At 71.0% G+C, this 224010-nt stretch carries 219 protein-coding genes, 1 tRNA gene and 10 pseudogenes (1 of these 230 cut by a window edge); 107 read left to right on the top strand and 123 right to left on the bottom strand.

Annotated features, from left to right (window positions below; all coding sequences use genetic code 11):
• Positions 1–50: 50 nt before the first annotated feature.
• From SRB5_RS05645 to dpgC, 4 genes are all read left to right on the top strand, one after another.
• The gene (locus SRB5_RS05645; protein ID WP_228389791.1) at positions 51–1415 is read left to right on the top strand and encodes an aminotransferase-like domain-containing protein; all 1365 of its coding nucleotides are present in this window, start codon (positions 51–53) and stop codon (positions 1413–1415) included.
• 61 nt (positions 1416–1476) lie between these two features.
• Complete coding sequence (gene dpgA, locus SRB5_RS05640; RefSeq protein WP_153450277.1) at positions 1477–2562, top strand: 3,5-dihydroxyphenylacetyl-CoA synthase DpgA; 1086 nt, start codon at positions 1477–1479, stop codon at positions 2560–2562.
• 23 nt (positions 2563–2585) lie between these two features.
• Entirely contained in the window at positions 2586–3269 is a 684-nt protein-coding gene (dpgB, locus tag SRB5_RS05635) for an enoyl-CoA-hydratase DpgB (protein WP_323377117.1), read from the top strand.
• Positions 3266–4573: a (3,5-dihydroxyphenyl)acetyl-CoA 1,2-dioxygenase DpgC gene (gene dpgC, locus SRB5_RS05630; protein ID WP_153450276.1), complete on the top strand. Its 1308-nt coding sequence runs from the start codon at positions 3266–3268 to the stop codon at positions 4571–4573. The genes dpgB and dpgC overlap by 4 nt, the downstream gene beginning before the upstream one ends.
• A gap of 255 nt (positions 4574–4828) precedes the next feature.
• Here dpgC and SRB5_RS05625 read toward each other — a convergent pair whose 3' ends face one another.
• Both SRB5_RS05625 and SRB5_RS05620 read right to left on the bottom strand, forming a co-directional pair.
• Positions 4829–18283 (bottom strand): amino acid adenylation domain-containing protein, encoded by a 13455-nt coding sequence (locus tag SRB5_RS05625; protein ID WP_153450275.1) that lies wholly within the window; start codon positions 18281–18283, stop codon positions 4829–4831.
• 15 nt (positions 18284–18298) lie between these two features.
• Complete coding sequence (locus SRB5_RS05620; RefSeq protein ID WP_194292841.1) at positions 18299–19075, bottom strand: thioesterase II family protein; 777 nt, start codon at positions 19073–19075, stop codon at positions 18299–18301.
• A gap of 263 nt (positions 19076–19338) precedes the next feature.
• Between SRB5_RS05620 and SRB5_RS05615 the strand changes: the two genes are divergently transcribed.
• A complete protein-coding gene (locus SRB5_RS05615; protein ID WP_194292840.1) occupies positions 19339–20649 on the top strand; it encodes an MFS transporter in 1311 nt (436 codons plus the stop codon).
• Between the two features lie 45 nt (positions 20650–20694).
• On the opposite strand, the gene SRB5_RS05610 is transcribed toward SRB5_RS05615, so the two are convergent.
• The 8 genes from SRB5_RS05610 to SRB5_RS05575 all read right to left on the bottom strand — a co-directional run bounded on the left by SRB5_RS05610 (position 20695) and on the right by SRB5_RS05575 (position 27790).
• Complete coding sequence (locus tag SRB5_RS05610) at positions 20695–20943, bottom strand: phosphopantetheine-binding protein (protein ID WP_153450272.1); 249 nt, start codon at positions 20941–20943, stop codon at positions 20695–20697.
• Positions 20944–20966: 23 nt separating this feature from the next.
• Positions 20967–21962 carry a beta-ketoacyl-ACP synthase III gene (locus SRB5_RS05605; RefSeq protein ID WP_153450271.1) on the bottom strand — a complete coding sequence of 332 codons (996 nt, stop codon included), beginning with the start codon at positions 21960–21962 and terminating at the stop codon, positions 20967–20969.
• Complete coding sequence (locus tag SRB5_RS05600) at positions 21959–23023, bottom strand: histidinol-phosphate transaminase (RefSeq protein ID WP_153450270.1); 1065 nt, start codon at positions 23021–23023, stop codon at positions 21959–21961. Before SRB5_RS05600 ends, SRB5_RS05605 begins: the two co-directional genes overlap by 4 nt.
• A gap of 7 nt (positions 23024–23030) precedes the next feature.
• Positions 23031–24044, bottom strand: coding sequence for a 4-hydroxy-2-oxovalerate aldolase (dmpG, locus tag SRB5_RS05595; RefSeq protein ID WP_153450269.1), 1014 nt, complete (start codon positions 24042–24044; stop codon positions 23031–23033).
• Positions 24041–24931 carry an acetylating acetaldehyde dehydrogenase gene (locus tag SRB5_RS05590; protein WP_153450268.1) on the bottom strand — a complete coding sequence of 297 codons (891 nt, stop codon included), beginning with the start codon at positions 24929–24931 and terminating at the stop codon, positions 24041–24043. The genes dmpG and SRB5_RS05590 overlap by 4 nt, the downstream gene beginning before the upstream one ends.
• Before the next feature lie 26 nt (positions 24932–24957).
• Positions 24958–25737: a 2-keto-4-pentenoate hydratase gene (locus SRB5_RS05585; RefSeq protein ID WP_153450267.1), complete on the bottom strand. Its 780-nt coding sequence runs from the start codon at positions 25735–25737 to the stop codon at positions 24958–24960.
• A 24-nt stretch (positions 25738–25761) separates the two neighbouring features.
• Positions 25762–26757, bottom strand: coding sequence for a class I SAM-dependent methyltransferase (locus SRB5_RS05580; RefSeq protein ID WP_153450266.1), 996 nt, complete (start codon positions 26755–26757; stop codon positions 25762–25764).
• A 76-nt stretch (positions 26758–26833) separates the two neighbouring features.
• Positions 26834–27790 carry a ParB/RepB/Spo0J family partition protein gene (locus tag SRB5_RS05575; RefSeq protein WP_153450265.1) on the bottom strand — a complete coding sequence of 319 codons (957 nt, stop codon included), beginning with the start codon at positions 27788–27790 and terminating at the stop codon, positions 26834–26836.
• 435 nt (positions 27791–28225) lie between these two features.
• On the opposite strand from SRB5_RS05575, the gene SRB5_RS05570 reads away from it, so the two are divergent.
• Together SRB5_RS05570 and SRB5_RS05565 are read left to right on the top strand one after the other, a co-directional pair.
• The gene (locus SRB5_RS05570) at positions 28226–30595 is read left to right on the top strand and encodes a sensor histidine kinase (RefSeq protein ID WP_228389790.1); all 2370 of its coding nucleotides are present in this window, start codon (positions 28226–28228) and stop codon (positions 30593–30595) included.
• Positions 30592–31248: a DNA-binding response regulator gene (locus tag SRB5_RS05565; RefSeq protein ID WP_153450264.1), complete on the top strand. Its 657-nt coding sequence runs from the start codon at positions 30592–30594 to the stop codon at positions 31246–31248. The genes SRB5_RS05570 and SRB5_RS05565 overlap by 4 nt, the downstream gene beginning before the upstream one ends.
• 7 nt (positions 31249–31255) lie before the next feature.
• On the opposite strand, the gene hemC is transcribed toward SRB5_RS05565, so the two are convergent.
• Positions 31256–32188, bottom strand: coding sequence for a hydroxymethylbilane synthase (gene hemC, locus SRB5_RS05560; RefSeq protein WP_153450263.1), 933 nt, complete (start codon positions 32186–32188; stop codon positions 31256–31258).
• Between the two features lie 109 nt (positions 32189–32297).
• Positions 32298–32687 (bottom strand): hypothetical protein, encoded by a 390-nt coding sequence (locus tag SRB5_RS05555; protein WP_153450262.1) that lies wholly within the window; start codon positions 32685–32687, stop codon positions 32298–32300.
• 189 nt (positions 32688–32876) lie between these two features.
• Between SRB5_RS05555 and SRB5_RS05550 the strand changes: the two genes are divergently transcribed.
• Genes SRB5_RS05550 through SRB5_RS05540 form a run of 3 tightly spaced genes read left to right on the top strand, consistent with a single transcriptional unit; the run spans position 32877 to position 35066 of the window.
• Positions 32877–33332, top strand: coding sequence for a hypothetical protein (locus SRB5_RS05550; RefSeq protein WP_323377114.1), 456 nt, complete (start codon positions 32877–32879; stop codon positions 33330–33332).
• Positions 33329–34135: a hypothetical protein gene (locus SRB5_RS05545; RefSeq protein WP_194292839.1), complete on the top strand. Its 807-nt coding sequence runs from the start codon at positions 33329–33331 to the stop codon at positions 34133–34135. Before SRB5_RS05550 ends, SRB5_RS05545 begins: the two co-directional genes overlap by 4 nt.
• 46 nt (positions 34136–34181) lie before the next feature.
• Positions 34182–35066: a transporter substrate-binding domain-containing protein gene (locus tag SRB5_RS05540; RefSeq protein WP_228389789.1), complete on the top strand. Its 885-nt coding sequence runs from the start codon at positions 34182–34184 to the stop codon at positions 35064–35066.
• Between the two features lie 332 nt (positions 35067–35398).
• On the opposite strand, the gene SRB5_RS05535 is transcribed toward SRB5_RS05540, so the two are convergent.
• The 3 genes from SRB5_RS05535 to SRB5_RS05525 form a co-directional block, all read right to left on the bottom strand.
• On the bottom strand, positions 35399–36373 hold the full coding sequence (locus SRB5_RS05535) for a GNAT family N-acetyltransferase (protein ID WP_153450259.1): 975 nt from the start codon (positions 36371–36373) through the stop codon (positions 35399–35401).
• Positions 36374–36425: 52 nt separating this feature from the next.
• Entirely contained in the window at positions 36426–37262 is an 837-nt protein-coding gene (locus SRB5_RS05530) for an SAM-dependent methyltransferase (RefSeq protein WP_153450258.1), read from the bottom strand.
• A 92-nt stretch (positions 37263–37354) separates the two neighbouring features.
• Complete coding sequence (locus tag SRB5_RS05525; protein WP_323377113.1) at positions 37355–38158, bottom strand: helix-turn-helix domain-containing protein; 804 nt, start codon at positions 38156–38158, stop codon at positions 37355–37357.
• A gap of 117 nt (positions 38159–38275) precedes the next feature.
• On the opposite strand from SRB5_RS05525, the gene SRB5_RS05520 reads away from it, so the two are divergent.
• Both SRB5_RS05520 and SRB5_RS05515 read left to right on the top strand, forming a co-directional pair.
• Complete coding sequence (locus SRB5_RS05520; RefSeq protein ID WP_153450257.1) at positions 38276–38698, top strand: hypothetical protein; 423 nt, start codon at positions 38276–38278, stop codon at positions 38696–38698.
• A 5-nt stretch (positions 38699–38703) separates the two neighbouring features.
• Positions 38704–39726, top strand: coding sequence for a zinc-dependent alcohol dehydrogenase family protein (locus SRB5_RS05515; protein WP_153450256.1), 1023 nt, complete (start codon positions 38704–38706; stop codon positions 39724–39726).
• Positions 39727–39851: 125 nt separating this feature from the next.
• Here SRB5_RS05515 and SRB5_RS05510 read toward each other — a convergent pair whose 3' ends face one another.
• A complete protein-coding gene (locus tag SRB5_RS05510; RefSeq protein ID WP_153450255.1) occupies positions 39852–40175 on the bottom strand; it encodes an antibiotic biosynthesis monooxygenase in 324 nt (107 codons plus the stop codon).
• 252 nt (positions 40176–40427) lie between these two features.
• Between SRB5_RS05510 and SRB5_RS05505 the strand changes: the two genes are divergently transcribed.
• A complete protein-coding gene (locus tag SRB5_RS05505; RefSeq protein ID WP_323377111.1) occupies positions 40428–41123 on the top strand; it encodes an ATP-binding protein in 696 nt (231 codons plus the stop codon).
• 89 nt (positions 41124–41212) lie between these two features.
• On the opposite strand, the gene SRB5_RS37405 is transcribed toward SRB5_RS05505, so the two are convergent.
• Together SRB5_RS37405 and SRB5_RS05495 are read right to left on the bottom strand one after the other, a co-directional pair.
• Complete coding sequence (locus tag SRB5_RS37405) at positions 41213–41638, bottom strand: peptidoglycan-binding domain-containing protein (RefSeq protein WP_323377109.1); 426 nt, start codon at positions 41636–41638, stop codon at positions 41213–41215.
• A 240-nt stretch (positions 41639–41878) separates the two neighbouring features.
• Positions 41879–42361 carry a hypothetical protein gene (locus SRB5_RS05495; RefSeq protein ID WP_153450254.1) on the bottom strand — a complete coding sequence of 161 codons (483 nt, stop codon included), beginning with the start codon at positions 42359–42361 and terminating at the stop codon, positions 41879–41881.
• Between the two features lie 380 nt (positions 42362–42741).
• Here SRB5_RS05495 and SRB5_RS05490 point away from each other — a divergent pair, with 380 nt between their 5' ends.
• On the top strand, positions 42742–43317 hold the full coding sequence (locus SRB5_RS05490) for an ALF repeat-containing protein (protein ID WP_153450253.1): 576 nt from the start codon (positions 42742–42744) through the stop codon (positions 43315–43317).
• Between the two features lie 265 nt (positions 43318–43582).
• On the opposite strand, the gene SRB5_RS05485 is transcribed toward SRB5_RS05490, so the two are convergent.
• Positions 43583–44461, bottom strand: coding sequence for an alpha/beta fold hydrolase (locus SRB5_RS05485; protein ID WP_153450252.1), 879 nt, complete (start codon positions 44459–44461; stop codon positions 43583–43585).
• 111 nt (positions 44462–44572) lie between these two features.
• On the opposite strand from SRB5_RS05485, the gene SRB5_RS05480 reads away from it, so the two are divergent.
• A complete protein-coding gene (locus tag SRB5_RS05480) occupies positions 44573–46465 on the top strand; it encodes a BTAD domain-containing putative transcriptional regulator (RefSeq protein WP_153450251.1) in 1893 nt (630 codons plus the stop codon).
• 2 nt (positions 46466–46467) lie between these two features.
• Here the strand turns inward: SRB5_RS05480 and SRB5_RS05475 are convergent, their stop codons facing one another.
• The 3 genes from SRB5_RS05475 to pdxR all read right to left on the bottom strand — a co-directional run bounded on the left by SRB5_RS05475 (position 46468) and on the right by pdxR (position 48955).
• A complete protein-coding gene (locus tag SRB5_RS05475; protein ID WP_228389788.1) occupies positions 46468–46860 on the bottom strand; it encodes a peptidase inhibitor family I36 protein in 393 nt (130 codons plus the stop codon).
• Between the two features lie 81 nt (positions 46861–46941).
• Positions 46942–47487, bottom strand: coding sequence for a DUF6817 domain-containing protein (locus SRB5_RS05470; protein ID WP_153450250.1), 546 nt, complete (start codon positions 47485–47487; stop codon positions 46942–46944).
• A 55-nt stretch (positions 47488–47542) separates the two neighbouring features.
• Complete coding sequence (gene pdxR, locus SRB5_RS05465; protein ID WP_153450249.1) at positions 47543–48955, bottom strand: MocR-like pyridoxine biosynthesis transcription factor PdxR; 1413 nt, start codon at positions 48953–48955, stop codon at positions 47543–47545.
• Positions 48956–49002: 47 nt separating this feature from the next.
• On the opposite strand from pdxR, the gene SRB5_RS05460 reads away from it, so the two are divergent.
• Together SRB5_RS05460 and SRB5_RS05455 are read left to right on the top strand one after the other, a co-directional pair.
• The gene (locus SRB5_RS05460; protein WP_153450248.1) at positions 49003–50193 is read left to right on the top strand and encodes an MFS transporter; all 1191 of its coding nucleotides are present in this window, start codon (positions 49003–49005) and stop codon (positions 50191–50193) included.
• Positions 50194–50326: 133 nt separating this feature from the next.
• Positions 50327–50971, top strand: a complete 645-nt coding sequence (locus SRB5_RS05455) for a hypothetical protein (RefSeq protein WP_153450247.1) — start codon at positions 50327–50329, stop codon at positions 50969–50971.
• Between the two features lie 51 nt (positions 50972–51022).
• Here SRB5_RS05455 and SRB5_RS05450 read toward each other — a convergent pair whose 3' ends face one another.
• On the bottom strand, positions 51023–52330 hold the full coding sequence (locus SRB5_RS05450) for a lipase/acyltransferase domain-containing protein (protein ID WP_323377106.1): 1308 nt from the start codon (positions 52328–52330) through the stop codon (positions 51023–51025).
• Between the two features lie 344 nt (positions 52331–52674).
• Here SRB5_RS05450 and SRB5_RS05445 point away from each other — a divergent pair, with 344 nt between their 5' ends.
• The gene (locus SRB5_RS05445; protein ID WP_194292838.1) at positions 52675–54411 is read left to right on the top strand and encodes a SpaA isopeptide-forming pilin-related protein; all 1737 of its coding nucleotides are present in this window, start codon (positions 52675–52677) and stop codon (positions 54409–54411) included.
• A 107-nt stretch (positions 54412–54518) separates the two neighbouring features.
• Positions 54519–55292 carry an MBL fold metallo-hydrolase gene (locus SRB5_RS05440; RefSeq protein WP_153450245.1) on the top strand — a complete coding sequence of 258 codons (774 nt, stop codon included), beginning with the start codon at positions 54519–54521 and terminating at the stop codon, positions 55290–55292.
• Here the strand turns inward: SRB5_RS05440 and SRB5_RS05435 are convergent.
• Positions 55289–56116 carry a class I SAM-dependent methyltransferase gene (locus SRB5_RS05435; protein ID WP_153450244.1) on the bottom strand — a complete coding sequence of 276 codons (828 nt, stop codon included), beginning with the start codon at positions 56114–56116 and terminating at the stop codon, positions 55289–55291. The genes SRB5_RS05440 and SRB5_RS05435 overlap by 4 nt on opposite strands.
• 72 nt (positions 56117–56188) lie before the next feature.
• Between SRB5_RS05435 and SRB5_RS05430 the strand changes: the two genes are divergently transcribed.
• Complete coding sequence (locus SRB5_RS05430) at positions 56189–56797, top strand: TetR/AcrR family transcriptional regulator (RefSeq protein ID WP_323377105.1); 609 nt, start codon at positions 56189–56191, stop codon at positions 56795–56797.
• 2 nt (positions 56798–56799) lie between these two features.
• Here SRB5_RS05430 and SRB5_RS05425 read toward each other — a convergent pair whose 3' ends face one another.
• Positions 56800–57156, bottom strand: a complete 357-nt coding sequence (locus SRB5_RS05425) for a VOC family protein (protein ID WP_153450243.1) — start codon at positions 57154–57156, stop codon at positions 56800–56802.
• A 221-nt stretch (positions 57157–57377) separates the two neighbouring features.
• On the opposite strand from SRB5_RS05425, the gene SRB5_RS05420 reads away from it, so the two are divergent.
• Complete coding sequence (locus SRB5_RS05420; RefSeq protein WP_153450242.1) at positions 57378–57887, top strand: hypothetical protein; 510 nt, start codon at positions 57378–57380, stop codon at positions 57885–57887.
• 8 nt (positions 57888–57895) lie between these two features.
• Here SRB5_RS05420 and SRB5_RS05415 read toward each other — a convergent pair whose 3' ends face one another.
• Together SRB5_RS05415 and SRB5_RS05410 are read right to left on the bottom strand one after the other, a co-directional pair.
• Positions 57896–59836, bottom strand: a complete 1941-nt coding sequence (locus SRB5_RS05415) for a bifunctional glycosyltransferase 87/phosphatase PAP2 family protein (RefSeq protein WP_323377104.1) — start codon at positions 59834–59836, stop codon at positions 57896–57898.
• A gap of 176 nt (positions 59837–60012) precedes the next feature.
• Positions 60013–60522 carry a hypothetical protein gene (locus SRB5_RS05410; RefSeq protein WP_153450240.1) on the bottom strand — a complete coding sequence of 170 codons (510 nt, stop codon included), beginning with the start codon at positions 60520–60522 and terminating at the stop codon, positions 60013–60015.
• A 349-nt stretch (positions 60523–60871) separates the two neighbouring features.
• Between SRB5_RS05410 and SRB5_RS05405 the strand changes: the two genes are divergently transcribed.
• The 3 genes from SRB5_RS05405 (at position 60872) to SRB5_RS05395 (ending at position 64844) form a co-directional block, all read left to right on the top strand.
• Positions 60872–63595, top strand: coding sequence for a helix-turn-helix transcriptional regulator (locus SRB5_RS05405; RefSeq protein ID WP_323377101.1), 2724 nt, complete (start codon positions 60872–60874; stop codon positions 63593–63595).
• A 100-nt stretch (positions 63596–63695) separates the two neighbouring features.
• Positions 63696–64445, top strand: coding sequence for an SDR family NAD(P)-dependent oxidoreductase (locus SRB5_RS05400; protein ID WP_153450239.1), 750 nt, complete (start codon positions 63696–63698; stop codon positions 64443–64445).
• Between the two features lie 54 nt (positions 64446–64499).
• A complete protein-coding gene (locus SRB5_RS05395; protein WP_323377100.1) occupies positions 64500–64844 on the top strand; it encodes a DUF1801 domain-containing protein in 345 nt (114 codons plus the stop codon).
• Positions 64845–65285: 441 nt separating this feature from the next.
• Here the strand turns inward: SRB5_RS05395 and SRB5_RS05390 are convergent, their stop codons facing one another.
• From SRB5_RS05390 to SRB5_RS05380, 3 genes are all read right to left on the bottom strand, one after another.
• Positions 65286–65948, bottom strand: a complete 663-nt coding sequence (locus SRB5_RS05390) for a hypothetical protein (protein WP_228389787.1) — start codon at positions 65946–65948, stop codon at positions 65286–65288.
• A 93-nt stretch (positions 65949–66041) separates the two neighbouring features.
• On the bottom strand, positions 66042–66380 hold the full coding sequence (locus tag SRB5_RS05385; protein ID WP_194292837.1) for a peptidoglycan-binding domain-containing protein: 339 nt from the start codon (positions 66378–66380) through the stop codon (positions 66042–66044).
• A gap of 129 nt (positions 66381–66509) precedes the next feature.
• The gene (locus tag SRB5_RS05380) at positions 66510–67973 is read right to left on the bottom strand and encodes a catalase (protein ID WP_153450237.1); all 1464 of its coding nucleotides are present in this window, start codon (positions 67971–67973) and stop codon (positions 66510–66512) included.
• A gap of 123 nt (positions 67974–68096) precedes the next feature.
• Here SRB5_RS05380 and SRB5_RS37400 point away from each other — a divergent pair.
• Together SRB5_RS37400 and SRB5_RS05370 are read left to right on the top strand one after the other, a co-directional pair.
• Positions 68097–68303: pseudogene (locus tag SRB5_RS37400) on the top strand (hypothetical protein); the annotation flags it as partial.
• A gap of 43 nt (positions 68304–68346) precedes the next feature.
• A pseudogene (locus tag SRB5_RS05370) lies at positions 68347–69054 on the top strand (alpha/beta fold hydrolase); the annotation flags it as partial.
• A 43-nt stretch (positions 69055–69097) separates the two neighbouring features.
• On the opposite strand, the gene SRB5_RS05365 reads toward SRB5_RS05370, so the two are convergent.
• Together SRB5_RS05365 and SRB5_RS05360 are read right to left on the bottom strand one after the other, a co-directional pair.
• Positions 69098–69937 (bottom strand): prephenate dehydratase, encoded by an 840-nt coding sequence (locus tag SRB5_RS05365; protein WP_323377099.1) that lies wholly within the window; start codon positions 69935–69937, stop codon positions 69098–69100.
• 109 nt (positions 69938–70046) lie between these two features.
• Positions 70047–70814 (bottom strand): hypothetical protein, encoded by a 768-nt coding sequence (locus SRB5_RS05360; protein WP_153450235.1) that lies wholly within the window; start codon positions 70812–70814, stop codon positions 70047–70049.
• Positions 70815–71535: 721 nt separating this feature from the next.
• Between SRB5_RS05360 and SRB5_RS05350 the strand changes: the two genes are divergently transcribed.
• The 10 genes and pseudogenes from SRB5_RS05350 to SRB5_RS05305 all read left to right on the top strand — a co-directional run bounded on the left by SRB5_RS05350 (position 71536) and on the right by SRB5_RS05305 (position 78977).
• On the top strand, positions 71536–72090 hold the full coding sequence (locus SRB5_RS05350; protein WP_323377096.1) for a CGNR zinc finger domain-containing protein: 555 nt from the start codon (positions 71536–71538) through the stop codon (positions 72088–72090).
• A gap of 368 nt (positions 72091–72458) precedes the next feature.
• Entirely contained in the window at positions 72459–72671 is a 213-nt protein-coding gene (locus tag SRB5_RS35815; protein ID WP_194292856.1) for a hypothetical protein, read from the top strand.
• 197 nt (positions 72672–72868) lie between these two features.
• Entirely contained in the window at positions 72869–73336 is a 468-nt protein-coding gene (locus SRB5_RS05340) for an SsgA family sporulation/cell division regulator (protein ID WP_194292836.1), read from the top strand.
• A 76-nt stretch (positions 73337–73412) separates the two neighbouring features.
• Positions 73413–73601: a hypothetical protein gene (locus SRB5_RS05335; protein ID WP_153450232.1), complete on the top strand. Its 189-nt coding sequence runs from the start codon at positions 73413–73415 to the stop codon at positions 73599–73601.
• A gap of 256 nt (positions 73602–73857) precedes the next feature.
• Complete coding sequence (locus SRB5_RS05330; RefSeq protein ID WP_323377095.1) at positions 73858–74352, top strand: hypothetical protein; 495 nt, start codon at positions 73858–73860, stop codon at positions 74350–74352.
• Between the two features lie 175 nt (positions 74353–74527).
• Positions 74528–74956 carry an SRPBCC family protein gene (locus SRB5_RS05325; RefSeq protein ID WP_153450231.1) on the top strand — a complete coding sequence of 143 codons (429 nt, stop codon included), beginning with the start codon at positions 74528–74530 and terminating at the stop codon, positions 74954–74956.
• A 362-nt stretch (positions 74957–75318) separates the two neighbouring features.
• Positions 75319–75831: a peptide-methionine (S)-S-oxide reductase MsrA gene (msrA, locus tag SRB5_RS05320; RefSeq protein WP_153450230.1), complete on the top strand. Its 513-nt coding sequence runs from the start codon at positions 75319–75321 to the stop codon at positions 75829–75831.
• A 337-nt stretch (positions 75832–76168) separates the two neighbouring features.
• Positions 76169–76958, top strand: a pseudogene (locus SRB5_RS05315) (alpha/beta fold hydrolase).
• 43 nt (positions 76959–77001) lie between these two features.
• The gene (locus SRB5_RS05310; protein ID WP_153450229.1) at positions 77002–77448 is read left to right on the top strand and encodes a VOC family protein; all 447 of its coding nucleotides are present in this window, start codon (positions 77002–77004) and stop codon (positions 77446–77448) included.
• A gap of 92 nt (positions 77449–77540) precedes the next feature.
• The gene (locus tag SRB5_RS05305; RefSeq protein WP_323377093.1) at positions 77541–78977 is read left to right on the top strand and encodes a dihydrolipoyl dehydrogenase family protein; all 1437 of its coding nucleotides are present in this window, start codon (positions 77541–77543) and stop codon (positions 78975–78977) included.
• A 49-nt stretch (positions 78978–79026) separates the two neighbouring features.
• Here SRB5_RS05305 and SRB5_RS05300 read toward each other — a convergent pair whose 3' ends face one another.
• Positions 79027–79470 (bottom strand): nuclear transport factor 2 family protein, encoded by a 444-nt coding sequence (locus SRB5_RS05300; protein ID WP_153450227.1) that lies wholly within the window; start codon positions 79468–79470, stop codon positions 79027–79029.
• 672 nt (positions 79471–80142) lie between these two features.
• Here SRB5_RS05300 and SRB5_RS05295 point away from each other — a divergent pair.
• Positions 80143–80631 (top strand): MaoC family dehydratase, encoded by a 489-nt coding sequence (locus tag SRB5_RS05295; protein ID WP_323377091.1) that lies wholly within the window; start codon positions 80143–80145, stop codon positions 80629–80631.
• On the opposite strand, the gene SRB5_RS05290 is transcribed toward SRB5_RS05295, so the two are convergent.
• The gene (locus SRB5_RS05290; RefSeq protein WP_153450225.1) at positions 80587–81636 is read right to left on the bottom strand and encodes a LysR family transcriptional regulator; all 1050 of its coding nucleotides are present in this window, start codon (positions 81634–81636) and stop codon (positions 80587–80589) included. The two genes, SRB5_RS05295 and SRB5_RS05290, sit on opposite strands and share 45 nt — an antisense overlap.
• 71 nt (positions 81637–81707) lie before the next feature.
• Here SRB5_RS05290 and SRB5_RS05285 point away from each other — a divergent pair, with 71 nt between their 5' ends.
• The gene (locus SRB5_RS05285) at positions 81708–82442 is read left to right on the top strand and encodes an SDR family oxidoreductase (protein ID WP_153450224.1); all 735 of its coding nucleotides are present in this window, start codon (positions 81708–81710) and stop codon (positions 82440–82442) included.
• A gap of 195 nt (positions 82443–82637) precedes the next feature.
• Here the strand turns inward: SRB5_RS05285 and SRB5_RS05280 are convergent, their stop codons facing one another.
• Complete coding sequence (locus SRB5_RS05280; protein ID WP_153450223.1) at positions 82638–83624, bottom strand: alpha/beta hydrolase; 987 nt, start codon at positions 83622–83624, stop codon at positions 82638–82640.
• Between the two features lie 144 nt (positions 83625–83768).
• Between SRB5_RS05280 and SRB5_RS05275 the strand changes: the two genes are divergently transcribed.
• Positions 83769–84368: a helix-turn-helix domain-containing protein gene (locus SRB5_RS05275; protein WP_153450222.1), complete on the top strand. Its 600-nt coding sequence runs from the start codon at positions 83769–83771 to the stop codon at positions 84366–84368.
• A 19-nt stretch (positions 84369–84387) separates the two neighbouring features.
• Here SRB5_RS05275 and SRB5_RS35810 read toward each other — a convergent pair whose 3' ends face one another.
• A complete protein-coding gene (locus SRB5_RS35810) occupies positions 84388–85152 on the bottom strand; it encodes a DUF6492 family protein (protein ID WP_194292834.1) in 765 nt (254 codons plus the stop codon).
• 63 nt (positions 85153–85215) lie between these two features.
• On the opposite strand from SRB5_RS35810, the gene SRB5_RS35805 reads away from it, so the two are divergent.
• Positions 85216–85980: a polysaccharide pyruvyl transferase family protein gene (locus SRB5_RS35805; RefSeq protein ID WP_194292833.1), complete on the top strand. Its 765-nt coding sequence runs from the start codon at positions 85216–85218 to the stop codon at positions 85978–85980.
• On the top strand, positions 85977–86774 hold the full coding sequence (locus SRB5_RS05265) for an aspartyl/asparaginyl beta-hydroxylase domain-containing protein (protein ID WP_153450220.1): 798 nt from the start codon (positions 85977–85979) through the stop codon (positions 86772–86774). Before SRB5_RS35805 ends, SRB5_RS05265 begins: the two co-directional genes overlap by 4 nt.
• 22 nt (positions 86775–86796) lie before the next feature.
• Here the strand turns inward: SRB5_RS05265 and SRB5_RS05260 are convergent, their stop codons facing one another.
• Both SRB5_RS05260 and SRB5_RS05255 read right to left on the bottom strand, forming a co-directional pair.
• Positions 86797–88827: a sulfotransferase family protein gene (locus SRB5_RS05260; protein WP_153450219.1), complete on the bottom strand. Its 2031-nt coding sequence runs from the start codon at positions 88825–88827 to the stop codon at positions 86797–86799.
• Positions 88824–90197, bottom strand: coding sequence for a 2OG-Fe(II) oxygenase (locus SRB5_RS05255; protein WP_153450218.1), 1374 nt, complete (start codon positions 90195–90197; stop codon positions 88824–88826). The genes SRB5_RS05260 and SRB5_RS05255 overlap by 4 nt, the downstream gene beginning before the upstream one ends.
• A gap of 88 nt (positions 90198–90285) precedes the next feature.
• Here SRB5_RS05255 and SRB5_RS05250 point away from each other — a divergent pair, with 88 nt between their 5' ends.
• A complete protein-coding gene (locus SRB5_RS05250) occupies positions 90286–91197 on the top strand; it encodes a glycosyltransferase family protein (RefSeq protein ID WP_153450217.1) in 912 nt (303 codons plus the stop codon).
• On the opposite strand, the gene SRB5_RS05245 is transcribed toward SRB5_RS05250, so the two are convergent.
• From SRB5_RS05245 to SRB5_RS05235, 3 genes are all read right to left on the bottom strand, one after another.
• Complete coding sequence (locus SRB5_RS05245; RefSeq protein ID WP_153450216.1) at positions 91151–91921, bottom strand: hypothetical protein; 771 nt, start codon at positions 91919–91921, stop codon at positions 91151–91153. The genes SRB5_RS05250 and SRB5_RS05245 overlap by 47 nt on opposite strands.
• A gap of 190 nt (positions 91922–92111) precedes the next feature.
• Positions 92112–92978: a GyrI-like domain-containing protein gene (locus SRB5_RS05240; protein ID WP_153450215.1), complete on the bottom strand. Its 867-nt coding sequence runs from the start codon at positions 92976–92978 to the stop codon at positions 92112–92114.
• A 55-nt stretch (positions 92979–93033) separates the two neighbouring features.
• Entirely contained in the window at positions 93034–93816 is a 783-nt protein-coding gene (locus SRB5_RS05235; protein ID WP_153450214.1) for a phytanoyl-CoA dioxygenase family protein, read from the bottom strand.
• A 130-nt stretch (positions 93817–93946) separates the two neighbouring features.
• Here SRB5_RS05235 and SRB5_RS05230 point away from each other — a divergent pair, with 130 nt between their 5' ends.
• A complete protein-coding gene (locus SRB5_RS05230) occupies positions 93947–94810 on the top strand; it encodes an SDR family NAD(P)-dependent oxidoreductase (RefSeq protein ID WP_153450213.1) in 864 nt (287 codons plus the stop codon).
• A gap of 122 nt (positions 94811–94932) precedes the next feature.
• Entirely contained in the window at positions 94933–95751 is an 819-nt protein-coding gene (locus SRB5_RS05225) for a class I SAM-dependent methyltransferase (RefSeq protein ID WP_323377090.1), read from the top strand.
• Between the two features lie 14 nt (positions 95752–95765).
• Here the strand turns inward: SRB5_RS05225 and SRB5_RS05220 are convergent, their stop codons facing one another.
• Together SRB5_RS05220 and SRB5_RS05215 are read right to left on the bottom strand one after the other, a co-directional pair.
• Entirely contained in the window at positions 95766–96059 is a 294-nt protein-coding gene (locus tag SRB5_RS05220; protein ID WP_153450212.1) for a putative quinol monooxygenase, read from the bottom strand.
• 323 nt (positions 96060–96382) lie between these two features.
• On the bottom strand, positions 96383–96895 hold the full coding sequence (locus tag SRB5_RS05215; RefSeq protein WP_323377089.1) for a MarR family winged helix-turn-helix transcriptional regulator: 513 nt from the start codon (positions 96893–96895) through the stop codon (positions 96383–96385).
• 105 nt (positions 96896–97000) lie between these two features.
• On the opposite strand from SRB5_RS05215, the gene SRB5_RS05210 reads away from it, so the two are divergent.
• The 4 genes and pseudogenes from SRB5_RS05210 to SRB5_RS05195 all read left to right on the top strand — a co-directional run bounded on the left by SRB5_RS05210 (position 97001) and on the right by SRB5_RS05195 (position 100185).
• Complete coding sequence (locus SRB5_RS05210) at positions 97001–97951, top strand: MerR family transcriptional regulator (protein ID WP_153450211.1); 951 nt, start codon at positions 97001–97003, stop codon at positions 97949–97951.
• A 344-nt stretch (positions 97952–98295) separates the two neighbouring features.
• Complete coding sequence (locus tag SRB5_RS05205; RefSeq protein ID WP_153450210.1) at positions 98296–98916, top strand: hypothetical protein; 621 nt, start codon at positions 98296–98298, stop codon at positions 98914–98916.
• A 361-nt stretch (positions 98917–99277) separates the two neighbouring features.
• Positions 99278–99391, top strand: a pseudogene (locus SRB5_RS05200) (CGNR zinc finger domain-containing protein); the annotation flags it as partial.
• A 68-nt stretch (positions 99392–99459) separates the two neighbouring features.
• Positions 99460–100185, top strand: a complete 726-nt coding sequence (locus SRB5_RS05195; protein ID WP_153450209.1) for a hypothetical protein — start codon at positions 99460–99462, stop codon at positions 100183–100185.
• A gap of 61 nt (positions 100186–100246) precedes the next feature.
• Here the strand turns inward: SRB5_RS05195 and SRB5_RS05190 are convergent, their stop codons facing one another.
• Positions 100247–100951, bottom strand: coding sequence for a TetR/AcrR family transcriptional regulator (locus tag SRB5_RS05190; RefSeq protein WP_153450208.1), 705 nt, complete (start codon positions 100949–100951; stop codon positions 100247–100249).
• A gap of 178 nt (positions 100952–101129) precedes the next feature.
• Between SRB5_RS05190 and SRB5_RS05185 the strand changes: the two genes are divergently transcribed.
• The gene (locus SRB5_RS05185; RefSeq protein ID WP_153450207.1) at positions 101130–102110 is read left to right on the top strand and encodes an MFS transporter; all 981 of its coding nucleotides are present in this window, start codon (positions 101130–101132) and stop codon (positions 102108–102110) included.
• A gap of 58 nt (positions 102111–102168) precedes the next feature.
• Here SRB5_RS05185 and SRB5_RS05180 read toward each other — a convergent pair whose 3' ends face one another.
• The 3 genes from SRB5_RS05180 to SRB5_RS05170 form a co-directional block, all read right to left on the bottom strand.
• Positions 102169–102321 carry a hypothetical protein gene (locus SRB5_RS05180; RefSeq protein WP_153450206.1) on the bottom strand — a complete coding sequence of 51 codons (153 nt, stop codon included), beginning with the start codon at positions 102319–102321 and terminating at the stop codon, positions 102169–102171.
• An 88-nt stretch (positions 102322–102409) separates the two neighbouring features.
• On the bottom strand, positions 102410–102598 hold the full coding sequence (locus tag SRB5_RS05175) for a hypothetical protein (RefSeq protein ID WP_228389786.1): 189 nt from the start codon (positions 102596–102598) through the stop codon (positions 102410–102412).
• Between the two features lie 167 nt (positions 102599–102765).
• The gene (locus SRB5_RS05170) at positions 102766–104208 is read right to left on the bottom strand and encodes an amidase (protein ID WP_153450205.1); all 1443 of its coding nucleotides are present in this window, start codon (positions 104206–104208) and stop codon (positions 102766–102768) included.
• 116 nt (positions 104209–104324) lie between these two features.
• On the opposite strand from SRB5_RS05170, the gene SRB5_RS05165 reads away from it, so the two are divergent.
• Positions 104325–104939 carry a TetR/AcrR family transcriptional regulator gene (locus SRB5_RS05165; protein ID WP_153450204.1) on the top strand — a complete coding sequence of 205 codons (615 nt, stop codon included), beginning with the start codon at positions 104325–104327 and terminating at the stop codon, positions 104937–104939.
• Between the two features lie 156 nt (positions 104940–105095).
• Here SRB5_RS05165 and SRB5_RS05160 read toward each other — a convergent pair whose 3' ends face one another.
• Positions 105096–105668: a hypothetical protein gene (locus SRB5_RS05160; protein ID WP_153450203.1), complete on the bottom strand. Its 573-nt coding sequence runs from the start codon at positions 105666–105668 to the stop codon at positions 105096–105098.
• 15 nt (positions 105669–105683) lie between these two features.
• On the bottom strand, positions 105684–106448 hold the full coding sequence (locus SRB5_RS05155) for a helix-turn-helix domain-containing protein (RefSeq protein ID WP_194292832.1): 765 nt from the start codon (positions 106446–106448) through the stop codon (positions 105684–105686).
• Positions 106449–107335: 887 nt separating this feature from the next.
• Here SRB5_RS05155 and SRB5_RS05150 point away from each other — a divergent pair.
• Complete coding sequence (locus tag SRB5_RS05150; RefSeq protein WP_153450201.1) at positions 107336–108346, top strand: terpene synthase family protein; 1011 nt, start codon at positions 107336–107338, stop codon at positions 108344–108346.
• Positions 108347–108470: 124 nt separating this feature from the next.
• Here the strand turns inward: SRB5_RS05150 and SRB5_RS05145 are convergent, their stop codons facing one another.
• Positions 108471–108821, bottom strand: coding sequence for a peptidoglycan-binding domain-containing protein (locus tag SRB5_RS05145; RefSeq protein WP_153450200.1), 351 nt, complete (start codon positions 108819–108821; stop codon positions 108471–108473).
• Between the two features lie 68 nt (positions 108822–108889).
• Between SRB5_RS05145 and SRB5_RS05140 the strand changes: the two genes are divergently transcribed.
• A complete protein-coding gene (locus tag SRB5_RS05140) occupies positions 108890–109246 on the top strand; it encodes a YbbN family protein (protein ID WP_153450199.1) in 357 nt (118 codons plus the stop codon).
• Between the two features lie 7 nt (positions 109247–109253).
• Here the strand turns inward: SRB5_RS05140 and SRB5_RS05135 are convergent, their stop codons facing one another.
• The 3 genes from SRB5_RS05135 to SRB5_RS05125 are packed head-to-tail and all read right to left on the bottom strand — an operon-like array spanning position 109254 to position 113729.
• Complete coding sequence (locus SRB5_RS05135) at positions 109254–110276, bottom strand: hypothetical protein (protein ID WP_153450198.1); 1023 nt, start codon at positions 110274–110276, stop codon at positions 109254–109256.
• A gap of 8 nt (positions 110277–110284) precedes the next feature.
• The gene (locus SRB5_RS05130) at positions 110285–110614 is read right to left on the bottom strand and encodes a protease inhibitor I42 family protein (protein WP_194292831.1); all 330 of its coding nucleotides are present in this window, start codon (positions 110612–110614) and stop codon (positions 110285–110287) included.
• Positions 110615–110651: 37 nt separating this feature from the next.
• Positions 110652–113729 (bottom strand): C1 family peptidase, encoded by a 3078-nt coding sequence (locus SRB5_RS05125; RefSeq protein ID WP_194292830.1) that lies wholly within the window; start codon positions 113727–113729, stop codon positions 110652–110654.
• 585 nt (positions 113730–114314) lie between these two features.
• Between SRB5_RS05125 and SRB5_RS05120 the strand changes: the two genes are divergently transcribed.
• Positions 114315–114875: a TetR/AcrR family transcriptional regulator gene (locus tag SRB5_RS05120; RefSeq protein ID WP_153450195.1), complete on the top strand. Its 561-nt coding sequence runs from the start codon at positions 114315–114317 to the stop codon at positions 114873–114875.
• A gap of 20 nt (positions 114876–114895) precedes the next feature.
• Here SRB5_RS05120 and SRB5_RS05115 read toward each other — a convergent pair whose 3' ends face one another.
• From SRB5_RS05115 to SRB5_RS05105, 3 genes are all read right to left on the bottom strand, one after another.
• A complete protein-coding gene (locus SRB5_RS05115; RefSeq protein ID WP_323377084.1) occupies positions 114896–115546 on the bottom strand; it encodes an HAD family hydrolase in 651 nt (216 codons plus the stop codon).
• 115 nt (positions 115547–115661) lie between these two features.
• Positions 115662–116390 (bottom strand): SMI1/KNR4 family protein, encoded by a 729-nt coding sequence (locus SRB5_RS05110; RefSeq protein ID WP_153450194.1) that lies wholly within the window; start codon positions 116388–116390, stop codon positions 115662–115664.
• A 315-nt stretch (positions 116391–116705) separates the two neighbouring features.
• Positions 116706–117200: a GNAT family N-acetyltransferase gene (locus SRB5_RS05105; RefSeq protein WP_153450193.1), complete on the bottom strand. Its 495-nt coding sequence runs from the start codon at positions 117198–117200 to the stop codon at positions 116706–116708.
• A gap of 184 nt (positions 117201–117384) precedes the next feature.
• On the opposite strand from SRB5_RS05105, the gene SRB5_RS05100 reads away from it, so the two are divergent.
• Both SRB5_RS05100 and SRB5_RS05095 read left to right on the top strand, forming a co-directional pair.
• Complete coding sequence (locus tag SRB5_RS05100; protein ID WP_323377081.1) at positions 117385–117759, top strand: S24/S26 family peptidase; 375 nt, start codon at positions 117385–117387, stop codon at positions 117757–117759.
• Between the two features lie 323 nt (positions 117760–118082).
• Positions 118083–118946 (top strand): alpha/beta hydrolase, encoded by an 864-nt coding sequence (locus SRB5_RS05095; RefSeq protein ID WP_153450191.1) that lies wholly within the window; start codon positions 118083–118085, stop codon positions 118944–118946.
• Between the two features lie 57 nt (positions 118947–119003).
• Here SRB5_RS05095 and SRB5_RS05090 read toward each other — a convergent pair whose 3' ends face one another.
• Together SRB5_RS05090 and SRB5_RS05085 are read right to left on the bottom strand one after the other, a co-directional pair.
• Positions 119004–120623, bottom strand: coding sequence for a transposase (locus tag SRB5_RS05090; RefSeq protein ID WP_323377077.1), 1620 nt, complete (start codon positions 120621–120623; stop codon positions 119004–119006).
• A 464-nt stretch (positions 120624–121087) separates the two neighbouring features.
• On the bottom strand, positions 121088–121555 hold the full coding sequence (locus SRB5_RS05085) for a MerR family transcriptional regulator (RefSeq protein WP_323377076.1): 468 nt from the start codon (positions 121553–121555) through the stop codon (positions 121088–121090).
• A 67-nt stretch (positions 121556–121622) separates the two neighbouring features.
• Here SRB5_RS05085 and SRB5_RS05080 point away from each other — a divergent pair, with 67 nt between their 5' ends.
• The gene (locus SRB5_RS05080; RefSeq protein WP_153450190.1) at positions 121623–123212 is read left to right on the top strand and encodes an MFS transporter; all 1590 of its coding nucleotides are present in this window, start codon (positions 121623–121625) and stop codon (positions 123210–123212) included.
• Here SRB5_RS05080 and SRB5_RS36260 read toward each other — a convergent pair.
• Positions 123145–123618, bottom strand: coding sequence for a hypothetical protein (locus tag SRB5_RS36260; protein ID WP_323377075.1), 474 nt, complete (start codon positions 123616–123618; stop codon positions 123145–123147). The two genes, SRB5_RS05080 and SRB5_RS36260, sit on opposite strands and share 68 nt — an antisense overlap.
• Before the next feature lie 238 nt (positions 123619–123856).
• On the opposite strand from SRB5_RS36260, the gene SRB5_RS05070 reads away from it, so the two are divergent.
• The gene (locus SRB5_RS05070) at positions 123857–124531 is read left to right on the top strand and encodes a class I SAM-dependent methyltransferase (RefSeq protein ID WP_323377074.1); all 675 of its coding nucleotides are present in this window, start codon (positions 123857–123859) and stop codon (positions 124529–124531) included.
• Between the two features lie 106 nt (positions 124532–124637).
• On the opposite strand, the gene SRB5_RS05065 is transcribed toward SRB5_RS05070, so the two are convergent.
• Positions 124638–125039, bottom strand: coding sequence for an Imm7 family immunity protein (locus SRB5_RS05065; RefSeq protein ID WP_323377072.1), 402 nt, complete (start codon positions 125037–125039; stop codon positions 124638–124640).
• Positions 125040–125573: 534 nt separating this feature from the next.
• Between SRB5_RS05065 and SRB5_RS05060 the strand changes: the two genes are divergently transcribed.
• Entirely contained in the window at positions 125574–126098 is a 525-nt protein-coding gene (locus SRB5_RS05060; protein ID WP_153450189.1) for a GNAT family N-acetyltransferase, read from the top strand.
• Positions 126099–126165: 67 nt separating this feature from the next.
• On the opposite strand, the gene SRB5_RS05055 is transcribed toward SRB5_RS05060, so the two are convergent.
• Positions 126166–127461 (bottom strand): MFS transporter, encoded by a 1296-nt coding sequence (locus SRB5_RS05055; RefSeq protein ID WP_153450188.1) that lies wholly within the window; start codon positions 127459–127461, stop codon positions 126166–126168.
• Complete coding sequence (locus tag SRB5_RS05050) at positions 127458–127946, bottom strand: MarR family winged helix-turn-helix transcriptional regulator (protein WP_323377070.1); 489 nt, start codon at positions 127944–127946, stop codon at positions 127458–127460. The genes SRB5_RS05055 and SRB5_RS05050 overlap by 4 nt, the downstream gene beginning before the upstream one ends.
• Positions 127947–128510: 564 nt before the next feature.
• Between SRB5_RS05050 and SRB5_RS05045 the strand changes: the two genes are divergently transcribed.
• Complete coding sequence (locus tag SRB5_RS05045) at positions 128511–128672, top strand: hypothetical protein (protein ID WP_153450187.1); 162 nt, start codon at positions 128511–128513, stop codon at positions 128670–128672.
• A gap of 424 nt (positions 128673–129096) precedes the next feature.
• Here SRB5_RS05045 and SRB5_RS05040 read toward each other — a convergent pair whose 3' ends face one another.
• The 4 genes from SRB5_RS05040 to SRB5_RS05025 form a co-directional block, all read right to left on the bottom strand.
• On the bottom strand, positions 129097–129888 hold the full coding sequence (locus SRB5_RS05040) for a GH25 family lysozyme (RefSeq protein ID WP_228389827.1): 792 nt from the start codon (positions 129886–129888) through the stop codon (positions 129097–129099).
• A 261-nt stretch (positions 129889–130149) separates the two neighbouring features.
• Positions 130150–130827: a Type 1 glutamine amidotransferase-like domain-containing protein gene (locus SRB5_RS05035; protein WP_153450186.1), complete on the bottom strand. Its 678-nt coding sequence runs from the start codon at positions 130825–130827 to the stop codon at positions 130150–130152.
• A gap of 163 nt (positions 130828–130990) precedes the next feature.
• Positions 130991–132103: an ABC transporter substrate-binding protein gene (locus SRB5_RS05030; RefSeq protein WP_153450185.1), complete on the bottom strand. Its 1113-nt coding sequence runs from the start codon at positions 132101–132103 to the stop codon at positions 130991–130993.
• Positions 132104–132528: 425 nt separating this feature from the next.
• Positions 132529–134169 carry a transposase gene (locus SRB5_RS05025; RefSeq protein ID WP_323377151.1) on the bottom strand — a complete coding sequence of 547 codons (1641 nt, stop codon included), beginning with the start codon at positions 134167–134169 and terminating at the stop codon, positions 132529–132531.
• 182 nt (positions 134170–134351) lie between these two features.
• On the opposite strand from SRB5_RS05025, the gene SRB5_RS05020 reads away from it, so the two are divergent.
• Together SRB5_RS05020 and SRB5_RS05015 are read left to right on the top strand one after the other, a co-directional pair.
• Complete coding sequence (locus SRB5_RS05020) at positions 134352–135065, top strand: hypothetical protein (protein ID WP_153450184.1); 714 nt, start codon at positions 134352–134354, stop codon at positions 135063–135065.
• Between the two features lie 71 nt (positions 135066–135136).
• A complete protein-coding gene (locus tag SRB5_RS05015; RefSeq protein ID WP_228389784.1) occupies positions 135137–135490 on the top strand; it encodes a VOC family protein in 354 nt (117 codons plus the stop codon).
• 623 nt (positions 135491–136113) lie between these two features.
• Here the strand turns inward: SRB5_RS05015 and SRB5_RS37705 are convergent.
• The 3 genes from SRB5_RS37705 to SRB5_RS05000 all read right to left on the bottom strand — a co-directional run bounded on the left by SRB5_RS37705 (position 136114) and on the right by SRB5_RS05000 (position 138432).
• Positions 136114–136413, bottom strand: a complete 300-nt coding sequence (locus SRB5_RS37705) for a DUF998 domain-containing protein (RefSeq protein ID WP_407703881.1) — start codon at positions 136411–136413, stop codon at positions 136114–136116.
• 204 nt (positions 136414–136617) lie between these two features.
• On the bottom strand, positions 136618–137043 hold the full coding sequence (locus SRB5_RS05005; RefSeq protein ID WP_153450182.1) for a hypothetical protein: 426 nt from the start codon (positions 137041–137043) through the stop codon (positions 136618–136620).
• Between the two features lie 321 nt (positions 137044–137364).
• On the bottom strand, positions 137365–138432 hold the full coding sequence (locus SRB5_RS05000) for a GNAT family N-acetyltransferase (protein ID WP_153450181.1): 1068 nt from the start codon (positions 138430–138432) through the stop codon (positions 137365–137367).
• Positions 138433–138462: 30 nt separating this feature from the next.
• On the opposite strand from SRB5_RS05000, the gene SRB5_RS04995 reads away from it, so the two are divergent.
• Complete coding sequence (locus SRB5_RS04995) at positions 138463–138930, top strand: MarR family winged helix-turn-helix transcriptional regulator (RefSeq protein ID WP_153450180.1); 468 nt, start codon at positions 138463–138465, stop codon at positions 138928–138930.
• 113 nt (positions 138931–139043) lie between these two features.
• Here SRB5_RS04995 and SRB5_RS04990 read toward each other — a convergent pair whose 3' ends face one another.
• Both SRB5_RS04990 and SRB5_RS04985 read right to left on the bottom strand, forming a co-directional pair.
• Positions 139044–140558: a hypothetical protein gene (locus SRB5_RS04990; protein WP_407703878.1), complete on the bottom strand. Its 1515-nt coding sequence runs from the start codon at positions 140556–140558 to the stop codon at positions 139044–139046.
• Positions 140559–140855: 297 nt separating this feature from the next.
• A complete protein-coding gene (locus SRB5_RS04985; protein WP_323377067.1) occupies positions 140856–141368 on the bottom strand; it encodes a DUF2690 domain-containing protein in 513 nt (170 codons plus the stop codon).
• Between the two features lie 291 nt (positions 141369–141659).
• Here SRB5_RS04985 and SRB5_RS04980 point away from each other — a divergent pair, with 291 nt between their 5' ends.
• On the top strand, positions 141660–143033 hold the full coding sequence (locus tag SRB5_RS04980) for a hypothetical protein (protein ID WP_153450179.1): 1374 nt from the start codon (positions 141660–141662) through the stop codon (positions 143031–143033).
• A 78-nt stretch (positions 143034–143111) separates the two neighbouring features.
• Positions 143112–143184, top strand: a tRNA-Gln gene (locus SRB5_RS04975).
• A gap of 167 nt (positions 143185–143351) precedes the next feature.
• Here the strand turns inward: SRB5_RS04975 and SRB5_RS04970 are convergent.
• A complete protein-coding gene (locus tag SRB5_RS04970) occupies positions 143352–144932 on the bottom strand; it encodes an FAD-dependent oxidoreductase (RefSeq protein WP_153450178.1) in 1581 nt (526 codons plus the stop codon).
• Positions 144933–144998: 66 nt separating this feature from the next.
• Between SRB5_RS04970 and SRB5_RS04965 the strand changes: the two genes are divergently transcribed.
• Positions 144999–145565 carry a helix-turn-helix domain-containing protein gene (locus SRB5_RS04965; protein ID WP_323377065.1) on the top strand — a complete coding sequence of 189 codons (567 nt, stop codon included), beginning with the start codon at positions 144999–145001 and terminating at the stop codon, positions 145563–145565.
• Between the two features lie 78 nt (positions 145566–145643).
• Here the strand turns inward: SRB5_RS04965 and SRB5_RS04960 are convergent, their stop codons facing one another.
• The 4 genes from SRB5_RS04960 to SRB5_RS04945 are packed head-to-tail and all read right to left on the bottom strand — an operon-like array spanning position 145644 to position 148366.
• On the bottom strand, positions 145644–146513 hold the full coding sequence (locus tag SRB5_RS04960) for a PhzF family phenazine biosynthesis protein (RefSeq protein ID WP_153450176.1): 870 nt from the start codon (positions 146511–146513) through the stop codon (positions 145644–145646).
• Positions 146514–146526: 13 nt separating this feature from the next.
• The gene (locus SRB5_RS04955; RefSeq protein WP_323377063.1) at positions 146527–146820 is read right to left on the bottom strand and encodes a DUF1330 domain-containing protein; all 294 of its coding nucleotides are present in this window, start codon (positions 146818–146820) and stop codon (positions 146527–146529) included.
• A 58-nt stretch (positions 146821–146878) separates the two neighbouring features.
• Positions 146879–147751, bottom strand: a complete 873-nt coding sequence (gene nadC, locus SRB5_RS04950; protein WP_153450175.1) for a carboxylating nicotinate-nucleotide diphosphorylase — start codon at positions 147749–147751, stop codon at positions 146879–146881.
• A 30-nt stretch (positions 147752–147781) separates the two neighbouring features.
• Positions 147782–148366 carry a carboxymuconolactone decarboxylase family protein gene (locus SRB5_RS04945; RefSeq protein WP_194292828.1) on the bottom strand — a complete coding sequence of 195 codons (585 nt, stop codon included), beginning with the start codon at positions 148364–148366 and terminating at the stop codon, positions 147782–147784.
• A 140-nt stretch (positions 148367–148506) separates the two neighbouring features.
• On the opposite strand from SRB5_RS04945, the gene SRB5_RS04940 reads away from it, so the two are divergent.
• Both SRB5_RS04940 and SRB5_RS04935 read left to right on the top strand, forming a co-directional pair.
• A complete protein-coding gene (locus tag SRB5_RS04940) occupies positions 148507–148803 on the top strand; it encodes a winged helix-turn-helix transcriptional regulator (RefSeq protein ID WP_153450174.1) in 297 nt (98 codons plus the stop codon).
• Between the two features lie 223 nt (positions 148804–149026).
• Positions 149027–149524, top strand: a complete 498-nt coding sequence (locus SRB5_RS04935; RefSeq protein WP_323377061.1) for a GNAT family N-acetyltransferase — start codon at positions 149027–149029, stop codon at positions 149522–149524.
• 95 nt (positions 149525–149619) lie between these two features.
• Here SRB5_RS04935 and SRB5_RS04930 read toward each other — a convergent pair whose 3' ends face one another.
• Positions 149620–150411, bottom strand: coding sequence for an SDR family NAD(P)-dependent oxidoreductase (locus SRB5_RS04930; protein ID WP_153450172.1), 792 nt, complete (start codon positions 150409–150411; stop codon positions 149620–149622).
• Between the two features lie 86 nt (positions 150412–150497).
• Between SRB5_RS04930 and SRB5_RS04925 the strand changes: the two genes are divergently transcribed.
• Positions 150498–151361: a helix-turn-helix transcriptional regulator gene (locus tag SRB5_RS04925; protein ID WP_153450171.1), complete on the top strand. Its 864-nt coding sequence runs from the start codon at positions 150498–150500 to the stop codon at positions 151359–151361.
• Between the two features lie 378 nt (positions 151362–151739).
• On the opposite strand, the gene SRB5_RS04920 is transcribed toward SRB5_RS04925, so the two are convergent.
• From SRB5_RS04920 to SRB5_RS04900, 5 genes and pseudogenes are all read right to left on the bottom strand, one after another.
• Positions 151740–152042: a lysine transporter LysE gene (locus SRB5_RS04920; RefSeq protein ID WP_153450403.1), complete on the bottom strand. Its 303-nt coding sequence runs from the start codon at positions 152040–152042 to the stop codon at positions 151740–151742.
• A 688-nt stretch (positions 152043–152730) separates the two neighbouring features.
• Complete coding sequence (locus SRB5_RS04910) at positions 152731–154962, bottom strand: aldehyde dehydrogenase family protein (RefSeq protein WP_323377059.1); 2232 nt, start codon at positions 154960–154962, stop codon at positions 152731–152733.
• A gap of 310 nt (positions 154963–155272) precedes the next feature.
• Entirely contained in the window at positions 155273–155803 is a 531-nt protein-coding gene (locus SRB5_RS04905; RefSeq protein WP_153450170.1) for an alpha/beta fold hydrolase, read from the bottom strand.
• 154 nt (positions 155804–155957) lie between these two features.
• Positions 155958–156374 (bottom strand): annotated as a pseudogene (locus SRB5_RS36255) (DUF6529 family protein); the annotation flags it as partial.
• A gap of 36 nt (positions 156375–156410) precedes the next feature.
• A complete protein-coding gene (locus SRB5_RS04900) occupies positions 156411–156932 on the bottom strand; it encodes a COG4315 family predicted lipoprotein (RefSeq protein ID WP_153450169.1) in 522 nt (173 codons plus the stop codon).
• Between the two features lie 223 nt (positions 156933–157155).
• On the opposite strand from SRB5_RS04900, the gene SRB5_RS04895 reads away from it, so the two are divergent.
• Positions 157156–157587 (top strand): hypothetical protein, encoded by a 432-nt coding sequence (locus SRB5_RS04895; protein ID WP_323377057.1) that lies wholly within the window; start codon positions 157156–157158, stop codon positions 157585–157587.
• Positions 157588–158197: 610 nt separating this feature from the next.
• Positions 158198–158797, top strand: a complete 600-nt coding sequence (locus SRB5_RS04890) for a hypothetical protein (protein WP_153450168.1) — start codon at positions 158198–158200, stop codon at positions 158795–158797.
• Positions 158798–158913: 116 nt separating this feature from the next.
• Here the strand turns inward: SRB5_RS04890 and SRB5_RS04885 are convergent, their stop codons facing one another.
• Positions 158914–159303, bottom strand: coding sequence for a hypothetical protein (locus tag SRB5_RS04885; RefSeq protein ID WP_228389783.1), 390 nt, complete (start codon positions 159301–159303; stop codon positions 158914–158916).
• Between the two features lie 351 nt (positions 159304–159654).
• The gene (locus tag SRB5_RS04880; RefSeq protein WP_153450167.1) at positions 159655–160221 is read right to left on the bottom strand and encodes a TetR/AcrR family transcriptional regulator; all 567 of its coding nucleotides are present in this window, start codon (positions 160219–160221) and stop codon (positions 159655–159657) included.
• Positions 160222–160357: 136 nt separating this feature from the next.
• Between SRB5_RS04880 and SRB5_RS04875 the strand changes: the two genes are divergently transcribed.
• The 5 genes and pseudogenes from SRB5_RS04875 (at position 160358) to SRB5_RS04855 (ending at position 163713) form a co-directional block, all read left to right on the top strand.
• Positions 160358–161836: an MFS transporter gene (locus SRB5_RS04875; RefSeq protein WP_153450166.1), complete on the top strand. Its 1479-nt coding sequence runs from the start codon at positions 160358–160360 to the stop codon at positions 161834–161836.
• 55 nt (positions 161837–161891) lie between these two features.
• A pseudogene (locus SRB5_RS04870) lies at positions 161892–162221 on the top strand (CatB-related O-acetyltransferase); the annotation flags it as partial.
• Entirely contained in the window at positions 162218–162607 is a 390-nt protein-coding gene (locus SRB5_RS04865) for a Vgb family protein (protein WP_407703877.1), read from the top strand. The pseudogene SRB5_RS04870 and the gene SRB5_RS04865, both read left to right, overlap by 4 nt.
• Positions 162608–162738: 131 nt before the next feature.
• Positions 162739–163224, top strand: a complete 486-nt coding sequence (locus SRB5_RS04860) for a hemerythrin domain-containing protein (RefSeq protein ID WP_323377055.1) — start codon at positions 162739–162741, stop codon at positions 163222–163224.
• A 60-nt stretch (positions 163225–163284) separates the two neighbouring features.
• Positions 163285–163713: a hypothetical protein gene (locus SRB5_RS04855; protein ID WP_153450164.1), complete on the top strand. Its 429-nt coding sequence runs from the start codon at positions 163285–163287 to the stop codon at positions 163711–163713.
• 55 nt (positions 163714–163768) lie between these two features.
• Here the strand turns inward: SRB5_RS04855 and SRB5_RS04850 are convergent, their stop codons facing one another.
• Positions 163769–164713, bottom strand: a complete 945-nt coding sequence (locus SRB5_RS04850; RefSeq protein WP_153450163.1) for a DUF6891 domain-containing protein — start codon at positions 164711–164713, stop codon at positions 163769–163771.
• A gap of 276 nt (positions 164714–164989) precedes the next feature.
• Between SRB5_RS04850 and SRB5_RS04845 the strand changes: the two genes are divergently transcribed.
• Together SRB5_RS04845 and SRB5_RS04840 are read left to right on the top strand one after the other, a co-directional pair.
• On the top strand, positions 164990–165448 hold the full coding sequence (locus tag SRB5_RS04845; protein ID WP_228389782.1) for a MarR family winged helix-turn-helix transcriptional regulator: 459 nt from the start codon (positions 164990–164992) through the stop codon (positions 165446–165448).
• A complete protein-coding gene (locus tag SRB5_RS04840; protein ID WP_323377054.1) occupies positions 165445–166878 on the top strand; it encodes an MFS transporter in 1434 nt (477 codons plus the stop codon). Before SRB5_RS04845 ends, SRB5_RS04840 begins: the two co-directional genes overlap by 4 nt.
• A 205-nt stretch (positions 166879–167083) precedes the next feature.
• On the opposite strand, the gene SRB5_RS04835 is transcribed toward SRB5_RS04840, so the two are convergent.
• Positions 167084–167266, bottom strand: a complete 183-nt coding sequence (locus SRB5_RS04835; protein ID WP_153450162.1) for a hypothetical protein — start codon at positions 167264–167266, stop codon at positions 167084–167086.
• Positions 167267–167512: 246 nt separating this feature from the next.
• Between SRB5_RS04835 and SRB5_RS04830 the strand changes: the two genes are divergently transcribed.
• Entirely contained in the window at positions 167513–168157 is a 645-nt protein-coding gene (locus SRB5_RS04830) for a LysE family translocator (RefSeq protein WP_323377052.1), read from the top strand.
• 95 nt (positions 168158–168252) lie between these two features.
• On the opposite strand, the gene SRB5_RS04825 is transcribed toward SRB5_RS04830, so the two are convergent.
• The 3 genes from SRB5_RS04825 to SRB5_RS04815 all read right to left on the bottom strand — a co-directional run bounded on the left by SRB5_RS04825 (position 168253) and on the right by SRB5_RS04815 (position 170118).
• Entirely contained in the window at positions 168253–168705 is a 453-nt protein-coding gene (locus SRB5_RS04825; protein ID WP_228389781.1) for a hypothetical protein, read from the bottom strand.
• 71 nt (positions 168706–168776) lie between these two features.
• On the bottom strand, positions 168777–169217 hold the full coding sequence (locus tag SRB5_RS04820) for a hypothetical protein (protein WP_153450161.1): 441 nt from the start codon (positions 169215–169217) through the stop codon (positions 168777–168779).
• 421 nt (positions 169218–169638) lie between these two features.
• Positions 169639–170118 carry an SMI1/KNR4 family protein gene (locus tag SRB5_RS04815; RefSeq protein ID WP_194292827.1) on the bottom strand — a complete coding sequence of 160 codons (480 nt, stop codon included), beginning with the start codon at positions 170116–170118 and terminating at the stop codon, positions 169639–169641.
• A 289-nt stretch (positions 170119–170407) separates the two neighbouring features.
• Between SRB5_RS04815 and SRB5_RS04810 the strand changes: the two genes are divergently transcribed.
• The 3 genes from SRB5_RS04810 to SRB5_RS04800 all read left to right on the top strand — a co-directional run bounded on the left by SRB5_RS04810 (position 170408) and on the right by SRB5_RS04800 (position 172421).
• Positions 170408–171013, top strand: coding sequence for a dihydrofolate reductase family protein (locus SRB5_RS04810; RefSeq protein WP_153450159.1), 606 nt, complete (start codon positions 170408–170410; stop codon positions 171011–171013).
• Positions 171014–171162: 149 nt separating this feature from the next.
• On the top strand, positions 171163–171429 hold the full coding sequence (locus tag SRB5_RS04805) for a hypothetical protein (RefSeq protein WP_153450158.1): 267 nt from the start codon (positions 171163–171165) through the stop codon (positions 171427–171429).
• On the top strand, positions 171426–172421 hold the full coding sequence (locus SRB5_RS04800) for a hypothetical protein (protein ID WP_153450157.1): 996 nt from the start codon (positions 171426–171428) through the stop codon (positions 172419–172421). The genes SRB5_RS04805 and SRB5_RS04800 overlap by 4 nt, the downstream gene beginning before the upstream one ends.
• Before the next feature lie 396 nt (positions 172422–172817).
• Here SRB5_RS04800 and SRB5_RS04795 read toward each other — a convergent pair whose 3' ends face one another.
• Together SRB5_RS04795 and SRB5_RS04790 are read right to left on the bottom strand one after the other, a co-directional pair.
• Positions 172818–173042, bottom strand: a complete 225-nt coding sequence (locus tag SRB5_RS04795; RefSeq protein ID WP_153450156.1) for a hypothetical protein — start codon at positions 173040–173042, stop codon at positions 172818–172820.
• A gap of 262 nt (positions 173043–173304) precedes the next feature.
• Positions 173305–174213 carry an alpha/beta hydrolase fold domain-containing protein gene (locus SRB5_RS04790; protein ID WP_153450155.1) on the bottom strand — a complete coding sequence of 303 codons (909 nt, stop codon included), beginning with the start codon at positions 174211–174213 and terminating at the stop codon, positions 173305–173307.
• A 149-nt stretch (positions 174214–174362) separates the two neighbouring features.
• Here SRB5_RS04790 and SRB5_RS04785 point away from each other — a divergent pair, with 149 nt between their 5' ends.
• A complete protein-coding gene (locus SRB5_RS04785; RefSeq protein ID WP_153450154.1) occupies positions 174363–174857 on the top strand; it encodes a MarR family winged helix-turn-helix transcriptional regulator in 495 nt (164 codons plus the stop codon).
• 34 nt (positions 174858–174891) lie between these two features.
• Here SRB5_RS04785 and SRB5_RS36250 read toward each other — a convergent pair whose 3' ends face one another.
• A complete protein-coding gene (locus SRB5_RS36250; RefSeq protein WP_228389780.1) occupies positions 174892–175038 on the bottom strand; it encodes a hypothetical protein in 147 nt (48 codons plus the stop codon).
• A gap of 586 nt (positions 175039–175624) precedes the next feature.
• Entirely contained in the window at positions 175625–176932 is a 1308-nt protein-coding gene (locus SRB5_RS04775; protein WP_323377050.1) for a phosphoribosyltransferase, read from the bottom strand.
• A 233-nt stretch (positions 176933–177165) separates the two neighbouring features.
• On the opposite strand from SRB5_RS04775, the gene SRB5_RS04770 reads away from it, so the two are divergent.
• The 3 genes from SRB5_RS04770 (at position 177166) to SRB5_RS04755 (ending at position 179678) form a co-directional block, all read left to right on the top strand.
• A complete protein-coding gene (locus tag SRB5_RS04770; RefSeq protein WP_153450151.1) occupies positions 177166–177618 on the top strand; it encodes a DNA-binding protein in 453 nt (150 codons plus the stop codon).
• Positions 177619–177861: 243 nt separating this feature from the next.
• Complete coding sequence (locus SRB5_RS04760; protein WP_153450150.1) at positions 177862–178398, top strand: ArsR/SmtB family transcription factor; 537 nt, start codon at positions 177862–177864, stop codon at positions 178396–178398.
• The gene (locus tag SRB5_RS04755) at positions 178395–179678 is read left to right on the top strand and encodes an MFS transporter (protein ID WP_153450149.1); all 1284 of its coding nucleotides are present in this window, start codon (positions 178395–178397) and stop codon (positions 179676–179678) included. The genes SRB5_RS04760 and SRB5_RS04755 overlap by 4 nt, the downstream gene beginning before the upstream one ends.
• 28 nt (positions 179679–179706) lie before the next feature.
• Here SRB5_RS04755 and SRB5_RS37395 read toward each other — a convergent pair whose 3' ends face one another.
• Entirely contained in the window at positions 179707–179979 is a 273-nt protein-coding gene (locus tag SRB5_RS37395) for a saposin domain-containing protein (RefSeq protein WP_194292826.1), read from the bottom strand.
• A gap of 179 nt (positions 179980–180158) precedes the next feature.
• On the opposite strand from SRB5_RS37395, the pseudogene SRB5_RS04745 reads away from it, so the two are divergent.
• Positions 180159–180377, top strand: a pseudogene (locus SRB5_RS04745) (RNA polymerase subunit sigma-24); the annotation flags it as partial.
• Between the two features lie 120 nt (positions 180378–180497).
• Here the strand turns inward: SRB5_RS04745 and SRB5_RS04740 are convergent.
• On the bottom strand, positions 180498–182351 hold the full coding sequence (locus tag SRB5_RS04740; RefSeq protein ID WP_153450147.1) for an RCC1 domain-containing protein: 1854 nt from the start codon (positions 182349–182351) through the stop codon (positions 180498–180500).
• Between the two features lie 139 nt (positions 182352–182490).
• Entirely contained in the window at positions 182491–183276 is a 786-nt protein-coding gene (locus SRB5_RS04735) for a maleylpyruvate isomerase family mycothiol-dependent enzyme (protein WP_323377049.1), read from the bottom strand.
• Between the two features lie 92 nt (positions 183277–183368).
• On the opposite strand from SRB5_RS04735, the gene SRB5_RS04730 reads away from it, so the two are divergent.
• Positions 183369–184214 (top strand): SDR family oxidoreductase, encoded by an 846-nt coding sequence (locus tag SRB5_RS04730; RefSeq protein ID WP_153450146.1) that lies wholly within the window; start codon positions 183369–183371, stop codon positions 184212–184214.
• A 26-nt stretch (positions 184215–184240) separates the two neighbouring features.
• Here the strand turns inward: SRB5_RS04730 and SRB5_RS04725 are convergent, their stop codons facing one another.
• The gene (locus SRB5_RS04725) at positions 184241–184981 is read right to left on the bottom strand and encodes a class I SAM-dependent methyltransferase (RefSeq protein WP_323377048.1); all 741 of its coding nucleotides are present in this window, start codon (positions 184979–184981) and stop codon (positions 184241–184243) included.
• Positions 184982–185288: 307 nt separating this feature from the next.
• Between SRB5_RS04725 and SRB5_RS04720 the strand changes: the two genes are divergently transcribed.
• Entirely contained in the window at positions 185289–185471 is a 183-nt protein-coding gene (locus SRB5_RS04720; protein ID WP_153450145.1) for a hypothetical protein, read from the top strand.
• Here SRB5_RS04720 and SRB5_RS04715 read toward each other — a convergent pair.
• From SRB5_RS04715 to SRB5_RS04700, 4 genes are all read right to left on the bottom strand, one after another.
• Positions 185449–185949 (bottom strand): hypothetical protein, encoded by a 501-nt coding sequence (locus SRB5_RS04715; RefSeq protein ID WP_153450144.1) that lies wholly within the window; start codon positions 185947–185949, stop codon positions 185449–185451. The two genes, SRB5_RS04720 and SRB5_RS04715, sit on opposite strands and share 23 nt — an antisense overlap.
• A gap of 132 nt (positions 185950–186081) precedes the next feature.
• Complete coding sequence (locus tag SRB5_RS04710; RefSeq protein ID WP_153450143.1) at positions 186082–186792, bottom strand: ABC transporter permease; 711 nt, start codon at positions 186790–186792, stop codon at positions 186082–186084.
• Positions 186789–188270 (bottom strand): DUF1349 domain-containing protein, encoded by a 1482-nt coding sequence (locus SRB5_RS04705; protein ID WP_323377047.1) that lies wholly within the window; start codon positions 188268–188270, stop codon positions 186789–186791. The genes SRB5_RS04710 and SRB5_RS04705 overlap by 4 nt, the downstream gene beginning before the upstream one ends.
• Positions 188267–189220 (bottom strand): ATP-binding cassette domain-containing protein, encoded by a 954-nt coding sequence (locus SRB5_RS04700; protein ID WP_153450142.1) that lies wholly within the window; start codon positions 189218–189220, stop codon positions 188267–188269. Before SRB5_RS04700 ends, SRB5_RS04705 begins: the two co-directional genes overlap by 4 nt.
• A 151-nt stretch (positions 189221–189371) precedes the next feature.
• Between SRB5_RS04700 and SRB5_RS04695 the strand changes: the two genes are divergently transcribed.
• Positions 189372–190034 carry a response regulator transcription factor gene (locus SRB5_RS04695; RefSeq protein ID WP_323377046.1) on the top strand — a complete coding sequence of 221 codons (663 nt, stop codon included), beginning with the start codon at positions 189372–189374 and terminating at the stop codon, positions 190032–190034.
• Entirely contained in the window at positions 190031–191116 is a 1086-nt protein-coding gene (locus SRB5_RS04690; RefSeq protein ID WP_153450140.1) for a sensor histidine kinase, read from the top strand. The genes SRB5_RS04695 and SRB5_RS04690 overlap by 4 nt, the downstream gene beginning before the upstream one ends.
• On the opposite strand, the gene SRB5_RS04685 is transcribed toward SRB5_RS04690, so the two are convergent.
• A complete protein-coding gene (locus tag SRB5_RS04685) occupies positions 191094–191813 on the bottom strand; it encodes an HAD family hydrolase (RefSeq protein ID WP_153450139.1) in 720 nt (239 codons plus the stop codon). The two genes, SRB5_RS04690 and SRB5_RS04685, sit on opposite strands and share 23 nt — an antisense overlap.
• Before the next feature lie 10 nt (positions 191814–191823).
• A complete protein-coding gene (locus tag SRB5_RS04680) occupies positions 191824–192714 on the bottom strand; it encodes a GNAT family N-acetyltransferase (RefSeq protein ID WP_153450138.1) in 891 nt (296 codons plus the stop codon).
• A 147-nt stretch (positions 192715–192861) separates the two neighbouring features.
• Between SRB5_RS04680 and SRB5_RS04675 the strand changes: the two are divergent.
• Positions 192862–192948: pseudogene (locus SRB5_RS04675) on the top strand (VOC family protein); the annotation flags it as partial.
• Between the two features lie 43 nt (positions 192949–192991).
• Here SRB5_RS04675 and SRB5_RS04670 read toward each other — a convergent pair.
• The 4 genes and pseudogenes from SRB5_RS04670 to SRB5_RS04655 form a co-directional block, all read right to left on the bottom strand.
• Positions 192992–193630 carry a DUF305 domain-containing protein gene (locus tag SRB5_RS04670; RefSeq protein ID WP_153450137.1) on the bottom strand — a complete coding sequence of 213 codons (639 nt, stop codon included), beginning with the start codon at positions 193628–193630 and terminating at the stop codon, positions 192992–192994.
• A 46-nt stretch (positions 193631–193676) separates the two neighbouring features.
• On the bottom strand, positions 193677–194510 hold the full coding sequence (locus tag SRB5_RS04665; protein WP_407703876.1) for a DUF1996 domain-containing protein: 834 nt from the start codon (positions 194508–194510) through the stop codon (positions 193677–193679).
• A 353-nt stretch (positions 194511–194863) separates the two neighbouring features.
• Positions 194864–195178: pseudogene (locus SRB5_RS04660) on the bottom strand (DUF6891 domain-containing protein); the annotation flags it as partial.
• Between the two features lie 110 nt (positions 195179–195288).
• Positions 195289–195894 carry a lytic polysaccharide monooxygenase auxiliary activity family 9 protein gene (locus tag SRB5_RS04655; protein ID WP_153450395.1) on the bottom strand — a complete coding sequence of 202 codons (606 nt, stop codon included), beginning with the start codon at positions 195892–195894 and terminating at the stop codon, positions 195289–195291.
• A gap of 247 nt (positions 195895–196141) precedes the next feature.
• Here SRB5_RS04655 and SRB5_RS36240 point away from each other — a divergent pair, with 247 nt between their 5' ends.
• Positions 196142–196363 carry a hypothetical protein gene (locus SRB5_RS36240; RefSeq protein ID WP_228389779.1) on the top strand — a complete coding sequence of 74 codons (222 nt, stop codon included), beginning with the start codon at positions 196142–196144 and terminating at the stop codon, positions 196361–196363.
• 393 nt (positions 196364–196756) lie between these two features.
• Here SRB5_RS36240 and SRB5_RS04640 read toward each other — a convergent pair whose 3' ends face one another.
• Positions 196757–197518 carry an SDR family oxidoreductase gene (locus SRB5_RS04640; protein ID WP_153450136.1) on the bottom strand — a complete coding sequence of 254 codons (762 nt, stop codon included), beginning with the start codon at positions 197516–197518 and terminating at the stop codon, positions 196757–196759.
• 358 nt (positions 197519–197876) lie between these two features.
• On the opposite strand from SRB5_RS04640, the gene SRB5_RS04635 reads away from it, so the two are divergent.
• Positions 197877–198287 carry a RidA family protein gene (locus tag SRB5_RS04635; RefSeq protein ID WP_323377044.1) on the top strand — a complete coding sequence of 137 codons (411 nt, stop codon included), beginning with the start codon at positions 197877–197879 and terminating at the stop codon, positions 198285–198287.
• A 36-nt stretch (positions 198288–198323) separates the two neighbouring features.
• Here SRB5_RS04635 and SRB5_RS04630 read toward each other — a convergent pair whose 3' ends face one another.
• Positions 198324–199010: an FAD-dependent oxidoreductase gene (locus SRB5_RS04630; RefSeq protein ID WP_153450134.1), complete on the bottom strand. Its 687-nt coding sequence runs from the start codon at positions 199008–199010 to the stop codon at positions 198324–198326.
• Positions 199011–199084: 74 nt separating this feature from the next.
• Here SRB5_RS04630 and SRB5_RS04625 point away from each other — a divergent pair.
• Positions 199085–199336: pseudogene (locus SRB5_RS04625) on the top strand (mycothiol transferase); the annotation flags it as partial.
• 60 nt (positions 199337–199396) lie between these two features.
• Here SRB5_RS04625 and SRB5_RS04620 read toward each other — a convergent pair.
• Together SRB5_RS04620 and SRB5_RS04615 are read right to left on the bottom strand one after the other, a co-directional pair.
• Positions 199397–200272, bottom strand: coding sequence for a DUF1963 domain-containing protein (locus SRB5_RS04620; RefSeq protein ID WP_153450133.1), 876 nt, complete (start codon positions 200270–200272; stop codon positions 199397–199399).
• 88 nt (positions 200273–200360) lie between these two features.
• Positions 200361–200732, bottom strand: coding sequence for a MerR family transcriptional regulator (locus SRB5_RS04615; protein ID WP_153450132.1), 372 nt, complete (start codon positions 200730–200732; stop codon positions 200361–200363).
• A 110-nt stretch (positions 200733–200842) separates the two neighbouring features.
• Between SRB5_RS04615 and SRB5_RS04610 the strand changes: the two genes are divergently transcribed.
• Entirely contained in the window at positions 200843–201937 is a 1095-nt protein-coding gene (locus tag SRB5_RS04610) for an alkene reductase (protein ID WP_323377042.1), read from the top strand.
• A 149-nt stretch (positions 201938–202086) separates the two neighbouring features.
• Here SRB5_RS04610 and SRB5_RS04605 read toward each other — a convergent pair whose 3' ends face one another.
• Positions 202087–202674: a TetR/AcrR family transcriptional regulator gene (locus SRB5_RS04605; RefSeq protein ID WP_228389778.1), complete on the bottom strand. Its 588-nt coding sequence runs from the start codon at positions 202672–202674 to the stop codon at positions 202087–202089.
• Positions 202675–202809: 135 nt separating this feature from the next.
• Here SRB5_RS04605 and SRB5_RS37390 point away from each other — a divergent pair, with 135 nt between their 5' ends.
• Genes SRB5_RS37390 through SRB5_RS04585 form a run of 5 tightly spaced genes read left to right on the top strand, consistent with a single transcriptional unit; the run spans position 202810 to position 209235 of the window.
• Positions 202810–203460: an epoxide hydrolase family protein gene (locus SRB5_RS37390; RefSeq protein WP_323377040.1), complete on the top strand. Its 651-nt coding sequence runs from the start codon at positions 202810–202812 to the stop codon at positions 203458–203460.
• Positions 203415–204236: a hypothetical protein gene (locus SRB5_RS37385; protein WP_323377039.1), complete on the top strand. Its 822-nt coding sequence runs from the start codon at positions 203415–203417 to the stop codon at positions 204234–204236. Before SRB5_RS37390 ends, SRB5_RS37385 begins: the two co-directional genes overlap by 46 nt.
• Entirely contained in the window at positions 204226–205128 is a 903-nt protein-coding gene (locus SRB5_RS04595; RefSeq protein WP_407703875.1) for an ABC transporter ATP-binding protein, read from the top strand. The genes SRB5_RS37385 and SRB5_RS04595 overlap by 11 nt, the downstream gene beginning before the upstream one ends.
• Positions 205125–206492: an ABC transporter permease gene (locus SRB5_RS04590; RefSeq protein WP_323377037.1), complete on the top strand. Its 1368-nt coding sequence runs from the start codon at positions 205125–205127 to the stop codon at positions 206490–206492. The genes SRB5_RS04595 and SRB5_RS04590 overlap by 4 nt, the downstream gene beginning before the upstream one ends.
• Before the next feature lie 4 nt (positions 206493–206496).
• Positions 206497–209235, top strand: a complete 2739-nt coding sequence (locus SRB5_RS04585; RefSeq protein WP_153450130.1) for an alkaline phosphatase family protein — start codon at positions 206497–206499, stop codon at positions 209233–209235.
• A gap of 49 nt (positions 209236–209284) precedes the next feature.
• On the opposite strand, the gene SRB5_RS04580 is transcribed toward SRB5_RS04585, so the two are convergent.
• Positions 209285–209734: a DUF5959 family protein gene (locus SRB5_RS04580; protein ID WP_153450129.1), complete on the bottom strand. Its 450-nt coding sequence runs from the start codon at positions 209732–209734 to the stop codon at positions 209285–209287.
• Between the two features lie 259 nt (positions 209735–209993).
• Here SRB5_RS04580 and SRB5_RS04575 point away from each other — a divergent pair, with 259 nt between their 5' ends.
• Positions 209994–211247: an MFS transporter gene (locus SRB5_RS04575; protein ID WP_323377035.1), complete on the top strand. Its 1254-nt coding sequence runs from the start codon at positions 209994–209996 to the stop codon at positions 211245–211247.
• 4 nt (positions 211248–211251) lie between these two features.
• Here SRB5_RS04575 and SRB5_RS04570 read toward each other — a convergent pair whose 3' ends face one another.
• Positions 211252–211776, bottom strand: coding sequence for an AAA family ATPase (locus SRB5_RS04570; RefSeq protein ID WP_153450128.1), 525 nt, complete (start codon positions 211774–211776; stop codon positions 211252–211254).
• A 93-nt stretch (positions 211777–211869) separates the two neighbouring features.
• Between SRB5_RS04570 and SRB5_RS04565 the strand changes: the two genes are divergently transcribed.
• Positions 211870–212466 (top strand): VanZ family protein, encoded by a 597-nt coding sequence (locus tag SRB5_RS04565; protein ID WP_153450127.1) that lies wholly within the window; start codon positions 211870–211872, stop codon positions 212464–212466.
• A gap of 49 nt (positions 212467–212515) precedes the next feature.
• Positions 212516–213073, top strand: a complete 558-nt coding sequence (locus SRB5_RS04560; protein ID WP_153450126.1) for a GNAT family N-acetyltransferase — start codon at positions 212516–212518, stop codon at positions 213071–213073.
• Here the strand turns inward: SRB5_RS04560 and SRB5_RS04555 are convergent.
• The 3 genes from SRB5_RS04555 to SRB5_RS04545 are packed head-to-tail and all read right to left on the bottom strand — an operon-like array spanning position 213062 to position 214941.
• Entirely contained in the window at positions 213062–213586 is a 525-nt protein-coding gene (locus SRB5_RS04555; RefSeq protein ID WP_323377033.1) for a GNAT family N-acetyltransferase, read from the bottom strand. The two genes, SRB5_RS04560 and SRB5_RS04555, sit on opposite strands and share 12 nt — an antisense overlap.
• Positions 213587–213620: 34 nt before the next feature.
• Positions 213621–214415: an SDR family NAD(P)-dependent oxidoreductase gene (locus SRB5_RS04550; protein ID WP_153450125.1), complete on the bottom strand. Its 795-nt coding sequence runs from the start codon at positions 214413–214415 to the stop codon at positions 213621–213623.
• A gap of 34 nt (positions 214416–214449) precedes the next feature.
• On the bottom strand, positions 214450–214941 hold the full coding sequence (locus tag SRB5_RS04545; RefSeq protein WP_323377031.1) for a DUF5709 domain-containing protein: 492 nt from the start codon (positions 214939–214941) through the stop codon (positions 214450–214452).
• A gap of 322 nt (positions 214942–215263) precedes the next feature.
• Here SRB5_RS04545 and SRB5_RS04540 point away from each other — a divergent pair, with 322 nt between their 5' ends.
• Positions 215264–216277: a methyltransferase gene (locus SRB5_RS04540; protein WP_153450124.1), complete on the top strand. Its 1014-nt coding sequence runs from the start codon at positions 215264–215266 to the stop codon at positions 216275–216277.
• Here SRB5_RS04540 and SRB5_RS04535 read toward each other — a convergent pair.
• Positions 216274–216876 (bottom strand): TetR/AcrR family transcriptional regulator, encoded by a 603-nt coding sequence (locus SRB5_RS04535; protein WP_153450123.1) that lies wholly within the window; start codon positions 216874–216876, stop codon positions 216274–216276. The genes SRB5_RS04540 and SRB5_RS04535 overlap by 4 nt on opposite strands.
• Before the next feature lie 49 nt (positions 216877–216925).
• Between SRB5_RS04535 and SRB5_RS04530 the strand changes: the two genes are divergently transcribed.
• Positions 216926–217696 carry an SDR family oxidoreductase gene (locus SRB5_RS04530; protein ID WP_153450122.1) on the top strand — a complete coding sequence of 257 codons (771 nt, stop codon included), beginning with the start codon at positions 216926–216928 and terminating at the stop codon, positions 217694–217696.
• Here SRB5_RS04530 and SRB5_RS04525 read toward each other — a convergent pair.
• The gene (locus SRB5_RS04525) at positions 217683–218348 is read right to left on the bottom strand and encodes a S1 family peptidase (protein ID WP_153450121.1); all 666 of its coding nucleotides are present in this window, start codon (positions 218346–218348) and stop codon (positions 217683–217685) included. The two genes, SRB5_RS04530 and SRB5_RS04525, sit on opposite strands and share 14 nt — an antisense overlap.
• An 80-nt stretch (positions 218349–218428) precedes the next feature.
• Positions 218429–220399, bottom strand: coding sequence for a heavy metal translocating P-type ATPase (locus SRB5_RS04520; RefSeq protein ID WP_323377029.1), 1971 nt, complete (start codon positions 220397–220399; stop codon positions 218429–218431).
• Between the two features lie 102 nt (positions 220400–220501).
• Between SRB5_RS04520 and SRB5_RS04515 the strand changes: the two genes are divergently transcribed.
• Entirely contained in the window at positions 220502–220867 is a 366-nt protein-coding gene (locus tag SRB5_RS04515; RefSeq protein WP_153450120.1) for an ArsR/SmtB family transcription factor, read from the top strand.
• 9 nt (positions 220868–220876) lie between these two features.
• On the opposite strand, the gene SRB5_RS04510 is transcribed toward SRB5_RS04515, so the two are convergent.
• Complete coding sequence (locus tag SRB5_RS04510) at positions 220877–221782, bottom strand: DUF5753 domain-containing protein (RefSeq protein ID WP_194292825.1); 906 nt, start codon at positions 221780–221782, stop codon at positions 220877–220879.
• Between the two features lie 216 nt (positions 221783–221998).
• Between SRB5_RS04510 and SRB5_RS04505 the strand changes: the two genes are divergently transcribed.
• The gene (locus tag SRB5_RS04505) at positions 221999–222607 is read left to right on the top strand and encodes a dihydrofolate reductase family protein (protein WP_153450118.1); all 609 of its coding nucleotides are present in this window, start codon (positions 221999–222001) and stop codon (positions 222605–222607) included.
• A gap of 68 nt (positions 222608–222675) precedes the next feature.
• Here SRB5_RS04505 and SRB5_RS04500 read toward each other — a convergent pair whose 3' ends face one another.
• Positions 222676–223473, bottom strand: a complete 798-nt coding sequence (locus SRB5_RS04500; protein ID WP_153450117.1) for a hypothetical protein — start codon at positions 223471–223473, stop codon at positions 222676–222678.
• Positions 223474–223714: 241 nt separating this feature from the next.
• Positions 223715–224010: the 3' portion of an NAD-dependent DNA ligase LigA gene (gene ligA, locus SRB5_RS04495; protein WP_153450116.1), read on the bottom strand. It continues 1768 nt past the right edge of the window; only the last 296 of its 2064 coding nucleotides appear in the window; the start codon falls outside the window, past its right edge — the gene reads right to left on this strand; it ends in the stop codon at positions 223715–223717.

The raw sequence follows: 224010 nt of genomic DNA, 5'->3' as shown, positions 1-224010 counted from the left end.
CGTGCGCGAACACCGAGCCGCGCACATTCCGACATCGCGAGGGAAACCCCATGTCCGTGCAGCGCCTCGGCACTTCCGATCCGGCCCCCTCCTCCACCCTTTTGCACAAACGGGACCTGCATTCCTCCGTCAGCGATCCCGTGCTCGACTCCATGACATTCCTGAACGAGATAACCCACCGCTATCCGGGCGCGATCTCCTTCGCCCCGGGCCGGCCCTACGACGGGTTCTTCGACACCGAGCAGGTCTTCACCTGGCTGCGCGGCTACCTCGACCATCTGGCCGCGGCCGGCCGCACCCCGGACGAGGTGCGTACCGCCGTGTTTCAGTACGGCGCGACCGCCGGGCAGATCCGCCCGGTCGTGGCCGACTCGCTCCTCGCCGACGAGGGCATCGACGTGCCCGCCGAGTCCGTCGTGATCACGGTGGGCGCCCAGGAGGCCATGCTGCTGACGCTGCGGGCCCTGTTCGGCGGCCCCGACGACGTACTGCTGGTGCCCGACCCCTGTTACTCGGGCATCACCGGCGCGGCCCGCCTGCTGGACCTGACCCTCGCCACGGTGGCCGAGGCGGACGACGGCTTCGACTGCGCCGCGCTGGAGGCGGTGATCCTGCGCGAGAAGGCCGCCTCCCGGCGCCCGCGGGCCTGCTACGTGATCCCCGACCACTCCAATCCGTCCGGCAACACCATGGGCATGGCGTCCCGCCTCGAGCTGCTGGAGCTGGCGGAACGCCACGACATCCTGCTGCTGGAGGACAGCCCCTACCGGTGGGTGAGCCCCGGTCCGCCGCTGCCCACCCTCAAGTCCCTGGACCGCTCCCACCGGGTCGTGCACATCGGGTCGTACGCCAAGACGCTCTTCCCCGGCGCCCGCGTCGGGTTCGTCGTCGCGGACCAGCCGGTGACCGACGACCGGGGCCGTACGAGCCTGCTCGCCGACGAAATCACCAGAATCAAGGGCATGGTGACGGTCAACACCCCGTCCCTCAGCCAGGCCGTCGTCGCCGGCGCACTCCTCGCGACAGGCGGCCGGCTCTCCGCCCACAACACCCGGCCCGCCGCCCGCTACGGCGCCGCCATGCGCGCCACCCTCCACGCCCTGGACGCCAACCTCCCGCCCCGCGAACGCGCGGAACTCGGCGTCGGCTGGAACCGGCCGGACGGCGGCTTCTTCCTCACCGTCCGCGTGCCCTTCCGCGCCGACACCGCCTCACTGGCCCACTGCGCCGAGGAGTACGGGGTCATCTGGACACCCATGAGCTTCTTCCACCCGGGCGGCGGCGGCCACCACGCCCTGCGCCTGTCGACCAGCTTCCTCACCGACGCCGAGATCGAGGAGGGCGTCTCCCGGCTCACCCGGTTCATCCGCGCGCGAAGCGACACCACCCGATCCCCCGAGGAGCAACACGTATGACCTACCTGGCCATGTCCCTGCGACCGCGCAGCAAGCCGCGCATGTGGGGGTGGACCTTCCGATGACTGCCGTGATCGAGTCCGCCACCGCCCCGCGCACCGCAAACCAGCCCCGGGTGCTCGGCGTGGGCACCGCCGTCTCCCCCGTCTCCTGGACCCAGGAAGAGGTCCTGGACGCCTTCCGGATCACCGAACCGAAGGTGACGTCCGTCTTCCGCAACAGCGCCATTCAGCGCCGCCACCTGCGCCTCCCCGACCCCGGCCCCGACGGCCTGCGCGCCCCCGAGTCCCAGGGCGACCTCCTCGACAAACACCGCGACACCGCCCTGCAGATGGGCGCCGAAGCCCTCGAGGCCTGCCTGAAACAGGCCGGCGCCGACCTCGCGGACCTGCGCCACCTGTGCTGCGTGTCCACCACCGGCTTCCTCACCCCCGGACTCAGCGCCCTGCTCATCCGCGACCTCGGCATCGACCGGCACTGCAGCCGCGCCGACATCGTCGGCATGGGCTGCAACGCGGGCCTCAACGCCCTGAACCTGGTCTCCGGCTGGTCCGCCTCCCACCCCGGGGAGCTGGCCGTCATGGTGTGCACCGAAGCGTGCTCCGCCGCGTACGCCATGGACTCCTCCATGCGTACCGCCGTCGTCAACAGCCTCTTCGGCGACGGCGCGGCCGCCGTCGCCCTGCGCTCCGGCAACACCGCCCCGGGCCCCGCCGTGCTGAAGTTCGCCAGCTGCATCATCCCCGACGCCGCCGGCGCCATGCGCTACGACTGGGACCGCGAACTGGAACGCTTCAGCTTCTACCTCGACCCCCAGGTGCCCTACGTCGTCGGCGCGCACGCCGAGATCGTCGTCGACCGCCTGCTGCAAGGCACCTCGCTGCGCCGCAGCGACATCCGGCACTGGCTGGTCCACTCCGGCGGCAAGAAGGTCATCGACTCGGTCATCGTCAACCTCGGGCTCACCCGCCACGATCTGCGCCACACCATCGGGGTGCTGCGCGACTACGGCAACGTCTCCAGCGGCTCCTTCCTCTTCTCGTACGAGCGGCTGCTGGACGAACAGGTCGCCGAGCCCGGGGACTACGGAGTGCTCATGACGATGGGACCGGGTTCGACCCTGGAGACGGCGTTGGTGCAGTGGTGAAGGCGACGGACGGAGACAGAGCTGTGGACACGAACGGCTACGACGGGCCGACGCTGACCGTCGACGGCAGCAGCCCGGTGACCGCGACGACGGTCAAGGAACTCGTCGCGCTCTGCGACCGGGTGGAGGACGGGGACGGCACCACCGTGCTGATCCACGTCACCGGGGCACCGACCGTCCCGGTCTTCCCGCCGGACGCCGGGATCGCGCTGGTCACCAAGTGGGAGCGCGCGCTGCGCCGCCTCGAACGGCTGCCCGCGGCCACCGTTGCCGTCGCGCACGGTAGCTGCGGCGGCCCCGCGCTCGACGCCTTCCTCACCGCCGATCTGCGGATCGCCGCCCCCGGCACCGTGTTCTGGGCCACGCCCGACGCAGGGTCCCCCTGGCCCGGGATGGCCGCCTTCCGGCTGACCCGGCTCGTCGGCCTGCCGCACGCCCGCCGCGCCGTCCTCCTCGGCGAGCCGATCACGGCCGCCGAGGCCGAGCGGACCGGACTCGTCGACCGGATCACCGACGACGCCGTGCCGTCCGCCCTGCCCGGCGGGACGGCCGGAGCCGAGCTCGCGATCGCCCGCCAGCTCCTCTTCGACGCCCAGTCGACCTCCTTCGAGGACGCCCTCGGCGCCCATCTCGCCGCCTGCGACCGCACCCTGCGCCAGGCCGCCACCGGCCCGCGGCCGAACCCTGAACAGGAGCCCGTACGTTGACCGCCCCCGCCCCCGCCGACCACCGCACGGACCACCGCCCGCTGACCGACGCCGCCCGGGCGGCGGAGGAGATCCTCACCGCCCTCCCCCTGCCGTCCCACCGCACACCCGCCGAACACAGGGCCGCCGAGACCGCCAAGGACCGCGCCCGGGATCTGCGCACGGCGTTCCTCGCCACCCACACCGACACGGTGTACGACCGGCTGACCGACGGCCGGATCCGGTCGCTGCGCATCGACGAGCTGGTGGCGGAGGCGGCCCTCGCGTACCCCGGTCTCGTCCCCACCGCCGAACAGCTCGCCCAGGAACGGGGCCGGGCCCAGGCGGACAAGGAGGGCCACGAGATCGACCAGGGCATCTTCCTGCGCGCCGTCCTGAACTCCCCCACCGCCGGCCCGCACCTGATGGACGCCATGCTCCGCCCCACGGCGCGGGCCATGCGCCTGCTGCCCGACTTCCTGCGCACCGGGGTCTTCGAGTCCCGGGCCGTACGGCTGGAACGCGTGGCCGGGGTGGCCCGGCTGACCCTGTGCCGGGACGACCGGCTCAACGCGGAGGACAACGAGCAGGCCGACGATCTGGAGACCGCCGTCGACCTGGCGCTGCTGGACCCCGACTGCCGGGTGGGGCTGGTCCGCGGCGGGGAGATGAGCCACCCCCGCTACCGGGGCAGGCGGGTGTTCTGCGCGGGCATCAACCTCAAGGCCCTCAGCGCCGGCGACATCTCGCTGGTCGGCTTCCTCCTCCGGCGTGAGCTCGGCTGTCTGCGCAAGCTGGCCGGCGGGCTCGTCGTGCCGGGCTCCGACGGGTGGCGCTCCCCGCGGGTGGAGATGCCGTGGGTGGCCGGGGTCGACGGGTTCGCGATCGGTGGCGGGGCGCAGCTGCTGCTGGTCTTCGACCATGTGGTGGCGGCCGCCGACTCCTACGTCAGTCTGCCGGCGGCGCAGGAGGGGATCGTGCCGGGCGCCGCGAACTTCCGGCTGACCCGGTTCACGGGCCCGCGGCTGGCGCGGCAGATGATCCTCGGTGGCCGGCGGCTGTGGGCGACGGAGCCCGAGGCCCGGACACTGGTCGACGAGGTCGTGGAGCCGGCCGGGATGGACGCGGCCCTGGAGCGGGCGGTGGACCGGCTTCGGGGGGACGCGGTGCTGGCCAATCGGCGGATGCTGCGGGTGGCGGAGGAGCCGGATGAGGCGTTCCGGGCTTATATGGCGGAGTTCGCGCTCGAGCAGGCGCTGCGGATCTATGGGGAGGACGTGATTCACAAGACGGGGCGGTTCGCGGCCGGTGATCGTTCGGGCTGACGCCCGTGCCGGTGGGGGGGGGCTTGCTTTCCGTCTTTCCGTCGGCTGACGCGTTTCGGCGCTTCGCGCCGAAGTCCTCAAACGCCGGACGGGCTGAGGGTGCCCGTCCGGCGTTTGCATGCCCGATGTCCTCCCCGATGTCCTCAGACGCCGGCGAGCTGGGGGTACCCCGTACGGCGTTTGTGTCGCCGTTGTCCTGAGACGCCGGGCGGGCCGGGGGTGCCCGTCCGGCGTTTGTGTCACGGGCGTCACCGCTCAGGAGTGGTTCTCCTCGACCTCGGCGAGCCTTTGGGCCACCACCGGGCCGATATGAGCCCACGCCTCCGGGCGGGTCATGGTGCCGTGAGCCTCCCGCACCCCATGGATGTCGACCCGGCCCGTCACATACGGCTGCCAGCTGCCGGGAGCCGGGGCGTCGGCGGGACGGTCGTCGTCGGCGGTGAACAGCAGGAGGTCGCCCGTGTACGGGTGGGCGGGTCGGTCGTGGGCTAGGCGGAGGTTCGCGAGGAAGACCTCCAGCACCCGGGCGACCGACTCCCCCGACAGTCCGGTCAGCGGTCCCTGCGGTCCCGCCCCGGGGCGGACCAGGGCGGCGTACTCGTCCGGGGTCGACGGCCAGGCGTCGACGTCGGGTGCCTGGTGTCCCAGGGTGGCGAGGATCTCCGCCAGCACCTCGGGGCTGCGTTCCACGAGCATGCGGTCCCGCGTGCCGTCCCCGGGATAGCCGTCGAGCACGGCGAGCAGCTCGACCCGCTCCCCCGCGCGCTGCAATTCGGCGGCCACGGCATGGGCCACCGGTCCGCCGAACGACCAGCCCAGCAGGGCGTACGGGCCCTCGGGCCGCACCGCGCGGATCGCCTCGACGTACGTACCGGCCAGCTCCGCCACGGTACGGGGGTGCCGGGACAGGTCGGTGAGCCCGGGGGCCTGCAGCGCGTACACGGGGCGGTCGGGGCCCAGATGGGGCAGCAGCCCGGTGTACACCCAGCCGATGCCGGCCGCCGGGTGCACGCAGAACAGCGGTGTCCGCCCGCCTCCGGTACGCAGCGGCAGCAGCACGGGGAATTCCTCCGCCGCGGCTCCGCCCGCCGCCTCGGCCAGGCCCGCCACCGTGGGGCGGCGGAACAGGTCCCGGACCGACAGCTCGAGGCCGGTGCGTTCGCGGACCTCGGCGAGGAGGCGCAGGGCGATCAGCGAGTGTCCGCCCAGCTCGAAGAAGTTGTCGTCGGCGCCGACCGTCCGTACCCCGAGGACGTCGGCGAAGATCTCGCAGAGCGCCGTCTCCAGTCCGGTGCGCGGCGCCCGCCCCGATCCGGCGGCTTCCGGGGCGGGCAGGGCCCGCTGGTCCAGCTTTCCGTTCGCGGTCAGGGGCAGCGCGTCCAGTACGACGACCGCCGCGGGCACCATGTGCGCCGGCAGCGACCCGGCCGCCAGGGAGCGCAGTTCGGCCGGGGCGGGGCTGTGGCCGGGTGCGGGGACGGCGTAGGCGACCAGGCGTTTCTCGCCGGGGTGGTCCTCTCGTACGACGACGGCGCAGTGGTCGACCCCGGGGTGCGCGCCGAGCACGGCGGCGATCTCGCCGGGCTCGATGCGGAAGCCGCGGATCTTCACCTGGCTGTCGGCCCGCCCGAGGTACTCCAGTTCGCCGTCCGGCCGCAGCCGGGCCAGGTCACCTGTGCGGTACATCAGGCTGCCCGGTGTCCCGTACGGGTCGGCGACGAACCGGGACGCGGTCAGGCCGGGCCGGCCGTGATAGCCGCGCGCGAGCTGGGTCCCCGTGACATACAGCTCGCCGGTCACGCCCGGCGGCACCAGGTTGAGGTCGGCATCCAGGATCCGGCAGGTCAGGCTGTCGATGGGGCGGCCGATCGGGGAGCGGCCGCCGCCGGTCGCCGCGTCCAGCGGGCGGTGGGTGACGTGCACCGTGGTCTCGGTGATGCCGTACATGTTGACCAGGAGGGGCGCGTCGTCGGGGTGCCGGGTGTACCAGTCGGCGAGGCCCGCCGGGTCCAGCTCCTCGCCGCCGAACACCACTTGGCGCAGGGCGAGGCGGGCGCCGAGTCCGGGGTTCTCCCGGTCCGCACGCATCAGCTCCCGGAACGCCGACGGCGTCTGGCTGAGGACGGTCACCCGTTCCCGTACCAGCAGCTCCAGGAACTCCCCCGGTGCGCGGCTGGTCTCGTACGGGACGACGACCAGGGTGCCCCCGTACAGCAGCGGGCCCCAGAGCTCCCAGACGGAGAAGTCGAACGCGGCGGAGTGGAACAGGGTCCACACGTCGTCGGGGCCGAAGGAGAACTGGCGCCGGGTCGCGTCGAAGAGCGCGAGGACGTTCGCGTGGGGGACGACGACGCCCTTGGGGCGGCCGGTGGAGCCGGAGGTGTAGATGACGTAGGCCGGGTGGGCGGGCCCGCCGGCCCGGGGGCGGGGCAGCGCCTCCGGGCCGGCGGGCGGCATGTCGTCCAGGAGCAGGCACGGGACGTCGGCGGCGGGCAGCCGGCCGTGGGTCTCCCGGGTGGTCACCAGCAGCGCCGCGTCCGCGTCACGGACCGTGAAGGCGATGCGGTCGGCGGGATAGTCCGGGTCGACCGGGACGTACGCGGCGCCGGTCTTGAGGACCGCGAGGACGGCCACGACGAGGTCGGCGGACCGGGGCAGGGCGAGCGCGACGAACCGTTCGGGTCCGGCGCCGCGTTCGGCGAGGAGTGCGGCCAGGTGCTCGGCGCGGGCGTCGAGTGCGGCGTAGGTGAGGCGTTCGGTGCCGCTGACCACGGCTGTCGCGTCCGGCGTGCGGGCGGCCCGGACGGCGAACCGCTCGTGGAGGGTCGCCCCCTCGCCGGGGGTGACCTGCGGGGCGGGCGCAAGCAGGGCCCGGCGTTCGTCGTCGCGGAGGATGTCGAGGCGGCTCAGCGGCAGATCCGGGTTGGCCACCGCGGCCCGGAGCAGGCGTACGCAGCGGTCGGCGACGGATTCGGCGGTGGAGCGGTCGAAGAGGTCGGTGGCGTACTCGAGGGCGCCGTCGATGCCAGCCGTGTCCTGCCCGACGGTGAAGGAGAAGGACAGGTCGAACTTGGCCGTGCCTGTCGCCGTCTCCTCGACCGTCGCGCGCAGGGCGTCGCCGAGTTCGAGCCCGTCGCCGTCCGGCGCCGCGTCGTTGACGGTGAGCATCACCTGGAAGAGCGGATGCCGTCCGGTGGAGCGGGCGGGGTTCAGCTCCTCCACGACACGCTCGAAGGGGACGTCCTGGTGCTCGAAGGCGGCGAGGTCCGCCTCGCGCACCCGGTCCAGGAGCCGGCGGAACGTCGGGTCGCCGGACAGGTCGGTGCGCAGGGCGAGGGTGTTGACGAAGTAGCCGACGAGGTCGTCCAGCGCCTCGTCCGGCCGGCCCGCCACAGCGGTGCCGAGAACGACGTCGGGGCCCGCGCCGAGCTTGCCGAGCAGCGCGGCCAGCACGCCCTGCAGCGCCATGAACGTGCTCGCGTTGGCCTCGCGGGCCAGGGCGGCCAGGCCCCGGTGCGTGGCGGCGTCCACCGTCAGTGCGACCCAGTCGCCGCGGTGGCCGGCCTCGGCGGGGCGCGGGCGGTCGCAGGGCAGCGTGAGCTCTTCGGGGGCGTCGGCCAAGGCGGTGCGCCAGTGGGCCAGTTGGCGGGAGAGCTCACTCGTGGGGTCGTCGGCGGAGCCGAGCAGGTCGCGCTGCCAGAGCGCGTAGTCGGCGTACTGGACGGGCAGCGGCTCCTGGTCCGGGGACCGGCCGGCGAGGCGGGCGGTGTAGGCGGCGCCGAGGTCGCGGAGCAGCGGGGGGACGGACCATCCGTCGAGGACGATGTGGTGGATCAGCAGGAGCAGCGTGTGCCGGGTGTCGGTGAGGCTGAGGAGGCAGGCCTGGAAGGGTTGGTCGCGGGTGAGGTCGAGGACTCGTACCGCTTCCGCGTCGGTGAGGGTCCGCAGTTCGTCCTCGTCCGTCGCGGTGACGGTCCGCAGTCGGGGGCGGCCGTCTCGCGGGGTGAGTACGCGCTGGCAGGGGTGGCCGGCGCCGGCGACGGGGAAGACGGTGCGCAGCGCCTCGTGCCGGTCGGTCACGTCGCCGAGGGCGGCTTCGAGGGCCGTGGTGTCCACGGTGCCGTCGAGGCGGATGGCCAGGGGGGTGTTGTAGACGGGGCTGGGGCCGTCGAGTTGCTCGATGAACCAGAGGCCCTGCTGGGCGGCGGACAGCGGGAGGGGTTCGGGTCTGGGCGCGGACGGGCGCAGTGGGGGCCTGGTACGGGCGGGGCCGGCATCTCCGGTGGAGAGGTGGTGGTCGAGGGCGGCGACGGTGGGGTGCCGGAAGAGTTCCTTGAGCGACAAGTCGACGGAGAGGGTCTTGCGGATGCGGCTCACCAGCTTGGTCGCCAGCAGGGAGTGGCCGCCGAGGTCGAAGAAGCTGTCGTCCATCCCGACCGGAGCGCTGTCCAGCACGTCGGCGAAGGCCTGGCACAGCAGGTGCTGCCGCTCCGTCGCCGGCTCCCGGAATTCCCGGCTGCCGGCCTTCGCCGTGTCCGGGGCGGGCAGGCGGGTGCGGTCGACCTTGCCGTGGGCGGTGAGGGGCAGTTCGTCGAGCGGGACGACGGCGGGGATCATGTGGGCGGCCAGCCGTTCCTCCGCGTACGTGTGGACGGTCTCGGCCTCAGTACCGGGTACGAGGACGACGTAGGCCACCAGGCGCTTGTCGCCCGGGCGGTCCTCGCGGACGGTCACAAACACCTGCCGTACGGCGGGATGACCGTCCAGCACGCCCTCGATCTCACCCGGCTCGACGCGGAAGCCACGGATCTTCACCTGGTCGTCCCCGCGACCGACGAACTCCAGCTCCCCGTCCGCGTTCCAGCACCCGACATCGCCCGTGCGGTACATCCGCTCCCCGGGCTCCCCGAACGGGCAGGCGACGAACCGCCCCGCCGTCAACCCGCGACGCCCCACATAGCCCCGCGCCACACCGGGACCCGCCAGATACACCTCACCCGCGACACCCACCGGAACCGGACGCAGGAACCCGTCCAGCACGAACACCCGCGCACCCCGCAACGGACGACCCAACGGCACCGCATCGGGCACGCCCCGCGCGTCGTCCATCAGGTAGGTCGTCTTCATCACCGTGCACTCGGTCGGCGCATACCCGGAAACCACGCCCAGACCCGGATTGGCGTCGAGAACCGTGCGTACCGTGGCCGGGGACACCACATCGCCGCCGGTCCATATCTGCCGCAGGCCGTGGAACGCCTCCGGGGTCTCGGCCGCCAGGGCGTTCAGCAGGCCGGACGCCACGACCAGCAGCGTGACACCGTGCTCGGCGACGGTCTCCGCCAGCGTGTGGGCCTCGAGTTGTCCGGGCGGGGCGAGGACGATCCGGCCGCCGGTCACCAGGGGCGGCCAGAACTCCATCGTCGAGGCGTCGAAGGCCGTCGGCATGTGCACCAGCACGCGGTCGAAGGCGCCGCTGCGGTAGCCCGGGTCGGACAGCAGGTCGACGACGTTGCGGTGCGTGACCGCCACACCCTTCGGGGTCCCCGTCGAGCCGGAGGTGTGCATCACGTACAGCACCTGGTCCGGGTGGACCTTCTCGTACGGTCCGCCGCCCGGTGAGGTCTCGGGGAGGTCCGGGCCTACGGTGAGCACGGTCCGTTCTGCGGTCAGCTCCCCCGCGACGCCACCGGCCCGGGTCTCGTCCGTCAGGACGGTACGTGCACCGGAGTCGTCGAGCACCAGCCGCAGCCGGTCGACCGGATACCGCGGATCCAGCGGCACATAAGCCCCGCCCGCCTTCACCACCCCCAGCACGGACACCACCAGATCCACCCCGCGATCCATCAGGACCGCGACAGGCTCCTCCGGCAACAGGCCACGCCCCCGCAGCAGCCCGGCCACGCGCTCCGCACGCGCATCCAGCTCCGCGTACGTCAGCTCAACGCCGTGACCCGCGACGGCGATCGCGTCGGGACACTCCGCCGCCCGCTTCTCGAACAGCTCGTGCACACCACACGCCGACGTATCCGGCGCCGCCCCCGACCCGAACGCCAGCAGCTCCGCACGCTCGCCCTCGGGCAGCGTCTCCAGCCCACCGATCCGCACAGCCGGATCCGCGACCACCGCACGCAGCACCCGCACGAACCGCTCCGCCAGCACCTCCACCGTGCCCCGGTCGAAGAGATCCACCGCGTAGACGAGCGCCCCCTGCAGCCCCGCCCCGCCGGGGGTCTCGGTGAAGCTGAAGGTCAGGTCGAAGTGCGTGGACTCGCCGCCGAGCGGCTCCATCCGGCCCCGCAGATCGTGGAAGTCGAAGCCGTCGCGCAGGTCGGTCGTCTGGGCGTCGTAGGCGATCAGGGTCTGGAAGAGCGGGTGGCGGCCGGCGACGCGGCCGGGGTTGAGGTGCTCCACCAGCCGCTCGAACGGCACCTCCTGATTCTCGTACGCCGCCAGCGTCGTATCCCGAACCCGACCCAGCAACTCCGCGAAACCCGGATTCCCGGCAGCACTCGTCCGCAGCACCAGATTGTTGACGAAGAACCCGACCAGTTCGTTCAACGCCTCATCCGTACGCCCCGCCACCGGCGTACCCAGCACCACATCCGTACCGACGCCGACCCGCGCGTACAGGGCGACAAGGGCCGCCTGCAGCACCATGAACGGCGTCACCTGCCGCTCCGCGGCGATCCGGGTCACCGCGGCATGCAGCCCGGGCTCGATCTCGAGCTCCACGACATCCGCCGCGTACCCGGGCTGATCGGGCCGCGGCCGGTCGCAGGGCAGCGCCAGCTCCTCCGGCGCCCCGCGCAGCGTCTCCTGCCAGAACCCGAGCCGGTCGTCCTCGCCCGCCGACAACTCCCGCTGCCACAGCGTGTAGTCCGCGTACTGCACCGGCAACGGCTCCCACCGCGGCGCACGGCCCGCGACCCGCGCTGCGTACGCGGCGCCCAGGTCCGCGAAGAGCGGCGCCGTCGACCAGCCGTCGCTGGCGACGTGATGCAGCAGCAGGACCAGCAGCCACTCGTCCGGAGCCGTGCCGACGAGCAGCGCGCGCAGAGGCGTCTCCGCGGACAGATCGAAGTGGTGACCCTGCGCCGCGCGGGTCACGGCCGCCAGCTCCGCCTCGTCCACGACCCGCACCACCTCCAGCGGCGGAACGCCCTCGCCCGGAGCGAGGATCCGCTGGTACGGCTCCCCGTCCGCCACCGCGAACACCGTCCGCAACACCTCGTGCCGCTCCGCCAGATCACCGAGCGCCGCACCCAGCGCCGCCACATCCACGCAGCCCCGCAGCCGCACCGCGTTCGTCAGGTTGTACAGCGTGTTCGCGCCCTCCAGCTGCCCGATGAACCACAGCCGCTGCTGGGCGAAGGAAAGCGGCACCCGCGCCGGCCGCTCGCCACGCACCAGCGCCGGACGCACCCCGTCACCGCCGACCGCCGCGAGGTGCCCCGACAGCGCCGCCACCGTCGGCAGGTCGAACAGCGCACGCACCGGCACATCGGCGCCCAGGACCGTACGGATCCGGCTCACCAGCCGGGTCGCCAGCAGGGAGTGACCGCCCAGATCGAAGAAACTGTCGTCGATCCCGACGCGCCCGCTCCCCAGCACGTCGGCGAACACCGCGCACAGCTCCCGCTCCAGCGGGGTGCGCGGACCGCGCCCGGCCGGCGCCGGTTCGTGGGCCGGGACCGGCAGCGCGGCACGGTCCACCTTGTTGTTGCCGGTCAGCGGGAACGCGTCGAGCGCCATCACGACCGGCACCATGTACGCCGGAAGCTTCCCGGCCGCGTACGCGCGGATCTCATCGGCCTCCTCGGCCGCGGCCACGACATACGCCACCAGCGACTTCTCCCCCGGCCGGTCCTCCCGGACCGTCACCAGCACCTGCCGTACGGCGGGATGCTCCGCGAGGACGGCCTCCACCTCACCCGGCTCGACCCGGAAGCCGCGGATCTTCACCTGGTCGTCCCCGCGCCCGACGAACTCCAGCTCCCCGCCGGCGTTCCACCGCACCACGTCCCCGGTGCGGTACATCCGCTCCCCCGCACCGCCGTACGGGCAGGCCACGAACCGTTCCGCCGTCAGCGCGGCCCGCCCCAGATAGCCGCGGGCCAGTCCGGTGCCGGCCAGGTACAGCTCGCCGGCCACTCCCGCCGGGACGGGCTTGAGGTAGTCGTCGAGGACGTAGGCCCGCGTGTTGTCCATGGGGCGGCCGATGGGCAGCTGGGCCCGTGGGGCGGTGAGGCCGAGCTGGGTGGCGCACAGGGTCGTCTCGGTGGGGCCGTAGGTGACGCGGAGGATCATGCCGGGGTGGGTGTCCAGCAGCAGCCGCACCGCGTCGGGCGAGATGACGTCGCCGCCGGTGGAGACCTCGAGCACGCCGGTGAAGGCGGCGGGGTCCTCCTCGACCAGGACCCGGAACAGTCCGGCGGTCAGATGGACATGGGTCAGCCCGTGACGTGCGACCAGGGCGGCCAGTCCGGCCGCGTCGACCTGGCCGGGCGGGGCGATCACGACGCGGCCGCCGCTGAGGAGGGGCACCCAGATCTCGTACACGGAAGCGTCGAAGGCGTGCGGCGCGTGGAACAGCACCCGCTCCGGTGCGGCCTCGAACCAGCCGCGGTCGGTGGCCAGTTCGACGACGCTGTGGTGGCTGACGACGATGCCCTTGGGACGACCGGTGGAGCCGGAGGTGAACATGATGTACGCGGGGTGCCCGGGCGCGAGGCCCGGCTGTCGTACGGGAGCCACCTCGTCCCCGGCGGCCTCCGGCGGGACCAGGATGCCGGGCGTGTCAGGCCCCCGCAGCACGGGGTGGGACGCGTGGTCCCGGTCGGTGAGCACCAGCTGTGCCCCGGTGTCCCCGAGGATGCCGGCGATCCGCTCGGCCGGGTAACGGTCGTCGAGCGGTACGTACACACCGCCGGCCTTCAGCACGGCCAGCATCGCCACGATGAGGTCGACGGACCGCTCCATGAGCAGCGCGACGGGCGTCTCCAGACCGGTACCTTCGTCGGTCAGCCGCCGGGCGAGCCGGTCGGAGCGCCGGTCGAGTTCGGCGTACGACACCTGTACGGCACCGGCCTCCAGGGCCACCGCGTCGGGGGTGCGCGCGGCCTGGGCGGCGAACACCCCCGGGAGGGTACGGGCGGGCGCCGGGCGGGCCGTGTCGTTCCAGCCCTCCAGGATCCGGCCGCGCTCGTCGGGGGCCAAGACGTCGAGGTCGCCGAGCCTGGTCCCGGGCCGGGCCGCGACCGTCCGGAGCAGTGCGGTCAGCCGGCGGATCAAGGTGGCGGCCGTCGTCTCGTCGAAGAGGTCGGCCGCGTACTCCATGGTGCAGTCGATGCCGGCCGTGTCCGGTCGCTCGGCGAAGCTGAAGGCCAGGTCGAACTTGACGTAGTCGAAGGTGAAGGGGTGGTCGGCGCAGTCGAGTCCGGCGAAGGAGCTCCGCGGCGTGCCGCGGCCGTCCATGGTGACCGAGGTCTGGAAGAGCGGGTGGCGGGCGGGGACCCGCTCGGGGTTGAGGTGTTCCACCAGCCGGTCGAAGGGCAGGTCCTGGTGCTCGTACGCGGCGAGGGTGGTGTCCCGGACCCGGGTGAGCAGTTCGGTGAAGGCCGGGTTGCCTGCGGTGCTGGTGCGCAGGACGAGGTTGTTGACGAAGAAGCCGACGAGGTCTTCCAGCGCCTCGTCGGTGCGGCCCGCGGTCTGGGTGCCCAGGACGATGTCGGTGCCGGCGCCGATCCTGGTGCACAGGGCGGCGACGGCGGCCTGCATCACCATGAACAGGCTCACCCGGTGCTCGGCGGCGATCCGGGTCAGCGCGGCGTGGACGTCCGGCTCGAGGAGGCGGTCGATGGAGCCGCCGCGGCCGGTGGCGGTGGCGGGCCGGGGGCGGTCGTAGGGGAGGGTCAGTTCGCCGGGTGCGTCCTGGAGGGTGCGGCGCCAGTGGTCGAGCTTGCGGGCCAGCGGGCTGGTGGGGTCCTCGGCGGTGCCGAGCATGCGGGGCTGGGCGAGGGCGTAGTCGGCGTACTGGACGGGGAGCGGGCGCCAGTCCGGTGCCGTGCCGTGGGTCCGGGCGAGGTAGGCGCGCTCGAGGTCGGTGAGGAACGGGCCGATGGACCAGCCGTCGGCGGCGATGTGGTGGATCAGCACCAGCAGGACGTGCTGGTCTTCGGCCACCCGGGCCAGGAGGACGCGCAGGGGTGTCTCGCGTGCCAGGTCGAAGACGTACGCGGCGGCCCTCTCGACGGCGTCGCGGAGTTCGTCCTCGTCGGCGACCCGGACGAGGTCGAAGGGCGGTTCGGCGTCGGCCGCGTCGAGGATCCGCTGGCGGGGGTTGCCGTCCGTCACGGGCAGGAGGGTGCGCAGGATCTCGTGCCGCTCCACCACGTCGCGCAAGGCATGGCGCAGGGCGGTCGCGTCGATGGGGCCGCCGGTCAGGCGGACGGCGAAGGGGGCGTTGTAGAGGGCGCTGGGGCCCTCGAGCTGTTCGGCGAACCAGAGGCGTTGCTGGGCGGCGGAGAGCGGGAGGTGCTCGGGGCGGGGTGAGGCGGTGAGGGGCTCGGGGGTCGCGGGTGCGGTGTGGGTGGTGAGGTGCTGGTCCAGGTCGGCGACGGTGGCGTGCTCGAAGAGTTCCTTGAGCGACAAGTCGACTGTGAGGGTCTTGCGGATGCGGCTCACCAGTTTGGTGGCCAGCAGGGAGTGGCCGCCGAGGTCGAAGAAGCTGTCGTCCGTGCCGACCGGACCGCGGTCCAGGATCTCGCCGAAGATACGGCACAGGGCTTCCTGCCGCTCCGTCGTGGGCTCTCGGCGAACGGCGGTCCGTACGGTGTCCGGGGCGGGCAGGCGGGTGCGGTCGACCTTGCCGTGGGCGGTGAGGGGCAGTTCGTCGAGCGGGACGACGGCGGGGATCATGTGCGCGGCCAGCCGTTCCTCCGCGTAGGTGTGGACGGTCTCGGCCTCAGTGCCGGGTACGAGGACGACGTAGGCCACCAGGCGTTTGTCGCCGGGGCGGTCCTCGCGGACGGTCACGAACACCTGCCGTACAGCGGGATGACCGGCCAGCACGCCCTCGATCTCACCCGGCTCGACCCGGAAGCCACGGATCTTCACCTGGTCGTCCCCGCGACCGACGAACTCCAGCTCCCCGTCCGCGTTCCAGCACCCGACGTCACCGGTGCGATACATCCGCTCCCCGGGCTCCCCGAACGGACACGCGACGAACCGTTCCGCCGTCAGCCCCGGACGACCCACATAGCCCCTGGCCACACCGGGACCGGCCAGATACACCTCACCCGCGACACCCACGGGGACCGGCCGGAGGAACCCGTCCAGCACGAAGACCCGCGCACCCCGCAACGGACGCCCCAAAGGCACCGCGTCGGGGACGCCTTCAGCGCTGTCCATCGTGTACGTCGTCTTCATCACCGTGCATTCGGTCGGCGCGTACACCGAGACGACGCTCAGGCCCGGGTTGGCGTCCAGGACCGTACGTACCGTGGCCGGCGGCACCACATCGCCGCCGGTCCACACCTCCCGTACCCCGTGGAACGCCTCCGGGGTGTCGGCCGCCAGGGCGTTGAGCAGGCCGGACGCCGCGAGCAGCATCGTGATCCCGTGCTCGGCGACCGAGGCTGCCAGGGTGTGCGCCTCGAGCTGCCCGGGCGGGGCGAGGACGATCCGTCCGCCGCTGACCAGCGGCCCCCAGAATTCGGCCGTCGAGGCGTCGAAGGCCGTCGGCATGTGCATCAGCACCCGGTCGTGGACGCCGTTGCGGTAGCCCGGGTCGGACAGCAGGTCGACGACGTTGCGGTGCGTGACCGCCACGCCCTTCGGGGTCCCCGTCGAGCCCGAGGTGTGCATCACGTACAGCACCTGGTCGGGGTGGATCGGGGGGCGTGGGCTGTCGTCAGGTGTGTCGGCCACCAGGTCGGGGCCCACCGTGAGTACGGTCCGCGTGCCGTCGCGGGTCAACTCCGCCGCGACACCGTCGGCCTGCGCCGCGCCCGTCAGGACCGTCCGTGCACCGGAGTCGTCGAGCACCAGCCGCAGCCGGTCGACCGGATACCGCGGATCCAGCGGCACGTACGCCCCGCCCGCCTTCACCACCCCCAGCACGGACACCACCAGATCCACCCCGCGGTCCATCAGGACCGCGACAGGCTCCTCCGGCAGCAGCCCACGCCCGCGCAGCAGTCCCGCTATTCGCTCCGCGCGCGCGTCGAGCTCCGCATACGTCAGCTCATCCCCGTGACCCGTCACGGCCACGGCGTCGGGGCACTCCGCCACCCGCTTCTCGAACAGCTCGTGCACACCACACGCCGACACATCCGCCGCCGCCCCCGACCCGAACGCCAGCAAGCCCGCGCGCTCGTCGCCCGACAGGACCTCCAGCCCACCGACCCGCACAGCCGGATCCGCGACCACCGCACGCAGCACCCGCACGAACCGCTCCGCCAGCACCTCCACCGTGCCGCGGTCGAAGACATCGGTGGCGTACAGCAGCAGCCCTGACACCCCGCCGCCGGGCAGCTGGGTGAAGTTGACGTTCAGGTCGAACTGGGTGGAGTCCCCGCCGTACAGCTCCATCCGTCCGTCGAGGTCGCCGAACCGGAAGCCGTCCCGCATGGCGGTGGTCTGCTGGTCGAAGCTGAGGACGGTCTGGAAGAGCGGGTGGCGGCCGGCGACCCGGCCGGGGTTGAGGTGTTCCACCAGCCGCTCGAACGGCACGTCCTGGTTCTCGTACGCCGCCAGCGTGGTGTCCCGCACGCGGGCCAGCAGCTCCGTGAAGCCCGGGTTGCCGGCAGCACTGGTCCGCAGCACCAGGTTGTTGACGAAGAACCCCACCAGCTCGTTCAACGCCTCGTCCGTACGCCCCGCCACCGGCGTACCCAGCACGATGTCGCTGCCGACCCCGGTCCGCGCGTACAGCGCCACCATCGCCGCCTGGAACACCATGAACAGGCTCACCCGCTGCTCGGCGGCGATCCCGGTGAGCCCCGCGTACAGCTCGGGGTCGATGTCGAACGCCACCATGCCGGCGCCGTGCGTGGGCCGGTCCGGACGCGGCCGGTCGTACGGCAGCGCCAGCTCCTGAGGGGCCCCTGCCAGGGTCTCGCGCCAGAAGTCCAGCTGCCGTCCGGCGACCGTGGCCGGGTCGTTCTCGTCGCCGAGCAGTTCGCGCTGCCACAGCGCGTAGTCCGCGTACTGCACCTCCAGCGGCTCCCACCGGGGCGCGTCGCCCGCGGTCCGGGCGGCGTAGGCGGCGCCCAGGTCCGCAAAGAGCGGTTCGGCCGACCAGCCGTCGCTGGCGATGTGATGCATGAGCAGGACGAGGAGGTGGTCGGCGTCCCCGGGGGCGAGCAGGGCGGCGCGGACCGGGATTTCCGTCGCGAGGTCGAAGACGTGGGCCGAGAGGTCCCGTATCACGGCCTCGGTGTCCGCCTCGCCGGCGACGGGTGTCACCGTCAGGGGCGGGACGGCGTCGGCGGGGTCGAGGATCCGCTGGTACGGCTCCCCGTCGACCGCCGGGAACACCGTGCGCAGCACCTCGTGCCGTTCGGTCAGATCGCCCAGGGCCGTGCGCAGCGCCGGTACGTCCACCGTGCCGTGCAGCCGGATCGCGAACACCGAGTTGTACAGCGCGCTGGGGCCCTCGAGCTGTTCCACGAACCACAGTCGCTGCTGGGCGAAGGAAAGCTGGATCATTTCGTCTCCGCTGACTCAGTGTCCCGAACCCGGCACGGCGGTCGACCGGAACCGGTCGACCGCCCGGAATACATCGGCCGTTACATCCGCGAGGTGCTCGGACAGGTAGAAATGTCCGCCGGGAAAGCAGATATCGCTGAATTCCCCGCTCGTCACCTCCGCCCACGGGGCGGTCTGTTCGGCGGACACCTCGTCGTCGCCGGCGCCCCGGTAGACCCGCACGGGGCAGCGCAGTCCGCCGGGCGGCGGGGCCTGGTAGCGGTCGAGCATCCGGTAGTCGGCGCGCAGGGCGGGGAGCACCAGTTCCCGCAGCTCCGGGTCGTCAAAGACGCGCATGTCGCTGCCGCCGAGTTCGCGCATCCGCTCCACGAGGGCCTCGTCCGGGCCGTCGCCGAGTCCGTGGCCGGTCGCCAGGCGCGGGGCGCGGCAGGCGGAGAGCAGCAGCCCGGCGGCCCGCAGTCCGCGGTGTTCCAGCCGGCGGGCCACCTCGTGGGCGATGAAGCCGCCCAGGCTGTGGCCGAGGAGGAACAGCGGCAGCCCGTCGGCCGCCAGGGCCGCGCAGGAGTCCGCGAGTTGTGACGCGAGTTCCCCGATGGTCTGCGGGCACGGGTCGGAGATACGTTCCGCCCGGCCGGGATAGCGGACGGCGAGGATGTCCACCTCGGGGTGGGCCACCGTTTTCCAGGGGTGGAAGAAGACGGCGCTCCCGCCCGCGTGGGGGAAGAGGATGAGCCGGGCGGCCGGGGATTCCGGCTGCGCGATTGACGCGAATTCTCTGGCAGGGCGATTCATGTGCCCGCTCCCCCGCTCGGTCCACCGGTATCGGAACGCTGGCGTGCGCAAAACGCTGGCGAAGCTACCCAGGGGCCTTGCACGGGTCAACGTGTCCATTTCCGGCCCGGGAGGCTGTGGCGCCGACTCCTGGCCGGAGCCCGGGAGTTGACCGCTTGTCGCCGGGGGCACCGGGCTTCATCATTCGACTCCGCCCGAATTTTCTCCCCCGGCGATGAATGCCGACGGTGCAACCGTCGCCCCACCCCCGAGAGGTGCCTCGGATGGACGAATCCCCCGCCGACGCGAACCGGCCGGCCGGCTCCGCCCCGGACACCGCGGTCGCCGAAGCCGCCGCGGCGTCGGTCCCGCTGCGCCGCAACCGGCGGTTCCAGGCACTGTGGATCGGCGGCGCCGCCTCGGTGATGTCGTTCAACATCGCGGTCGTCGCGATTCCGCTGATCGTCCTCGCCACCACGGGCTCGACGGTGGCGGCGGGCGTCTACGGGTTCGTCGACGGGGCGGCGGCCTTCCTCGCCACGACGCCTGCCGGCACCCTGCTGGACCGCTACAACCGCCGGGTCCTGCTGGTGGGTTCGGAGCTCCTTCGCGCGCTCGCGTTCTCCGTGGTCCTGGTCGGTCTGTGGACCGACACCCTGGGGATGCCGCTGCTCGTCGTGACCGCGGCGGTCAGCGGTGCCGTACGGCCGCTGGGCGCCGGGGCCCGGATGCTCGCCACCCGCAGTGTCGTGCCCGAGGAGCAGCTGACCTCGGCGCTGACCCAGGAGGAGGTACGAAGCCACGGTGCCTCCGTCGTCGGCCCGGGGCTGGCCGGCGTGCTGTACTCCGTGGCGCGGTCCGTGCCGGTCGCGGGCATCGTGATCGGCTATCTGATCTCCGCGCTGTGCGGGCTGGCCACTCCCGACGACCGGGGTGCCGAGCGGCGCCGGGCGCAGCCGTCCGGCGGCACGTTCTCGGGGCTCGCCCATCTGCTGCGTACGCCCGTGCTGCGGGCTGCGATCATCGCCCTGGGGCTGCTCAATCTGGGCGGGGCCGCGCTCGATCTGATCGTGATCGTGCTGATCCAGGACGGCGGGGGTTCCGCCACCGACGTCGGCTGGGCGTTCGCCCTGGCGTCGATCGGCGGGCTGGCGGGAGCGGGTCTCGTCGGGCCGCTGCACAAGGCGCTGCTGCCCGGCCGACTGCTGATCGCGATCTGCCTCTGGGCCGGTGCTCTGACCTGCGCGTTCGCCGTGGCGCTGGGGCCGTGGTGGTACGGGGCGGTGCTGGCGCTGGCCGTGCTGCCGCTGCCGGCGGTGTCCGTACTCATCGACATCCTGGTGTTCCGTCAGGTCAGCGACGCGATGCGGGGCCGGACCATCACCGCGACCATGACGCTGCTGACCATCGGGCCGTCCCTCGGCCCGCTGCTCGCCGGTTTCCTGCTGCGCTACACCAGTCCCGTCACGGCCTCGCTCGTCGTCGCCGGGATCTTCGCGCTGGCGGGGCTGTCCGCGCTGGGCCAGCGGGTGGTGCGCCGGGCCGAGTGGCCCCGGCCGCAGGCCTCGGACGACGCCGAGGCGGCCAAGGTGTGACTCACGCCGGTGGGGGCGCGTCGAACCGCACCCCCACCGGCGTGCTCAAACGGTGACGCCGCGGGACGCCAGCAGCGCCGCCACACCCGAGGCGCTGCCCGCCGCCTTGAGCTCGTCGTCCTCGACCTCGACGCCGAAGGCCGACTTCAGGACCAGGCCGAGCTCGACCAGGACCAGGGAGTCGAAGTCGAGGACCTCGAAGGGGGTGTCCGCGGCGGTCCCGGCGGGAAGGTCGAACTGTTCGTGCATCTGCTCGAGGATCCGGCGCTCCAGGCCGGCCAGGTTCGTGTCCACGGGTGGCGTGCTCCAATCGGCGATCAGCAGGGGTGGATGTCGGGCCAGGTGATGGCCGCGGAGGCCCAGGTGAGTCCGCCGCCGAAGGCGGTCATCAGGACGCGGTCGCCGACGGCGAACCTGCCCTGTGCGGCCGCGTCGGCGAGGGCCAGCGGGATGGAGGCGGCGGACGTGTTGCCCACCCGGTCGAGGTTCACCACGGCCCGCTCGGCGGGGATCTTCAGATAGCGGGCGAGGGCGGCGAGGATCCGTACGTTGGCCTGGTGGCCGACGAGGTGGTCGACCTCGTCGCGGCGCCAGCCGATCCGCTCGAGCAGGGCGGTGGCGGAGTCGCCCATGCGGACGACGGCCTGCTGGAAGACCTTCGTGCCCTGCATGGTGAAGTAGCGGTCGGCGGCGGCGCCGTCGCGGGCGGGCAGCCGGGATCCGCCGGCGGGGATGCGGATCAGGTCCCGCAGGGCGCCGTCCGAGCCGAGGTCGACGCCGAGCAGCGCCCCGGGCCGGCCGGTCTCCGGCTCCGCGGCGAGGACCACGGCCCCCGCGCCGTCGCCGAAGATCACCCCGGTGGTGCGGTCGGCGGGATCCAGGATGGTCGAGTACGTCTCCGCGCCGATGACCAGCACGCGCCGCGCCTGCCCGGCGGCGATCTGGCCGTGGCCGACGGCGAGCGCGTAGAGGAAGCCGGAGCACACCGCGGCGATGTCGTACGCGGCGACGTGGCCGAGCCCGAGGCGGGCCGCCACGTCGGGGGCGGTGGCGGGGCACGGGTGGTCGGGGGTCGTCGTCGCCAGCACCACGGCGTCCACGTCGCCCGGGCCCAGTCCGGCCGACTTCAGGGCGCGTTCGCCCGCCGCGACGGCGAGGTCGCCGGTGGCCGTGCCGGGGTCGGCCCACCGGCGGGTGCGGATGCCGGTGCGCGCGGTGATCCACTCGTCGCTGGTGTCGAACCGGGCGGCGAGCTCGGCGTTGGTGACCTCGCGCGGCGGCAGATACGTACCGAGGCCGATCAAAGCCGTCATACCGCACCCCCGTCGGCGCGCCACCGCAGCGCGGCGGCCAGGAAGGCGTCGTTGTCCCCGCCGCCGCCGACGGAGACCCGTACGCCTTCGCCGTCGAAGGTCCGTACGGCGATCCCCGCGTCCGTACACCACCGGCCGAACTCCGCGGAGCGGCCGGCGAGCGGCAGCCACAGGAAGTTGGCCTGGCTGTCGGGGACGGTGAAGCCCCCGGCCGTCAGGGCGTCCCGCAGCCGGGTGCGTTCGGCCACGGTGGCGTCGACGCGGCGCAGCAGCCGGTCCGCCAGGTCCAGGGCGGTGATCGCGGCGTGCTGGGCGACGGAGCTCACCGAGTAGGCGAGCTTGACCTTGCCGAGCTGTTCGACGATCGCCGGGTCGCCGACGAGGTAGCCGACGCGCAGGCCGGCCAGCCCGTAGGCCTTGGAGAAGGTGCGCGTCACCACGAGGTTCGGCCGGGTGCCGAGCAGCTCGAGGCCGCTGCGGGCGCCGGGAGCGCGCACGTACTCGAAGTACGCCTCGTCCAGGACGACGAGGCAGGTCGGCGGCACACGGTCCAGGAACGCCCGCAGTTCGTCGCCGCCGGCGAAGGCGCCGGTCGGGTTGTTCGGGTTGCACACCAGCACCAGCCGGGTGTCCGGGGTGATCCGTTCGGCCAGGGAGGCGAGCCCGGGGCGGGCGACCGGCACGGAACGTACGCCCGCGAGGTCGGCGAGGACGGGGTAGAGCTCGAACGACCGCCACGGGTAGATCACCTCCGCCCCGGGCTCGCCCACGGCCTGGAACAGCGCCTGCAGGAGGGCGACCGATCCGGCGCCGACCAGCACCCGGTCCTCGGTGACGTGGTGGCGGCGGGCGAGGGCCCGGGTCAGTCCGGCGCAGCCGGGGTCCGGGTAGCGGTTGATCCCCGTCGCGGCGGCGGCGATCGCCGCCCGCAGTTCCGGCAGCGGGTCGTCGGGGGACTCGTTCGCCGACAGCGGGCGGGCGGGGACGGCGTCGTACACGCCGTCGGTCGGCCGGTACGCGGGGATGTTGTCGAGGACGGCGCGGAGCCGGGGGGATGCCATGGCGCTCCTAGTCCTTCGCCGCCAGCGCGGCGGCCACGTCCACGATGAGGTCTTCCTGCCCGGCCACCGCCTGGCGTCTGCCCAGCTCGAAGAAGACGTCCCGCGGGTCGACGCCCTCGCGGCGGGAGATGTCCAGGACCCGGGCCTTGAAGCCGGAGAACACCCCCGACAGTCCGCTGACGACGGCGACGGAGTCGATGGTCGGCGGGGCGGGCATCAGTTCGCGTTCGGCGATGTCGGCGGCGTCCAGCAGCTTGTAGAGATCGATGCCGGTGCGGTAACCGAGGCGTTCCAGTACGGGTACGACGACCTCGAGCTGGGTGTTGCCCGCTCCGGCGCCGAAGCCGCGGGCGCAGGCGTCGATGATGTGGGCGCCGGCGTCGGCCGCGGCGACCGAGTTGGCGACGGCCATGCCGAGGTTGTTGTGTCCGTGGAACATGACGGGGACGTCGACGGCCGCGCGGATGGCGGCGATACGGGCCGTGACGTCGGCCGGGAGGTAGTGGCCGGAGGAGTCGAGGATGCCGACGCCGCAGGCCCCGTACCCGACGAGCTTGACGCACTCCTCGGCCAGCCGGTCCGGCTCCGCCATGTGGCTCATCAGCAGGACGCCGTGGGCTTCGACGCCGTCCGCGCGCAGCTCGCCCAGATGGCGTTCGGCGAGGTCGGCCTCGGTGCAGTGGGTGCCGATGCGCACCAGGTCGGCGCCGTGGCCGACGGCTCGCCGCAGGTCCTTGGCGGAGCCCCAGCCGGGGAGCATGAACACGGCCATCTTGCTGTGGGCCAGGGCCTCGCGGACCACCGACAGCATCTCGTCGTCGGCGAGTCTGGCCCGGCCCACCTGGAGCGAGGAGGCGCCGAGCCCGTTGCCGTGGCCCACCTCGACCACCGGCACGCGCGCGGCGTCCGCGGCGGCAGCGTAGGCGCGGAGCTGCTCGCGGCCCAGCTGGTGGCGGACGGCGTGGTGGCCGTCGCGCAGCGTCGGGTCGTGGACGGTGATCGGCCGCGCGGCGTCGCTCATGATGCCTCCTGGTCCGCCGGGTGCTGCGCGAGCGCGTACTGTTCGGCGACGCGCAGGGCGGCGGAGTTGATGATGTCGAGGTTGCCCGCGTAGCGCGGGATGCGGCCGCCCGAGGCGGCGACCTCCAGGGCGACGAACGCCCTGCCGTCGTGTACGGAGCAGCCCGCCACCGCGTAGCCGGCGACGAAGGTGCGCATCTCGGCGGCCACGGCGTCCACGGCCGTACGGACCGATGCGTCGGTCAGGTCCGCGCCCAGGAGCGAGAGGGCGACGCGGAAGGTCACCGGGGGCCGGGCGGGGCTGAGGTTGACCATCACCTTGACGTCCCGGATGCCGGCGAACTCCCGTACGGCGTCCTGGGTGGTGTCGATGTACTCGTCGAGGTTCAGCCGGGTGGACCGTCCGATGCTGGGGCTCGCGGCGGTGGTCACGACCTCGGCGTACTCGATGCGGTGGTGGCGGGCGATCGCCGCCAGCACCGGGATCGCGGCCTGGCCGCCGCAGCTGACCATGTTGACGTTGCGGTGCGCCAGTACGTCGGGGCCGTTGACGGTGGGGATCACCATCCGGCCGACCTGGCTGGGCGTCAGGTCGACGAGCAGTCCGCCCAGCGGTTCCAGCAGTTCGGCGTGGGCGGCGTGGGACAGGGCAGAGGTGGCGTCGAAGACCACGTCGATCTTCTCACCGGTTTCGACGAGCGCCGCCACGCCGCCCCCGGTGACCGGAAGGCCCTGGCGGGCGAGGCGCCGCAGGCCCGGGGTGTTCTCGTCGCGCCCGGCGACCAGCCGCAGGTCGAGCAGGTCGGAGCGGGAGATCCGGTCGGCCAGGTCGGCGCCGATGAGCCCGGCGCCGAGCACGGCGGCCGACGACCGCCTGTTGTGGGTCATGCCATGATCGCCTTCCGTAGAGAAGTTCAGTCGACGTGCAGCGACACGGAGCCGAGGGAGCCGAACGAGGCGGTCACCGTCCCCGGCACCAGTTCCACGGCGGCCGCCCAGGAGCCGGCCAGCACGATGTCGCCCTCGTCGATCCCCTCGCCGAACGAGTCGAGGATCCGCGCCAGGAACGCCACGGCCTCGGCGGGATGCCCCATCACCGCCGAACCGTGCGCCGTATGCACCTGCCCGGGGGTCTCGAGGACCATCCGCTCGGCGGCCAGGTCCACGTCGTCGAACGGTACGGGCGCGCCGATCACCGCCCGGGCCGAGGAGGTGTTGTCGGCGACGGTGTCCACCAGGCGGATCTCCCAGTTCTCGATCCGGCTGTCGAGGACCTCCAGGACCGGATGCACCGCGGTGGCCGCGGCCAGGACGTCGGCCGCGGTCACGTCGCCGCCGCGCAGGTCCTTGCCCATCCGGAAGGCGATCTCGCCCTCGACCTTCGGCGCGATGAGGCCGGCGGCGTCCAGGCGGGCGCCGTCCGGCAAGAGCATGCGGTCGGTGAGGTGGCCGAAGTCGGGGTGGTCGACGCCGAACATCCGCTGGATGGCCTCGCTCGTGGCGCCGATCTTGTGCCCGACGAGGACGGCCCCGTCGGCCAGTTCCATCGCCCGCAGCTCGCGCTGGACGGCGTAGGCGTCGGCCAGGGTGAGCTCGGGCAGGCGCTCCGACAGCGGGCGGATGGCCTTCTTCTCCCGTACGGCGGTCCACAGTTCGGCCGCCAGCTCGTGGTGCGTGTCCGGTGTGACGGACATGGTCGTCTCCTCGGTGGTCGGCGGCTACTTCGCGGCGACGAACAGCCGGCTGCCGGGCATGGGCTGCGGCAGGCACCGCACCGACGAGAAGCCCGCCGCGCGGAACTTCTCCAGCCACTGCTCCTCGGCGGGCAGCGCGATGTCCATGAAGTTCGCGTGCAGATAGGTGAACAGGGCGCTGAACCTGCGCTCCGCGGGATCCGGCGCGTACGAGACGGCGTCCACGACCGCGAGGAAGCCGCCGGGGGCCAGCGCCTCGCGGCAGGTGCCCAGGAGCTTGGCGAACAGGGGCTCGTCGGCCACGACGTCGTGCATCACGAAGCACGCCTGCACCGCCTCGGCGCCGTCCACCGGCCCCGGGTCCTCGACCAGGGACTCGATGGGCCGCTCGGTGACCTCGAGCCGGTCGGCCACCCCGGCGCGGGCCGCGGCCTCGCGCGCGGCGTCGCAGGCCGCGCTGCTGATGTCGAGGGCCACGCCGCTGCGGGCCGGGTCCTGGAGCAGCAGCCGGATGAGCAGCCCTCCGGCGCCGGCCCCCAGGTCGGTGATCCGCCGGGCGCCCGACTCCGACACGTACTCGAACACCCCCGGGTAGAAGGCGCGTTCACCGACCCAGCGGGAGCTGACGGCGACGCGCCGCCCGTCGCGCGGATGGGCCCCCGCGGCGCCCGCCGGGTCCGTGAGGAAGGAGCGGGCGTGCTCGACGAAGGGGTAGTTGGCGCTCATCGCCCAGGAGACGTAGCCGGCCTCGTACCTGCGGTCGGCGTAGTCCGCCGCGGCCCGGTAGCGGCCTGCCGCGTCCGCGACGGCGAGATCCGCGGCCACCAGGGCGCGCAGGTACTCCTCGACGCCGCCGGCCGGCAGACCGGCGGCGTCGGCGGCCTGCCCGGCGGTGAACCCGTCGCCGGAGTCCAGGAACCGGTCGACGCCGAGTTCGGCGCCGATCTGCAGGAGGACCGCGACGGCGGCCAGATCGGCCGCGCCCCGCGCGGCGGGCTCGTACGACGATGATGTGCTCACGACGTCCTCTTTCTCGACAGGGCCGGACATGCCCGGGACAGCCGTCCCGCGGCAGGGGTGTGGGGAGCCGGTTCTCCTACCGCGGGGCCACCCGCTCGGCGAACTCCAGCAGGATGTGGGCACAGGCCGTGGCGACGTCCCGCAGCTCGCCGCGGGAGTGGTCGGGCATCGCGGCGGCGATGTCGTCCGCCTGCCGGCCGAACGCGAACGTGGTCGACAGCAGCCGCAGCAGCATCCGGCCCCGGTCGGAGTACTGCACCGCCGGATCGCGCAGCAGCAGGGCCAGCCGCTGCTGCGGGTCGGCGGTGACCCGCAGGGTGGCCCGCGTCGCAGGAGCCGCGACGTCGGCGGCGGCGGTCGCGGGCTCGTACTCCTGCCCCGACCCGGCATCGTCTGCGGCGGCGAGTTTGCGCCGTACGTCCAGGGCCGTACCGACGGAGATGCCCGACTGCCTGGCGACCTCGCGCAGGCTCGCCCGCGGGTTGCCGCGCATGATCTCGGCGGCCTTCTGCCGGCCCTCCGCCACGGACAGCGGATGGCGGCGGCCGTCCCGGCCGACGCGGGTGTTCAACTGCTCGAAGTGACCGGCTGAACGCTTGCGCAGGGCGCCCACCGTGGTGGCCGACACCCCGCACACGGAGGCGAGCCAGCGGTCCGACCAGTCGGGATGGGCCTGCAGGATGCGCCGGGCGGCCGCGGTCCGCTCGTGCGCGGTGAGCGGGAGACCGTGGCGGATGTTCAGCCGTACGGCGGCGACGAAGGCCTCGTCGTCCGTCCCCTCGAAGAAGGTCACCGCGATCGACCGCTCCCCGCGAAAGCGCGCCGCCGCCAGCCGGTGGGCCCCGTCCACCACCCGCATCGTGGCGCGCTGCACGACGATCGGCGGCAGGTCGCCCAGCGCGCTGATCTGCTCGACGTACGCCCCGTCCAGGCCGCCCAGCCGGGGCGAGTACCCCGGCTCCAGCCGGGAGATCTCCACCCGCTCGCCCGGCCGGGCCGCCCCGTGGTTCGCCACTTCCGCCGCGGTTGCCATCTGCCCCTCTTTCGCGCTGACACCGGCCGGGCGGTACGACGAGGGATCGGACGCCCCACCGGCATACCGCCGCTCGGACCCGCACCAGGCCCCGCACAGGCGTCTGGAACAGGCCGCATCGACAAAAGCAATTCCGTGAATTCCGTGACCGGGAGGATCGTTTCGCCGCTCCCCACGGAGCACCTCGTACGGGCGCGGCCGGACGTCCGCCTGCCCCGGGGTGCGGGTGTCTAGCCGACCCCGTCGGCGGGAAGTCCGGTGATGAGGAGCACTGCCGCCGCGCTCACAGGCCTCATGGTGTGCCGCATTTCACCCCACTGAAGGTCATGGTCCCGTACGCCGGGCACAGTAGCCGCGCACGGCCCCCGGGTGTGTCGGTCGTTCGCCCCACAAGCGGTACGCTGCCGCACCGGAAGGTCAACTACCTTTGCCCTCATGGAGCTTGGGAGACTCGGGGTGATCGGTGGTGCCGCTGGGCCATTGCCCGGCGACAATCCCGGCGAACGCCTGCTGAACCGGACCGTGCGGCGGTACGGGGTGTGGCTGAGGTCCGCGGCGGTCCTGGTGTGCGGCGTGCTGGGCCTCGTCTCGGCGGACACCGGGCAGACCCCCGTGGCCGTGGGCCTCCTGACCCCCGCGTTCCTCGCCTGCGCCGCACGCCTCGCCCTGCTGCGCCGCCCGCGCCCCCTCGCCGTGCCGTGGGCGCTGGACGCGGCCGTGGTGACCCTGACGGGGCTGTCCCAGCCGGCGCTCGGCGGGGCGGGCGCGGACATGATGGTGGAGGCGATCGTCGGCATCGCCGTCATCACCTTCCAGTTCGAGTGGGCGACCCGTCCCGTGCCCGCCGCCGCCCTGGCGGTGACGGGACTCGCCGCCTGCGTACTCGGCGACGTCCTCGCCGCGCCCGGCCGGACCCCCGAGTGGAAGGACGTCGCCCGCATCGCCGTCCTGGTCTGCCTGGCCAGGGCCGCCTACGTCATCGTCCGGGCCCGGGTCAGGGCGGCGGACCGGGCGGCGGCGGCCGGCGCCGCCGCCCGCCGGGAGGCCGACGTCGCCGCCGCACGCCGGGCGAGCGAACGCGACTACCTCGCCCTCCTGCACGACACGGCGTGCGCGACGCTGCTGACCGTCTCCCGGGGCGACAGCCGGGACTGGTCCTGGCTCCCCCCGCGCGCCAGACGCGATCTGGACGCGCTGTCCGCGGCCCCCGGGTTCGAGACGGGGAGCGTCGACCTCGCGGCACTCCTCGCCTGCGTCCCCGAGGGCGACGGCCGGACCAAGGTGCTGCTGCGTACGGACATCAGGGGCCCCCTCACCATGCCGTCCGGCCCGGGGCTCGCGATCTTCCAGGGGGTGCGGGAGGCCGTCGCCAACGTCGCCTGCCACGCCGGGGTGCGGGAAGCGGCACTCGGGGCCTGGACGGAGGGGCGAGCCGTCGTCGTCGAACTGTCCGACACGGGACGGGGCTTTCACCCGGAGTCCGTGCCGTCGACCCGCCGGGGCATCTCCCGCTCCGTCATCGGCAGGATGCACGCCGTCGGAGGCTCCGCCACCGTCGTCTCGAGTCCGGGCGCCGGAACCCTCGTACGGTGGCGCTGGGACGACCGCTCCTGGACACCGCGGACCGGGGACGGCCCCGGGGCCCGGGACGTACCGCATCCGCACCGGGAGCGGGCCGTCGTCCGGCTGATGCGCCGGCAGGTGCTGCACGGGGCCCAGCTGGCCGTACTGCTCATCTGCCTCGTGTCGCAGTTCGCCATCTCGATACGCCAGCTCACGCACTACCAGGACCTCTACCGCCCCGCCTGGGCCCAGACCACGGCCTTCGTCTGGCTCGCCGCCGTCCTGGTCATCGGCGCCACACATCTGCCGCGCGGCAGGCAGCTCCCGCCGGGCGTGCGCTGGTGGACCGTCGCCTCGCTGCTGGCCGTGTCCGCCACATGTACGTTCACCCTCCCGCCGCAGTGGCTGACGGGCGACCCGGACTGGGCGTTCGGGCTCATCGGCTGGCACGCCCTGTTCCTCCTGGCGGACGTCAGGATCCGCCTGTTCACCGCGTTCCTCGCGGCACACGTGGGACTGAGCATCACCGTGGTCCTCGCACTGGCGTCACCCACGCTCGACGAACTGGCCGCCGCGGGCATCGCCACCGTGTCCACCTGCGGCTTCCAGCTCTCCATGCGGGTACTTGTCGGCCTCTTCCGCGACGCCGCTCCGGCCGCGGGGAACGCCGCCGCGCGCGCGGAGGAACTGCGGACCAGGGAACGCATCCACGAGCACCTGCAGCGTGACCACAAGGAACGCTACCGCGCCCTCACGGCCACCACCGTGCCCCTGCTCATGGGCCTCGGCTACGAGTCGCTGAGCCCGCGCGACGAGGAGGTCCGGCTGCGCTGCGGCGTGGAGGCCGCCCGGATGCGGCGTCTGTTCGCCGAGGGGGACGCCGTCTCGGATCCGCTGCTCAACGAGCTTCGGGCCTGCATCGAGGTGGCCGAACGCAAGGGGGTGGCCGTCGGCCTGGCCATCCGGGGCCGGTCCGGCGAGGTGCCCGTGGAGATACGCAGGGAGCTGATCGACCCCGTGGCGGTCGTACTGGGCCACACCCGCTCGACCGCGCGGGTGACCGTCGTGTGGACCGCGCGGGCGGTGCGGGTGAGCGTGGTCGGCGCCGATTGCGCCGACAGCCTGCGGACGGGCGCCGCCCGGGACCCGAAGGTGTCAGTGGTCACCACCGCCCGCGGCGACAGCGTGTGGGCGGAAGCCAGTTGGAGCAGCAAGCGGCCCGAGGAGTCGAACCCGGCATGAGCAACGACGCACCGGTCACTGTGGTCGTCATAGACGACCATCCCGCCATCCTGTCGGGCGTGGAGATGTGGTACGCGACATCGTCACGCCCCATCACCGTCGTCGCGGCGGGCGGCTCCGTCAAGGACGCCTGGACCGAGCCGGGCCTCTCGGCGGACGTCGTGGTCCTGGACCTGCAACTCGCCGAAGGCGGCCCCGTCTTCGGCAGCCTCCGCAAACTCGTCGACGCCGGACGACCGGTGGTCGTCTACTCGATGCGCGACGACGAGAAAACCGCCCTCACCTGCCTGAACCTGGGAGCCGCGACCTTCCTGACCAAGGCCGAGGGACGGGAACACCTGGTGGACGCGACCCTGGCGGCCGCCGACAACCTCCCCTACATGCCCCCCGCGCTGGCCGGAGCCCTGGGAGCCAGCGCCCGCGCCGACAGCCCCCGGCTCTCCGCCCAGGAGGAGAACGTACTCATCGAGTGGTTCCAGTCGGAGTCGAAGGAACTGGTCGCACAGCGTCTGGGCATCTCCGTACGAACGGTCAACTCGTACCTGGACCGCGTACGGATCAAATACGCGAACGTCGGCCGCCCCGCACGGACCAAGGCGAGCCTGGTCGCCCGCGCCGTCCAGGACGGCCTGATCGACGTGGACGACCTCTGACGTCCGTTCAGTGCGGAATGGCGTCGATGACCTGACGGGCACCCAGCCGCAGCAGCGTCAGGGCGACCGAGGTACCCAGCACCTCCGGCTGAGTGGCATCGGCCCACTCGTGGGCGTCCAGGATGGTCTTGCCGTCCGGGGAGAACACCCGGGCCCGCAGGCTGAGCCGCCCGTCGGGCTCGGTGTAGGCGTATCCGGCGATCGGGCTGTTGCAGTGCCCCTGCAGCACGTGCAGCAGCGTGCGCTCCGCGGTGGTCTGCCGCCAGGTGCCGACGTCGGCGAGCTCGGCGGCGTACCGGTGCGCCTGCTCGTCACCCTCGCGGACCTGCAGCCCCAGCACACCGGCGCCGACCGGCGGGCACATCGTCTCCAGATCCAGGACCTGGGTGACGGCGTCGCTTCGCCCGATACGCTCCAGCCCGGACACGGCCAGCAGCAGCGCGTCCACATCCCCGGCCTCGAGCCTGGCGAGACGGGAGTTGGCGTTGCCGCGGACGGGCACACACTCCAGCTCCGGATACAGACGACCGAGCTGAGCGACACGCCGCACGGACGAGGTCCCGATCCGGGTCCCGGCCGCAAGCTCCTCGAGCCGCCGCCCACCGGGATGCAGCAGGGCGTCGTGGATGTCGTCACGCTTGAGGTACGCGGCGAAGACGGTCCCGGCGGGCACGGGACGGTCCCCGGGCACATCCTTCATGCAGTGCACGGCCATATCGGCGCGACCGTCCAGGAGCGCGGCGTCGACCTCCTTGGTGAACGCGCCCTTGCCCCCGAGCTGCGACAGCGGACCGAGGTGCCGGTCGCCGCTCGTCGTGATCGGAACGACCTCGACCCTCAGTCCGGGAAAGGCGGCATCCAGCTCAACGCGAACCCGCTCCACCTGCGCCAGGGCCATCGGGCTGGAACGGGTCGCGATCTTCAGCATGCGAGGCGTCATGACAAGAGCCTAGGGCCCTCGGGCACGAGGACCGACCACCGGACCCAGCCGGCGAACCACGCACAGTCCGAAAACCCTGTCCCCCGGCCACCGAATGGTCCGAAGGCTCTCAGCCGATCGCCGCCTTCCGCGCCCGCGCCGCCTGCACCTCGGCGTGTGCGGCGTCCAGGTACCCCCAGCCGTCCAGTTCCTTCGTCCTCGTGAAGTCCGCGCCGTCCGCCAGCAGTACATCCAGGAACGCACGGGCGGTGCTGGGGAGGTTCAGGTTGAGGTAGGTGTCGTCCTCGTACCGGACGACCGCCCCGGCGTGCAGCCAGCCGTCCTGCACCCCGTAGCCGTCTCCGCCCCGGAACACCAGCCGCAGCCGGCCGCTCAGGCCCTCCCGGCCCAGGGTGAGCACCTCGGAGCAGCGCTCCGGCCCCTGGGTGTGCCGGTGGGTGACATTCCATCGGTACGTCTCGTGCGCCACGCACAGGCGCCTGCTGTTTCGGCGGGACATGGGTACAGCGTGCCGTACGTGTGCTCGCGGCACCGAATCGTTTTCCAAGTACCGGCCACAGCTGATCACCGGACTCAAACTCGACGACCTGGTAGACACCGGAATCACCAATTCAACCTGAGTCGCCCCGTATTATGGGTGTGTTGTGCATGTTGAGGCAGCGAAACAAGGTCAGCGATGGGGGCATTCGTGACCAGTCTTCCCGAAATTTCCACTGAACTCGCTACTTACTTCGCACTGGCGTCCGGTGCTCTGGGCACCGGCATTGCGTCAACTGCCGCACAGCGCATCACGGACGGGACGATCGACGCGGGTCAAGGATTCTTCCGCAGGCTCTTCCGGATCGGCGGCGAAGATGCCCCGATCACTCCGCCCGAGGACCTCGACGCACAGCGCGCCGATCAACTGCTCGGTGCCCTTTCGGCCGAGGACAGGCGCCGGCTCGCCGTGGCCCTCGTGGCGTGGCGGGCCGAGCATCCGGACGGCCCGCTGGACGCAGCTCGTCTGGTGAAATTGATGACAGACCCGGATTCGGGTGACACGTACAACGTCGCGGCCCACGGCCCGAACTCTGTTGCTGTGGGTTCGGTGGGGGACGGCGCGACCTTCAATGTCGGCGGCAGTCGCCAGAGGGACGAAGAGTGAGCTCCTCCGGCCCGAGTGCGGACAGCAGCCACAAGGTCACCAATGTCAATTCCAGCGGTGACGGCCCGGTCTCGATCGGCACCACCGGCGACAACACCACGATCCACATGGGTGACAAGCGGCCGCCGACGCGCGTCCCATGGCTCACCGCGTCCGCCTGGCTTGTCATGACCGTAACCATCGGCTTCCTGACCTTCGCGGTCGCCCAGTGGCCCGGTGGACCCCGGACCCAGTACGTGTGGTTCTACGTCCTGACGGCTCTCGCCGTGCTGATCTCCGGCGCGGCCGCGCTGTACCCGCGTATCCGAACCGACCAGCCCCGCGACACCGCGGAGCAGGCCGGCGTCACACGGCAGCGCAGGATCGTACGCACCGTCCTCGTCGCAACGGCAGCGCTCTGCCTCGGTGGCGGTGCGCTGGCCTGGGTGGACGTCGACCGCACCGGAGAGGTCGCTGTCGAGCTGTCCATAACGGGCCGGCAGCCCGTGGGCGAAAAGGGCGGCATCGTCATGGTGGCGATGGAGCGGCCGACGCCCGGCGACGTACGCGACAAGCTGCGACTGACGCTGGCGATCAGGGACGAGGATCAGAACGCGCCCACCTGCGTCGGCAAGGTCACGGCGACAATCACCGCCGTCACGCCGGGCGTCACGCCGCACACGTCGGAGGTCCCCGCGCGTTCGACCGTCGACTTCGACCTCGGCGGACGCGTGGGAGCCGTCGAGTTCGCGGTCGCCGTCCGACCGGAGACAGGCTGTTCGATGCGCCTCGCTCAGGCCCGCGGAACGCTGCACGACGGCTGAACTGCTACAAACGGGAGGACCGTTCATGGGCGGCGCACGGCGTCCTTTGTCAATCACGCACACCTGGGTTGCCGTGGCGGCCCTGGCGGGCGCCTTTCTCGCCGGCTGTTCCTCGAAGCCTCCGTCGCTGTTCGACGAGGGGAAGATCGAGGTCGGCAGCAAGAACGACCAGCCGGGCACGAGCTACTCACCCCACGCCGGCGAGTACACCGGGTTCGACGTCACGGTCGCCCGCGAGGTACTCGGCCGGGTGGGAGTGAAGTCCCCGGACTTCGACGGTGTCCTGTCCAAGAACCGGGCCCGCGCCCTGCACGAGGGCGATGTCGAGCTCGTCGCGGCCACCTACTCGATCACGGCGCAGAGGATGAAGCCGCAGTCGGAGGGCGGCGACGGGATCGACTTCGTGGGCCCCTACGTCTCCACCCGGCAGGGCATCCTCGTACGGACTGCGGACGCCGAGCTCTACAGGAGCCACGACGACCTCAACAGCCGGCTCGTCTGTGTCTGGGAGGGCACCACGTCCGCGGAGGAACTGGCGAGACCGGCGTACAGCAAGGTCCGCACCGTCGTCATGACGGACGCGCATGAGTGCGTCACGGCATTGCTGAAGAAGAAGGTCGACGCCGTCTCCACCGACCAGCTGATTCTGTACGGCTTCACGGAAGCCGACGCCAGTCTCACCGTCCCGCCCGGCCTGACGTTCGGCCCGTTCAACGACTACGGCATCGCCATGGCCAAGGGACACCGTGACGACTGCAGGAAACTCCAGCAGGCCCTCATGGAGTACGTGCAGAGCAATGACTGGGACCGGGACTTCGAGGACAACCTGAGCCGTGTCCCCAAGGCCGACCGGAACGAGGCCAGACCGACCGACGACGACATCGAGAGCCTCTCCTGCCGCGACAGTCCAGGAATCGCGAAGGTGGACTGACTTCGAGGATGTGGGCGGCATCGTTCGGGAGTGCGGCCCTCCGACGGGCTGACGCTCCGGCCGATCCCGTCTTGCCGACAGGGTCTGGGACTGCGAATACCACTGGGGCGGGAACACCGCCCAGGTCCAGAACAGCCACGCCAAGAGGTGCCGGCAACAACGGTGCCGCGAAAACCTTCCCCGCGGACGTCGACCGGTTCCAGCTCTGCGAGGAGGGCGGGGCAGGCCCGACGACTGCAGCCCGTGGGTCCACGTGAGGTCCAACGCGAACGGCTGACGCACGGGAGGACACGGGCGTGCCGCCTGCACCGCTCGAACCGGGGTGACCCCATTCACACGTTGAGCGTGTAGCTCACCTCCGTGCGGGCCACGGTGAATCCGGCCCGCTCGTACAGGCCGTTCGCGCCGGCCCGGCTGTCCGCCGCCACCTCGAGGCTCGCCCGGTCGTATCCCTGGTCCCGCGCATGGCTCACGGCGTGGCCGATGAGGGCGCCGGCCACGCCTCGCCGGCGGCACGCGGGGCGGGTTCCGATGCGCAGGAAGTGGGCGTCTCGGATGCCGGTGGCTTTGGTGTCCGCGTCCCAGGAGAAGGTGAGCAGTACGCCGACGGGCTCACCGCCGTGCGCCTCGCGCATCAGGAAGCTGAGGTCGGGGCGGAAGGCCTGCCAGCCGAGCAGTCCGCGCCACTGTTCCAGGGGCATGGGGACGCCGCCGCGGCGTTCGAGGTATGCCTCGTTGCTGACCGCGAAGAACTCGGGGTCGGTGTCGGCAGTGTAGGTGTCGAGGACGAAGCCCTCGGGAGTCGGTATGTCGACGGTGGCGGCTCCGAGGGGGTGACGCATGTGGGAGTACCAGCGCAGGGGTGTCATTCCCGCCGCTCGGTAGCAGGCGAGCGCGCCGTCGTTGCGTGCGTTGTTCTGGACGTCGACGGCGAGTGTCAGAGCCGGGTGGTGGATCGCGTGCAGTGTCCTCGCGCTCGCGATCCCGGTGGCCAGCAGTTCGGAGCCCAGGCCCCGGCGCCGGTAGTCGGGGTGTACGCCGCCACTCAGGGCCACCCGGTGCGTGCCCTCGGCGAGCGGCTTGTGCGCCGCGGAGGAGTAACCGACCATGACGTCGCCGTCGAAGACGCCGACGGTGCCGCGCTCGAGGTCGAGGAGGGGGGCGTTGATCTGGTCGGCGGCGTCCTCCACCGAGTAGTACTCGCCGAACACGTCCACGACCTCGATCGCGTTGAGCAGATCGGCCAGGGTGGCCGCGTCCGTCGCGGCGATCGGGCGACGGGTGAGACCCGTGAGGTCAGAAGGCATGGGCCGAGACTAGGCAACAGGGGCGGTGTTTTCACCTCGATATCCGCACACCTCAGACCTTCGCGATGACGCCGAACTGCGGTGCCGCGCTGTCGTAGGGCGATCCGGTCAGGTCACCGAGAACATCGACGTCGCCGAAGCCGGCCTCGTTCAGCTCGGTGGCCAGGTCCTCCGGGGCGAAGTAGCGCACCCAGTTGCAGAAGACTCTCGTCCGACCGGCTTCGAAGATCTCGTACTTGTCCAGCGACACGTACTCCTCCTCGTACCGGTAGGTGTTGTGGAACCCGAAGTACGGCTGGTCGGACCAGAAGCCGTCCATGAGCGCCGGCGCGTAGCTCGCCTCCTCCCGCACGCGGGCGAACGCGGACGCCGCGTCGACGTCGAAGACGAATGCGCCGCCGGGGTCGAGGTGCTCGCGGACCGTGCGCAGGACTGCGTGCCGATCGTGCGGGGTGAGTGCGCAGTAGTCGCGCATGACCATGATGATCAGGTCGTAGCGGGTGGTGTCCCGGTAGGAGAGGTAGTCCCGGCGCAGATACCGGACGGACAGATCCTCGGCGCGGGCCAGTGACATGGCATGGTCGAGCGAGCGGGAGGAGATGTCCAGTCCGGTCACGGACGCGCCCGTACGGGCGAGACGCGTGGTGTAGAGACCGGGTCCGCATCCGAAGTCGGCGACACGCCGCCCCGCACGGACGTCGAAGCAGTCGATGATCCAGGTCACGACCCGCTCCAGGTATTCCGCCCGGTAGGAGGAGAGATCCACGTCGGGGTCGAGGTGAGCGGCGAGCATGCGTTCGGAGATATGGGGATCCGTCCACAGGTCCGGGGTCGTCACCTTCGCGTAGAGGGCGGGACGGGCGTTGAGCGCCGAGAGTTCTTCGAACATGGGCCGCTTCCGTGAGCTGCGTACGGGATCGAGTCAGCGGTGTCGCGCTGCCCGGACCATGATCGCGTTCCGGGATCCGCGTGTGCACGCGGTTATCGCTCGAGGAGTTCGGCGAGCACGGTGCCGGTCGCCCGGTCGGCCGGCAAGAACGCCTCCAGCCGCAGTTCGGCGATGGTCACGTCGGTGGCGGTGCCGAAGTGGGTGAGCGTGGTGATCAGCGTCAGCTCCCTGCCGTCGGCCGGATCCGGTGTCCGCAGGCGCAGCGGTACGGCGAAGCCGAGGTGGTGCGGTGACCCGCGCGGACGCGGTGGTGCCAGGTCCGTGAGTTCGGAGGCCAGGTCTTGGAGCCGGTCGTCCGGATTGCGTGCGCACTCGGCCTCGATGCTGTCGATGAGGTGCCACGCCCACTCGTCGAGGTTGAGGATGCGTGGCGCGAGGCCCCGCGGATGCAGCAGCATCCGGGGAACGCTCACCGGCGGTGCGAGCAGATGCGGGGCGACGCCGGCGGTGAGGGCGTGGAAGGCGGCGTTGGCGGAGACGAGGTCACCGTGGCGGTCGACGACCACCGCCGGGTACGGCAGGTGGCCGTGCAGGATCCGCTCGAGGGCGGTGCGGATCGGCTCCAGTTGCGGGTCGTCCAGTCGGGTCTGCGGGTAGACCGGTGCGAATCCGGCCGCGAGGAGCAGTTCGTTGCGCTCGCGGATCGGCACCTCCAGGGATTCCGCCAGCCGGATGATCATTGATCGGCCGGGGATCGACCGGCCGCTCTCGATGAAGCTGACGTGGCGCTGAGTGGTCCCGGCACGCACGGCCAGCTCCAGCTGGCTGACGCGCCGCCGGGTACGCCACACCCGCAGGGCTCCGGCGAGCCCGCCTCCGGTCGATTCGGTGATCACCCCTCCTGTGTAACCGCTCGGCCGCTGATCCGCGATTCCCTACGAGGAATTGCCGCGCGACGGCCGGTGGACGCACGGTCGTAACCACACCGACCACTCTCGACCGGGGGGACAACCATGCCTGACACTGACATCCACGACCTCACCGACCGCTACGTCGCCCTGTGGAACGAACCCGACGCGGAGCGCCGCCGCACCACGATTCGCGAGCTGTGGTCCGACGATGCGGTCCATGTGCTGCAGCCTCCCCAGGAGATCCTGCAGTCCGCCGAAGGGCTGGGATTCGACCGTCTCGTCCTGGAGGCACGCGGGCACCGCGCACTGGAGTTCCGGGTGACGCGCGCCTACGAGGAGTTCGTCGCGCCGGGTACGTTCGCCTTCCGGTCGCGCGGCAACGCGGACAGGCTCCACGACATCGTCAAGTTCGGCTGGGAGATGACACACCGGGACGGTGGTGAGGTCGCCGCCGTCGGGCTGGAGATCCTCGTGCTCGGCCCCGACGGCCGCATCGTCGGCGACTACCAGTTCATCGAGGGGTGACCGGGATGCTCCCTTCGACGGTACGCAGCTACCACGTCGGCAGCGGCGGCGGGATCGACGGCCTGTCGCTGCGTACGCACGAACCACGCTCGCCCAAGGAGGGGGAGGTCGTGGTCGCGGTCCACGCCGCCTCGCTCGGCTTCCGCGAACTTCTCGTGCTGCGGGGACAGTACGTGCTGCCCGTCAAGCCGGACGTCATACCGGTCTCGGACGGCGCCGGCGAGGTCGTCGCCGTCGGACCGGGCGTCCGGCGGGTGCGCCCGGGCGACCGCGTCACCGCCACGCTGTTCCCGCGGTGGCTGGACGGCCCGCTGGAACCGGCGTACCTGCCACAGCTGGGTGGCTCGCTCGACGGAATGCTGACCGAGCTGGCCGTCCTCCCCGAGGACGCCCTCGTGCCCGTCCCCGGTCATCTCTCCTACGCCGAGGCGGCGACGCTGCCCTGCGCCGCCGTCACGGCGTGGAACGCGCTGACCGGCGACGGTCGCGGAATCCGGCGTGGACAGACCGTGCTGGTCACCGGCTCCGGCGGCGTGTCGCTGTTCGCGGTGCAGTTCGCCAAGCTCCTGGGCGCGAACGTGATCGCCACGACCGGCCGCGCGAGCAAGGAACAGCGCCTTCGCGATCTGGGAGCCGACGACGTCATCAACTACCGGGACATCCCGGACTGGCACACCGCCGCCCGTGAGCTCACGGCCGGGCGGGGAGTCGATCGCGTCGTCGACACCGCCGGGGCGCTGGAGGAGTCGCTGAAGTCCGTCGCCGTCGACGGGCATGTCGCCTTTGTGGGGTCCGTATCAGGTGCTTGGCCGACCGTCGACTCCCGTCTGCTCTTCGGGGTCGCCGCTACGGTCCGTGCGCTGGCCGTGGGCAGTCGTGCCCAGTTCCTCTCGATGAACGACGCCATCACCGCGCATCGGCTCAGGCCGGTCGTCGACCGGGTGTTCCCGTTCGAGGAAGCTATGGCGGCGTACCGGTACTACGAATCGGCCGGCCCGTTCGGAAAGGTGATCATCAAGGTCAGGTAGCGAGCGTGGCCGGGGAACTCCCGTACGCGTTCGATCATGGCAAGCTGGTTGATCGACCGGAGGAGCGCCCCGGCGTCCACGGGTCGGGATCGCTCCCCCGGCGAGTGCTCCGCCCGCCCGCGACCTCAGTCAGGTTGCCGGCGGCGGTCCAGCACCTCGAAGTGAGCCGATCGCTCGTCGAAGCCGGAGAGCACGGCCCGGGCAGCCGCCGGTACGTGCGCCAGTTCGTAGTCCTCGCCCATGAAGGCCCGCACTGAGGCCAGGGCGTCGAACCACATCAGGGTCACGAACTCGACGTCGTCCTCCCGATCACGCCGGATCAAGTCGATCGACTGGAACCCCGGGATGCGCCGGGCCTCGATTCCGGGAATGACCTCCCCCCGGACCACGCGCTCGTACGCGTCGGCATTTTCCCTCGTGGTCCAGCCACGCCACAGACGACAAATCATGAGCCGACCCTAGTGCTGTTCCGCGGACGTTGGTGGAGGGGTGTTGATCAGGTGGCCTTGAGCGGGGTCCAGCGGACGTGCCGGCGCGGGTGCGCGGCCGGCCGCGTCTTGGTGTGCTCGGCGGTGCGGGAGAAGCCGTTGTCGAGCACGACGTGGATGTCCTCAGGGTCCGCTTTCGCGCAGGATTCGCCTACGTGGCGGCCGAGTTGCCCGGCGGGAGGTCTGCCGCTGTGCCGACTGCGCTTCACCGGCGTGCCGCACACCTGGGGCTTCGCCCTCTATCTGGCCGGCGACGACAGCTACCGGGAGAACATCCTGCCCAGCGGACTGCCGGTCGGCTCCCCGGAGAAAGCCCTCGACTGCGCTGGCGACCTCTACCTCGGCGCTCTCGCGCCGGCCATCCGGGTGCCGGCAGGACTCGTCGTCCTCGTCGGCCCGCCAGCCTCGGGCAAGACCAGCTTCGTTCGGGCACTGATCGCGCGCCGGCAGATCGACGCGGAAGCCGTGGTGTCCAGCGACGAGATCCGCGCCGACCTTTTCGGCACCACACCCGCGGAAGCGGAATCCGACGCCGCGGACGCACGGATCTTCGAGGAACGCGACCGCAGGATCATCACCCGGCTCGCCGCCGGACAAACAGCGGTCGCCGAGTCAACGAACGTCACGCCGCAGGCCCGCACACGACTCGTCGCCATCGCCACGCGCTTCGACGCCCCGGTGACCATGCTGCGATTCGACCCGGACGTCACCGACCTCCTCCACCAGTGCACCGAGCGAGGCCGCACCGACCTCACCGCCGCCGACGTCCGCGCCTACGCCGCCGTCATGACCCGGGACGCCGGTACCGACCAACTCCGCTCCGAGGGCGCAGCCACCGTCCACGACTTCCCCGGACGCCGCCAAGCGACCACACCCGCCGAAGCCGCCGCGCACTTCTCCTTCGCCTGACACATCCGACGTGTCGCGACCTGCCTGCCGGCACCCCTCCACATCGGGCGAGTCCGCCTCCGGCGGCGATCCGCGACAGGGCTGATGGTCTACGCGTCCACCCACAGGCACGAGGAGCCGGACCACCAGCCTCGCGTAATCGCGAACGCGTGCCGCGTATTTGGTCCGTAGACCCCGTCTGCCGTGGTTCCGGCCGCGGATTGAGCCCTCTTCAGTGCGTTGTATGTATTGGTGCCGAAGTTTCCGTCAACTGCAAGCTGGGCGCCGAAACACTTGTTCAGTTCGGTCTGGAGGTTCCGGACGGCACTGCTGACGTTGCCCTTCACCATGTTGCAGCTCAGGTTCTGCGTGCCGCCCGAATTGTATGAAGGGATCTTGATCGGGCCTACGGCGCCGGTCCACGCGTCGCCGACACCGTTGCAGGTCGGGGTGGCGGCCAATGCCTGTGATCCGGCAATCGAGAACGTCCCGAGGATTGCCGCGACAACCCCGGCTACGGCAAGAGAGCGTCGCACGAAGCGCTTCCCTTTCCGCGTGCGACGGTCAGCCGGGCTCCGATACCCGAAGTCTCCTCGCATTTCGATGGCCTCCCCACTGGTCTACGGAAAAGATCGGCCTGCCGCCGATTCTGTCCCGTCGGTCATCGTCCTGCGAGAAATTTCCATCGGAGTTTGAATCCGCAGGTCGGCACAGCACCAGCACGCGGCGAAGGCCCCGACTCGAGTGAGTTCGGGGCTGCGGGGTAGCACGGGGGACTACTGCTGCACAGTGCCGTTCAGCGCTTCGGCGATCCGCGGAGCGAGGCGCTTGCTGTCGTCGCGCGCCTTGCCCGCGGTGGGGAGGCTGATCGCCCAGTCGTCGCCCGTGACAGATATGCCGCCCAACGACTTCGTGAGGTCGATCCAGTCGTCCAGGGCTTCGGAGTCGGGGAAGATGTTGATGAGCGTCTCGCCGGAAGCAGGGGTGTCCTGGTCGGTCACGGTGACGGTGAAGATGGAGGCGTCGGTGAGGACGCTCTCCTTGTTCCTCACCTTCGGCTCGGAGACCTTGAGTCCCGCAGCTGTCAGGGTGTCGGCGATGTCCTGCGCCTCCTTGGACGAGGGCAGGGCCGCAGCGCTGGGTGTGGATTCGGCGGCTGTGGCCGACGGCGTGGCCGTGGCTTCGTCGTCGCCGCCGGCCCCGCAGGCGGTGAGGGCGGCGAGCAGGGCAACGCCGACAACGGTGGTACGGATGCGCATGGTGCTCCAGGGATGTGCGGCTCGTTCGAGGCATCCTGCCAGGCCCTTTCTCATAGTCGGAGAGGAGGGTTCCCGTCGCGCCTTGCTCGCCCATGCCGGCGGGGCCGGCTCCTGAAACGCGCCGGTGGGCTGCCAGAGACAGACCGATGCCCGTGGAGCGAGGAACGCCGGACGGTAGAACCCACCCGGGAGCCGGTCCGCCCCGGGCGGCGCCGGCGAACTTGCGGGTCCCCGACCCTGTAAGCGATCCGGCACGTCAGCGACTCAACCGCAGCGTCCACTCCGGAACGGTAACTCGTTCACCCATAGACGAGGTTGACTCGGTTCACGCGCTCTGATGTGATTGACTCATCAACACCGGTCAATCACCTGGGGTTTTCATGCGTATGTCCCGAGCAACCGCGATCACCGCCCTGGTCACCGCTCCCGTGCTCCTCCTCGCCACTCCCGCCCTCGCGGCCGCCGCCCCGCCGGCGACTTCCGCCGCGTCCACCGCGGCCGGCGACCCCGACGACGTGGGTGAACTCGCCTTCGAAATCGCCGTGATCCTGGCCGACCCCGACAGTGGTCGCGCGGTCAAGGAGGCGGCCGGCGAGGCTCTCGACGCGGGCACGGTCGAAGCCATGCGGTACTTCCTGGACGTCCAGTACCCGATCGCCCAGTTCGAGGACGACCGGGTCGCGATCGCCCGGATCCTGGCCGACCCCGACAGCGGACGCGGGGTCAAGCGGGAGGCCGGCGAGGCTCTTGACGCGGGCACGGCCGAGGCCGCGCGGGCCTTCCTGGAGACGGGCTACCGTCTGGCCCAGGCGGAGGACGACCGGGTCACGATCTCCCGGATGCTCACGGACCCGGACCTCAGCCCCGAACTGCGCGCGGCGATCAACGACTTGCTCGACGACGGGACGCCGGAAGAGCTCCGGGAGTTCCTGGAGCACGGCCAGTACGAGGTGTGATTCCGGGCCCTGCTTCGCCGACGAGACCGTCGAGCCGCCGCGGGGCTCCGGGCATACGCGTGCGCCACCGGCGACGTGCCGGGTGTGCAGGCGTATGCACGGTCGGCAGGGGCAAGCCGGCCGCTCGGTTCCCGTCAGACGGGGTTGCCGAAACGGTCGGCCGGCCTGGTGGCTCAGGGGCTGATCCATGACGTGGCGCCGGCGGGAGAGCTGGTGCGGCGCATCGTCCGTGAGGCGCGGGACGTGATCGGGCGGATGGGCCGGGTCAGCGGGTCAGGAGGTCCTGGATCGCCGCGGTGATCTCGTCCGGGGCCTCCTCCGCCATGAAGTGGCGCGCCCGGGTCAGGCGGTGGTCCAGGTCGGGGGCCCAGGGCTTCCAGACCGCTGCGGCGTCGTAGCCCAGTTGGGCACCCCAGTCCTGCTGGATCACCGTCACGGGCATCGTCAGCCGCGTTCCGGCGTCCAGGTCCGCCTGGTCGTGGTCGATGTCGATGCCCGCCGAGGCCCGGTAGTCGGCGACGATCGAGGGCACCGCGGCCGCGCTCGCCCGGAGGTATTCGGCCCGGATCTCGGGCGGCAGCGCCCGCGGGTCGTTCGCCCAGGCGTCGAGGAAGGAGCCGAAGAAGGTGTCCGCGCTCGCCGCGATCATCGTCTCCGGGAGGCCGGGGGGCTGGGCCATCAGGTACAGGTGGTAGGCGACCGCCGCCGAGACGCCGTGCAGGACGTTCCACATGTCGAGCGTCGGGACGACGTCGAGGATGCCCAGGTGCGTGACGGTCCGCGGGTGGTCCAGTCCCGCGCGGAAGGCGACCAGGGCGCCGCGGTCGTGGCCGATCAGGGCGAAGCGGTCGTGGCCGAGGGCCGCGGTCAGGGACACGATGTCGGCGGCCATGGTGCGTTTGGCGTACACGTCGGGGCCGGTGGCCGCCGGCTTGTCGCTGGCTCCGTAACCCCGCAGGTCGGGGCAGACGACGGTGTGGTCGGCGGCGAGCCGGGCGGCGACGTGGCGCCACATCAGGTGGGTCTGCGGGAAGCCGTGCAGCAGTACGACCGGGCTGCCGCTGCCGCCGACGGCCGCGGTCAGCTCCACGCCGTCGGCGCCGGGCAGGCGGACGTGGTCGAAGCCGGGAAAGGCGGAGGTCATGAGGGATGTCCTCTCGGGTAGGGGGACCGACCGGGCCAGCCTGGGCGACGGCGATCAGCAACCGATCAGTACGGTTGGCCGCGGACCGCTCCCGGCACGGAGGATGGGGGCATGCGAATCGAGGTGCTCGGCGCCGTGCGGGCCTTTCACGACGACGGCAGCCCGATCGAGCTCGGCGGGCCCCGCCACCGTGAGGTCCTCGCCCGCCTCGTCGCCGCCGAGGGGCGGATCGTCGCCACCGGCACCCTCGTCGACGACCTGTGGGCCGACCCCCCGGCCCGTGCCGTGGGCGCCGTCCGTACGTTCGTCGCCGCGCTGCGCCGCGCCCTCGAGCCCGACCGCCCGCCCCGTACCCCGCCGCACGTCATCGTCACCGAGGGCGCCGGCTACGCGCTGCGGCTGCCCCGCGAGGACGTGGACGCCCACCGCTTCCAGGACGCCCTGGCCCGGGCCCGGCACAGCCCCGGCACGGTGTCCGGCCTCGGCGCGGCGCTCGCCGCCTGGCACGGCCCCGCCTACGCCGACGTCCCCGACTCCCCCTGGGCCCTGCGCGAGCGGACACGGCTGGAGGAACTGCGCCTCGAGGCGGTGGAGCTGCGCGCCCGCGTCCTCCTTGACGCCGGACAGGACACCGGACTCGTCGCCGAACTCGGCGCCCACACCGACGCGCATCCCGGGCGCGAGCCCGCCTGGGTCCTCCTCGCCCGCGCCCTCCACCGGGCGGGCCGCCGCGCCGACGCCCTGGCCACCCTCCGCCGCGCCCGCACCCTCCTCGCCGACCACCACGGACTCGACCCCGGCGCCGACCTGCAGCGCCTGGAGACCGACATCCTCAACGCGACCCCCACCACCGCCCCGTGGACCGGCCCCCGCCTCGGCCCGCGCACCACCGTCAGCCTGGCCCGCACCCTCGCCCTCGCGGGCGGCGACGCCCTCGTCCGCTCCCGCCACGACCGCCTCGCCGCCGTCCAGGACGCCCAGCGCGCCGACGACCCCGTACTGACCGCCCGTATCATCGCCGCCTACGACGTCCCCGCCCTCTGGACCCGCGCCGACGACCCCGACCAGTCCCGCACCCTCGTCGCCGCCGCCGAACACACCCTCACCACCCTCGGCCCCGAAGCCCCCGCCGACCTGCGAGCCCGCCTCCTGGCCACGATCGCCGTCGAAAGCCGCCCGGCCGACCTCACCCCCACCGAACTCGACCGCGCCCGGCAGGCCGCCCTCGAGGCCGAGGCACTCGCCCGCGACCTGGCCGACCCCGCACTGCTCGCCTTCGCCCTCAACGGCGTGTTCCTGCACGCCTTCACCCGCCCCGGCCTCGCCCCGGCCCGCGACCGCATCGGCGCCGAGATCCTCGACCTGGCCACCCGCCACGACCTCGACGACTACGCCGTCCTCGCCCACCTCATCCGCCTGCAGTCCGCCTCCGCCCTCGGCGACCTCGACGCGGCGTCCGCCCACGCCCGCGCCGCCGAAGCGATCGCCGCCACCGCCGAAGCCCCCCTCGTCCCCGTCCTCACCCAGTGGTTCCGCGCCCGCACCACGGCCGCCCGCAGCGCCGAACCCGGCGGACCCACCCCCGCCACCGCCGCATCCCACTACCGAGCCGCCGACAACGCCCTGCGCACAGCCGGCATGCCCGGCCTGCACCGCGGCCTCCTCCCCCTCGCCCTCCTGGGCCTGCGCCTCCTCCACGACCGCCCGGCGCCCACCGACCCCCACCTCGACTGGGGCCCGTACCGCCCCTGGGCCCAGCCCCACATCCTCCTCGCCCAGGGCCGGGACACCCAGGCCCGCACCGCCCTCGAGGCAGCGCCCGAGCCCCCGCCCGACCACATGCAGGAAGCCCTGTGGTGCCTGACCGCCCACGCCGCCGCGCGCCTCGACCGGCCCGCCCTCACCGCACGCGCCGCGGCAGCCCTGCACGGCGCCCGCGCGGAACACGCGGGCGCCGCGAGCGGGATGCTCACGCTGGGACCGGTGGCCCGGTATCTGAACTGACGTCAGCCGCAGTCGTTTCCGTTGATCTTCAGTGAACGGGTCCGGTCGTTCAGGTTGTAACCGCGCAGATCGTGGATCGAGCCCCCGCTGCGGGTGACGCACACCCAGCGGCCGGCGTAGTTGCGCTTCTCGTAGACACGGGCGGTGCGGTCGGAGTTGTTGCGGATGGAGCAGCCGCGGTCGCGGATCTCGGCGGGCAGGTCCTTCACGCCGCCGTCGGAGGCGCGGCGTACCCATGGCTGGCCGCCGAAGGAGATCTCCGGGTAAATACACACGTAACCCGGCGGGCACTCGATCTCGGCGGCGGACCGGACCGGGCCGGTCCCGCCGACGGCGACGGCCGGGGCGGCCGGCGAGAGGACTGTCAAAGCGGCGACGACCGCGACACGCATCATCTTTTGATCATGACATTCCGGGTACGCGCCACCCGTACGTGCCACGCACGGGTTCACCCCGGCGGACCAGCGCGTCCCGCGTCAGGCGGCGTATCGGCCGAGCTGCCGGTCGCAGGCCTCCCGGGCCGGGGCCGGGAGCAGGTCGTACATGGCGGTGAAGAGGCGGTGCAGCGCGGCGCCGTGGCGGTCGGCGAGGTCGGCGTTGTGTGCCAGGACGTCGAGTTCGTTGGCCACGGTGATCGCGGCGAAGGCGCGGAGATCGCGGTCCGGCGGGGTGTGCTCGCGGCCGGTGAAGCGGTCGCGGAAGAGGACCGGGCGGTCGGTGGCCAGCCTCGGGTAGACGGCCGTGCGGTCGCAGCCGCCGTACAGGTGGACGAGCACCTCGGCCCGGTCGCCGATCGTCGCGGCGAGCAGTGCGCGCTCGTCGGTGCCCATCAGGGCGTGGTCGAATCCGTCGGTCCCGTACATCGCGTGGCAGAGTCCGGCGGCCTGTACGTCCTCGTCCGCGCCCCACTCGGCCAGCAGGCGTGCGACGCGGTTCAGGTGTTCCAGGAGCGTGCCGCCGGGGTGCGGCATCCCGGCGGCGCCCCGGGCGCGCAGGAGGTCGTTGCCGGGCGCTTGCATCATCGGGTCGCACCTCCGAGGGGATCCCCGTCATGATCAAGTGGGATCGGTGTCCGCGTCAACCGCCGGGTCCTCTCAGCAGCGGACCGACCGACGCGATACCCGCCGCGATCTGCCGCTCGCCGATGTCGCCGAAGCCCAGGACGAGTTGCGCCGGTTCGCCGAGCCCCGAAGCGCGGTGGCCGCTCATGCCGTACAGGCCCACCGACCGCTCCAGCGCCGCCGTACGCACGTTCTCCTCGTCGGCACCGGCAGGCAGATGAACGACGGCGTGAAAGCCGGCGGCAAGACCGGTCAGCGGTACGCCGGGGGCGTGTTCGGCGAGGGCGGTGAGCAGTGTGGCCCGGCGGGCGGCGTAGACGGCGCGTACCCGGCGCAGATGGCGGTCGAAGCGTCCCGATTCGATGAGGTGGGCGAGGGCGAGCTGATCGAGGGTGGGTGTGCCGTGGTCGCTGCGGTGTTTGCGTTCGGCGATCGGGTCGGCCAGTCGGGGCGGGCAGACGATCCAGCCGATGCGCAGGGCGGGGGCGAGGGATTTGCTGACGGTGCCCAGGGAGATCACCCGGTCCGGGGCCAGGCCCTGGAGGGCTCCGACGGGTTCACGGTCGTAGCGGAACTCGGCGTCGTAGTCGTCCTCGATGACGATCGCGTCGTGTGCGCGCGCCCACTCCAGCAGGGCGAGGCGGCGCCGCGGGGCGAGGGCGACTCCGGTGGGCCACTGGTGGGCGGGCGTGAGGACGACGGCCCGGGCGGGGGTCGCGGTCAGCGCGCGGACGTCGATGCCCTGTGTGTCGACGGGTACGGGGACCGCGCGCATCCCCGACGCGGCGGCCGCGGCGGTGACGGCGGCGGGTGAGCCGGGGTCCTCGAACGCCACCGTGCGCACGCCCGCGGCGGCGAGTGCGTCCAGGGCCAGGTGCAGGCCCTGGGCGTAGCCGTTGCAGACGACGATGTGCCGGGGGTCGGCCGCGGCGGCACGTACCCGGCGCAGGTAGCCGGCCAGGACCTCGCGCAGGGCGGCGCTGCCGCGCGGGTCGCCGTAGCCGAAGCCGGCGGTGGGTACGGTACGGGCCGCCTCGCGCAACGCCCACAGCCAGTCGGCCACAGGGAAGGACTTCAGGTCCGGCACCCCGGTGCGGAAGTCGGCCGCCGGGAGTGGCGGGGCGGACGGCGGGTGCGGGGTGCCGGGTGGGGTGAGGGCGCCGGCCGCCACCCGGGTCGCCGAGCCGGGGCGGGTGATCAGGTAGCCCTCGGCGGCCAATTGGGCGTAGCACTCCTGGACCAGGCCGCGGGAGACGCCGAGGGTACGGGCCAGTTCCCGGGAGGACGGGAGGCGTTCGCCCACCCGCAGGCGGCCGGTGCGGATCGCGTCGCGCAGGGCCTGCTGGAGCTGGGCGTTCAGCGGGCGGTCGCCGGCCCGGTCGAGGGCCAGAAGTAGTTCGGGCGGCGAACTGGACCACTGCGGCGGCATGGAAGTGGAGCTTACCCGCGGTCCGGTAGGCGGCTTAGCGTCGCCGTATGACTACGACCCAAGACTCCGGGCCCGCCACCGTGGCCGCCCGACCGGCCCTGGTGACGCAGGCGTTGGCGCTGCGTCTGGTGTCCGTGTTCGGCGCCTCGACGAGCTTCTATCTGCTGCTGTCCGTGGTGCCGCACTACGCCTCCGCGCAGGGCCGCGGGGGCGGGGGTGCGGCCGGGCTGGCCACCGGTGCGCTGATGCTGGCGACGGTGGCGGGCGAGGTCGGCACGCCGGCGCTGATCAGGCGGTGGGGGCATCGGGCCGTGCTGTGCGCGGGGCTGGTCCTGATGGGGCTGCCGGCGCTGGCGCTGGGCTTCTCGCGGGGGCTGGGGTGGATCGTGGTGGTGTGTGCGCTGCGGGGGCTGGGGTTCGCGTTCACGCTGGTCGCGGGTGGGGCGCTGACGGCTCATCTGATTCCGGCCGAGCGGCGCGGCGAGGGGCTGGCGGTCGTGGGGCTGGTCACCGGGGTGCCCTCGCTGCTGGCGCTGCCGCTGGGGGTGTGGCTGGCCGGGCAGGTGGGGTACGGGGTGGTGTTCGCCGCCGGTGGGGTGGCGGCGCTCGCGGTGATCCCGACCCTGTGGGGGCTGCCGGGACGCGTCGGCGCCGAGGGGCGCGCCATCGATCTGCCGGAGGCGTTCCGTACGGGTGGGCTGCTGCGGCCCGCGGTGGTGTTCGCGGTGACCGCGCTGGCGGCCGGGATCGTCGTGACGTTCCTGCCGCTCGCGGTGCCCGCCTCGGCGACGGGGCTGGTGGCGGCGGCGCTGTTCGTCCAGCCTGCGGCGGCTACGGCGGCGCGCTGGCTGGCTGGACGGTACGGGGACCGGCACGGGTCCGGCGGGCTGGTGCTGCCGGGGCTGCTGCTGTCGGCGGCCGGGACGGTGCTGATGGCGCTCACCGGCAGCGCGGTGTGGGTGATCGTCGCGGTGGGCGTGTTCGGCGCCGGCTTCGGCATCGCGCAGAACGCCACGCTCACGCTGATGTACGCACGGGTGTCGCCCGCCGGGTACGGCACGGTCGGCGCGCTGTGGAACTTCGCGTACGACGCGGGCATGGGGGCGGGCGCCCTCGCCTTCGGCCGGCTCGCCGGGGGCACCGGATATCCGTGGGCGTTCGCGCTGACGGGCGTCGCCATGCTGGGTGCGCTGCTCCCCGCGCTGCGTGATCGGCGGGTGCGGGCAGATCAATCGTAATGAATGCCCTGCGGCAGCATCAAACCCCTGATTCACACCATCAGGTGGCATACGCGATCAAGAACGCCATATCTCACCGGATGTGCGCTTCACTCGCTTCGACATGATCTTCCGCTCCACCCAGGAGAAGCACATGCCCTCCCGCACACGCCGGATGCTCGCCGTCTGCACCACCCTGCTCGCTCTCGCCGCGTACCCGGCCGTCGCGAGCACCGCCGCGGCCGCCCCGCCTTCGCCGGCCTCCGTCCCGCAACGCGCCCAGATCGGGCTGCCACCCATCGGCGCGGAGATCCCCATGTCGATGTTCGCCGTCAACTCCCCGATGCGGATCGGGGCCGACCTGGTGTCCGTCGACTTCCGGGGCGGCATCAGGCAGCGCGTCGAGGTGAACCCGGAGGACCCCTTCAGGAGCGTCCGGCTGCGCACCGTCGGCTTCCGCGTCACGGCGGAGATTTCCGACGAGGCCGGAACGGTGACCATCGAGCAGAACGACATCGACGTCGAGGCCTCGAGCAAGCTGACGCTGACGCAGCAGTTCCCGCCGCGGTACGAGCACGTGATCTCGGTCCCGGTCACCGTCACCATCGATCGGCCCGACGGGGACCCGCTCGTGCTGACCGCCACCAAACCGATGGTCATGGTCGCCGACATCAGGCAGTTCCCGCCCCGCGGGGACCAGTACCGCCTGCGGGAGCCGGTCGACTTCGCCGCCCCGGACGACCCGGAGAAGACCGAGGCCACCCTGGAGCAGTTCCCCGCCCGGGTAGGCGGACTGTAGGCAGCGGGCGAGACGCCGGAGGGGTACGCGCCCCTCCGGCGTCGAGCGGGCTCAGTAGTCGTCGAACTGCACCGACACCCGGTCCGTCGACGACGGCCACGCGGGCACGTTCAGGGTGTCGGGACGGCCGTCGGTGGCGCGGGGCAGAGCCGTGAGGGTGTGGGAACGGCCGGGGGCGGCGGGCAGGTAGAGATCGACCCCGGTGAGGAAGGGCAGGGCGTGGAACGCCGGGAGCGGGGCGGTGAGGTCCGTGACGCCGTCCGAGCCGGCGTCCTGGGCGAAGATGCCGATGGTGCGCTTGGTACGGGGCGCGTCGGCCGCGTTCACGATCTCCTGGCCGTCGACGCGCAGGCTGTCGCCGGCCTCGCCCTGGTCGCCCCACCACTCCTTGTTCCGGGTGATGCTCAGCGCGGTGTGCCGGTCGCTGGTCTCGACCAGGGCGGAGACGCCTTCGCCGGGGTGGCTGGTCAGCAGGCGGATCAGGTGGTCGGAGCGGCGGGACGGGGGGAGGTAGAGGTGGTGGGTCTGCTCCTCGTTCCAGATGAGGGCGAACTCGTAGTGCGCGGTGCCGCTGCCCCGGAACGGTCCCCAGGAGCCGTCGGCGCCGATGTCGTACGCGGCGACGGGGTGGTGGCCCAGGCGCCGGCCGGTGCGCGGGTCGACGCGGAAGATCTCCAGCCGGGCGCCCGCGGCGCCCTCGTTGGACGGGAAGAGCTGCGCGCGGCCGGCGAGGGTGACGCGGGGCTGGGGCTTGATCTCGGTCGTGCGGGGGGCCTTCCCGGTGAAGAAGCCGTAGAACTCGGTGAACGTCTGCGGTGAGGTCACCGTCTGGGTGTGCGACTGGTCGGGGAAGTGGACGTTGCGGGCCCCGCCGACGGTGCGCGCCGGGTCGCCCTCGCCCCATACGGCCAGGGTGGGGACGCCGCCGGGCTGGTCGGCGGAGGTCGAGCCGTCGAGGTTGACGTAGTGCGCCACCCGGGCCGCCCGTTCGGGGGAGCTGCGCAGGTAGGTCTGCATCAGACGGGTGCCCAGGGAGTGGGCGAGGAGGTCGACGCGGTCGGCGCCGGTGCGCTGGAGCAGCCGGGTGATGCGCCCGTCGAGGGCGGCGTAGACGTCGGCCTCGGTGGTGTGCAGGAACTGCGAGTCGTACTCGTGCGTCTCGATCCGGTCGGCCGGATAGCCGTTGGCGGTGAGCCGTTTGGCCTGGGTCGCGAACTGCGCCCCGGAGCCGCTGTAGCCGTGGACGAAGATCACGGGCCGTGGCCCGCCCCCTCGGTCCTTGCCGTACGCCCCTGAGCCCGGCAGTACGGCGGCGCCCAGCAGTACGACGAGCAGCAGCGTCACGATCCGCTTGACCACGTGGCCTCCCGCGTTGATCTCCGTTGTCCCCGCCGGGGCACCATCGCGAGCCGTAGGGCAGCGGGCAAGACGGGGGGCGGATGTCTGTGTCCGCGCCCATCGGGGATTGGGCCGGGGCACATCGCGGGGACGGTGAGCATGCACCCGAAATGATGGTTATTCCTAATGAATATCTGTTAGCTGCCGATATAGGAGGGTGTCCTGATCATCGGGCGGAGCCGTCCGGTGGTCGTGCTGCGAGTATCTGGAGGTATGGCCGCATGGCTGGAGTCGTGCCGGGATCCGGGCGGGAACGAACGGAAAGGAAGTGGCCGCCACCGAGGGCGAGGCGGGCTCTGGTCGGCATGGCCCTCGCCGGGCTGGCCGTGTCGTCGTTGAGTCTTCCCGCCGCCGCGCGGACGCGGGGCGCCTCGGCGGCGGTGGACTGCGTGCCGCAGCCGGGCTACACGGACTGTGTGCGCTTCACGTACTCGGGCGGGGATCAGATGTTCTCCGTGCCGCCGAATGTACGTTCGTTGCATGTGCAGGCCTGGGGAGCGGGTGGAGGCGGGCAGGGCGGTCCCACCCCGGACATCGCGTTCAAGGGCGCCGGTGGCGGCTATACGCAGGGGGACGTGGCGGTCGAGCCCGGTGAACAGCTGACGGTCACTGCCGGGCAGGGTGGACGCTGGGCGTCGCAGGAGGCCACCTACGGGGGCGGGGGTCCCGGTGGAGTCACCGAGGAATTCAACATCTTCGGGAGCGCGAGCGGCGGTGGCATGAGCGCCCTCTGGCGCGGCGACTTCGTTGCGACTCCCCTGGTGATCGCCGGAGGCGGCGGCGGAGCCGGGGCCTACTCAGGACTCAATGTGGACCTGGCCGCCGGGGGCGGCGGAGGGACGTCCGGGACCGAAGGCAGCGCCTCACACGCGGGCAAGGCGGGCACGCAGACGGCAGGCGGGGCCGGGGGCCAGTCGTGCCTGGTACCCCTGGCCGGGGGGCGCGAAACCGGGGCCGCCACCGACATCTCCGCCAGGGTCTCCCCCGGCCCCCCGGCCACCCCCGGCGTTCAGTTCCACGGGGGCAGCGGGCAGACCGACCCCACCGGTCACCCCGGCGGCGGTGGAGGCGGCGGCTTCTTCGGCGGGGGCGGCGGTTCGTGCGACGCCGGCGGCCAGGAGGACGGTGGCGGGGGCGGCGGATCCGGGTTCCTCGCGGAGGGAGTGAGCAGCGGGGTTACGGTTGCGGCGGCGACCTCGAGCGCCGTGCCCAGCCCGTCGGCCGGCGAGGACCGTCCGCTGTACACGGACGGTATCGGCAACGGTGGCGGCTGGCGGGCGAACGGCGGTAACGGCGAGGTCGTCCTCCAGTGGTCCGAGACGGCCGACCTGACGACCACGAAGTCGGCGGACGACACGTCACCGTCCTACGGCGACGAAGTCACGTTCACCGTACGGCTCGAGAACACCGGACCGTCCGACGCACCGGACGCCTTCGTCGTGGACCGGCTCCCCGCAGGCCTCACGTACGTCTCGCACACCGGCCCCGGCACGTACGACCCGCAGACCGGCCGCTGGGAGCCCGGCGGCCTGACCGCGGGTTCCACCGCCGTCCTGAAGATCACCGCACGGGCCAAGGAACTCGGACCGCTGACCAACACCGTCACCGCGTCCGGCTCCGGCCTGCCCGACCCCACACCGTGCGACGCGGGGCACCCCGAGAACTGCGGCGACCCCGTGACCGTCACCGTGGTCCTGCGCAGCCACATCACCGTCAAGAAGATCGACCGGAAGAACCACCGCCCCCTGCCGGGCGCCGTCTTCCAGCTCTGGCGGGAGACCAACGGCATCAAGGGCCTGCAGCGCACGGGAAGTTCCCCCGACACACGGGAGGGCAGCGCCTGCGCCACGAACGGCAAGGGGATCTGCGCCTTCACCCGGCTGGACCTCGGCGTCTACTACCTGGAGGAGACCGACACCCCCGAGGGATACGTGATGCCGAAGAACCCGGTGTCCGGCCCGTACAGGCTCAAGGCGCACAACGCCGCCGAGGGTGTGACCACGGTGCGCGGCAACAACCGGGAAGGCGGCAAGGGCAAGTAAGCCGCCGGCCCGCGGCCGGGTGTGGTTCACCGGGGTGATCGGTGAACCACACCCGGCATATTCACCCGCGGCGCGGAGGCGGGACACCCGGCTGAGATGCTGGGCGGATGCGACAGGTCACGGTGCTGGGCAGTTGTGGTGCGTATCCGGAGCCGGGACGGGCGTGCAGCGGCTTCGCGGTGGACTGGGACGGCTACCGCCTGGTCCTCGACCTCGGGTACGCCACGCTTCCGCGGCTTCTCGCCCACTGGCCGGACGGCGCGCCCGAAGCGGTCGTCATCACCCACGAGCATCCCGACCACTGCATCGACCTGCACGGACTGTTCCGGATGCGGCTGTACGGCGGCAAGGCCGAGCCGCGTCTGCCGCTGTACTGCCCGCCGGGTGTACTCGACCGGCTCCGGGGGCTGGAGCCCGACGTCGACCTGAACTCGGTCTTCGACGTACGGTCGTTGCCCGGCACCCATCGGGTGGGCCCGTTCGAACTGACCGGCCTGGCCCTCCCGCACTTCGTGCCCAATGCGGGTGTGCGGCTCGACGCCGACGGGATCGCGCTCGCCTATTCCGGGGACACCGGCCCGGACGCACGACTGGCCGAACTCGGCCGTGACACCGACCTGTTCATTCTTGAGGCAACCGATCGGTGCGGCGAGACCGAGCGGCCCACACGCAACCTGCTGACCTCCGCCGAAGCCGGCCACTGGGCCCGCCGGGCGGGGGCGCGCAGGCTCATGCTGACCCACTTCTGGCCGGGCAACGACCGGGCGGCTTCGCTGGCCGCCGCCTCCGGGCATTTCGACGGACAGGTATTGGCGGCCGAGGAGGACCTCACCGTCGCCCTCGGCGATTCCGACAGCTCAGCGAACCGCCGTACCGCCTAACACCCGGTACGGACTGCTGCGGTCGTCGCCAGGGTGGTGTAGTTCATCGTGAAGCGTCCGCCCAGGGAGTCGATGGCGGCGCCGACCGCGTCCAGCACCTCGGACAGCTGGTCGGGGCTCAGCCGGGTGAGGCCGCCGGTGGTGGGGAGCAGGTCGAGCCACTGGTCGCGGGTGTAAGGCCGTTCCCAGTCGAATCGCCATTGCTCGGGTTCGCCGAAACGGCCGGACTCGCGGATGCCTTCGGCGAACTTCTCGTATCCCGCCCGGTAGAGCTGGAGCGGACGCCGCGCCGGCTGGGCGTTGAGCGGGGAGGCGGGCACCGCCCTGCGGAAGGCCGCGGCGAACGGCTCGGCCACCTCGGCGGGCGGCTCGTACACGTGCCCGAAAATCGCCAGCAGGCCTCCCGGCCGCAGCACCTGCGCCGCTTTCGCGGGGCCGGCGACGGGGTCCACCCAGTGCCAGCTCTGGGCCGCGACAACGGCGTCGAAGGTTCGGCCGGCCGGTTGCCAGGACTCGAATGTCGCCGTCTCGACCTGCAGGCCACGACCGCGTGCGACGTCAGCCATCCGCGCGTCGGGCTCGACGCCGAGCACGGTGCGGCCTGCGGCCCGGAACTGGTGGGCCGCGATGCCGGTACCGCACCCGACGTCCAGTACGTCGACTCCGGGGCTCGCGGCGACGATCCGCGCCACCAGTGCGTCGGGGTAGCCGGGCCGGGCCCGGTCGTAGCGCTCGGCGTCCGTGCCGAACGACTCGGCCATACGCCGCGCCTCGTGCGGACTTGCCGGGGAGGGCTCCGGTTGCTCTCGCGGTAAAGTGGGCATGCGCCCACCTTAGTGGGCATCCGCCCACTGTGCCACCCTTGCCGACGGACTGGCGTACGAGAGGAGCCGTGAGTGCCGACCGGGGTGCATCTTCGCGACGCGCGGCAGCAGTTGTTCGACGCCGCGGAACGCGTGCTGATGCGGGACGGGCCGAACGGGCTGACCAGCCGGGCCGTCACCACCGAGGCGGGGTGCGCCAAAGGCGTCCTGCACCGGCACTTCCCCGACTTCGACGCCTTCCTCACCGACCTCGTCCTCGACCGTGCCGCACACCTCGAGACCCAGGCCGCCGCACTTCGCGAATCCGCCGGAACCGACACGGTGACCGCCAACCTCACCACCGCGCTGACCACCCTGCTCGGCCCGGTCCCGATGGCGATCATCCCGCTCATCACCTTCCGCGACGAGCTGCGCACCCGGCTGCGCCAAGCCGCACCCGGCGGCGGCATCGCGATCCTCGCCCAGGCCACCGCGGCGGTCTCCGCCTACCTGACCGACGAACGCGACCTGGGCCGCCTCGCCCCGGACACCGACATCGACTCACTCACCCTCTCCCTCGTCGGCGGCGGCCATCTCCTTCTCACGGACCACGACTCCGACTCCCCGGCCACGGCGGACGTCGGCAGGCTCGTGACGGCGGTCATGGCGGACGCCGTACAGCGGCGACCTGCTCAGGCCTGAAGTCAATCCCGCCGGCGATGGCCCAGCACGTTGACCACCCGCCCGCTGGGGTCGCGGACGAAGAACCGCCGCACGCCCCACTCCTCGTCCTGCAAGGGATGCACGATCTCCGCACCGCTCTTCCGCAAGACCGCATAAGCCTCATCCACGTCGTCCACCTCGATGCTCATGTCGGGGACAACAGGTGCGGTCTTGTCACTCGTCATGACGCTGATCTGCGCTGTCGGACTGGACGGGGAGGCGAGCGTCATGATCCACCCTTGGTTCATGACCTCCTCCAAGCCCAGCAGGCCATAGAACTCCCGACTCTCCTGCGCGGCCTCCGACTGGATGTTGGGTACGACACGGCGAACGGTCATCGACGACTCCCGGTGAGAACAAACGAGTCTCTGCCTCTCCAGGAGTACTACGCCACTTCCGCCGCCGCACGCACCTTCGCAGCACGCCCCGGGGCCGCGACTTCGGATCTTCCTGGACGCGGGGCGCCGGGCACGTTCCAGGAGTGGACCTGAGCCACCCCGGCAGCGAGATCCGCTGACCGCCCGAAGCCCTCTCCCTCGACCCGTGCGATGATCCCGCGATGACACTGGTCGATGTACTGGCTCGGCTGGCTGCGACGGGTTCGCTGGGCAAGCTGCGACCCGGGGCGCGGTGGGCCGATATCGCGGCCGCGTACGGCGAACCCGAGGACCTCGGCCCGGTGAGCCGCAGGCGCCGGTGGCCGCGGCGGTTCGGTGTCGGATCGGTCGAGTTGCTCGTCTGTCGGTGCCGGGCGCTTCGGTCGCTGACGCTGTCGCTGATGCTGGATGCGGTGATGTTGCCGGGCCCGGGGCCGGGTCAGGTGCGCAGCTTCGACCCGTACGTCAGCGAGGCGACGCTGACAGCCGCCATGCGCGACGTGGGGTGCTCCTGGACGGTCAGGGAGTACGACTTCGGCCAGCGTGATCTTCGGACGGCGCCGGAAGACGACGTCCGGGTGGACTTCGCTTTCGTGGACCGGGATACGTACGACGGACCCGGGGCAGATGAATGGACCTTGGCGAAGGCCGGCTTCTGGACCATGGACCATGCCGGTTGCCCCGAGCCGTAGATACCGCGTCAGGACCTCAGCCGGGACGTCTCCTTTCCGATCGCCGGCCCCACCGCCTCCCGGTCCGTCTCCTCCGGCTGCGGACGGTCCAGCCGGGTGAGCGCGATGGCGCGGTTCAGGGCTCGCGCTGCCAGGAAGCCGGCGGCCGCCACGGCCGCGCCGCCGACCGCGTCCAGCAGATAGTGGTTCGCCGTCCCCATGATCACCATGGTGGTCGCCAGCGGATAGAGGAAGCCGAGCAGGCGCAGCCGGCGGTACGGGGCCAGCCGCCAGATGACCAGGGCGCACCACAGGGACCAGCCGACGTGCAGCGACGGCATCGCCGCGTACTGGTTGGCCACGCCCGTCAGCGCGCCGAAGTCGGGGTCGTCGAAGTTCTGCGGACCGTTCTTCGTGTCGATGTAACCCAGGCCCGGCATCAGCCGGGGCGGGGCGAGCGGGTAGGCCCAGAAGCCGGCCAGACCGAAGAGGGTGGTGAAGCCCAGCGCGGCCCGGTAGGTGCGGTAGCGGGCGGGGCGGGTGACGTACATCCAGGCCAGCAGCGTCAGCGGGACCAGGAAGTGGAACGTCGCGTAATAGAAGTCCATGCTCGCGCCGAGCCAGTCGCTGGCCGCGGTCATGTCGTTGATCCAGTGCTCGATGTCGATGTGCAGCGCCCGCTCGGCGGCGATGATCTGGCGGCCGTGTTCCTCGGCGAGGTCGCGGCCGTCGGGGGCCAGCCCCCGGACGTAGGAGTAGATCCAGTAGCCGACGCGGATGAGGAGCAGCTCGAGCAGCAGGTTCGGGCGGCTGAACGGTCCGGCGGACTCCGGCCGCTCCCACAGCGCGTGGTCGCGGGGCAGGAACGGCACGGCGCACGCCGCGAGGAGAGCGGCGATCAGCACGGCGTTCTCCCCGAAGAACGACAGCACGTCGATCTCCGGCGCCAGCACGGAGCCGCGCAGCGTCATCGCCAGGACGACGAACACCGGCCACACGAGGCGGTCCTGGGAGCGCCGGCCGACGCGGCCGACGACCGCCGCCAGAACCCACAGCTGCTGGTACGGCCAGGTCACCGGTGCCACGGCGATCCCCGCGCAGCCGGTGACGGCGGCGGCCAGCAGCAGCTGCCCCTCCCCTGCGTAACGGACGGCCCGCCGCAGCGCGAGTACGGCGACGACGACGGCCATCGCCACCGCCAGGGCGATCTCCCCCGGGCCGGTCAGCCCCAGTCGGAGCAGGACGCCGTGCAGTGACCGGCCCTCCTCTCCGGGCGTATTCCGGATCCAGTACGCCCACGAGTCCACCGGCAGAAACACCCAGGCCACCGCGGTGGCGGCGGCGAACGTCCCGGCCGCGGCGAAGGCCGCACGGCGGCGGCCGCGAAGCCACAGCAGCGGTACGAAGAGCAGCACCGCGGGCTGCAGAGCGGCGGCGAGCCCGACGAGGACAGGGCCGACGCGCCGCGAGGAGTACAGCCATCCCGCGACAGCGAGCAGCACGGGGAGCAGACCCGCCACGGCCAGGAGGGGCGTATCGCGCACAGGCACGGTGACGGCCACGAGGATCACCGCCAGCGGCGGCGCGAGGAGCCGTGTCCGTCGGCTCACCGCCGCGGGAAGCGCCCTGGCCGTCAGCGCGCACAGCGCCGCTAACCCCAGCAGCGTGCCGAGCGCCCACACCACGCCCACGGCGAGCTCGGGCACCTCGGTCAGAGGCTTCAGGAGGAACGCCTGGAACGGTGTACCGGTGAAGGTGCCGTCGTCGTACAGCGCCCCCTCGCCGCGCAGCGCCCCGCCCTCGCCGAACCAGGCGCCCAGCGCGTGTGTCCGTACCACCTCCACGGCGGGCCACGCCGCCAGAATCCCGGCGAACAGCCACAACGCCCCGAGTGCCGACCTCCTCCCCTCACCCCGTATGCCGTGCGTCGCACCCGAACCGGGCACCCCGTCCCCTCGCGTCTGAGCCACGCCTCGTCCGTACCTGTCGCGTCCTGCCGCCCCCGGGGACCCTGAGCCCCAGGGGCGGTGAAGCCATCCGTCCAACACTCAAGACGCACAAAACCCGCCGGCTACCTGACCGCAAGCTCAAATCAATTCGACGGACCTCGGGCAGACATCATCGACCCCGCGCCGCGGATGTCCGGCTACCGGGGCTTCCTTTCGTACCCACGCGACTGCCGGTGGCGCCCGCACCACAGGCCCGGCGCCCATCGCAGGCATGCCTTCTCGTACGCGTCCGGGTCGCCGAAGACCTCGATCCTGTACCGCGGCCGCGGCAGCCCCGGCCGCAGCGGTGCGCCGTCCCGCAGCAGTGAAGCCATCAGGTCGCCGGCTGGGCCGTCCTGTGGCACCGGGCACAGCTCCAGGGTCCGGGTGTCCGGCGCTTCGTCACCCTGCGACCAGTACAGGGCTACCCCCATCAGCGAATCCCACGCGAACACAAGTGTTTCGCCGCCCCGCACCCGCCAGATGCCGACGGCGTCGAAAGCGTCCAGGTTCCTGCGGCGCCGCCAGGCCGACACCAGCCAGGCGGCGTCAACGCCCAGGATCCCCGTCGCCACCGCTCCCGTGTCGAGTTCGTGGACCGCAATCGCGTGCACGGCCAGGCCGATCGCCAAGGGCAGGTAGAGGAGCTGCACGAATGCCAGCGCCACCAGTCTGGACCGTCCATGGCGAATGACATCGGCCCCTGGCCCCAAGGGCCCCATGCGCACACTGCCGTCCGTCGGTCCCCAAACCACGGCCCCCACCGCCCTGTCGCTCGACGCGATTCCCCTGCGAAAGGGGACAGCCGAGACCCGGTGCCCGGTTTCACCTTCAGCGCCGATTGACCCTTTCGCTCGGGTATTCGCCATTTTCGCGATTCGATCGAGCCACGAGCGCACAGCCGTGCGGCAGGGGCACCTCGCTTCCCGCCCCGGACAGCCGGCGTGGATCTGCGAACCGACGCCACGGGAAACACAGTGCTGACCACCACATACGACAGCGGGCTAGGCTTCATCCGTGTTGGTCGGCCGGGACGGAGAACGGGGCCACGTCGAGCGATTACTGGGGCAAGTGTCTTCTGGTCGAAGCGCGGCGCTGGTCATCCGAGGCGAGGCGGGGATCGGCAAGTCCGCACTGCTCGATCATGCCGTAGCCACGGCTCACGACATGTGGGTGTTGCGCGGCGTTGGCATCGAGTCGGAGGCCGAGTTGGCGTTCGGCGCCCTGCACCTGTTGCTGTACCCGTATCTGGATCGGCTCGACCTGCTGCCCGGCCCGCAGGCAGCCGCGTTGCGAGGCGCGTTCGGGTTGAGCAGTGAATCCTCGGCCAACCCTTTCCTGATCGGCGCGGCGACCCTGACGTTGCTCGCCGAAATGGCGGCGGAAAAACCGTTGTTGTGCGTGGTGGATGACGCCCACTGGCTCGATCGCGGGTCGTCCGACGCGTTGCTGTTCGCCGCCCGGCGGTTCCAGGCGGACCCGGTCGCGATGCTGTTCGCCGTTCGCGACACGGCCGTGCCGCTTCGCACGCCCGGCATCGAGGAGCTGACGGTGCCGGGCCTGCCGCCGGACGCGGCAGGTGGTTTGCTCGACCACCACAGTCCTGGGCTGACGGCGCCGATGCGGACACGAGTCCTGGAGGAAGCCGACGGGAATCCGCTCGCGTTGCTCGAACTCGGTGCGGCACGGCTGTCCGCGCAGCGTGAAGGCCGTGCCGAGCCCGCGCACCAGGTGGGCCCGTTGCCGGTTACGCGCAGGGTGCAGGAGATGTTCCGCGAACAGATCGTCGGCCTGCCCGAGGCGTCCCAGTCGATCCTGTTGGTCGCCGCGGCCGACCGCTTCGCCGGCATGGGCACCGTGTTGCGCGTCGCCGGTGCGGTCGGTGCGGGCATGTCCGACCTGGACGCGGCCGAGCGCACGGGTCTGATCAGCGTGACGGACGGGGAGTTGGCCTTCCGGCATCCGCTGGTACGTGCCGCCGCCTATCAGTGCGCCACCCACCGCCGGCGGATCGCTGTCCACCGGGCCTTCGCCGACGCACTCACCTCCCCCGACGTCCTCGACCGCCGGATCTGGCACCTCGCGGCGGCCACCACCGAGCCGGACGAGACCGTGGCCGCAGAGCTCGAACGGACGGCGCAACGCGCGGAGCGCCGCGGCGGGGCCATGGCCGTGTCCGCCGCGTACGACCGCGCGGGCCGGTTGAGCGTGGATCCCGAGCTCAAGGCGCGTCGCATCGCCAAGGCCGCGCTCACCGCCTACGACGCGGGCAAACCCGACCGCGCGGCCCGCCTGGCCGTGGAAGCGGCATCCCTCACCAGCGATCCGAGCGTCATCGCAGAGGCGACGCTGCTGCGTGGCCAGATCGAATACGAGCGGACGTCCCCCGAAGCGGATGCCGTGCTCGCGGCTGAGGCGGCGCGGCTGGTCATGAACAGCTCCCCCGAACGAGCGGTCGTGATGCTGACCGAGATGATCTGTACCGGTCGGGACGCGGGCGCTCTGCCCCTCATCACCGAGGGCGGGCGGCTGATGGGCGAGTTGCGGCTGCCACCGAAGTCCCGGCTGCGTGCGTCCGCCGACGCGCAGATCGGCTGGGGAGACCTGCTGAGTGGCAGGCCGGAAAACGCCGTCGGTCCGCTCCGCGCCGTGCTCGAGATCGGTGGCGAGCGGGACACGGACCTCATCCACCGGATCGTGGCCGGGTTCAGCGGGCTGATGCTGGCCGAGGACGAGTCGACCATCGCGGTGATGGAGACGATGCTGGCAGAAGTACGAGCCGGCGGAGCGTTGACCTGGATCCCGTACGCGCAGGAGGTCGTCGCGCTGGCCCACGCACTGCGCGGCGACTTCCTCACGGCGCAGACCTGCCTGGCCGAGGCCGTGGCACTCAGCAACGAGTTCGGGATGGACATGGAAGTCGCGGTGTTGCGGGCGACGTCCGTATGGCTGGCCGCGGCGACAGGTGACGAATCGCGATGCCGCGAACTCGCCACCGAGGTGCTGCCGGTTCTCGAGGGTCGGCACGCCGTGGGCGCGGCATTGACGTCCTGGGGCCTGGGCATGCTCGATCTCTCCGCGGGACGGTATCGCGCGGCGTTCGATGCGCTGTACGCCGTGTGCACGGGGCCGGCCAAGTACGACTTCCTCATCCGCGCGGTCGCGGACCTGGTGGAGGCGGCCGTCCGCGACGGCAACCCCGACCGGTGCGCCGATCAGTTCGCAGCATTCGAACGGTGGGCCGTGCACGCGGACAGCCCGGTCGCGACGGCGTTGCTGCGCCGCTGCCAGGCGATGCTCGGGGACTCCGAGGAGCACTTCCGGCTGGCGCTCGACCTGCACGACAAGCACGGCGGCCGGTTCGATCAGGCCAGAACCCGGTTGATGTACGGCGAATGGCTGCGCCGCAGACGCCGCCGCGGCGAGGCACGAACTGAACTGGACGCTGCGCTGGCCGGATTCAGACGGCTGGGCGCGTCGGCCTGGGAGACGCGCGCGGCAAGCGAACTCACCGCGCTCGGTGAGCGCCCGACGCTCGGGACAGCGGCCGACGACCCGCTGACGAACCTGACCCCGCAAGAGGTGCAAGTCGTTCGACTGGCGGCGATCGGGCTGAGCAACAAGGAGATCGCCGCCCAGCTGTTCCTCAGCCCGCGCACTATCGGCCACCACCTGTACCGCGCCTACCCGAAACTGGGTGTCTCCCGACGGATCGAACTGGCGCAGCTCGGGCTCGAATGACTTAACCGCTGGTCCGACGACCGGTCTCACACCAGTCACGTGACCGATGTGAACCAACGTGACCAGGCCATAGTTTCTCCGGCAGCGAGAGGAGAAGCAGATGCTGCTGGAAAACAAGACCGCGGTGATCTACGGTGGCGGCGGTTCGATCGGTGGCGCGATGGCCACTGCCTTCGCCGGTGAGGGCGCGCAAGTCTTCCTGGCCGGACGGACGCCGGAAAAGCTCGAGACGGTCGCGGACAAAATCCGCGCCGCCGGCGGTCAGGCCGAGACGGCCGTGGTCGACGCCCTGGACGCGTCCGCGGTGAACGACCACATCGACGCCGTCATGGCGAAGGCCGGCAGCGTGGACGTCTCGATCAACCTCATCACCAATGAGGGACTCTTCCAGCCCCTGGCCGACATCTCGACACCCGGCTTCGTCGGGGCCGTAAGCAAGGGACTGACCACGCAGTTGATCACCACGAAGGCCGCAGCCCGGCACATGGTGAAGCAGGAGTCCGGAGTACTGCTGTTCTTCGGCGGCTCGGACCACGCGAACACCAGCCCCGGCCTCGGCAACGTACAGGTCGGCATGGACGCCGTCGAGTCACTGCGCAGGCAGTGGGCGGTGGAGTTGGCGCCGCACGGCATCCGGACCGTCACGCTGCTGACCGGTGGTGTCATCGACACCTTCCCGGACATTCCCGAGATGGAGGCGGCCAAGCGGGGCATCATCGACGCATCGCCGCTCAAGCGCGCCGCGACGATGGCCGACGTAGGGAACGTCGCCGCGTTCGTCGTGTCGGACAAGGGCCGCAGCATCGCTTCAACCCAGATCAACATCTCCTTCGGCGCCTGCTACGGCTGACGGTCTTGCCCCAATGGACGGATTCGTCAACAACCCCATACGAAGGAGAACGCCGTGAACAACGAGGTCGCCGGCTACATCGGCCAAACGCTCCCTTGGCAGGCGGAGGTCTGTGACAAGCTGCGCGAGATGGTCCACGCGACCATCACCGACGCCGAGGAACAGTTGCAGTACGGCAAGCCGCATTTCCTGAAGAACGGCAAGCACGCCGCGGTAATCCATGTGGCGCGCAACAAGGTGTCGTTCATGGTGTTCGAGGCCGGTGACATCGAGCCGGTGAAGGGTGTCCTGAGGTCCCTGGGCAACGGGGACCGTATGGCGGCCGACATCACCGATGGCCAGGACGTCGACTATGACCTGCTCGCCGATGTCCTCTCCAGGACCAGCAGCAAGCTCTGACACTACGCAGATCAGAGCGTCCGACGACGGAGGGACGCACCACCACCCGCGTCCTTCCGCATCACGAAAGCCGCCGCTCTCTCCCCGGCCCCGCACGGTCGGTCGCGAGCCCGCCGGGTCGTGATGGTCCGCCATCGGACCGCCTCGCTGGGACTGTCTGCGGGCGCCCACGTTGAGGTACAGCCGAAGACGAGGTTCACCTCATGGCCCGGGTAAGCGGTCCCGAGCCGATCATCGAGCCAACTCTTCATACCGACCAAGCTAGTTGCCCCCACTGACAGTGAGAGCCGCGTCAGTTCCGAACCCGCCCCGTGAAGACCCCGAGACCGGCTGCGACCGGATTGCCCCGGCGGAGACGCAGTCCGCCCTCCAGCGATCGAATCCCGCCGGAGCCGTCGGCCGTGCGTCCCCCGTTTCCGCTGACCCGCGTCGCCGCGAGGATCATCTCTCCCAGGTCAGGATCGCCAATGGGAGATCGCCCGCCTCCACGGCGGACCGGTCGACGGAGAGGCCGCTGTAGGCACCGACGGCCGCGAACACGGCGGGCGGGAGTTCGCGCATGTGCTCCTCGAAGTACGCGACCACATCCGCCTCAGCGGCATCCCGTACGGACGGGAACACGGCCCCCGCCGCGTTCAAGGCGGCGTCCAGGGCCGATGCGCAGCCGGTTTCCGCCCCGAATTCCGTATACCAGACGTGGCCGTCGCCCGGCGCGTGGAGGATGCGCTGCGGTGGGTCACCGCGGTTCATGGTCAGGCAGATGATTTCCTCGCCCGTCCGGGGCTCCATCTCCGCAACGGTGGGGCGGCCCGCGTACCAGGTCGCCATCCCCCAGTCCTCGAGCACGTACAGCCACTCACCGCAGGTGCCGTACATTGCGGGCCAGGCCCGCTTCATGGCGAGGGGATTCAGCGCCAGGGACCTGTAGTCCTTGTACATGTCGTGGCACCGGAGTTGTTCGATGTCCGCGCCCAGCCGGAGCAGGAAGTCCTCCGGCTCCACGCCGCGGGCGGCGGTCAGGGAGATGTTGCCGCGCATGCCGGGGACGGCGCCCGTCGGGTCCTCGTAGCTGTGCTCGCCGATCCAGGCGATCCCGTCAGACATGCTGGTCAGCCTAGCGATACGGCGCCGGGGACATCACGGTGCTGCGCCTGCGCCCGGGCAGGGGTGCCCGGGCGCAGCGTGGGGTGGGGGCCGTCAGACGGCGCGGAGGGACTTCCAGGTCTGGGGGCCGACGATGCCGTCGACCTTCAGACCCCTCACGTCCTGGAAGTAGACGACCCAGCTCTCGGTGCGGGGACCGAAGTCACCGTCCACCTTGAGCGGGCTGCCGCCATTCCAGCGGTTGATGATGCACTGGATCTCCCGGACCCGGTCACCGTGGTCCCCGCGCTTGGTCGTGGCCTTTCCGTTGTAGTAGCCGCAGTGGGCGGCGGCCGACACGGCCGGGGACTCGGCGGGGGCGTGGGCGGTGGCCGGGGCTCCGGTGAACGTGAGCAGGGCGAAGGCGGCGAAGGTGCCGAGCAGGTAGGTCATGCGTCGAATGATCATGATCTGCCAACCCGGTAAGCGACGGGAAGGTTACGCCCGCCGGTGCCCTTTCCCCCGGTCGGAGGTGGGGCGTACGCCCCCGGCACAGGCGGTGTCACCGGGGTCCGGCCCAGGTCAGAGGCGGCCGGCCGCCAGGGCGTCGATCGCCTTGCGGACGCCCTCGCCGTAGGCCGGGTCGGCCTGGGTGCAGTTGGCGATGTGCCGTTCGACGGTCGGCCGCGTGGCGCCGTTGATCGCGCGGGCCGTGTTCTCGAACAGGACCTGCTGCTGTTCGGGGGTCATCAGGCGGAACAGGTCGCCGGGCTGCTCGAAGTAGTTGTCGTCGTCCACCCGGTAGTCGAAGCGGTCGGCGACCGGGCCCACGGCCTGGGCGGGCTCGTGGTACGCGGGCTGTTCCTGCCAGCGGCCGTAGGAGTTGGGCTCGATACCCGGGGTGGAGCCCTGGTTGCCGTCGACGCGCATCGCGCCGTCGCGGTGGTAGGAGTTCGCCGGGTTCTTCGGGGCGTTGACGGGGATCTGGTGGTGGTTCACGCCGAGGCGGTAGCGCTGGGCGTCGCCGTAGGAGAAGAGGCGGCCCTGGAGCATGCGGTCGGGGGAGAACCCGATGCCCGGGACGATGTTCGCCGGGGTGAAGGCGACCTGTTCGACGTCGGCGAAGTAGTTGTCGGGGTTGCGGTTGAGCTCCCACTCGCCGACCTCGATCAGCGGGTAGTCCTTCTTAGACCAGATCTTGGTGAGGTCGAAGGGATGGAAGCGGTAGTTCTCCGCGTCGGCCTCCGGCATGATCTGGACGAACAGCTTCCACCTGGGGAAGTCGCCGCCCTCGATCGCGTTGTAGAGGTCGCGCTGGTGGGATTCGCGGTCCTTGCCGACGAGAGCTTCGGCCTCGGCGTCGGTGAGGTTCTTGATTCCCTGCTGGGTACGGTGGTGGAACTTGACCCAGAACCGCTCGCCGTCGGCGTTGACCAGGCTGTAGGTGTGCGAGCCGAAGCCGTGCATGTGCCGGTACGAGGCGGGGATGCCGCGGTCGGACATGATGATCGTGACCTGGTGGAGGGCCTCGGGGACGTTGGTCCAGAAGTCCCAGTTGTTCTCCGGGTCGCGCAGGTTGGTGCGGGGGTCGCGCTTGACGGCGTGGTTGAGGTCGGGGAACTTCAGCGGATCGCGGAAGAAGAACACCGGGGTGTTGTTCCCGACCAGGTCCCAGTTGCCGTCCTCGGTGTAGAACTTCAGGGCGAAGCCGCGGATGTCGCGCTCGGCGTCCGCGGCGCCGCGCTCACCGGCGACGGTGGAGAACCGGGCGAACATCGGGGTCTGCTTGCCGACCTCGGAGAAGATCTTCGCGTTCGTGTACCGGGTGATGTCGTGGGTGACGGTGAACGTGCCGAACGCGCCCGAGCCCTTGGCGTGCATCCGGCGCTCCGGGATGACCTCGCGGTCGAAGTGGGCGAGCTTCTCGAGGAACCACACGTCCTGCAGGAGCATCGGACCGCGCGGGCCGGCCGTGAGCGAGTTCTGGTTGTCGGAGACCGGCGCGCCGGCCACCGTCGTCAACAGCTTCTGGTTGTCCTCGGGCATTGCTCGCTCCTCGACGGGTGTTCCTCATCTGTGTGCCAGACACATAATATGTGCACACATGCCTCAGTCAAGAAGGACCCTCGAGGCACACATATCTCCGGACACCCGCACACTTTTACTTGAATGTTCAATCCACTACCGCTACCTTGGCGCTGCCGCGCAGCAGCAGCTGTCCCCGTCGTACGGCGGGACGTGGCCGTCGGAGTGGGGATGGACGAGAAGGCATTCGGACGACTGCTGCGGGAGGCCCGCCGGCAGTCACTGCAGACGCTGGAGAGCCTCGCGGAGGCGTCCGGGGTAAGTGTCCGGGCCATCAGTGACATGGAGCGCGGCAAGAGCCTCCCGCGCCAGGCGACGCTGAGCGAACTGCTGGACGCGCTTCCTGTCCCGGCGCACCCCCCGCACCGCCGAACAGTCCGCGGTCGCGCTCGACATCATCGCGTTCATGGACGCGCTGCGGATCGACCGGGCCCTCCTGGCCGGCTTCGACTGGGGCTCACGCACCGCCGACATCATCGCCGCCCTGTGGCCCGAGCGCGTCAAGGCCCTCGTCTCCACCAGCGGTTACCTCATCACCGACCGCGACGCGCAGCTGGCGCCGGCCGCCCCGGCCACCGAGCGCACCTGGTGGTACCAGTGGTACTTCGCCACCCCGCGCGGCAAGCAGGCCATGGAGACCGAGGAAACCCGCCTCACCTTCTGCCGCTACGTGTGGACGCTCGTCTCCCCGAACTGGAACTTCGACGACGCCACGTACGCGCGCACCGCCGAGGCCTTCAAGAACCCCGACTACGCGGCCGTCGTGCTGTTCAACTACCGCTGGCGCATCGGCCTGGTCGACGGACAGTCCCGCTACGACCGGTACGAGGAGCGGCTCGCCGCCCAGCCCGCCATCCACGTCCCCACCGTCACCCTGGACGCGGCCCTCGACCCGTTCACCCCGCCCGGCGACGGCGCCTCGTACCGCGACCACTTCACCGGCCCCTACACCCACCGCACCATCGCCGACATCGGCCACAACCTCCCGCAGGAAGCCCCCACCGCCTTCGCCCGGGCAGTGGTCGACGCCGACCGCCTCTGAGCATCCGGGGCGCCGGCCGGGCAGCACGCACCGCCGGGACGGATCAGTTGTTCCGGCGGTGCGGGTGCGCCTCGTACACGCCCAGGACACGTACCTCGGAGGAGAAGAAGCGCAGCTCGTCCAGGGCGAGGGCGACGCGTTCGTCCTCCGGGTGGCCCTCGATCTCGGCGTAGAAGCGGCTGGCGCCGAGGCCAGCGCCCATCTGGTAGCTCTCGATCTTGGTGAGGTTCACGCCGCTGCTGGCGAACCCGCCGAGCGCCTTGTACAGGGCGCTGGGGATGTTGCGTACGGTGAAGAACAGGCTCGTCATCGTCGGCCGCTCCCCGCCCGGGGCGATCTCGGCGGGGTCCCGGGACAGGACCACGAACCGGGTGGTGTTGTCCGGGTCGTCCTCGACCTCGGGGCGCAGCACGTCCAGGCCGTACAGCGCGGCCGCGGCCGGCGGGGCGAGGGCCGCGTGCCGGGGGTCGCCGAGCTCGGCGACCTCGCGGGCGGCGCCGGCGGTGTCGTCGCTGACGAGGGTGCGCCAGCCGCCCTCCCGCAGCAGCTTGCGGCACTGACCCAGGGCGTGCACGTGGCTGCGTACGCATTCCAGCCGGTCCAGGGTGGCGCCGGGCACGCCCATCAGGTCGAAGCGGATGGCGAGGAAGTACTCCCCCACGATGAACAGCCCGGACTCCGGCAGCAGATGGTGTACGTCGGCGACGCGTCCGGCCGCGGAGTTGTCGACCGGGATCACGGCCAGGTCGGCGTCGCCGAGGGTCACGGCGTCCAGGGCGTGCTCGAAGCCGGTGCAGGGCAGCTCGTCGCTGTCGGGGTAGAGGGCGCGGGCGGCGGTCGCCGAGTTCGATCCCGGTTCACCCTGGTATGCGACGGTTGTCACCGTGGTCAGCCTTCCTGCGGGAGGTCCTGTCGTCGGGCGGCAGAAGCTCCTGTGTACCGCGCCTGATGCAGTATCGGTGATCGGACCCCGCCGGCGCTCGTCGGGGGTGTCACCGGGCCAGCGAGTCGGCGTCGCCCATCACGACCACGGGATGCAGGGCCGGGTCGAGGGTGCGCAGGAGTTCCTTCATGTGTGTCTCGGCCAGGCTGACGCAGGCCTGGGTCGGGCCGCCGTGGTCGACGTGCAGCCAGATCCCGCCGCCCTTGTCGGCGCCCTGGGGGCGGCCCCAGTCGAGGGGGGACGTGCCTTTGACGTGGTTGTAGTCGATGGCGACGACGTAGTCGAAGGAGCCGGCGAGGGACTCGCCCTCGAAGCCGGTGCCGTAGGTGACGAAGCCGCCGGAGTGGGTGTACGGCAGCTTCGTGCCCGGGTCGGGCAGCCGGCCGCCCGCGTCGCTGAGGGTGAAGACGCCGATGGGTGAGCGCAGGTCGCCCAGGCGGTGGTCGGCCGTCCAGCCCCTGACGGCGTTGTGGGCGGGCCAGGTCGCGCCGGCCTGCCAGCCGGAGGCGGTCTTCCGGTAGAGCACCACGTGGGAGCGGGAGGAGTTCCTGCCCTGCCCGGTGACGACGACGGCCTGCCGGGCGGCGGCGGGTATGTGGGCCGTCGTGAGCGGTCCCAGGCCGGCGAGATCGGCGAGGGTGACGGGCCGCGGTGCCGTGGGGGACGGCTCGGGGGTCGTGCGGACTGCCGGCCGGTCGTCCCGGGCGGGGGCCCGGCCCGCGTCGGCGAGGGGGTCGCACGCGGTGGCCGTCAGGGCGGTGGCCAGGGCGAGCGCGGGCAGCAGCAGGCGGCCGGTCGGTATGCCGGACGGGATCATCCGAGGGTCCCCACTTCACGACGACGGCAGGTGTGCCGGATCGGGCGGCCGCCCTGCGTGTGCCCACCGGCACCGGTCCGACGCGCCCCCGGCAAGATCCATTCAAGATACACATACATCGGCGGCCGACGGGCCGGCGGCCCCGGCGGACCGTCAACTGACCGATGTACGGGATGCACAACCGGCGAACGATGGGAGACACAGACCTCGTCCCACGGAGGGGACCCTGACCAGTCACCCCTCCCAGCCACGCTGCAGGGTCGGCGCGACGGCGAGCGCCGCGGCGCCTGCCCCGAGCATCCCCAGCATCGCCCGCCGGCCACCGGCGCGCCGCTCTTGCCCCTTGGCTCGGGGCTTTCTGCCATGGTCAATGCGCTCCTTAACGTGGTGATGTTCGCCGGAGATGTGTTCGGACCATACGGGAATCGACACATGTGAGGACTGCCCAGATCGACAGCATCACCGGTTCAACCGGTGATGGTCGTAGCATGCGATGTCCGGACTGTCAACGAAGCAGATGTCCACACCCGGATACGGGACGGGCAGGCGACACACATCGGGTGCGCCTGGGGTCCGCCCGATGCGCGAGGTGCGGGTCCACCGGAAAAACGTGCGCCCGCACGCAGTGCAGTAGAGTGCCGACAGCGCTCTGGCCGGCGCCGACGTCCACCGCGGCGGCCGTTCCTTGCACCGAATGGCAATAACCTGTCAAAATGGTGACGTGAATCTTAACCATGTCTTCGTCTGCGGGCATCCTGCGCTCGACTTCGCGGCCACCCTCCGCGCCCGGCGATCGACCCGGTTCGAGATGTTCGTGACCCCGGAGCGCCTGAACGCCTGGTACCTGGAGTCCGGCCTCGTGGACACGATCATGCCCGGCGACGAGGCGGACGTCCGTGAGGCGATCCGCGTCCGCGAGGCCCTCTACCGACTCATCACCGACCGCCGGCTCGGCGAGGACTTCGACCGCGAGGCCCTTGCCCTGCTCAACGACGCCGCACGCAAGGCGCCCGTGACGCCGCAGCTCACCCTGACGGGACGGCACACCGAGGCGACGCCCGAGCAGGCCCTCGCCACCGTCGCCCGGCAGGCCGTCGAGCTGCTGAGCGGCCCCGACGTCCCTCTCCTCAAGGAGTGCGGCAACCCCGAATGCACGCGGGTGTACATCGACCGCTCCCGCGGCATGCGGCGCCAGTGGTGCGGCATGGAGTCCTGCGGCAACAAGCACAAGGCCGCCGCCTACCGCGCCCGCAAGAAGACCGCGTCCGCGCACTGACCCGCGGAGCATCCTTCCGAGCCCCCGATGCGCCCTGCCGGAATCGTCCGGCGGGCGCATCGTCGTTGTTCCCCCACCCCCCGCACGGCGACGAGCCGCAACCGTATGACCTGATTCAATCACACATATGACTCCCTGATGCACACGTGTGCTGGACAGCCATCCGACAGATGCTCAGAGCATCCGGGTCGAAACAGACTTCAGCCGTGGAGTTCGGCCCCTGGGGTGAAGTCGATCCCCGCCGGCAACTCGCGCAACGGCACACGGCGGCGACGCCCGTAACGCCTTCCCTCCGACCTGCCGACGCAGCCCGGCCACGGCTTCTCGGGCAACCCGACCGAGCCCGGCAACGGCTTCGGGTACGCGCGATGATGGACCAGGGCCCCCAGACGATCGACGCCGCCCTGGCGGACTCCCCCGTCGCCATGGCGGCGTCCTACTGCGACAAGGTCGCGGAGGAGCAGCCGGCGATCCTGACCGACGAGCTCCGTGCCGCGTTCAGGCAGCTGCGGCAGGACACCGGGTGGCGAGGTCCTCCCCGCCGGGATCTCGCCGCTTCGCCACAACAATTGGACCCGTAAGTCCAGTTTGTTGGGTACGATCGGCCCGACCGGCGGATCACTTCCGTGCGGTGCACCGCGCTGCCCGCGCGCGGTGCGGACAGCCGGCCCCGGTCACAACTCGGCCCGTGATCTCGGTCAAGTTACTGATGCGCCGAATACCCGTCCCGGTCGAGGGTGAGAACCATCGACCTCGCCCGACAGAATGGATGACGCTCATGAGCGGCGAAGATCACGGCGTCCGCACCCGGCGGACCGCTCCAGGCCTGCCGGTGCTCTCCATGGATGTCCGGCGGATGCTGGACATCCACGCGTGGCAGCCGGTCAGGACGAGCTTCTCCTACGACCCGGACGCGCCGCTGACCGTGACCGTGCAGTTCGCCGTCGACGGCGGTCCGCGCGTCACCTGGCGCATCGGCCGGGACCTGCTGTACCAGGGCCTGTTCTCGCCGAGCGGCCTCGACGACGTCCGGATCAGGCCCGCGCACCTCGAGAACCGGGGGACGGCGTTCCTGCGGCTGGCCTCGCGGGACATGGCCGCCCTGTTCGAGCTGCCGGTCCCGCCTCTGGAGGCGTGGCTGGAGCACACGTACGAGCTCGTGCCCGCAGGGAAGGAGACGGACCGGCTCGGCTGGGACGACTTCGTCGCCAACGTGCTCGACACCTCACATTCGTCACCGTCTTGACCAGTGATGGGTGTGATGGCAGGCTTGTCGCATCAGGACACGTGGAACAACCCACACCTGATGACCGGAGGTCGACATGGGAACGAACAAGACCCTCGACGACGCCGCCGCGGCCCGCCGGGCCCGTTTCGGCACACTGCCCGCCCGCATCGCCTTCACCGACATGGTCGAGGAGACGTCGGCCGCGCCGAAGGCAACGGATTCCTACGACCCCGAGGCCCAGTGGAAGGACTTCAACTGCCTCGCACGGGACCTGGGGTTGTGACTCCCGCCTTCTGACCGATCGCGGCGTTCCTCCATACGAGGCCCCGCCCCCGCAGCCATCGGGGGCGGGGCTTCGTATGTTTCTCGCGCCCACCCGTCACGGTGGTCCCGGGAGCGTGTGACTTTCCCGTATGCGCCGACGCTCGTACGATTGCCCTGGACGCACACCTGGCGACAGGATCCGCGTCGCACCGCCGGCCCGGGTGGGCCGGCCCGATACCATGCGCAGCAACATTCGTTTCGAGGGAGTGAACGGTGTGAACCGCCAATCATCCGCCGCACTCCGGTCGCGGTACTTCGATCAAGCCGCGTCGGACCTGGAGGAGAACCGCCGTCTGCAGCGGACTCTGGCAGAGAAGATCAAGGTGCTGGAGCAGGAGGAGGTCCTCCTGGTCGACATCCTGAGCCTCGCGGAGAAGTACGAGGCGTTCTCGGACCCCTCACGTCTGCCCGAGCAGACGCAGGACGAACACACTCCCGCGCCGGAGGAAACCGGCGGCGCGCGGGCCGGCGGGCGGGCGCAGCCGCGTCAGCCCCTGCTCGGGGAGCTGTTGAGCGAGCTGCTGAGCCGCAGCGACGAGCCGCGGCCGGCGAAGGAGCTGCGCGAGGAGCTGATGCGCGAGCACCCCGACCGGACCCCGACGCCGCAGGTCGTCCGCAACACGCTGGAGGCGCTGGTCGCCAAGGGCCGGATCCGGCGGCACAAGGAGCAGCGGTCGGTGATGTACACGCTCACCGAGCCGGCGAGGTAGCACCCCGCGGGCCGGGCGGCCGCCCGCGTACACACATGTGGCACTTCCTCCCTGACGCGGGGAGGAGGTGCCATTTGCGTACGCCTTCGATTTCGTCACCGGTTTGACTGGTTACTCACTCTTCTGTCAGAGTCGTCACCAGTCAGAACAGTCACGTCAGATGTGAGGATGTCCCATGGCAGTCGTGCGTTTCCACCTCGTCTCCCGGCTCACACCGGAGGGCGTCCTCAAGGTGCTCGCCGACTTCGGTCCCGCCCGGGCGCAGACCTGGCCCACCATCGACGCCGAGCACTTCACGGTCCACGAGCTCGGTGACACCTGGGCGGAGGTGACCGAGGGGACCGAAGCCGCCTGGGAGCGCGCCCGCTACCAGTGGGACGACTCGGCACAGCGGGTCGTCATCACCACCCTCGACTCCAAGCTCTTCGGCGCGGGCGGCGGCTGGATCTTCACCATGACGCCCGAGGGCGACGGCACCCGCGTCGACGTCGAACTGACCCGGACGCCGGGCGACGTCAAGGGCAAGCTTTTGGCGGCCCTGCTCCCGCTCGTCGGGCCGTCTTCCCTCCGCAAGTCCTTCCGGATACCGCTGCAGGCCGCGTGAGGCAGCCCGTCCACGCGTGCCGCCGCCCGGCGGCAGCGCGCTCGGCCATCTGCTTGCTGGTCAGACCGGACGCCGCCGATTGAGGGCCGAGCAGCCCACGCCGGCCTCGCCCCGGACAGGTGAGGCATTCGACCCGCCGGCGACAGGTGAGGACATGACACTTCCAACGACCGGAACCCGCCCCGCCGAGGACGCCGCCCCGCTCGCGGGTACGGAGCACGCGCCCCACGGGGACGGAATTCCCCAGGACCCGGCGACGCTGATCTCATGGTGGACAAGGACCGCGGTCACATCGGGCTACGGCCCGACGATCTGGGCCTTTGTGTGAAAATGACAGCAAACACGCGAAAGACGGTGACGTGATGAGCAGCGGCAAGAAGAAGGCCTTGCTGGCGGGCGGTTGCTTCTGGGGCATGGAGGAGCTGTTCCGGCGGCAGCCCGGCGTCGTGGACACGAGGGTCGGATACAGCGGCGGCGAGATCGCTGACCCGACCTACCGGCGCCACGACGGACACGCCGAGTCGATCGAGATCACCTACGACCCCGCCCTGACCGACTACCGCACGATCCTGGAGTTCTTCTTCCAGATCCACAACCCGAGCACGAAGGACCGGCAGGGCAACGACATCGGCAGCAGCTACCGCTCGGCGATCTTCTACGTCGACGACGAGCAGCAGGCCGTCGCCGAGGACACGATCAAGGACGTCGACGCGTCCGGCCTGTGGCCGGGGCCCGTGGTGACCGAGGTGGTGCCCGCCGGGCCGTTCTGGGAGGCCGAGCCCGAGCACCAGGACTACCTCCAGCGCTACCCCGACGGCTACACCTGCCACTTCCCGCGCCCCAACTGGCGCCTGCCCAAGCGCACGCAGGCCTGACGGCCCGACCCCGCTCGCCGCCGGGGGGCACGCCCCCCGGCACGCGGCCCGGCACCGGCCGCACCCATGCATTGCCTTCCCTCCCTTTCCGCGCCGACAAGACGGCCGCGATTTCCGTTCGTACCGAACGACGGACCGTCAACTGACTGATGCGACGCGCGACGACACCGGCAAAAGTGAGGGCACCACTTCTACTCCGAAGCACATGTGTAATCACCGTACCGACAGGTGACTCGATGTGGGTTTCTGTCACCACACACATATCTGGAGGGGGACCCTTATACCCAAAAACAACTCCGCGGCCACCGGACCGAACCGACGACGCGGAACCATCGCCGTGGCATCGGCACTCGCCGCAGGCATCGCGCTCACGACCTTCGCCGTCACCGACGTCGCCGGCGCCACCACGGGAAAGAGCCCGGCCAAGCCCACCGTCGTGCTCGAGCACGCACTCCTCCAGCTGGAACGACGTGATCTCACGCCTGCGCGCCGACGGCTACCCGGTCCTCGCCGCCGCCAACACGCTGCGCGGCCCGGCCGGGGACGCCGCGGCCCTGCGTACGGTCCTCGACCACGTCCAAGGGCCCAAGATCCTCGTCGGCCACTCCTACGGAGGCTCCGTCATCAGCACGGCCGCCGCGGGTGACGAGCAGGTCAAGGCCCTCGTCTACGTGGCCGCGTTCCTCCCCGCCCCCGGTGAGACCGCCCTGGAGCTCACCGACAAGTACCCCGGCTCCACCCTGCCCGACGCCCTCGACCCCGTCACGACCACCGCCCCCGACGGCACCACCGGAACGGACCTCTACATCCAGCAGGACAAGTTCCGCCACCAGTTCGCCGCGGACGTCCCCCGTGACCGGGCCGAACTCGCGGCCGTCACCCAGCGGCCCATCGCCCGGGCCGCACTGGAGGAGAAGGCCACCACCGCGGCCTGGAAGGCCATCCCCAGCTGGGGCATCGTCACCACCCGGGACCTCAACATCCCCGCCGCCGTCCAGCGGTTCATGGCGGCCCGCGCCCACGCCCGCGTCACCGAGGTCGCCGCCTCCCACTCCGTGGCCGTCTCCCATCCGGACCTAGTCACCCGCGTCATCGAAGAGGCCGCGAGGGCGACCCGCACGCACTGATCCGAGCCACCAACCACCCCGGAACGAAAGCGAGACCACTGCCATGGACCTGAAACTCGAAGTCGTCGTCCTCCCCGTCTCCGACGTCGACAGGGCCCGGGACTTCTACACCGAGCAGCTCGGCTTCCGCCTCGACGCCGACTTCCCCGTGCACGACGGATACCGGGTCGTCCAGGTGACCCCGCCCGGCTCGGCCTGCTCGGTCATCCTCGGCGACGGCGTCAGCGACGCCCGGCCGGGCTCGGTGCAGGGCCTGCACCTGATCGTCTCCGACATCGAGGAGGCACGCCGGGAACTCGCCGACCGGGGCCTCGACATCAGCGCCCCCTTCCACGACACCACCGGGATCTTCCACCAGGCCGGTGGGGCGGGCCGGGTCGCCGGAGCGCACCCGGAGCGCGCCAGCTACGGCTCCTTCGCCTCGTTCACCGACCCCGACGGCAACGGCTGGGTCCTCCAGGAGATCACCGAGCGCCTGCCCGGCCGCTGACCGATGGCGTCCTGCGCCCGGGGGACGGTTCGGGTACCTCCGTTCGTTCCCCGGGCGCCCGCCTTTCACCACTATCAATTCCAGGAGCATCCGTGCCGAGTACAGACACCCGCACCTACGACGTCGTGGTCATCGGAGCCGGCCCGGTCGGTGAGAACGTCGCCGACCGTACCGTCGCCGCAGGTCTGAGCACCGTGATCGTGGAGAACGAGCTCGCCGGCGGCGAATGCTCGTACTGGGCCTGCGAGCCCAGCAAGGCGCTGCTGCGGCCCGTCCTGCTGCGCGCCGACGCCGCCAGGGTGCCGGGGCTGAACCCGGCGGTCGCCGGGCCGCTGGACGCGCGGGCGGTGCTGGCGCACCGCGACGCCATGGTCGACAACTGGAGCGACGCGGGCCAGGTCGCGTGGCTGAAGTCGGCCGGTATCGAGCTGGTACGCGGGCACGGACGGCTCGACGGCCCCCGCCGGGTCAGCGTGCAGACGCCCGACGGCGCCACCGTCCTGCTCGAGGCCCGCCACGCCGTGGCCGTGTGCACCGGCAGCGGGGCCGCGCTGCCGGACCTGCCCGGGCTCGAGGCGCTGCGCCCGTGGACCAGCCGGGAGGCCACCAGCGCCAAGGCCGTGCCCGGGCGGCTGGTCGTCGTGGGCGGGGGCGTGGTCGCCACCGAGATGGCCACCGCCTGGCAGGCCCTGGGCAGCCACGTCACGCTCGTCGCCCGCGGGAGCCGGCTGCTGGCCCGCATGGAGCCCTTCGCCGGTGAACTCGTCGCCGAGCGGCTGCGGGAGGCCGGCGCCGACCTGCGCTTCGACGCCACCGTGGTCGCCGCGTCCCGCGACCCGCAGGGCGAGGTGCGCGTCACGCTCTCCGACGGCTCCCGACTCACCGCCGACGAGATCCTGTTCGCCACCGGCCGCGCCCCCCGTACCGCCGACATCGGCCTGGAGACCGTCGGCCTCACCCCCGGCAGCTGGCTCGACGTCGACGACTCCCTCACCGTCGACATGACCGACGGCCCCTGGCTCTACGCGGTCGGCGACGTCAACCACCGCGCCCTGCTCACCCACCAGGGCAAGTACCAGGCCCGTATCGCGGGCGCCGTCATCGCGGCCCGGGCCCAGGGCACACCCCAGGACACCGCCGCCTGGAGCGCCCACCGCGCCACCGCGGACAACGACGCCGTCCCGCAGGTCGTCTTCACCGACCCCGAGATCGCCGCCGTCGGTCTGACCACCGTCGAGGCGGAGCGCACCGGGCGGCGCGTCGATGTCGTCGACTACGAGATCGGCCGGGTCGCCGGCGCCGTCCAGCACCACCCCGGCTATCGCGGCACGGCCCGGATGCTGGTGGATCCCGAGCGGCGGACGGTCGTGGGCGTCACCTTCGCGGGGCCGGGCGTCGCGGAGCTCCTGCAGTCCGCCACCATCGCCGTCGCCGGCGAAGTCCCCGTCGACCGGCTCTGGCACGCGGTCCCGCCGTTCCCCACGATCAGTGAGATCTGGCTGCGTCTGCTGGAGACCTACCGGGGTTGAAAAGCGTCCGGCCGGGCACGGGGGCGCCCCTGTGCCCGGCTCGTGCGTGTCAGCCCGCGTACTCGAGGCGGAGCCGGGTCAGTCTGGTGCCGGCGATGCGCCAGACGCCGTCCACCTTGCGGTACGTGTCGTGGTAGTGGCCGAAGCCGTGCATACGGGAGAACGGGGCCTCGGGGTGTGCCGAGCGGTCGTGGAAGACGAGATCTTCCATGGCCCACACACCGGTGGCCGTGGAGTCGGACGTGAACTCGATCTCGTACGAGAACAGATGGTGGACGGGCTGCCCCGCCCCCACCCGGCCGCCGACGACCCGGGCGAAGTCCGCCGCCGCCACCTGGTTGGCCAGGCTGCCGTCCACGTCGTGGAAGCTCATCACGGCGTCGTCGGTGAACAGTTCGCCGACCGCCTCCCACTGCTTGAGGTCCGCGAAGCGGACGTAGCGGGCCTTGAGTTCACGGATCTGATCGAGGTCGGAGCGCGGGGGGAGAGTCATGAGCGTGATCCTTTGCTTGCGTGTTCTCGGCGGGGATCACCGAGTGGGTTCGGCGGGGACCAGTCCGGTGTCGCGCCGGCCGGGGACCCGGACCTCGCCGGTCGTGCCGGCGGGGATGAGCAGGCAGGAGACGAGGCCCGCCGCGACGGCCAGTACGGCGAACGCCGCGTGTAGCCGCCTTCGCCGGGCGCTCCGGTGCCGGTGGTGCCGGAGGCGAGGATCCCGGGGCCCGCGGTCCCGGTGCGCGGGACGTACGCCAGCCCTGGAGCACGCGCCCGAGGACCAGCAGGGGCAGGCCCGACGCCAGCGTGCCGACGACGCTTCCCGCCGTCAGACACAGCATGACGGCGACCAGCACCCAGCTCACCCCGAGCTGGTCCGTACCCACATGGCCGCGGACACCGACAGGACGACCCAGCACAGCACCGGTGCGGCGGGAGCCACGCAGAATGGACTTCACAGTCCAACCATGTGACGCAAAAATAGGACTGCCAAGTCCAATCTTGCCTCGGTCGGGCCACCGCCCTGCCGCCGGGCACAAAACCAGCCCCCCTTGAGTCCCGCATTCACTGTCATGTAGACAGCGTCTGCAACAGGCTTGATCGCAGACACAACATCACCGGCCGGTCCGGCATCGACGCCGGACCGGCCGCGAGCGAACGAGGAACAGCCGTGGAACCCAGCACTGCCGTCAGCGAATTCGCCACACCGATCGACGAGCGCTACTTCGAGGACTACACCGCCGGAGCACGCTACGAGTTCGGGAGCGTCACGGTGACCGAGGAGGAGATCGTCGGTTTCGCCGTCCAATACGACCCGCAGACCTTCCACGCCGACCCGGTCGAGGCCAAGAACGGTCCCTTCGGGGGCCTGATCGCCAGCGGCTGGCACACGACCGCGCTGATGATGCGGCTGTTCGCCGAGCACTACCTGTCGACCGTGGCCAGCCTGGGAAGCCCCGGAGTCGACGAACTGCGCTGGCTCAAGCCCGTACGCCCCGGCGACCGCCTGCGCCTTCGGCTCCACACGCTCGACACCCGGCGCTCGCGCTCCGACCCCGGCCGCGGCATCGTCCGCACCCTCGCCGAACTCGTCGACCGGGCCGGTGACCCGGTACTACGGGTGACGGTGATCAACCTCCTGCGGACCCGGAGCGCCTGACTCCCCGCAGTAATCCGGGACGGTTCGGGCCACCGTCGCGGCTGCAGTGCGCCCGTCCTCCTGACGGTGGCGATGTCGCACGGCCTCATCCACATGGCCGGGACGGTGAGCGGCGACGTCGTGGGCGGCCCGGACGAAGGCGGCGACGGCCGGGGATCGCGAGGTCTCCGGCCAGGCGACCACGACCGCGCTGGGGCTGAGGCCGCTGACCGGCCGGTACGCGATGTCCGGGCGCTGGTAGCGCTCGGTCGTGGAGAGCGACAGGAACGCCACCGCCTGGCCCAGCGCGACCACCTCCAGGAGCTGCTCGACGCCGGCCACGAGCGGCCCCTCGGGAGCGCCGGCCGGCGCCGGGCCCGACTCGGCTCCGTCGCGTCCCGTGTAGTAGGCGACGGCGGAAGGGGCAGCCCCCTTCCAGCGCGGGATCGATTCGCCCTCGAGGTCGGTCAGCCGCAGCTGCCGGCGTCCGGCCAGCCGGTGCGCGGCCGGGAGAACGGCCAGCCGCGGCTCGACCATCAGCGTCTCGGAATCCAGCCCCCGACCGTCGAACGGGCTGCGCAGCAGCGCCACATCGGCACGCCCGTCCCGCAGCATCGCGACCGGCTCCCCACTGCCGCCGACGACGACCTCGGGCGGCGGCAGCTGCGAACCTCTTCCCCGGTACGCAACGAGGATCTCCCGCAGCAGCCCGCCGTCGCCGCCCGGCTTGACCGCCACAACGAGCCGGGGCGTCGGCCGACCGGCCCGGCTCGCACGCCGGCCCGCCGCGTGCACCGCGTCGACCGCGACCCGGGCCTGCTCGAGCAGCACCTGACCGGCGGCGGTCAGGCGCACCTGACGGGTGGTGCGCTCCAGCAGGCGCACGCCGAGCCGGGACTCCATCCGGGCGATCGCCTTGGACAGCGGAGGCTGCGCCATCCCCAGGCGCTGCGCGGCCCGGCTGAAGTTCAGCTCCTCGGCGACCGCGACGAAGTACCGCAGCTCCCGTACTTCCAGCTCACTCATACCCGGGGACTATAGATCCAGAGTCTTTTGGTCTTTCCCCGCGGCCCACGGGCGAGGAGAGGCTGAGGTCCATGACCACATCACAGAAGACCGCTCTGATCACCGGCGCCAACAAGGGCATCGGCAAGGAAACGGCACGCGGGCTCGCGGCCCTCGGCATCACCGTGCTGATCGGCGCCCGCAACCCCGAGCGCGGCGAGGCGGCGGCCGAGGAGCTCCGCGCCGACGGCGCCGACGTACGGTTCGTGCCGCTGGACGTCACCGACGAGACCTCGGTCCGGGCCGCCGCCGAGCACATCGACGCCACGTTCGGCCGCCTCGACATCCTCGTCAACAACGCCGCGATCGCCACCGGACAGCACATCCCGAGCGAAACCCCCGCCGCCACCGTCCGACAGGTCTACGAAACGAACGTGTTCGGCGTCATCGCGGTAACCCACGCCATGCTCCCCCTGCTACGCCGCTCCCCCGCCGCCCGCATCGTCAACATGTCCAGTGAACTGGGCTCTCTCACACACCTGGCCGACCCCACCGGCCCGTGGACCGCCTACTCCTCGGTCCTCCTCCCCTACTGCACCTCGAAGACCGCGCTGAACGCGATCACCGTCCTCTACGCCAACGAACTGCGCAGCGAAGGAATCCTGGTCAACGCCGTGAGCCCCGGCTACTGCGCGACCGACCTCAACCGCCACACCGGCATACGCACGGCACGGGAGGGCGCGGCCACCGCGGTGGACCTGGCGACCGCGGGCGACGACGGCCCGACGGGCGCCTTTCTGACCGAGACCGGGCCGATCCCCTGGTGAGATCGCCCCGCGCCGTCTCCACGCGAGACCGGCAGGCCAGGACGTCTCCCGGGCCTGCCGGTGCCTACTCGTGGCTGCCGTGGCGCCGCGTGGTGATCCCCATGCCGTGTCCATGATCCTGAACAAGACCGGTCACGGAGTCGAGGCCCGTTCCCGGTCCCGGCGCGGTGCACACCGGCGACCGCGCCCGGTGGTTCAGTCCGTGACGGTGTCGAGCCAGCCGGTCAGCAGACGGTTGACCTCCTCGGGGCGTTCCTGCTGGATCCAGTGGCCGCAGCCCTCCACGAGGTGGGAGGCGGTCAGGCCGGGGAGGGTGGCGGGGAAGGCGTCGATGGCATCCGACAGCCAGGTGGTGGAGGCGTCCAGGGTGCCGCCGGCGAACAGGGACGGCTGCCTGATCGGGGCTCCGCGGTACGGGGCGAGGTCTTCCCAGTCGCGGTCCATGTTGCGGTAGCGGTTGAGGGCGCCGGTCAGCCCCGTACGCTCGAACTCTCCGGCGTAGACGTCGAGATCGTCCTCGGTCAGCCAGCCTGGGAGGACGCCCGCGGGAAAACGGTCGCGCAGCCGGCCGCCGCGGGCGACGAAGTGCGGGTCGGGCTCGCCCCGGGCGAGCATGGTGTCGGCGGACAGGGCGGCGTAGAAGCCGGCGAGCCAGCCCCGTACGTCGGGCTCGATCTCCCGCTCGGCGCGGCCGGGCTCCTGGAAGTAGGAGACGTAGAACTCCTCCCCGGGTCCGCCGATCCCGCCGAAGACGTCGGTGGGGCGGGGTCCGCCGGGCGGCGCGTACGGGACGCTCAGCAGGGCGACGGCGCGGAAGACCCCGGGGTGGAGCAGGGCGGAGGCGGCGGCGATGTTGGAGCCCCAGTCGTGGCCGACGACCACCGCGTTCTCCTCGCCGAGGGCGTGCACGACGGCGACGTTGTCCTCCACCAGGTCCAGCATCCGGTAGGCGTCGGTCTTTGCGGGCTTGGACGAGCGTCCGTAGCCGCGTACGTCGATGGCCGCCGCGCGGTAGCCGGCCGCGGCGAGGGCGGGGAGCTGGCGCCGCCAGGAGTACCAGGACTCGGGAAAGCCGTGCACGAGCAGGACCAGGGGGCCGGTGCCCTGCTCGACCAGGTGCAGGCGCCCGGCCGGTGCCTCGACGGTGCGGTGGCGGAGTACGGCGGACGGCTCGGGCTGCATAGGGCTTCTCCTCGGTTCGCGGGTGGACGCGGGGTACGCGTCGATCATGCGACGCGGAGACCGTCCACCGCGATTGCCGTTGCCACTCTGGCAAACTCGCAGGACAGGATGATGGAGCGGCACGTCCGGAAGGGGCCTGAGCGGATGACGGGCGACGACGTGGCCGGCACGCTGGCGGCAATGGGGCCCCGGTTGCGGGCCGCGCGCGAACATCGGGGCGCCACGCTCACCGGCGTCGGCCGCGCGACCGGCATCTCGCCGAGCACGCTGTCGCGGATCGAGACCGGCCGGCGCAGGCCCACCCTGGAAGTGGTGCTGCAACTGGCGAAGGAGTACGAGGTCTCCCTGGACGAGCTGGCCGGCATCGCCCCCGCCGCCGAGCCCCGTACCTCCGCGCTCCAGCGCTTCGGCGACGACAAGGCGGTGCTGCCGCTGACCCGGTACGTCGGGGGCCTGCACGCCCACAAACACGTCCTGCCCGCCGTCCAGGAGCCGCCCGCGCGACCCCGGCAGGTCTCCCACGACGGCTGGGAATGGCTGTGCGTCCTGTACGGGCGGCTGTGGCTCGCCCTCGGCGACCAGGACCTCGTCCTGAACGCCGGGGACGTCGCCGAGTTCGACACCCGCACTCCCCACGCGGTCGCGAACGCCGGCCCCGGCAGCCCGGTCGAGTACCTGATCATGTTCGGCCCGCAGGGAGAACGCCTGCGGCCACGCACCCCGCCCGCCCCCAGGGCCCGGTAGGGGCGGATCGGGCGGCGCGTCACCGTGCCAAGGGAGGATCCCGCCTTGCGGCCACCAACGACCTGGTCTGCGGGTCGACGCGGTACTCGGCCTCGGCCGCCAGCGGGGCGGCGCCGTCCTGCGTCCCCCGCACGATGGCGTCCAGCTCCTGACGCAGACCCGCGTCGAGACCTCCTCTGCTCCAGTACCACCGGCAGAGCCGCGGTACCGCGCCGCCGTCGGTGTCGTACCAGAAGAAGTCGGCCGGGTGGGCGAAATGAGCATGAGCACCCAGAACGTTGAATTCGGAAAAACCCCGCGGAGGACACCCCACGACATATCGGTCGAGGGGCACACCGTGGCATTCCAGCGAGAGGGCGCGCAATTCCGCGTAAAGCCACCGCGGATAGGTGAACGGCGGCTGCTGCATGAAGTCGAAGGCGACGGGCCGCCCGAGGAATGCCTCCGTGGACGCGAGCCAGGGGCGGTGCCGGCCCAGTGCGGTGACCGGGCGGCGGACGATCCACGGACGCCCGTCGGTGAGGAGGGACGCGGGGGTGACGGGCCGGGTGAAGATGACGTCCGAGTCGACGTGGCAGATGAGCGCGCAGTCGGTGAGGTCGTCCGCGTACAGCTTGGTCACCTGCTGGCCGAGGTAGTCGTCGCGGTAGTCCGGGCAGACCTCCACGCGTACGTCGCCCCCGGCGGCGCGGCGCACGGCGGGCGATCCGGTTCGCGGCGTGACCACCACCACCTCCGCGAAGCCGTGGCACCACTTCCGTACGGCGGCGAGGGCGTACCGCAACCAGGTGACATCCCGGTGGTAGGTGCGGATGAGCAGGCAGGTCGCGTCTGTAGGGTCGTGGGCGTGGACGAGGCCATCCCCGCCTTCTGGTGCCGGGCGCCCAGCCAGGGCAATGTCGGCGACCGGCTCACCCCCTGGCTGGCCCGGCGGATCCGCGGCGTGCCGGCGCGCTGGGTCCCGCCCCACCGTCCCGGACGCAAGCACTTCGTGACCGGAAGCGTCATCGGCCTGGCCGGTCCCGGCGCCGTCGTGTGGGGCGCCGGTGTGATGTACGCCGGGGAGGCCGTCGATCCGCGAGCCGAGCTGGTGGCCGTCAGGGGGCCGCTCACCCGTGAGGCCGCCTTGCGCTGCGGTGCGGTCTGCCCCCCGGTGTACGGCGACCCCGCGCTTCTCGTCCCCCGCTTCCTGCCCCGCCCCGCCGGTCCGGGTCCGGGGCCGCCCGCCCTCGTGCCGCACTTCGCCGACAAGGCTCGGGCCCGGGGCGGTGTCCCCGACGGCTGGCGGTTCGTCGACGTCCAGCAGCCCGTGGAGGACTTCGTCGACCGGCTGGTGGGCGCCCGCCTGGTCGCGTCCTCCAGCCTCCACGGCATCATCCTGGCCCACGCCTACGGGATCCCCGCGGTCTGGATCAGCTACGGCGACCTGCCTGCCGGCGACGGAACCAAGTTCCACGACTACTTCCTCTCCGTCGGCGTCCCTGTTCCCCCGCCGTATCCGGTCCGTCCCGCCGGCACCGGCCCGGACACGTCCGTACTCGCCGACTTCGCGACCCTGCCCGAACGGCTTCCCGACCTCGACCTGCTCCTGGAGAGGTGCCCCTTCCGATGAACGACCAGGCGCTCCGGCGCGTTCTGGCAGGCATCCGGGACGCGAACTACCACCGCCCCGGCATCCGCTGTCTGCGCCTGTTCCGGGCGGACGCCGAAACGCTCGGACGCCTGCTGGCCGACGTGTCGCTGCTGCGTACCCTTCAGCGCCCGTCGATGCCCGCGGCACCCGGGCACGTGACCGCGTGGACGCGGCCCCGGGGCCGCGTCGAGCAGTTCAGTCTCCTCAACGCGTCCGGCCGGAGCGACGACTTCTCCCGGGACCACGACGGGTCCTGCTTCGGGAAGCGGTTCCACCACGCGGAGCGCCTGCGCGCGCTGGCCGCGTTCACCGCGGGCCTGCCCCACCTGGTCAACTTCCGGGTCAACGTGCTGGGCGACGGCGCCGCGCTCCCCCCGCACGAGGAACACAGCGTGATCCGCTCGCGGGACGGGTCGGTGGGTGTACGGGCCCGCTTCCATCTGCCCCTGGTCACGCATCCGGCGGCGACGCTGCTGCTCGACGGTGACCTGCACCATCTGGAAGCCGGGTCGGTGTACCTGGTCAATCACGGCTGCGTCCACGCGGCGGAGAACGGCGGTCCGCGCGAGCGCGTCCACCTCGTGTGGGACATGCTGCTGACGGCCGAGGCCTGCGACGTGATGTTCGGGCAGGGGCCGGTGCCCCCCGGCTTCACGCGCGTCCACGCTGTCGTACGGCCGGTCGGCAGCCGCCCGGTGCGGCACTGGGCGCGCATCGCTCCCCAGGTCCGCGAGGCGGACGCCGGCGATGTCGGATTCCTGGAGGCGCAGTAGCCGGGTCCGCATCCGGCCGCCCTCAGTACAGGGTCCTGCGGAAGTCCGCCGGGACGTAGTGGAAGAGCATCGAGGTGTGGGTGCCGCGGTCCGGAAGCGGCGGACGGCCGTGCGGGACCGTCGTGCCCCGGAAGAGCACCGCCTCGCCGGGCTGCTCGACGACGGACACGGTGCCTTGTGCGGTGTCCAGGTGCAGGGGCCAGCCGTCCTCGATGCCGGGGCCCGACTCGCCGAGCAGCAACGAGACGGTGTACTCGCACTGTTCACGGTCCACGTGCCGGTCCAGAACCGCTCCCCCGCGGTACGCGGAGACGTACGAGTACGAGGGTCGTACGGGCCGCCCCGCCAGGCGGCCCACGAGGGAGCGGAACTGGTGGTGGAAGAAGCGGGACAGGGACTCGTTGTACCACCCGTAACGCCCGGCCACCTGAGCGTCCCCGAGCGGCCATGAGCCGGTCGCGATGAGCCGCTCGTAGTAGTCGAGCAGCCCCGCGCGCTGCGCGGGATGGATCATGCGGCCGATCCGGCACACGTCCGTGCGGGTGAAGTCCCCGGCGGCGCCGGTCCACCGGGCCTCGGCGTCGGCGGCCCGCTCGGCGCGTGTCCGGGGCGAGCCCGTCGCTCCGGCGGCGGCCAGTGCGGTCCGCAGCCGCTGGGGCAGCTCCGCGGGAAGCGGGCGGCCCGGTACGAGGGCGCGCAGTGTCCAGAAGTCCTCGAAGCGCACCCAGAAGGGGGCGAGTGCTCCCGTACCCGGGTCCTCGGTCCACAGGATCGGGTGGTCCGGCAGGAACCGGTCCCTGAACCGGGTGCGGCGCGCCAGACCCAGCGGGACGGTGATGCCGGTCTGGAGTACTGCCGCCGGGTCGAACTCGGTGCCGTCCTGCGCCGGCGCCTCGTCAACGGCTTCGTGGAGCCAGCACGCGAAGGAGGGACGGCCACGGGTATGTCGGTCGGGGGGAGGCACTGCGCCGGGTCCTTTCCGCGGGAGCCGCCGGTCCGTGAGCACCTCGTGGACTGCCGCCGGGTCGAATCCGGGGGTGCGGCGCCATTTGCCGGGGGACGGCGGGGTGATGGTGGTGGCGGAGAGCGGCAGGTCCACCGGGTGCGGGGAAGGGGGCAGGCCGAGGGCTGTCTCCAGGCGCCGGATCGTCCGGGCCGGTGCGGTCCGCAGCTCCGCGTAGTCCACGTCGAGCCAGCGGTGCGCCGGCACCAGGCCGTAGGCCTCCTGGATCGCCTCCTGGGCGGCCGACCACTGACGGGCCGCCACCCGCGACAGGTCGTCGTGGGCCCAGGCCCGCCAGCCCGGGGGCAGCAGCAGGTGCCAGGCGCCACGGGGCCAGCCGGGCAGTTGCGGGATGTTGACGAAGCCGGGGTGGTCCCAGGCGCGCACCATGCTCGCCACCGTGTCGAGGGGGTCACGGTGCAGGCGCACGATCGTGGCGTCCGGGAACAGGCGCAGCAGGAAGGGCAGGCGCAGGGAGTTCTCGGGGGTCTTCTCCAGCAGGCGCGGGCAGGCGATGCGGGCCTCGGTGAGCAGACCTGCGTCCCGCAGCCCGGCGAGCAGACCCGCACGCACCGCCGCCCCGTACACCTGCGCCTGATCCGCGCCCAGCGCGTGCGAGGTGTATCCGCCCGCCGCCGGATGCAACGCCGGCACCCCTTCGATCTCCCCTTCGCTCTCCCCGCCGAGGGACCAGAGGCCCGGGTTCCGCGCCAGCGCGTCGAACAGCGCGGTGCTGCCCGAGCGCGGGGGCGAGACGATGACGACGGGCGCCGTCAGGGAGGCCGGGGGGACGGCGCGTACCGTCTCCGTCCGCAGCGGTCCCAGACGGCGCAGGGCGCTGTCCGCCTCCGGGGTGAAGTCCGCGGCGGCCGCGGCGGAGGCGAAGAGGTACCGGGCGCGCACCCCGCCGGCTTCGGGGGCCACGGCGCGGGCCAGCAGTCCCGGCGCGGGAGGGAACGGCGCGTGGTGCACCGTCCGGGCCGCCCGCCGCGCCGCGTCCGGCGGGAGTGCGGCGCGGCCCGTGACGGTCCAGGCGACCGCGCCGTTCACTGCCGGTGGATCCAGCCGGTGACGCTGAAGCGGCTGTCGGCGAACGCCTTGCTGGGCACCCGGACCGGGAGCACCTCGTGATCGTGGCGGCTCGGGAAGAACATCGCGAGGTTCGCGCGCGGCACGATCGTCTGACTGCGGTCGGTGGGAACCAGTCGTCCGTCCTCCGGCACGGTCTCGAAGACGCGCAGTTCGCCGCCGGAGTACCGGCGGGGCTCGGGCGAGAGGAAGTAGACGAAGGTGAGTTCGCGGGTGTCCCCGTCCTCGCTGTCGCGGTGCAGGCCGAAGAAGTCACGGTCGCCGTTGGCCGTCAGCTGCAGTTCGATACGGCCCAGGGGGAACGCCGCGTGGTTCAGGCGGGACCGGACGGCCTCGAGGTGTTCCTTGATGCGTTCGGTGAGGAGCCGCTCGAAGTGGCCGAGGTCGTCGAGCACCAGCGTGCTGCGTACGCGTTCGTCGACCACCGCCTTGTCGTTCCCGGGCTGCCGCACCGAGGCGGGTGAGAAGTCCGCCTTCTTGTCCTGGGCGTACTGGAGCAGTTCGTCGTGCTCGGCCTGGGTGAGGAACTCCCGGATTCCCTGCGCCACCTCCTCGACGGCGTCCCGCTCGAACCGGCCGGTGCCGGTCGGTACCCCGGCGGGCTTGCTGTAGTGGCCGCCGCGTACGAGGCGGGCGATCTCGGACGCGGCGAGGAGGCGTTGCGCCGTCGACTCGGCGCGGGACCCCAGGTGGATGGTCCCGTGGAAGGAGGCGTTTCGTTCGAACATGTCGTCGTCGAGGGCGCCCGCGAGCACATCGACGGTGTCGGAACGGTCGAGACCGAGGCTCGTCAGCAGCCCGGAGGCGGGCGCCCGGTAGGTGAGATAGCGCGCGGCCTCGGTGAGGAAGACGTCCTCCGAACGCTCGAAGCCGACCCGGCGCAACACCGCGTCCGCCAGCCGCGACTCCTCGGCCAGGAGGTAGTGCACCTCGGCGGACGGATCCACGGACAGGGTCTCGAGCGCCTCCTTGTAGAGGGCGGCGCACAGCCCCACGTTCGTCAGGTCCTCGTCGCAGACGTGGACAGGGCTCAGGCCCCAGCAGCTGTCGGCCACGAGGTGGGTCTGCAGGACGGCCACGATGGTGCGGGCACCCAGGCCCCAGGGTGGCCACGGTCTGTCGCGGACCGCGGCAAAGATCTGTGAGTCGCCGTCGTAGAAGAGCGGCAGTACGACCTCTTCCATCAGGTGTACGTCGCCCGTCCGCCGGAAGAACGCGTACAGCGCGGCCTTCGCCGTGTCACTCAGCTCGTCGAAGATCTCGATCCGCGTGCCGCTGTTGCGATCGGTGAACAAGTCGCGTCTGATGGGCTGAATCGAGTGCTGGTTCATGGGGCCTCCGGTCGGTGGCCGCGCCGATCCGCGGGCCACGGTGTCGAATCGAATGTGCGGACGAGTGGTGGTCGGGGATGAAGGACGCGTGGGTACGCCTTTCCTGCGGGTGACCTCTCCGCGCGGCGATGTCCTGCCGTGGGTCCTCGTACGGGCACCCGTCGTCACCCGCGCCCACCACGCGCGGCTGGCGGAGCTGGTCCGTGAGGGCTGCCGCTTCGCCGGCGCGACCAGTTACCTGGGTTTCCCGGGAGAGGCGTACCGCGACGAACGTGACTACGGACTTCTGTGCGAGGCGTGGCTGCACTGCTTCAGGGATCCGGACCGGTTCCTGCCGCCCGGCGGGCCGCGCGCCCTGGTGAGCGAGTCCGACTTCACCGACCCGCTGCGGGTTGATCCACACCGGGTGACGAGAACGCCGCCGCCGTCCCTCGTCGCCGACGTCGTGCATGTCTCCGGTCGGGAACCGTGGCGCCAGGAGGCCAAGAACTGGCCGCTCGCCGAACGCTGCTTGCGCCGCCTGTCCCGTCGCACGGGCCTGCGGGTCCTCGTCGTCGACGCCCCGCCCGGGGCCGGACCCGTTCCCGGAGTGCGGCTGACGGGACCGCTCCCGTGGGAGTCGCTGCTCGCCGTGCTGGCCGCGGCGCGCTGCCTCTTCGTCCCCGCCGTCCTCGACGCGTCGCCGCGTGTTCTCGCCGAGGCGCTGTGCCTGGGGGTGCCGGTGGTCGTGAACCGGCGGATCCTCGGCGGGTGGCAGTACGTCAACCCGTTCACCGGGGCCTTCTTCGACGGCGAGGACGACATCGTGGAAGCCGTGACGGGAGTGCTCGGCGGCCGGTGCCGTACGCGCAGCTGGTTCACCGCCCACCACGGCCCCCCGCGGGCCGGCGCACGGGTGCTGCGGCTGCTGCGCACCCTGGATCCGTCGTTGCCGGACCTCACTCACGTGCTGCTCACCCCGGACCCCGGCGGCGCGCACGCTCCGCGGGGGACACGTTGAGCACCAGCCTGGCCCCGCCGCACATCGGCGACCGGTGGATCCACGCGTCGGACACGGGGTGAGGTGACCAGTGCCGCCGTACGTCGATGTGCCGGAAGTAGACGGTGGCATCCGGCGGCACCCGGTGAACCGTGGTGCGTGGCCGCAGGAACGAGGGCCGCTCGTCCATCGCGACGAGTTCGCCGAGCGCCGCCCCCTCCGTCCGTGCCGCCTCCCGCGACAGCCGCTCCCGGTGCGCGAGGTACCCGTAGAACTCCGCCGTGCCGAGTACGTCGTCACCGTGCACGTACTCCGTGGTCGCGCCGTTGTAGACGCGCACCGCGCCGATCGTGGGCGCCTGGGGCGGCACGGTGTCCACGTGGAAGCCGCACCGCCGCGTGGGTGCCTCGGTGAACACGCGCACCATCACCCGGCCGATCCGCGCCGTCTCCATGACCTGGGCCAGGATCCCGGCCATGTCGTCCCGGAGCGCCGCGGAAACACCGGCCGGCGCGCCGGTGAGAGCTTCGCGCGCCCACGACGCGAAGTCGTCCAGCGAAACGGACTCGAGGGTCGTCCGCTCGACGAACAGCTCTCCCGCGACCACCGCCTGCTCCAACTCATCGAGCCAGGGCGGGCGTTCGGGCGGCCGGACGATGACCGCAGTCAGTGCGGGATCGGCGAGCAGTGCGATGTCGTCGGGCGCCCGCCCGTCCACGACACCGGACCGCGCGAGCGCCGTCATCGCACGGCCCCGCGGGCTCTCGCCCCGGCCGGGAATGCCTCGCCTTCGCTACGGAGGTTCAACACGATCGCACCGTATTGAGTACGCCGGCGGACAATGGTCGCGACAGGCAGGCGCCGCGAGCCGGAAAACCCGTTCGGCGCACCCCTCCTCGGGGTGGTGCCGACCTCAGCGCCAGACGGTCACACATTCAACCGTGCTCGGGCTCCACCGGAAGCCACAGTTCGGCGTCGGCCTCGGTCCCCTCCGGCGACAGACGGGTGCGCAGGATCTCGGGGCCGGTGCGGGTGCGGTACGGGTTCGACGGGAACCACTCGGTGAACACGTCCCGCCACAGCTCCTGGATGGCCCGCGGCGCCGGCCCGGAGGTGGTGAAGACCGCCCAGGTACCGGCCGGGACGGGCAGCGTGGTCGTGCCCTCCGGCGCGGGCGCGGAGGTGATCACGCCCTGGTGGTAGTCCAGCTCGGTGCCCTCGGCACGGCTGGGGTCCAGGTCGTCGCAGACCGCGACGATGCCGTACGGCTCCTGGTCCGACAGCTTCTCCAGACGCTCCAGAGCCCGCCGGTCGATCCCCCGCACGAAGTCGATGATCGCCTGGTTCGGACCCACGTGCACCAGCGGCACCCGGGCCTTGAACCCGACGACGGCGAAGTCCGCCCGGTCCACGACGCGGTACCGCATACTGCTCCTCCCCTCGACGGTGAGGCGGAAGGCCATCCGGGACTGGGAACTGAGCGCGGCGCCGGTCCGCCGGGCCTCACCCGGCCCCACGCCGTGCATGGCACGGAACGCCCGCGCGAAAGCCTCACCCGAGCCGTAGCCGTAGCGCACCGCGATCTCCAGCAGCGTGTCCCGCCCCGCGAGCACCTCGGCGCCCGCGAGGGTGAGCCGCCGGCGCCGTACGTACTCCGACAGCGGCGTGCCCGCGAGCGCGGAGAACATCCGGCGCAGGTGGTGCTCCGAGGTGGCCGCGACGCGCGCCAGCTCCGCCACGTCGACCGTCCGGTCGAGATGGCGCTCGATGTGCTCCATGGCCTGGTTCAGCCGCTCCAGCATGCCCGGCCTCCTTCCGCTGTACGGCCGGCCTGCCGACGATATCCGCGAGGCACGTCTACCCGGCGAGGGTGTCCCGTCCCAGGCCCCGGCGGATCGCGGTCTCCACGGGCGAGTACGCACCGTCGGCCCGCTCCAGTTCGTACGGCGCGGCCGGCATCAGCGGCGGCTGGGCCAGGAAACGCGGCCGCACCCCGTGATGTGGCTGCGCGGCGTGCACCAGGAACGGATGGCACAGGAAGACATCGCCCGGGGACCCCGTGGCAAGGGCAACCGGCCGGTGATCGGACGCCGCCACCAGATCGGGCGCGAGGGCCAGCCCGCTCGCCCCGTCCTCCCCGTACGCCTCCAGCACCTTCGGCACGTCGAGGTGTGAACCGGACCGGATCCGGGTCGGGGCGTCCGCCTCTTTGACCTCGCTGAACAGGAACAGCATCAGCAGCGCCCGGCCCCGGGAGCGCAGATTCGTGAAGTACCAGCTCTCCCCCTCCGGCAGATAGCTTCCCTCGATGTGCCAGCCCGCGTCGTCCGGCTCCTCCTCGTGCGGGAAGCGCAGCGGGAACGTCCCCAGCGAGTACCGCGGCTCCCAGCGCCCCGCGCCGACGAGCAGGTCGTACGCGTGGTGCAGGAACGGGGAATTGGGCGCGGCGGCGAACGGTCCCTGCGCCATGCCGCCCACCCAGTGCACGGGCTGCGTCCACGTCGACGGATCGTCCGGATCGCAGCCGGTCTCCCGCCACAGCAGCCGCGCGCAGTCCGCGGCCACCCGCGGGGCGACGGCGCCCTCCAGCTTCACGAAGCCGTCGCGGAGGAAACGGGATACCAAGGTCGTGTCGTCCATGCCCCCCATCGTGCGGCGACACCGCCCCCGTCCACCCGACATTCCCCGTACCGCCTTTGTCGGGTGTCAGGACGGGCACCCTCTGGTGCGGTTTGCCTTCGAGTGCGCTCGAAGCTCTAGCGTCGGCACCATGACCACGACGAAGACTTGGATCATCACCGGCGCGAGCTCCGGCCTCGGCCTGGCACTCGCCGAGGCGGCGCTCGAGGCCGGCGAGCACGTGATCGGGACCGCACGACGGGCGGACAGGTTCGACGGACTCAAGGCCCGATACGGGAACCGCCTCCTCGCCGTCGAGCACGACGTGCGCGACACGGCGGGAGCGGCGGCGGTTGTGCAGCGGGCCCTGGAGGTGTTCGGTCGCGTCGACGTACTGGTCAACAACGCCGGCGCCGGCCAGGTCGGCACCGCCGAAGAGATCACGGACGCCGCGCTGCGCGCCATGCTCGAGCAGCACCTCTTCGGCCCGGCCGCCTACGTCCGTGCCGTCCTCCCCCACCTGCGGGAGCGTCGCTCGGGCGCGATCGTACAGATGAGCAGCCAGGGCGGGCGGATGTCATTCCCCGCCGTCGGCAGCTACTCCGCCGGAAAATTCGCACTCGAGGGCTGGTCGGAAGCCCTCGCCGGCGAGGTCGCACCGTTCGGCATACGCGTCCTCATCGTCGAGCCCAGCCGCTTCCGCACCGCGTTCAACGCCGCCGACGTACTCAACACAGCACAGCAGAGCCCGGTCTACGACGAGACCACAGCCGCCGTACGCACGAACATGGCCGAGGCCGACGGCGCCCAGGAGGGCGACCCGACACGCGCCGCCCGGATAATCCGCGACATGCTCGACACCCCCGACGCCCCGCTCCGCCTCCCGCTCGGCGCCGAGGCGGTCCGCAACCTCACCCGCGTCTACCGCGGCGCGCTCGACGAGGTCGGGAAATGGGCGTCCGTGAGCGAGTCGGCGGACTTCCCGGGCATGCCGCCCGCGGTACGCGCGTTCTGACCGCCCGTACGCTCATGGCCTTGGCCACCGAAGCGCTCTGATCTCCAGATCCGACCGTTAGGAGCCACTGTGCGACCATCGCCCCGGACACTGCTCGACGACCGGAAGGGGGGCGGGCGCCCGTGACTGACGATCCGAAGGCCCGGCGTGACCTCGGTCGGGTGTTCAACGAGGTGGCGGGGCTCTACGACCGGGTCCGGCCCGGATACCCCGACGAGCTGTTCGCGGACCTCGTCGGCATCACCGGCCTGGGCGAAAGGTCGTCGGTTCTGGAGGTGGGCTGCGGCACCGGCCAGGCGACCCGCTCGCTGGCGGCGCTCGGATGCCCGGTGACCGCCGTCGAGCCGGGAGCGCAGATGGCCGCGCTCGCTCGCCGGCGGTTCGCCGCCTTCGGCAACGTCGGGATCGAGACGTCGACGTTCGAGGAGTGGGACGACCGCGGCCGGCGCTTCGACATCCTCGTGGCCGCGTCGTCGTGGCACTGGGTCGACCAGCCGACCGGCTGGCGGCGAGCGTGGGATGTGCTGCGTCCCGCGGGCTGGATGGCCCTGCTCGGCAACGTCGTTGTCCGCCGCGCGGGAGAGCCGGAGGTGTACGCCGAGACCGCCGATCTCCACGAACGGTTCTCCCCCGGAAACCCCGACTGGGGTCACCCACCCCCGGAGGACGAGGTGCGCACCACCGACCAGGGCTGGGGCCCGGTCGACGACCCCGGAGCATTGTTCGGCCCGACGATCGTACGCTGGTACCCGGCCGTTCAGTGGTTCGACGGGAACGGCTTCGCCGATCACCTCCGGTCGTTGTCGCCGTACCGGAGGCTCGACCGCGACGTCCGTGAGCCCCTGCTCGACGCGATCGCCGAGCGCATCCGCACACGGATGAACGACCGGGCGTCACGCCGTTACCTCAGCGTCCTGCGTGTCGGACAGCGTGCCGGGTGAGCCCGGACCCGCACCTAATCACGCATCAGAGAGCGCACCTTCGCGATGTCGTATTCGTCGACAGCGGCGGCAAGCATCGCGGCGCCCTGCTCATCGCCGGGACCGTCACCGCGGAACGCTTCGACGGCGGCCCGCGACTCCCACCGCTCGAAGACGTTGATACGTCCCGGGTCCACCAGGTCCGCGGAGACGGCGAAGTCGAGGCAGCCCGGCGTGCGGCGGGCCAGTTCGACGACGCCGACACATCCCGCGAGATAGGACTCGCGCTGCTGAGGGTCGACGAAAATCTGCCCTGCGACGATCACCATCTGCCGCCTCCTGCTGGGTCCTGATCGGCCGTCACCGACTATGACCGTCGACCGGGGCCAAAATCATCGGCGTAACGCTGACGCCCCAGCCTCCGCGTTCGGGGCCATGGGTCAGGGTCGCGCCGTGCGGCCCGAAGGGCACTGACCGAGAAGCGGACGATGGGCGGAACCGGGACATCGGGGGGACTTCACCGGGCCTCGAGGACGCGCTTCAGCTCATCGAGGTTCTTCGCGACCGCGGCGACCGGCCTGAGGACACCGGCGGCGGTGAGGGTGTTCTCGAACCGCACGGTCGGCTCCTTTGCGGCGGCGCGGGGATGGTGTCAGTCGAGGCCGAGGCGTTTGTTGAGAGCCTCCCCCGAGGGCAGGGCGTCGATGAAGCGGTGCAGGAAGGCGAGCAGCGCGTCGGCGTCCAGGCCGACCGCGGCGGCGTCCAGCGAGGCGTAGAGGCGCTCTTCGACGCCGGCGACCTCGGTGGCCAGGCGCTCACCCTCAGGGGTGAGGCTGAGGTTGAGGTAGCGGCGGTCGGTGGGGTCGGTGCGGCGTTCGACCAGTCCGGCCGCGACGACGCGTTCGACCAGCCGACTGGGGTTGGTGCCGCTCTCGCAGACCAGAAGCTGTCCGAGCCCATTCAGGCTCAGGGGCCCGTGCTGCTGGAGCAGGCGCAGCACCTCGGCCTGCGAGGGGGTGATGCCGTGGGGCTTGAGGGCCTGGATCAGCAGCCGGTTGCCCTCGCGCTGGGCGGCCAGGATCGCGAACCGCAGGTGCTCCGCCTTACGCATGGACGGCCGGCGGGCGCCGAAGGAGACGGCCGGGGTGTTCGCTGCGGCGTTCACGGTAAATAAGTTACACGACATACATGCCATGACACATGTTATCCGGGTCACACGGACGTGCCACCGGATTGAGTCTCCCGCAGGAGGAGACGCGAAGGTGGGTGCATGAACGGCGAGACGCTCTACTCGATCGGCGACCTGGCCCAGCGGACAGGTCTGACGGTGAAGGCCATCCGGTTCTACGCGGACACCGGAATCGTGCCGCCGACCGACCGTACCCCTGCCGGATACCGCCGCTACGGTGCCGATGCAGTCGCGCGCATCGAACTCGTGCGCACCCTGCGCGACCTGGGCATCGACCTGGCCACGATCCGTACGATCGTGAACCGGGAAGTCTCGCTGACCGACATAGCGGCAACGCACGCCGAGGCACTGGACGTGCAGATCCGCGTACTGCGCCGGCGCCGCGCCATCCTGACGCTGGCGACCCGGCACGGCTCGACACCACGGGAGCTGGACCTCATGCACAAGCTCGCACGTCTGTCGGAAGCCGAACGGCAGCGTCTGGTCGACGACTTCCTCGACGCCGCGTTCGACGGCCTGCACGACCACCCCGCGTTCGCGGCGGCCATCCGCTCGATGACCCCCGAACTGCCCGACGACCCCGAACCCGGGCAGATCGAGGCGTGGGTGGAACTTGCCGGGCTGCTCCAGGACCAGGACTTCCGCTCCACGCTGAACACCATGGCTCACGATCTGGCGGCCGATCTCGCCCGGGACGACGCCCCGGGCCTGCCCGGGATCCTCGCCGCAGCCGTACGGGCCCAGGTGACGCCGGCACTCGAGGACGGCGTCGAACCGGACTCCGCCGAAGCGGATCCGATCGTGACCGCACTCGCGACCCACTACGCAAGCATCCTGGGCAGCGCGGCCCCCGACGCCCCCCGCGCCCTCTACCGCCGCCTCGCCGCCCGGCTGGAGCAGATGAACGACCCGCGCCGGGACCAGTACCTGTCCCTGCTGTCCGTCATCAACGACTGGCCGGCCCCCGAAACCCTGGCGCCCGCACTCACCTGGTCCGCCGAGGCACTCCGCACCCGCATACCGCAGCGGTGAGCCGGGCACCCGGCGATGACGGTCACCACCGTCACACTCGTTTTCGCTTCCGCCTTCGCGCCCGCCGGTCTCGTCGTCGGATCCCTTCCCGGCGCGCTGCGTCCGAGGCCGAACCCCAGTGGTTGAATCGGTCATTACTTCCGGATGCCATTCAGGTCGAGCGGAGGTGTAATGGGAGCTGCGATCATCGCAGACGTCAACTCACAGCGTGATTCCGCAGAAGCACAGCTTTCCCTCTTTCAAATGAGGACGTGATCTGTGCGCTATATCCGGAGGCTTCCGTGAGCAGGAAATTCTTCAGTGCCACAACTACGCGAAATCTTCGTCGCTGCCTCTCGGGAGGGATGGCAACTGCCGCTGTCTTTACGGGCTCCCTCGCCCTCGCGCCGTCCGCCCACGCCCAATACGGTCCGTACACCTGCGTGGTGGGCCTTGTGTGGCGCGAAGCTGTTCCGGGCGACTACGTCTGCGTATCCCCGCAATGGCGTACCAAGACATCGGACGAAAACAGTCTCGGCCCCTCGCGTGTGGAGCCGGGCGGCGGACCCTACGGTCCGGACACGTGCAAGCAGGGGTACGTGTGGCGCGAGACCCGGCCTTCGGACCACGTCTGTGTCCCCCCGCTGAGCCGCAGCCAGAACCGCCAGGCCAACGCCGGCGCGGCTTCGGGGTATGCCCACGCCGATCAGCTTCCGTCCAACGGGTTCTCCGCGTACTGGAAGGACGGCGACAATCAACTGGTGGTGACTCCTCCGAACGCCTCCTTCCACAGCTGGGAGCCGGCAAGGGGGTCGAACTACCCCAACATCGGATACGGGACCGTCATCTTCGGCGAGAGGTGGCTCACCGATCGAGGCTGCCGGAGGTCCGATTCCCGAACGATGTATGTGCTTGCTGTCGACGAAACAACAGGAATCGTCAGCAATGCCGGCCGGGTGGCAGTTCCCCTGTGTCTCTACCCGTGAGCTCATCGGTCGCACCGCCCGGAGCAGACCGCCGGCCATTCGCACCAGGCAAGGGGGCGATGGACCGCCCATAACCGTAAACCGTTCCGGGTCCGACGGCTGCCGTCGGACCCGGTGAACCTCCCGGGGCGGAGCTCAGGCGTCGCGGTAAACGCCGAGGCCGGCTGGACTCCTCCGTAACCGATCTTGACTTGTCCGACGTCCGTGAAGTCAGATGCGGTGGGAAGTCGGCATCGAGGAGCAACACCGCCGACTACCAGAGCCTTGGCTTCCTGCCCTACGACGAGAAACAGCTGGCGGGCTTCGGATTGCCCAGGAACCGCCCCGATCTGCGTGAGACGGCGCCATAGAGGCGACCAAGTGCACCAGTGCCTTCGCCGACGCCTCGCGGACCGGACGGCAGCGCTACTGCTCCCGGCGCCGCGCGAATCGCGACGCCGGACGCAGACACCGGGCACGGGCCGCGGCCTCCTGACGTTCCCGGACGCCTATCGTGGACGCCTTGTACGTATGCGTCACGGAAGACCCGGAGGCCACGCCGTAATGCTCGACGACATGCAGGTGCTGCGCGACGCCGTACAGGACTACCGGACGGCGGCGATATCCCTGGGCCTCCCCTGGCCCGAGCCCGGTGACGTTCCCGGTGAGCCCGTACCCGACGTGGTCCACCGGATCTTCGACGTCGACCACATCGCCGAGCAGCTGAGCTGGCTCCAGGCCCAGGGCTGGGAGGAGCGGGCACCGCTGCCCCATGGCGGTTGGCTGTTCTCCTGGCCCACCGAGGCGAACGTGGACGAGATGTTCGGCTACCTGTCGCTGTCGTTCGGTGCCCCGTTCCCCTGGCGGCACCAGTTGCCGCTGTTCTGGTTCCACAAACTCGTCTACACCTTCGTCCTCGCCGGCGACCACGAGGGCGAGATCTGGCGCTACGAGATCGAACCCGACACCGACGGCCCGGTGCGGGCGGCCACCAGCCTCGCCGCACTGTTCACCCAGTGGACGAGGGCAATCCGAGCCGGACTGATGCGTTTCGACGATCCGTTCATCCGGGTCGGCGAAGAAAGCTGGAGTCTCGACGCCCTGGTCCGGGCGCTTCAGGAGGCGGGACTCGACCCGGTGGCCTTCCCACTGCACTTGTTCGGCGCTCCGGTCGTGCGGGCCCGGCAGATCGAGGCCGGCGTCGACATGGACACCGTCGACCGCGGCTTCGATGCCTGGGAGGAGCTGGACGACGAGATCGACCGGGTCCGGGCCACCCTGAGATTCTGAACCGGGCGCGACACACGGCGCGACACACCGATAGCACCGCCCGACAATCCCACCCTGGGGGCTACCCCGCCACCGGCTGCGACACGCTCTGCAGGCCGCGCAGGCCGGTGACGATCAGCTCGACCCCGCGCCGGTAGTACAACTCGGCGCTCACGCTCGCGGACAGGGGCGCGGCCGCGGCCACGACATGCGGGTAGCGGTGCGGCGAGAGGGAGGTGAGTTGGGCCCACCTGACGCGGGCCGCCGCCTCCTGCTCCTCCGTGCTGTCGGAGCTCTGCCCGGGCTTGCCGATCACCAGGGTGATCAGTGATACCAGTACATGACAACTGCTGTCGGCGGACTGCTCGACGTCCATGCCGCCGGCGTCGAGCTGCGCGAGCACCCGCTCGGCGAGGTCCAGGCCCGGCTCGCTCTCGAAGATCCGGGTGAGCAGCAGTACGGCGGCATTCGGATGTGGGACCAGCGCCGTCAATATGGCGGACAGCACGTCCTCCAACTGCTCGTACCAGGGCCGGTCGTCGGGCGCGGGCAGTTCGACCGCCGCGAGCAAGCTCTCGGCGACGGCGTCGAGCAGGCCGTCCTTGTCCGGGAAGTGCCGGTAGAGCGCCATCGGCGTCACGTTGTGCTGCTGGGCGACCTGCCGGATCGTGACGGCATCCAGGCCGTCCGTGTCGATCACGGCCAGGGCCGTAGCGATCAGCTCGTCGCGGTTGAGTCGCTTGTGCGCGGCCATCTCCTGCCTTCCGATCAGCTCGATCGTGTACATCGTACACAGAGTCGCCACCCCGGTCGCTTCGGCTTCTCCGCTATGCCGACCCGGCAAAGTTTACAACGTATGCGTTCTATGTATGGTGTCTTCATAAGCATACGTTGTACACATACGGCGTATGCCTCCGTTCCGGCATTGCCCGGATCTGCTTCCACCAGTCACCTGCGGAGACGCCTTGAAACGCAGTCCCTGGGCCACGCTCGTCGTGCTGGCCTTCGCCCAGTTCATCGTGGTGCTTGACGTGACGATCGTGAACGTCGCACTCCCCGACATCCAGTCCGACCTCGACTTCAGTACCGACAGCCTGCAATGGGTGATCAACGCTTACACCCTGCTGTTCGGCGGCGGCCTGCTCGCAGTCGTCTACGGCGTGGTGCGCGCCGAGCCGGTCGGCTGGTCGTCGTTCGAGGTGATCGGCTGCCTGGTCGCCGGAATCGCCATGCTGGTGGGCTTCGCCCTGGTCGAGTCCCGTGTGGCGGCGCCGCTGGTGCCGCTGCGGCTGCTGCGCACCCGCTCGCTGAGCACGGCCTCGGGCGTGCTGGCGCTCAACGGCGCCGGCTTCCTGTCGATGTTCTTCCTCACCGCGATCTTCCTTCAGCAGGTCAGGCACAGCAGCCCGCTGGACGCCGGGCTCGAGTTCCTGCCGATGGGCGGCATTGCGATCGTCGGCGGGGTGGTGGCCACCCCGCTGGTCACCCGGTTCGGCACTCGACCGGTGCAGTTCGGCGGCGCGCTGGTGGGCACGGCCGGGCTGCTGCTGCTCACCGGGGCCGACGCCGACGGCTCGTACGCCGGTGAGCTCCTGCCCGGGTTGCTGCTGTTCGGTTTCGCGGTCGTCCTGGTGGCGGTGCCCGCGCAGATCGCCGCGATCTCCGACGTCTCCGCCCACGAGGCCGGTGCCGCCTCCGGTGTGGTCACCGCCCTCAACCAGGTCGGCGGCGCGCTCGGGCTCGCCGTGGTCAGCACGCTGTCCAACTCCAAGGCCGCCTCAGAGCTGGCGCACGGCAGCTCTGCGAGCGACGCGCTGGTGGCCGGGTTCCATCGAGGGCTGCTGATCGCGGCGGCCTTCTTGGTGGTGGCGATGGTGGTCACCGCGACGTCGCCGCGGGTCAAGCCGAGCGCCGAGCAGATAGCGGAGGCGACAGCGGCAGCGTGACGCCCGCGTGCCGTGGTCGGGGCGCCGTTCCGGGGCCTCGACCGCACCCGGGTGCGGGTCAGACACCTGGTGCTGCGGAATTCGGCGCGTGGATGTTCAGCTTCGGCTCCATCATCCGGTTCGGCTGGGTGGAGGACGCGGCGGCCAAGCGCAAGTTGCGGGCGTGGCCGGACGGTTCACCGAAGAAGGGACCTTCGCCGACTTCGAACATGCGGGCCACAGGGGCTGGCGCAGGGCCCGCTCGGGGTGCTCACGCTGTTCGTGGGCGGAAGTCTGCTGTCTTGATCGTCTGACGCTCGTCAGCGGTCGACTTCGAGGGCGGTCAGGACGAGCAGGGCCCGCAGGAGAGTGGTGGCGCGGGCCGGGTCGGTGCGGAGCTTGGTGAGGATGCGCCAGGCTTGGAGGTCGGCGAAGCCGTGTTCGACGGGGCGCGGGCGGCGGCCAGGATGCAGTTGGCCTGTCTCTGCCCAGGGGGTGAGCTTGCGCACGGCTCAGCCCGTCGTCGGGTTCGGCAGCCCGGCCGAGCAGCAGGTGTTCGCAGCCGATGTAGTTGTGGCCGAGGGCGGTCTCCTCGGTCACCGCCGGTTCCAGGGCATTGGCCGCGGGTCCGTCGACCGGAGGGCGGCCTCGACGGGTCCGGCGTCCGCTCCGGTCGTCACCGCAAGGGCTCACCCGACCCTGCCCCCACGCGCGGATCAACCGGCGCGAGGACCCCGAGCCGGTCCTCGACCGCCTGAGCCGCGGCCAGGCACAGGTCCTCCCGGAACGCGCGCCCGACGATCTGCACGCCGGACGGCAGCCCGTCGCCGGCGCCGGTCGGTACGGCGACCGCGGGGACGCCGACGAAACTCGTCACCGTACACAGGCGCATGCCCCGGGCAACCCGTTCCCGTCCGGCCTCGTCCCGCGACTCCAGTCCCGGCTCGACCGGCGGCTCGGTGAACACCGGTCCGAGCAGCAGCGGGTACTCGTCGAGGAACTCCGCCCAGGAGCGGCGGATGCCGAGCCAGACCCCCATCAGCCTCATGAGTTCCGGGGCGTTCACGGGCGGGGTCTTCTCCATGGCCATCCGGATATAGCGGTCCCCGCCTTCGCCGAGCAGTGTGCGTACCACCGGCCAGGTCGGCGCGAACTCGGTCACGGTGATCCGCCCGTACGCCTCGAGCGCCTCGTCCAGCCGGGGAACGTCCGCGACCTCCCGTACGTCGTACCCGGCGTCGCGCAGCGCGTCCGCCGCCGCCGTGACGGCCCCGCGGACCGCGGGATGGACGCCGTGTCCCCCGGGGTCGGCGACGACCGCGACGCTGACCGGTCCCGGTATCGGCTCGCCGTGGAGCGGCACCGGTACGGCCCGCGGGTCCCGTGGATCGGTCCCGGCCAGCGTCTCGTACGCCAGTCGCAGATCGGCCACCGTACGCGCCAGGGGCCCGTCGGTGACCAGCCTCTGCGAGGCCGGTCCCGGATCGTCGGGGCCTAGGACGCGGTGGTCGGCGGGGAAGCGCCCGGTGGTCGGCTTCAGGCCCGCCACGCCGCAGAACGAGGCCGGGATCCGTACCGATCCGCCGGCGTCGTTGCCCAGTCCGAGCGCGGCCATACCGGTGGCGACGGCCACTCCGTCACCGCCGCTGGAGCCGCCCGGAGTCCGGCTCCGGTCCCACGGGTTGACGGTGTCGCCGAACAGCTCGCTGCGGGTGTGCATCCCGGCGAGGACCAGGGTGGGCATGTTGCTGTGGCCGATCGGTACGGCTCCGGCCGCGCGGAGCCGGGCCACCGGGGGTGCGTCGGCCGGTGCCACCAGATCCCGGAAACGCGACGTTCCGAGCGTGGTCGGCACGCCTTCGACGGCGGTGGACTCCTTCACCGTGAACGGCACGCCGGCCAGCGGCCCGAGTTCTTCGCCCGCGGCCCGCCGCCGGTCCAAGTGCTCCGCGGCCTCCCGGGCTTGCTCGGCCATCAGCTGCGTGATCGCGTTCACCCGCGGATTGACCTCGGCGATGCGGTCCAGGTGGCTGTCGACCAGTTCGAGCGCCGACACATACGCGCGGCGCACGGCCTCCGCCTGGGCGGCGGCCGACATCTTCCACAGGGCGTCCTGCATGCTCTCTTCCTTCTCCCTTACGAACCGATGCACCTGCATCGGAAAGGTCACCGTACTCTGGGACCGATGCGACCGCATCGAATAAAGTGCACGGCAGAGCAGGAAGGCGACCGGGCATGCCCAAGCAGGTGGATCACGCGGGCCGGCGCCGCCTCATCGCCGAGGCCGTCTGCAGCCTCGCCGACGAACGCGGCCTCGAGGGCGTGACACTGCGCGACGTCGCCGCCCGCGCGCAGGTGTCCATGGGCGCTGTCCAGCGGTGCTTCCACACCAAGGAAGAAATGCTGGTATTCGCTCTCGGGCACATCGGCGAGCGGATCAACGAGCGCGTCCGGGCCCGCCTGATCAGAAGTCCGGCCCAGTCGGCCGCCACCGCCCTGGGCCACGCGGCCGCCGAGATCTCACTGCTCGGGGAGGAACACCGGGCCGAGGCCAGGGTCTGGCTCGCGTTCGTCGCACAGGCGGCCGTCGGCGAAGCGCTCGCCCCGACGCTGAGGGCGAACTACGCAGCCCTGCAGGAGGCGTTCACCGACCTAATCCGGGAAGCCTGCGCCGGCACCGTTCCCCTCGATCCGCAACGCGAGGCCCGCACCCTCCTCGCCCTCGCGGACGGCCTCACCACGCACGTCCTCGTCGGCCACCTCACCCCGGAAGAAGCACACGACGTCCTCCACGCCCACATGGCCGGCCTCTGGGAAGCGCTCTCGCCAGGCCGGCTCGGGAATCCCTGAGCAAGGGCGACACCACTCGAGCGCCGACGTGCCTGGCTCGAACGCAGTCGCACCGAGTACGCCAAGGACCTCGTCGCCCTGGGGCAGACAACCGAGCGAGGACCGGGCGACGTCCACCCTGCCGGCAACGACACGTAGGCGCCGGTCGTCGGCGCGTCAGGACGTGACGACGTAGCAGTCGGGAGCATCCGGGTACGGGACGGACACCTGGTGCAGCGTCCGGGCCCACTCCTCGTCGGGCCACCGCGTCCGTACGTCCCAGCGCACACCGAGCAGGACGGCGGCGGCCAGGTCCACGTCGCTCAGATCGCATCCCGTGAAGTCCGCGGAGGCCTCCCGCAGCAGGAGACCGGCGCCGCGCAGGCAATCGCCGAGGGCCCGTACGGACAGAAAGGGCAGCCGGCCGCGTACCGCCGCCACCGCCCGGCCGAGGCGGTCGTGGAGATCCGAGACGCCGGCCAGCAGCTCCGCCCGGCGGGGATCGGCGGCGGCAGCCTCCAGTAACTCCCGCGTCGGCACCCGTTCGCTGCGGATGCGCCGGCTGAGGACCTGCAGCCCCCGCTCCACCTCGCCACGGGAGGCCGCGTCCGGCCGCACCCGCACCGCCGCCTCCGCCAGGACCGCGGAGTGCCCCTGCAGGACGAGGCGCTCGGCCATACGCAGCCCCGGATGCGCCGTACGCCAGGCGTCGGCGGCAGCGGTCAGGGACAGCAGCGACGCATCGGTCACCTCCGGCTCCCCCGGCTAGAACTTCGCGGGCAGGGCTGTGACACGCCGGAAGCCGAAGGCCCCCAGGAGGTGCAGAGGATCAACGATCATCATGATGCCCGTATCGCCCCAGTTCTCGTGCGGATGGCTGATGAAGCGCGGCACACGCGGGTCGGCGATTCCCTCGAGATCCGGACCCGTCGCCAGATACTCGCCCCTCAGGTCCGCCCGGTCCATGACGTCCTGATGGGTCCGCCGCAGCACCGGGTCCTCCGGGTTGGCGCGGACGACGCCGGCGAGATACGCCAGCATGCCGGGCAGCCACACCTCGTCGTGGTCGTCCATCACCTCGCGGGCGAGGGGCTCGAAGAGCACGAACCGGATCGGGCTCACACCCGGATCGTTGGGCCCGGTGACACCTAAGCTGCCCGCGACCTCCGTGCGGTAGGTCTCGCTCGCCCCCACCACGCTCCACGCGCCGTCGGCTATGTAGCTGGCCCGGCCGACGTCGGCGTCGAGCTCCAGCTGACGCGCCGCCAGATACTCGTCCAGGTCGGTGATGTTCCGCGAGCGCAGCATCTCCAGCGAGGTGGGCCGCCACAGCGGGTCCGAGCCGTAGGTGTACCGGTGCAGCAGCATGTACTGCTCCAGGGTGACCCCGACGAGCTCGCAGACCATCTCCAGCCGCTCCACGGAGATCCGCTGCCTGCCCCGCTCGTAGTTCGCGACGGACTTCCACGACCAGTCCAGCTCGCGGGCCATGCCCTCCTGGCTGTAACCGGCTTCTTCCCGCAGGTGCACCAGCAGCTGCCCCGCAGGGTCGCGCCTTCCCGATGTCCCGCCCCGTGTCATACGCCCCATCGCCCGTCCCGTGGGCTTCAGCAGCCCCGAGAACAGGGGGAAACCGCGTACTCGAAGCCACGCCACCACTCCGCGTGATCATCGAACATGGGCACAGCGCCGGTGTCAACCACTGCATACAGCGGTAAACGGCCATTTCCGAGCAGGAATTACAGGCCTCGCTCGCCTTCCGACCCGGTGGGCGCCGCCATCCCGCCGTCGAACCGGCACCGGCCGTTCCGGTACCCGGCGTTCCTGGCGCGTGATCCAGCGACGCGATAGGGATTGGCGAGATCAGCACGCCAATATCTGCCGCGTCGCAGAGCGAAGGAGCCCCGGGTGAACGCAACCGGCCGGCGAAAACCCACCCCTGCCCCGGTCGCGGCGATACGCCTGCCCCCACGCAGATCCGCCGGTCGCAGCCCCGCCACCGCACCCCGCCCGGCCGTCCCGTTCGTCCGTGAGAGCAAGGGGCACCCGCTCGCACGGCAGACCCTCGACCGCATCGGATACGAGGCCGAACAACGCACCACGGGCCTGATCCGGCCCCGGGAAACCGCCCCGAACCAGGCCACCCGGGCTCACGCCGAACCGCCGTCGCCCCGGGCGCGCTGAACGAACCTCCCCACCAGTCGCACACTCTCGCCCAGTGCTCACGCATGTCCACGAGTGGCGCATATCCATCGGAGCTATGCCGGGCGGATATGAACCCGAGATGGCCGGCCGGGACCGCGGACGACGTCGGAGAGAACACCGCGATGTGCGACACCCGAACAACCAGGCGATCCACACAGTGAGAAGGGACCCCTTGCGTGACTGCCGCCGTACGGTCTGAACCCTCACGATCCATGCCACCGCCCCCGGCCCGGATTCCGGAGATCTGGTGCCCGCTCCCCCGCAGAACGCACCCGGACGCGGCCCGCATCGACGCCCACATCATCACGTGGGGACAGCGCGTCGACCTGATCCGCACCGAGACGGCGGCCAGACACTTCCGCAAGGCCGGCTTCGGCCGGTTCGCGGCCTCCGTCTACCCCAGAGCCATACGCCTCCCCCTGGCGAGCGAGTGGCAACTTCTCAACTGGGTCATCGACGACACCCTCGACGAGGGCTACGCCGCCTTGCCCGAAGCCGAGCGCGAAACGCTCGCCCGGGAACTGATGGCCCAGCTCACGACGGACCTGAGCCCGACACCACCCACCGGCCCCCTCGCCGCCGCCCTGGGCGAACTGTGGCAGCGCACCGCGGGCGCCATGTCCCCCGCCTGGCGCCACCGGTTCACCGCCCACTACCGGGACTGGCTCGCCGCCACCCTGCGCCAGCACCAGCCGGTCCCCCGCACGGACCTGGTCTCCTACATCCGCAGACGGCGCCTGAACTCGGGCTGCGAAATGAGCTTCGACCTGATCGAACCCGCCAACGAATACGAGGTCCCCGCCGACGTCGTCGCCAGCGACGCGTACACCCTGGTCCGCTACGCCGCGAACAACGTCGTGTCATGGACCAACGACCTGTACAGCATCCGCAAGGAAGCAGCCCGCGGCGACCACGACCACCTGGCCGCCGTCCTCCTGGCCCGCTCCCCCAGCGACGGATGGGACGAAGCCATGGCCGAGGCCACGGCCATGGTGACGGCCCACACCCAGGACTTCCTCGCCGCGAGCGAGGACCTGCGGGCCATGCGCCACCTGTTCGGGCTCAACAAGCAGGCCTGGACCGAGGTGGAGGCCTCACTGGACGACCTGGCCCTGTGGATCTCCGGCAGCCTGCACTGGCACCAGTGGTCCCCGCGCTACCACCAGGTGGACCCGGCCCCGGCCGGGGAGATCCCCGACTACCTGGAACCTCATCTGCGATAGCCCGCGAACGGCCTCCCGCTCGCCCGCCCCGGGGACCAGGGCCACCCCGTCATGAGCCGGCGGTCTGCGCCGCCTGTGGTGCGCGGAGGAGTACCGGGGCGGGTACCTGTGACGACGGGCGGTCTCACGTTCCGCCGGGGCCGTTGTAACGGATCCGTTCGTCGCCCCAGGTACCGGCGTGGAGCATCGCGTCCCGTGTGAAGGGCCCGTAGACGCCGTCGACGAAGGCGCCGATCTGGGCCTGTACGCGCTTGAGCGCTGCCTCGGTGACGGGGCCGAAGTAGCCGTCCTCCGTCAGGCCCTGGTTGTAGCACTGGTTGAGGCTCACCTGCAGGGCCAGCGCCGCGGGGCTCTTGTGCTCGGGGCCCTGGTGCTCCCAGCGCAGTTCGCAGGTTGTGTCGGTTCCCGAGCAGACGGGCAGCCAGACCGTGCCGGCGGCCGTTTCGACGGCCGCGTAGTCATCACAAGGGTTCATGGGAAGTGCTCCTGTTGTTCCGGACCGCTGAACGTGCGGGACCGGCGGGATGCCGTGACGATGGACGTATGAACGCGACAGCACCGGGGTCTGCGGCCCCGAACGACGTGATGGATGTGGAGACGTTCTACGGGATCATCCAGATGGACCGGCTGAGTCTGTGGATGGCGGACTCTTCCGGTTGCTGGTCCTGCAGGCGGTTGCGCGAGCGCTACCGCCGGTTGTCCCGTGTCTACGAGGGCAGGGTGGAGTTCTGCCGCGTGGGGCGGGAATTCGCTCCGGTGGTGTGCGACGTGCTGAACGTGGGAGCCACTCCCGCCACCTTCGCGTTCCGCCGGGGTGAGGCGCTGGACTGGCCCTGGCCCGACGGTGTTCCCGCGAAGTCCGAGGCGCAGTACCGTGCGTGGCTCGACAGGCATGTGTGAGTGTCCGTCAGAAGGCTTCGAGGCGGTACCGGGGTCCGGTGCCCTGCTTGCGGAACCGGAAGGCGAGGGCCGAGGCGGGAAGGGCGATCCGCTGTTTGAACTGGACGAGCTCGGCTCCCTGGAAGACGCCGTCGATGGTCAGGTCGACCGAGGCCGTGGCCGACCCGTCCGGCGGAAAGGCGATCTCGTGCTGTGCGACGTTCTCCTGCAGGTCCGCGCCGGTCAGAGTGCGCTGGCTGCCCGCGCCGGCGGAGCTGCCCGAGCGGTAGACCCAGCGGAGCAGCAGGTAGTCCTGCGTCTTGGCCCGCGGGGTGAGGTCGAAGACGAGTTTGACCTTCTTGATCTCCTGGGCGGGCTCGTAAAGGAGTGAGACCCCGGCCGGGCCGACCTGGGGCTCCAGGCGGGTGACGGAGCCGTGCAGTCCCGTGCCGGGCTGGAAGTCGACCGCGACTGTGACGCGGGCGGTGGCGGGAAAGCCGCCCCACGCGTCGGAGATCCTGTCCTCCACGACACCGCCGCCGGCGTCGAACTCGCCCTGTCCGCAGGGATGCATCGACGTGTCGGGACTCTCGTACACGCAGTCCACCACGTACCGCGAGACCAGCCACTCGGGAGCGCTGCCGACCACCACCTTCAGTGCCCGGTACTGGACCGGTGGTGGACAGCTCTGCCAGCGGATCTGCAGGTCCTGGCCGTAAGCCTGCACCTGCATCTTCACGAGCTGCCCGGAGCGGGTACGGACGGCGACGACGCTGCCCGTCACGAGTTCGTTGATTCCCTGGGGGTGTCCGGGGACGGCAGCGCCGTTGTAGGTGAGTGCCGCCAGGTCCTGGTAGCCCAGTGACTCGTAGCGCACCACGCCCAGTGCGCACACGCGTGCTCCGAGGAGTGGGACGAGTTCGCGGCCGCCGCCTTGCAGTTGCCGCCACCACACGTCGGCCCGTCCCATGCCGGTGGCTTCGATGCCGGCCTCCAGGTCGAACCTGCGGTTGCCCCGGAGGAGGCCGGCTCCTGTGGAGCGGGTGAGCATTCCGGTCCTCATTCCCTGATGTCCAAAGTGATCCGGTACACCTGCTCGGCCGGGCCCGTGCCCCCGCGCAGCTCGAGGACGAGCTGCGCGGGGGCCGCGGTGGTGGCCTTCACCGGGAACCGGAAGACGGCCAGGGTGCCGCCGGCGCCCATGGCCTGGCCGGGGTCCGGCGGCTTCACGACCACCTCGGGGCGGTCGAGACTGCTCTGGTCGTACGAGGCGACTTCCCAGTGCAGGCCGGTCAGCATGTTGACCGGCAGGGTGACGACGAGCACATCACCGACGTGGAGGCGGATTGTCCTGCCGTCATCCGTGTGATCGACCCGTACTTCGTGCACGTCTTCGTCCTTTGTGAGGCGGTGGGTGGGCATCGGTTCAGTGGACCCCGACCCCGAACATCTGGTAGTCGATGCCGGCCTGACCGTAGCCGATCTTGAAGAAGCCGGAGGCCGCCCAGTGGGGGCCCCAGCTGTTCTTGCAGATCCAGGCCTGGTCGTAGTCGCTGTAGCCGATGACGCAGACGCAGTGGCCGCCCCAGTTCGTTCCCGGGGAGTTGCTTACCCGGTAGACCGCCGAGGGCAGGGTGTTGGCCGAGAAGAAGTCGAAGAAGTCCTGGTAGACGGTGAATCCGGCGACCAGGGGGGAGTACTGGCCCACCGACAGCCAGTCCTTCATCTGCTGCGCGCTGTTGAGCACGTAGTAGTTGTCGATCCGGGTGACGCGGCCGGCCGAGTCGGAGCACGGGGTGCAGGCGGGCGTCGGGTGGGACGTCGTCGCGGGCCCGACGTAGGGGAAGCACCCCTCGTCGGCCACTCCGGTGTCGCGCCACCACGTCAGTGCGCGCTCCGGCCACCAGCCGCCGTTCGACTCGCCGTAGTTGCCGCAGGTCCGTCCCTCTGCTCTGCCGTGGCAGAAGAAGAGGTGGGCCTCGGAGAAGTCCGGGTTCCGGTCCGGGTGGTATCGCTTGAGCGCGCCTTCCACGGCCGCGGTGGTCCCGAAGGCGACGCAGCTGCCGCAGTTGCCCTGGCTTCGTACGGGCGAGATGTAGTTGTACCCGTTGATGTCGCGGAAGTCGAAGGCGCTGGGTGCGGCCGTGGGGGCACCCATGGCCAGCTGGGCATTTTGAGCCAAGGCGTGGTTGGCCTGGGCCTTTAGCTCCCGGCCCCACAGGCTCAGCTCGCCGTTCTGCAGGTCGGGCGTGAAGCCGAGCGGGTAGGGAGCCTTCGGCGCGCGTTCGGTCAGGGACTGCCCGGGCTGAGGCGGCTGCCCGGGCTGGCCGGGCTGGCTGGGTGCGACATAGCCCGTTCCCGGCGCCGTCGGTGCCCCACCGCTCGAGGAGGCCGGGCCGGTGGGCTGCGGCGGCTTCCCGAAGGTGGCCACCAGGCGCTGGCGGTAGGCAGGGTCGTGGAGGGCCGCATCCACCAGTTCGGCCGGGATGGACGGTTCTCCCAGGGACGCGACGATGTCGAAGCCCAGAGACATCGACGACTCGAAGATCGGGAACGCGCCGGAGGCGTTCTTGCCCCGCCAGTCGCCGGTCAGGCCCTGGAGCTTGTACTGGATCTTCGGGGTGTTCTCGCCCGTGTAGTCGTCGGGGTGGATGGGGAAGAGGAGTTCGTGGGTCGGCAGGTTGTTGGGGTTGCCGCTGGCGTCGACGGCCACCAGCGTGTACCCGGATTCCTTGGGCCGCGGCGGCTCGTTCGGGCGGGTCGGTGGTGTCCATTCCCACTTGAACAGCGCCTTGGAGTTGGGGTCCGCGACGTAGGCGGCCTCGGCGAAGATCAGTTGTGTGCGCGAGATCCACCGTGTGGGGTAGTACGCGAAGGCGGCACCCGTGTCGGAGATGGGCAGGGTCTGCTTGTACTTGTATCCGACGTACGGTTCCTTGAAGTCGACCACGAGTTCCATCTGCGCCGACGTCGGTGCGAACGGGGGCGTGTACTGGATGATCCCCTTGGTCTCGCCGCCGTCGTCGCCGCTGACGGCGGCGCACTGCACCATCCTCGGCCCGGTGGGCGTCGTGTAGCTGGCGGAGGGCACCATCCGCTTGATCAGCGAGCTGTTGGAGAGCACGACGTTGAAGGCGAGCTTGATGTCGTCTTCTTCCACGAACAGGTGCTTCTGCGGGTCGAATGCCCCGAGCTGCTGCTCGAAGTTGAACGACACCTGGTGGATGTTCTCGCCGATCCCCGTGAAGGTGAGCGTCTGGTCGAACTGCGCCGTGTCGGAGAGGGAGACGCTCTTCATCGCCACCGAGACGCCACCGAAGAACCCGCCGGGCGCGGACGCCTCCACGGGCTTGGGGTCGGGCTGGATCCACTGGCCCACTTCGAGTTTCACGTACTGGTCGAAGATCGCGTCGAGGAGCTTGGCCAGGTCGACGCCGGTGGGCGGCTGGCCGATGACGCTGACGTCGAGTGCGTGCTGCTGACGCAGGTCCGCACGCACCGACTGGTAGTCGAAGGAGCCGTTGACCAGGCCGAAGTAACTCGCCCGTGCCTTGGCGTTCCACGAGAAGTAGTCGTAGGCCTTCTTCTTGTAGCCGCTGGCCTTGATCTGGCACTGGGGGATCAAGTACTGGTAGTGGTAGGTGAACATGATGGCCACCTGCGGCGCGTACGGCGGGTGCCCGGCCCCGAGCATCGCCGCGAAGTGATCGGCCCCGTCCGCGGTCAGCTCGACCGCGAAGGCGATCGAGGACGAGGAACCGACCTCTACTCCCTTGAGCGACTGGCCCGGCTTGGCGAACGAGTCGAGTCCGAAGACGTCCATCCTTCCCGGGCTCAGCCGCAGCGGCTGGAAGTTGAACGCGCCACCGATGGGGTTGATGTTGTAGAGCGTCTTGATCAGGTTGGTCCACTGCTGGCGCTGGCCCTCGCCGGGAAGCTCCACCACCAGCTCGATCATGAAGCTGAGGATGCCGCCGAGCGTGGTCTTGCTGCCGTCGGGGTTGTTCCTGACCTTCTTGGTCACCAGGAAGGCCGGCTCGCCCTCCGGATTCTTGGCGATCCGGCCCCAGCGCGGCGCGTAGAACCATGTGTTCGGGTTCTGCCCCTTGAAGAGCACGAAGGGCATCTGCGGGTCCGTGGCGATCGCGACGGTGCCGTCCACCAGGTTGAAGTTCGGCGGTGGCGCGGCGGTCAGGTCGATCGTCGTCGACGGGTCGAAGGGGTCGGGGATCATCGCCGGCAGGGGCGCGGAGGCCGGCAACTCGTCGGGGTTCAGCTGGGGGTAGCTGATCGCCTGGCCCGCGGGAGGGATTTCCAGCGGTCTGTCGACGGTGACTCCCGGCGGCGGGGCAAGGATCCCGGGCTGCTGGGATCCCGGCGAGGCCGGCTCTGCCGCGGGGTTTCCCGGCGGCTCCGGCGCACTCGGCGGGTAGCTGGAGGACGAAGGCGGCTCCGGCTCTATCGCTGACTGCTCCGGGTTCTCCGACTCCGGACGCTCATCCATGTGGGTGCCTCTTCTGTGAGAGAAGTGGATGTGCCTATGGCGCTGGAGCGGGCATTGCGCGGCCCCGGGATGCGTCATTCGGCGAATATCGCAGGGAACGGAATATTCCACTGATATACACCTATTAAGGAGAAGTTCGGCACGGCGGCCACCCGGGCAAGGTCGAACGGGTGAAGGCAGACAGTTGAATTGGGCACTTCCCGATCGGCTGCCGGTCACGACACAGCGACCGGCCGACCCGCGCGCGCGAGGGCGAGGTCGGCGTCCGATCGAGCCCGCCAACAGGCCGGCCGCACGCGACAGCTGTACCGACGAGGCGTCGAGCCCGCGAAGTTGGCATGACGAGGTCTTACGGCATGAAACTAATGCCATTAGTTTCATCGCCAATTACCTGAGAGGAGTGTGATGGAAACTTGGCACTTCAACGTTCAAAACGGCCAACAGGACAGCCGAATCCCCTACGACCTGACCGGACCGCAGGGCGGGCCCGCGCTACGGCGAGGTCCGCAGCCCGGCCCTGATCATCACCGGGACCCAGGACCCGCGCCCCGACCGTCGTCCTGAAGTTCCTGACAGGAGCGTGAGATGGCCAGAGTGGGACTGACGCCCGACGCCGTACGCGACGCCGCGATCGCGGTGCTGGACGCCGACGGACCCGAGGCGCTGACCCTGGCCCGGGTGGCGGCGCGCACCGGCGTCGCCGTCCCCTCTCTCTACAACCACGTCGACGGGCTGGCCGGGCTGCGGCGCACGGTCGCGATCCAGGTGACGGGCGAGCTGGCCGACCGGGTCGCCGAGGCCGTGCAGGGACGCGGCCGCGACGACGCGGTCAGCGCCCTGATGTTCGCCTACCGCGGCTACGCCGTCGAGCACCCCCGCCGTTACGAGGCGATCCCCCAGGGCCTCGTTGACGACCCCGACCTCCAGGCCGCCGGCGACCGCATCCTGCAGCCCATCCTGGCGGCGCTGCGCGGATACGACCTGCCCGACCAGCAGACCCTTCACGCCGCCCGCTGCGTACGCGCCGCCGCCCACGGCTTCGCCACCCTCCAGGCAGCAGGCGGCTTCCGGCTCCCCGAGGACCTGGACGCCAGTTACACGGCGCTCATCCACATGGTCACCCACGCCCTGGCCGACTGGACGTAGCGCCGCACGGGCACGGCCGCCTAGCCCCCGGCCACGAAGGCGAGGATGTCGGGTACCGCCTCTCGCAGACTCGTGAAGTGGCGGTGCACTCCGTCCACCCCGCCCGGGGTGTTGACCCCCCACACTGTCATCCCGGCCCGCCGCCCGGACTCGACGCCCGACGGCGCGTCCTCGACCACCAGGCAATCCTCCGGCTCGGCACCAAGCCGCCCGGCGGCCAGCAGGTAGGGGACCGGCGACGGCTTGCCCTCGTCTACGGCGGCCGCATCCACGACCACGCCCGGAACCGGCAGGCCGGTCCGGGCGAACCGTCCGCGTACCCGATGCTCATAGTTGGACGTCACCAGCCCCCAGCACCCCGGAGGCAGGGCGGAGAGCAACTCGGACGCGCCGTCGAAAGCGCCGTAGACACCCGACCTGACGTCCTCGTCCTCCAGCTCGTGCAGCACGGCCAGGCACTCCTGCGGGTCCCGGTCCGGGGCGACCTCCGCGAAGGTCTCCATCGGCCGCGTCCGCAGCGCCAGCTCGTGGACCGCGTCGGGATCCAGTCCGTAACGCCCCGCCCACGTCTTCCAGACACGACGCTGGTTGTCCGTCGCGTCGATCAGCGTGCCGTCGACATCAAACAGGACGTACTTCCCGAAATCGGACTGAACGCGTTCCCTGGTCACCCCTTGATCATGTCACCACCCCTCCCCCGCAACGCAGCCAGGTCTGCCCGGCCCCAGTAACTCCGCCCGGGCTCGGGCCGTAGGCCACCAGCCCGTATCGCCCCCGTACGCCGGATCACCGACTGCCGTCGAGCCAGTCCCCCGGGATCAGGTCCCGAACGCGGTCGAGGTCTGCCGCTGTCCGGCCGCGGGCCAGAACGGCCGCACCGCCGTCGTCACGCAGAAGAACATCCTGACCCAGGAACCACCGGATTCCGTTCTCCACCTCGCCGATCGGATACGCGGGGAACGGCAGTCGCACGGCGTGCTCCTCGATCAGTCCGACGGTGTCATCGTCCGCGTCCAGGAAGTCGCAGAGCTCCCCATCGGCCTGCAGGGACTCGGACAACACGATCTCGACGAAGCAGAGGGAAAGACGCTCCAGCCACGCCTCCCACCGCTCGGCGCTCTTGTCCGCAAGATCGGGCCGGACGAACACCGCAGGGTCGTCGTCCCGGAGGCTGTCGAGCAGGACGCCCCAGGACGCGGCTCCTTGGTTCTCGTGGCGGAAGACCAGGGCCTCCCCGGCGGCATCCACGTACAGCTCGGCCGGGCCGAGCAGCACGTCATGGTTACTGGTGAGGTCTCGACGGCGCCCGAACAGCAGGTACGCCTCGCGCAGCGCTGCCGGCAGCCGGACACCCAGCCGCTCCTCCGCCGCGACCAGATCGGCCTCCGCCCACCCGTCACCGCTCTCCAGGGCACCCGTCCAGTGGGCGGTGAATCCCCGGACGAATACCCATGCACCGCTGCGGTCTTTCACACCATCGGCAAGAGACGCAGCAAGTTCGAACTCTTGTGTCATGCCAGGACGATAGCGACCGCCGCCGCGGCAACGACACCGACGCCCGTCGCGAGCCACGTTCCACTGCGTACGACGGGCAGAAGCCGGTCCGGGTCCTCCTTGTTCCGCGCGATGAACGGCGTCACATGTCGACCAGGGTCCCGGCCGAGGCGGCGATCATCGTCAGGTACAGCGGGAGGGCTGTCGTCGCCATACCGACCCGTGCACCGCGTTTGTCTGGGCCAGTCCTCTTCCTGATCACGAATTCGATCATCTCGCTGCGGGAGGCATTCATGGTCGCGTGCGAAACGGCGGGGGCGAGCCGGCGCCCAAGGTCTATGGCTGCAGATCTCGCTGGTGCCAAGTCCCAGACTCGCCTCCCAGATCGGCCGGGGTCGCAGGTCCGACCGGATCGAACCCGGCCTTGGCCAAAACCTTCTGGGACGCGGCGTTGCCGTGAGAGGTAGCTGCCCGCAGTGTGCGCAGGCCATGCACCGCAGCCGCCGTACGGCACAGCTCCCGGACGGTCTCGGTCGCCACGCCGCGACCGGCGACCCGCTCCGCGACCCGGTAGCCGAGTCTGGCGGTGCCGTCCTCCAGGTCGTACAGGTTGAACCTGCCGAGTACCGAACCGTCCTCGGCAACGAGCACGTAGAAGGCGCAGACGCCGTCCTCCTGCTCGGCCAGCGCGGCGTTGAACCGGTCGGTGAACTGGTCGAAGAAGTCGTCGCCGCGATCGGGGATCGAGGCAGCGAAGTAGGCGCGGTTCGCCAGCTCGAAGGCCAGGACCGCCTGGGCGTGGCCGGCATGCAACCGCTTCAGCTCGGGCATCGCCCGACCCTACCCAGATCGTGCGCTGAGGCCACTGAATTTCCGCCGGCGGCAGACTGCCCCAAGCCGCGGCTGGACCAGACGCGGGTCGCCCTCGCCGGTTGCGCCCCGGTCCTGATCGTTCCTGGTCCCACGGAGAAGTAATTCGATGGGACGAGGCAGGGGAATCTGGCACGATCGCCGGGTGGGCGCATTGGACGCAGTGGCAGGCAGGGTTGCCGGCGGGGCCACGGTGACATTCCGGCCCCGCGGCTCCTCCATGGTCCCGCTGATACGCAGTCGACAGCAGGTGGTCGTTGCCCCGGTCGACCCGTCGAAACTGGAGGTCGGGGACATCGTCCTCGCCCGTGTAGCCGGGACGGTCTACCTGCACCTGGTGTCGGCCGTGGACCTCGCCGGGAAGCGGGTCCAGATCAGCAATAACCGTGGCCGCGTCAACGGATGGACCGGCCACAATCGCGTTTTCGGGATCTGCGTGGCGGTCGACGGCGTCACCCGATCCGGAGCCTATGGGAAGGCACTCGCCGCAGACGACTCCGACACCTCCCCCGCGCAATAACGGTGATGAGAAGACCCGCCGGTCGAAGTCGACGCCGTGCGGCCGTGGTTGGCGACGCGCACAGCGGACGAGCCCATCCGGGTAGTGCAGATGATCTTCACTGAGTAGTGTGAATCATCGGACAGTGGGCAGTCGTTCGCGCGCTGCCCTCGTGGCTCCGCCGCTCGACCGCAGACGCTTGCCATGCACGAAGACGTCTCTGCGGCTGGACGGCGCGCCGCAAGACGACGTCTCGTTCCTCGGCCGTGAAGTGATGCGCGGCGTCGGGAAGAGCGACGCGCGTGCCGCCGACGTCGCAGAGGACCAGAAAGTGAGTGAGACAGATGCAGCCTACGTTCGTACTGGTTCACGGAGCCTTCGCGAACTCCTTCTCCTTCGCGCCACTCCAAGCCGAACTCGGCCTCCTCGGACACCGCTCCGTCGCCGTAGACCTTCCGGGGCACGGGTTCGCCGCGACGTACCCGCACTCCTACCAGGCGCCGCAGGACCTCGAAGAACTCGCCACCGCACCCGGGGCCATCAAGGGCGTCACGCTCGCCGACAACGCCGCGTACCTGATCGGAATACTGGAGCGGGCCAAGGGGAACGGGCCCGTCATCCTCGTCTCACACAGCCGCGGCGGCATGACGGCCACCGTCGCAGCCAACCAGCGGCCCGATCTGATCGACCGTATCGTCTATGTCTCCGCCTGGTGCCCCGTCGACCTCGACGTCAGCGCCTATTACGCCGAGCCCGAGATGGCCACGGTCGACGCCACAGGACTGGCATCGGCGATGGTCGGGAACCCCGCCGAGCTCGGGCTGCTGCGCTCCAACTTCCGCACCGCCGATCTCGGCGTCATCGCGGCCTTCAAGGCGGCTTTCCTCGCCGACGGGACGGACGAGGAGTTCATGGTCTTCCTCAACACCTTCCAGCCCGACGAGAACCTCGACGCCGGCACACCCGATGACCGGGCGCAGCCCGACAGCTGGGGGCGAATCCCCAGGACGTACATCCGGTTGACCGAGGACACCAGTGTGCCGCTCGCCATGCAGGACCGGATGATCCGCGAGGGCGACGCGCTGACACCGGAGAACCCCTACGACGTCCGTACGCTCACCAGCAGCCACCTGAAGTGGCTGGTGGACCCGGCACCAGCAGCCCGAGTGCTGGGTGACATCGCGGCGCTCTTGCCTGCCGAATCATGATCGGATCCAGATGAGGAGAGCAACGACGGCGACAGTGCCGAGGTAGACGTACCGTTCCTATTCAGTGAGCAGGAGTGGGTGTTGGATCCATTCCTGGTCGCTGCGGACATCCCGAACGGTGTTGGGTGTCCTGGTCGCCCGCTTTCGCCCGGAGTCCGGCGGCACGGATCGTGTCCGTGGTCCGGGGAGCCGGGGGCGGGTTTCCTCACACCTTCGGGTGCCGTGTCCGGCCTGGGCGGTCCGATGCCCCTGTCCATCGCTCCGGTGGGCAGGGGGCGGTGCCGTCCGTCGCCGGATACGGTGCCCGAGGGCGCGTCGTCCGATCGCCACCGAAGCGGCATCGTGACGAGTCGGTGTACGTGTGCTGGTGGTGAGGGGCTTCTGCCAGTGCCGGGCACCCCACCGTGAGGTATAGGCCGGATCGACGGCCACGATCGGGATGCCGAGTTCCGCGGCCATCGACACCAGCCGCGCCCGCAGCCTCGCCACCGGCATCCCCGCGATCACATGCCGGAACCGTTTACGCCGGCCGTGCTTCTCCCGGGTCGTCTCGCCGGTGAAGTCCAGCTCCTCGACCGCGACCGCCAGGCCGTGCCGGTCGGCCCAGTGCAGCAGGCGGGTGAGGGCGTGGCGGATCTGCGCGTCGCGGTGTGTGGCCGGGCCGGTGAGGTCGTAGGCGAAGCGGCGGGGTTCACCGACGGGATTGCCGTGGCGGTCGAGGCGCCAGGCCGCGAGGTGGTCGGCGTTGGTGTCCACCCCCACCACACCCCGCGCCACCGCCGCCGCCAGCGGCACCACCTGCACCGGCGGGAGACTCCAGGCGGCGGTCAGGTACCAGCGCCCGCGCGACGGGTCGAAGGTGACGCGATACGCGACCGCCCGGTCCGATGTGACGCGATCCGCCCACTCGTCGCCCCGGTGCGCGAAAGCGACCGTACCGGTGAGGGTGTAGCGGCCGTACGGGCAGTTCGCCAAATGGGCCAGAGGGGCGGGCAGCTTGATGCTGACGCCGCCGCCCGGTGTGACGCGGATGGTCTCGTTCCCGAACCGCTTCCCACTCTCCCCGTCCGCGGACAGAAACCAGCGCGCCGCCTCCCACCCCTGGCGCCACTGCTCCTGGGTCAGTCCCGCCTCCTGCAGGTGGTGGCGGTTGCGGGCGCGTCCCTTGCCGCCGCGCACCACCCGCACCCGACCCGCCTCATGATCCGCGCGCTGCGTGTCGAGCCGGTCCCGCAGGACCCCCAGCCGGCGCGACTTGGCGAACCACTCCCGCTTGGAGCCGTAACCGCCCGGTGCCCGCTTGCTGCCCTTCGCGCCGATCGGCAGCGACAGGCGGTGCGAGATCGTGGCGATGCCGGCCTGGAGGTTCTGGATGTGTGCGTGCTGCCCGCGCCGGGCCAGCCCCCACTGATCGTGCGACGCCTTCGTGATCGACCCCGCCCACCGAGACGACGACAACGGCGTCAACACCCGCTTACGCACCGCCCACGACTCCGCCGAATACCCGGTCCCGTCTCTGCAGCGTTGCTTCAGGTCCGCGGACGCCAGCGAACCCAGATGCGCGCCGACCTGCCGCAGCACCGCCACATCCCCCGGCGTGAGGTGCTTCAGACGGGTACGCACCGACACCCCGGACGGACCCGCCACCACGAACGACTCCGCCACCACCCGCACCACACCACCCCCTCACCCCAGATCAACCCGACCACTGCTGTGATCAACGACCCGGGCCCGCAAAAGTCACCCCATCAGACAAACCCGCAGACACCACACACTCACTCCGACCCGCTCACGCTCACCCATTCACACTCATCAGCCAACAGCTCCAACCCTCGCTTGTCGCGTCGGGTTGCGACGGTCCGGGATGACGCGCCGGCCAAGGGCCTCGGCCGGCGCATCGCCTCCTCCAGCAAGGGCTGAAGGGTGATGCGCGCATGCAGATGAACTGATCTTGATGCCCTTTTGCGGAGCCGCGTGGGATGGGCGGCAGCTTCTTGGGAGCGCCTGCAGCATGCTGCTGTGGCCGTACGGAGGTCGAGTCGACGTTGATGTTCCCATCGAGGCCGCCGTCGGCGTCAGCACTGCCCTGAACGTAATGGAGGAGCGTCTCCCAGGTCCGCACCCGCCTGGCCCGGGATTGCTCAATGAGTGCCCGGTGTCCTGTTGGGCGCCCACAGCCGGTCGGCGTCGCCGGCGGCCAGCCGGCCTCGGTAGACGTCGATCTTGTGGCCGATGAGTTCCAGGTTCTCCTGGAGCTCGGCGATCTTGGCCTGCACGTCGTCACGATGCGACTCGAGCAGGTCCAACCGGCTCTCCTCGTTGCCCCGGCCCGCCGCGACGAGTTCGGCGTAACGGCGGATGACCCGGATGGGCATGCCGGTGGCGCGGAGTCTGGTGCAGATGGTGATCCATTCGAGGTCGAGCCGGTGATAGCGGCGCCGTCCGGTGTGCGTGCGGTCGACGGGGGTGACGACCAGGCCGACACGTTCGTAGTAGCGCAGGGTGTGCACGCTGACTCCGGTGCGGCGGGCGGCCTCGCCGATGCTCAGGCCCGCCTTCGGATCAGAGTCGGCGTGCCCGGATTCCGGCTGCGGATTGACCTCGACCACGCTCTAGATCCTAGCTTCGTCATCCGTTGCCGCTCACCCCCACCACCGACCGATGGGACGAACCCGCATGCCCGAACTCAGCCGACGGCGCCGGCTGTTGGTCCTCGCGATCTGCTGCGCCGGCGTGATCGTCGTGGTGATGGACATCTCCGTCGTCAACGTCGCACTGCCGTCGATCCGCCGCGACCTGCACGCCTCGGTGTCCGGTCTGCAGTGGACCGTCGACGCCTACACCCTCGTGCTGGCCGGCTTCCTGGTGCTGGCCGGGTCCACCGCCGACCGGGTCGGGCGCCGGAAGGTCTTCCAGATCGGCCTCGCCGCTTTCGGACTCGGCTCACTGCTGTGCGCCCTCGCGCCGAGCCTCACCTGGCTGATAGCGGCACGAGCGCTGCAGGCCGTCGGCGGCACCATGCTGAACCCGGTGGCGATGGCGATCGTCGCCACCACATTCCCCGAACCGGCCGAGCGGGCCAGGGCCATCGGCGTGTTCGGTTCGATGACCGGCCTGTCGCTGGCGCTGGGCCCCATCATCGGCGGCGCCCTGGTCGGCGGCTTCGGCTGGCACTCCATCTTCTGGATCAACGTTCCGATCGTGGCCGCCGCGATCGTGTGCACCGCACGGTTCGTACCCGAGTCCCGCGCCGCTCGCGCACGCCGGTTCGACCCCGTGGGCCAGACCCTGGTGATCCTCGTACTGGGCGGAACCGTCTTCTCGATCATCGAGTCCAGGCAATTGGGCTGGACCTCACCGGTCATCCTGGGCCTGCTCGCCGTGACCGCGCTCGGCGCGACAGGCATCCTCTGTTACGAGCCATGCCGCGCCGACCCGCTGCTGGAACTGCGCCTGTTCCGCAGCGTGCCGTTCAGCTCGGCAATCCTGATGGCGCTCTTCGCCCTGTGCGCGTTCAGCGCGTTCCTGTTCGTGACCACCCAGTACCTGCAGGACATACGCGGCCTCTCGGCACCGGCAGCCGGACTGTGCCTGCTCCCGGTCGGGGCACTCGTCGTGACGCTCTCCCCACTCACCGGCCGACTGATCGGCACGCGAGGCCCCAGGCTGCCACTACTGACCGCCGGGAGCGCACTGACGCTGGCCGGCGCCGTCTCGCTCCGGCTCGGACCGGCCACCCCACTGCCGGCCATGCTCGCGACCTACCTTCTGTTCGGCGTCTTCATCGGCACGGTGAACCCGCCGATCACCAACACAGCGGTCTCCGGGATGCCCCGCTCGATGACCGGGGTGGCCACCTCACTGGCCTCCGCGGGCCGACAGACCGGAACCACCCTGGGCGTCGCCGTCTCCGGCACGATCGTGGGCTCGGCCCTGCCAAGTGGCGCGACGGCATTCACCGACGCGGAGCGCGGGGTGTGGTGGTTGGTGGTCGGGCTGGGCCTGGGCATCGTGGCTCTGTGCCTGCTCAGCACGGGGCAGTGGGCTGTGAGCACGGCCGCGAGGGCGGCAGAGTCGTTCGAGGAGGTGGATTACGGGGTGGCCGCGACATTATCGAGACCGACACCGGCTCCTGCTGACTCGCCACCACCCGCGCCCAAGGGGAACGAGGAGCCGTCTGTAGCGCAGTCCGCCCGCTCTATCGAACGGGCCCGCGTTCATCGACAGTCACGGTCCGCTCCGACAGGAAGATGTCCCGGTCGATGAGGCCGTAAGCAATGTTGAACGTGTCGAGCCAGTACGACCAATCGCGGATTCCCAGGGCGCTGGTGAACCGGTGGTTCAACTGCCAGCGGATCCACTGCCCGGGAAGCAGTCGAACTGACGGCGGCCTGCGCGGCCGAGGCGGCAGCCCGAAGAGCGGCTCCACACGAGCGAGAACGCGGAGCCGATCGCCTTCGTCACGCAGGCTGACACCGATCTGGCGAAGGGCTTTCCGGCTCGAATGCGGCTCGAAACTATCACGCTCGGACATCTGGATAAAATGGGCAAATCCTGAGGGTACTCGAGGTAACGAAAAGCCGACTGGCGCCTCGTTCCTGCGCGCAGCGGCCTCCCCACCCCGAGACTGCTTCGTCCACGACGTCTTGATCCACTGCACTGTGATGTCCACCCCACCTGCCCTTCGCCGAGAGGGTACGGCCAGCATCTGCTCGACATCACCCAGGTTCCGACGCAACTGCCTGGCCCTTGGCGACAGAACTCACTTGGGTCTGGTGCAGCCTCCAGGACAACGACTTGCACCGACCTGGTCTCCGTGACCCAGGGCGTCACCTCCGGGCAACAGCACATCCGGGTGAGATTCCCCGGAACACATCCGGCCGCCCCGCACAGACCGCCAGGATGCCCGGGTGACAGCGACCCCAGACCTCTGGCACCACTACGGCCGGAACCGCGCCGCCAACGACCCCGACGTGCCCGCCGCGTTCTCCTGGACGCGGGACCAACACACCGGGCCCGGAGTCGAAGCGCTCGGTGACATCGCGGGCGCGGTTGTCGCGGACCTGGGCGCCGGACCGGCCCGTCACGCCGCCCACCTCGCCGTCCGCCACCAGCCCGCCCGCGTCGACGCCATCGACGCCTCCCCCGCCCAGCACGCGATGGCCTGCGGCCTGTACGGCGGGCTGACGCCCCGGCTGCACCTGGTGCACGCCGGCGCCGTCGACCACCTCCGGGCCCACCCGGACACGTACGACGTGGCCTACGCGGTGTTCGGCGCACCGGATTTCACCGATCCCCGCGTCCTGCTGCCGGAGGCGGCACGTGCCCTGCGTCCCGGCGGCCGGCTGGTGTTCTCCACGCTGGCCCACTACCGCGGCGGCAGTCCCGCCGAGATCGACGTGATCCCGTCCTCCGCACCGGCGAAACTGCCTGACGGCAGGGCGGCGACACTCACCCGGTGGGTGCTGCGGGCATACGTCTGGGCGAAGCTCCTCGAGGCCGCGGGCCTGGCCGACGTCACCGTCGAGGAGTTTCCGGCCGTCGGCGGAGGGCTGGGCACTCTCCTCGTAAGCGCGTCCCGCTGAGTTCGGCCGACGGGGAATCGCGAAGCTCTCCTGGTCCGCATCGGGCTGCGGGGCGTGGTCGTCGACGTTCGTGCGGTCGGCGAGCACGGCATCGTCAACGCCCTGGTCAAGCCTTACCGGTGAAGCGGTCTTCCAGCTTCGGGATGCACGGGGACAGCAGTGCCTCCGTGTGCAGCGTAACGGCGCCCCGGGCGAGTCTGAGTACGCGTACCTCGTTCTCGTGGCCCGGGTCCTCGTCGTCGCGAATGTGCAGGAGGCCGTAGGAGCCCGGGGCGACCGTCGCGACATGGTCGAACAGGCCGATGACATCTGGCGACGAACGGTGATTGGAATGGCCTCCCAGGTGGATGAACGGCTCACCGTTCATCCACCTCAGATCAAGGAGGTAGGGACTGGCCATCCCGGCGATGCGAAGCTGCAGCTCGTCCACGATCTGCCGAAGCCGGTCGTCATCGTCGTCGTCAACGGCGGTCTCTCTGACGGTGATCCAGCCGTGGTACTCGAACACACCGCAATTCTAATGAGGCAGGTCGAGTCCCGACGGCCCTGGCCACTTCATGATCCGCCGGATGTGCCTCAGAGCGTGCGACCCGATTTCGTGGCCCGCCAAGCTGCGGTAACGCACCCTTCCTCCTATTCCCACCACCCCTTGGCATCGCCGTGCTCAAGGAGCTTTCGTATCCCCGGCAGCCGGCGGCCAGCCGTACTCGTCGACCTCCAGCCGGAAGTGGACCTTCACGTGGTCGTCTCCGACGTCCGTCACCACCATGTCCGTTCCGCAGGCCAGGCCGATGCCTTCGCATACGGACGGCGTGACGCCACCCGCAGTGGAGGCCTGGGACATCATGCCGGATGGATCTACCAGCAGGTACTCGGACGCGGTCGTCCGCCGGGCGTCTCCGATATATGCGCGAAGATCGGCTGCGAACCGCGGACTGTCATGAAGCGCCTGACCCTGAACGCGGCTGCCTGACCATAGGTTGGTCATCGGCCACTGAAGCTTCGGATCCCGGGGAGGGCGCGATTGAGTCAGGCGGACGACATGAAAGTGACCGAGGGCGGTCCTCACGCGGCGGAGCAACTGCTGGTGATGCTCGACGAGCACAGCTCCTGGCTGGTCCCGGTCCAGTACGTAAACCTGATGGCAACGCTGGAGTGGGAGGAACACCCACGCCCACCGATCGTCAAGCAGATACTGAGCCACGCCCGGGACGGACAGATACGGATCTGCCGGAACCGCCTGGGCCGCCCGATGGGTGGATCCGTACTGACCGGCACGGCCCCGGAGTTCGTTCCCCGGGCGGAAGAGCCGGAGCTCTACCTGCACTTCCTCGTGACCGGGCGGGAGGAAGCACGGCGGTCCGGCATCGAGGCCCTCGTCACCGATGCGCGAGCCGAGGCCGCCCGCCGCGGTGTGCGGCTGCTCCGGACACACTGCTGGGCCGGCGAGGACGGCCGCCTGGTGCGCGAGTACGAGGAGCTGGGCTTCACGGCGACGTTGGAGTTCGAGGAGCTGCGGTCGGACGGGTCGTACTGGCCGGGCCGGATACTCCAGACCCGGGTGTGATCCGGCCACGGCGCCTTCCCATGGCGGGTGGCGCAGGGGCGCAGGGGCGCAGGACATCGTGGCCCGATCAGGAAACCTGACCAGCGGTCACCGCCGTGTCGGCGACCCCGGGAACGGTCGGCTTCGCGGCAGCAGACGGCGTGCGGTAGGCGCGAAGGGGTGCGTTGGTCGTGGCTACGGCGGCGATCGCCAGGATGGCGGACAGTCCGCCGAAGACCAGGGAGAAGGAGGCGGAGGTGGCCGAGGCCAACAGGCCGCCACGGAAGTTGCCGAGTTCGGGGCCCGCGACGCCGATGACGTGCTCTACCGAGGAGACCCGTCCCCGGAACGCGTCCGGGGTCTCCAATTGGACCAAGGCACTGCGGGTGACGACAGACACGGTGTCGGCAGCACCCGCCACGGCCAGGCATCCGAGCGCCAGCCACAACGGCCCCGCCACGCCGAAGCAGGCCAGCGCCAGGCCCCAGAGCCCGGCCGCGGACAGCTGGACCAGGCCGCCGCGGCGCCAGCGCGTCACCGTGCCGGAGAGCAGGCCGGCCGTGATCCCCCCGACCGCGACGGCCGAGAGGAACAGGCCGAGGGTCTGCGGGTTTCCCCCGAAGCGGATCTCGTTGACCAGCGGGAAGAGCGCGACGGGCATGGCGAGCAGCGTTGCGGACAGGTCGGTGGCCATCGAGCCCCACAGCGTCGGGCGGCGCAGGACGATCCGCCGGCCGCCACGCTCCGGCCGGCGCCTGCCGCCTGCCGCGTCGGCGCCCTCGGGCCGCATGGGAGGCAGGCGGATCACCGCGAGCATCGAGACGATCATGGCCACGGCCTGGGTCGCGTATGCGGCGGGGAGGCCCCAGCTGGCGATGATCAGCCCGGCCAGCGCGGGCCCGGCCAGCATCGCGGCCTGGAAGGAGACGTTGGTCAGCGCGAGACCGGCCGCGACCTGGTCGCCCGGCAACAGCCGGACCGGGAAGGTGCGTCGGGCAGGAGCGCCGAGAGCGCTGCAGCTCGTCCCCACGGCCACCAGGGCGAGCAGAAGCAGCACGTCGCGGTTGTCCGCCAGGGCCTGAGTGCACAGCCCTGCGGCGGCCACCAGTTGGCCCGCGGTGGTGGCCCGTACCACCGTGCGGCGGTCATAGGTGTCGGCCAGCGTGCCGCCGAGCAGACCGAACAGCACCATCGGCAGGCCGGTGGCGAGCCCGATGGCGCCGGTGCCCACCGGGCTGCCGGTCAGGTCCCAGACCTGGGCCAGCACGGCCACGTTGGTTATCTGCCCGCCGACTTGAGAGGCCGAGGTGCCGAACCACAGGTCGCGAAACGACTGACTGCTACGCAGCGGGCGGGTGTCGAGGAACCGGACACGCCCCCTCATCGCGGTGGCTCGACAAGGTGGTGGAGGATCCGCTGCCGCATCGACCGGCGTTCCAGCGCCCGCCGCACTTCCTCGACGACGGCGGTCATCGCGTACGGGACCTCGTCGTCCAGCTCGGCGACCGTCTCGTGGGTGGCGCGCCACTCCGCCTCCAGGAACGGCACCAGCGACCGGCCGCGCTCGGTCAGGTCGATCCGCCGGGTGCGGGCGTCTGGTCCCGGTTCAGAGGTGACCAGATCCTCCTTGCGCATGGCGGCGATGGTCTGGCTGATCGCCGAGTGCGAGCGGTTCAGGGACTTCGCGAGCTCGCGGATGGTCAGTGGTCCGGTGTGGGCGAGCCGGATCAGCGGATAGGCGAACCGGGGCCGCACCCCCTTGATGCCGCGCTCGACGTAGAGCTGCTCGATATCGGCGTCCATGGCTGCCAGCAGCTCGTGCAGGGAGTGCCAGGGATCGGGTAGCGCTGTGGGATCTGAAGATGTCACAGCGCTAATATAACAGTGCTGCGATAATCAAGGCTCGTGACTCGCCCAGCCCCGACTGCCAGAGACACCGACCGCTGCACACTTCCGCCAGGTACGACCCAGGTGTTGGCCCGCAGCGAGGGCCGGATGTTCTGCCGCTTTCCGAGAAGACCACCCAGACGACAGGCGGCCGCGACAGAGCGGGCCAACGACACCTCACCCGACGGGAAAGCGACGGCCATACATGCGCGTGACGATGACGAGCGCTGCGGGGCACCCCGTGAATTGCCGAGGCCATCGAGCAGACGACGGACGAGCACCGGGGCACCTGCGACACCACCGACCCCGTCGGCCCGTCGGCGACCGTACTGATCCTGCGTCTGATCGACGGCAACCTCGAGTACCTGGTGCTCGGCGACTCCGTCCTCGTGCTCGACCGAACGGACGGTGCACCGCTCGTTGTCGAAGATCGCCGAGAAGTGATCGTCAGCCGGTCGTACCCCCTCACTCAAAGCCGCACCCAAGGGAAGCGACGAGTACCACCTGACCGGTGCCGCCCTCCTCGGCAACGGAGCCAGCCGCATCGTGGACCGCTTCGAGCTCACCGACTGGACAGGGCTCGTGGCGCTCCTGGCGTCGAACGGACCGGCCGACATCATCCACCGCGTCCGGCAGGCGGAAGCACAGCACGCAGTACCGGCAGACGATGCGACGATCGCCCACTGCACCGAGCTCGGCGAAGCCTGATCCTCACCGACCCCGTGCCCGGTCTCCGAGGCAGCCGCCACCACTCCGCGGGCGAACACAGACCGCTCTCGACAGGCGGATGAGGAAAACGAACGGAATTGGGCGGTGTTCGATATAGCTCAAACCATCTGCCTCAGCCCTCTGGCCATGTACACCGCAGACAAGGACGGCACCGTGCACATCCCTTCGACGACACCGGTGCGATGACGCCGCAGGTATGGAGCCGCCGGCCGGCTTGCCAGGGTGTGGAGCGGGAAGAGCACTCGGCCCGCGAACCGCTGATGTTGGAGGGTTCGCGGGCCAGCTGAGCGTCAGGTGTGGACGCCGTTGCGCCTGTCCGGTGCCGCATGGCCCGCACCTGTAACGCCGGGATGCGGCAGCCGCTCGTGCGGCGAGGGGGTCGGACCGGCGAGGCCGCCGCTCGTCAGGCGGTGTTGTTGGCCAGGGCCAGCAGACGGGTCCGGTCGCCGTTGAAGCGGTCACGGTCGACGGCGCCGGAGATGCCGCTCACCGAGCCGGTGGAGCTGTACTGCCAGACGGTCCAGTACGGGAAGCCGGCCGGTATGCTCGGGCTGGCCGCGGAGGTCCAGTGGGCCACCCACAGCGGGCTCCTGCTGGCCATGCCGGACCAGCCGCCGGTGCAGGTGTTCCACCAGCTCGGGCTGGTGTAGATGACGACGTCGCGGCCGGTACGGGCCTTGTAGCGGTTGTAGAAGTCGAGGATCCAGGTCTGCATGGCCGCAGCCGACTTGCCGTAGCAGCTGCCCTCGATGTCGAGTACGCCGGGGAGTGTCCGGTTGTCGCGGGACCAGGCGCCGCCGTTGCTGGCGAAGTAGTCGGCCTGGGCGGCTCCGCCGGACACGTCGGGCCGGGCGAAGTGGTACGCGCCCCGGATGACGCCGGCGTTGTAGGCGCCCAGGTAGTTGGCGTTGAACCTCGGGTCCTTGTACGTGGTGCCCTCGGTCGCCTTCATCCAGGCGAACTCGATGCCCGCGCCACGCACCGAGCTCCAGTTGATGGCGCCCTGCCAGTTCGAGACGTCGATGCCCACCGGATTGGCCAGCAGGCCGACGTCCTCCTGCACGTCCAGGTGCAGGTTCTTGGTGTCGGGCTTGAAGTCCTTGACGTCCTGGACGTAGCCGACGCCCATGTAGCCCTTGCCCGCCGGGACGACGCCGTCGTCCGGCCGGGGTGTCGCGGAAGCGGTGCCCGACATCAGGCCGAGAGCCAGCGTGGTGCTCACGGCCACGGCTCCGGCGGCGGCGAGTCGGCGGCGGGCGGAACCTCGTGAGAGCAATCTGGAGAGCACGTGCTACCTCCGGGTGTGGGGTGGGTAGGAGCAGCTACGGACCGGTTCTACGCGCATTGCTTGTTGCGGACATGTCATCTTGACAGACTGTGTAGGTCCGGTAAAGACCTGCACGGATCTTCAACGGCCAGGACTGGCTGAATTCTTGGTGACGGGCGTCCTCATCGGCTACACCACTGAGCGCTCAAAGAGCTTCCAGAGCCCCTCGGAGACGACCTCGACCGCACCGTCCACCACCGTGACGGCCGTCTCGTCGTCGACCGCGTACCCCGGCACCGGCACGCGCGCGGCCCACTTCTCGGCCTCGGCCATGGTGTTCTCCGGGCACATCGGGTTGTCCAGGTGCGGGAAGATCGAGAAACCGACCATGCCCAGCGCGCTGTCGCCGCCGGCGGCCGGCTTCCAGCCCACGAACTCCTCGCCGACGTGCGGGGCCATCACCATGCTGCCGGCGCTCAGTCCCACGTAGACGGTCTCGCCGAGCGACGGGAACAGATCCGCCAGGCCGGACTCACGCATCCAGTGGTGCAGATACAGGACGTCACCGCCGCACACCAGCAGAGCATCGGTCTCCCGGACCAGGGGGACCCAGTTCGCCTCGTCGATGCTGGGCAGCGCGGTCAGCTCCAGCATTCCCACGGACTTCCATCCCAGCTCCACCATGGGCGTGGACGTCTGCCCGGCGATCTGCCGCCACGTCGTGACCGCGGTCGCGGGCAGCATGCCGTACATCGCGGTGGGGATGCACAGGGCGGTGGACTCGGCGATGGGTTTGCCCAGCATGTCGACGAGGGCGTCGCGGATGCTCTGGTTGCTGACGCCGCCGGAGGTGAGGAGAAGCTTCATCGCGTCATCCTTCCGTCGCGAGCCGGAGCCGGCCGCGGCGAGCCGTCGCGAAGCCCTCGAACGCTGTCGGGTTCTTCGGGCGCCTGAGAGTTCATGTTGACACGCGGACACAATGACGGCCTGGACTTCGGACGCTTCCGGGCAGTCGAGCCTCCGTCCTCTCTCAACCGGTGTGAAGGATCCGAAAGCGATGGGGTTCCGCCGGATCCCGATCAGCGACCTGGACCGACGTCCAAGCCCATTGCCACACGCTGATGCCCGGCGTCCGGGAGAAACGGATCCGCCCGCGAGTGCCCTCGACCGCGACGTGCGGCCAGGATTCGGCGATACGCGCCCGGTCCGCGCCGTGAGAACGCAGCACATCGGCAAGGACGGCGACCGTGTCGTAGCCCTCGAAGGCGACGAAGGAGGGGGCTTCGCCCAGCCGCTCGCGGAGGGCCGTCTCGACTCGTACGCCGAGTGGGCTGAGGCGCTCGGGCAGGTAGCGCAGGAACGGGATCGCCGAGCCTTCGTCGCCCAGCAGCGCCGCCCATTCGGCGAACTCCGGTTGCCCGGCCGGAGCACCGATCATGATCTCGGCGAGGCGCTGGTCGCGGCGGACGGAATTGACGATCGACACCGCCGGCTCCGGGTGGCCGGTCAGAAGGAGGAGTGCCGTCGCGCGATGGCGGACGAGTTCGTCGCATACGGCCGTGGGGGCGAGCGCGCCCATGTCGAGTTCGATGACGGTACCGCCGCGCGGAGCGAGGTAATCCCGCAGAATGCGGGCCCCGGCTGCCCAGTAGACGCTCGGCTGGGCAGCAACGGCAATTCGGGAATGACCCGCGCCGAGGAGGAAGTCGGCATAGATCCGCCAGCCGTGGGACTGCGCCGGGCACAGGCGCGCGACCCAGTACGTCGGGTGTTCGGTGAGCGCGTCGAGCACCGCTGACGAGCAGAGGAACGGCAGGCCGAGGGCATCGGCCCGGGCGGCAGCGGCACGAGCGACGACGCTGTGATACTCCCCCGCCAAAGCAGCCACGCCCAGACAGGCCAATTCGTCCACGGCTTCCGCAGCCTTCCGCGGATCAGCCGCGGTGTCCCGGACCACCAGCTCGAGTGGCCTTCCGGTGATCCCGCCGGCGTCATTGACGTCGCGAACGGCCGACTCGAGGCCGGCGAGCAAGTGCCGGCCTGCCTCGATCCAGCCAGGCCGGGACAGGGGAACGAGGGCGCCGATCTGTACCGGTGATCCGTCAGTCCGCTCCGCTCCGGATGACGATGGTGACGTATTCATGCGCTGGCGTCTCCCGTGTGACGACTCGGTCGCAGGTTGCCCGGATCGCCGGGCGGCCAGGCACGGTGGCACGCGTTCATCTCGTCTCGCCGTCGCGAACGCCCCTGCGGGATCATGGCGGCCATTGCATCCACCACCACCGCCGATAGGCAACCGGATATTTGTTCGCCAGACGAGCATGTTGGGGTCGGCAACGGTGGCGCCGCAGATGTACTCGCGTTCCATACCGGACAGCGCGGCTGACCGATTCGTCCAAGACCATCACGCCGTACGCGTGGCAGCGTAGGACGTATGAGTATCGATACAAGCCGGGCGGCCTCGTTCCTGGCAGCTCACGGACGTGTCCTGGACCGGCGTCGCTTCGCGCTGCTCACCGGAGAGGCGGATCCCGCAAACCGGGAGGCGGTACTCGCCGCGGTGGAGGCCTACCGCAACCGTTCCTGTTCAGTGAGCAGGAGTGGGTGTTGGATCCATTCCTGGTCGCTGCGGACATCCCGAACGGTGTTGGGTGTCCTGGTCGCCCGCTTTCGCCCGGGGTCCGGGCCGGCGGATCGTGTCCGTGGTCCGGGGGTCCGGGGGCGGGTTTCCTCACGCCGTCGGGTGCCGTGTCCGGCCTGGGCGGTCCGATGCCCCGCACGATCGCTCCGGTCGTGTGGGGGCGGTGCCGTCCGTCGCCGGATGCGGTGCCCGAGGGCGCGTCGTCCGATCGCCACCGCAGCGGCATCGTGACGAGTCGGTGTACGTGTGCTGGTGGTGAGGGGCTTCTGCCAGTGCCGGGCGCCCCAGCGTGAGGTGTAGGCGGGGTCGACCGCGACGATCGGGATGCCGAGTTCGGCGGCCATGGACACCAGCCGCGCCCGCAACCTGGCGACCGGCATCCCCGCGATCAGATGCCGGAAGCGTTTGCGGCGTCCGTGTTTCTCCCGGGTGGTCTCGGCGGTGAAGTCCAGGTCCTCGACCGCGATCGCCAGCCCGTGCCGGGCGGCCCAGTGCAGCAGGCGGGTGAGGGCGTGGCGGACCTGCGCGTCGCGGTGTGTGGCCGGGCCGGTGAGGTCGTAGGTGAAGCGGCGGGGTTCACCGACGGGATTGCCGTGCGGGTCGAGGCGCCAGGCCGCGAGGTGGTCGGCGTTGGTGTCCACCCCCACCACACCCCCGGCAACCGCCGCCGCAAGCGGCACCGCCTGCACCGGTGGGAGGGTCCAGGCGGCGGTCAGGTACCAGCGTCCGCGCGACGGGTCGAAGGTGATGCGGTAGGCGACGGCCCGGTCCGCGGTGACGCGGTCGGCCCATTCGTCGCCCCGGTGCGCGAAAGCGACCGTACCGGTGAGGGTGTAGCGGCCGTGCGGACTGTTGGCCAGATGCGCCAAAGGGGCGGGCAGCTTGATGCTGACGCCGCCGCCCGGTGTGACGCGGATGGTCTCGTTCCCGAACCGCTTCCCACTCTCCCCGTCCGCGGACAGAAACCAGCGCGCCGCCTCCCACCCCTGGCGCCACTGCTCCTCGGTCAGTCCCGCCTCGTGCAGGTGGTGGCGGGTGCGGGCGCGTTTCTTCCCGCCGCGCACCACCCGCACCCGACCCGCCTCGTGATCCGCACGCTGCGCGTCGAATCGGTCCTGCAGGACCCGCAGCCGGCGTGACTTGGCGAACCACTCCCGCTGGGAGCCGTAACCCCCCGGGGTTCGCTTGCTGCCCTTCGCGCCGACCGGCAGCGACAGCCGCTGCTCGATCATCGCGACACCGGCCCGAAGGCTCTGGATGTGTGCGTGCTGCCCGCGCCGGGCCAGCCCCCACTGATCGTGCGACGCCTTCGTGATCGACCCCGCCCACCGAGACGACGACAACGGCGTCAACACCCGCTTACGCACCGCCCACGACTCCGCCGAATACCCGGTCCCGTCCGCACAACGCTGCTTCAGATCCGCGGACGCCAGCGAGCCCAGATGCGCGCCGACCTGCCGCAGCACCGCCTCGTCCCCGGGCGTGAGGTGCTTCAGACGGGTACGGACCGACACCCCGGACGGACCCGCCACCACGAACGACTCCGCCAACACCCGCACCACACCCACCCCCACCCAGATCAACCCGGCCCAGTCCCGTGATCAACGACCCCGGCCCACAAAAGTCACCCCATCAGACAAACCCACAGACACCACACACTCACTCCGGCACACTCATGCCCACCCATACACGCTCATCAGCCAACAGTTCCGACCCCGACGGCGGGTACGGGTGGGGCATCGAACCCGACTTGCGCACACCCGAGAGCCAACCGGCCGGGGCCATGCACGCGCTGGAAGCGATCGCCGACACCGGCCCCGGATCGGCCCCCGCGACGGTCAGGCTCTTCGACTGGCTCGACTCGGTGACCCTGCCCGACGGGGGCCTGCCCTTCGCGCTGCCGGTCGCGAACCCAGCGGCCTGCGCGCCGCTCTGGATCGAGACCGATTCCAAAGCAACGTCCCTGCAGATCACGGCGGGGGTCGCCGCCCACGCTCATCGCGTCGCCCGGTTCGATGACCGGGCGAGGGAGCATCCCTGGCTGACGCGGGTGACCCGCTACTGCTTCGAGGCGATCGATCAGATGGACGAGGCTCCGTTCGCCTACGTCCTGTCGTTCGCCCTCCGGTTCCTCGACGCTGCTGCAGACACCCACCCCCAGGCCGCCGACCTCCTCCGGCGCCTGGGCCGGTACGTGCCTGCCGACGCCGCCGTTCCCGTCGCGGGAGGCGCCGAAGGCGAGACCCTGCGCCTCCTCGACCTCGCACCGGAACCAGGCCGCCCGGTCCGCGCCCTGGTGAACGACGCCGCCGTCGCCCACGACCTGGACCGTCTGGAGGCCGGACAGCAGGCCGACGGCGGATGGGCCGTGGGTTTCAACGCCTACTCCGACGCCGCAGCACTCGAATGGCGCGGCTACGCCACCGTCTCCGCCGTGTCAACTCTTCGGGCCAACGGCAGGTAACCGGTGAGCCAACCGGAGCGGCGCGCCCCTCGGCGGAGGGACAGCCGCAGGTCATGCCTATGCTCAGGCCCATGGCACTGCAATGGGAACAGATCATCGTCGACTCCACCGACCCCGTCACCCTCGGGCGCTGGTGGGCCGAGGCTCTCGGCTGGGTAGTGGTCGACGAATCCGAGGAGATCATCGAGATCCGGCCCGAACCGGACCGGATGCCGGGACTGCTCTTCGTACCTGTCCCCGAGGGCAAGGCGTCGAAGAACAGGCTCCACCCCGACTTCCGCCCCGACGATCAGGAGGCCGAGGTCGCCAGGCTGCTCTCCCTCGGTGCCCGGCGCGCCGATTCCGTGCAGACGGAACAGCACTGGGTGACCCTCCTCGACCCGGAAGGCAACGAGTTCTGCGTCCTGGGTGGGCGGAAGAGCTGAGCGTGGCCCAACTCCGGAACCTCAGGGGATCCCAGCCGCGGCCGGGATCCCCTGACATGCGCATACGCGATGCTATCGATCCGGGTGTTCACCGCTCGTAGACGGCATCCATGTACTGCAGTTCAGGCACGGAGTTCGGTGAAGACGTGCGTGGAGTACGGGAGTTGGGGGACGCCGAGGGGGAGAAGCTGGCGGCGATGGCCCTGCCCGGTTTCGGCTGACGTCCGCGGGGCCGGGGAAGCCTGCCACGGGCCTGCCGCCGAGGTGGCCCGGCGCTACTCGATCCGGGGGACACCCTGGCAGGAGTACCGCAGGCTGCAGCTGGGCCTGTCCACCGAGAGGCTCGCGCCGCGGCTCGGCGACATCCTGCCCTGCTGGCCCGGCCTGCTCAACTTCTTCTGGCCGACGCTGGATCTCTGCCAGCCGCTCTCCCCAAGGGGCGCAGCGATCCCTGTACGCACCTGCTGCAGCTCGCGTACCCGCCGGACGAGTCGGGGTATTGCGACGGAGGGCTGCTGCACTTCACGATCCCCGCCCCTGCTCTCCAGGCCGGCGACTTCACCCGGGCAACCAGCACCCTGACCAGAGCCCTCAACCAGCGCGGCTGAGACGTTCTGCCCGCATCACCTCATGCACCGCCCGGCGAACGAGCCCGCGAACCCCGACAACCAGCACCCAGAAGCGGCCCGTCCCCCGCGCCAGAGGACACCACCGGTCAGGGCAGCACCGACAACGAACAGCACCCCCAGGGCGACGAACGAACCATTCATCAGACCGTGCTCCGGGGAACAGATGTACCGCGGCTCAGGATCCAACTGCTGAGCACAGTGAGCGTTGCCCAGGTCGCTGATGTTGTTCCGCGCCCAGCTGTACGGTCTGCCCCAAGCCGACTCGGCGATCCAGTGGACGACGAAGAACTGCACCACGCCCACGATCCATGCCGAGTACCCGATCCGCGCTCTCACCCGTCCACCTTCCGCCACGCGAACAACGTGCGGACAGCCGATCGTGGGGCGCCGGGCTCAGGCACTCCGACAAGCCCCCTGGAGCACGGTGGGGCAGGCCCTACTGCGGCCGGGTCCGGCCGGGCGCCACTCGAGATCCGGGGACGCCCGAACCCTGATCCCTCAGAGGGGCTGATAACCGAACCATGCCCGGCATTCCGGCTGGTTGGGGCGGACGACTGCCAGGATGGCCGCCACGAGCCAGATCAGTCCCAGAATGGGTATCACTTCGTAAAACGCCAGGGTGAAGGGCAGCGCCGTCCAGCCGTAGGCGAAGGCGGAGACACGCAGACCGGGTTGGCGCGTGGGGAACTTCAGAGCGGTAGAGACGCCCCACGCAGCGACCGCGAACATGAGCACTCCGGCGAACACAATGACCCCGGAGTGAGCCTCACCCGGCGTGGTGCAGCACGGGGTCGAAGCGTCACCCTCGCCCCAGATGGCCGTGGCGACGGCCACGCTGTTGGTCAACAGTCCAAGTCCGAGGACGGCCTGCATACCGCCCAGGATCATCATCAACACCCGAAGGCTTCTCACCGGCTGCGGCATCTGCGCCCCTGAGGGGGCCGGCCCCTGACTGAACCCCCCAGGCGGCCCACTGGGACCTCCGGACCCAGCCGCTCCCGGGTCACCACCGGCACGCGACCGCTCCCACGGCCGCCGTCCATCTGGCTCGTCTCCATTCACCCAGCCCGTGCTGACGGCCCCCTCCCCCGACGGCATCGCGCCTGCGCGCCATGTTCCGTCGGCCCGCCCCGACTGTCCAGCCGCAATTCGGCCAGGTAGGTCACCCGGCTGCCGAGCGGCAGGCGGCTCGACTCCTGCTCCGCCGATGGGAGACTCGCAGGACGACTACATGCGCCCACGTTTCTACGGGGCTATGTCCTTGGTGAGGCGGACGGTTCCGTCGTCGCCGGTGATCGACGCCGACTGGTATCCCTCGCTCCGGTAGAGGGCGATGTTCTGCCGGCTGTGGATACCGGTGTGCAGCACGACCCGGCGGCAGCTCGGCTCGGCCGCGGCTTCAGCGGTACGCAGCAGGCTGCGGCCCAGCCCCTGGCTCCGCAGATCCGGTACGACGCCGAGCCGGCCGAGGTGCCAGTCGCTGTCGACACGCCGGGCCCGCACCATGCCCAGCAGCCGTCCGTCCCGCCACAGTCCTGTCGCGTGCCAGGCTGCCAGCCACTCGCCCACCTGCTCCGGCGACTCGTGCAGGGCCGGGATGTCCAGGGTGTCGTTGGCCAGGGCCTCGTCCACCCAGCAGCACCGCTGCAGCACCGTGACCTCGGGGGCGTCATCGGGGGTCAGCCGCCTCAGGTAGGAACCCGGCAGCGGGCCGGGCTGCAGGCCGCAGCGTGCGGCTTCGCGCATCGGACGCAGGGCGTGGGCAACCCGGACCAGTTCGTCCAGGACGCCGGTGGCCGCCCCGGCCAGAGCGGCGCTCGGGCGGATCCGTCCGTCTTCGACCGCGTCGCTGATGCGTATCGCGATCGTACGTCCCAACGGCATCAGGCGCAGTGTGGTGACCACCTGCTTGGCGTGCTGGACCGAGCGGGTGCCCGCGGAGGTGTTCCCGTAGCTGATGAAGCCGATCGGCTTCCACGCCCATTCGCGCCCGAGGTAGTCGAGCGCGTTCTTCAGGGTCGCCGGCATTCCGTAGTTGTACTCCGGCGTCACCACGATGAAGCCGTCGGCGGCGTCCACGAGCGCGCTCCACCGTCTGGTGTGCTCGTTCGCGTAGAGACCCGAGGACGGATGCTCCTCTTCGTCGAGGAAGGGCAGGTCGAGGTCGCCGAGGGATACGGGCACGAGCTCGACGTCGAGTTCCTTGGCGCGAGGTGTGATCGTCTCGGTCAGCCATGTGCCGACCGCCGGGCCGAGGGCGCCGGGGCGGGTGCTGCACACCAGGACGAGGACGCGCACCGTTTTCGTTGACATGGAAATGAAAGTAGCCGGTAGATTGATTACATGTCAAAGAAGTCCTCGGCCGAGAACACACGCTGGCTGAACCCGGACGAAGAGCGGGCGTGGCGGGCCTACCGGCGCATGGTGGTCGCCGTGCAGGCCGCGACGGCGCGTGACCTGGCCGCGGTCGGGCTGTCCGAGCCCGATTACGAGGTGCTCAGCACGCTGTCGGAGCGGCCCGACCACACCAGCACCCTGCGGGAACAGGCCGCCAAGATGCGATGGTCGCGCAGCCGGCTCTCCCGGCACGCCACCAGGATGGAAGCGCGAGGCCTCCTGGAACGTGCGCCCGACCCGGCGGACGGCAGAGGATGTTTCCTCGTTCTCACCGCCCATGGCCTGGACACGCTCAAGAACGCCGCCCCGACGCATGTCGCCTCGGCGCGACGCCACTTCATCGACCGGCTCTCGCCCGAGGACCTCAGCGCCCTCGAACGCATCGCCCGGAAGCTGGAGGATGTCGAGGGCTGACGGCACGTGCCGGCCGGGCGCCTACGCCGGCGACCGGCGACGACGGCTCTGGACGGGACTCCCCCGGGGCCTACACGAGCGCCCACCGCCACAGTTCCGGAAGGGTCCGCCGATCAAGGGTTTCCGGCCCTGCCGAACCCCTGGACGGCCGGGCCGACGTACGCGTAGACCTCCCGGTGGAGGTGGATCAGCCGCCAGCCGCGGGCGAAGGACGGCGGCGGTGTCGTACGGGTCGTCAGCACCGCCACCGGGATCCGGCGCCCCTCACGAGCCAGCGTCGCCGCGGTGGTGTTGCGGTTGTGGCCGTCGATGTCGGCCGACGAGCAGGCTGCGTCGAAGGCGATCGGGATGTGCGGCGCGATCGCCGCGTGACCGGTGAGGACGCACGGGGGGCGGACTCCGGTGCGGTTCAGTGCGGCGGCGGTCAGGGCCCAGTCGCGGTGGTTGTCGGTGGTGCGGTCGACGAGTTGGTGCAGCACGTTCAACTGCGCCACCAGATGCCCGGCGAGTGCGACGGCGGCCAGCGTGACCGCGGTCGTCCGCCAGGCGCCGCGAGGAGTCGCCCGTACCAGGGAGACGAGGCCGGAGGCCACCGGGATCGCCAGCAGGGCGTACGCCGGCTGCAGGAATCGGGGAGCGGCGTAGCCGATCAGGAACAGGTACGGGAACGCGGCCGCCACCGCGCAGGCGAGCGGCAACGCCGTGGCCCCGACGGCGCGCCGGGCCCGGACCGCCATCACGAGCCCGACCGCGGCCAGTACGGGAAAGACGAGCCACCAGACGTACACCCCCGGATCCGGCATCCCGCCCGTGCACGGCCGGCACAGCGTGCGCCCGCCCAGACTGCGCAGCTGGTCGTCGACGGCGACGTTCCAGCTCAGCCCGCCCTGGATGAGCGAGGCGTCGTGGAGCCGCCGGCCCAGGCCGCCGTAGCCGGTGTACGCCTCGATCACCCATTCGGCCGCGCCGGCCGCGAGCCCCGCGACGAGGGCGAGCGACAGCCGGCCGTACCGCCATCGGCGGACGGTGACACCCGCCACGAGCAGCGGCAGGCACACCCACACCGCGTCCATCGGCCTCATCAACGCCATCAGCGCCGCGGCCACCGCGAGCCCCCACACAGGGGCGTGCCGGGTCCGGTCCGCCTGGGCGCGCAGGAAGCAGCCGACGCCGGCCAGCGCCCCGATCGCCACCCAGTAGTTGGGCATCGCCTGCGGCCCGTAGAAGAGCGTCACCCACAGCGAGGCGAACAGGGCACCGCCCAGCGCGATCACCTTCGCGGGGAACAGCCCGCGCCAGGCGCGCAGGGCCAGCCAGAGCCCGACGCCGGCCAGGACGGCGAGGTAGACCCGCAGCAGCGGGGTCGACGACGACCAGGTCGCGATCGGCGCCACCAGCAGCGAGACGCCGCGGGCGCGCGGGGCGCTGAAGAACGCCGCCGGGGCGTGCCCGCTGAGCTGGCTGACGTACACCGACTCGTCCCAGCCGAGCACCATCCCCGGGGGTACGAGGGCCAGCTGTGCCAGGGCGAACGCCGCCGCCACCGTCGCCGGGAGGAGCCTGTCGCTCAGGGCCGGTGCCCGGGGGGCCAGCGCTGCCGGGACAGTGGTCGGCGTTACGACAGCCATCTGGCGATCCCCTACCGGACGTAGGGTCATGTGGAACCCTATGCGACGTAAAGCTGATGATGAGATTGAGGGCAAATAGGTATAAATGACTTCAATCCGCTCGGAAGCATAACGCGGAGGCGTCCGGGGTCCTCGTAGGCGACGGGCCGTTTCTTCTGCTGTCGTTCCTCGTCGCCGCAGGAGGGGGAATACCGGTGCCACGAGCGGCCCGCGAGCCGTCGGGGACTGGAACAGCGCGAACACGGTGGGACACCCGGCACGCTGTGCCCGGGTGTCCTTGAGGTGGTTGATGGACGTTCACCAGTTGGCTGTACGGCCCTCGTACTCCGCGGTCCCCGTGTCGCAATATGCCCTCGCGTACGACGTCACGTCCGCGTCGTAGACCACGTTGGTCCAGATGGACACGCCGTACGTGCTCGCCGGCGGCCGCTTGCTGTACTCCTGGCCGTCGGAATTCCGGTGGATCCACACCGTGCAGCCGGCGTTGTCCGCGGGGCTGGCGCCGTCGGCGTTCCGCAGCCGCGCCCAGGCCGTGCGGCAGTTCCCGCTGTACCTGAGGTCGAGGACGAATTTGTTGGTGGCGCCGGTGTAGATGTTCTTCAGCGTGACCGACTTGACGGTCTGCGCGTCGCTGCCGCAGGCGGAGCCCAGCGCGTCCGGATCCCTGTTGTCGCAGTTCGATGAGGTGCCGGCCTGGCCCGAGTACCAGTAGCACGTGGCGGCCTGCGCCGGTGCGGTCAGGCCGATCCACGCTGCGACGGTGGCAATGGTTATCGCGAGCGCCGAAAGCAGCGCCTTGATCCGATGCACGGGCGGATCTCCTTCGTGTCATGGAGCTGGGGAGCTGTCTCTTCCTCGGCGGGAGCCGGGGCACCGCGAGCATCGCAGCGTTCCGCGATCGGCCTCCATAACTTTCGAATCCAATTGAAACTGCCTGGTCAGCGGCAGCAGGACCGGAATTCGTAGTAGACGACGCCCCATTCGGATTCAAGGCCGGCCATCGAAGAGTTCGCCGCGATCAACGCTCCGTGGCTCGTTCTATGACTGTGACGCGCTGATAAGCAGTGGAGACCTGGTCGTGGGGATGACAGGGTGAGACTCATGCCGTCGGCCACATTCGAACAGCTCCTCCGCGAACTGCACGCATCCCTGACGCTGCGCAAGCGTCCGGAAGATGTGGCCCAGCTCATCCAGGACCTTTACGCCGCCCAAGGCACTGACCTCGATACGGCGACCGAGGAGGCGCTTGCCAAGGCTGCTGAGCACTCGCTGCGCAACCTCTGGCACGGCTATACCTCGATGCGGGAGGAATTCGCCCGTCCGGTCGGCGCACAGCGTCAGCTTGCCCGAATGGCAGACCTGTTCACGAGCGTGTCGAGCCTTCCCGGCGATGCCGGGAAGGATCCGGCCCGGATCGAGGTTGTGATCCGGCGGGCGGGTGAGGAGATCGGCCGCTCGTACGGGCAGAACGACTTCGGCATGGACCGCCTCAACCGGACCGAGCGCACGGCGGTGGGCCTCGGGGAGATGTCCAAACGCCAGTACAACAAGCGTTTCCGACTGCTGCGCCGGATGGAAGCCAAACTGGCCCGGCTCATCCACGAGCAGCGTCGACGCGAAGTCGTCATCACCGGCAAAGGCGCCCTCGCCCACGTCCTGCCGTACGAGCTGTTCGCCACGGACCCGGACACGGCGGCCTTCATCGCCTACGTCACGGCGCGCGGCTACATGCGCAGCGTCTTCACGAATGGCCGGCAGCGTCAGATCTTCGACGAGGTCGCCGAGGCCCTGTTCCAGCGCCTGGCGAAGCGCCCCGAGCAGGCCTGTTGGTACGCGGTCGCGCATGTGCATCCCACAGCTGAAGTCCTGGCCCAGGTGACTGACCAGGACCTCACCCGGCTCCTTGTTCGATGGAACGGATTCCTGCGCCAGGTCGCCGGCCTGCTGGAAGACGCCTGGAACCGGCATCCGCTGGAACGCGACACGATGATCGTGCGCCGGGGCGATGACTCGTCGACGTGGAATCAGGCCGCACAGGCATGGAACACCGCCCGGGCCCACTGGTTCGCGCTGCTGACCGAGCTGGGGCAGGACGAGATCCTGGATCGGATCTGCCCGGGCAAGGTGCCCCGCCTCATGGCGGCCGACGTGGCGTACTGGCACCGTATGAGCGGCGGCGGACTGCACCCGGACACCTACGTCTGGGCAGACCTTCCTCTGCCCTGGGAAGTGCTCCGGGGTGAGAAGGAATGCACACGTTCGCTCGTCCGAGCAGCCTGCGCCCGGCATCGGGTGGACCCGACAGCCGGCGGCTGGACGGCTCCCAGGCCGGCGGCTGAGGCCGTCGCCTTCCGGCGGACACCCGAGTTGGTGCACGGAGTTGCCGTCGCCGACCCGCTCATGGCCAGTGCTCTCCGTTCGGCCGGAGTCTTCTCCGGCAGGGAGCAGCGTGCTGCCGTTCAGGAGTGGACGTGACCGGCGGTAATCCCCGTACGTAGCCGCCCCGGCAAATCAGTTGACCCGCACAGCGGCCCAGGCAATCATCACGGTGGCGACGAGGAAGCTCTGCGGAGGAGCGCCCGGCTCTGATCCCGGGTGGACGCAGGTTCGAATCCTGCCCTCGTCGTCTCTCTCCGCACCGAGGCCCGCGAGCCCGGCTGCTTCGAGCGCTGTCCGGCCCGGACACGCACGAGCACCCCGGGGACCGGCCGTACTCCGGCAGGCCCCCGGGCACGTGACGCAGGGGAGGCGAGCTGATGGAACGGGAGTCGATGGACGGTGTTACGCGTCGGCTCAGCTCGCCCGGCGGGCGCGCAGTACCCGGTCGTGGACGTGGTGGGCCGCGCTGGCCGAGCCCGGGGGGCGGTGGCGCTTGTCGTCGGCCTCGATGGTCCAGCCGGCCTCGGCCTTGATCGCCGTCACGAAGTCGTCGATGTGCACGTAGGCGTCCGGGTCGAACGGGCGATGACCGTGCTGCGGGTCGCGCATCGCCTCGAGGTCGTGGCTGAGGATGACCAGCGAACCGCCGGGAGCGACGGCGTCGAGCACGTTGTGGACGCCGCGCAGGTCGGGTGTGCGCGGGATCGACGCGTACGACGCCGAGACGAGGTCGAACCCGCCCCGGGCGAACGGCTCCCGGGCGTTGGCGTCGGCCGCCTCGCACGTGACGGTCAGGTCGCGCCGCTCGGCCTCGGCGCGGATACGGTCGAGCGCGCGCGAGGAGATGTCCGTCGCGGTCACCTCCCAGCCCTGCTCGGCCAGCCAGATCGCGTCGCCGCCCTCGCCGGCGCCGACGTCGAGGGCGCGGCCGGCGGGCAGGCCGGTCGCCTCCGCGACCAGGGAGCCGTTCGGGTTGCCGCTCCAGACGGGGTCGCCGGAGTAGCGGTGATCCCAGTCTGTGGCGGTGCCGGACGGGCGGGCCGCGGTGTGTACGTCCTCGGCGGCCAGGCTCATCGCGACGGCGCCGCCGACGCGGCTGCCGTGGGCGGCGGCCATGAGCACCTGCTGGCCGGGATCGGTGATGCTGCCGACCGCGTAGACCCCGTCGACGGCGGTGGCGCCCATGGCGTCGGCCTCGATCACCTCGCCCGTGCCGGTCGGGTGCGCGGTGGGATGCAGCCCGAGGTCGGCGAACGGCTCGGCCCGGGGGCGGAAGCGCGGCGCGACGAGCAGCGCGTCGGCGTCGAGCCGTGAGCCGTCGGCCAGCTCGACCCCGGTCAGCCGGCCGTCGGCGTCGGTGCGGACACGTCGTGCCGTGGTGGCGACGCGGACATCGACACCCGCGGACGTCAGGGTGCGGACCTCGGACTCGTCGGCCTCGACGCCGTCCGCGATCAGTACGGTCAGGTCCGCGGTCAGCTGGCGCAGCAGCGGCGTGACGTGCAGCCCCGTCGGGTGGGTGACGAGCTGGACCAGGCGCTGGTCGCGTACCTCGTAGCCGTGGCAGAACGGGCAGTGGATCACCGCCCGGCCCCAGTGGTCCGCCAGTCCCCCGACCTCGGGGAGCTCGTCGGCCAGACCGGTCGCCACGACGATGCGGCGGGCGGCGACGGAGGTACCCTCGGCGAGCTCGACGACGAAGCGCTCGCCGTCCCGGGCCACCCGTACGGCGCGGCCGGACAGCACCTCGCCCCCGTAGCGGCGTACGTCCGCGCGGCCGGCGGCGAGCAGCTCCGCGGGATCCGTGCCGTCGCGTCCCAGGAAGCTGTGCATGTGGGCCGCGGGTGCGTTACGGGGCTCGCCGGAGTCGATCACGATCACCGACCGGCGCTGGCGGCCGAGCTGCAGGGCGGTGGCGAGGCCGGCGGCGGATCCGCCGATGACGGCTACGTCGCAGTGGCGGACGGTGGGCGGGGCGGTGTGGTGATGGCTCATGTTCTCCACCGTAGAAACTCCTGGCGTTATGTGCCAGACTCCTTGCAGAATCCGCAAGGAGTGAACGTGAGCCAACTCGCCGACATCGAGCACGTCGTCCGTACCCGGCTGCGCAGCCTGCGCACCACGCTCGGGCTCTCCCTCGACGAACTCGCCGCACGCACCAACCTCAGCCCGTCGACGATCAGCCGCGTCGAGACCGGGAAGCGCACGATCAGCCTCGACGTACTGCTCCCGCTCGCCACCGGCCTCCAGGTCGGCCTGGACGCACTGCTCGACGTGAGCGGCGACGACGACGTGGTCATCCGCCCCGCGCCGAGCCGCATCGGGGGGCGTACGACGTGGGCGCTGAGCAGGCCGGACAGCAGCACGGTGGCGGTGAAGATGCTGGTCGAGCCGACGGCGGCCCGGCCGCAGCAGCGTGTGCACCCCGGGCACGACTGGCTGTTCGTGCTCAGCGGGCGGCTTCTGCTGCTGCTCGGGGATCGCGAGATCATCGTCGAGGCCGGGGAGGCGGCCGAGTTCGCGACCATGACTCCGCACGCGTTCGTGGCGGTCGATGGGCCGGCGGAGCTGTTGATGATCTTCGACCGGGACGGGCAGCACGCGCACGTGCATCGCGGGAAGGAGTAATCGGCGGACCACCGCCCGGGCCAAGACCGGCGCCAGGGCGCGAGCCGGTCGGCGGATCACGCCCGGGAGTCGTCCGCCTCAGAGTCGCTTGCGGACCACCGCCAGCCCGCCGACCCGGGTCGTGATGCCCGTCGGCCCGCGTCTGGCCGAGGCGAGCACGCCGGCCGGACGGCCGAGGGTGTCGCCCTGTTCCACCTCGATCGCGAGGGTCTGCGCCCCTGTCGCGTCGAGGAGATGGGCGGCCAGGCAGCCGGTGCTGTTGGCGTTGGCGACGTCCTCGTCGACGCCGATCGCCGGCGCGAACATCCGCGCCGCGCCCGGTCGGTCGCCCACCGGCGGCACGTACACGAAGCAGCCGAGGAGCCCGTACCGCCGGCATTCCGCTTTCAGCCTGCCGAGGTGTGGGCGGAGTCGGAGCAGCGCCGAGCGGTCGCGGACCGGGACCAGCATGCGTGGTGCGCCGGGTGAGGCGATCCGTGGTGCGTCGGTCGGGTGCGGATCGTCCGTGGTGAGCTCGAGCGCGGCGGCAATCGCGGCGCGCTCGTCCGGTGCCGGATGGCGCAGCGCTACGAGGCCCTGGTCGAACCAGACCTCGATGCCGGTGGGGCGGCGGATCACGGTGGTGTCGAACGTGCGGCCGCCGGTGTGCTGGCGGTCGTTCAGCTCGTCCAGTCCGGTGCGGGTCAGCCGGACGGCCTGTGCGGCGACGGTGCCGTGGCCGCAGCCGGGCAGTTCGGCGGTGGCGGTGAAGAACCGGACCGGGCGGGCGCCGTCCGGCGTACGCCCGGGGCCGAGGAACGCCGTGTGCGAGGTGCCGGTCGCGGCGGCGACGGCGCGTCGGTCCGCGTCTGTCGCCGCCGGGTCGTCGTCGGTTACGGCTGTGGGGCTGCCGCCCCGGCCGTCGCGGCGTACGCATGCGTCGACCAGCGTGACATTCGGCCAGGGCATCGGGGCTCCTCGGTCAGTCGATGCCCTCAATGATGCGGAAGTCGCGCTCGATGCCGTCGGAGAGGGCGGCCAACGCCTCCTGGTAGGCGTCGCTCTCGCGTGCCGCGACGGCCTGCTCGAAGCTGTCGAACTCGACCAGGACGGTGCGTCCGGCGATTCCGGCGTCGTATGCGGCGGTCCGACCGCCGCGGGCGAGGGTCCGGCCGCCCGCGATCCGGACGGCCTGACCGGCCAGCTTGTTGTAGGTGGCCAGCTCTTCCGGGTCGGGAATGGTGCGGTAGGAACTCACCCAGTAGCCCTTGGGCACGGGACCTCCGGTGTTCGTGGGAGCGCGTCCGGTTTCGGACTTACCTCGAGCGAACGATTCAGGGTTGGGTAATGCTCAGCAGCATGCTCAGGTCCATGGCCGGTGCGCTGTGGGTCAGAGCGCCGACGGACACGGCGTCGACGCCGGTTTCCGCGACGGGGCGCAGGTCGTCGAGGGTGATCGTGCCTGAGGCCTCCAGCTTGACGCCGGATTCGGGGGCCAGTTCGCGCCGGAGGCGGACGGCTTCGGCCAGCTGTAGCACCGTCATGTTGTCGAGCATGATCCACTGCGGCTCGGCCCGCAGCGCTTCCCGGGCTTGGTCGAGCGTGGCCACCTCCACCTCGATGGCCAGGGTCTTGCCCTCCGTCGCCATGTTCTTGCGGACGCTTTCGATGGCGGCGGTGACGCCGCCGGCGGCCGCGATGTGGTTCTCCTTGAGGAGCACCATGGCGCCGAGGTCCAGCCGGTGGTTGTGCCCGCCGCCTGCGGCGACCGCGTACTTGTCCAGCAGCCGAAGTCCCGGGGCGGTCTTGCGGGTGTCCAGGACGCGGACGGGCAGATCGCGTACGGCAGTCACGTACCGGTCGGTGAGTGTGGCAATGCCGCAGAGGCGCTGGAGGAGGTTCAGTACCGTCCGTTCGCCGGTGATGATCTGGTGTGCGGGTCCGGATATCGTCGCCAGGACGTCGCCGGCCTCGAGGCGGGTGCCGTCGGGCACCACTTCGGCGATCCGCGTTTCGCCGCCGATACGGGCGTAGACCTCGGCAGCCAGGGGCATCCCGGCGGCCAGGCCCGGTTGGCGGGTGATGATGACTGCCGTCGCCTCCTGCTGCGGCGGAACGCTCCATCGGGTGGTGACGTCGTCGGTGGCGACGTCTTCGGAGAGCGCGAGTGTCACGACGTTGCGGGCTGCCGTACGAGGGAACTGCATGCGGGGTCCTTTCGGTCGGATGGGGCGGGCTCAGCGGTTGGTTCCGGTCGCGCTGGGGAGGAAGTCGGCGAAGCGCGGCGCGCCGGGCTCGTGCGGCACGCGCGTGGCGAGGGCGGCGAAGCTGACGGCGTGGTACCAGCCGCACAGCAGGAGCAGATCGAGCAGCTGGAGCTCGTCGAAGACCGGCACGAGCCGTGCCCACAGCGCGTCGTCGATGTCGGAGCGCTCGTGCAGCGCGTCGACGGCGAGGATGAGCAGCCGTTCCCGCTCAGACGTCCAGCACGCGTCGGCGGGGCCGCCGTGCACCAGGGATGCCGCCTGCTCGCGGGTGAGTCCGACCCGTTCGGCGAACGTCATCATGTGCACGCCCCACTCGTACTCGCAGCCGCACAGCGCGCACGTCCGGTCGATGACGATCTCGCGTTCCCGCATGGTCAGGGTCAGCTGCCGGCCCAGTTCGTAGCGGCCCCATCCGTGCATGGCGCCGGCCATGGGGAGGTTTCTGGCGAACATCCGGAACAGGCCGATCGGCGGGGTCTCTCCGGGCATCATGCGCGCGAGCAGTGCACCGGCCCGGTCGGTGTACGGCGGGTTCAACAGGGCTATTCGAGGCATCGGCCCTCCCCCTCAAGTTCGTTTCGAAATCAGAAACGCCCGACGGATGCTAGTGTTTCGAATTACGAAACGCAAGGAGGGTCATGCCAACACCGCGCCCAGGAACGCCGGTTCGCGGATCGGCCACCGGCCGTCCCCTCATGGCCGCGATGGACCTGTTCGGCCGTCGGTGGGCGCTGCGAGTCACCTGGGAACTGCGTGGAGGGCCCCTCGGCGCCCGCGCGCTGCTGGCTCGGTGCGACGGCATGTCGTCCAGCGTTCTCTACCAGCGGCTCCGCGAACTCACGTCGAGCGGGATCATCGCCGCCTCGGCCGATGGCTACGAGCTCACCCCGCTGGGAGCAGCACTCCGTGACGCCCTCCGGCCGCTCGAGGAGTGGGCGCATACCTGGGCGCGGGAGCAGGAGCACAACAATCGGGAGCCGATGGAGACGTGAAGGTCACGCCACCGGCTCCCGCCTTCCGGCGCCCACAGAACCGATGCCGGTAGGACCACCCGGCCTGAAGGGCAGTCTTGCGCCGACGGGAGCTCCTGGACGATCAAGTCCGATGCGTTCGGTCGCACGCGGGGCTGGTGAATTGGATCGCGCTTCGCATCTGAGCGCTGATGTCAGACCTCGCCCCTGTCTTGTGGTCATCGCATCGACCAACGCTCCACAAGTGCGCCTCGAACACTGGTCCGAAGGCGATCTGGACCTGCTCCGCAAGACGAACACGGCCGAAATGACCGAATACCTCGGCGGCCCGGAGACCGAGGAACAGCTCGTCGAGCGGCACCAGCGTTATCTCGACCCCGATGCGAACGGCACCATGTTCCGGGTCGTACTGCTGTCGGAAGGCCAGGTGGCGGGGTCGACTGGCTTCTGGCGCCACGAGTGGGGCGGCGAGCCGGCCTATGAGACGGCCCACGGGATCCTGCTGGAGTTCCAGGGGCTCGGCCTGGCGGTAGCGGCGACCATGGCGGTCGTCGGCAAAGCCAAGACCGACAGCAGGCATCGTTTTCTGCACGCCTTTCCCTCCGTCCATCATGTCGCGTCGAACGCGGTCTGCCGGAAGGCGGAGTTCGAGTTCGTCGAGGAGAGCGAGTTCGAGTACCCCAGGGGGCACTTCATCCGCTCGAACGTATGGCGGATGGACCTTTCGGCGGCTGCCGAGTAGCCGCCCGCTCACGGGCAAGAGCAACGTTCTGCGGCCCAGCACCTCGCCTGTGCACCGGACCAGTGTCGCCGCTTGGCCCGGGCGGCCGCTCCGTTTCAGGCGCCGGCACCGCCGTCGACCGGGACGATCGCGCCGGTCACGAACGAGGCGCGGTCGCTGAGCAGCCAGGCGGCCGCCTCGGCGATTTCCCGGGGCTCGGCCATCCGGCCCATCGGGATGCTTGCGCTGATCCTCTCGATGGTGCCGGGAGTCGCCGCTTCCCATTCGTCGATCATTTCGGTGACGGTGCCGCCGGGGGTGATGCCGTTCACCCGGATGCCGGCGGGGGCCAGGTCGACCGCGGCGGTCTCGGTGAGGCTGTTGAGCGCGCGCTTCATGGCCCCATAGGCGGGCAGGCCGGCATTGGCGCGGCGGCTGCCGATGCTGGAGGTGTTGACGATGGCCCCGCCGCCGGAGCGGCGCATGAGTGCGACCTCGGCGTTCATGGCGGTCCAGTGCGAGCGGAAGTTCACGGTGAACTGCTTGTCGATGTCCTCGTCGGTGGTGGCGTCGACCGGGCCGGGCTGCTGGGCGACCGCGCCGTTGTTGAAGGCGCCGTCCAGCCGTCCGTGCAGTTCCCAGACGCGGTCGACCGCCGCTCGGATACTCGCACGGTCGGCCAGGTCCATGGTGACGGCGTCGGCGACGCCGCCGTCGGCGCGGATCTCCTTCACAACGCGGTCGAGGGCGTCGGTGCCGCGGGCGGCGAGCACGACAGCGGCTCGCTCGGAGGCGAAGAGCCGAGCCGCGGCCGCCCCGATGCCGCGGCTGGCGCCGGTGATGAAAATGACCTTGCCGGTGAGCAGGCCGACGGGTGCGCTGTGGGTGGTGTCCATGTTCTTCGTCATGCCGAACAGCGTCCTGCCGGCTTCCGGCTGGATACAGGCACAGGCTGTACCAGGATCCGCCGCCCCGCAGCGCGCACACTGGGCGTATGGACAAGCAGGAGCTCGGGGCATTCCTCCGCAGCCGCCGCGAGCGGCTCCGTCCCCAGGACGTCGGCCTCCCTACCGGACCACGCCGCCGCACACCGGGTCTGCGGCGCGAGGAAGTCTCGGTGCTCGCGCATATCTCCACCGAGTACTACGTCCGCCTCGAGCAGGGCAGGGCGCCACGCCCATCGGGCGACGTCCTGGCCGCGATCGCCGGAGCGCTGCGGCTCACCGACGCGGAGTCCGAGCACCTCCACGTCCTCGCGGGCACCGCGCCGAAGCGCACCGGGCTGCACCGGCGCGACGTCCGCCCCAGTATCGTCGCCCTGCTCGAGCGGCTGCCTCAGACGGCCGCCTTCGTCACGTCCGCCGCATTCGAGATCCTCGCGTGGAACGACCTCGCGGCCGCGCTCATGGAGGACTTCGCCCCGCTCGCCCCGAAGGACCGCAATCTCGCACGCCGGGCCTTCCTCGGGCCGCGGCCCGCCCGTGCCGAGCTGTACGGGGTCTCCGACGCCGCCGAGTTCCGGCTGAGCGTCGTGATGCAGCTCCGCGCCACCCTCGCCCGCTACCCCACCGATCCCGCGGTGACCGGCCTCGTCGACGAGCTCACCAACGCCAGCCCCGACTTTGCCCGGCTCTGGGAACGCCACGACGTGCAGGCCCCGCCGATGCTCACCAAGACTTTCCGCCACCCTGCCGTTGGGGAGATCACTGTCGACTGCGACGTGCTCACCCTCACGGACCGCGACCAGCGCCTCGTGCTCTACAGCGCGCCGCCGGGATCCCCCAGCGCCGAAGCCCTGGCCCTGCTGAACGTCCTGGGGACCACCGCGAGCACCATCGCCGGCAGGGAGATTTCCTGATCCGGACGGCTGGGGGCTCCTCGTCCGACACGGCTACCGGGAGACGCAGAGCCGGATTCGGCCGACGTCTGTCTGACCATGGTCTCACCCCAGACCGGTCACACCAGCGAGGTGCCGACGGTGGCGGCATTCACGACGTCCGACGGACGCACTCACATGGTTACCACCGAGTCCGGCATCGCAGAGCATGACCCGGTCCGAGCACAGCCGTCCACGAACTCGACCGGCAGGTAGGCCGGAAGGTAAGCCAGCCCGAAGCTCACCTGCTTCGGCCAAATCGTTCGGTCAGCACCTGCACGGCGCTGGCACCTGAGGCTGTCCGCGTGACCTCTGTCCACGCACGTCAAGCGACACGGCTAACGATGCTGTGGTGGGGAACTACTTCCACAGGCAGCCACATCCCGTGCCATAGAACACCAGGAACACGCCTGTCACGGCGGCCAAGGTGAAGGCAGCAGTGGTTACGGCGGCGAGACCCCGATGACCGCGGGCCTTCGCAGGATCACGGAAGATCCTCCAGGCTCCGTGGGCGAGGAAGAGGCTGACCAACCCGGCGCCCGCCACCGTCAAGCGCGGGCTGAAGGACCAGCTCATATAGGCGATCAGCGCCAAGCCGGCGAGCAGTGCGCAGGCGAGCAAGCCGAGGACCACCTCGGCGATGGCTTCCCCGACCGTCTCCATCAGGGACTCGGTGAAACCCTTCGCCGCCCGTCGGATTCCCACAGCGGTCCCCCATCCTCATGCACCACGTGGCCCGGCCGGGACCCCGACATGGATGACCCATGCGGGACCGGAATGGTTGCCGGGGCACTGTGGGCCAGTCCGTAACGACGCCACTCGGTTCGGGACACCCTCGGCACTCTGCCCTCCCGTGCCGCCCTTGGCCAGGCCTCGCCGACCAGGGTCGCCCGGAGCAGTCCACGACGGCCGGCCGCGATGTTCGACATCTGCCGTCGGCGCTGCCCGGCGACTTGCCGCCGACCACAGCGTGTCTGCCACGCCACCGCTGCCTACACCGCAGCGAAACAGGGCGACCGCCGCACCACCCACGGACTGATCACCAAACCCGGGGCCGCGACCGCCCGACTCGGCCGTGACCGTCTTCGGCCCCAGCCAAGTCCTCCCCCACCAGAACTCGATCAGCCACCTCCTAGGCACCGCCGGTCCATCCATCGAGCACACCCGCCGCGCAGCCGGATCGATGTCACCCGCGCCTTCAGCCAGTAGGGCAAATCCCACCGCTGCTGCCCCGCGCTGCTCCCCTCCGCCCTACAGATCTCCCCGGCACGTCGTGCCGCTGGTCACCACCACCCGCGCGAGATCCGGCCCGGCCCCCGGACGAGCCCGAGGCACCGGGCCGGGGCGGGGCTCAGTTCAGCGGGCCGTACAGCACGTTGCCGGGAGCGCTGGGATCGTTGCTCGTGTAGTACTGGCGCATGGCGGTGAGCAGTTCGTCGACGGTCAGCCTGCCGCTGCCGTCGGTGTCCAGGGCCCGGAAGGCCGCCGCCCGGTCCTGTGGCGCGGTGCGGAAGACCTCCTGCCAGACCTGGAACTCCTTCTCGTCGACGCCGCCGTCGCCGTCGGTGTCGAGGAGCAGGCAGACCGCCTCCAGCATGGGCCGGAAGGCCTGGGAGAAGCCTTCGCCGGAGGTGATGAAGGCTCCCTTCATGCCGGTGCGGTACTCCTCGGGGGTGAGGCGCCCGTCGCCGTCCGCGTCGGCGGCGGCAGCGACGGCGTCCCAGAAGGTGACCATGCCGTTCATCAGCCGCGTCCCCTTCGGCGACGTCGCCGCCTCGCCGAACGCGGCCAGCAGTCGCGCCCCCAGGGTGAACAGGTCCTCGCGGTCCAGCGACCCGTTGCCGTCGGCGTCGATGTGTCCGAAGCAGGTGTCGATCTTCTGGTCGAGCAGGGCGTCGGTGGTCATGTGCGTACGCTCCCCTTCATCGTTCGTGCCGTGTTCTGTGCTTCCCGGGCGCCGGTGCGCGCCCGGGGGTCCGGTGACGGCGCGAACCGCCGCCTGGTGGTCGAAGACCCGGGTGCGGGACGGATCGACGGTCACGCTGATGCCCTGCAGCCGTGTGGTGCGCAGGTAGGGGAGGTTGGCCTCCCCGAAGGTGCCGCCGCTGAGCCCGGTGCCGCCGACCGTGGGCAGCGCCGGCAGGCAGCCGACGTGGCTGTCGTTGACCTTCAGCACCCCGCCGTTGCCGATGTCGCAGAACCGCTCGATGACGTGTGGGTCCCGCGCCCACAGGGAATTGCGCAGTCCGTAGCGGTTGCTGTCGACGAACTCCAGAATCTCGGCGAGGAGGTGCTCCGGCGTGGCCCGGTCGGGCACGACGACGCACATCAGCGGGAAGAAGGTCTCGTCCCGCACCGCGCCCATCCGCCGCGCCGTCGCGAGCCCGTGCACCCGCAGCAGGACGGGACGCACGAAGGGGCCGCGGGAGGTGACCTTGTCGTATACGTCGACGAGTTCGCCCCCGCACAGGTGCTCGGCCCCCTGTTCCACCGCGTCGCGCAGGACATCCAGGCAATCGCCGCGTTTGACCACGGCACTGAGGACGACGTCCGGGTCCTCGGGCGGGCCCACGCGCAGCCCGGCCACCCGGTGGTGCAGCAGAGTGGTGAACTCGTCCGCCACCTCGGGATGGACGACGACGAACTTCGGCGCGATACACAGCTGCCCCGAGCCGAAATAGCGCTCCGCGGCCGCGGTCGCCGCACCCTCGAGGTCGGCGTCCCGCCACACCACCATCGCATCGTTGCCGGACAGCTCCAGGACCGGCTTCTTGCCGTGCTCCAGACACTCGGCCTCGAGGCGTGCGCCGTGCCGGGCGGGCCCGTAGTAGAAGATGTCGTCGCAGTCCGGGGATTCGAGCCACTGCTTTACGGTCGGCCGCGACGGGGCGCACAGGACACCGAGCGTGCCCGGCGGGGCGCCGTGGCGATCCAGCAGCGGGGCGACCAGCTCGTGGTAGAGGAAGGCGACCGCGAGGGGAGCGGTGGGAGGAGCGTTTACGATCAGCGCGTTGCCCGCGGCAAGAACGAGCGCGCCGAGCGCGGAGGACAGAAAGCCTGCGTTACGGGCCGCGTTGAGGCCCACCACCCCGTCAGGCTTACGGACCAGGCTGACACGACGCCCGGCCCACTCCGTACACCACTCCAGCGTCTGCCGCGCGTGTACGAGGCTCTCCGGATGGATCATGGACAGCACCACGGTCAGTTCCCAGCGCGCGACCCGTACCGGATGCCCCTCAGCCACCAGGACATCCACGACATCGTCGGCGCGCTCGCACATCGCGTCGTACACCGCCTCGACGAACGCCAGGCGTCTCTCCAGCGGAACGCGCCGCCACTCCCCGCCCGCCCGCCGGGCCAGCCGCAGGGCCGCAGTGCCCTGTTCGGGTGTGGACAGGGCGACCCGGCCCGCCAGCCGGACATCGGCAAGATCGGACGCAGCGGCGTCTCCGCAGTCGAGGCGGGCCTTGAGCGCCATCGTGTCGTAGGGCGCACGCAGCAACGCACTCGCCCGGGGCCAGTGGACCCAGCCGCCTCCAGGCTGCCGCTCACTCCCGATCAGCACCGCATAGGAATCAAGCACGGCAGGAAGCTGCTCAGCCGGAACGCATTCGATGCCTGGGACGCCACGCCTCGCCCGAAGGGATGAAGGTGGCCGTACTCAGGATGATGCCGATCTCCTGGCCTCCAGCCTTTGGCAAGGAGCGCGACTTCATCGAGCGAGCGATCAACAGACCGAGGCGGTTCAGGTCCGTCACCACCCGCTATGACAAGCGCGGATACGTCTTCCCGCGCACCTCCGCCGTACTCCTGATCCAGCTCCGATCGTGACCGGAGAGTCGGCCCCTGCTCCACGCGGTCACGGCAGCATGACAAGTCGGGCTCGGGGATGGTCACCAGTCAATGCCGGCCGTTCTGGATCGCCGATATCCGCCAGCCCTCCGGGGCGCCAGCCGCGCGTACAGCTCGTAGACAGGAGACCGCTTCATCGGCTCGGCGGCCGCCGCGCTCATCCGGTCCATCGCCTCCACCACCTCCGGAAACCAGCCGTCCCGCCGGGCCGGCGTGGAGACCGTCACCAGGCGGCGGACCACAGCGGGATGCTGGATCGCGGTACGAAGGGCCACGTCCGCCCCGAGCGAGTAGCCCAGCACGTCCGCCCGCGGCAGCCCGTGGTGCTTGATCAGGGCGGCGATGTCGTCCGCCAGCAGCTCCGGCCGCAGCGGGCGGTCGATGTCCGCCGTGCGTCCGTGTCCCTGCAGGTCGACCAGGACCACGCGTCGCCGCTCGGCGAGTACGGGCAGCATGGACGCGAACATCTCGCCCGCGCCGAGACCGCCGTGCAGCAGCACCAGGGGCTCCCCCGCGCCGGAACCGTGCTCCTCGAAGTACAGGGACAGTCCGTTGACGTCTGCGCATCCCATGTCGCGCGGAGCTACCGCAGCCCCGGAACGACAGACCCGTTGAAGACCCACAGTGCTCCGGAGTACCACAGCACCCCGACGCCACCGAACAAGGCGCCCCCGTGACCGGGAGCATCCAGCCGGGCAGGCGCCGGCTGCGCACCACCAGCACCTTGGCGACGAAGGCCCCGTACAGCACGCAGCCGGCGACCGAATGCAGGAAGACCCGGCCACTGCCGGTCTCCACGCCGTACGTGCTGACGCAGTGGACGGCGATGGGCACCGACAGCGCGAAGACCACCCATCCCGTAACGCGGTGCCCGTTACGCACGCCCCGGGTCCCGGAGGCAAGGCCCGGGAGCCGTCCGTACATGCACAGCGCCAGTACGACCGCCAGGCCGAACAGCGCCGTTCCCAGGCGGGCCTTGAGCATGACCGCGTCCGCGCCGTGGGCACCGAAAAGGCCCGTCGAGTACTGGGGAGTGTGGCGGACGCCGGTCACCCAGATCACCACCGCCACAGCCACCGGCAGGGCCGCGCCGACGGCGACAGCCGCGACCCGCCGGGGGGCCCGGTGACGGCTTTGCGGCATCATCCTGATGTCCCGTGCGTCTCGGCCGCCGATGGTTCAGCTCTTGTCGACCTTGTTGCCGTCGGCGTCGAGCACGTACCACTCGGCACCGAACTGCTCGAGGGCCTCGCCGTTCGTGTCACCCGGCTTGGAGTCTCCCGCATACAGGTAGACCGGGTGCCCGTGGTAAGTGACCTGCGTCTTGCCGTCGTCTCGCTTCGACATGCCAAGCAGTGCGGACTTCGCGGACCCGCTGCTCGACGGCTTCCCGGACGTCAGCAGCGGCGGCCACGCCGTGGCACACGCGCCGTTGCAGGTCGACTTCGTCGACTTGTCCGCCTCGAAGAGGTAGAGGGTACGGCCGTCCTTGTCGACCAGAACGGTACCGAGATCCCCGGCCGAGGCGGTCTTCACCTCGGCCGGCGCACCGGCCGGCGCGCTGGTGGTGGCTGTGGCCGACGGCGACGTCGGGGACGGGGAACTGCTGTAGCCGCCGCCACCGTTGTCGGAACACCCGATCGCGGCGGAGATCATCATGAACGCGGCCGTCCCCACGACCACCTGTCGCAAACGCCTCATCACAGTTCCAGGATTCGTAAGGCCGTCACCTCGGGACGGATAAACGCATATTGAATGATTACGGATCTCCGGCAGCCCATATGCGCCCGGGCCACCCCGGAATTCACTGGGACGGCCGCAAACGAATAGGCGAGGCCTGTGTCGGGCGAGCGGGCCGGGGCTGGTCAGCCGATGCGTATGCAGGTCGCCGACGCCTGGTCCCGGGTTCTGGAACGATGTCCCCGTGCATGCTGATGATCAGGTTGACGAGGGTGTCCCCACGGACCTCGCGGCGTTCCTGCGGGAGGCGGACGACGGCCGCCCGCAGAAGATCGCCCCTTCCGTCTGCACGGAGTGCGGCGGTCGTGTGTTCTCCGTGCTGGTCAACGCGTCCAGCGCGGAACGGGAGTGCACGGGCTGCGGCAGGCGTGCGTTCATCGCGGACAGCGAGGAGTACTGGAACGAGGAATCCTGGGAGGACGACGAGCCCGGTGCGGCCGGCTGCCCGTGCGGGAGCGAGGAGTTCGAGGCCGCGGTCGCGTTCTCGCTCGGCGACGACGGATCCGTCCGCTGGGTGACGGTGGGCCTGCGGTGCGTCCGGGATGGGTTCTGCGGGGTCTATGCCGACTGGAAGATCGACTACGGGCCGACGGATCACCTTCTGGCCATGGTCTAGGTCTGCGGTACGTCAGCCCGAATGGGGTGTGCGATTCGTGGAGGGTTCCGTTCCTGAGCCAGGAGATGCCGGGGTCGCGCTCTTTGTCCACGCTCCGTACCTTGGCCTCCGCACCAGTGATCACCGGGATCGCTTGGTCGAAACACGATAGTTCAGCCTCCAGTCCTCGGCGCAATCAGCCGGACAGAGCAGAGACCCGGGTGTGATCACAGCCCTGGCCGTTCCCGGAAGCCGCAGAAACGCCTCGTCGTCCTCAGGGCGACCGTACTCGGTCTCGACGGTGGGTACGCCGTCCGCTGGTCCGTCAACGAGCGTGACAAACTCACGAGCGAACACAGGCCGGGAAGTTCCTCGCCACCGCCGGCCAGCGGGCCATGGACCCGACCCGAAACGACGCGCGGCCGGGTACTGTCGCCATAGTCGGCGCCCTGTCCAGGTCGAATGCGCTGTGGGACGGGAAGCCGCGAGCACACCGTAGTGCACCCGATCCACATGACCGACCGAGCGACGGATAACCCGACCGCTCCGTCCCGCGGCCTGCGGCACGACAAAACCAGCGTCAGCGCGGGTGGAACGGATCCGGCTCGATCCGTGAAGAGGTGGAATGCCGATGGGGATTGACTACAGCTACGAGATCTTCGTTCCCGCCCGGAATGTCACCCGCGCGCTGACCGAGCTTGCCGCCCTGGCGCCGACAATCAACCCACGGCCGCCGCTCACAGTCACTCTGCCCGGCGGTGACCAGGTCCTCCTTCCGTTCACCTCACACTTCGAGAGCGATCCGGTCGACTGCTCCACGGGCGGCACGCTGGACCTCGACACCACCATCATGGTCGGCGTCGACGACGACGCGATGCGCGAGTTCGCCGAGCCCCGCCACTGGGAACGCGCCGAGCACGGGAGGATCCCCGTCGGGTACGTCTACCTCACGGTCAGGTTCGCGACCGCGTGGCATCCCGGGTACGCATCGCTGGACTTCACTGCGGCGACAACGGGCATGAGCCTGGCGTTCAAGCGGTCCGCGAGCTTCGAAGCGGTGTTCACCGGCCTCACCGCTGCCAGCGGTGGAGTGTGCTGTGTGCTCGACACCGAGGAGGCCACGCGGCAGATCTGCTGGCTGAACGGCGAGCCAACACGGGAGACGGTCCCGAGCCCCCGCTTCGCCGATTACCGTGCCCTGGCCGCGTCCTGGCCGGCCAGGGAGCCGTGACGAAGCGACAGCCTGCGCCAGTTCGACGGTGAAGGATCGCCAGGGAGTCCTCGTAGTCCTCCAGGACCTGCGGGGACACGACGACGGCGACGAAGCCGTGGGACGAAGGGCAGGTCTCAGCGGCAGACGATGGGGCAGCCACGCCGGATCGAGTGCTGGGAAGCGCGCAGGAACAGTGCGACGTAGAAGGCTGTGTCCAGGTCCCTGTTCCACGGTCCTGTCCGGGCGGTGGCCAGATCCTTTGCTTGGTGCCTGAACCACATGCTCAGGTCGAGGTTGTCGCATGTTGCCGGGGTTTCGGGTGGCAGGGCGATGGCTGCTGCGAGCTTCTCGGCGAGCGGTAGTACCTGAGGGGCGCCGGCGATCATGGAGTGGTAGTCGCTGGATTCGATGGGCAACCAGATCTCCTCATCGAGCGAGACGGGCACGAGTACGGTCCAGCCGCAGAGGGTCTCCGACTCCTCTCGTGACAAGTGCGTCTCACACAAGGCGAAGAACCCGGTCATGGACGGGGACAGCTTCTCCTCGAAGGCCTGCCCTGATCCGGGCACGAAGCGAGTCTCCGGGGAACGTTCTCGTAGGCCGGCAGACCCCGCTGCCTGAGCTCGGCGTTGAGAGCCGAGGCGACTTCGCCCCACCCGTCTTCCTCGTCACCGAGCCATTCCTCCGCGCCGACGCTCAGCATGTACACACCCATGAGGGGAAGCTAGCGCGCGCATCTGACATCGGGCAGAAGCGACTTTGGTCCGAATCGGCGGACTCGTCGACGCAAACGATGGGCGCTCCGAGGACGCCCGATGTCTTTATGGAGACGCGTACCGTCCGGCACCGGCATGCGGTCCGGAACCCGGGCGAGGTCACAGCAACCGGTCGACCAGTCCGTCGACGTAGTCCGGCGTGAGCGGGACCACGCCGAACAGGACGCGCAGGTACATCGGGGCCAGGACGTGGTCCAGCACCTCGAGCGCGTCGGGTGCGTCCTCGCCGCGTTCGCGGGCGCGGTCGAGCACGGACTGCAGTTGCCGGGTGCGTTCGGCCCGGAGGTCGGCGCCGGCTTGCCGGCCCTGCGGACCGCTGCCCGACAGGGCGACGGCCAGGTGCAGCACCGCCGGACCGTCGGGTCCGGTAATCTCGCGGGCCACTTGGGCCGCGTAGGTGCGCAGGTCGCCGGCGAGGGTCCCGGTGTCGGGCATCGGCGACCGTGCGTTGAGGCGGGTGAGGGCCACGTCGGTGAGCAGGGCCTCCAGGTTGCCCCACCGGCGGTAGATGCTGCTGTCGGCCACCCCCGCGCGGGCCGCGACATCGCCGACGGTGAAGTTGCCGTAGCCGCGTTCGCCGATCAGGTCGGTGACGGCCTGGTGCACCTGGGCCCCGACGCGGGCGCTGCGCCCGCCGGGGCGCCGGGCTTGCTGTCGTTCGTTCATACCCTCCACCTTAACGCAGTTCATGCTTGCGTTTGCGGATCGATCTCTCTACAGTCATCTAACGCAGTCACCTACTGCTTTAGGTTGCCCGCGCCGCACCCGGTCGGGCGCCACCAACGAACGAAGGGGGATCCCGATGACGCCACCGCACACGGCGGCGGGCAGCCGGCCGAACCGGGCCGTGCTGCTCGCGGTGACCTGCCTGGGCCAGTTCATGGTCCTGCTCGACAACACGGTTGTCGGAGCGGCGCTGCCCGACATGCAGCACCGGCTGCACACCCAGTTGACCGGTCTGCAGTGGATCGTCGACGCGTACGTCCTGCTGGTCGCCATGCTGCTGATGTCCGGCGGTGTCTTCGCCGACCGGTTCGGCCGCAAGCGGGTGTACCTGGCCGGTGTGGCGGTGTTCACCGCCGCGTCGGTGTGGTGCAGCCTCGCGCCCGCGCTCGGCTGGCTGGTCGCCGGCCGGGTGCTGCAGGGCATCGGGGCCGCGGCGCTGAGCCCCGCCTCGCTCGCCCTGGTCACCGCCGCGCATCCTGTGCCGCAGGAACGGCTCAGGGCGATCGGGCTGTGGGCCGGCTTCAGCGGAATCGGCCTGGCCGCGGGTCCCGTGGCCGGCGGCGTACTGACGGATGCCTTCGGCTGGCCCGCCGTCTTCCTCGTCAATCTGCCCGTGGGCGTGGTCCTCCTGCTGGCCGGTCTGCGCCACCTCGACGAGTCCCGCAACCCGAATGCCCCCGCGATCGACGTCCCGGGGACGGTGCTGTCCGTTCTCGGCGTGGGTGTGCTCACGTACGGACTGATCGAGGGCGGCGCCCGCGGCTGGACGTCGCCGGTGATCCTGGCGAGCTTCGCCGCCGCCCTGGTCCTCCTCGCCGCCTTCGTCGCCGTCGAGGCACGCCGCCCGGCACCGATGCTGCCGCTGCGGCTGTTCCGGCAGCGGCTGTTCACCGTGTCCAACACGGCCATGGTCGTGGTGGGGTTCGCGCTCATGGGCTCGTCGTTCTTCTTCTCGCAGTTCTTCGTGTACGTCCAGGGCAGCTCGATCCTGCGCGCCGGTCTGCAGACCCTGCCGGTGTCGCTGGCCATGGTGGTCGTCAGCCCGTACGCGGGCCGGCTCGCCGCCCGGTACGGCATCCGCGTCGTGGTCACCACCGGCCTCGCCCTGGCCGGCGCGGGACTGATGGCGCTCGGCACGGTGCACGCCGACACCGGCTACGGGAATGTGTGGTGGCGGCTGGCAGTCGCCGGCACCGGCTTCGCCCTGACTCTGTCCCCGCTGACGGGAGCCGCCGTCCAGGCGGTCGGCCCGCAGGAAGGCGGCCTCGCGTCAGGCGTCAGCAGCACCACCCGGCAGATCGGCGCGGTGCTCGGCGTGGCGGTACTCGGAGCCGTCGTCCGCGCCCGGGAATCCGGCGGCGCCTCCTTCGAGACCGGCCTCGACGACGCCTTCCTCGCGGCCGGTGCCATCACCTCGGCCACCGCCGTGTTCACCGGCCTGTGGCTGACGCGGTCCAGGCCGGCGGAAGGCTACGAGACCCCGCAGCGCCTCACCGGCCCCGGCCCCGCTGCGGCCACCGCCCCGGACAAGGCGTCCGCCGGCAGTCGGAGCTAGACCGAAACCGTCCCCGACACCTGCCGAGGAGACCCTGGACATCGTCACCGCCATGCCCAGCCGCGGCGACACGGTCGTCAGCAACGACGTCTGGTTCGGCTACGGTGCGACCGTCATGCCCGGCACACGGATCGGCGACGGCGCCATCATCGCGGCCGGGGCGGTGGTCACCGCCGACGTCCCGCCGTACACGATCGTCGGCGGCAACCCGGCCCGGCCGATCCGGCAGTGCTTCGACGACGCCGACGCCGGACTGCTGCGCCGCGCCGCGTGGCGGGACTGGCCCGCCGACCTGGTCACCGAACACGCCCGCACCATCATGGCCGGGACTCCGGCCGACATCGCCCGTATCGCCACCGAACACGCCCAGGAGAAGCACCTGTGACCATCAAAGAACACCCGGTGTCCGACCGCACGGCCGGACCCTACGCCCTCACCACGGGGCCGGACGGCGCCCTGTGGTTCACCGAGTACCGGGCGGACCGGATCGGGCGGATCACCCCCGACGGCCGGATCACCGAATTCCCGCTGCCCGACCGCACCGCACGCCCGCACGCCGTCACCGTCGACGGGCAGGGCACGGCATGGTTCACGGAATGGGGCGGCAACCGCATCGGCACCATCACCCCCGACGGCTCCATCACGACGTACGACCTGCCCACCCCCGCCTCCGAGCCCCACGGCATCACCGTCGGCCCCGACGGCGCCCTGTGGACCGCGCTCGAGATCGGCGCGCTCGCCCGCATCGCGCCGACCGGTGAAACCATCTGAGCGCCACTGGGCGCGGCCCGGGCACCGCCCTTGCCATACCGCCGCGTTGCATGATCCAATTTCGGCAGCATCGCGTGTCGGTGGCGGACTGCGCCAGGCATGGAGGTGTGGAACCGAAGGGACCGCCACCTGTGGCTTCCCCCAACGGTGAGCGTGCAGTCGCCCTGAGCCTGCAGCTCGCACAAGCACATCAAGAACTGCGTCGGCAGATCAACGACATCAGGACGAGCGTCGGACACCGCAAGCTGAGCGACGACGTACTCGTCACCCACTGCCTGGCCTTTTGCACCGCGCTGACGACGCACCACCAGGGCGAGGACGACGGGATGTTCGCGCAGCTGCTGCGCGAGCGCCCGGACCTCACGACGACGGTCGCGAAGCTCGTCGAAGACCATGGAATGATCGCCTCGATCCTGTCCCGGGTGCGTGAACTCGCCGACAGGGCCACCGAATCGCGTGGCCCCGCCCTGGAGGCGATCGGGCGTGAGCTCGACGGACTGGCGGCGATCATGGAGTCCCACTTCAGCTACGAAGAACGGACGATCAGCGAGGCGCTCGACGACGAAACACCCGGCACCGACTGGCCCGACCAGGTCTTCCGGTTCGGTACGACATGAGCCGGGACCCCGGCCCCGGCAGCCGCACGCTGTGGCTGCCGGGCCTGGGGCGAGCTCCGGGTGTTCGGCGACGGGGAACTTCCCGCGGCCCTCGGCGGCCTCGCCGGGATTCCCTCGCGGTTCGGCGCCAGGTTCCGGCCGGCGCTCCTGCGTCACTGCCTCGGTCCGCAGCGGCCGGACGCCCCGTACATCGCCGTATGGCCCGAGGACGGCGTACTGCCCGACCTGACCGGGGACACCGTGGGAACGCCGGAGGACCTGGCGGGCGTCGTACTCGCCGAGCGCGCCCGGCACCGCTGCTTCGTCTGCGGCGCCGGGTTCGAGGTGCTGCGCCCCGAGGCGGCGATTCCCGTCCTGGGGCACAACCTCGCCCGGCACCGCATCGTGAGCGGATGCCCGGCCTGCGGCAGCGATTTCGGGCGCTCCCGGATCGACGGCCTCGCCCTCATCCGGTTGCCCGACGTCCCGGACGGGGCGGCTCCGCCCTGACGACGCGCCTTGAGCGGCGTCCGTCGGCGCGTGGCGTACACCATCCGGACCGGTCTCAGAAAGGCAGGCGCTTGCGCCAGTCCAGGCCCTCCACCTCGATCGCCGCATCCGGCGAGCCGTTCCAGTCGACCGTGAGTCCCGCCGCGCGTATCGCCGCGGTGATCTCGTGGCCGATCGCCGTGGTGGCCTCGTCGGAGCCGTCGACCACCTCCCAGCCGCCGTTGTTGTCCAGGCTGCTGTAATTGTCGAGGCTGCCGAAGTAGAGGGTGAGCCGACCGGTGTCGACGACTCGCTCCGTCGCCTGAGTGTGGAAGAACAGGAACCCCCGCGAAGTCGGCTTGGACTTGTCGCGAATCTCGGAGAGCCCGCACTCGCGGCAGCAGGAGAAGTTCTCGCGGGCGACGATGCCCAGGTCGTTGAAGGCGATGAAAAGGTCCCGGATCCGCTCCGCGTCGGTCATACCCGCCCAGCTCGCCTGCTCGGCGAGGCGCTCGTCCCACAGCCGGGTCGCGATCTCCTGCGCCTGGGCCGCCGACACAGCGCCGGGCACCCGCTCTTCCACGTACCCGGCCACGTGACGTCGGCTCACGAACCCTGCGCGCAACATCTCCCGGACATGGCCCTCGATGTCCTCCCGGACGTCCGCCGGGAGATCCGGCACCGGCTCGCCCGCGGGGGCGGACCGGTGCTGCACCCAGTCAACGCCCTCGTCCCAGCCGGAGTTCTGCCGTGCCCAGCCCACCATGACCCGGACCGCGGTCGCCAGGTCGACAGGCGCCTTGCCCGAGGACCGCTCGCTGATCCCGTCGCCGTGGGACAGGGAGAAACCGGCGTCCTTGCCGTGCATATAGAACGTGTACTCCTCGGTGAAACCGAGGCGGATCATGTACAGGAACGGTCCCCCGCTGCCACCCACCGTCGCAGCCAACTCCCGCAGTGTCTCCTCCGTCGGACGATAGGCCTCCTCCCCGAACTCGGTCGTGATCCAGATGTTCAGCATGATGTCCCCGTTCGATCGCGCTTCCGTACCGGCCACGCAGTGTGACATGCCCCACCGACAGGTGCCCTTCCGAGGGCAGGGCTTCTGGGGCGTCCCGCAGCAGAAGAACGTCCACAACTGGGGCTTGACCAGCGGTGTCAGGAGACGCCCCATGCATGACGGGAGCCGACTCCGTCCTCGAGCGGGACTCCGCCTGGCGACGACCCGGACGCCGTCGAGGCCGCACCGGTCGACCATTTACATAAGTCATGAATATAAAACTGCTATGCTTCGAGTATGAGCCGCCAAGACACCACTCCCGGCGCATCCACCGCCATCGGAGCAGCCCTCTACAGCCTCGCCACCAGAGCCGCCAGACGCCTCCCCCGTGACATGAGCCTCACGTCCGCCGCCACCCTCGCCACCCTGGCCCGGACCGGCCCGCGACGCATCACCGACCTGGCCGCGGTCGAGGGCGTCACCCAGCCCGCGATGACCGCCCTGGTCCGCGTGATGGAGGAATCCGGCCTGGTCGAGCGGCGGGGCGACCCGTCCGACAAGCGGGTCACGCTCGTCTGCCTGACCGAGGCCGGCGCCTCGTACGTCCGGACACGGCACCAGGCGGGCGTCCACGCGTTCGAGCGGCTGATCGGCGAGCTCACCGGCGACGAGGTCGAGGCGCTGGCGGCGGCCCTCCCGGCGCTGAAGCATCTCGCAGACCTCGAGAACCAGGACCGCGAACGGCCCAAGCAGTGACTGGGCAACCGGCCGGCGCCGCCGCGGCAAAAACGCCCCGGACGGCGCGTCCCGAGGCGCGACTACTGGTCCCCGCCCTCATATTCATCGCCCTGGTCGTGGCAGCGGTCGCCAGCCTCGGGACACCGCTCATCACCAGCGTGGCGACCTCGTTCCACGTCTCACTCGGCAGCGCCCAGTGGACCCTGACCATCGCGCTGCTCAGCGGCGCCGTCGCCACACCCGTCCTCGGCCGGCTCGGAGCCGGCCCGTACCGACGGGCCACGATCCTCGCCACGCTGGCGATCGTCGTCGCCGGCAGCGCACTCACCGTCCTGCCACTACCGTTCGCCTGGCTCCTCGCCGGCAGAGCGGCCCAGGGCATCGGACTCGGCCTGACGGCGCTCATGATGGGCGTAGCCCGCGACCACCTCCCCGAAGAACGCAGCGCGACCGTGATCGCCCTGATCTCGGTGGTCTCGATCATCGGCGCCGGCGTCGGCTACCCACTGGCCGCACTGCTCGCCGAATACGGCGGCGTACGAACCACCTACGGCCTCGGCCTGGCCGTCACCGCCGCCGCGCTCCTGACCGCCTGGCGCTCCATGCCCGAAGCCCCCGAGGGCCGCTCGGCCCACGTGGACGTGACAGGCGCGGTCGTCCTGGCCGCCGCGCTGCTCCTGGTGCTATATCTCGCCGGCGAACAGCACCTGTGGAGCCAACACCCCGCCGTGGCGTCGGGCCTCGCCGTCGCCGCGGTCGTACTGCTCTGCGCCTGGGCCGTCATCGAGCTCCGCAGCACCACACCCCTGGTCGACGTACGGGCCGTACGGCACCCGGCGGTCGCCGGGGCGAACATCGCCATGTTCGTCGGCGGCATCGGCATGTACCTCCTGCTCACGCTCATCACCCGGTACGCGCAGACACCGCACGGCGCCGGCTACGGCTTCGGGCTGACGACCTTCGTCGCCGGGCTGGTCCTCATCCCGTTCTCGGTGCTGGGATTCGTCGCCGGCAAGCTCACGCCGCGAATCCGTTCACGGATCTCCGGCCCCCTGCTCCTGGCCGGCAGTGCCGTCGTGGTCGGCGGCGGATTCGCCCTGTTCGCGGCGGCCCGCTCGAACCTGGCCGAACTGTTCGTGGCCATGGGCGTCCTCGGCCTGGGCGTCGGCGGCTTCTCGGCCGCGATGCCCGGCGTGATCCTGGCCGTCACGCCCAAGAGCGAGACGTCGAGCGCGATGAGCTTCAACTACGTCGTCCGCAGCGTCGGCTACTCCCTGGGCAGCGCGATCGGCGGCCTGATCCTCACCACGGGCACCGACCCCGGCCACCTCTTCCCCGACGACGGCGCCTACACCACCGCGGCGGTGGTCGGCATCGGAGCGATGGCGATCACGGCGCTGACCAGCCTCGTTCTCGCCCGCCGACGCTCGCCCGGGACCAGCGCGTAAGTCGGATGGGCGCGGTTCCGCTCAAGGGAACTCCGCCTCGTCGGATTGCCTCGGTCCGTGATCGACCTCTTCGGCGCCCCCTGTGAGTGCGCGTCAGCCGGGTAATGCGACGATGCAGCGGTGCGCGAGCTGTCCGAGTTGATCGCCCGATTTCCTCGGCGCGCTCTGCTCCTCCCGCCGCTCCGGCAGCTGGCTGACGCCGCCGTCAGCGCCAACCTGTACGCCACGGCATATGGCCCGTAACGAGTTCGACGACGAGGCCGACATCGGGTACGTAGCCCACTTCGGAGCCAAAGTGAACAATTCCGATAGAAGCCACACAAGCCGCACATCTAATTTCGCCGGAATCCGGACAAAACAGCGGCCCGCGGATCGCCTTGGTCTGCACGACGACCCACCTCCACGACGACGACCTTACGGCCGTGGTCACGCCCGGGATGTGGGCCATGGCGCGTCGGCTGCAGTCGCTGCTGTCTCCTGCCGGCCGGAGACAGGCGCCCGGAGGAGCCGAGCGGCAGGGCCGTATCCTGAGGCGGAGCGATGTGAGCAGTGCCGACGCGTCGCAGACGCCCGCTATAGCCGGGACCCATAGCTCCGGAAACCAGGTATCCGGCAAACGATCAGGAGTCGACTGGTGATCAGTCTGCCCACAGCGGGGGGAGTGGCCCTGGTCGAACTGGGCATGGCCCTGACCCCGGGACCGAACATGATCCACCTTGCTTCCCGTGCGGTCACTCAAGGCCGCAGGGCGGGCCTGGTCAGCCTGAGCGGGACCGCCGTGGGGTTCGTGTGCTACCTGGTGGCCGCAGCCGCGGGGATGTCCGCGCTGTTTGCCGCCGTACCGCTGGCCTTCACGGTGATCAAGCTCGCCGGGGCCGCCTACCTCGCCTACCTGGCCTGGGGCATGCTCAAGCCCGGTGGCCGCTCGCCCTTCGCCCCGGCCCAGGACCTGCCTCCGGTCTCCGACGCCCGTCTGTTCTCGATGGGGCTCCTGACCAACTTGCTCAACCCCAAGATCGCCCTCATGTACGCCGCCCTTCTGCCTCAGTTCATGGATCCGCAGGCGGGTCCGGACTGGGCGCAGCTGCTCCAGCTCGGTGGGGTTCAGATCATGGTCGGGATCTTCGTGAACGCTCTGGTCATGCTGGGCGCGGCGCGGGTATCGGGGTTTCTGGCTGCCCGGCCCCGCGTGATGACCGCTCAGCGGTTCGCGTCGGGCGGCTTGCTCGGCGTCTTCGCGCTGCGTACCGCTCTGTCCCGTACACCGGCCTCGGCCTGAGGGCCCGTATCACGGCCTAGCGTGGTTTGTTTATTTCGGCTGGTCAGGAATGGTTTCGCTTGGAGCGGGGGATCGCGTGGACGAGCGTCACGCTCTCACAGCCCGGCTTGCTCGAGCACCTGGTGCATCATCGCGACGGGAATTGTCCGGTTCGCGGCCGCCCCGGACACGACGGCGGACTCGTCGGCTCCGAGGAGAGTGATCAGCCGGTCGACGGGGATCGAGGGGTTGGTCGCCGCCTGGCGTCGTATGCAGTCGGCGTCGTCGGCCGGCAGAGCTTCGATCGTTTCGGCCGGCAGCCCGGGATGTGCCGCGGCAACAACCCGGTCGTCCGGGTCATCGGAGCGGGCGAGGGCGGTGGCGGCGTCGGCGGGGAAGTTCCTGTGGGCGAGCATGTCCCAGCGGCTGTAGCTCTTCCTGCCGGCGGCGACGTCCGCCGGCAGTACGCCGGGAGCGTTCGGCTGGCGTTCGCACACGAACAGGCGCACCTCGAAGCTTTCGTCGGCGGCGAGGATTCCGACCGTCTCGTCCGATAGGTCGGTGCGCATCGCCGGTGTCTTGCGGAGGGTCTGGTGACGACTACGCGCGAGGCCGGCCTCATGATGCCAGGCCGTACCCTCTAGTCACGCGCCCATTCCTCGCGCGGCCGGAGCTTCGCCAGGATCTGCCGGGCTTCGTTGCGGACTCCGGCGTCCGGGTCCGTTGCCAGCTCTCGGTACTGCTTGATCAGCCGGTCCACGCCTTGGGGCGTCATCCATTCGGGGTTGCAGTCCAGGGCGGCGCCGAGATGGTCCACGGCGTCGTTGGTGCCCGCCTGGCCATAGGCCAGCAGGACGTAGCGCAGGCCGATGGTGTCCTTGCGTTCGAGCAATGCCTCGGCCGTTTCCTGGATGACCCAGGTGTCTTGGGCGTCCAGGAGAAGACTGTGGATGACGTCCGCCACTTCCTCGATCTTGTTCGAACCTGCGAGCTGCCGCCCAGCCGCCCCGCGAACGGACCATTCCGGCGATACGGCGCGCTGGACTGCGGTGCTCAGTTCTTGCTCGTCGAGGGGGGCCATGCCTCCAGACTGCCAGGAGCCCCGGAGATCTCCGCGTGAGTTTCGTCGGCCTCGCTGCTGTGCGGCGGGGTCATGTCGTGGATGGATGTCTTCGGCTACTGCCCGCGGCGTGAGCTGGTACATGGGCAGCCTCAACGACGAAGGAAGCGCGACCTCCGGTGCGCCTCCGACGATCTGCATGAAGCGCTGCGCGGGCTGTGACCTGCCCTATGGCCAGTCCTGCCAGCGTCAGGCATGGCGCCTTTCCGGCGCTCGATCCGGGCGCTCACCGGTACTCGTTCTCGCGGTGCTCCAGCCATTCGAGGTAGCGGCTGCGGAAGCTGTGGGGTCTCCCCCACGCGTCGATGTACGGCTCGAACGGCGGGTTGACCGTACAGTTCCGGAAGCGGAGCTCGCCCCGGTGCGGGCCGACCAGTATGAGTCAGTCGGTCATGCCGCAGCCGTTGTCGCTGATCTGGACCGCACCGCGCTCGCGCTCCGTGAACCAGATGTGCTCACCCTGCGGGCCGAAGGCTGTGACGTAGTCGTGGAGGTAGTCCTCGTCCTCGTCACGCCTGGTGGGCTCGTGCCCGGCGGCGCGAAGGGTCGCGATCTGCTTGTCGGGCCAGTCTTCCGTCTCCACGAACGGCCCGCTCACGTCCGGACGCACGGGGACATCGTCCCAGACCCACGCCCATTTCCCGTCAACCCGGCACAGTGAGGTCAGCTCAATGTCCGGGCCGGGCCCGCCCGCCCCGACCTCGGCGAGGAACGTGCGGTAATCCTCGGGGAGACCGACACCGTATTGCGCCTCGACCTCGGCGATCTCGGAGCCCGTCAGGACCGGCTCGAAAATCGGGTAGCTGACAGCCCTTCGGCTGCGTACCTGACGCATCGCCTTGGCCCTCACCGTCGCGATCACACGCTCTCGGATCTCTGACCACTCAACCTGCGTGTCCACCTGGCCCCTGTCGATGGCGTGCCAGGACACTAGCCGCTGCCACCGACAAAGGACGGCTGCGGATGGGCAGCGCGAGAGGAACGTCAGAAGGTGGGAGGGGGCGGTCTCCCCCGCCCCCTCCGAAGCAGTGCTGCTCCGCCGACGGGATCGGCTGCAGCGTCATGGGTTTCTCGTTGCCCCACGGCGTGGCCGATGAGTTTGCGGCGCCCGGTCGGTCCAAGCTCATGAGACCCCACGAAAGGACAACGTCATGTCGGAGCTTCTCGTCGACTTCATCACCTCCCTCGACGGCTACGCATCGGGAGAGGGCTGGCCCGGGTTCTGGGGCCTCGAGGGCCCGGAGTACCTCGCCTGGCTCGGCGAGCAGCCCGAGGTCACCTACCTGATGGGAGCGAACACGTACCGCTTGATGTCGGGCTTCGCCGCAGGCGAGATCCCGAGCGGCCAGGACGAGTTCAGGCCCGAGGAAGAGGCGTCCGTGGACGAGCTCACGCAAGCGTCCAAGGTGGTGTTCTCCTCCTCGCTCGAGGCGCCACTGACGTGGGCCAACTCCACGCTCGTCCGCGACGACGCCGTCGAGGCGGTCCGCGCAATGAAGTCGAACGGCTCGGGGCTCCTCAGCACGATCGGCAGCCTCAGCCTGTGCCGCTCACTGCTGCGAGCCGGACTCGTCGACCGCTTCCGCGTCGTGATGTTCCCGGTCATCACGGGGGCCACGGGCGAAGAGCGCATCTACGACGGCTACCCGGACATCGCCCTCGAGATGACCGACCACCGCACCTTCGACGGACGCACCCAACTGGTCGAGTACAAGCCGCGCGTGCTCGAGCACCCGCCGCTCGACGTCCCTGCATGACGTCGGCCGTCCGCCGGTCCCGGGTCCGTTCAGAGCAGGCGTGCTGAAACGCTCCGGCCATGGCTGGGGTGGTGGGGTGGGGAACGGGGCTGCGGGACACGAGCATCACCGCTGCCCCTGCTCCTGAACGGTGAGTAGCGTATCGAGGCATGACAGTACTGCCGAACTTGCCTCGGAACACGGCGCTGCTCGACGTGCTGCGGGCGCAGGGCGTTCCGGAGGGGCGCGATGCCGATGCGTACGACGGACGGCGGATCGGCGGGGCGGGGGACGCGTTCCTGGTGCTCCAGCGGATACCGGGCCTGTCCGGCGTCTTCGCCCAGGTCCTGAGCGTTACCGGTGGATACACGCTGGATCACCGCGACGGCGCCCCCGTTCGCCTGGCGTCCTCTCGGCCGCGCACGGTCTGTGCATGACCAGGACCACGCCGGCCAGGCCGGTCTCCGTGGAAGCCGTCTTCCCGGACCTCGCCGCCTTTCGGGGCCAGACCACGCGACTGCACCCCAGGCCAGGGCGGCCCGGCATGCACGACAGCCACGTCGGCGGGCCGATGCTGTGGCCGGAGGACGAGCCCTGGCTGGTCTGCAGCGAGCCCCACCGGCGGGAGGCCGAGGGGTGCGTGCCGGACGAGATCCGCAGCGCCCGGGCCGAGGACGCCTGGCCGCCGAACCGGCCGTGGCCCGCCGACGGAACACTCGGGGAGGCCGGACCCGTCCCGTTCATGGGACTCGCCCAGTTCTTCCGTCGGGACGTCCCGGGCCTGGCCGCCGGACCCGACGGCGCGGACCTGGTGCAGCTCTTCCGCTGCCCGCTCACCCACGGCCCGTACCTGGAGCGCCACTACCGTCTTCGGTGGTGGCGGTCCGCGGACGCCGAGAACGCGGAGCGGTTCCTCACCGCCTCACCCGAAGTGCCGATGCTGCGCTGGGACGACGAACTCCCCGAACCATGCGTCCTGCATCCCGAAGTGGTGGACACCTATCCCTGGGCGGAGGACGACACACTGCCGGCCGCCCTGATCGCCAGCATCGACGCGTGGGACGACGCTCAAGCGGCGGAAATTGGTCCCGGAACCCCCAGTTACCAGGGAGACCTGTCGATCCCACCCGGCTGGCGGGTCGGCGGCTATCCCAGCTGGGCGTCGACGGGCCCGATGACCGTCGACTGCGAGTCCTGCGCGACGCCGATGCAGCTGCTGCTGACAGCCGGAGGCGAGGAGATGGACCCCGACTCACACAGCTGGGTGCCGCTGGAAGACCGCGACCCGTCCCTGCGGGGAATGGACTCGATCCGCGGCGGACCGTCCCTTGCGCAACCGACGCGCCTTCGCTTTGGCCGGGGCCGGGACCTGCACGTCTTCACTTGCACGGCCGATCCCGGACACCTGCCGCGGTGGGTGCTGTCCTAGCCGGCTCCAAGGCATTCCGGCGCCCGGCGTCGTTGACCCGAAACGGGCACACCCAGCGGTCTCCGGCTGGAGCGAATCCGCTGATGCCGGTGCAGTCGGTCGCTTGGGTCCACTCCAGGTGGAGCGAGTTGCGGAGGGCGGCTTGCGCGGGTGCGGGATGGGTCATCAGGGCGTCGTTTACGTATGAGGGTACGGGCTTCTTCTTCGGTGACCCGCCCTTCAGCCGTACGTCCAGGGTGTGCTGGCCGAGGTCCTCGGCCTGGGCGGCGAGCAGTGAATCCACCTGCAGGCAGATCCCGGCGGCTGCGCGATCGCGTCGCCACGCTCACGTTCGAACGACGGCGCCCGTTCCCGGGCCCGGGGACGGGTCCGGGAACGTGGGCCGGGTGTGGTCGGTCAGGTTTCCTGCAGCGCGGCGCGGATCGCGGTCTCGACCTGCTCGGCGGTGTTGGCGTGGCCCGCAGCGTTGGGGTGGACCACGGTGGCGCGTGTGCCGTCGGGGCAGGGAAGGGGCATCGGCAGGTCGGTGACGTTCCCCGGCAGATGGACGCGCTCGGTGCGGGCGGCGGCCCAGCTGATCCGTGTCCAGGCATCGAGGAAGCCGGCAGAAGTGATCCTCAAAGGTCACCAGCTCCATGCCCACTTGTTGGGAGTGCACCCGCCAGGATCGCCACCCGTCGAGGGTCCCGGCCGTGCGGGGTGACGAATGGGCCGAAGCACAGGTCGTCACCGTGGCGGTCGTGATGACCGCCCTCCTGTTGTGCTTCGACACGCCGGCCGCACCCACCGGCAGTGACGTCCCGCTCCCCCGCGGGAGACAGCCGGTGCCGTCTCCCGTGAGGGGTGGTCGTCTCGGGCGGGAGCAGTACGTCCGGGGCGGAGGTCAGCCGATGTGCTTGCGGACGAAGGAGCCGATGCGCTCGACCGATTCCGCGGCCTCGGGCGCAATGCCCGCGAACAGCTGCAACATGTGCGGAGCACCCTCGACGACGACGAGTTCCGAGGAGTTTCCGGCCGCGAGGGCCTTCTCGTGGAACCGGCGCGAATCGTCGATCATGGTCTCTTCGGTGCCCACCTCTATGTGGATCGGTGAGAGTCCGGCGAGGTCGCCGAACAGGGGGGACACCAGGGGATCACGCGGATCGTGGTCGACGAGGTACCCGGCGGCGAACCCCTGGAGCATGGCGGCCGAGACGAACGGGTCCCGGTCCGCGAGTTCGGTGTAGGACGGCGCCGATACGGTCATATCGGTCCACGGAGAGATCGGCACCACGGCCGCGGGCAGGGCGATACCTTCCGCCTTCAGCTTCAGCAGCAGCGCCAGCGTCAGGCCGCCGCCCGCCGAGTCGCCGCCCACCGCGATCCGGTCCGCACCCACCGTGGCGAGCAGCGACTTGTACGCGGCCAGCGCCGAGTCGAGCGCGGCCGGGAACCGGTTCTCCGGGGCGCGCGGGTAGTCCAGCAGGTGGACCACGGCGCCGGCCGCGGTGGCCAGCCTGGCCGCCAGGCCGCGGTAGATGTAGGGCTCGCCGGCGTTGTAGCCGCCGCCGTAGAAGTACAGCAGCACCCGATCGGCCCGCGACGCCGGAGTCGTCACCGTCAGACCCGGGAAGCCCTGCGCCTGGGTGACCACGGCCTCGTCGGGAACCGGGAACTGCCCGCTCCACTTCCGGCCGGCTTCGCGGAACCGCTCCATCTCGGGCCGCTCGTCCACGGGCAGGTAGTCACCCACGGTGGTCAGCAGGTGGTGCACCTCGGCGAGCTCGTCACTCAGCTTCACTTCTGTGCTCATCGTCGGTCAGTCCTTTGTGCAGTCGTGTGCGGCGTGGCCGTCGAGACGACCAGCGTCGGCGCCAAATCGTTTGTGTAGCGCAAATCATTTGTAACACAGAAGCGACTGGCAACCAACAGGCGATTGGTGAGTGCTCGTATACTCGGGACATGGCTTCGCTACCCGTCCTCAACCAGCCGCCCCATCAGAGCGGCGCCCTGCTCGACCACCTGGCCCGCCGGGTGCGGACGCGGTCCGAGACGGTGCTGGCGCCACTGGGCCTGCGCACGCGCCACCTGGTCACGCTCACCGTCCTGCGCGACCACGGGAGCAGCACCCAGCAAGCACTGGCGGCCACGCTGGGTATCGACAGCACCAACCTCGTCGGCCTGCTCAACGACCTCGAAGCCGACCACCTGATCGAACGCCGCCGCTCACCGCAGGACCGCCGCCGGCACGTCGTGGACCTCACGGACGCGGGCGTGAAGAAGCTGGCCAAGGCGGAGTTCGCCCTGGCCGCGGTCGAGGACGAGGTGCTCGCCGCGCTCACCTTCGAGCAGCGCGAACAGCTCTACAGCCTCCTCCAGCAGGCCACGGCGGCCACGGACGTCGTCGCCTGCGCGGGCAGCGAGGATGAGCCGATGCCGCCCCCCATGCGCAGCTGACGCGGGCGGGTCGTCCGGGCCGGCGGGTCTTGGGCTACACCGCCCGGTTCAGCGCCGTCGTCAGATGCTCCAGCTCGTTGGGCATCACCGCGAGCCACACATCCCCGTCGTTGGAGGCGCACTCGACGATCGTGTTGCGCGCGTTGATCCTGAGGGCCTCGCGCCATGAGGGCGAACGCATCCCCACCTGCCGCAACCCGTTCGGCAGCTCAGACACCAGGGCCCGCCCCCGAGGCTCCCACTTCATGGCCGCTGGGCCGACGACCATTCGCCCGCGTGTCCATCCGCGCCCATGATCCGGCCGCCTGACCAGACAGGGAAGGCTGATCGACTCGCCCTGGGCCGCGCTCTCTGCTCGCTGCTCAGCCTTCCGGCGGACAAGCCAGCCAACGACGCCGGCGGCGGCGAAAGCCACTATGAGTTCGATCACGGCGACATCCAAACAGAACCTGAACCTGCGTGCCTATCCCCTCGCAGCAGGACTGACACCTGTGGGTTCAGCCCACACCAGCCCTCGGAATCACGAACCGCGAGGGCGCCGTGCCGCCATGCCCTTGGCCTGCTCGGCACCGAGGACCGTGCTGCGGCTGCCTCGGATGAGCGGGGCGGGGCAGCTGCCGGCACGTCAGTCGTCCCAGTAATCACCGTTGAGGTGTTGGTGTGAGGCGTTGCCGGCCGACACCGTTCGGGCGGCGAGTGCTATGAAGATCATTTGTGCGTGGTGAACCTGCGTGAGTGATCGAGGCGCCCGCGGGGGACGCACTCGTTCAGGCCATATGCGAAACCGGGGCCATATGGTCGGTGAACCAGTCACGGGCCAGCTGGGTGACCTGCTCCAGGGCGCCGGGCTCCTCGAAGAGGTGGGTGGCGTCGGGGACGACCGCGAGCCGGTTCTCGCAGTGCAGGCGGGACTGCGCTTTGCGGTTCAGGTCGAGCACCTGGCGGTCGTGGCCGCCCACGATCAGCAGCGTGGGCGCCATCACCACCGGCAGCCGTGGGCCGGCCAGGTCGGGCCTGCCGCCCCGGGAGACGATCGCGGCGATCCCCGATCCCGGTTCGGCGGCCGCCGACAGCGCGGCGGCCGCGCCGGTGCTGGCACCGAAGTAGCCCACCGGGAGTCCTTCCGCCCGGGCCTGTCGGCGCAGCCAGTCGGTGGCGTCCGCGAGTCGTCCGGCCAGCAGGGCGGTGTCGAAGACGTTGGCCCGGTCCTCTGCTTCGTCATCGGTGAGCAGGTCGAACAGCAGGGTGCCCAGCCCCGCCCGGTTCAGCCCGGCAGCGACGAACCGGTTGCGCGGGCTGCGCCGGCTGCTGCCGCTGCCGTGGGCGAACACGACCACTCCGGTCGCGTCCTCGGGCACCGTCAACTGCCCGCGCAGCACCAGCGTCCCGGCCCGTACCTCCGTCTCCAGGCCCTCGGGGCCGGAACCCGGCTTCGTCGGCCGGTCGGCCGCGTCCGCCAGACAGGTGACGACCTCGTCGTCGTCCGTCTGGGAGAAGTCGAGGTAGAACTGCCCGATCGCCCGGAAGTCCTCCGGAGTATGCAGGCAAATCAGCTCGTCGGCGTCCGCACCGAGCCGCGCCGTCCAGTCCTGCGGCGCGACGGGGACGGCGAGCACGATCCGGGCGGCCCCGCGGGCCCGGGCGATCCGGCAGGCCGCGCGTGCGGTCGATCCTGTGGCCACGCCGTCGTCGACCACGACCACGGTGCGGCCCTCGAGTCCGGCCGGTTCCCGCTCGCCCCGGTAGCGCCGGGCACGGCTCTCGAGCACCGCCCGATCCTGCTCCTCGACCCGGGCCAGCGCGTCGGCGGAGACACGTACGGTACGCATCACGTCCTCGTTGATCACACGCACGCCGCCTTCGCCGATCGCGCCCATTCCCAGCTCCGGCTGTACGGGTACCCCCAGCTTCCGTACCAGGAGGACATCCAGCGGCGCTCCGAGCGCCTCGGCGACCTCGGCGGCGACAGGCACTCCTCCGCGGGGCAGCCCCAACACGACGACGTGCTCCCCCGCGAAGCGCTCCAGGCGCTTCGCCAGCTGCCGGCCGGCATCACGACGATCCATGAAGAACACGATGACCTCCTCTTCCCGCGGGAACGCGCCGGGCTACGCAGGGGTCCTGATATCCATCGTCACACCAGCCGTGAAGGGACGCACACCGCGGCCGATGCGTCCCGTACGGCGTTCATGGTCCCGCGCGCCTGCCTGCGCCGACACAGAGCCGACGTCCGCCACGACCGCGATTTGAACGAAACGTTTAAAACGATACGTTGACAACGGTTCGGGAACGGCCTCATCCTCTTTTTATGCCGTCAACTCCCGAACAGCACGCCGACCCGTTCACACCTCCACAGCCGGAACAGGCGCGAGCGCACCGCGTCCACGCGTCCCTGTTTCGCATCGCCGAGCGACACGCGACTACCGACGAGCAACGCAACCGACAGCTTCACCCCTCGGCCATCGGGCCGCACGAAGCCGTCAGACTCGTGTCTTTCCTGCTCAGCGGGGTCGCACAGCTCGACGACGGCGAGCCGGAGGTGGACCGCGCCGATATCACCGCCGCGTTGAGCCTCGTCCCACTGGTTCGCGCGGAGATGGACGAACTGGAAACCGGGCTCCTCCAGATGGCACACGGCCGCGGCATGACCTGGCAGGAGATCGCCTTCGGCCTCGGGCTCAGCACTCCGCAGGCAGCCAGACAACGATACGAACGACTGGCCAGCCGCACCGCACCCGACTCGGAAGGCCCGGAACAGTAAGAATCCGCCCCGGACTGCCCGTCACCCGGCGGCCGGGATGAGGCAGCGGCGCACGAGGGCGAGGGCGCGCTGTGTGACCGGATCGAGGGGGGTGCCGTTCTCGACGGCGGCCAAGGCGGCGTGGAGGATTCCGGCGGTCAGGTCGGCCGTGAGCGAGTCGGCAACAAGGCGCCGGCACCCGGATTCCCCCGGCCCGCGCCAAACCCCTTGCACAATGGTCAAGAAACGTTGACCATTGCTCGCATGCCCACCGGCGATCTCCCCGACGCGCTTCACGTCACCACGGCCGAGCAACTCCGCGCCGTCTCCAACCTCACCCGCCACCGCATCATGGCCGTCCTCCGCTTCGAGCCCGCGACCATCACGCAGATCGCCGACCGGGTCGGCCTCGCGAAGGGGAGCTCCAGCTACCACGTACGCCTGCTCGAGCGCTCCGGCCTGGTGAAGGTCGTACGGACGCGGAAGGTCCGGGGCGTCACCGAGCGGTACTACGCGATGGCCGCGCGGTCGATCGTGCTCCCCGAGCCGGGCGAGGGCGGGCCCGACGTGCTGATGCGGCACGCCGTGGCGGACCTGGAGGAGTCACCGGCCGGTGAGCGGCACGTCCGGATGGCGCACCTGCGGCTCACCGAGGAGCAGTTCGCCGAACTGGCGGCGCGGCTGGCGGCGCTCGCGGACGAGTACCGGGAGCTGTCCGATCCCTCGCTGCCGGACGCGTCGCTCGTCTTCGCGCTGTTCCACCCCGCCCCGCGGCGGCAGACCGACGGAGGTGCCGAATGACCACGGACGTGAAGAAGCTGCCGGCCGGGTTCGGACGGCTCTGGACCGCGCAGACCGTCTCCTCGCTCGGCGACGGGGTGACGCACGCCGCGCTGCCGCTGCTCGCGCTGGCCCTGACCCGGGACCCGGTCGCGCTCGCCGTCGTCACGGCCGCGGGAACGCTGCCGTGGCTGCTCCTCGGGGTGCTCGGCGGCGCGCTGGTGGACCGCTGGGACCGACGGCGCACCATGTGGGTCGCGGACATCTCGCGTGCGGTGCTGCTCGCGATACCCGCGGCGGCGGCCGTACTCGACGTACTGAGCATCCCCCTGCTCGCGGCCGTCGCGTTCCTGCTCGGCGTCGGTGGACTCTTCTTCGACACGGCCGCCACCGCCTATCTGCCGGACCTCCTCCGCCGCGATCCCGCGCTCCTCGAGCAGGCCAACTCCCGCCTGCGCGGCGCCCAGACCGCTATGTCCGGCTTCGCCGGGCCGCCCGCTGGCAGTGCCCTGCTTGCGCTCGGGCGGGCCGTCCCGCTGGTGGCCGACGCGGTCTCGTTTGTACTCTCCGCACTGCTCGTACGAACACTGCCCGCCACGCCCCGGCCCGTACCGGAGGGCGGCGAGTCTCTGCTGCGGCAGGCGCGGGCCGGGGCCTCGTACGTCTTCGGGGACCGGGTGCTGCTCGGCCTGGCGCTCCGGCCGGCGGTCGGGAACATCGCCTTCCTCGCCGTGGAGACCGTCCTCGCCCTCTTCGCGCACGACCGCCTCGGCATCGGCGCCCTCGGCTTCGGCCTGCTCCTCACGACGGAGGCCACCGGCGGCCTGCTCGGCGCCGGCATCGCCTCCTTCCTCGGCCGGCGGCTCGGTACGGGCACCGCGCTGACCTGCACGGCCGCCGCCGAAGGGCTCGCCATCCTGGGCCTGGCCGCCGCCCCGGACCCGTACGCCGCGGGCCTCGCGCTCGCCGTCTGCGGGGCGGGCATGGGCGCCACGATGGTGCTCGGGCCCTCCCTCCGGCAGGCGATCGTCCCGGCCCACCTGATGGGCCGGGTCGCCTCGACCTCCCGGATGCTCGCCATGTGCGCCGCGCCGGTCGGGGCCTTCCTCGGGGGATGGCTGGCCGCCGCGTACGACATCCGCACTCCGCTGTACGCCGCTGCCGGTCTGCTGCTGGCGATGACGGCCGTCACGGCGTCCATGACCAGCAACCGCCGGGTCCAGGCCGCGCTGCGTGCCGCCGCCTCGGACCACCCGGTGGCCGGGGAGCCCGTCCGGGAAAGCGCGTCCGACGTGTCGTGACGAGACATCCTGCGCCGGCGGGCAGGACTCAGCTCTGGATACCCAGGGCGCTCACGATCTCCTCGGGACTCAGATCCTGCTGGATCATCTGGGTCACCATGTCCGCGTAGGTGTCGAGGTAGTTCTCGCACTCGGCGCGATCCATGGGCACGATCTCGCACAGGCTCCCCACATTCTCGAGGGCCTCGGCCGCGGACGGCGGGACCGGCTCCGTCCCCGGCCTTCCCCCGGCCATCGCCGGGGCGGCGAAGCCAACCGTCATCACGGCACCGGCAACCACAGCAGCCATCGCGTACCTCACGTCAGGACTCCTCTCCGAAGCAGCGCTCTTCACGGCCTCGCCGCCCGAGCGCCGACCGCCCGGAACGCAACTGCTCCCCCTGCGTAACGGAATCCCTGCCTCCGGAGATACGAGCCGGTACCCCATTCGGCTCACCTCCCGCCGGTCACCTGCGACAACCAATCACTCAGCGACGCCTCGTCACGTACCAGGGCGTCGAGCCCGGCGACATGAGCGCCGGGATGGTCGGGATCAACGGCGGGCCGGGCATCCTGTTCCGCGGGCCGGGGCGTGTGATGGCCACGGTCACCTTCGACTTCGATGCCGAGGGCCGTATCGCTGCCATTCATAACGTGGCCAACCCGGACAAGCTCGGGGCTGTCGCCGGCGGAACCGCTTACGGCCTCGGAGCGCGATGAGTGCCGTGGCCGCATTCTGCCGCCGGGCGCGGATCGCCGTGAGAACCGCGCCCCAGCGACCTCTTGATCCCGGTGGTCTGCCTCTCCCCCCGCGAAGAGACAGGCCACCGGCGTACGGAGTTACTCCTTTCCGGGTTCCTCGCGGGGGTTGGCGATCTCGGCCGTCACACCCTGTCCCGCGTTGTCCGTGGTGAGGGTGTAGGGCCCGGAGACCGGGGGCCGGGGCAGTCGGTAGCCCTCGGGGACGGCGGTCTCTTCGAGGTAGTACGTGCCGAGGTCCAGCTCGTCGAACGTGCAGATGCCCTCGCCGTCGGTGGCGCAGGCGCTGCCGGTCCGTGTGTCCGGGTCCTCGCCCGTGCGCTGGAGGCCGTTGATGCCGTTGGTCTCGAGCCAGAGCTGGAAGACCGCGCCGGGCAGCGGCTCGCCGTTCGCCTCGTCGGTCTTCTCGACGGTGATACGGCCGTGTGCTTCCGTGACGGTGACTGTGACCGTTTCGGAGTCCGACGGCGGGCAGTTGCCGTTGCCGCCGTAGTGCGCGGTGATGGTGTGCTCGCCGGGCGGGAGGGAGTCGAGCGTCAGGACGGCGGTGCCGTTTTCGTCGAGGGGGACGGTGCCGAGGTCGGTCCCGTCGTCGTCGGTGAACGTGACCTCACCGGTCGCGGTGCCGCTGCCGCAGACGACCGATGCCGTCAGGGTCACCGGCTCGCCCTGCCCCGCCTGCTCCGGGTCGGCGGTCAGTGACGTACTGCTGGTGGCTCTCGTCGCCAGGACCGCGCTGTGCACCGCGCCGGCAGTGATGTCGGTGATGGCGATGCCGGCAGGCAGGTCCACCTCGACCGGGGTCGTGCGGCCGGTGGTGGTGCCGTCCCCCACCTGCCCGTAGAAGTTCTGGCCCCAGGCCAGGAGACGTCCGTCGGCGGTGGTCGCCAGATTGTGGTTGCCGCCGGCGGCGATGTCGGTGACGGTGACGCCGGCGGGCAGGTCCACCTCGACCGGGGTGGGACTGCTGGTGGTGGTGCCGTCCCCCAGTTCCCCGTTCGCGTTCTGGCCCCAGGCGAGGACGCGGCCGTCGGCGGTCAGGGCCAGGGTGTGGGAGCCGCCTGCCTCGATGTCGGTGATACCGGAGGGCAGGCTGATCTCGACGGGTGTGTGGCGCTGGATGGTGGTGCCGTCGCCCAGTTGCCCGGCGCCGTTGTCGCCCCAGGCGAAGACGCGGCCGTCCGCGCTGCGGGCCAGGTTGAAGTCGTAGCCGGCAGTGATGTCCGTGGGCGTGAAGCCGGCGGGCAGCTGCACCTCGACCGGGGTGGAGCGCCTCGTCGTCGTGCCGTCGCCCAACTGCCCGGCGTTGTTGTAGCCCCAGGCGAAGACGCGGCCGTCGGATGCCAGGGCCACACTGTGGTAGCGGCCCGCGTCGATGTCGACGAATTCGACACCGGCGGGCAGGTTCACCTCGACGGGGGTGGAGCGGCCGGTAGTGGTGCCGTCCCCCACCTGCCCGTAGAAGTTGTAGCCCCAGCCGAGGACGCGGCCGTCGGAGGTCAACGCGAGGCTGTGACTGCCGCCGGCGGCGACATCAGTGACGGTGACGCCCGCGGGCAGGACAGTGCTGACCGGTGTCGTCTGGGCGAAGACGGTGGATCCGTTGCCCAGCTCCCCGTCCTCGTTCCAGCCCCACGCCAGGATGCCGCCGTCCGAGGTGACCGCCAGATTGTGGTAGAAGCCGGCGTCGATGTCGACGAGGGTGACACCGGCGGGCAGACGCACGTCGACAGGGGTGACACGGGTGGTGGTGGTGCCGTCCCCGATCTCCCCGAAGCGGTTGAAGCCCCAGCCAAGGGCGCTCTCGGCAGGCGTCTGCGCGGCAGCCGGCGGCCCGGCCACCCCGAGTGCGGTCACGAGTGCCAGGAAGGCCAGCAGGACGATGCGTACGGGGGCGGCCGGACGCGCTGGTCCAGGCGGTTTCGCAGTTGTCATGGGCTGGTTGTACAGGCCGCGTGTCGGTGTGCGAGGGGTCCGGCTCGGGAGCCTCCTTCGAAAGGGCGAGTACGCCGTACGGCATATGGCCACCGCGGCCCGCGAGAGGCGCCGGCTGGTCGTCGAAGGACCTCTGGTCCTACTCCTCCGGCTCCCAGTCGCGGAGGAGGTCGAACAAACCTGCGTCTTTGTCTATCTGCACGGAGTCCGCCGGGATGCGGTCGTACATGAACAGGATCAGCTCACTGGCCGTGCCGCTGACGGAAACCCCGGCCTCGGCGGCGGACGTGGTGCCCGATGCGGGCAGGCGGGTGGCGCGGGCGCCGGCACCGTCGACCGTCAGGCGCCAGGAGCGGCCCTCGGTGGCGTGGAAGTCGAAGGCGGTGGGCTGGTGCGGCCAGGGGCTCGGCGTCGCGCAGCAGGTGGTCAGGAACTCCTCGACGCCGTCCAGTGACACGTCGCCCGGCAGCGGCTGCGGGGCGCCCAGGGTGAGCTGGGCGTCGTAGGTGTGCACCGCGGTCTCCTGGACCCGGTGCCGGGCGACGGCGAGGGCGTTCCGCGGTGACTGCGAGGCACCCCACCACGTCCAGCAGCCGCCGTCCGGGCCGGCCTCGCGCAGCGCGGCCAGCAGCAGCCGCGTCGACTCGGCCAGCCAGGCCAGCAGGGCTTCGCGCTCCCGCGGCGGGTTCAGGGCGGCGCGCGCGGCCATGGCGTCGGCCGGGGGCCCGTCGGCGGGGCCGGCGCCGACGACGGCGGCCCAGAAGCGGTCCCCGCCGCCCAGGTGCTGGATCAGATCGAACAGCGTCCAGTCGGGGCAGGCCAGCACCTGCGCGTCGAGGCCGGGCGCGGAGGCGACCGCGGTGCGGAAGGCGGTCGATCGTTCGTCGATCAGTCGCAGCAGGACGGGGAACTCGAGTGTTGTCACACTGACTGCCTATCATTGTGATCAGGCCGTCGAACAGCGGTTTTCCCAGCGGCTGGGCGCGTGGTGCGACGGGGCGGTCTACGGTGTCAGGCATGACGATTCTGATCGTCGGCGGCAGCGGCTTCCTCGGGACCGAGCTGGTCCGGCAGGCGAACGCGGCCGGGTGGGCGACGGCCGCGACGTACACCACCGAACGCGGCAGCGCCCTCCCGGGAGCGTGGCATCACCTCGACCTGCGCGTCCCCGAGAGCCTGGCCGCCGTACTGGCCGAGGTCAGTCCGCGGCTGGTCGTCAACGCCTCGAGCGGCTCGGCCGACTGGGCGGTGACGGCCCGGGGCCCGATCCGGCTCGCCATGGCCGTGGCGCGGGCGGGTGTCCGCCTCGTGCACGTCTCCAGCGACGCCGTCTTCTCCGGCCGTAGCCGCGTCCCTTACGACGAGACGTGCCTCCCCGACCCCGTCACCCCGTACGGAGCGGCCAAGGCCGCGGCGGAGACCGGTGTCCTCGCCGTCTGTCCGCGGGCCACGGTCGCCCGCGCGTCGCTGATCATCGGTCACGGCCGTTCCGAGCACGAGGCGTTCGTCCACGACCTCGCCGCCGGGAGACGCGATGGTGTCCTGTTCACCGACGACATCCGCTGCCCCGTGCACGTCACCGACCTGGCCGCGGCCCTCCTCGAGCTCGCCTCGACCGACGCTCCCGGCATGCACCACCTCGCGGGCCCCGACGCCCTGAGCCGGCACGAGCTCGGCACCCTCATCGCCCGGCGCGACGGCCTCGGCCCCTCCCGCCTCCCGGCCGGCCTGCGCGCCGACAGTCCACAGCCCGGCGCCCTCGACGTCCGCCTCGACAGCCGGGCCACGCGGCGCCGCCTGCGCACCACGCTCCGCGGCGCCCGGGACTTCCTGCGTGAGGGCGATGCTCCCCGGATGACGTGAACGTTCTGCGCGTAAATGCAGCGGTCCTACGGTTTGTGGGTCACCCAGAGCAGTTCCGCCGGCCAGCGGTGCCCCCAGTCGGGTGGGTCGGTTTCGTTGTAGCCGTTGGGTGTTGCGGCGTCGGGCCGGGGCTCGATGAGGTCGTCAATGACGAGACCCGCGCCGCGCAGGACCCTGACCCAGCCGCCGTAGGTGAGCTGATAGCTGATCGCGCCGTCGTCCTCGGCGATGGTGTTCAGCCCGAAGTAGTCCTTCTGCAGCGTCGTCGTCACGCGGGCTGCGGTCTCGTCGTAGCAGGCCTCGAACCACGGGCTGGCGACGTTGAACACCAGGCGCCCGCCTCGGCGCAGGACGCGTGCGGCCTGCGGGACGGCCAGGTGCGGGGGCGCCCAGCTGAGGCCGCCGAAGTCGCAGAACACCAGGTCGAAGCTGTCGTCGGCGAAGGGGAGGTGTTCGGCGGCGCCTTGCACCAGCGGGTACCGGGCCGCTCCCATCGCCCGGGCGGCCGCGGCGAGCTGGGCTTCGGACAGGTCAATCCCGACCACGTCGGCGCCCTCGGCGACGAGCGCCCCGGACCACTGGCCGGCGCCGCAGCCGAGTTCGAGGACGCGCTTGCCGGTGACGTCGCCCAGGGCGTTCAGGTGCTCGTCGGGGATGGAGTACATGCCCCACAGCCGGGGTGCGGCACCGATTTGCGGGTCGTGTTCGTGCTGGTAGGCGCTGCTGATCTGGTTCCAGAGCCGCCGGTTGGCGGGGATGCTGTCCACGCGCCGACTTCAGCATTGCCCGGCGGGGGCGGTCAACACGATTAGGGCCTGCCCGGGCCGCGTGATCCTTCGGTTCGTCTCGCGGGCCGTTCCCTTCGTGTCGCACGACGGTTCCCGGTGCCGGGTGCGCTTCAATTTTGTACTTGCCGAGGGTGTACAGCCGAAGCGTGAGGATTCGTGATGCGAAGAGCAGTGAATCTCGGTCCGGCATGGTGAATTCCGGCACCCGCAGCCGCGGATCCGAGAGCGACGGGCGCCGTCCGGCGTCCCCGGGGCCGTGCCCGGTGAGCGTGTCGGGCGGTCCGCGATGAACAGAGGGGTCGTCGTCGCCTGTCTTGTCGCCGGCCTCGCCGTGGTCTGGTTCCTGACCGCCACCGACGTCATGAACGTCATTGCGGCGATCAGCATCACGATCGTGTTGTTCCTGATCGCAGGCGCCGAGCTGAAACGGCGGAGCCGGCGCCGGGCTACTCGGTCGCCACCGACGTGACCGCGCATGACACCGAGCGCGCGGGCCCGCTCGTGTCCAGGTCGAGCGCGACGGGCTCCAGCACCTCCTCCCCGGCCTGCCCCGCCTCCGCGTAGACGGACGCCGTGCCGGTGGCGAGCTTCTTGCCGTGCTCGCTGAAGTCGACGGTGACGTCGATGGTCTGGTAGACGCTGATCGGATTGGCGAAGCGCACCACCGCCCGCAGCCCTTCCGGGCCGAGCGTGCAGTCCGCGACCGTGACCTCTCCCCAGGGGCCGGCCGACTCGTCGCCGGGGATGCCACCGGGGTCGGTGGTCGGGTCCGTACCGCCGGAGGTGGCATCGGACGAGTCGGAGCCGGATCCGCCCGACGAACTGCTCGACGAACTCCCGTGGCTCCCACCGTCGTCGCACCCGCCGCCGCCGGAGCGGCGGGCTCCGGTCAGGGCGACGAGCACGATCGCGCACATGGCTACGGCACGGATGTGACGCTTCCTCATGAATCCCCCGGGAGGAGCGGGCCCGACTGCCGGCCCTCGTACGGCTATGACAGGAACCCGACACGCTACTACCGGTCCATGAGCCCGTGCGGCCGTTTGCGCCAGAAGCCGGGACGGGCCCGGAGAGGATTCTCACGCGTCGCGCCCGCACAGCAGCAGGCCGCCGGCCAGCAGCGCCGCGGCGGCCCACCCGGCGGTCGCGCCGAGGCCGGCCCAGGGGCTGAGGGGCGGGCCGAGCCCGGCGCTCATCGGCGCGATCCTCCGGAGTACGCGCTGCCAGTGCGGGTCGCCGACGGCCAGGGAGAGAAGGGGGACGACGTAGAGCAGGCCAAGGACAATCCCGATGCCGGTGGCGGAATCCCGTACGGCAGTCGCGATGCCGAGGCCGAGAAGGGCGATCAGGACCAGGTGGAGGACCGGCCCGGCGACGGCACCGTCCGTCAAGTCACCACCGGCCCCGGGCAGGATGGCCCGCCCGGCGAGCAGCGACCCGAGCACGGCGACGGTCCCGGTGACGGCCACGGCACCGGTGAGGATCACGGCCTTGGCCGCGAGGACGGCGGCCCGCCGCGGCACCGCCGTCAGGGTGGTGCGGATCATGCCCGAGCCGTACTCCCCGGTAATGACCAGCACGGCCAGGACGGCGACCGGCGCCTGGCCGAGCCGGACCCCGACGAGGCTGACGCCGGTCAGGTCGCCGCCGCAGCCGGCGGACGTACACCTGACGACCGACGCCGCCCCGGCGCTCAGCGCCACTGTCGCCGCGACGGCGCCGAGCAGCAGCCACAGGGGGCCGGGGACGGTCCGGAGCTTCGTCCACTCCGCGTGCAGGGCCCTGGTCATGCGTCCCTCCTGCGGAGCAGGACGGCGGCCGCGGACAGGCTCACCGCCGTATAGCCGGCCAGGACCGCGAATCCGGCCCACGGCGGAAGGGGCCAGTAGCCGTTGTACGGCGTGTAGTTGCCCGTGACCTGGTGATGCGGCACCAGTGTCTGCTGGACGGCGAAGGCCGCGGCCGGTGTCACCCGGGTCAGCCGGTTCGCCGTGCTCGCGGGTACGAACGGGATGACGGTGAGGAGGTACGGCAGCACGACGGCCACGGTGACGGCGGTGACCGCGCCGGCGCCGTGCCGGAGGATCGTACCGGCGGACAGGGCCAGGACCGAGGCGGTCGCGAGGAGCGCCGCGGTCCCGAGCGCCACCCGCAGTCCGGTCGAAGAGGTCACCGGGAAGATGTAGACGCCGTTGGCCCGGGCGAGGTGTTCGCCGAGCGGGCCCGCGACGAGTGTTCCCGTCAGCCCGGCGGCGAAGGTGACGCCTCCCAGTACGATCGCCTTGGCCATCAGTACGTGGGTCCGTTTCGGGGCAGCGGCGAGGGTGGTGCGGATCAGGTTCGTCCGGTATTCCGTGGTGACGAACAGCGCACCCACGACGATGACCGCGACGAGCGCGGCGAACGTACCGGTGAGGATGTCGCCGAGGGTGCCGCCGGCGGGCAGGGTGTCGCGGACGGCGGGCGCGATGTCGCCGGCGCCGGTCACGGTGAACAGGCCGTCGGATTCCGTGTACGAGCCCGACCTGCCCGCCGGGTAGCCGGCGAAGCTCGGGGAGCCGGCGCCGACCTGGTCACCAGTCCATCTGCCCCCGGCCCCCCGGACGCGGAGGTCCCCGAAGACGGACGTGGACACGGTGCCGGCCGTACCCATGCCGTCCGCGACGGGCGGGGACGCGACGAACAGCCCGGCCTGCGGGGTCGGGCCGAGGCCGCTCACGTGTGTGGTGCCCACCGTGGTCCAGTGCGTGCCGTCGGCGGAGGTGTAGCCGGTGATCGTGTCGCCCGCCCGGTCCAGCCGCAGCCGTCGGACGGACCGGGCGGAGGCGGGGCCGGGAGGGCCGGCGGTGTCGTTGACGTAGCTGTCCTGCATCCGTACGCCGTGGCTGCCGGTGGTCATGATCGCCGCGTAGGGGGATCCCTGGCGGGTGCTCCGCCTGATGATGAGTCCGGCCTTCGCCCACGGCACGGTGCCGGGCCGTAGCTCGCCGGGCCCCTCGGGGATGCTGCTGTCGAGCGCGGACACGGAGACGGTGATGCTGCCGTTGCCGGTCAGCGGCCGGTGCACGAAGTAGAAGCTGTCGGCCACCGGTTCGCCGCCCGGTCCGGTCGGTACGGGCGGCGAGCCCTTCTGGTCGCTGCTGATCCCGGCGAGCAGGGCGAACAGCACCAGCATCAGTGCCGCGGTCACCGTGCCCGTCACCCAGGCTCGTACGGTCGTGAACTTGGTCCACTCCGCGTGCAGTACGCGGGCGAAGCCGGCGGTCACCGCGAGACCTCCGCAGGCGTCGTGGCACGGAACTCGACTGCCTCGCGGGTGAGTTCGAGGTAGACGTCCTCGAGGGTGGCACGGTGTGCCGACACCTCGGTAAACGGCACCTCGCTCCGGCCCAGGAGCGTCACGATCCGGTCCGCGGGCAGGCCGGAGACGGTCAGGGTGCCGGGGCCGGTGGCCGTAACGCTCGCGCCGGCCCGCGCGAGGACCCGCGTCGCGTTCGTCGTGGCCGTGGTCCGCAGAGCCACCCGGTTGCGGGAGGCGCCCGCGATCAGCTCGGCCACGCCGGCGTCGGCGAGGGCCCTGCCGCGTCCGGCGACGACGAGATGGCCGGCCGTGTCCTGCAACTCGCTCATCAGGTGACTGGAGACGAGCACGGCGCGGCCCTGCGCGGCCAGTGACCGCAGGAATCCGCGCATCCAGATGATGCCGTCGGGGTCCATGCCGTTGAACGGCTCGTCGAGCACGACGACCGGCGGGTCGCCCAGCACGGCCGCGGCGATCCCGAGCCGCTGGCGCATTCCCAGCGAGTAGCCGCCGGCCGCGCGCCGCGCGACCGGGGCCAGGCCGACGAGCTCGATCACCTGGTCCACCCGCCGCGCGGACAGCCCCTGCGCGTGCGCCAGCCACAGCAGGTGGCCGCGCCCGCTGCGACCGGGGTGCGGTGACGCCGCGTCCAGCAGCGAACCGACGTGCCTGGGCGGACACCGCAGGCTGCGGTACGGCCGGCCCCCGATCAGGGCGATGCCCTCGTCGACCGCGTCCAGACCGAGGATCACGCGCATCGTGGTGGACTTCCCGGCCCCGTTCGGCCCCACGAAGCCGGTCACCACGCCCGGGCGGACGGTGAAGGACATGCCGTCGAGGGCCGGTTTGCGCCCGTACCGCTTGCGCAGTCCGGAAACGACGATCTCCGGGGCGCTCACGACTCGAAATTCGCTCATGCCGACGGTTGTACGCGGCACTTGGTCGCAGCCGGGTCGCGGCGGCCGCGACCCGGCTGCGACCGGGGATCTGGCATCTTGGGCGCATGCCACCTCGACCCGCGGACCGGTCCGGCCGCCCCTCCCCCACGACGACCGGCGGTGGGGGGCGGTGAGGGTCCTCGTCGTCGAGGACTTCGAGGTCCTCGCCCGCTCCATCGGCAACGGCCTGCGCCACGAGGGCATGGCCGTCGACGTCGTGCTGGACGGGACCGCCGCCCTGGACCGGCTGGCCGTCACCCGCTACGACGTGGTGATCCTCGACCGCGACCTGCCCGGCGTCCACGGGGACGACATCTGCCGGCGGCTCGCCCACGGCCGCTGCGCGACCCGCGTCCTGATGCTCACGGCCTCCGCCGCCGTCGAGGACCGCGTCACCGGGCTCGGCCTCGGCGCCGACGACTACCTCCCCAAACCGTTCGCCTTCGCCGAACTCGTCGCCCGTGTCCGCGCCCTGGCCCGCCGCGCCACCCCGCCGCTGCCGCCCACCCTGGCGTACGGGGACATCGCCCTCGACCCGGCCCGCCGCACCGCGTCGCGGGCCGGACGGCGCCTCGAGCTGAGCCCCAAGGAGTTCGCCCTCCTGGAATGCCTGCTCGCCGCACCCGGCCTGGTCATCTCCGCCGAGGAACTCCTCGAACGCGTCTGGGACGAGGCCGCCGACCCCTTCAGCAGCGCCGTCAAGCACACCATGCACCGGCTGCGGGCCAAACTCGGCGACCCGCGCGTGATCGAGACCGTCCGCGAGGGCGGCTACCGGATCGGACCGTCATGACCTCCCGGCAGCCCCTGCGTACCCGGCTCGCACTCGCCTACGCGGCGGGCGTCTACGCCGCCGGGGTCTTCGTACTCCTCCTGGTGATCGTCCCGCTCGTCAGCCTCGACGCGGGCACGCCCAAGGGCCACCCCTCACCGGGTGTGACCACCGGAACCGGACGCGGGCTCAGCCTGACGCAGGTCGTCACCGGATCCGCCGTCGCCCTGGTCGTCCTGATTCCCGTCGCCCTGGCCCTCGGCCGGTACGTCGCCGACCGGTTCCTGCGCCCACTGCGCGCCATCACCGCCACCGCCCGGAGCATCTCCGCGGGCGACCTCCACCGGCGCCTCGACCTCGGCGAACCCACGGACGAGCTGACCGAACTCGGCCACACTCTCGACGACCTGTTCGCCCGCCTCCAAGCCTCCTTCGACGCCCAACGCCACTTCGTCGCCAACGCCTCCCACGAACTGCGCACCCCCCTCGCCGGCCTGCGCACCCTCCTCGAGGTCACCCTCGCTGACCCCGACACCGACGCCGGCACCCTGCGCTCGGTCTGCCGCGAGGCACTCGCCCTCGGCGAACACCAGGAGCGGCTCGTCCGGGCGCTGCTCGCCCTGGCCACCAGCGAGCGCGGCGTGACCCGCCGGGACACCGTGGACCTCACCCAGGTCGTCGAGGGAGTGCTCGCCTCCCGCCGCGACCAGGCCGCGGCCAGGGACATCGACCTCGTCACGCACCTGATGCCTGCCGTGACGGCCGGGGATCCGGGACTGATCGAAAGCCTGGTCACCAACCTCATGGACAACGCGCTGCGCCACAACCATCCGAACGGCCGCATGGAACTCACCACCGGCGCTTCCGGCACCGAGGCAACCCTGACCGTCACCAACAGCGGTCCCGTCGTCCACGCCGAGCAGATCCCGCGCCTGTTCCACCCCTTCCAGAAACTGGCACCCGCCCGCCACGAGGGCTACGGCCTCGGCCTGGCCATCGTCGACGCCGTCACCCGGGCCCACGGCGCCACCCTCACCGCCGACGCGCCCTCCGAGGGGGGCCTGTCGGTCACCGTACGGTTCAGGCGGACGGCTGACCGGTGACCGTCGGCGACGGCTCCACGAGGGCTGGAACGTCGGTCAGCGTGGAGACGTACGGGCCGGGCCAGTCGTCCTCGCGGGCGTGGGCGTCGTTGTCGGCCCAGTCCGTGGCCCGGAGCATGAACGCCCGCATGCCGCAGTCGGTGGCGCCGGTGAGTTCGTGCCCTCCGCCGTCGCCGATGTAGAGGCAGTCCCGGGTGGCGGCACCGAGGTGACGTGCGATCAGGTGGAAGAGTTCCGGGTCGGGCTTGCGCCGGCCCTCTTCGCAGGAGAGCACCCGTGCGTCGACCAGCTCGGCGACCGGCAGCTGTGACCAGGTCCGGGCCAGCTCCGTGGTGCAGTCGCTCAGCACACCCACGCGCAGCCCCCGGGCGCGCAGCGCGGTCAGTGTGGGGACCGCGTCGTCGCGCAGTACATACAGCTCGCGTTGCGCGGCCAGCCGTGCGGTGCAGGCGGCTTCGAGGGCTTCGTCGTCCGGCTCGGCTCCGCTGCGGAGCGCGAGCGTGCGAAAGGTCTCCGTCAGATCGCCCAGGCTCCCGGTCGCCCGCTCGGGGAACGAAGCGTCCAGAGCCGTACGCCAGGTACGGGCCGGGATGCCGAGAGGGGCAGCGCTCCGCGCGGCGTTCTCGTCCCAGACGTGCGCCGGTGTGCTGGGGGTGAGGGTCCCGAAGAAGTCGAAGATGACCGCTGTGATGGGCATGACCAGGACCCTAGCGCCCTGGTACTGGCCCGCGGATACCGGAGCGGCGCAGATCCCGGACCTCCGGCAGCCGCCGCAGCCCCGCCGACCGGTACGTGGCGACGGCGGCGGTGTTGGAGCTCGGCGTATCCACGACGACGCCGGACGAACCCAGCGCCCGGAGTGCGCGCGCCGCGGCGAGGGTGATCGCCCGGCCGTAGCCGTGACCGCGGTGGTCCGCGTGCACGCCCATCGGTTCGATCATCCCCGGCCGGCCTGCGCCCGCCGACCACACCGTCACGGCGGCCACCGGGTCGCCCCGGTCGTCGCGGGCGAGCAGGCAGCGCGCGGCGGCGTACGGAGGGGCTGCGGCCATCGTGTGCCAGCGGTCGACGGTGAACGTGGAGGCGGCGAACGCCGACCGCTGGACCGCGGTCCGCTCGGCCGCCTGCTCCGGCCCGACCACCTCGATGTGCACGCCGGGATCCGGTACGGGCTCGCCGAGGTCACGGCGCAGCGGTGTCCAGGCCGCGTCGTCCTCCCAGCCGCCCCGCACCAGGGCCTGCCGGACGAGCGCGCCCGGCGGGGCGGCCACATACGCCTCGCCCTCCGGCAGCACACCGCGCCGCGGCGCCGAAGCGTCCTCGGCCACCCGCCGCGCCAGCTCCTCGTCGTGCATCGCGTCCGGCACGAACTCCAGCCGCAGCACGTCCGGTCCGTCCAGCAGCCCGACCGCCAGCACCTGCCCGCCCCGGCTCCACAGCCGGATGGCGTCCGCCGTCCGCTCCGCGCCGAAGCGCCGGAACCAGCCGATGTCCCCCGGGTGCAGCTCCGCGCGCCGATCGTCGCTCTGCCATGCGCTCAACACCCGTACCACTGCGTCGAGTTCCTCGACCGACGGTGTGCTGGTCGTGATCGCCATCCCCCGATTGCACACCAGCCGCCGTCACCTTGCACCCGGATTTCCGCGAAGCCGGTACGGGGCAGGTCGCGGTCCCGGGGCTGCCGCCGTTTCACCCGCGCCTATCGTCGATGCTCGCAACCGACACCGGCAAAAAAGAGGACCTTGATGTCCGAGCAGACCAACGCCGCACCGCCGGGCTACACCACCGTTGCGCCCTGGGTCGTCACCGACGACACGGGGGCCTTCCTCGACGCCGATCCCGGCGGCCGGCGGCACGGACGCAGCAGCGCGCCCGTCAGGACGACCTGACGCGTTCGTCCGGAGGTGACCCGCGTCGCGCGGACGGCATGTGCCGTCGGGCGGTGGCCGAGGTCTGCTCCACCGTACGGGCGATCCGCTTCACCCCGGGGTCGGCGTCCGCTTCCCGTACCGACGCGGCCAGCTTCCCCGACTGGCTGAGGTGTTCCTCGAGCGCTTCCCGTAGCAGCTGGTCGAAGCGGCTGCCGTGGGCCGTGGTCAGCGCCCGCAGCTCCTGGGCGTTCACCATGCCGGGCATGTCGTGGCCCTCGTGGGGGTTGTCGCCGTGAACTCCGGCGTCGGCCAGCAGGCGCCGGAGGGTGGAGAGCTGGGAACTCCGGCTGTCCGCCAGCTCGGCGGCCCAGTTCCTGAGCTCGGGGTTCCCGGACCGGGAGGGGGCCAGCCGCAGGATGCCGACGGCCTGGGAGTCCAGGGCGATCATCAGCTGCGTCCAGCCGATGTCGGTCGCGTTGAGCCGCCCGTCCGGCCGGGCCGCCGGTGTACGGGAGTACGGGGCGGGCTTCGTACCGGACGCCGGATCCGGCCGGCCGGAGGTGCACGCGGAGCCCAGCACGACGAGCGCGCACAGCCAGACCGTGGCGAAGAGAGATCTCGCGCGGTTGGTGGAGTACGTCATGTTCCTCTGCCCTCCGTCGGGCTGCTCGTCGCGCCGGGCCGGCGGGTCAGGACGGGTTGCCGTTCGCCCCGCACTTGACGATCGCGTTGATGCAGTTGGTGACCCGGCGGGCCAGTTCGTTCTCCGGCCAGGCGTTGAAGAAGTCACCGTGCATCGTGTAGCCGGGTCCGGACGCCAGGCGCAGACCCTGCGCGCTGCCCGAGACCGGGTAGCGCAGCACCTGACGGAGTTTGGGCACCGGGACCGGGTGGCTCGCCGGGCACGCGCCGTTGACCGGGTAGGACATGTGGCTCTTGTGGTCGGCGGAGTCCAGGTCGGTGCCGTTCCAGCACTGCGGGAAGTCGAGGTACGACTCGAGCATGGAGCCGTCCGGGCAGGTCACGAAGTCCTTGGAGGGATTGACCTCACCGTGGTGGAGGCACGACCACCGGGCGATGGAGGTGGGGTCGTTGACGCCCGTCGCCCTGGCGTTGCCCGCCACGATCCGCAGGCCCTGGGGGAAGGGGCGGATGCGCTGGGTGATGTCCTCGCGTACGCCTTCGCCCAGGTAGTAGAAGGTGGTGCCGGTGGGTTCGACGGCCTGGTCGTTGCGGTACATCGTCGGGACCCAGTAGGAGGAGGTGTCGATGGACGGGTTGCAGGTGGACGTCGAGCCGAGCAGGTTGTTCAGATTGGTGTAGGCGTTGGTCACCCGGCTGCCGAAGAAGCTGTGCATGTGGGAGGCGCCGGGCAGGCCGGGAAAGACGATCGGGTCGTCCGGGAGCCGGTGGCTGTACGGGCACTCGGCGAGGAACTCGGCGACCTTGACCACCTCGGCGCCCTGCGGGACGGCGTCGAAGCTGTCGGTCCGTGCGCCGGTGCCGTACAGGCCGCCGAGCAATAAGCCCAGCGTCGCCAGGGCGATCCACCAGGGGCGTCGCCTTCGGGTCCGGGAGTGGGGAGGGTGGGGGGTTGGGATGAGCACAGCGCTCCTCCAGGGGGAGGTTTGGGTAGTGGGGCTGCGGTTCACGGGACCAGCGTGTGACGGTCCGTCACTTCGTAGTAAAGGATGTGTCATGCATACGTCAATATCTCGACAGTGATTGGCTCAGGCCAAGAGCGGATCCCGGTAACTGGCACCCTGCCCGCCTCGTCAGCCCCGGGAGCCGCGGCCCCTCGGGGGGAGCGATGTCAGCGGAGCCGTCGGAGCCGCTGCACCAGAGCGCGAACCCGGGACCCGCCGCGGCGTCCGTACAGCGGCGACCACTCCGGGCCGGCGTCCCAGCCGGGCGTCCGGCGGGCCCAGCCCTCCAGCACGGCGATCACGGTGTCCGCGTCGTCCACGGTCGCCGCGAAGTGACGGTCGGCGGCGCCGGCGCGGTGCTCCAGGGTGTAGCCGCCGGGATCGCTCAGGACCTGAGCGAAGACGTCGGGCAGGTCCGGAATCCGCTCGAGCACCAGGAACGCGTCGCCCGGCCCGCCGATCCGCCGGACCAGCCCGGCCAGTTCCTCGGCGGACACCCGGACATGCCGCTCGCCGTTCTCCGTCGTCACCGTGATCTCAAGCATGCGCCGACTCTCGCACGCGGCAGCGACATCGTCATCCGGGTGCCGAGGTCGGGCCGGTCGGCATCACCGGGCGGGCGGCCGGAAAGCCGCCCGCCCGGGTCGGTCTCAGGTCAGCCGAAGTTCACGTCGCTGCACATCAGGTAGGCCTGGTCGAGATGGGAGGCCTGCCAGATGGTGAAGACGATGTGGTGTCCGGAGTAGCCGGAGGTCGAGACCGGGAACGTGATGTCGTTCGCCGGGGCGTAGCGGCCGGTCTGCGTGATGAAGTCGAGATCGCCCCAGCCGAGCGCCTGGGTCTTGGGGTTGAAGCCCTGCTTGCTCACGTACACCCGGAAGAAGTCCGCCCCGTGGGACGCCTGGTCGTACAGGTGGATCGAGAAGTTGTTGCCGACCGTGGTCATCCTCCACGCGCCGGGCCGGTTGAGGCTCTCGAAGTTCGGGTGGTTGTTGCTGCAGAGCTTGCCGTTGGGGATCCGCTGCTCGAACTGGCCGCCGAGGCCGTCCTGGAGCATGCTCATCCAGTTCCACATGGTGTTGGGGTTGGCCTGGAAGGCCTGCCAGCACATGGGGTCCTGGGTCTGCATGATCGGGTTCAGGTGGTCGTTGCCCCAGGTCTTCCAGCACTGGTACGCGCGGGTGGCGGGGCCGACGACGGTGCCGTGGGCCTGGGCGGTGCCGGTGGAGAAGAGCGCGCCGGTCACTACGGCGAGCAGCATGAGGATCACCTGGATCGGGCGGCGGAAAGCCGTCCGGGAGGTTCGTGTCTTGCGCATGTGGGGGGACTCCGTTCGTTGTGGAGATGACGATGGGAGCGCTCCCAGCGTTACCGTGACGCGGGTGAAATGGCAATGAAACATGTCGAGTCGGGGCCAGGAATCGACCCCGGGGTTCCGGGTGATCGGGAATGCGTATCCCGAGGTCGCGGAGCGATCACCTCCGGATCGGTGGCCCGCCAAAAATGGCGTGAACCTGACGACCTCCATCTCCCCCCTCCCTCCGGAAAGAGCCCCGGCTCGGTCCGCCGCGACCGGGCGGGAGGGGCGGGAACCGGGGCGGCGCTCAGCCTCTGTCCATCTCCTCCCACTGCTGTGCGCCGTCGGCGCCGCCGACGACCCCGGCAGCGCCGTGAGCGCCATCGACCGCATGGTGATGGGCAACTCGACCCGGTCGCTGCAGCTGACCTGAGCACCTCGACACCGACGTGCTCCATCCGTCCTCGTGGTGAACCATGTGCGCCACTCCCCGGAGGAGCTCGCGCTGCTGACCCGTTACGTCGCCGACGGCGGCGGCGCGATCCCCGGGGCCCCGCCCGCGGGGTACGCGGCGCGAACCTGTGGGTCCGCAGCGACGTGGCCCAGCTGACCGAGCTGGCCGCCAAGGTGGACTCCGGGAAGCTCCACGTCCACGTGGCCGAGCGCGTCCGGTGACCGAACTTGCCGCCACGCCGCCGACGGGCGTCTGCCCGGCAAGACGGTCGTGCTCGCCCCCTGATCGCACCCCACGACAGCCCGGCCCCCACCGGGTCGGACACCCGGGGGACTGCCCGTACGCAGGGCGGTCCCCCGGACCGCAGGCCCGTCAGCCCTGGCGTCCGGGAAGCATGGCCAGGGCCCGGGAGCGCTGGGCGACGAGGTCGTCGTACGTACCGTCGCGTTCGGCCCAGCGGTGCATGAGGACGCCCTTCACGAGGATCTCGTGCGGGGTGGGGTCCTGCGCGAGCAGCTGCGTGACCTCGGTGGCGAAGTCGTCGAGCGGCAGCGCGTGCGGGTTCACCTTCTCCTGCCCCGCCGTGGCGACGGCCGGGGGGACGAGTTCGACGACGTCGACACCGGTGCCGTCGAGCTGCGCGCGCAGTGCCTCGGAATAGGCGTGGACCGCGGCCTTCGAGGCGGCGTAGCTGGGCATGGGCGGGAAGGGCAGGAACGCGATGCCGGAGGTGACGGTGATGAAGGTGCCGGCGCCCCGCCCCACCAGATGCGGGGTGAAGGCGTCGATGACGCGGATGGTGCCGAGGAGGTTGGTGTCGATCGTCGCTGCCGCCGTGTCGAAGTGCGCGGGATCGCGCAGGTCCTCCAGGAGCATGACGCCCGACATCGTGACCACGGTGTCCAGCTCGGGGTAGCGGGCGAGCACGGCGTCACGGGCGGTGGCGACGGAGGCGCTGTCGGTGACGTCGACGCTGATCGTGCCGAAGCCTTCTGCGGCGAGCTCCGCGAGCGCCTGCGGGCTGCGGCCGCCGACGGCGACGGTGCTGCCCGCCGCGGCGAACCGCCGGGCCAGTTCCCGCCCGATACCCGAGGTTCCGCCGACGACGAGGACGGTGCGTCCGGAGAGATCCATGGGATCATCCCTTCGGTTCAGGGCGCCGCCGGGCGGCGCCGTCTCATACGAACACACTGCTCGGCGCCCGCCGGATGTGGCAGAGCCCCCGTCTTCCCAGGTCCTGCCAGGACCCCCTTCGGGACGGGCGCACCGCACGACGGTCGCCGCGAAGTACCGGTCGACGGCGCCGTCGCGGTGCTCCAGGGTGTCACCGCCGGGAACCGGTCAGGCTGTCGGTGCGGAGGGTGACGGCGCTGCCCTCGGCACAGCACGATCACCATTGCCGTGGGCTCCGGCGGAAAACGGAAGGCGGGCACCGGCGAGTCGTTGGCAGGATGTCCCGCGCCCGTACCCGATGGGAAGGACCCCGACGACCGTGGCTCGCGCCATCACCCTGATCCGCTCCGACTCCCTGTCCGACGTCGCCGAGTACGCCTACGCGGCCACGGCACCCGCCGACTCCCGCCTGATCTTCCTCGCCGGGGCGTGTCCGCTCAACGACGACGGCTCGACGGCGGCGATCGGGGACTACGCGGGCCAGGCCCGGAAAGCCGTCGAGAACATGCGGATCGCTCTCGCCGCCGCCGGCGCCTCGCTCCAGGACGTCATCAGTACGAGAGTGCTGGTCGCATCGACCCAGCAGGAGGATCTGGGCACGGCCTGGAAGGTGGTCCGGGACTCGTTCGCCGATCACGATGTCCCCAGCACCCTGATGGGCGTCACCGTGCTGGGCTACAAGGACCAGCTCGTCGAGATCGAGGCGGTGGCCGCCGTAGTCGACTCCTGAGACGCGTCGACCCGGCCGGAGGCGGCGTGACCGAAGCTACGGATTCTCGGTTGCCGCCGAAAGGTTGTGCCATGAGTGACTACCAGCACCCCTGCGGTACATCTCGCGTCGGCGGGTGCTCGAAGCCCTCCCCCCGAAACTGCGCCGGACCGTGGCGGCCTGCCTGGCCTGGCTCGCGTTCGGCAGCGCCCGTAAGGCCGCTTCGAGGGTTCGCAGCCATTGCCGTGCGTCCAGGAAGCGTTCCTGCGGCAGGAGGAGGGCTCGGAGCGCTCTGTCGTTGTCGAGAGGCCGGTACGAGGGGATGTCGGACGCGGTCGCCTCCTCGACGGGCAGCCCGTAACGGGATCCAGCCGCGCCGATGGCCTCGAGCGCTGCCTCGTCCGCCGGCCCGGACACCGCGTTGAGCAGGATGTACGTACCCGCCCCGAACCCGTCGTCAGGTGCCGCGGCACCGGCCGACTCCCGTACGGCCTCACGCCAGGACGGCCAGCGGGCCGCGGCCTCCACAGCCATGCCCAGGCGTAACTCGCCGTGCCGGGTCCCCGCACCGGCCGCCGTGACCTCGCCCAGCACCCCGAGCATCGCACCGGCCGCCTGCGAGGCACCCGGCCCGCGCCGCCCCGACAGCACGATCCGCAGCTCCGGCTCGGCACGGGCCAGCGCACAGGCGATCGAACTGCCCAGAACACCGGCTCCCACGATCATCACGTCGTCATCGGTCACGAAGTCACCCCCGCCGGAGGTTTCCCGGTCAGGACGTACCACCGGTCTTCGGGGAAGACAACGTCGACGGCTACGCGCTCCGACCGGACCGAGGACTCGACGAGGCGACGGCCGTCTGGCAGACCGAGATCGCCCGGGGTCGTGAGCTGATCGCCGACGCGTTGCTGGGCGATTCCGGCCGGCTGTCCGAGCAGGAGGCCGGGTTCGTCGGCGATCCGGAGGTCTCCCTCCGCTGGATCATGGTGCACATGATCGAGGAGTACGCACGTCACAACGGTCATGCTGATCTCATTCGCGAGCAGATCGACGGAGTCACCGGCGCATGAGACGTGCTCCTGAGGGGAGCATCTCGGGTGACGTCTCGTCAGCGGAGCCAGTCGCCCGGTCTACTCGGTGAACTCGGTCAGGGGAAGCGCCTTGTCCACCCGGGCGGCGGCCAGGTCGTCGCACCGGATCACGAAGCTCCCGTAGAAGACGTCACTGGCCGTGGGAAAACTGGCCAGTGTCGTCCACTCGGTCGCCAGCCAGTGCTTCTCCTTCTCCACGTGGGAGTACCACTTCCCGCTGGGTACGGCGATCTCGCCGGCCTTCTCGCGTCCCGCGAGGACCTGTTCCGCGATGTTCGTGATCACCTCGTCGTCGACGTGCCCGCCGATGTAGGCGCTGGCGAGCCGCCCGTCGCCCGACCAGAGGTCGTGGGCCAGAGCGCGGAGTTCGTCCAGGTGCGGTATGTCCTGCTTCAGGCCGAGGGCCAACTCCTGCTGGAACGGCGACAGGTCGTCCCAGTCCTCTTCCTCGTCGTCTTCGTCGGTCCCGAACCAGGAGGGCAGACGGGCAACGAGTCCGGCACCGACGTCGTACCGCTCTTCGACGAACTCGGGGCCGGAGGATTCCGCGACCGCGGTCTCGGTGCCGTCCGGTACGTACACGACTCGCGCGTACCTCCCGGTATCGTCCTCGTAGTCCTCCTCGTGATCGAGGAAGAAGAGCAGCGTCCCGTCCGCCGGAAGGTCGAAGCCGTCGGGTCTCGGCAGCACCGCGCAGTCGACGGAGAAGACGAACGGCAACGGCATGCCCTCGGCGGAGGGCCAGTCCATGCCCACCGGCAGCCGGGGCAGCCCGCCGACCTGCCCGACCGGCGAACCTCCGGCAGCCCCGTACAGGCCGATCGACAAACGGAGATGCTCGCTGAACCTGCTGATCTCGTCGTCCGGTACGCCCAGCTCAAGCGCCGCGCGGCGGAACCGCCCCTGATGATCCATGCCCGGCATGATGCCCCCTCCCCCGCTCGGCCACGACGCCGGGGGCAGTGAGCGAACGAGTGTGGATCACGCTCCGGCGGAGCCGGGCTCAGGAAACCAGTGCCTGCGCCTCGCGGTGGCGGCGGTTGGCCGCGATGAGCCCGTCGAGCGCGTCGCGGGTGGCGAGGAGATCCTTGATATGGGTGTTGAGCCGCTCGCGCTCGCTGATCATCCGGTCGAACGCGCCGTCCGCGGTGCTGGTGCTCGGGGACTCGACGCACGGCAGCATCTCGATGATCGTCCGGCTGGAAAGGCCCGCGGCGTAGCAGCGCTGGAGGAAGATCACCCGCTCGACGGCGTCGTCGGGGTAGTGGCGCTGCCCGGAGGGGCTGCGCTCGGCGGACAGCAGCCCCTGCTCCTCGTAGTAGCGCAGCGATCGCGTGCTCACGCCCGCTCGCTTCGCGAGTTCCCCGATGCGCATCCGGCCCTCCGCAGTGATCCCCGGCACACAGACTTGCCTCTGACGTCAATGTCAGGTTTTAGCGTACGTGGTGAACCGCCCGTACCGGAAACCACCCGAGGAGAACCACCGTGACCAGCCTCTTCGACCGCCACCAGCTCGGCGCGCTCGCCCTCCCCAACCGGATCGTGATGGCCCCCATGACCCGAGCCCGCGGCACCGCCGACGGCCTGGCGACACCGTCGATGGCGACGTACTTCGCCCAGCGCGCCACCGCCGGCCTGCTGATCTCCGACGGCATCGCCCCGAACCGCGTCGGCACCTCCAATCCCAACACGGCCGGCCTGCGCACCGATGCGGAGGCCGCCTCCTGGCGCCAGGTGACCGACGCCGTCCACATCAACGGCGGCCGGATCATCGCCCAGCTCATGCACGGCGGCCGGGTCGGACACGAGTCGACCACCGGCCTGCGGCCCGTCGCCCCCTCCGCCGTCGCCGTCCCCGCCGGCGTCTTCACCCCGGCCGGCCCGCGGCCCGCGCCGGTTCCGCGCGCGCTCGAGACGGGGGAGGTCGCCGGGCAGGCTCGCTCGTACGCGGAGGCGGCCGTCCGCGCCCTCGACGCCGGCTTCGACGGGGTCGAGCTGCACGGCGCCAACGGCTATCTGATCAGCCAGTTCCTGTCGACCAACGCCAATCTGCGCGAGGACCGCTACGGCGGCACGGTCGCCAACCGGATCCGCTTCGCCGTCGAGGCGGTCGAGGCGACCGCCGACGCCGTGGGCGCGGACCGTGTCGGCATCCGCCTCTCCCCCGGCGCGGGCCTGTGGGACGTCGCCGAGCCCGATCATCCGGAGCTGTACGCCGCGTTGCTCACCGAGCTCGACCGTCTCGGCATGGCGTACATCCACCTCGAGGCGACGACCGACGAGGCCGTCATGCTGGACCTGCGCAAGCGCTGGGACGGCACCGTGATCGTCAACCCGAGCTCCTGGCTCGCCCGGGGCGACGCCGCCTTCGGCCCGCGGCCGACCGACCGTGAGTCCGCCGACCGCTGGCTCGCCCTGGGCGCCGATCTGGTGAGCTTCGGCCGGGCTTTTCTGGCCAACCCCGATCTCGTCGAGAGGCTCCGTCTGGGGGTTCCGCTGGCGGAGGCGGATTCGGACACGTACTACGCCGGGGGCGATGCGGGGTTCATCGATTACCCGTCCTACCGGCACGCCGCGTGAACCATGGCGGCGATGCTGAGGTGGTGACGGCTTCCCGGCGGAACCGGTAGGGCCGTCGGTTCCGGGCGGAGCGGCGGCTGCCCGCTCCACCATGAGCCGAGCATCTCAACTCGTTCCGCCCGAGTTGCCCGCGATCGGTCGCGACGCACTCACCTCTCGCGGCCGGGCTCCATCGGATCGATCGCGGCCGTCAGCGCGGTCTCCAGGTATTCGACCCGCCCCGTGCTGCGCAGCAGTGCCACGCCGCCCTGGACCGCCGCCAGGACGCTCCTGGCGCGGTCGACCGCCGCCTCCTTGTCGCCGAGCATCGCCTGCGTGCCATGCAGCAGTGCCGCCTCCCAGGTCGTGAAGAGTTCCGCGACCACCGTCCGTGCCTCGGGGGAGGACTTGCCGAGTTCCGACGTGAGGCTCCCCATGGGGCAGCGCTCCCCCAGCTCGGCGTAGTGGCGGACGACCGCCCGGCGCCAGGCCTGCCAGGAGTCCCAGGTCGTCAGGTCGTCCAGATGGGGCTGCTGCGCCTGGAGGACCTGCTCGGCCTCGTGGCGGGCCACGGCGACCAGCAGGTCGGAGCGACCCTCGGGGAAGTAGTGGAACAGCTGGCTCTTGCTCGTCGACGTCGCGGCACGCACGTCGTCGAGGGTCGTCTCCGCCGCGCCCTTGTCCCGGATCAGATGGGCGGCGGCGACCACGATGCGCTGTCGCGTGGCCAGGCCCTTGGCCGTCATACCTCTGTTCATGACACCCATCTTCTCACATTCTGGACTTTTCAGTCCACTAACCGGAGCCGAACAGTGGACTTGACGGTCCATTCTCGCGGATGCATCCTGGACCACGCAGTCCATAAAAGCACTTCCCCCGAGAAGGACACACCCGTGAGCGCCCTCGAACCGTTCCGCATCCACATCCCCCAGCACGTCCTCGACGATCTGCGGGCCCGCCTCAAGGCCACCCGCTTCGCGCCCGACCCGGAGAACGAGGACGAGACCTACGGACTGAGCACCTCCTCTCTGCGGCCCCTGGTCGAGTACTGGGCCTTCGGCTTCGACTGGCGCGCCGCCGAGGACCGCCTCAACGCCTTCCGCCAGCACCGACTGGACGTCGACGGCACACCGGTCCACTTCGTCCACGAGAAGGGCCGCGGCCCGGCCCCGATCCCCCTGCTCCTGATGCACGGCTGGCCCTGGAACCACCACTTCTGGCACAAGGTCGTCGGCCCCCTCACCGACCCCGCCGCCCACGGCGGCCACCCCGCCGACGCCTTCGACGTCGTCGTGCCCTCCCTGCCCGGCTTCGGCTTCTCCACGCCGCTGAAGAACCCGAGGGAGAACTACGTGAGCATGGCGGACCGCTTCCACACCCTGATGACCGACGTCCTCGGATACGAGCGGTTCGGCGTCGGGGCGGCCGGCGCACCGAGGACCTCCCCGCGGCGGAACGGGCCAGGATCCTCCGGCGCGACAAGATCTACGTCTCCCACGTGGCCGCCCATCTGCTGGACGGCCAGACCCTCGCGCACGGCCTGAACGACTCCCCCGCCGGCACCCTGGCCTGGGTCCTCAAGCGCTGGAAGACGTGGAGCGACCGCAACGCCGACTTCGAGGCCGGCTGGCCCGCCGAAGACATCCTGACCTTCGCCACCATCTACTGGGCCACCGAATCCATCGGCTCGTCCATCCGCGCCTACAAGAACGCCGGCCTCTACCCCGCCCGGCCGGTCAACGACATCCAGCCCTACGTCCAGGCCCCCGCCAGCTTCACCTTCCTGGTCGGCGACCCCTCCCCCGGCGCCGACACCCCCGAGGAACGCGTCGCGCTCTTCCGGGCCGGCGGCGCCCGGTTCTACGGCGACATCCGCGACGTGAACGCCCACGAGAAGGGCGGCCACTTCGGCCCGTACGAGAACCCGGACGCCTGGATCCACGACCTGCGCGCCGGGCTTCCGCAAGCTGCGCTGACCGCTCAGCGGGGCAGGCGCAGGACGAAGATCGAGCCGCTGCCCGGGGTGCTGCGGGTTCGGCCGTCCCGCCGTGGATCGGCCTCCGTCGCGCCCTCGCCGCGAATCGTTGCTCCTCGGCGGCATCACCGGGTTCCTGGCGACCACCGGGTACGCCCTGCGCCGCGGCACGGCTCACCCCGACCGAGGCGCTCGCGACGGCCTGACCGGAAACGAATGGATGTCACACGACACCTCCCGTTCCCCTGGTGTTTCAACTACCTTCCCCCAAGCAACTGCCCAGTACATCTAGGGTCTTTCGCTGGCAGACGGAAGGCGACTCATGGTCATGCCCATGGCAGTTAGAGCGCGCACCATCACCAAGTGCTTCGGTGACGTCATCGCCCTCGACGGCGTCGATCTGGACGTCGCCGAGGGCCGGATCCACGGTCTCGTCGGCCCCAACGGCGCCGGCAAGACCACCCTGCTGGGCCTGCTCCTGGGCCTGGCCGCCGCGGACAGCGGCCGGCTCGAGATCCTCGGTGCCCCGCAGGGCCGGGCACCCGCCGGCGTGGCCGGCTTCGTCGACGGACCCGGCCTCTACCCGTCGCTGACCGCCCGGCAGAACCTCGCCGCCCTCACCGCGTTACGCGGCCCCGACCCCGGCGCTCCCGGCATCGACGACGTACTGGAACGGGTCGGCCTCATCCAGGTCGCCGACGACCGCACCCGCGGCTTCTCCCTGGGCATGCGCCAGCGCCTGGGTCTCGCCGCCGCCCTGCTCGCCCGGCCCCGGCTGCTGGTCCTGGACGAACCGGCCAACGGCCTGGACCCGTCGGGCAAACGGCAGGTCCACCGCGTCCTGACCGAACTCGCCCGCAACGGGACCGCCGTGGTGCTCTCCAGCCACCGGATGGACGACGTCGAGGCCCTGTGCTCCGAGGTCACCATCCTGGCCACCGGCCGCGTCGTCTTCTCCGGCCCTCTGGCCAAACTCGCCGCCGAGAACCGCGAACTGGACTACCGCCTCGGCACCTCCGACCCCGACGCCGCCCGCCGGCTGGCCGCCGACACCCCGGGCGTCCGCGTCGTCGCCGGCACCGGGCTCCTGATCGTCCGGGCCCTCACCCCCGCCCTCGACACCCTGGTCACCGCGCTCGTACAGGGCGGCATCGCGGTACGTGAACTCACTCCCGTCGTATCCCCGCTGGAGGCGGCGTTCCTCGAGCTCACCGACCAGCAGGAGGCCGCCCGGTGACCGCGACCCTCACCCCCGCCACCGCTGTCCCCGCCGCCGAGGCCCGCGCGGTCCCGGTCCGCCGCGTCTACCGCTTCGAACTGGTCAAACTCCTCTCCCAGTGGCGGATCCGGCTCCTGGTCCTCGCCTGCTGGATCGCCCCGGCACTCTTCGTCGCCGGTGTCAGCCAACAGAGTTCGCTGCCCGTCGACACCCTCTTCGGCCGCTGGATGCACGCCACCGGCTGGGCCGGCCCCCTGGTCGTCCTGGGCTTCGCCGGCATGTGGGCGCTGCCCCTGCTCACCTCCGTCGTCGCCGGGGACGTCTTCGCCGCCGAGGACCGGCTGGGCACCTGGCGCCATCTGCTGGTCGCCGTCCGCTCCCCGCGCCGTATCTTCGCCGCCAAGGCCCTGGCGTCCCTGACGGTCATCCTGCTGCTGGTGACCGGGCTCGCGGCGTCCGGCATCGCAGGCGGGCTGGCGTTCGCCGGCAACCGGCCGCTGGTCGGCCTCGACGGCCATCTCCTCGCCCCCGGCGACGCGGCGGGCCGGGTGCTGCTCGCCTGGCTGTGCGTTCTGGCTCCGACGCTGGCGCTGGCCGCCGTCGGCCTGCTCGGCTCGGTGGCCCTGGGCCGCTCCCCCATGGGCCTGCTCGTCCCCGTACTCGTCGCCCTCGTCATGCAGATCGCCCAGATGCTGCCGATGCCCGTGACCGTACGACTGGCCCTGCCCGGCTACGCCTTCATCTCCTGGAACGGCCTCTTCGCCGACCCCGCCCAGCTGGAGCCGCTGCTGATCGGCGTCGCGGTCTCCCTGGTCTGGGCCGTCACCGCCACCGCGCTGGCGTCCGCCCTGTTCGTACGACGCGACTTCACCAACGCCGTCGCCGACGGCTCACCCCGGCGCGCCGTACTGACCGGCGTCCTGCCGCTCGGCGGACTGCTCGCCGCCACGGTCGCCGTCGTCGCCGCCACGACCCCGGCCTCCGGATCCGGCATCGAGCAGACCAAGGTCGAGGCCTCCGTCACCACCGCCTTCGCCCACCTGTACGTCCAGCAGACCCGGCAGCTCCACCGCCCCGCCGTCACCGAGGCCCAGCTCAGGGCCTCGGCCGCATGCACCAAGGGAGCCGACCGCACCGGCGGTCAGGGCCCCGGCAACGACTGGCGCTGCGTCGTCACCTGGCACCTCCCCGGCCTCGAGGCGACCGGCACCGCCATCTACCAGCTCGACATCACCCCCGACGGCCGCTTCATGGCCGACGGCGACGGACCCAAGGAGGTGAACGGCTACTTCCTCGTACACACCCCCCACGGCGACACCCCCAATCCGCTGTGGCAGTTCGACGGCAACGTCGAACTGCCGTACCCCACGTCGAAGGGATGACCGCATGCAGGTCACGCGCCGCAGGCGAAACCCCCGACCGAAGCTCCTCTCGCTCCGCAACCCCGCCACCCTGCTGGCCGCGGGCGTCAGCGCCCTGGCACTGATCGCCACCAGCACCGCACTGGCCCAGACCGTCCAGTTCGGCACCGACCAGGTCGGCGAGACCACCGACCGCGGCCTGGTCGTCTCCGCCGACCAGTACCTCGACCCGTACGGCGAACGCCTCGTCATCGACAACGGCAAGATCATGTCGTCCGAGGTCAGCCCCGACGGCACCCACCTCGCCGCGTCACTCACCGACGGCGGACAGGCCCTGGCCATCGTGGACCTCGACGGCTGGCGGGTGCAGCAGCTGGTGAGCTCCGCCGCCTCCTCCACCCCGCGCCTGGCGAACAACAACGTGGGCCAGGAAGGCCCCACGTACTCCCCCGACGGCACCCAGCTGTGGCTGGGCCAGCCCGACGGCTTCACCCGGTTCACCGTCGGCCCCGACGGCACCGTCACCGCCCCGAAGACCGTCACCATCGCGGCGGACGGCTCCAAGCGCGCCCTGGTCGCCCAGCCGGTGTTCTCCGCCGACGGCGCCACCGCGTACGCGGCCGTCAACGGCCAGAACCGCGTCGTGGCCATCGACACCGCCAGCGGCACCGTCACCCGCAGCTGGGCGGTCGGCAACGCCCCGCGCGACCTGGCCGTCGTCGGCGGCAAGCTGTACGTCAGCAACGAGGGCGGCCGCAAGGCCCACGCGGGCGACCCCACCATCAACTCCTACGGCACCCAGGTCCCGGCCGACCAGGTCACCGCGGCCACCACCACCGGCACCGTCAGCGTCATCGACCTCGCCGCCCCGGACGCCGCCGTGGGCAGCATCGACGTCGGCCTGCACCCCACCGCCCTGTACGCCAAGGGCGGCACGCTGTTCGTCACCAACACGGCCACCAACGACGTCTCGGTCATCGACACCGCCCGCGACAAGGTCGTCCAGACGATCGCCACCCAGCCCTGGCCCGAGGCCTCGGTCGGCTACGAGCCCAACGCCGTCACCCTCACCGACGACGGCCGCCTGCTCGTCACCCTCGGCCGCGCCAACGCCGTCGCCGTCTACCGCTACACGTCCCCGCAGGAGCCGGTCAGCTACGTCGGCCTGCTGCCCACGGACTACTTCCCCGCGGAGATCACCACCGTCGGCGACACCGTGTACGTCTCCAACACCCGCGGCATCGACGCCCGCCGCCCCAACACCAGCGGCGCACACGGCACCCACGACACCACCTCCAGCGTGCAGCGCTTCACCCTGCCGGGCGACCGGACGATCCGCTCGCAGACGGCCGAGGTCTTCCACCAGAACGGCTGGACCTCCGGCTCGGTGACGAAGGCCGGCGGCAAGGCCCGCGCCCCCGAGCCCGTCCCGCAGCGGCTGGGCGACCCCTCACCGATCAAGTACGTGTTCCTGATCGTCAAGGAGAACCGCACCTACGACCAGGTCTTCGGCGACATGCCCCAGGGCAACGGCGATCCCTCACTGGCCCAGTTCGGCGAGAACGTCACCCCCAACCAGCACGCCCTCGCCGAGCAGTTCGGGCTCTACGACAACACGTACGACATCGGCACCAACTCGGCCGAGGGCCACAACTGGCTGATGCAGGCCGACAACCCGGAGTACACCGAATCCACCGCCGGTGAGTACATGCGCAGCTACGACACCGAGGACGACGCGCTGGGCCACCAGCGCACCGGCTTCATCTGGACCCGGGCGCAGGAGCGCGGCAAGTCCGTGCTGAACTTCGGCGAGTTCCAGCAGTTCCTCACCAAGCCGGCCGGCGCGAGCTGGCAGAACCTGTACTGCGACACGCTGAACATGCGCTCGACCGGCGCCGAGACCGCGTACCCGCTGGTCTCCACCTCGCCGATCCCGTCGCTGAACGACGTGTCGGTGCACGGCGTGGCGAAGTTCGACACCAGCGTGCCCGACATCTACCGGTCGGAGATCTGGAAGCGCCACTTCCGGGCCAACGGCCCGGCGAACCTCAACATGTTCTGGCTCTCCAGCGACCACACCGGCGGCCCGGCGAACGGACCCGCGCAGGTCGCCGACAACGATCTGGCCACCGGACGGATCATCGACGAGATCTCCCACAGCACGTACTGGAAGAACTCCGCGATCTTCGTGCTGGAGGACGACTCGCAGGCCGGTCTCGACCACGTCGACGGCCACCGCGCGCCGATCCAGATCATCAGCCCGTACGCCCGGCACGGTGTGGTGGACAGCCGCTACTACACCCAGATCACGGTGATCCGTACGATCGAGCAGATCCTGGGCCTGCACCCGATGAACCAGAAGGACAGCGCGGCGAGCCCCATGCGCGGCGCGTTCACCCGCGACGCGGACTTCACCCCGTTCACCGCCCTGCCCAACCGGACGGCTCTGACCGACGGTCTCGCCACCCCGCCCCCGTGCGGCGTGGACACCCCGGCCCCGCAGAACCCGTCGGCGGCCGCGGTCCCCACGGCGAAGGTCCCGCCGTCCATGCGCGGCCTGGCGGCGCAGTGGGACACGTGGAAGTCCAAGCAGCACCTGACCGGCCCGAAGGCCATCCCCGACTACGCCAACCCGGCCCAGATGGACCACTTCACCTGGTACGAGTCCCACGCCTGGTCGGTCCCGTTCCCGGGTGAGCACAAGCTGTACGCACCCGAGGACGTCCCGGGCGCCTTCCTCCCGTCGGCGGAGAACGACGGCTGACCCGCCCACCCTCGACGGCCGCCGGGTCTGCCTGACCGGGCGGCCGTCGTCATCCCAGGGCTCGTCGGACCTCGGCGAGGCGTTGTCTGGATTCGGCGATCCAGTCCTCGCGCAGCATCAGTGGTATCGATACGACGATCTGCGTGCTGAAGCCGTCGTGGACTTCGACGACGTACGGGTCCTCGATGAAGAGCCGGAGGTAGGCGGTTTCACCCGAGCGGGGCCAGTCCGCCGCGAACGGCTCGGTGAGGCCGCCCTCCTGCTCGACTTCCTCGACGGCGTCCAGCAACCGACCCCAGTCCAGGACGTCCTCGGAATCAAATCCGAGGTAGACGGTTCCATTGACGAAGCCACTGGTGACAACGACCTCGGCAGCGTAGTAACGGACACCCCCGTCCTCACGGCTCGGCTCGGTCGAACGCAGCCGGACGCTCACGCTCTGGACGGCGTCGGCCAGCCGGATCAGCTCTGTCGGGGCGGATTGCGCGCTCGGATTCATGGCCGGAAACGTACGGCAGGCGCGCGGGGGCGGTCGCGCCGGGTGGGGGAAATTCGCTGTTCGTGCAGGAACACGGGGGCTAGGGTCCGGGCAGCGAGTGAATCATGAGGAGTTGAGACGTGGTCGGTCTTCCCGGCGCGCGCTGACGGCGTATCCGTCATCGCGTGCTGCCCTTGATGTTGCGGCACGACGAGTCCTTCCTGCTGCCTGAACCGCCGATGGGCGGTGGGCATCGTTGTCGGCGATTCAAGGGATACCTGTGCCTTCGTCTTCCTCCGCGTCTTCCGCTTCGTCTCTGTGGCGGGACGGTGACTTCCGCAGGCTCTGGGTGGGGCAGACCGTCTCCCAGCTCGGGGAGCACACGACTCTGGTGGTGCTGCCGCTGTTCGCCGTCCTCGTGCTCGACGCGGGGGCCGGGCAGTTGGGTGTGCTGCGGGCCGTGGGGCAGGCGCCGATTCTGTTGCTGTCGTTGTTCGTCGGGGCGTGGGTCGACCGGTGGCGGACCCGGACGGTGATGGTGCTGGCGGATGCCGGGCGGGCCGTGGTGCTGGGGGCTGCCGCCGGTGCGGGGGTGGTCGGGTGGCTGGGGCTGCCGGTGGTGTTCGGGGTGGCCTTCGTCGTGGGGGCGTTGTCCGTGTTCTTCGACGTGGCGTATCAGGCGTCGCTCGTACGGCTGGTGCGGCGGGAGCAGTTGATACCGGGGAACAGTGCCCTCGAGGGCAGTCGGTCCGCGGCGCAGATCGGGGGGCCGGCGCTCGGTGGGGCACTGGTGTCGTTGTTGTCGGCGCCTGTCGCCGCCGCCTTTGGTGCGGGGTTCTTCGTGGTGTCGTTCCTGTCGATCCGGCGTATCGGCCGTCGCGAGGTCGTACCGGAGCGGGTGGAGCGGCGGGTGTGGCGGCGGATCCTGGAGGGGTTGCGGTTCGTCGCCGGTAATGCCTCGTTGCGGGTGGTGTGTCTGGCGTCGGCCGCCTTTCAGTTCTCGTTCGCGGCCGTGATGACCGTGTATCTGCTTTTCCTGCCGCGGGATCTGCAGCTGTCGGGGACCGTGGTCGGGCTGGCGCTCGCGGCGACCGGGCCGGGCGCGCTGGTGGGTTCGGTGCTGGCCGGCCGGCTGCCGGGCCGGTTCGGGTACGGCAGGGTGCTGGTGTGGGCGGCGCTGGTCGCGGACGGTGTGTTTCTGTGGCTGCCCGCGCTGCACGGCTCCCCGGCGGTGACCGTGCCGGTGCTGCTCGTGGTCAATTTCGTGTTCGGGGCGGGCGGTCAGCTGGTGAACGTCACGGTGATGGCCGTCCGGCAGGCCGTCACCCCGCCGGGCATGCAGGGCAGGGCCGCCGCGACGATCACCTTCGTCGGGATGGGGCTGACTCCGCTGGGGTCGCTGCTCGGTGGGTTCCTCGCCGGGACGTGGGGGACGCGTGCCGGTCTGGGAGTGGCGGCGGCCGGCATGCTGCTGTCGCCGGCGCTGATGGCGCTGTCACCGCTCGCCCGGCTGGGGAGGACGCTTCCGCGGTGAGTGGTCAGTCCGCGAGTACGGATTCGGCGACCCGCCGGGCGGCCTGGCCGGGTGTGAGGTGGGTGGTGTCGACGACCTCCGCCTCGCCGTGCAGCCAGGCGCGGGACGCCTGTGCGTAGGGCTCGAGGTACTTGAGGCGGAACGGTGAGGGGCCCATGATGCCGTCGTTCTCGATCCGGGCGCGGAGGGTGCCCTGGTCGGCGTGGAGGACGAAGTGGCGGACCGGGATGGCGTGGCGGTCGAGGCCGGCGCTGATCTCACGCCAGTACTCCTCGACCAGGACGGTCATCGGCATCACCAGGGTGCCGCCGGTGTACTCCAGGACACGGTGGGCGGTCTCGACGACGAGTTGGCGCCACGGCGGCCAGTGCTGGAAGTTGTCCGTGGCGGGCAGCCCGGGCGAGATGTCCATGAGCGTCTCGCCGACCTTCTCGGCGTCGAACACCCGTGATCCCGGAAGGAGTTGCTGCACGAGTGCGCTGGTCGTCGTCTTGCCCGCGCCGTGGGTGCCGTTGATCCATACGATCATGAAACCCGATGCTAAGGGCTGCCCCCGGCCGATGCGGACGGAACCGTTCAGCCCGGCGGTGGATTCCTCGTCCGTGAGGGAAAGGGAGGCGGCATGATCAAGGGGTGGCACGGCTGGGCCGGTACGTTCACCGGCGTGGTCCTCGTCACGGCGGCCGTCCTGCCGTTGGCCGTGCTCGCGGTGTGGGCGCTGGCCCGCCGGCGCCGTGCGTCGGGGACCGCGCCGATGTGGGCGTGGCGCCGGTCGCTGGCCGAGGTGGGCATTGTGTACGGGACGGTGCCGTGGGTGTGGATGATCATGCTGCCGGACGACCGGCCCGCCACTGACCGGGACCTGGTGAACCTGGTGCCGCTGCGGGATCTGTTCGAGGTCGTCACCAGTACGCCGCTGACGGCGACGGTCCAGATCGGCGGCAATCTGCTGGTGTTCGCCGCGCTGGGGGCCCTCGCCCCGGTGCGGTTCGCGGCGCTGGCGTCGGTACCGCGGGTCGTGGCCGTCGGGGCGGGTCTGTCGGTCCTGGTCGAGACCGCGCAGTACGCGCTGCGGCTGGAGCGGGTGTCGTCGGTGGACGACGTCCTGCTCAACGCGGCCGGCGCGGGCCTGGCGGCGCTGGCGTCGCGCCGCTGGTGGCGTACGGGGGACGACGCGCCGCCGGAGCGGTCGCGGCCGGTGGCGGTCGCGGGGCGCTGAGCTCGAATATTCGGTGTTCCCCCGGCCCGGGAACACACAGGATGGGCGCATGACTCTTGCCACCCCCACCCTGCACACCGACCGCCTGCGGCTGCGGCCCTTCGCCGACTCCGACGCCGAGTCCCTGTTCGCGCTGCACAGCGACCCCGACGTGATGCGGTACTGGGACTCCCCGCCGTGGACCGACCGGGCCCGTGCCGACACCTTCATCGCCAGGTGCCGGGGCATGGAGGAGGACGGCAGCGGGACGCGGACGGCCATGGAGCGCGTGTCCGACGGGGCGTTCGTCGGCTGGTGCACCGTGACCGGGTGGAACCCGGACTACCGCAGCGCGACGATGGGGTATTGCCTCGCGGAGGGCATGTGGGGGCACGGCTACGCGACGGAGGCAGCGCGTGCCCTGCTGGGGTGGGCGTTCGACACGCTGGACCTGAACCGGGTCCAGACGGAGGTGGACACCCGTAATCCGGCATCGGCCCGGGTCCTGGAGAAGATGGGGTTCGTGAAGGAGGGCACGCTGCGCGAGGACTGCGTCGTGAACGGCGACGTGTCCGACTCGTGGATCTTCGGGCTCCTCAGGCGGGAGTGGCGGCCCTCAGCCGGCTGAGACCGCGCAGGACTTCTCCATCAGCGTGAACGACTTGGGCGCACCGCCCGGTTGCGGCTTGCCCGCCCTGTGACCGACGACGCGGTAGCCGGCGTCCCGGTAGTAGGCGGTCAGGCGGGCGTTGCCGGCCAGGCAGTCCAGCCGTACCAGCGTCCGTCCCGCGGCGGCGACCCGGCGTTCGGCCTCCCGCAGCAGGGCCCGCCCCGTGCCCGGGCGGGCGCCGGCGTGGTCCACCATCAGCCGGTGCACGTATCCGGCGTCCGGCGGCCGCGTTCCCCAGGCGTCGGTGTCCTGCCACCACAGCTCCCACGCCCCGGCCACCCGTCCGGCGGTCTCCGCGAGCCAGACCTCGCCGTGCGCCATGACCGTACGGAAGTGGTCCTCGCCCAACTGGCCGGGCTCCCACTGGCCGGTGATACCCCGGGCGATCAGCCGGCCGGCGGCCTCGTCCCGCAGCCGGACGAGGGTGGCGAGGTCGGTGTCGCCGGCGAGGCGGAAGCGCAGATCGGTCACGGCGTGATCCTCGCACGTACGGGCGATCACGGGCTCAGGGGATGATCGAGTCCACGTATCCGCCGTCGACGCGCAGGGCTCCGCCGGTGGTCGCCGAGGCCTGGTCGGAGGCGAGGTAGACCACCATGTTCGCGATCTCCTCCGGTTCGATCAGGCGCTGCAGCAGTGACTGGGGGCGGTGTTCGCGCATGAACGCGCGCTGGGCCTCGTCCCAGGGCAGGTCGCGGGAGACGAGTTCGTAGACGAAGTCCTCGACGCCGCCGGTGTGGGTGGGGCCGGCGAGGACCGAGTTGACCGTGACGCCGGTGCCCGCGGCGTGTTTCGCGAAGCCGCGGCTCACGGACAGCAGCGCGGTCTTGGACATGCCGTAGTGGATCATCTCGGCCGGCACGACGATCGCCGAGTCGCTGGCGATGAACTGCACGCGCCCCCAGCCCTGTTCGGTCATCCGCGGCAGGCAGGCGCGGGTGAGGCGGATGCCGGCCAGGACGTTCACCTCGAAGTAGCGCCGCCATTCGGCGTCGGTGATGTCCAGGGGCGCGGCGGCGCCGAAGATGCCGAGGTTGTTGACGAGGATGTCGACGTCGGGCAGCTGTTCCACCGCCCGCCGCGCGCCCTCCTCGCCGGCAACGTCGGCGACGACGGGCACCAGCTCGGCGCCGGGCACGTCCCGGCCCAGCCGGGCGACGGCCTCCGCGACGCGGTCCTCCGATCGCCCGTTGACGCCGACCCGCGCGCCGGAGCGGGCCAGGCCGGTGGCGATCGCGGCGCCGATGCCCTGGGTGGAGCCGGTGACCAGCGCGGTGCGGCCCGTCAGATCGATGCGCATGTGCCCCGTCCCTCCGCGGCGCGCGGGGACGCCGTCACTCGTACAGGCCGTCGTCGTCGGCGACCACGTGCATGGCGGCCTCCTCCGCAGACGCCGCCCCGCCGTCGATGCCGATGTCCGACGCCAGGAGGTCCTTCTCCTCGTCCTCGTGGGCGCCCTCGTCGGGTGCCACGAGGCGGCCGGAGCGGGCGCCGCCCACCTCGTCGTCCAGGGGCTCGCCCGCGCCGTCGCGCCAGTCGCCGATGTCGTCGCCGTCGGGCGGCTGCAGGGCGGGGTCGGGGTTTTCCTCGGACAGCCGCTGGTCCAGGCTCTCCCCCGTGTACTGCTCGGACCCGGTGACGCCCACCCGGTTCACGCCCAGGGGACGCTCGGGCGGGGAGTAGCCCTCGTCGTACGGGTCGACGCCCCGGCCGGACAGGGTGTCCTCCTCGTCCAGGATGCCTTCGTCCTCGCGCCCGTCGGGGTCGCCGGGCTGGTAGACCTCGTCGCCCCAGGCCCCGCCGTCGTCTCGCTCGTCCTCGGTCACCGCTCCACCTCACGTATCCGGTCTGCGCCGGGCGGGTCCCCGGCAGCCCCGGGAACGATCTCCCGGTCCAGGATTACATGTGCCGCATGCCTCACTTCATACCGGTGCGGGCCCCTGCGTCTCGTCCTCCGGAGCAAATGGAGGACACCCGGGACAGCCGCGCCCGGTGAAATCCCGGGCGGCGTCGTACTCCGTCCGGGTGCGGGTACCCCGAGCAGCGGATGCGGACGCCCCGCACGCGTGCGACGGTGTGCACGCAGATCCGCATCCCGTGCACCGGCGGACAAGTCCGCGGCGCGCCGGGAACAGTCCTGAGGAAGCCATGGTGAACCCGGACCTGATCGAACGCATGACGGGGCTCGTCACGGGCTCCTGGGCGACGCAGGCGATCGGCGTCGCGGCCTCCCTGGGCGTGGCCGATCATCTCGGGGACCGGCCCCGGACCGCGGACGAGGTCGCCGCGGCCGTCGACGCGGACCCGGACGCCCTCTACCGGCTGCTGCGCGCGCTGTCCGGGCTGGGCGTGGTCGAGGAGTCCGACGGCCGCCGCTTCACCCTCACCGAGCTCGGCGGTCTGCTGCGCCGCGACACGCCGGAGTCCCTGCGCGGCATCGCCGTCATGTTCGCGTCACCGTGGCACCGGCGGTCGTGGACGGAGCTGGAGGAGTGCGTGCGTACGGGCGAGTCCGCTTTCGTACGGCTCTTCGACGGCTGGAACTACTTCAGCGAGCACCCCGAGGCCGGGGAGGTGTTCAGCGAGGCGATGACGTCGGCGGCCCGCGTCCTGTTGCTCCCGGCGGTGCAGGCGTACGACTTCGGCCGGTTCGGCACGGTGGTGGACGTGGCGGGCGGTCACGGCATCCTGCTGGCCGTCACCCTGCCGGGGACTCCCGGGGCGCGCGGCATCCTGTTCGACCGGCCGGAGGTGATCCGCGGGGCGGGGACCCTGCTGCGGCAGGCGGGGGTGGCGGACCGGTGCGAGCTCGTCGGGGGCGACTTCTTCGAGTCGGTCCCCGCGGGCGGTGACGCCTATGTGCTGTCGCAGATCATCCACGACTGGGGCGACGACGAGGCGGTGCGGATCCTGGCCAACTGCCGCGCCGCGATGAACGACGGCGGCCACGTCCTGCTGTGCGAGGCCGTGGTCCCGGAGGCATTCAACTCCCCCGGGCTCACCACCATGATGGACCTGGAGATGCTGGTGATGGCCGAGGGCGCCCGCCAGCGCACCCGGGAGGAGTTCGAGGAGCTCTTCCGCCGGGCGGACCTGAGGCTGGAGACGGTCGTCGGTCCCGACGCCCCGGTCAGCATTCTGGACGCGGTGGCCCGGTCCTAGAGGGCGCCGTCGCCGAACGTCGCGGTGAGGGCCCGGGTGATCAGGTCGGGGAGCCGGCTGCGCCCGTCGTCCTCGGCCCAGCGGGTCAGCGCCGTGTGAGTCGCGGCCAGACAGGCGCTGATCGCGGCCCGGGCGCGGAACTCCGCGTCGGGGTCGGCCGCTTCGCCGCCCAGGGCATCGACGACGGTCTGCTGAAGGGCGTACTGGCTGTCGAGGTGCCGGGCCCGCAGCGCGGGCGTGGAGACCATGAGCCGCAGGCAGTCCAGCAGGAACCGCCTGCTCGCCTCGTCCCCGTCGGTGAGGGCCCCGGCCGCTTCGACGAGCGCGCCGCCGACGCGGCGGACCAGGGGGTCGGTCGCGGTCGAGGCTGCCACCCGCTCGGCGATCAGCAGGGCGGGGCGGTCCGTCAGGACGAGGTCCTCCTTGGTGGGGAAGTGCCGGTAGACGGTCATCGCCGAGACACCGACGGCCCGGGCGACGTCGTTCACCGTCACCGCGTCGTAGCCGCGGGCGGTGAACAGCCGTACCGCGTGCGTCTGGATCTCCTGTCGGGTCCGGGATCGCTGCCGTTCCCGCAGGGTCGGTTGTCTCGCACTCATGTGATATACACTACCGCAATGTTAGTAACTAACAGACAGGGTGGGTGACATGGGGGATCCGAACGGCAGGACCGCTGTGGTGACGGGCGCGTCGCGGGGCATCGGGCAGGCGATCGCCGCCCGGCTCGCGGCCGAAGGCGCCCTGGTCGTCGTGCACTTCGGTACGGACGAGAGCGGCGCGGCGGAAACGGTGGAGGGGATCGCCCGGGCGGGCGGGACCGCCGTGGCCGTACAAGCCGAACTGGGCGTCGAGGGCGACGTCGAGACACTGTTCGCCGGGGTCGAGTCCGCTTTGGCGGGGCGGCCTCTCGACATCCTCGTCAACAACGCGGCGGCCGCACCGACCGGTCCGCTCGGGGCGACGAGCCGGGCGGAGTTCGACCGTCTCTTCGCGGTGAACGTGCGGGCGCCGTACTTCATCGTCGAGCGCGCGCTGCCGCTGATGCGCGACGGCGGCAGGATCGTCACCATCTCGTCCGTGGCCACGCGGATGGCCAACCCGGCGCAGACGGCGTTCGCCATGACGAAGGCCGCCGTCGAGACGATGAGCACGACCCTCGCCGCCCAGCTCGGGCTCCGGGGGATCACGGTGAACGCGGTCGCTCCCGGAGCCACCCGGACGCCGGCCAACGGCGCGGTCTTCGAGGTGCCGGGCCTGGCGGAGCAGATCACCGCGATGACGGCGCTCGACCGGCTGGGCGGGCCCGACGACATCGCCGACGTGGTCGCCTTCCTCGCCTCCGACGCCGCGCGCTGGGTCACCGGGCAGGTCATCGACGCGAGCGGCGGTCTGTTCCTGGGGCCGGTCAGTAGATCGTGAGCCCGTAGGCGGCGAGGATCTCGACGATCGGCTGGTAGTACGTGGCGCATGATCCGCTGCTGCCGCCGACGATCACGCCCAGGGCCGTGGTGCCGGAGAAGGCGGGTCCGCCGGCGTCCCCGGGGTCCGAGCAGATGTTGGACCGGAACAGTCCGGTGACCGTGCCCTCCGGGTAGGACACGGTGGCGTTGACGGACACCACCAGTCCACAGTGAATGCCGGTGAGCTTTCCGACGTGGCAGAGCGACTGGCCCACCACCGGGTTGGCTGCCCCGGTGATGTCGACGACGCCGAGGCCACCCGCGTTGACCTCGCCGGGGTACGACAGCGTCGGGTTGGTGTAGCGCACGACGCCGAAGTCGTCGAGCGGGAAGCGGAAGCCGGCCGTGACGCCGACCTGCACGGTCCGGTTCGGGTCGGCGTACCAGGTGCTGGAGGCGCTCGCGCAGTGTCCGGGCACGATCCCGTACGAGGCGGTGCCGCCGCGGGCGTTGAAGCCCACGCGGCACACGGTGCCCGCGTCGCCGTACAGGGTGTCCCCGCCCCGGACGGCTCCGGCGGCCACGGCGTCACCGGCCGGCACGATCACGGCGAGGGCCGTGAGGAGCAGGCCGACGACGACGGACGACAGCGGACGGATGTTCGGCCTCATGGGAACTCCCTCGACATCCCGGCGTGTTCCTGTCAAGGGTGCTACAGGCGCCCCGAGTCCGCCAGTACGGATCCGGCGGCTCAGCGCGCCCCCGCCTCCCAGACGCCGGCACGCAGCAGCCGCAGCCCGTTGAGCCCGACCAGGACGGTGGAGCCCTCGTGCCCCAGGACGCCGAGCGGCAGCGGCAGATGCCCGACGAGGTCCCACACCACGAGGCCGGTGATGAACGTCCCGGCGATCACCAGGTTCTGCACCACGAGGGCGCGGGCCCGGCGGGAGAGGGCGACGACGGCGGGTACGGCGGTGAGTTCGTCGCGTACGACCACCGCGTCGGCCGTCTCCAGCGCGAGGTCGGAGCCGGCCCGGCCCATCGCCAGCCCGGTGTGGGCGGCCGCCAGCGCGGGAGCGTCGTTCACCCCGTCGCCCAGCATCAGCACCCGGTGCCCCCGGGCCTGCAGCCGCTGTACGGCCCCGGCCTTGTCCTGCGGCAGCAGTCCGGCGCGGACCTCGTCCGCCGGGATGCCGGCCTCGCCGGCCAGGCGGGTCGCGGCGCGGGGGTTGTCGCCGGTGAGCAGGGCGGGCGCGGTGCCCGTGAGCGCGGTCAGCGCGGTGACGGCGGCGGACGCGTCGGGGCGGATGCGGTCCGCGATGCCCAGCACGCCGGCGGGCTCGCCGTCCACGGTGACGACCACGGCCGTGCAGCCGGTGTCCTCCAGCGCCGCGACGGCACGCCCGGCGGGGGCGCTGCGCGGAGGTCCGGCGGCGATCGCCGGGGTGCCGACGAGGACCGTGCGCCCGTCGACCGTGGCGCGGACGCCGACGCCGGGGGTGGAGGTGAAGTCCGCCGCCTCGGGGACGGGCAGACCGCGCTCCCGGGCGGCGGCCACGACCGCGCGGCCCAGCGGATGCTCGCTCGGGTGTTCCGCGCCGGCCGCCAGCGCGAGCAGGGCGTCCCCGTCGAACCCCGGGAGCGGGCGGACCTCGACGAGCCGCGGCGAACCCTCGGTCAGCGTGCCGGTCTTGTCCAGGACCACCTTGTCGATCTGACCGAGCCGCTCCATCACGACCGCCGACTTCACCAGCACCCCGTGCCGCCCGGCGTTGGCGATGGCGGACAGCAGCGGCGGCATCGTCGCCAGGACCACGGCACACGGCGACGCCACGATCATGAAGGTCATGGCCCGCAGCAGCGCGTCGGTCAGCTCCGCCCCGAGGGCCAGCGGCACCAGGAACACACCGAGCGTGGCGGCCACCATGCCGAGCGAGTAGCGCTGCTCCACCTTCTCGATGAACAACTGCGTCGGCGCCTTGGTCCGGGACGCGTCCTCCACCAGCCGTACGATCCCGGCCAGCACGGACTCGGAGGCGTCCCGCGCGACGCGGACCCGCAGCGCGCCGGTGCCGTTGAGGGTGCCGGCGAACACCTCGTCGCCCGCCACCTTGGCGACCGCCAGCGGCTCCCCGGTGATGGTGGCCTGGTCGACGTCACTGGCACCGGAGACGACCTCGCCGTCCGCGCCGATCCGCTCCCCGGGGCGGATCACGATCGTGTCGCCGACCGCCAGCGCCTCGACGGCCACGGTCTCCTCGCCGCCGTCGTCGCGTACCCGGGTGGCGGTGGACGGCGCGAGGTCGAGCAGGCTGCGTACGGAGTCGGTCGTACGGGCGGTGGCGAGCGCCTCCAGCGCGCCGGAGGTGGCGAAGATGACGATCAGCAGCGCGCCGTCCAGCACCTGGCCGATGGCCGCGGCGCCGAGCGCGGCGACGACCATCAGCAGGTCCACGTCGAGCGTCCGCTCCCGCAGCGCCCGCAGCCCCGCCCAGCCGGGCTCCCAGCCGCCGCACACGTAGCTGGCGGCGTACAGCGGGCCCCAGGCCCACGCGGACGCACCGAGGAGGTGCAGGGGCAGCGCGAGCAGGAACAGCGCGAGCGCGGTGGCGGCCCAGCGGGCCTCGGGCAGGGCGAGCACGGGGGTGCGCTGCCGCACGGCCGGGAGATCGCCGACGGCGCCGGGGCTGCGGCGGTCGGGGCTGGTGACGGTGGCGGGCACGGCGACGGTCCTCCGGAGGCGGCGGGGGCGGGACGGGCGGCGGTCAGCATACAGGAACACTTGAATATGCCTTCATGCGTTCATGCCCGTAGGATGACGGCCATGGGCCACGGTGTTGACACCCCGGCAGCCGCCACCGCACGCGAGCGGCTGGAGGCTGCGGGCGCGAGCGAGATCGCCGCGACGCTGCAGGCACTCGCCACGCCGTCCCGGCTGCGGATCCTCGCCCGGCTGCAGGAGGGCCCGTGCGCCGCGACAGAGCTCGCGGAGGAGGTGGGCATGGAACAGTCGGCCTGCTCGCACCAGCTGCGTCTGCTGCGCAACCTCGGCCTGGTCACCGGCGAACGGCGGGGCCGGTCGGTGATCTACGCGCTGTACGACAACCACGTCGCGGAGCTGCTGGACCAGGCGCTCTATCACGCCGAGCACCTGCGCCTGGGGCTGCGGGATGCCCCGGCCCCCTCGTAACGGCCGCTGTCAGGCTCCCGGAGCCGGAGTACGTGACAGCACACGCTGGAGGAAGGGCGTGCTCTCCGACGTCGTGGCCGCCGCGGCCGTCAGATGATCCATCTGGATCTGCTGCTGCTCCACGTCCATCCGGTCGTCGAAGTACGCGGTGCCCGCGTGGTGCTCCATCACCGCCAGGTCGGGCAGGTCGGGAGCGAAACGCAGCAGGGTGACGGGCGTCGGCGGGCGCTGCCCCGTGCCGCGCGGGAGGATCTGCAGCGCCACGGTCGACCGCGCCGCCTCGATCAGATGAGCGAGCTGCTCACGCAGCACCAAGGGATCCATCTCCGGGTGGGTCAGGGTCTCCTCGGCGAGCACCGCCCACATCGTGGGCGCGTCGGGCTGATGCAGCACATGCCGCCGCCGCATCCGGGCCTCCAGGAGCGCGTGCCGCTCCCCCGGCGTGGCCCCAGGGCGCTCCAGGGCCAGCTGGGCCTCGGCGTAGGCGCGGGTCTGCAGCAGGTCGGGGATGACGTACGGGTGAAACGTACGGATCACCGCGGCCTCCCGCTCGAGGCCGGCCATCGGGGACAGCCCGCCGCCGGGACCGCTCGCGGGCTGCCACCAGCCGGACTCCCCCGCCCGGCGCGCCAGCGCGGTGAGGCCGGACAGGACGTCGGGGTCGGTCACGCCGTACAGGGCGACGAGGAGGGAGAGGTCGCTGTTCCTGAGCGGTGTCCTGCCTGCCTCCAGCCCACGCAGACGGGTCGGGGTGAGGCCCAGGACTCCGGCAGCGGCCTCGGCGGGGAGTCCGGCCGCTTCGCGGATACCGCGCAACTGGGTCGCGAGGATGATGTCCGCGGCGGTCGCACGCCGTCGTGCGCCGGGCCGTGGGAGCGGGCCTATGTACGTGATGGGCTCTCGTGCTGCTGTCACGATCGGTGCTGCCTCTCCCCTTTCAACTGGAGCCGAGTCTTCCATGCGGGCAGGTGGTACGTACAGATGGCCGATCACAAGTTGTGTGACACGTGCGGAAGTTGACAACTTCCGGGTAGGCCGTACGGGTTGCTCACGAGCCGCGCGTTGGACGCGGTCACAGGGCTGCACCATGCTGGGAGGCGGCCGGAAAGGGCACGCGAGGAGGGCCGGGCGATGGGCATGGTGGTGTGCGATCTCACGGTCTCGGCCGACGGGTACTCCGCCGGGCTCAATCAGACCGAGGAGCGCCCGTTCGGCGACGACGGCGGGGACGGCTGGGGTGACCGGCTGCACGCCTGGCGGTTCGAGAAGCCCGAGGTGCACCGGGCCGAGCTCGAACAGATGAGCAGGTTCGGCGCGTACATCATGGGGCGGAACATGTTCGGCCCGGTACGCGGGGAGTGGGACCGGGACTGGAAGGGCTGGTGGGGTGATGATCCGCCGTACCACGCGCCGGTGTTCGTGCTCACGCACCATCCGCGTGATCCGCAGCCGATGGAGGGCGGCACGACGTTCCACTTCGTCACGGACGGCGTCGCGTCCGCGATGCGGCGGGCCCGGGACGCGGCCGGGGACCGCGACGTGTCGGTGCACGGCGGGGCCACCACGGTCAACCAGTACCTCGCCGCCGGTCTGATCGACGAGGTACGGCTGCACATCGTGCCGTTCACCCTCGGCGGCGGGACGCGGATCTTCGACGGGGTGCCGCCGCTGGACCTGGAGCAGGTCGAGGCGCGGGCGGCCGACGCGGTGACGCATCTGAGGTATCGCGTGCTGCGCTGATCCGTGCGGGGCGGGGGTTCAGCGGTACGCGCTGCGCGGCACGGCAACGCCCCGCCCGTCGCGCCGGGTCAGCCGATCGTCGCCGTTCGCGGCACGTTCGCGGCCGGGATCTCAAAGACCACCGCGTAGGACTCCGGCGCGACGCAGCGCGCGCCTTCACCGCCGACCGGCACGGGGGTCATCGTCTCCGCGGTGATGCGCAGGACGGCGGCGGTGTTCCGGCAGCCGGTGACGACGTACGCGAAGAGGCGGCTGCCGGCACCGGTGCCGGCCCCGCCCTCCAGACCGCCCCCGGGCAGCCCCTCGTCGAAGGCCCGGAACTGGTCCGGCTGGGTGACCTCCGCGGCGCGCGGACGGACCGCCCGCTCGAGCCGGCTGAACGCGACCTGCTCCGCGGGCCCCGGCGGCCCGGGCGGCGCACCGCCGACCCGTACATCCCGCGGCACCCGCGACCGGGGCAGCGCGAACACCGCCACGGTCGTGTACGGGGCATAGCACTCCATGTGGTCGCTGACGTCCAGCAGCCGCGCGGAGTAACCGGTGCCCGGCGCGTGGGTGAGGTCCGCCGACCGGCCCCTGGCGCAGGAGGTGTTCCAGATGAACGCGATCAGCGCCTCCGAGCGGAAGTCCCGGCCGTCCAGCTCGGCCTCGAGGTCGTGCACCGGCGCCCAGCCGGCGAACGCCGTCACGTCCGCCCGGGAACGCAGCACCGTCCGCACATCGGCCCGCACACCGGTGGTGACCTCGAAGTGCACGAGCGCGGCATCCACCCGCGTGCCCTCCGAACCGCCCGGACCCGGGTCTCCCCCGCCCGAACGCGCACAGGCCACGGCGCCGGCGGCCACACAGGCCACAGCCACCACCATGCTCAATCCCCGTACCCACTGTCGACGCATGGCCGTTGGACGTGACCGCCGTACGGATCGGTTCCGTTCGGACCCCGCGGCAGGGCGGTGTGACGTTTTCGCGCCCCGCGGCGCTGTACGTAGTGAGCCCCGGCGAGGGCTTCGGCCCCGGGTGCGGCCGGCGTGATTCCTGTGGGGGGTTGTCGCGCCGGCCGACCCGGGATCTCGCCTTTTGCGCCCTTGCGCGCCGCGGGGGCCGGCCTCAGCTCAGATAGTCGGCGACCAGGGCGGCGAACTCCTCCGGGGTGGCGATCTCGACCCCGAGCTCCTCGGCCTTGGCCCGCTTCGACCCGGCCTTGTTCCCGGCGACCAGCAGCGCGGTCCGCTTGGAGACGCTGGAGGAGTCCTTGCCGCCCGCGCGGACGATGAGCTCGTTCATCTCGTTGCGCCCCCATCCCGCGAGCGGCCCGGTCATCTCACCCGTGACGACGACGCTCTTCCCGGTCAGCGGCCCCTCCGCCGCGGCCGGTGTCTCCCCGCCGGGGGCGGGCGGAGTCG

The sequence above is a fragment of the Streptomyces smaragdinus genome, assembly GCF_009604385.1.
GTDB lineage: Bacteria > Actinomycetota > Actinomycetes > Streptomycetales > Streptomycetaceae > Streptomyces > Streptomyces smaragdinus.
This window is presented reverse-complemented; position numbering and strand designations above follow the sequence as displayed.

Coding starts and splice junctions, on each gene's coding strand:
- SRB5_RS05310 (WP_153450229.1), top strand. CDS start 77,002: ATGGACCTGAAACTCGAAGTCGTCGTCCTCCCCGTCTCCGACGTCGAC.
- SRB5_RS05575 (WP_153450265.1), bottom strand. CDS start 27,790: ATGGCAACCGCGGCGGAAGTGGCGAACCACGGGGCGGCCCGGCCGGGC.
- SRB5_RS05240 (WP_153450215.1), bottom strand. CDS start 92,978: ATGCTGGAGCGGCTGAACCAGGCCATGGAGCACATCGAGCGCCATCTC.
- SRB5_RS05340 (WP_194292836.1), top strand. CDS start 72,869: ATGAGCGGCGAAGATCACGGCGTCCGCACCCGGCGGACCGCTCCAGGC.
- SRB5_RS04540 (WP_153450124.1), top strand. CDS start 215,264: ATGGTGAACCCGGACCTGATCGAACGCATGACGGGGCTCGTCACGGGC.
- SRB5_RS05620 (WP_194292841.1), bottom strand. CDS start 19,075: ATGAATCGCCCTGCCAGAGAATTCGCGTCAATCGCGCAGCCGGAATCC.
- SRB5_RS05040 (WP_228389827.1), bottom strand. CDS start 129,888: ATGTCGGGCACCGCTTCCGCGACACCCCGGCCGGACGACGGCGTCGTC.
- SRB5_RS04805 (WP_153450158.1), top strand. CDS start 171,163: ATGACAGTACTGCCGAACTTGCCTCGGAACACGGCGCTGCTCGACGTG.
- SRB5_RS04700 (WP_153450142.1), bottom strand. CDS start 189,220: ATGAGCGAATTTCGAGTCGTGAGCGCCCCGGAGATCGTCGTTTCCGGA.
- SRB5_RS05290 (WP_153450225.1), bottom strand. CDS start 81,636: ATGAGTGAGCTGGAAGTACGGGAGCTGCGGTACTTCGTCGCGGTCGCC.
- SRB5_RS05565 (WP_153450264.1), top strand. CDS start 30,592: ATGAGCAACGACGCACCGGTCACTGTGGTCGTCATAGACGACCATCCC.
- SRB5_RS05485 (WP_153450252.1), bottom strand. CDS start 44,461: ATGACCTCCGCCTTTCCCGGCTTCGACCACGTCCGCCTGCCCGGCGCC.
- SRB5_RS04560 (WP_153450126.1), top strand. CDS start 212,516: ATGACTCTTGCCACCCCCACCCTGCACACCGACCGCCTGCGGCTGCGG.
- SRB5_RS05390 (WP_228389787.1), bottom strand. CDS start 65,948: ATGTCTGACGGGATCGCCTGGATCGGCGAGCACAGCTACGAGGACCCG.
- SRB5_RS04820 (WP_153450161.1), bottom strand. CDS start 169,217: ATGGCCCCCCTCGACGAGCAAGAACTGAGCACCGCAGTCCAGCGCGCC.
- SRB5_RS05035 (WP_153450186.1), bottom strand. CDS start 130,827: ATGAAGCTTCTCCTCACCTCCGGCGGCGTCAGCAACCAGAGCATCCGC.
- dmpG (WP_153450269.1), bottom strand. CDS start 24,044: ATGAGCGACGCCGCGCGGCCGATCACCGTCCACGACCCGACGCTGCGC.
- SRB5_RS05605 (WP_153450271.1), bottom strand. CDS start 21,962: ATGACGGCTTTGATCGGCCTCGGTACGTATCTGCCGCCGCGCGAGGTC.
- SRB5_RS05245 (WP_153450216.1), bottom strand. CDS start 91,921: ATGACGGCGCTCGCGCGGTCCGGTGTCGTGGACGGGCGGGCGCCCGAC.
- SRB5_RS04680 (WP_153450138.1), bottom strand. CDS start 192,714: ATGGCGATCACGACCAGCACACCGTCGGTCGAGGAACTCGACGCAGTG.
- SRB5_RS04980 (WP_153450179.1), top strand. CDS start 141,660: ATGCCGTCGGCCACATTCGAACAGCTCCTCCGCGAACTGCACGCATCC.
- SRB5_RS05625 (WP_153450275.1), bottom strand. CDS start 18,283: ATGATCCAGCTTTCCTTCGCCCAGCAGCGACTGTGGTTCGTGGAACAG.
- SRB5_RS05150 (WP_153450201.1), top strand. CDS start 107,336: ATGCCACCGCCCCCGGCCCGGATTCCGGAGATCTGGTGCCCGCTCCCC.
- SRB5_RS04580 (WP_153450129.1), bottom strand. CDS start 209,734: ATGAATCCGAGCGCGCAATCCGCCCCGACAGAGCTGATCCGGCTGGCC.
- SRB5_RS05385 (WP_194292837.1), bottom strand. CDS start 66,380: ATGACCTACCTGCTCGGCACCTTCGCCGCCTTCGCCCTGCTCACGTTC.
- SRB5_RS05325 (WP_153450231.1), top strand. CDS start 74,528: ATGGCAGTCGTGCGTTTCCACCTCGTCTCCCGGCTCACACCGGAGGGC.
- SRB5_RS04515 (WP_153450120.1), top strand. CDS start 220,502: ATGGGCCACGGTGTTGACACCCCGGCAGCCGCCACCGCACGCGAGCGG.
- SRB5_RS05205 (WP_153450210.1), top strand. CDS start 98,296: ATGGCAACTGCCGCTGTCTTTACGGGCTCCCTCGCCCTCGCGCCGTCC.
- SRB5_RS04585 (WP_153450130.1), top strand. CDS start 206,497: ATGCAGGTCACGCGCCGCAGGCGAAACCCCCGACCGAAGCTCCTCTCG.
- SRB5_RS05165 (WP_153450204.1), top strand. CDS start 104,325: ATGCCCAAGCAGGTGGATCACGCGGGCCGGCGCCGCCTCATCGCCGAG.
- SRB5_RS05335 (WP_153450232.1), top strand. CDS start 73,413: ATGGGAACGAACAAGACCCTCGACGACGCCGCCGCGGCCCGCCGGGCC.
- SRB5_RS04595 (WP_407703875.1), top strand. CDS start 204,226: ATGGCAGTTAGAGCGCGCACCATCACCAAGTGCTTCGGTGACGTCATC.
- SRB5_RS04885 (WP_228389783.1), bottom strand. CDS start 159,303: ATGACCGGGTTCTTCGCCTTGTGTGAGACGCACTTGTCACGAGAGGAG.
- SRB5_RS04785 (WP_153450154.1), top strand. CDS start 174,363: ATGGCTTCGCTACCCGTCCTCAACCAGCCGCCCCATCAGAGCGGCGCC.
- SRB5_RS04800 (WP_153450157.1), top strand. CDS start 171,426: ATGACCAGGACCACGCCGGCCAGGCCGGTCTCCGTGGAAGCCGTCTTC.
- SRB5_RS04890 (WP_153450168.1), top strand. CDS start 158,198: ATGGGGATTGACTACAGCTACGAGATCTTCGTTCCCGCCCGGAATGTC.
- SRB5_RS05220 (WP_153450212.1), bottom strand. CDS start 96,059: ATGGTGATCGTCGCAGGGCAGATTTTCGTCGACCCTCAGCAGCGCGAG.
- SRB5_RS05435 (WP_153450244.1), bottom strand. CDS start 56,116: ATGCCCACTTTACCGCGAGAGCAACCGGAGCCCTCCCCGGCAAGTCCG.
- SRB5_RS05140 (WP_153450199.1), top strand. CDS start 108,890: ATGAACGCGACAGCACCGGGGTCTGCGGCCCCGAACGACGTGATGGAT.
- SRB5_RS05235 (WP_153450214.1), bottom strand. CDS start 93,816: ATGGACGACACGACCTTGGTATCCCGTTTCCTCCGCGACGGCTTCGTG.
- SRB5_RS05615 (WP_194292840.1), top strand. CDS start 19,339: ATGGACGAATCCCCCGCCGACGCGAACCGGCCGGCCGGCTCCGCCCCG.
- SRB5_RS05195 (WP_153450209.1), top strand. CDS start 99,460: ATGCTCGACGACATGCAGGTGCTGCGCGACGCCGTACAGGACTACCGG.
- SRB5_RS04845 (WP_228389782.1), top strand. CDS start 164,990: ATGAGCCGCCAAGACACCACTCCCGGCGCATCCACCGCCATCGGAGCA.
- SRB5_RS05280 (WP_153450223.1), bottom strand. CDS start 83,624: ATGCAGCCCGAGCCGTCCGCCGTACTCCGCCACCGCACCGTCGAGGCA.
- SRB5_RS04990 (WP_407703878.1), bottom strand. CDS start 140,558: ATGGCTGTCGTAACGCCGACCACTGTCCCGGCAGCGCTGGCCCCCCGG.
- SRB5_RS04740 (WP_153450147.1), bottom strand. CDS start 182,351: ATGACAACTGCGAAACCGCCTGGACCAGCGCGTCCGGCCGCCCCCGTA.
- SRB5_RS04715 (WP_153450144.1), bottom strand. CDS start 185,949: ATGAGGAAGCGTCACATCCGTGCCGTAGCCATGTGCGCGATCGTGCTC.
- SRB5_RS05380 (WP_153450237.1), bottom strand. CDS start 67,973: ATGCCCGAGGACAACCAGAAGCTGTTGACGACGGTGGCCGGCGCGCCG.
- SRB5_RS05135 (WP_153450198.1), bottom strand. CDS start 110,276: ATGCTCACCCGCTCCACAGGAGCCGGCCTCCTCCGGGGCAACCGCAGG.
- SRB5_RS05230 (WP_153450213.1), top strand. CDS start 93,947: ATGACCACGACGAAGACTTGGATCATCACCGGCGCGAGCTCCGGCCTC.
- SRB5_RS05535 (WP_153450259.1), bottom strand. CDS start 36,373: ATGCCTTCTGACCTCACGGGTCTCACCCGTCGCCCGATCGCCGCGACG.
- SRB5_RS04945 (WP_194292828.1), bottom strand. CDS start 148,366: ATGCCTCGAATAGCCCTGTTGAACCCGCCGTACACCGACCGGGCCGGT.
- SRB5_RS05510 (WP_153450255.1), bottom strand. CDS start 40,175: ATGATTTGTCGTCTGTGGCGTGGCTGGACCACGAGGGAAAATGCCGAC.
- SRB5_RS04900 (WP_153450169.1), bottom strand. CDS start 156,932: ATGAGGCGTTTGCGACAGGTGGTCGTGGGGACGGCCGCGTTCATGATG.
- SRB5_RS05005 (WP_153450182.1), bottom strand. CDS start 137,043: ATGCCGCAGCCGGTGAGAAGCCTTCGGGTGTTGATGATGATCCTGGGC.
- SRB5_RS05425 (WP_153450243.1), bottom strand. CDS start 57,156: ATGACCGTTCGCCGTGTCGTACCCAACATCCAGTCGGAGGCCGCGCAG.
- SRB5_RS04535 (WP_153450123.1), bottom strand. CDS start 216,876: ATGAGTGCGAGACAACCGACCCTGCGGGAACGGCAGCGATCCCGGACC.
- SRB5_RS05420 (WP_153450242.1), top strand. CDS start 57,378: ATGACACTGGTCGATGTACTGGCTCGGCTGGCTGCGACGGGTTCGCTG.
- SRB5_RS05265 (WP_153450220.1), top strand. CDS start 85,977: ATGAACGACCAGGCGCTCCGGCGCGTTCTGGCAGGCATCCGGGACGCG.
- SRB5_RS05455 (WP_153450247.1), top strand. CDS start 50,327: ATGCCCTCCCGCACACGCCGGATGCTCGCCGTCTGCACCACCCTGCTC.
- SRB5_RS04605 (WP_228389778.1), bottom strand. CDS start 202,674: ATGAACAGAGGTATGACGGCCAAGGGCCTGGCCACGCGACAGCGCATC.
- SRB5_RS05125 (WP_194292830.1), bottom strand. CDS start 113,729: ATGGATGAGCGTCCGGAGTCGGAGAACCCGGAGCAGTCAGCGATAGAG.
- SRB5_RS05495 (WP_153450254.1), bottom strand. CDS start 42,361: ATGCGCATCCGTACCACCGTTGTCGGCGTTGCCCTGCTCGCCGCCCTC.
- SRB5_RS05015 (WP_228389784.1), top strand. CDS start 135,137: ATGGCACTGCAATGGGAACAGATCATCGTCGACTCCACCGACCCCGTC.
- SRB5_RS04875 (WP_153450166.1), top strand. CDS start 160,358: ATGACGCCACCGCACACGGCGGCGGGCAGCCGGCCGAACCGGGCCGTG.
- SRB5_RS05645 (WP_228389791.1), top strand. CDS start 51: ATGTCCGTGCAGCGCCTCGGCACTTCCGATCCGGCCCCCTCCTCCACC.
- SRB5_RS05145 (WP_153450200.1), bottom strand. CDS start 108,821: ATGAACCCTTGTGATGACTACGCGGCCGTCGAAACGGCCGCCGGCACG.
- SRB5_RS05080 (WP_153450190.1), top strand. CDS start 121,623: ATGCCCGAACTCAGCCGACGGCGCCGGCTGTTGGTCCTCGCGATCTGC.
- SRB5_RS05585 (WP_153450267.1), bottom strand. CDS start 25,737: ATGTCCGTCACACCGGACACGCACCACGAGCTGGCGGCCGAACTGTGG.
- SRB5_RS05520 (WP_153450257.1), top strand. CDS start 38,276: ATGCCTGACACTGACATCCACGACCTCACCGACCGCTACGTCGCCCTG.
- SRB5_RS04525 (WP_153450121.1), bottom strand. CDS start 218,348: ATGAGGCCGAACATCCGTCCGCTGTCGTCCGTCGTCGTCGGCCTGCTC.
- SRB5_RS04880 (WP_153450167.1), bottom strand. CDS start 160,221: ATGAACGAACGACAGCAAGCCCGGCGCCCCGGCGGGCGCAGCGCCCGC.
- SRB5_RS04905 (WP_153450170.1), bottom strand. CDS start 155,803: ATGGGATGCGCAGACGTCAACGGACTGTCCCTGTACTTCGAGGAGCAC.
- SRB5_RS05120 (WP_153450195.1), top strand. CDS start 114,315: ATGGCCAGAGTGGGACTGACGCCCGACGCCGTACGCGACGCCGCGATC.
- SRB5_RS05300 (WP_153450227.1), bottom strand. CDS start 79,470: ATGACTCTCCCCCCGCGCTCCGACCTCGATCAGATCCGTGAACTCAAG.
- SRB5_RS05470 (WP_153450250.1), bottom strand. CDS start 47,487: ATGATGCAAGCGCCCGGCAACGACCTCCTGCGCGCCCGGGGCGCCGCC.
- SRB5_RS05590 (WP_153450268.1), bottom strand. CDS start 24,931: ATGACCCACAACAGGCGGTCGTCGGCCGCCGTGCTCGGCGCCGGGCTC.
- SRB5_RS05000 (WP_153450181.1), bottom strand. CDS start 138,432: ATGTCAACGAAAACGGTGCGCGTCCTCGTCCTGGTGTGCAGCACCCGC.
- SRB5_RS04825 (WP_228389781.1), bottom strand. CDS start 168,705: ATGCGCACCGACCTATCGGACGAGACGGTCGGAATCCTCGCCGCCGAC.
- SRB5_RS05255 (WP_153450218.1), bottom strand. CDS start 90,197: ATGAACCAGCACTCGATTCAGCCCATCAGACGCGACTTGTTCACCGAT.
- SRB5_RS05490 (WP_153450253.1), top strand. CDS start 42,742: ATGCGTATGTCCCGAGCAACCGCGATCACCGCCCTGGTCACCGCTCCC.
- dpgA (WP_153450277.1), top strand. CDS start 1,477: ATGACTGCCGTGATCGAGTCCGCCACCGCCCCGCGCACCGCAAACCAG.
- SRB5_RS05445 (WP_194292838.1), top strand. CDS start 52,675: ATGGCCCTCGCCGGGCTGGCCGTGTCGTCGTTGAGTCTTCCCGCCGCC.
- SRB5_RS04505 (WP_153450118.1), top strand. CDS start 221,999: ATGGGCATGGTGGTGTGCGATCTCACGGTCTCGGCCGACGGGTACTCC.
- SRB5_RS04565 (WP_153450127.1), top strand. CDS start 211,870: ATGATCAAGGGGTGGCACGGCTGGGCCGGTACGTTCACCGGCGTGGTC.
- SRB5_RS05480 (WP_153450251.1), top strand. CDS start 44,573: ATGCGAATCGAGGTGCTCGGCGCCGTGCGGGCCTTTCACGACGACGGC.
- SRB5_RS04615 (WP_153450132.1), bottom strand. CDS start 200,732: ATGCGCATCGGGGAACTCGCGAAGCGAGCGGGCGTGAGCACGCGATCG.
- SRB5_RS04755 (WP_153450149.1), top strand. CDS start 178,395: ATGACCACGGACGTGAAGAAGCTGCCGGCCGGGTTCGGACGGCTCTGG.
- SRB5_RS04925 (WP_153450171.1), top strand. CDS start 150,498: ATGGACAAGCAGGAGCTCGGGGCATTCCTCCGCAGCCGCCGCGAGCGG.
- SRB5_RS04770 (WP_153450151.1), top strand. CDS start 177,166: ATGCCGTCAACTCCCGAACAGCACGCCGACCCGTTCACACCTCCACAG.
- SRB5_RS36250 (WP_228389780.1), bottom strand. CDS start 175,038: ATGCGTTCGCCCTCATGGCGCGAGGCCCTCAGGATCAACGCGCGCAAC.
- SRB5_RS05285 (WP_153450224.1), top strand. CDS start 81,708: ATGACCACATCACAGAAGACCGCTCTGATCACCGGCGCCAACAAGGGC.
- SRB5_RS04995 (WP_153450180.1), top strand. CDS start 138,463: ATGTCAAAGAAGTCCTCGGCCGAGAACACACGCTGGCTGAACCCGGAC.
- SRB5_RS04550 (WP_153450125.1), bottom strand. CDS start 214,415: ATGCGCATCGATCTGACGGGCCGCACCGCGCTGGTCACCGGCTCCACC.
- SRB5_RS05570 (WP_228389790.1), top strand. CDS start 28,226: ATGGAGCTTGGGAGACTCGGGGTGATCGGTGGTGCCGCTGGGCCATTG.
- SRB5_RS04690 (WP_153450140.1), top strand. CDS start 190,031: ATGACCTCCCGGCAGCCCCTGCGTACCCGGCTCGCACTCGCCTACGCG.
- SRB5_RS04620 (WP_153450133.1), bottom strand. CDS start 200,272: ATGGATCATCAGGGGCGGTTCCGCCGCGCGGCGCTTGAGCTGGGCGTA.
- hemC (WP_153450263.1), bottom strand. CDS start 32,188: ATGACGCCTCGCATGCTGAAGATCGCGACCCGTTCCAGCCCGATGGCC.
- SRB5_RS04920 (WP_153450403.1), bottom strand. CDS start 152,042: ATGGAGACGGTCGGGGAAGCCATCGCCGAGGTGGTCCTCGGCTTGCTC.
- SRB5_RS04570 (WP_153450128.1), bottom strand. CDS start 211,776: ATGATCGTATGGATCAACGGCACCCACGGCGCGGGCAAGACGACGACC.
- SRB5_RS05060 (WP_153450189.1), top strand. CDS start 125,574: ATGAAAGTGACCGAGGGCGGTCCTCACGCGGCGGAGCAACTGCTGGTG.
- SRB5_RS05360 (WP_153450235.1), bottom strand. CDS start 70,814: ATGATCCCGTCCGGCATACCGACCGGCCGCCTGCTGCTGCCCGCGCTC.
- pdxR (WP_153450249.1), bottom strand. CDS start 48,955: ATGCCGCCGCAGTGGTCCAGTTCGCCGCCCGAACTACTTCTGGCCCTC.
- SRB5_RS04500 (WP_153450117.1), bottom strand. CDS start 223,473: ATGGTGGTGGCTGTGGCCTGTGTGGCCGCCGGCGCCGTGGCCTGTGCG.
- SRB5_RS04940 (WP_153450174.1), top strand. CDS start 148,507: ATGGCCGCGATGGACCTGTTCGGCCGTCGGTGGGCGCTGCGAGTCACC.
- SRB5_RS05190 (WP_153450208.1), bottom strand. CDS start 100,951: ATGTACACGATCGAGCTGATCGGAAGGCAGGAGATGGCCGCGCACAAG.
- SRB5_RS05530 (WP_153450258.1), bottom strand. CDS start 37,262: ATGTTCGAAGAACTCTCGGCGCTCAACGCCCGTCCCGCCCTCTACGCG.
- SRB5_RS04530 (WP_153450122.1), top strand. CDS start 216,926: ATGGGGGATCCGAACGGCAGGACCGCTGTGGTGACGGGCGCGTCGCGG.
- SRB5_RS04670 (WP_153450137.1), bottom strand. CDS start 193,630: ATGACGTACTCCACCAACCGCGCGAGATCTCTCTTCGCCACGGTCTGG.
- SRB5_RS05055 (WP_153450188.1), bottom strand. CDS start 127,461: ATGAGGGGGCGTGTCCGGTTCCTCGACACCCGCCCGCTGCGTAGCAGT.
- SRB5_RS05460 (WP_153450248.1), top strand. CDS start 49,003: ATGACTACGACCCAAGACTCCGGGCCCGCCACCGTGGCCGCCCGACCG.
- SRB5_RS05515 (WP_153450256.1), top strand. CDS start 38,704: ATGCTCCCTTCGACGGTACGCAGCTACCACGTCGGCAGCGGCGGCGGG.
- SRB5_RS35815 (WP_194292856.1), top strand. CDS start 72,459: ATGATGGACCAGGGCCCCCAGACGATCGACGCCGCCCTGGCGGACTCC.
- SRB5_RS04730 (WP_153450146.1), top strand. CDS start 183,369: ATGACGATTCTGATCGTCGGCGGCAGCGGCTTCCTCGGGACCGAGCTG.
- SRB5_RS04810 (WP_153450159.1), top strand. CDS start 170,408: ATGTCGGAGCTTCTCGTCGACTTCATCACCTCCCTCGACGGCTACGCA.
- SRB5_RS05555 (WP_153450262.1), bottom strand. CDS start 32,687: ATGTCCCGCCGAAACAGCAGGCGCCTGTGCGTGGCGCACGAGACGTAC.
- SRB5_RS04655 (WP_153450395.1), bottom strand. CDS start 195,894: ATGCTGCTCGCCGTAGTGACCGGCGCGCTCTTCTCCACCGGCACCGCC.
- SRB5_RS05110 (WP_153450194.1), bottom strand. CDS start 116,390: ATGACACAAGAGTTCGAACTTGCTGCGTCTCTTGCCGATGGTGTGAAA.
- SRB5_RS05105 (WP_153450193.1), bottom strand. CDS start 117,200: ATGCCCGAGCTGAAGCGGTTGCATGCCGGCCACGCCCAGGCGGTCCTG.
- msrA (WP_153450230.1), top strand. CDS start 75,319: ATGAGCAGCGGCAAGAAGAAGGCCTTGCTGGCGGGCGGTTGCTTCTGG.
- SRB5_RS05180 (WP_153450206.1), bottom strand. CDS start 102,321: ATGTTCGAAGTCGGCGAAGGTCCCTTCTTCGGTGAACCGTCCGGCCAC.
- SRB5_RS05095 (WP_153450191.1), top strand. CDS start 118,083: ATGCAGCCTACGTTCGTACTGGTTCACGGAGCCTTCGCGAACTCCTTC.
- SRB5_RS04760 (WP_153450150.1), top strand. CDS start 177,862: ATGCCCACCGGCGATCTCCCCGACGCGCTTCACGTCACCACGGCCGAG.
- SRB5_RS04850 (WP_153450163.1), bottom strand. CDS start 164,713: ATGCTGAACATCTGGATCACGACCGAGTTCGGGGAGGAGGCCTATCGT.
- SRB5_RS05440 (WP_153450245.1), top strand. CDS start 54,519: ATGCGACAGGTCACGGTGCTGGGCAGTTGTGGTGCGTATCCGGAGCCG.
- SRB5_RS05475 (WP_228389788.1), bottom strand. CDS start 46,860: ATGATGCGTGTCGCGGTCGTCGCCGCTTTGACAGTCCTCTCGCCGGCC.
- SRB5_RS04710 (WP_153450143.1), bottom strand. CDS start 186,792: ATGACCAGGGCCCTGCACGCGGAGTGGACGAAGCTCCGGACCGTCCCC.
- SRB5_RS05170 (WP_153450205.1), bottom strand. CDS start 104,208: ATGCAGGACGCCCTGTGGAAGATGTCGGCCGCCGCCCAGGCGGAGGCC.
- nadC (WP_153450175.1), bottom strand. CDS start 147,751: ATGCAGTTCCCTCGTACGGCAGCCCGCAACGTCGTGACACTCGCGCTC.
- SRB5_RS04960 (WP_153450176.1), bottom strand. CDS start 146,513: ATGCCCTGGCCGAATGTCACGCTGGTCGACGCATGCGTACGCCGCGAC.
- SRB5_RS04790 (WP_153450155.1), bottom strand. CDS start 174,213: ATGAGCACAGAAGTGAAGCTGAGTGACGAGCTCGCCGAGGTGCACCAC.
- SRB5_RS05600 (WP_153450270.1), bottom strand. CDS start 23,023: ATGGCATCCCCCCGGCTCCGCGCCGTCCTCGACAACATCCCCGCGTAC.
- SRB5_RS05400 (WP_153450239.1), top strand. CDS start 63,696: ATGCTGCTGGAAAACAAGACCGCGGTGATCTACGGTGGCGGCGGTTCG.
- SRB5_RS04640 (WP_153450136.1), bottom strand. CDS start 197,518: ATGGATCTCTCCGGACGCACCGTCCTCGTCGTCGGCGGAACCTCGGGT.
- SRB5_RS04720 (WP_153450145.1), top strand. CDS start 185,289: ATGAACAGAGGGGTCGTCGTCGCCTGTCTTGTCGCCGGCCTCGCCGTG.
- SRB5_RS05030 (WP_153450185.1), bottom strand. CDS start 132,103: ATGAATACGTCACCATCGTCATCCGGAGCGGAGCGGACTGACGGATCA.
- SRB5_RS05210 (WP_153450211.1), top strand. CDS start 97,001: ATGAACGGCGAGACGCTCTACTCGATCGGCGACCTGGCCCAGCGGACA.
- SRB5_RS04930 (WP_153450172.1), bottom strand. CDS start 150,411: ATGACGAAGAACATGGACACCACCCACAGCGCACCCGTCGGCCTGCTC.
- SRB5_RS04685 (WP_153450139.1), bottom strand. CDS start 191,813: ATGCCCATCACAGCGGTCATCTTCGACTTCTTCGGGACCCTCACCCCC.
- SRB5_RS04970 (WP_153450178.1), bottom strand. CDS start 144,932: ATGAGCCATCACCACACCGCCCCGCCCACCGTCCGCCACTGCGACGTA.
- SRB5_RS05275 (WP_153450222.1), top strand. CDS start 83,769: ATGACGGGCGACGACGTGGCCGGCACGCTGGCGGCAATGGGGCCCCGG.